Annotated in this window: 198 protein-coding genes, 1 tRNA gene, 1 other RNA gene, 7 pseudogenes and 4 other annotated features (2 of these 211 running past the window's edge); of the genes and pseudogenes, 42 read left to right on the top strand and 165 right to left on the bottom strand. The window is 33.9% G+C overall.

Annotation, left to right across the window (positions count from 1 at the left end; all coding sequences use genetic code 11):
* The 10 genes from SO785_RS03035 to SO785_RS02990 form a co-directional block, all read right to left on the bottom strand.
* Positions 1-2,437 carry the 5' portion of a carbamoyl phosphate synthase large subunit gene (locus SO785_RS03035; RefSeq protein WP_011254355.1) on the bottom strand. 749 nt of this gene lie to the left of the window's left edge, so the window shows 2,437 of its 3,186 coding nt (coding positions 1-2,437); it begins with the start codon at positions 2,435-2,437; its stop codon lies off the left edge, out of view.
* Positions 2,438-2,440: 3 nt separating this feature from the next.
* On the bottom strand, positions 2,441-3,496 hold the full coding sequence (locus tag SO785_RS03030) for a carbamoyl phosphate synthase small subunit (protein WP_003547524.1): 1,056 nt from the start codon (positions 3,494-3,496) through the stop codon (positions 2,441-2,443).
* A 4-nt stretch (positions 3,497-3,500) separates the two neighbouring features.
* Complete coding sequence (locus SO785_RS03025; RefSeq protein ID WP_011254356.1) at positions 3,501-4,409, bottom strand: RluA family pseudouridine synthase; 909 nt, start codon at positions 4,407-4,409, stop codon at positions 3,501-3,503.
* Positions 4,402-4,866 (bottom strand): signal peptidase II, encoded by a 465-nt coding sequence (gene lspA, locus SO785_RS03020; protein ID WP_015613370.1) that lies wholly within the window; start codon positions 4,864-4,866, stop codon positions 4,402-4,404. The genes SO785_RS03025 and lspA overlap by 8 nt, the downstream gene beginning before the upstream one ends.
* A gap of 10 nt (positions 4,867-4,876) precedes the next feature.
* Positions 4,877-6,553 carry a formate--tetrahydrofolate ligase gene (locus SO785_RS03015; protein ID WP_011254358.1) on the bottom strand — a complete coding sequence of 559 codons (1,677 nt, stop codon included), beginning with the start codon at positions 6,551-6,553 and terminating at the stop codon, positions 4,877-4,879.
* A gap of 497 nt (positions 6,554-7,050) precedes the next feature.
* Positions 7,051-8,283, bottom strand: a complete 1,233-nt coding sequence (locus SO785_RS03010; protein WP_011254359.1) for a metallophosphoesterase — start codon at positions 8,281-8,283, stop codon at positions 7,051-7,053.
* 2 nt (positions 8,284-8,285) lie between these two features.
* Positions 8,286-9,410 carry a THUMP domain-containing class I SAM-dependent RNA methyltransferase gene (locus SO785_RS03005; RefSeq protein WP_003547533.1) on the bottom strand — a complete coding sequence of 375 codons (1,125 nt, stop codon included), beginning with the start codon at positions 9,408-9,410 and terminating at the stop codon, positions 8,286-8,288.
* A gap of 71 nt (positions 9,411-9,481) precedes the next feature.
* Positions 9,482-9,848, bottom strand: an RNA gene (gene rnpB, locus SO785_RS03000) — RNase P RNA component class B.
* 26 nt (positions 9,849-9,874) lie between these two features.
* Positions 9,875-10,288 (bottom strand): cell division regulator GpsB, encoded by a 414-nt coding sequence (locus SO785_RS02995; protein WP_003547534.1) that lies wholly within the window; start codon positions 10,286-10,288, stop codon positions 9,875-9,877.
* 95 nt (positions 10,289-10,383) lie between these two features.
* Positions 10,384-10,947, bottom strand: a complete 564-nt coding sequence (locus SO785_RS02990; RefSeq protein ID WP_003547535.1) for a DUF1273 domain-containing protein — start codon at positions 10,945-10,947, stop codon at positions 10,384-10,386.
* Between the two features lie 68 nt (positions 10,948-11,015).
* On the opposite strand from SO785_RS02990, the gene recU reads away from it, so the two are divergent.
* Both recU and SO785_RS02980 read left to right on the top strand, forming a co-directional pair.
* Positions 11,016-11,651, top strand: a complete 636-nt coding sequence (recU, locus tag SO785_RS02985) for a Holliday junction resolvase RecU (RefSeq protein ID WP_011254360.1) — start codon at positions 11,016-11,018, stop codon at positions 11,649-11,651.
* Positions 11,651-13,981: a PBP1A family penicillin-binding protein gene (locus SO785_RS02980; RefSeq protein WP_003547540.1), complete on the top strand. Its 2,331-nt coding sequence runs from the start codon at positions 11,651-11,653 to the stop codon at positions 13,979-13,981. Before recU ends, SO785_RS02980 begins: the two co-directional genes overlap by 1 nt.
* Before the next feature lie 178 nt (positions 13,982-14,159).
* Here SO785_RS02980 and nth read toward each other — a convergent pair whose 3' ends face one another.
* From nth to SO785_RS02945, 7 genes are all read right to left on the bottom strand, one after another.
* Entirely contained in the window at positions 14,160-14,789 is a 630-nt protein-coding gene (nth, locus tag SO785_RS02975; RefSeq protein WP_011254362.1) for an endonuclease III, read from the bottom strand.
* Position 14,790: 1 nt separating this feature from the next.
* The gene (locus SO785_RS02970) at positions 14,791-15,435 is read right to left on the bottom strand and encodes a DnaD domain protein (protein WP_003547543.1); all 645 of its coding nucleotides are present in this window, start codon (positions 15,433-15,435) and stop codon (positions 14,791-14,793) included.
* Positions 15,436-15,516: 81 nt separating this feature from the next.
* Positions 15,517-16,815 (bottom strand): asparagine--tRNA ligase, encoded by a 1,299-nt coding sequence (gene asnS, locus SO785_RS02965; RefSeq protein ID WP_003547544.1) that lies wholly within the window; start codon positions 16,813-16,815, stop codon positions 15,517-15,519.
* Positions 16,816-16,869: 54 nt separating this feature from the next.
* Positions 16,870-17,367: a hypothetical protein gene (locus tag SO785_RS02960; RefSeq protein WP_011254364.1), complete on the bottom strand. Its 498-nt coding sequence runs from the start codon at positions 17,365-17,367 to the stop codon at positions 16,870-16,872.
* A gap of 2 nt (positions 17,368-17,369) precedes the next feature.
* Positions 17,370-20,153, bottom strand: a complete 2,784-nt coding sequence (locus tag SO785_RS02955; RefSeq protein WP_011254365.1) for a helicase C-terminal domain-containing protein — start codon at positions 20,151-20,153, stop codon at positions 17,370-17,372.
* 23 nt (positions 20,154-20,176) lie between these two features.
* The gene (gene addA, locus SO785_RS02950; RefSeq protein ID WP_011254366.1) at positions 20,177-23,800 is read right to left on the bottom strand and encodes a helicase-exonuclease AddAB subunit AddA; all 3,624 of its coding nucleotides are present in this window, start codon (positions 23,798-23,800) and stop codon (positions 20,177-20,179) included.
* Positions 23,801-23,802: 2 nt separating this feature from the next.
* Positions 23,803-27,285 (bottom strand): PD-(D/E)XK nuclease family protein, encoded by a 3,483-nt coding sequence (locus SO785_RS02945; RefSeq protein ID WP_011254367.1) that lies wholly within the window; start codon positions 27,283-27,285, stop codon positions 23,803-23,805.
* 81 nt (positions 27,286-27,366) lie between these two features.
* Between SO785_RS02945 and mvk the strand changes: the two genes are divergently transcribed.
* Genes mvk through fni form a run of 4 tightly spaced genes read left to right on the top strand, consistent with a single transcriptional unit; the run spans position 27,367 to position 31,401 of the window.
* Positions 27,367-28,275, top strand: coding sequence for a mevalonate kinase (gene mvk, locus SO785_RS02940; RefSeq protein ID WP_003547572.1), 909 nt, complete (start codon positions 27,367-27,369; stop codon positions 28,273-28,275).
* 5 nt (positions 28,276-28,280) lie between these two features.
* Positions 28,281-29,243 carry a diphosphomevalonate decarboxylase gene (gene mvaD / locus SO785_RS02935; RefSeq protein ID WP_003547574.1) on the top strand — a complete coding sequence of 321 codons (963 nt, stop codon included), beginning with the start codon at positions 28,281-28,283 and terminating at the stop codon, positions 29,241-29,243.
* Between the two features lie 43 nt (positions 29,244-29,286).
* Positions 29,287-30,369 carry a phosphomevalonate kinase gene (locus SO785_RS02930; RefSeq protein WP_011254368.1) on the top strand — a complete coding sequence of 361 codons (1,083 nt, stop codon included), beginning with the start codon at positions 29,287-29,289 and terminating at the stop codon, positions 30,367-30,369.
* Positions 30,370-30,381: 12 nt separating this feature from the next.
* Complete coding sequence (fni, locus tag SO785_RS02925) at positions 30,382-31,401, top strand: type 2 isopentenyl-diphosphate Delta-isomerase (RefSeq protein ID WP_011254369.1); 1,020 nt, start codon at positions 30,382-30,384, stop codon at positions 31,399-31,401.
* 51 nt (positions 31,402-31,452) lie between these two features.
* On the opposite strand, the pseudogene SO785_RS02920 reads toward fni, so the two are convergent.
* Positions 31,453-32,291 (bottom strand): annotated as a pseudogene (locus SO785_RS02920) (MurR/RpiR family transcriptional regulator).
* A 288-nt stretch (positions 32,292-32,579) separates the two neighbouring features.
* On the opposite strand from SO785_RS02920, the gene SO785_RS02915 reads away from it, so the two are divergent.
* Both SO785_RS02915 and SO785_RS02910 read left to right on the top strand, forming a co-directional pair.
* Positions 32,580-33,050 (top strand): ribose-5-phosphate isomerase A, encoded by a 471-nt coding sequence (locus SO785_RS02915; protein ID WP_003547580.1) that lies wholly within the window; start codon positions 32,580-32,582, stop codon positions 33,048-33,050.
* A 61-nt stretch (positions 33,051-33,111) separates the two neighbouring features.
* Positions 33,112-34,091: pseudogene (locus SO785_RS02910) on the top strand (Gfo/Idh/MocA family protein).
* Between the two features lie 56 nt (positions 34,092-34,147).
* On the opposite strand, the gene SO785_RS02905 reads toward SO785_RS02910, so the two are convergent.
* From SO785_RS02905 to SO785_RS02890, 4 genes are all read right to left on the bottom strand, one after another.
* Complete coding sequence (locus tag SO785_RS02905; protein WP_003547591.1) at positions 34,148-35,299, bottom strand: cysteine desulfurase family protein; 1,152 nt, start codon at positions 35,297-35,299, stop codon at positions 34,148-34,150.
* 117 nt (positions 35,300-35,416) lie between these two features.
* Positions 35,417-36,802, bottom strand: a complete 1,386-nt coding sequence (locus SO785_RS02900) for an RsmB/NOP family class I SAM-dependent RNA methyltransferase (RefSeq protein ID WP_015613372.1) — start codon at positions 36,800-36,802, stop codon at positions 35,417-35,419.
* Positions 36,783-37,760, bottom strand: a complete 978-nt coding sequence (locus SO785_RS02895) for a hypothetical protein (RefSeq protein WP_003547594.1) — start codon at positions 37,758-37,760, stop codon at positions 36,783-36,785. Before SO785_RS02895 ends, SO785_RS02900 begins: the two co-directional genes overlap by 20 nt.
* The gene (locus SO785_RS02890; protein ID WP_011254372.1) at positions 37,750-38,502 is read right to left on the bottom strand and encodes a hypothetical protein; all 753 of its coding nucleotides are present in this window, start codon (positions 38,500-38,502) and stop codon (positions 37,750-37,752) included. Before SO785_RS02890 ends, SO785_RS02895 begins: the two co-directional genes overlap by 11 nt.
* Positions 38,503-38,588: 86 nt before the next feature.
* Here SO785_RS02890 and lepB point away from each other — a divergent pair, with 86 nt between their 5' ends.
* Positions 38,589-39,158: a signal peptidase I gene (gene lepB, locus SO785_RS02885; protein WP_003547598.1), complete on the top strand. Its 570-nt coding sequence runs from the start codon at positions 38,589-38,591 to the stop codon at positions 39,156-39,158.
* Positions 39,159-39,230: 72 nt separating this feature from the next.
* Entirely contained in the window at positions 39,231-39,419 is a 189-nt protein-coding gene (locus SO785_RS02880) for an LBP_cg2779 family protein (RefSeq protein WP_003547599.1), read from the top strand.
* A gap of 58 nt (positions 39,420-39,477) precedes the next feature.
* On the opposite strand, the gene SO785_RS02875 is transcribed toward SO785_RS02880, so the two are convergent.
* The 8 genes from SO785_RS02875 to SO785_RS02840 form a co-directional block, all read right to left on the bottom strand.
* Entirely contained in the window at positions 39,478-40,263 is a 786-nt protein-coding gene (locus SO785_RS02875; protein WP_003547600.1) for a hypothetical protein, read from the bottom strand.
* Positions 40,264-40,272: 9 nt separating this feature from the next.
* Complete coding sequence (locus tag SO785_RS02870) at positions 40,273-41,106, bottom strand: hypothetical protein (RefSeq protein WP_003547601.1); 834 nt, start codon at positions 41,104-41,106, stop codon at positions 40,273-40,275.
* 18 nt (positions 41,107-41,124) lie between these two features.
* Complete coding sequence (locus tag SO785_RS02865; RefSeq protein WP_025079763.1) at positions 41,125-41,955, bottom strand: hypothetical protein; 831 nt, start codon at positions 41,953-41,955, stop codon at positions 41,125-41,127.
* Positions 41,955-42,662 carry an ABC transporter ATP-binding protein gene (locus SO785_RS02860; RefSeq protein ID WP_003547603.1) on the bottom strand — a complete coding sequence of 236 codons (708 nt, stop codon included), beginning with the start codon at positions 42,660-42,662 and terminating at the stop codon, positions 41,955-41,957. The genes SO785_RS02865 and SO785_RS02860 overlap by 1 nt, the downstream gene beginning before the upstream one ends.
* Positions 42,655-43,029, bottom strand: coding sequence for a GntR family transcriptional regulator (locus tag SO785_RS02855; RefSeq protein ID WP_003547604.1), 375 nt, complete (start codon positions 43,027-43,029; stop codon positions 42,655-42,657). The genes SO785_RS02860 and SO785_RS02855 overlap by 8 nt, the downstream gene beginning before the upstream one ends.
* 297 nt (positions 43,030-43,326) lie before the next feature.
* Positions 43,327-44,574: a peptidase T gene (gene pepT / locus SO785_RS02850; RefSeq protein ID WP_003547606.1), complete on the bottom strand. Its 1,248-nt coding sequence runs from the start codon at positions 44,572-44,574 to the stop codon at positions 43,327-43,329.
* A 26-nt stretch (positions 44,575-44,600) separates the two neighbouring features.
* Positions 44,601-45,398, bottom strand: coding sequence for a Nif3-like dinuclear metal center hexameric protein (locus SO785_RS02845; protein WP_003547612.1), 798 nt, complete (start codon positions 45,396-45,398; stop codon positions 44,601-44,603).
* Positions 45,391-46,077, bottom strand: a complete 687-nt coding sequence (locus SO785_RS02840) for a tRNA (adenine(22)-N(1))-methyltransferase (protein WP_003547613.1) — start codon at positions 46,075-46,077, stop codon at positions 45,391-45,393. The genes SO785_RS02845 and SO785_RS02840 overlap by 8 nt, the downstream gene beginning before the upstream one ends.
* A 98-nt stretch (positions 46,078-46,175) precedes the next feature.
* Here SO785_RS02840 and SO785_RS02835 point away from each other — a divergent pair, with 98 nt between their 5' ends.
* Complete coding sequence (locus SO785_RS02835; RefSeq protein WP_003547614.1) at positions 46,176-46,616, top strand: 8-oxo-dGTP diphosphatase; 441 nt, start codon at positions 46,176-46,178, stop codon at positions 46,614-46,616.
* Positions 46,616-47,281 (top strand): M23 family metallopeptidase, encoded by a 666-nt coding sequence (locus SO785_RS02830; protein WP_003547616.1) that lies wholly within the window; start codon positions 46,616-46,618, stop codon positions 47,279-47,281. Before SO785_RS02835 ends, SO785_RS02830 begins: the two co-directional genes overlap by 1 nt.
* A gap of 53 nt (positions 47,282-47,334) precedes the next feature.
* Here the strand turns inward: SO785_RS02830 and rpoD are convergent, their stop codons facing one another.
* From rpoD to rpsU, 10 genes are all read right to left on the bottom strand, one after another.
* Entirely contained in the window at positions 47,335-48,447 is a 1,113-nt protein-coding gene (gene rpoD / locus SO785_RS02825; protein ID WP_021874094.1) for an RNA polymerase sigma factor RpoD, read from the bottom strand.
* Positions 48,447-50,297, bottom strand: a complete 1,851-nt coding sequence (dnaG, locus tag SO785_RS02820) for a DNA primase (RefSeq protein ID WP_003547619.1) — start codon at positions 50,295-50,297, stop codon at positions 48,447-48,449. Before dnaG ends, rpoD begins: the two co-directional genes overlap by 1 nt.
* Positions 50,298-50,319: 22 nt before the next feature.
* Positions 50,320-52,383 carry a glycine--tRNA ligase subunit beta gene (gene glyS / locus SO785_RS02815; protein WP_003547620.1) on the bottom strand — a complete coding sequence of 688 codons (2,064 nt, stop codon included), beginning with the start codon at positions 52,381-52,383 and terminating at the stop codon, positions 50,320-50,322.
* Complete coding sequence (gene glyQ / locus SO785_RS02810; RefSeq protein WP_003547621.1) at positions 52,376-53,293, bottom strand: glycine--tRNA ligase subunit alpha; 918 nt, start codon at positions 53,291-53,293, stop codon at positions 52,376-52,378. The genes glyS and glyQ overlap by 8 nt, the downstream gene beginning before the upstream one ends.
* A gap of 258 nt (positions 53,294-53,551) precedes the next feature.
* On the bottom strand, positions 53,552-54,304 hold the full coding sequence (recO, locus tag SO785_RS02805; RefSeq protein ID WP_003547622.1) for a DNA repair protein RecO: 753 nt from the start codon (positions 54,302-54,304) through the stop codon (positions 53,552-53,554).
* Between the two features lie 96 nt (positions 54,305-54,400).
* On the bottom strand, positions 54,401-55,306 hold the full coding sequence (gene era, locus SO785_RS02800) for a GTPase Era (RefSeq protein ID WP_011254378.1): 906 nt from the start codon (positions 55,304-55,306) through the stop codon (positions 54,401-54,403).
* 1 nt (position 55,307) lies between these two features.
* Positions 55,308-55,832: an rRNA maturation RNase YbeY gene (ybeY, locus tag SO785_RS02795; protein ID WP_003547628.1), complete on the bottom strand. Its 525-nt coding sequence runs from the start codon at positions 55,830-55,832 to the stop codon at positions 55,308-55,310.
* A 2-nt stretch (positions 55,833-55,834) separates the two neighbouring features.
* The gene (locus tag SO785_RS02790) at positions 55,835-56,794 is read right to left on the bottom strand and encodes a PhoH family protein (RefSeq protein ID WP_011254379.1); all 960 of its coding nucleotides are present in this window, start codon (positions 56,792-56,794) and stop codon (positions 55,835-55,837) included.
* 24 nt (positions 56,795-56,818) lie between these two features.
* On the bottom strand, positions 56,819-57,262 hold the full coding sequence (locus SO785_RS02785) for a GatB/YqeY domain-containing protein (protein ID WP_003547630.1): 444 nt from the start codon (positions 57,260-57,262) through the stop codon (positions 56,819-56,821).
* 265 nt (positions 57,263-57,527) lie between these two features.
* The gene (gene rpsU, locus SO785_RS02780; RefSeq protein WP_002880182.1) at positions 57,528-57,704 is read right to left on the bottom strand and encodes a 30S ribosomal protein S21; all 177 of its coding nucleotides are present in this window, start codon (positions 57,702-57,704) and stop codon (positions 57,528-57,530) included.
* 265 nt (positions 57,705-57,969) lie between these two features.
* Between rpsU and SO785_RS02775 the strand changes: the two genes are divergently transcribed.
* The 5 genes from SO785_RS02775 to SO785_RS02755 all read left to right on the top strand — a co-directional run bounded on the left by SO785_RS02775 (position 57,970) and on the right by SO785_RS02755 (position 62,146).
* Complete coding sequence (locus tag SO785_RS02775; protein WP_003547712.1) at positions 57,970-58,806, top strand: pyruvate, water dikinase regulatory protein; 837 nt, start codon at positions 57,970-57,972, stop codon at positions 58,804-58,806.
* Between the two features lie 169 nt (positions 58,807-58,975).
* Positions 58,976-59,617, top strand: coding sequence for a M23 family metallopeptidase (locus tag SO785_RS02770; protein WP_003547715.1), 642 nt, complete (start codon positions 58,976-58,978; stop codon positions 59,615-59,617).
* Positions 59,618-59,741: 124 nt separating this feature from the next.
* Entirely contained in the window at positions 59,742-60,311 is a 570-nt protein-coding gene (msrA, locus tag SO785_RS02765; RefSeq protein WP_003547717.1) for a peptide-methionine (S)-S-oxide reductase MsrA, read from the top strand.
* An 84-nt stretch (positions 60,312-60,395) separates the two neighbouring features.
* Positions 60,396-61,274, top strand: a complete 879-nt coding sequence (locus tag SO785_RS02760; RefSeq protein WP_003547719.1) for a YitT family protein — start codon at positions 60,396-60,398, stop codon at positions 61,272-61,274.
* Positions 61,275-61,501: 227 nt separating this feature from the next.
* Positions 61,502-62,146: a temperature-sensitive replication protein gene (locus SO785_RS02755; RefSeq protein WP_003547721.1), complete on the top strand. Its 645-nt coding sequence runs from the start codon at positions 61,502-61,504 to the stop codon at positions 62,144-62,146.
* 30 nt (positions 62,147-62,176) lie between these two features.
* Here SO785_RS02755 and thrB read toward each other — a convergent pair whose 3' ends face one another.
* Both thrB and SO785_RS02745 read right to left on the bottom strand, forming a co-directional pair.
* Positions 62,177-63,040: a homoserine kinase gene (gene thrB, locus SO785_RS02750; RefSeq protein WP_003547723.1), complete on the bottom strand. Its 864-nt coding sequence runs from the start codon at positions 63,038-63,040 to the stop codon at positions 62,177-62,179.
* 24 nt (positions 63,041-63,064) lie between these two features.
* Positions 63,065-64,297, bottom strand: coding sequence for a homoserine dehydrogenase (locus SO785_RS02745; RefSeq protein ID WP_003547725.1), 1,233 nt, complete (start codon positions 64,295-64,297; stop codon positions 63,065-63,067).
* Positions 64,298-64,412: 115 nt separating this feature from the next.
* Between SO785_RS02745 and thrC the strand changes: the two genes are divergently transcribed.
* Positions 64,413-65,903 carry a threonine synthase gene (thrC, locus tag SO785_RS02740; protein ID WP_003547727.1) on the top strand — a complete coding sequence of 497 codons (1,491 nt, stop codon included), beginning with the start codon at positions 64,413-64,415 and terminating at the stop codon, positions 65,901-65,903.
* 16 nt (positions 65,904-65,919) lie between these two features.
* A complete protein-coding gene (locus tag SO785_RS02735; RefSeq protein WP_003547730.1) occupies positions 65,920-67,281 on the top strand; it encodes an aspartate kinase in 1,362 nt (453 codons plus the stop codon).
* Positions 67,282-67,652: 371 nt separating this feature from the next.
* Here the strand turns inward: SO785_RS02735 and SO785_RS02730 are convergent, their stop codons facing one another.
* Positions 67,653-69,278, bottom strand: coding sequence for a peptide ABC transporter substrate-binding protein (locus SO785_RS02730; protein WP_003547735.1), 1,626 nt, complete (start codon positions 69,276-69,278; stop codon positions 67,653-67,655).
* 262 nt (positions 69,279-69,540) lie between these two features.
* Positions 69,541-69,776, bottom strand: a binding site (T-box leader).
* A 174-nt stretch (positions 69,777-69,950) separates the two neighbouring features.
* Positions 69,951-70,271, bottom strand: a complete 321-nt coding sequence (locus SO785_RS02725; protein WP_003547737.1) for a DUF898 family protein — start codon at positions 70,269-70,271, stop codon at positions 69,951-69,953.
* 125 nt (positions 70,272-70,396) lie between these two features.
* Here SO785_RS02725 and SO785_RS02720 point away from each other — a divergent pair, with 125 nt between their 5' ends.
* The gene (locus SO785_RS02720; protein WP_011254380.1) at positions 70,397-71,011 is read left to right on the top strand and encodes a sugar O-acetyltransferase; all 615 of its coding nucleotides are present in this window, start codon (positions 70,397-70,399) and stop codon (positions 71,009-71,011) included.
* A 73-nt stretch (positions 71,012-71,084) separates the two neighbouring features.
* Here SO785_RS02720 and SO785_RS09595 read toward each other — a convergent pair whose 3' ends face one another.
* From SO785_RS09595 to SO785_RS02710, 3 genes are all read right to left on the bottom strand, one after another.
* Entirely contained in the window at positions 71,085-71,153 is a 69-nt protein-coding gene (locus SO785_RS09595; protein WP_369523438.1) for an LPXTG cell wall anchor domain-containing protein, read from the bottom strand.
* Positions 71,154-71,362: 209 nt separating this feature from the next.
* Positions 71,363-73,456, bottom strand: coding sequence for a mucin-binding protein (locus SO785_RS02715; RefSeq protein ID WP_003547741.1), 2,094 nt, complete (start codon positions 73,454-73,456; stop codon positions 71,363-71,365).
* An 8-nt stretch (positions 73,457-73,464) separates the two neighbouring features.
* Entirely contained in the window at positions 73,465-74,742 is a 1,278-nt protein-coding gene (locus SO785_RS02710; RefSeq protein WP_011254381.1) for a YSIRK-type signal peptide-containing protein, read from the bottom strand.
* Positions 74,743-74,885: 143 nt separating this feature from the next.
* Between SO785_RS02710 and SO785_RS02705 the strand changes: the two genes are divergently transcribed.
* Together SO785_RS02705 and brnQ are read left to right on the top strand one after the other, a co-directional pair.
* Positions 74,886-76,211: an FAD-dependent oxidoreductase gene (locus SO785_RS02705; protein WP_011254382.1), complete on the top strand. Its 1,326-nt coding sequence runs from the start codon at positions 74,886-74,888 to the stop codon at positions 76,209-76,211.
* 57 nt (positions 76,212-76,268) lie between these two features.
* Positions 76,269-76,511 (top strand) — a binding site (T-box leader).
* A gap of 58 nt (positions 76,512-76,569) precedes the next feature.
* On the top strand, positions 76,570-77,931 hold the full coding sequence (gene brnQ, locus SO785_RS02700) for a branched-chain amino acid transport system II carrier protein (protein ID WP_021721346.1): 1,362 nt from the start codon (positions 76,570-76,572) through the stop codon (positions 77,929-77,931).
* Between the two features lie 88 nt (positions 77,932-78,019).
* Here the strand turns inward: brnQ and SO785_RS02695 are convergent, their stop codons facing one another.
* From SO785_RS02695 to SO785_RS02660, 8 genes and pseudogenes are all read right to left on the bottom strand, one after another.
* Complete coding sequence (locus SO785_RS02695; RefSeq protein WP_011254386.1) at positions 78,020-79,525, bottom strand: SH3-like domain-containing protein; 1,506 nt, start codon at positions 79,523-79,525, stop codon at positions 78,020-78,022.
* A gap of 69 nt (positions 79,526-79,594) precedes the next feature.
* On the bottom strand, positions 79,595-80,263 hold the full coding sequence (locus tag SO785_RS02690) for a putative quinol monooxygenase (protein WP_003547751.1): 669 nt from the start codon (positions 80,261-80,263) through the stop codon (positions 79,595-79,597).
* A gap of 103 nt (positions 80,264-80,366) precedes the next feature.
* Positions 80,367-80,915 carry a hypothetical protein gene (locus SO785_RS02685; RefSeq protein WP_011254387.1) on the bottom strand — a complete coding sequence of 183 codons (549 nt, stop codon included), beginning with the start codon at positions 80,913-80,915 and terminating at the stop codon, positions 80,367-80,369.
* Positions 80,916-81,004: 89 nt separating this feature from the next.
* Positions 81,005-81,613: a LysR family transcriptional regulator substrate-binding protein gene (locus SO785_RS02680; RefSeq protein ID WP_003547757.1), complete on the bottom strand. Its 609-nt coding sequence runs from the start codon at positions 81,611-81,613 to the stop codon at positions 81,005-81,007.
* Position 81,614: 1 nt separating this feature from the next.
* The gene (locus SO785_RS02675) at positions 81,615-81,776 is read right to left on the bottom strand and encodes a hypothetical protein (protein WP_003547759.1); all 162 of its coding nucleotides are present in this window, start codon (positions 81,774-81,776) and stop codon (positions 81,615-81,617) included.
* A gap of 20 nt (positions 81,777-81,796) precedes the next feature.
* Entirely contained in the window at positions 81,797-82,963 is a 1,167-nt protein-coding gene (locus tag SO785_RS02670) for a GNAT family N-acetyltransferase (protein ID WP_011254389.1), read from the bottom strand.
* A gap of 69 nt (positions 82,964-83,032) precedes the next feature.
* Positions 83,033-83,575, bottom strand: a complete 543-nt coding sequence (citX, locus tag SO785_RS02665; RefSeq protein ID WP_011254390.1) for a citrate lyase holo-[acyl-carrier protein] synthase — start codon at positions 83,573-83,575, stop codon at positions 83,033-83,035.
* A gap of 32 nt (positions 83,576-83,607) precedes the next feature.
* Positions 83,608-84,458, bottom strand: a pseudogene (locus SO785_RS02660) (LysR family transcriptional regulator).
* A gap of 127 nt (positions 84,459-84,585) precedes the next feature.
* On the opposite strand from SO785_RS02660, the pseudogene SO785_RS02655 reads away from it, so the two are divergent.
* Positions 84,586-86,858: pseudogene (locus tag SO785_RS02655) on the top strand (plasma-membrane proton-efflux P-type ATPase).
* A gap of 44 nt (positions 86,859-86,902) precedes the next feature.
* On the opposite strand, the gene SO785_RS02650 reads toward SO785_RS02655, so the two are convergent.
* Positions 86,903-87,406, bottom strand: coding sequence for an SLAP domain-containing protein (locus SO785_RS02650; protein WP_003547769.1), 504 nt, complete (start codon positions 87,404-87,406; stop codon positions 86,903-86,905).
* Positions 87,407-87,539: 133 nt separating this feature from the next.
* Here SO785_RS02650 and cls point away from each other — a divergent pair, with 133 nt between their 5' ends.
* From cls to SO785_RS02630, 4 genes are all read left to right on the top strand, one after another.
* Positions 87,540-89,030 (top strand): cardiolipin synthase, encoded by a 1,491-nt coding sequence (gene cls, locus SO785_RS02645; RefSeq protein WP_003547770.1) that lies wholly within the window; start codon positions 87,540-87,542, stop codon positions 89,028-89,030.
* 154 nt (positions 89,031-89,184) lie between these two features.
* Entirely contained in the window at positions 89,185-89,937 is a 753-nt protein-coding gene (locus SO785_RS02640; protein WP_372744811.1) for a homoserine O-succinyltransferase, read from the top strand.
* Between the two features lie 12 nt (positions 89,938-89,949).
* Positions 89,950-90,879, top strand: coding sequence for a cysteine synthase A (gene cysK, locus SO785_RS02635; protein ID WP_003547772.1), 930 nt, complete (start codon positions 89,950-89,952; stop codon positions 90,877-90,879).
* 114 nt (positions 90,880-90,993) lie between these two features.
* The gene (locus SO785_RS02630; RefSeq protein WP_003547773.1) at positions 90,994-92,085 is read left to right on the top strand and encodes a DUF871 domain-containing protein; all 1,092 of its coding nucleotides are present in this window, start codon (positions 90,994-90,996) and stop codon (positions 92,083-92,085) included.
* A 45-nt stretch (positions 92,086-92,130) separates the two neighbouring features.
* On the opposite strand, the gene citG is transcribed toward SO785_RS02630, so the two are convergent.
* From citG to SO785_RS02485, 29 genes are all read right to left on the bottom strand, one after another.
* Entirely contained in the window at positions 92,131-92,946 is an 816-nt protein-coding gene (gene citG, locus SO785_RS02625; RefSeq protein ID WP_003547775.1) for a triphosphoribosyl-dephospho-CoA synthase CitG, read from the bottom strand.
* 696 nt (positions 92,947-93,642) lie between these two features.
* Positions 93,643-94,089 carry a GNAT family N-acetyltransferase gene (locus SO785_RS02620; RefSeq protein WP_011254394.1) on the bottom strand — a complete coding sequence of 149 codons (447 nt, stop codon included), beginning with the start codon at positions 94,087-94,089 and terminating at the stop codon, positions 93,643-93,645.
* A 72-nt stretch (positions 94,090-94,161) separates the two neighbouring features.
* Positions 94,162-94,689: an adenine phosphoribosyltransferase gene (locus SO785_RS02615; RefSeq protein WP_003547784.1), complete on the bottom strand. Its 528-nt coding sequence runs from the start codon at positions 94,687-94,689 to the stop codon at positions 94,162-94,164.
* Between the two features lie 104 nt (positions 94,690-94,793).
* Entirely contained in the window at positions 94,794-97,067 is a 2,274-nt protein-coding gene (gene recJ / locus SO785_RS02610) for a single-stranded-DNA-specific exonuclease RecJ (RefSeq protein ID WP_003547786.1), read from the bottom strand.
* A gap of 121 nt (positions 97,068-97,188) precedes the next feature.
* The gene (locus SO785_RS02605) at positions 97,189-97,878 is read right to left on the bottom strand and encodes a class A sortase (RefSeq protein ID WP_003547788.1); all 690 of its coding nucleotides are present in this window, start codon (positions 97,876-97,878) and stop codon (positions 97,189-97,191) included.
* Between the two features lie 172 nt (positions 97,879-98,050).
* Complete coding sequence (gene lepA, locus SO785_RS02600) at positions 98,051-99,889, bottom strand: translation elongation factor 4 (RefSeq protein WP_011254395.1); 1,839 nt, start codon at positions 99,887-99,889, stop codon at positions 98,051-98,053.
* A gap of 135 nt (positions 99,890-100,024) precedes the next feature.
* Positions 100,025-101,179 (bottom strand): molecular chaperone DnaJ, encoded by a 1,155-nt coding sequence (dnaJ, locus tag SO785_RS02595; protein WP_003547790.1) that lies wholly within the window; start codon positions 101,177-101,179, stop codon positions 100,025-100,027.
* A gap of 83 nt (positions 101,180-101,262) precedes the next feature.
* Positions 101,263-103,107 carry a molecular chaperone DnaK gene (dnaK, locus tag SO785_RS02590; protein ID WP_003547791.1) on the bottom strand — a complete coding sequence of 615 codons (1,845 nt, stop codon included), beginning with the start codon at positions 103,105-103,107 and terminating at the stop codon, positions 101,263-101,265.
* A gap of 15 nt (positions 103,108-103,122) precedes the next feature.
* On the bottom strand, positions 103,123-103,707 hold the full coding sequence (grpE, locus tag SO785_RS02585) for a nucleotide exchange factor GrpE (protein WP_003547792.1): 585 nt from the start codon (positions 103,705-103,707) through the stop codon (positions 103,123-103,125).
* A gap of 12 nt (positions 103,708-103,719) precedes the next feature.
* Positions 103,720-104,769 carry a heat-inducible transcriptional repressor HrcA gene (hrcA, locus tag SO785_RS02580; protein WP_003547794.1) on the bottom strand — a complete coding sequence of 350 codons (1,050 nt, stop codon included), beginning with the start codon at positions 104,767-104,769 and terminating at the stop codon, positions 103,720-103,722.
* A 99-nt stretch (positions 104,770-104,868) separates the two neighbouring features.
* Positions 104,869-106,380 (bottom strand): ribosomal protection-like ABC-F family protein, encoded by a 1,512-nt coding sequence (gene abc-f, locus SO785_RS02575; protein ID WP_003547799.1) that lies wholly within the window; start codon positions 106,378-106,380, stop codon positions 104,869-104,871.
* Between the two features lie 250 nt (positions 106,381-106,630).
* Positions 106,631-107,560 (bottom strand): riboflavin biosynthesis protein RibF, encoded by a 930-nt coding sequence (gene ribF, locus SO785_RS02570; RefSeq protein ID WP_003547803.1) that lies wholly within the window; start codon positions 107,558-107,560, stop codon positions 106,631-106,633.
* 20 nt (positions 107,561-107,580) lie between these two features.
* The gene (gene truB, locus SO785_RS02565; RefSeq protein WP_003547805.1) at positions 107,581-108,474 is read right to left on the bottom strand and encodes a tRNA pseudouridine(55) synthase TruB; all 894 of its coding nucleotides are present in this window, start codon (positions 108,472-108,474) and stop codon (positions 107,581-107,583) included.
* Between the two features lie 50 nt (positions 108,475-108,524).
* Positions 108,525-108,890 carry a ribosome-binding factor A gene (locus SO785_RS02560; protein WP_003547807.1) on the bottom strand — a complete coding sequence of 122 codons (366 nt, stop codon included), beginning with the start codon at positions 108,888-108,890 and terminating at the stop codon, positions 108,525-108,527.
* 19 nt (positions 108,891-108,909) lie between these two features.
* A complete protein-coding gene (infB, locus tag SO785_RS02555; protein ID WP_011254396.1) occupies positions 108,910-111,543 on the bottom strand; it encodes a translation initiation factor IF-2 in 2,634 nt (877 codons plus the stop codon).
* 4 nt (positions 111,544-111,547) lie between these two features.
* Positions 111,548-111,859, bottom strand: coding sequence for a L7Ae/L30e/S12e/Gadd45 family ribosomal protein (locus tag SO785_RS02550; protein WP_003547810.1), 312 nt, complete (start codon positions 111,857-111,859; stop codon positions 111,548-111,550).
* A gap of 2 nt (positions 111,860-111,861) precedes the next feature.
* Positions 111,862-112,158 carry an RNase P modulator RnpM gene (gene rnpM, locus SO785_RS02545; RefSeq protein WP_003547812.1) on the bottom strand — a complete coding sequence of 99 codons (297 nt, stop codon included), beginning with the start codon at positions 112,156-112,158 and terminating at the stop codon, positions 111,862-111,864.
* A gap of 8 nt (positions 112,159-112,166) precedes the next feature.
* The gene (gene nusA, locus SO785_RS02540; RefSeq protein ID WP_011254397.1) at positions 112,167-113,336 is read right to left on the bottom strand and encodes a transcription termination factor NusA; all 1,170 of its coding nucleotides are present in this window, start codon (positions 113,334-113,336) and stop codon (positions 112,167-112,169) included.
* Positions 113,337-113,355: 19 nt separating this feature from the next.
* Positions 113,356-113,832 (bottom strand): ribosome maturation factor RimP, encoded by a 477-nt coding sequence (gene rimP / locus SO785_RS02535; RefSeq protein ID WP_011254398.1) that lies wholly within the window; start codon positions 113,830-113,832, stop codon positions 113,356-113,358.
* A gap of 102 nt (positions 113,833-113,934) precedes the next feature.
* Positions 113,935-118,248: a PolC-type DNA polymerase III gene (locus SO785_RS02530; protein WP_003547817.1), complete on the bottom strand. Its 4,314-nt coding sequence runs from the start codon at positions 118,246-118,248 to the stop codon at positions 113,935-113,937.
* A gap of 5 nt (positions 118,249-118,253) precedes the next feature.
* Entirely contained in the window at positions 118,254-119,951 is a 1,698-nt protein-coding gene (locus SO785_RS02525; protein WP_003547819.1) for a proline--tRNA ligase, read from the bottom strand.
* Between the two features lie 41 nt (positions 119,952-119,992).
* Positions 119,993-121,249, bottom strand: a complete 1,257-nt coding sequence (gene rseP, locus SO785_RS02520; RefSeq protein ID WP_003547820.1) for an RIP metalloprotease RseP — start codon at positions 121,247-121,249, stop codon at positions 119,993-119,995.
* Between the two features lie 11 nt (positions 121,250-121,260).
* A complete protein-coding gene (locus SO785_RS02515) occupies positions 121,261-122,076 on the bottom strand; it encodes a phosphatidate cytidylyltransferase (RefSeq protein ID WP_003547823.1) in 816 nt (271 codons plus the stop codon).
* A gap of 1 nt (position 122,077) precedes the next feature.
* Complete coding sequence (locus tag SO785_RS02510) at positions 122,078-122,812, bottom strand: isoprenyl transferase (protein ID WP_003547825.1); 735 nt, start codon at positions 122,810-122,812, stop codon at positions 122,078-122,080.
* Between the two features lie 2 nt (positions 122,813-122,814).
* Positions 122,815-123,372, bottom strand: coding sequence for a ribosome recycling factor (frr, locus tag SO785_RS02505; RefSeq protein ID WP_003547832.1), 558 nt, complete (start codon positions 123,370-123,372; stop codon positions 122,815-122,817).
* Positions 123,372-124,097: a UMP kinase gene (pyrH, locus tag SO785_RS02500; RefSeq protein ID WP_011254400.1), complete on the bottom strand. Its 726-nt coding sequence runs from the start codon at positions 124,095-124,097 to the stop codon at positions 123,372-123,374. The genes frr and pyrH overlap by 1 nt, the downstream gene beginning before the upstream one ends.
* A gap of 168 nt (positions 124,098-124,265) precedes the next feature.
* Positions 124,266-125,291, bottom strand: a complete 1,026-nt coding sequence (gene tsf / locus SO785_RS02495; protein ID WP_003547835.1) for a translation elongation factor Ts — start codon at positions 125,289-125,291, stop codon at positions 124,266-124,268.
* Positions 125,292-125,330: 39 nt separating this feature from the next.
* Complete coding sequence (rpsB, locus tag SO785_RS02490) at positions 125,331-126,107, bottom strand: 30S ribosomal protein S2 (protein WP_003547837.1); 777 nt, start codon at positions 126,105-126,107, stop codon at positions 125,331-125,333.
* A 163-nt stretch (positions 126,108-126,270) separates the two neighbouring features.
* Complete coding sequence (locus SO785_RS02485; RefSeq protein ID WP_003547839.1) at positions 126,271-127,302, bottom strand: GIY-YIG nuclease family protein; 1,032 nt, start codon at positions 127,300-127,302, stop codon at positions 126,271-126,273.
* A gap of 63 nt (positions 127,303-127,365) precedes the next feature.
* On the opposite strand from SO785_RS02485, the gene SO785_RS02480 reads away from it, so the two are divergent.
* Complete coding sequence (locus tag SO785_RS02480; RefSeq protein WP_003547840.1) at positions 127,366-127,980, top strand: lysophospholipid acyltransferase family protein; 615 nt, start codon at positions 127,366-127,368, stop codon at positions 127,978-127,980.
* A gap of 101 nt (positions 127,981-128,081) precedes the next feature.
* Positions 128,082-129,263, top strand: coding sequence for an SAM-dependent methyltransferase (locus SO785_RS02475; protein WP_011254401.1), 1,182 nt, complete (start codon positions 128,082-128,084; stop codon positions 129,261-129,263).
* A gap of 47 nt (positions 129,264-129,310) precedes the next feature.
* Here the strand turns inward: SO785_RS02475 and SO785_RS02470 are convergent, their stop codons facing one another.
* The 5 genes from SO785_RS02470 to SO785_RS02450 form a co-directional block, all read right to left on the bottom strand.
* Entirely contained in the window at positions 129,311-131,254 is a 1,944-nt protein-coding gene (locus tag SO785_RS02470; RefSeq protein ID WP_003547843.1) for a M13 family metallopeptidase, read from the bottom strand.
* An 86-nt stretch (positions 131,255-131,340) separates the two neighbouring features.
* Positions 131,341-133,143, bottom strand: a complete 1,803-nt coding sequence (locus SO785_RS02465) for an ABC transporter ATP-binding protein (RefSeq protein ID WP_015613381.1) — start codon at positions 133,141-133,143, stop codon at positions 131,341-131,343.
* Positions 133,136-134,902 (bottom strand): ABC transporter ATP-binding protein, encoded by a 1,767-nt coding sequence (locus SO785_RS02460; protein WP_011254403.1) that lies wholly within the window; start codon positions 134,900-134,902, stop codon positions 133,136-133,138. The genes SO785_RS02465 and SO785_RS02460 overlap by 8 nt, the downstream gene beginning before the upstream one ends.
* A gap of 83 nt (positions 134,903-134,985) precedes the next feature.
* Positions 134,986-135,204 (bottom strand): YneF family protein, encoded by a 219-nt coding sequence (locus SO785_RS02455; RefSeq protein WP_003547849.1) that lies wholly within the window; start codon positions 135,202-135,204, stop codon positions 134,986-134,988.
* Positions 135,205-135,269: 65 nt separating this feature from the next.
* A complete protein-coding gene (locus SO785_RS02450; protein WP_003547851.1) occupies positions 135,270-135,530 on the bottom strand; it encodes a DUF896 domain-containing protein in 261 nt (86 codons plus the stop codon).
* A 147-nt stretch (positions 135,531-135,677) separates the two neighbouring features.
* Between SO785_RS02450 and lexA the strand changes: the two genes are divergently transcribed.
* Positions 135,678-136,304, top strand: a complete 627-nt coding sequence (gene lexA, locus SO785_RS02445) for a transcriptional repressor LexA (RefSeq protein WP_011254404.1) — start codon at positions 135,678-135,680, stop codon at positions 136,302-136,304.
* A 46-nt stretch (positions 136,305-136,350) separates the two neighbouring features.
* Here lexA and SO785_RS02440 read toward each other — a convergent pair whose 3' ends face one another.
* The 11 genes from SO785_RS02440 to ylxM form a co-directional block, all read right to left on the bottom strand.
* Positions 136,351-137,109 (bottom strand): SGNH/GDSL hydrolase family protein, encoded by a 759-nt coding sequence (locus SO785_RS02440; protein WP_003547854.1) that lies wholly within the window; start codon positions 137,107-137,109, stop codon positions 136,351-136,353.
* Positions 137,102-137,761 (bottom strand): uracil-DNA glycosylase, encoded by a 660-nt coding sequence (locus SO785_RS02435; protein ID WP_003547855.1) that lies wholly within the window; start codon positions 137,759-137,761, stop codon positions 137,102-137,104. The genes SO785_RS02440 and SO785_RS02435 overlap by 8 nt, the downstream gene beginning before the upstream one ends.
* A gap of 295 nt (positions 137,762-138,056) precedes the next feature.
* Complete coding sequence (locus SO785_RS02430; protein WP_003547856.1) at positions 138,057-138,989, bottom strand: glycosyltransferase family 2 protein; 933 nt, start codon at positions 138,987-138,989, stop codon at positions 138,057-138,059.
* Between the two features lie 177 nt (positions 138,990-139,166).
* Positions 139,167-140,738, bottom strand: coding sequence for a hypothetical protein (locus SO785_RS02425; RefSeq protein ID WP_021874101.1), 1,572 nt, complete (start codon positions 140,736-140,738; stop codon positions 139,167-139,169).
* Positions 140,739-140,771: 33 nt separating this feature from the next.
* Positions 140,772-141,200, bottom strand: a complete 429-nt coding sequence (locus SO785_RS02420; protein WP_021874102.1) for a GtrA family protein — start codon at positions 141,198-141,200, stop codon at positions 140,772-140,774.
* A 206-nt stretch (positions 141,201-141,406) separates the two neighbouring features.
* Positions 141,407-141,754, bottom strand: coding sequence for a 50S ribosomal protein L19 (gene rplS / locus SO785_RS02415; RefSeq protein WP_003629071.1), 348 nt, complete (start codon positions 141,752-141,754; stop codon positions 141,407-141,409).
* A 133-nt stretch (positions 141,755-141,887) separates the two neighbouring features.
* On the bottom strand, positions 141,888-142,613 hold the full coding sequence (trmD, locus tag SO785_RS02410; RefSeq protein ID WP_003547864.1) for a tRNA (guanosine(37)-N1)-methyltransferase TrmD: 726 nt from the start codon (positions 142,611-142,613) through the stop codon (positions 141,888-141,890).
* Positions 142,603-143,118, bottom strand: a complete 516-nt coding sequence (rimM, locus tag SO785_RS02405) for a ribosome maturation factor RimM (protein WP_011254408.1) — start codon at positions 143,116-143,118, stop codon at positions 142,603-142,605. The genes trmD and rimM overlap by 11 nt, the downstream gene beginning before the upstream one ends.
* A gap of 71 nt (positions 143,119-143,189) precedes the next feature.
* The gene (rpsP, locus tag SO785_RS02400; RefSeq protein ID WP_003547870.1) at positions 143,190-143,462 is read right to left on the bottom strand and encodes a 30S ribosomal protein S16; all 273 of its coding nucleotides are present in this window, start codon (positions 143,460-143,462) and stop codon (positions 143,190-143,192) included.
* A gap of 89 nt (positions 143,463-143,551) precedes the next feature.
* A complete protein-coding gene (gene ffh, locus SO785_RS02395; protein WP_003547873.1) occupies positions 143,552-144,982 on the bottom strand; it encodes a signal recognition particle protein in 1,431 nt (476 codons plus the stop codon).
* Between the two features lie 3 nt (positions 144,983-144,985).
* Positions 144,986-145,327: a YlxM family DNA-binding protein gene (gene ylxM, locus SO785_RS02390; RefSeq protein WP_003547875.1), complete on the bottom strand. Its 342-nt coding sequence runs from the start codon at positions 145,325-145,327 to the stop codon at positions 144,986-144,988.
* A 192-nt stretch (positions 145,328-145,519) separates the two neighbouring features.
* Here ylxM and SO785_RS02385 point away from each other — a divergent pair, with 192 nt between their 5' ends.
* Positions 145,520-146,947 carry an APC family permease gene (locus SO785_RS02385; RefSeq protein WP_011254409.1) on the top strand — a complete coding sequence of 476 codons (1,428 nt, stop codon included), beginning with the start codon at positions 145,520-145,522 and terminating at the stop codon, positions 146,945-146,947.
* 62 nt (positions 146,948-147,009) lie between these two features.
* Here SO785_RS02385 and SO785_RS02380 read toward each other — a convergent pair whose 3' ends face one another.
* The 5 genes from SO785_RS02380 to rnc form a co-directional block, all read right to left on the bottom strand.
* Positions 147,010-147,417 carry a MarR family winged helix-turn-helix transcriptional regulator gene (locus tag SO785_RS02380; protein ID WP_003547879.1) on the bottom strand — a complete coding sequence of 136 codons (408 nt, stop codon included), beginning with the start codon at positions 147,415-147,417 and terminating at the stop codon, positions 147,010-147,012.
* 66 nt (positions 147,418-147,483) lie between these two features.
* Positions 147,484-148,905 (bottom strand): C69 family dipeptidase, encoded by a 1,422-nt coding sequence (locus SO785_RS02375; RefSeq protein ID WP_011254410.1) that lies wholly within the window; start codon positions 148,903-148,905, stop codon positions 147,484-147,486.
* Between the two features lie 41 nt (positions 148,906-148,946).
* Positions 148,947-150,242, bottom strand: a complete 1,296-nt coding sequence (ftsY, locus tag SO785_RS02370; protein WP_003547883.1) for a signal recognition particle-docking protein FtsY — start codon at positions 150,240-150,242, stop codon at positions 148,947-148,949.
* Positions 150,243-153,812 carry a chromosome segregation protein SMC gene (gene smc, locus SO785_RS02365; protein WP_011254411.1) on the bottom strand — a complete coding sequence of 1,190 codons (3,570 nt, stop codon included), beginning with the start codon at positions 153,810-153,812 and terminating at the stop codon, positions 150,243-150,245. It lies immediately after the preceding gene.
* A gap of 12 nt (positions 153,813-153,824) precedes the next feature.
* Complete coding sequence (gene rnc, locus SO785_RS02360) at positions 153,825-154,511, bottom strand: ribonuclease III (protein WP_003547887.1); 687 nt, start codon at positions 154,509-154,511, stop codon at positions 153,825-153,827.
* Positions 154,512-154,666: 155 nt separating this feature from the next.
* Between rnc and SO785_RS02355 the strand changes: the two genes are divergently transcribed.
* On the top strand, positions 154,667-156,016 hold the full coding sequence (locus SO785_RS02355) for an IS3 family transposase (protein WP_035654360.1): 1,350 nt from the start codon (positions 154,667-154,669) through the stop codon (positions 156,014-156,016).
* Positions 156,017-156,092: 76 nt separating this feature from the next.
* Here the strand turns inward: SO785_RS02355 and SO785_RS02350 are convergent, their stop codons facing one another.
* From SO785_RS02350 to SO785_RS02300, 11 genes are all read right to left on the bottom strand, one after another.
* Positions 156,093-157,850: an oligopeptide ABC transporter substrate-binding protein gene (locus SO785_RS02350; RefSeq protein WP_021874103.1), complete on the bottom strand. Its 1,758-nt coding sequence runs from the start codon at positions 157,848-157,850 to the stop codon at positions 156,093-156,095.
* A 201-nt stretch (positions 157,851-158,051) separates the two neighbouring features.
* Positions 158,052-159,821, bottom strand: coding sequence for an oligopeptide ABC transporter substrate-binding protein (locus SO785_RS02345; RefSeq protein WP_003547891.1), 1,770 nt, complete (start codon positions 159,819-159,821; stop codon positions 158,052-158,054).
* Between the two features lie 211 nt (positions 159,822-160,032).
* Complete coding sequence (locus tag SO785_RS02340) at positions 160,033-160,962, bottom strand: ABC transporter permease (RefSeq protein ID WP_003547893.1); 930 nt, start codon at positions 160,960-160,962, stop codon at positions 160,033-160,035.
* Between the two features lie 14 nt (positions 160,963-160,976).
* Positions 160,977-161,936 carry an oligopeptide ABC transporter permease gene (gene opp4B / locus SO785_RS02335; RefSeq protein ID WP_021874104.1) on the bottom strand — a complete coding sequence of 320 codons (960 nt, stop codon included), beginning with the start codon at positions 161,934-161,936 and terminating at the stop codon, positions 160,977-160,979.
* Positions 161,937-161,938: 2 nt separating this feature from the next.
* Entirely contained in the window at positions 161,939-162,925 is a 987-nt protein-coding gene (locus SO785_RS02330; protein WP_003547895.1) for an ATP-binding cassette domain-containing protein, read from the bottom strand.
* Between the two features lie 3 nt (positions 162,926-162,928).
* On the bottom strand, positions 162,929-163,960 hold the full coding sequence (locus SO785_RS02325) for an ABC transporter ATP-binding protein (protein WP_003547898.1): 1,032 nt from the start codon (positions 163,958-163,960) through the stop codon (positions 162,929-162,931).
* Positions 163,961-164,076: 116 nt separating this feature from the next.
* Positions 164,077-164,319 (bottom strand): acyl carrier protein, encoded by a 243-nt coding sequence (gene acpP / locus SO785_RS02320; RefSeq protein WP_003547899.1) that lies wholly within the window; start codon positions 164,317-164,319, stop codon positions 164,077-164,079.
* Between the two features lie 32 nt (positions 164,320-164,351).
* The gene (gene plsX / locus SO785_RS02315) at positions 164,352-165,353 is read right to left on the bottom strand and encodes a phosphate acyltransferase PlsX (RefSeq protein ID WP_003547901.1); all 1,002 of its coding nucleotides are present in this window, start codon (positions 165,351-165,353) and stop codon (positions 164,352-164,354) included.
* A gap of 19 nt (positions 165,354-165,372) precedes the next feature.
* A complete protein-coding gene (gene recG / locus SO785_RS02310) occupies positions 165,373-167,409 on the bottom strand; it encodes an ATP-dependent DNA helicase RecG (protein WP_011254414.1) in 2,037 nt (678 codons plus the stop codon).
* Between the two features lie 4 nt (positions 167,410-167,413).
* A complete protein-coding gene (locus tag SO785_RS02305; RefSeq protein WP_003547907.1) occupies positions 167,414-169,075 on the bottom strand; it encodes a DAK2 domain-containing protein in 1,662 nt (553 codons plus the stop codon).
* A gap of 21 nt (positions 169,076-169,096) precedes the next feature.
* The gene (locus tag SO785_RS02300) at positions 169,097-169,459 is read right to left on the bottom strand and encodes an Asp23/Gls24 family envelope stress response protein (RefSeq protein WP_003547910.1); all 363 of its coding nucleotides are present in this window, start codon (positions 169,457-169,459) and stop codon (positions 169,097-169,099) included.
* A gap of 167 nt (positions 169,460-169,626) precedes the next feature.
* On the opposite strand from SO785_RS02300, the gene rpmB reads away from it, so the two are divergent.
* Positions 169,627-169,812, top strand: a complete 186-nt coding sequence (gene rpmB / locus SO785_RS02295) for a 50S ribosomal protein L28 (RefSeq protein ID WP_003547911.1) — start codon at positions 169,627-169,629, stop codon at positions 169,810-169,812.
* A gap of 110 nt (positions 169,813-169,922) precedes the next feature.
* Here rpmB and SO785_RS02290 read toward each other — a convergent pair whose 3' ends face one another.
* The 26 genes from SO785_RS02290 to SO785_RS02165 form a co-directional block, all read right to left on the bottom strand.
* Positions 169,923-170,228, bottom strand: coding sequence for a hypothetical protein (locus SO785_RS02290; RefSeq protein ID WP_003547912.1), 306 nt, complete (start codon positions 170,226-170,228; stop codon positions 169,923-169,925).
* A gap of 46 nt (positions 170,229-170,274) precedes the next feature.
* Positions 170,275-170,961, bottom strand: a complete 687-nt coding sequence (locus SO785_RS02285) for a thiamine diphosphokinase (RefSeq protein WP_003547913.1) — start codon at positions 170,959-170,961, stop codon at positions 170,275-170,277.
* The gene (gene rpe / locus SO785_RS02280) at positions 170,961-171,611 is read right to left on the bottom strand and encodes a ribulose-phosphate 3-epimerase (protein ID WP_003547914.1); all 651 of its coding nucleotides are present in this window, start codon (positions 171,609-171,611) and stop codon (positions 170,961-170,963) included. Before rpe ends, SO785_RS02285 begins: the two co-directional genes overlap by 1 nt.
* A gap of 10 nt (positions 171,612-171,621) precedes the next feature.
* Positions 171,622-172,512: a ribosome small subunit-dependent GTPase A gene (gene rsgA / locus SO785_RS02275; protein ID WP_003547915.1), complete on the bottom strand. Its 891-nt coding sequence runs from the start codon at positions 172,510-172,512 to the stop codon at positions 171,622-171,624.
* Position 172,513: 1 nt separating this feature from the next.
* Entirely contained in the window at positions 172,514-174,538 is a 2,025-nt protein-coding gene (gene pknB / locus SO785_RS02270; protein ID WP_011254416.1) for a Stk1 family PASTA domain-containing Ser/Thr kinase, read from the bottom strand.
* The gene (locus SO785_RS02265; protein WP_011254417.1) at positions 174,528-175,283 is read right to left on the bottom strand and encodes a Stp1/IreP family PP2C-type Ser/Thr phosphatase; all 756 of its coding nucleotides are present in this window, start codon (positions 175,281-175,283) and stop codon (positions 174,528-174,530) included. The genes pknB and SO785_RS02265 overlap by 11 nt, the downstream gene beginning before the upstream one ends.
* A 4-nt stretch (positions 175,284-175,287) precedes the next feature.
* Positions 175,288-176,655 (bottom strand): 16S rRNA (cytosine(967)-C(5))-methyltransferase RsmB, encoded by a 1,368-nt coding sequence (gene rsmB, locus SO785_RS02260; RefSeq protein WP_011254418.1) that lies wholly within the window; start codon positions 176,653-176,655, stop codon positions 175,288-175,290.
* Complete coding sequence (fmt, locus tag SO785_RS02255; RefSeq protein ID WP_003547919.1) at positions 176,606-177,550, bottom strand: methionyl-tRNA formyltransferase; 945 nt, start codon at positions 177,548-177,550, stop codon at positions 176,606-176,608. The genes rsmB and fmt overlap by 50 nt, the downstream gene beginning before the upstream one ends.
* Before the next feature lie 12 nt (positions 177,551-177,562).
* Positions 177,563-179,962 (bottom strand): primosomal protein N', encoded by a 2,400-nt coding sequence (gene priA / locus SO785_RS02250; protein WP_021874105.1) that lies wholly within the window; start codon positions 179,960-179,962, stop codon positions 177,563-177,565.
* 50 nt (positions 179,963-180,012) lie between these two features.
* Positions 180,013-180,237, bottom strand: a complete 225-nt coding sequence (gene rpoZ / locus SO785_RS02245) for a DNA-directed RNA polymerase subunit omega (RefSeq protein WP_003547927.1) — start codon at positions 180,235-180,237, stop codon at positions 180,013-180,015.
* 2 nt (positions 180,238-180,239) lie between these two features.
* The gene (gmk, locus tag SO785_RS02240) at positions 180,240-180,854 is read right to left on the bottom strand and encodes a guanylate kinase (protein WP_021874106.1); all 615 of its coding nucleotides are present in this window, start codon (positions 180,852-180,854) and stop codon (positions 180,240-180,242) included.
* Positions 180,855-180,964: 110 nt separating this feature from the next.
* A complete protein-coding gene (locus SO785_RS02235; RefSeq protein ID WP_003547930.1) occupies positions 180,965-181,402 on the bottom strand; it encodes an ASCH domain-containing protein in 438 nt (145 codons plus the stop codon).
* Entirely contained in the window at positions 181,395-183,077 is a 1,683-nt protein-coding gene (gene recN / locus SO785_RS02230) for a DNA repair protein RecN (RefSeq protein WP_003547931.1), read from the bottom strand. The genes SO785_RS02235 and recN overlap by 8 nt, the downstream gene beginning before the upstream one ends.
* A 10-nt stretch (positions 183,078-183,087) precedes the next feature.
* A complete protein-coding gene (locus SO785_RS02225) occupies positions 183,088-183,900 on the bottom strand; it encodes a TlyA family rRNA (cytidine-2'-O)-methyltransferase (protein ID WP_003547933.1) in 813 nt (270 codons plus the stop codon).
* A complete protein-coding gene (locus SO785_RS02220) occupies positions 183,901-184,770 on the bottom strand; it encodes a polyprenyl synthetase family protein (RefSeq protein WP_003547935.1) in 870 nt (289 codons plus the stop codon).
* Positions 184,771-184,772: 2 nt separating this feature from the next.
* Entirely contained in the window at positions 184,773-185,015 is a 243-nt protein-coding gene (locus SO785_RS02215; RefSeq protein ID WP_003547938.1) for an exodeoxyribonuclease VII small subunit, read from the bottom strand.
* On the bottom strand, positions 184,996-186,363 hold the full coding sequence (gene xseA, locus SO785_RS02210; RefSeq protein ID WP_003547941.1) for an exodeoxyribonuclease VII large subunit: 1,368 nt from the start codon (positions 186,361-186,363) through the stop codon (positions 184,996-184,998). Before xseA ends, SO785_RS02215 begins: the two co-directional genes overlap by 20 nt.
* A complete protein-coding gene (locus SO785_RS02205) occupies positions 186,350-187,201 on the bottom strand; it encodes a bifunctional methylenetetrahydrofolate dehydrogenase/methenyltetrahydrofolate cyclohydrolase (protein ID WP_003547942.1) in 852 nt (283 codons plus the stop codon). The genes xseA and SO785_RS02205 overlap by 14 nt, the downstream gene beginning before the upstream one ends.
* A gap of 293 nt (positions 187,202-187,494) precedes the next feature.
* The gene (nusB, locus tag SO785_RS02200) at positions 187,495-187,887 is read right to left on the bottom strand and encodes a transcription antitermination factor NusB (protein ID WP_003547945.1); all 393 of its coding nucleotides are present in this window, start codon (positions 187,885-187,887) and stop codon (positions 187,495-187,497) included.
* The gene (locus tag SO785_RS02195; RefSeq protein ID WP_003547946.1) at positions 187,887-188,321 is read right to left on the bottom strand and encodes an Asp23/Gls24 family envelope stress response protein; all 435 of its coding nucleotides are present in this window, start codon (positions 188,319-188,321) and stop codon (positions 187,887-187,889) included. The genes nusB and SO785_RS02195 overlap by 1 nt, the downstream gene beginning before the upstream one ends.
* Before the next feature lie 18 nt (positions 188,322-188,339).
* The gene (gene efp, locus SO785_RS02190) at positions 188,340-188,909 is read right to left on the bottom strand and encodes an elongation factor P (protein ID WP_003547948.1); all 570 of its coding nucleotides are present in this window, start codon (positions 188,907-188,909) and stop codon (positions 188,340-188,342) included.
* Between the two features lie 80 nt (positions 188,910-188,989).
* Positions 188,990-190,099: a M24 family metallopeptidase gene (locus tag SO785_RS02185; protein ID WP_003547949.1), complete on the bottom strand. Its 1,110-nt coding sequence runs from the start codon at positions 190,097-190,099 to the stop codon at positions 188,990-188,992.
* A 124-nt stretch (positions 190,100-190,223) separates the two neighbouring features.
* Positions 190,224-190,514 carry a 50S ribosomal protein L27 gene (gene rpmA, locus SO785_RS02180; protein ID WP_011254420.1) on the bottom strand — a complete coding sequence of 97 codons (291 nt, stop codon included), beginning with the start codon at positions 190,512-190,514 and terminating at the stop codon, positions 190,224-190,226.
* A gap of 18 nt (positions 190,515-190,532) precedes the next feature.
* Complete coding sequence (rplU, locus tag SO785_RS02175) at positions 190,533-190,844, bottom strand: 50S ribosomal protein L21 (RefSeq protein ID WP_003547952.1); 312 nt, start codon at positions 190,842-190,844, stop codon at positions 190,533-190,535.
* A 14-nt stretch (positions 190,845-190,858) separates the two neighbouring features.
* Positions 190,859-190,938: a sequence feature (ribosomal protein L21 leader region), on the bottom strand.
* 72 nt (positions 190,939-191,010) lie between these two features.
* Positions 191,011-191,847 carry a YitT family protein gene (locus SO785_RS02170; RefSeq protein WP_003547954.1) on the bottom strand — a complete coding sequence of 279 codons (837 nt, stop codon included), beginning with the start codon at positions 191,845-191,847 and terminating at the stop codon, positions 191,011-191,013.
* A gap of 86 nt (positions 191,848-191,933) precedes the next feature.
* On the bottom strand, positions 191,934-193,307 hold the full coding sequence (locus SO785_RS02165; protein ID WP_011254421.1) for a DUF2325 domain-containing protein: 1,374 nt from the start codon (positions 193,305-193,307) through the stop codon (positions 191,934-191,936).
* A 130-nt stretch (positions 193,308-193,437) separates the two neighbouring features.
* On the opposite strand from SO785_RS02165, the gene SO785_RS02160 reads away from it, so the two are divergent.
* Positions 193,438-194,463: a branched-chain amino acid aminotransferase gene (locus SO785_RS02160; protein WP_003547958.1), complete on the top strand. Its 1,026-nt coding sequence runs from the start codon at positions 193,438-193,440 to the stop codon at positions 194,461-194,463.
* Positions 194,464-194,513: 50 nt separating this feature from the next.
* On the opposite strand, the gene SO785_RS02155 is transcribed toward SO785_RS02160, so the two are convergent.
* The 7 genes and pseudogenes from SO785_RS02155 to SO785_RS02125 all read right to left on the bottom strand — a co-directional run bounded on the left by SO785_RS02155 (position 194,514) and on the right by SO785_RS02125 (position 202,796).
* The gene (locus SO785_RS02155) at positions 194,514-194,693 is read right to left on the bottom strand and encodes a 2-hydroxymuconate tautomerase (RefSeq protein ID WP_003547962.1); all 180 of its coding nucleotides are present in this window, start codon (positions 194,691-194,693) and stop codon (positions 194,514-194,516) included.
* Positions 194,694-194,766: 73 nt separating this feature from the next.
* Positions 194,767-195,966 (bottom strand): annotated as a pseudogene (locus SO785_RS02150) (amidohydrolase family protein).
* 12 nt (positions 195,967-195,978) lie between these two features.
* Positions 195,979-197,541, bottom strand: a pseudogene (locus SO785_RS02145) (peptide ABC transporter substrate-binding protein).
* A gap of 69 nt (positions 197,542-197,610) precedes the next feature.
* Positions 197,611-197,858: a binding site (T-box leader), on the bottom strand.
* 82 nt (positions 197,859-197,940) lie between these two features.
* Positions 197,941-198,723 (bottom strand): aminoglycoside 3'-phosphotransferase, encoded by a 783-nt coding sequence (locus tag SO785_RS02140; protein ID WP_003547977.1) that lies wholly within the window; start codon positions 198,721-198,723, stop codon positions 197,941-197,943.
* A gap of 8 nt (positions 198,724-198,731) precedes the next feature.
* Positions 198,732-200,528 carry a DUF2207 domain-containing protein gene (locus SO785_RS02135; RefSeq protein ID WP_003547979.1) on the bottom strand — a complete coding sequence of 599 codons (1,797 nt, stop codon included), beginning with the start codon at positions 200,526-200,528 and terminating at the stop codon, positions 198,732-198,734.
* A gap of 10 nt (positions 200,529-200,538) precedes the next feature.
* Positions 200,539-201,438, bottom strand: coding sequence for an alpha/beta hydrolase family protein (locus tag SO785_RS02130; protein ID WP_011254425.1), 900 nt, complete (start codon positions 201,436-201,438; stop codon positions 200,539-200,541).
* A 125-nt stretch (positions 201,439-201,563) separates the two neighbouring features.
* Complete coding sequence (locus SO785_RS02125; RefSeq protein WP_003547983.1) at positions 201,564-202,796, bottom strand: GH25 family lysozyme; 1,233 nt, start codon at positions 202,794-202,796, stop codon at positions 201,564-201,566.
* Positions 202,797-203,127: 331 nt separating this feature from the next.
* Between SO785_RS02125 and SO785_RS02120 the strand changes: the two genes are divergently transcribed.
* Positions 203,128-203,201, top strand: a tRNA-Arg gene (locus tag SO785_RS02120).
* A gap of 135 nt (positions 203,202-203,336) precedes the next feature.
* Entirely contained in the window at positions 203,337-204,254 is a 918-nt protein-coding gene (locus tag SO785_RS02115) for a YczE/YyaS/YitT family protein (protein WP_015613384.1), read from the top strand.
* Between the two features lie 59 nt (positions 204,255-204,313).
* On the opposite strand, the pseudogene SO785_RS09620 reads toward SO785_RS02115, so the two are convergent.
* Positions 204,314-204,451: pseudogene (locus tag SO785_RS09620) on the bottom strand (alpha/beta hydrolase); the annotation flags it as partial.
* A 206-nt stretch (positions 204,452-204,657) separates the two neighbouring features.
* On the opposite strand from SO785_RS09620, the gene SO785_RS02110 reads away from it, so the two are divergent.
* Both SO785_RS02110 and SO785_RS02105 read left to right on the top strand, forming a co-directional pair.
* The gene (locus tag SO785_RS02110; RefSeq protein WP_003547989.1) at positions 204,658-205,554 is read left to right on the top strand and encodes an alpha/beta hydrolase; all 897 of its coding nucleotides are present in this window, start codon (positions 204,658-204,660) and stop codon (positions 205,552-205,554) included.
* Positions 205,555-205,564: 10 nt separating this feature from the next.
* Positions 205,565-205,924 (top strand): arsenate reductase family protein, encoded by a 360-nt coding sequence (locus SO785_RS02105; protein ID WP_011254429.1) that lies wholly within the window; start codon positions 205,565-205,567, stop codon positions 205,922-205,924.
* 34 nt (positions 205,925-205,958) lie between these two features.
* Here the strand turns inward: SO785_RS02105 and SO785_RS02100 are convergent, their stop codons facing one another.
* The 3 genes from SO785_RS02100 to SO785_RS02090 all read right to left on the bottom strand — a co-directional run bounded on the left by SO785_RS02100 (position 205,959) and on the right by SO785_RS02090 (position 210,266).
* Positions 205,959-207,542 (bottom strand): ATP-binding cassette domain-containing protein, encoded by a 1,584-nt coding sequence (locus tag SO785_RS02100; protein ID WP_003547992.1) that lies wholly within the window; start codon positions 207,540-207,542, stop codon positions 205,959-205,961.
* The gene (locus tag SO785_RS02095; protein WP_011254430.1) at positions 207,542-209,119 is read right to left on the bottom strand and encodes an ABC transporter ATP-binding protein; all 1,578 of its coding nucleotides are present in this window, start codon (positions 209,117-209,119) and stop codon (positions 207,542-207,544) included. Before SO785_RS02095 ends, SO785_RS02100 begins: the two co-directional genes overlap by 1 nt.
* Positions 209,120-209,450: 331 nt before the next feature.
* Positions 209,451-210,266, bottom strand: a complete 816-nt coding sequence (locus SO785_RS02090; protein ID WP_011254431.1) for a Cof-type HAD-IIB family hydrolase — start codon at positions 210,264-210,266, stop codon at positions 209,451-209,453.
* Between the two features lie 144 nt (positions 210,267-210,410).
* Between SO785_RS02090 and SO785_RS02085 the strand changes: the two genes are divergently transcribed.
* Entirely contained in the window at positions 210,411-212,408 is a 1,998-nt protein-coding gene (locus SO785_RS02085) for an ABC superfamily ATP-binding cassette transporter ABC protein (RefSeq protein ID WP_021874107.1), read from the top strand.
* 48 nt (positions 212,409-212,456) lie between these two features.
* Here SO785_RS02085 and SO785_RS02080 read toward each other — a convergent pair whose 3' ends face one another.
* The 4 genes from SO785_RS02080 to SO785_RS02065 are packed head-to-tail and all read right to left on the bottom strand — an operon-like array spanning position 212,457 to position 219,161.
* Complete coding sequence (locus SO785_RS02080) at positions 212,457-214,499, bottom strand: beta-galactosidase (protein ID WP_011254434.1); 2,043 nt, start codon at positions 214,497-214,499, stop codon at positions 212,457-212,459.
* Positions 214,500-214,512: 13 nt separating this feature from the next.
* Complete coding sequence (gene yicI / locus SO785_RS02075; protein ID WP_003548000.1) at positions 214,513-216,792, bottom strand: alpha-xylosidase; 2,280 nt, start codon at positions 216,790-216,792, stop codon at positions 214,513-214,515.
* A gap of 4 nt (positions 216,793-216,796) precedes the next feature.
* Positions 216,797-218,287, bottom strand: coding sequence for a glycoside hydrolase family 1 protein (locus tag SO785_RS02070; protein ID WP_003548002.1), 1,491 nt, complete (start codon positions 218,285-218,287; stop codon positions 216,797-216,799).
* Positions 218,277-219,161, bottom strand: coding sequence for an ROK family protein (locus tag SO785_RS02065; protein ID WP_003548003.1), 885 nt, complete (start codon positions 219,159-219,161; stop codon positions 218,277-218,279). The genes SO785_RS02070 and SO785_RS02065 overlap by 11 nt, the downstream gene beginning before the upstream one ends.
* Before the next feature lie 137 nt (positions 219,162-219,298).
* Here SO785_RS02065 and SO785_RS02060 point away from each other — a divergent pair, with 137 nt between their 5' ends.
* Both SO785_RS02060 and SO785_RS02055 read left to right on the top strand, forming a co-directional pair.
* Entirely contained in the window at positions 219,299-220,444 is a 1,146-nt protein-coding gene (locus SO785_RS02060) for an ROK family protein (RefSeq protein WP_011254436.1), read from the top strand.
* A gap of 130 nt (positions 220,445-220,574) precedes the next feature.
* The gene (locus tag SO785_RS02055) at positions 220,575-221,828 is read left to right on the top strand and encodes a PTS sugar transporter subunit IIC (protein ID WP_021874108.1); all 1,254 of its coding nucleotides are present in this window, start codon (positions 220,575-220,577) and stop codon (positions 221,826-221,828) included.
* Between the two features lie 119 nt (positions 221,829-221,947).
* Here the strand turns inward: SO785_RS02055 and SO785_RS02050 are convergent, their stop codons facing one another.
* The 3 genes from SO785_RS02050 to SO785_RS02040 form a co-directional block, all read right to left on the bottom strand.
* Positions 221,948-222,559: an SHOCT domain-containing protein gene (locus SO785_RS02050; protein ID WP_003548007.1), complete on the bottom strand. Its 612-nt coding sequence runs from the start codon at positions 222,557-222,559 to the stop codon at positions 221,948-221,950.
* Between the two features lie 379 nt (positions 222,560-222,938).
* Positions 222,939-223,322, bottom strand: coding sequence for a helix-turn-helix domain-containing protein (locus tag SO785_RS02045; RefSeq protein ID WP_011254438.1), 384 nt, complete (start codon positions 223,320-223,322; stop codon positions 222,939-222,941).
* Between the two features lie 10 nt (positions 223,323-223,332).
* A complete protein-coding gene (locus tag SO785_RS02040; RefSeq protein ID WP_011254439.1) occupies positions 223,333-223,626 on the bottom strand; it encodes a type II toxin-antitoxin system MqsR family toxin in 294 nt (97 codons plus the stop codon).
* Positions 223,627-223,855: 229 nt separating this feature from the next.
* Between SO785_RS02040 and SO785_RS02035 the strand changes: the two genes are divergently transcribed.
* Positions 223,856-226,237: a Xaa-Pro dipeptidyl-peptidase gene (locus SO785_RS02035; RefSeq protein WP_003548011.1), complete on the top strand. Its 2,382-nt coding sequence runs from the start codon at positions 223,856-223,858 to the stop codon at positions 226,235-226,237.
* Positions 226,238-226,300: 63 nt separating this feature from the next.
* On the opposite strand, the gene msrB is transcribed toward SO785_RS02035, so the two are convergent.
* The 4 genes from msrB to SO785_RS02015 all read right to left on the bottom strand — a co-directional run.
* Positions 226,301-226,738, bottom strand: a complete 438-nt coding sequence (msrB, locus tag SO785_RS02030) for a peptide-methionine (R)-S-oxide reductase MsrB (RefSeq protein WP_003548013.1) — start codon at positions 226,736-226,738, stop codon at positions 226,301-226,303.
* Between the two features lie 52 nt (positions 226,739-226,790).
* Positions 226,791-227,072, bottom strand: a complete 282-nt coding sequence (locus tag SO785_RS02025) for a hypothetical protein (protein ID WP_015613385.1) — start codon at positions 227,070-227,072, stop codon at positions 226,791-226,793.
* 119 nt (positions 227,073-227,191) lie between these two features.
* On the bottom strand, positions 227,192-228,055 hold the full coding sequence (locus SO785_RS02020; protein ID WP_003548017.1) for a GRP family sugar transporter: 864 nt from the start codon (positions 228,053-228,055) through the stop codon (positions 227,192-227,194).
* 249 nt (positions 228,056-228,304) lie between these two features.
* A protein-coding gene (locus SO785_RS02015) for a mucin-binding protein (RefSeq protein WP_021874110.1) crosses the window boundary here: on the bottom strand, positions 228,305-230,686 show its 3' portion. The gene runs 672 nt beyond the window's last position; the window shows 2,382 of its 3,054 coding nt (coding positions 673-3,054); its start codon lies off the right edge, out of view — the gene reads right to left on this strand; its stop codon occupies positions 228,305-228,307.

Below are 230,686 nucleotides of genomic sequence, written 5' to 3'. Positions count from 1 at the left end.
TAATTATTTTTATTGATTCTTTTTCAATTCTATTTTGTTGCTTAATCATTAGATTCTGTGGTTGAATTACCGCAATAGAATCTGATGCATGAGAACCAGTTTGTTCTAAGTGTTCTATAATTCCCGGTAAAGTAACATTTTCACCGTCTGAAATAGCAGTTACTTCATACTTATTTCCTTCTATAAATTGAGAGACTGCTATTTGATCTAGTTGATTTTCCGTTAAATATTTTTCAATTGCTGGAATATCATAAACTACCGCTGATTTTTGCTTATTATCCTTATTCATTCCACCAATTAAAATTGGAAAGCCATGTTGATCGGCAAATTCAAACACATCATCTTCTTGCGTAGTTTTCAAAGCAGGTACACGATCTAAGTTTGCAAGGTTTTCTTTCAACAAATTATCGATCTTATCATGAACATCATTAGTTGGTACTTGGCCAATTACATGCAATCCACACTCTTCAAGTCGTTTGCTTAATGCGCTAACTTTTTTTCCTGAGAATTGCAAAAGAATATCTTTAATATTCTCTCTATTAGCAACTGTTAAAATATTTTCTAAGGTAATTGATTCAAAGTATACACGATCAATATCTTTATATCTAGACGAAACAGATTCATCATTATTTGACAGCAGCACTGTTACATAGCCATTATTATGTAAAGTTTTAGCTGCATGTGCAATCATATAATCAAATTCACTAGTAACAGAAACTTGTAATGGTAGCATCCCTAAAATAAGTATTTTTTTATCTGCTGCTAAAGTATTAGCCTCATTTTGTACATTATAGGCACTATAATATGCACAAACATTAGGTTTATATACTCCTGCTGACCCATCAATCTTTAAAAACGATGGAGTTAAATTATATTGTTCTATGATCTCTTGAACATCTTCCACTGATTTATTTAATATTTTGGCCAATAAAGTATTAAAAAAGCCATATACTTTTGCTTCTTCTAATAAATCAAATGACAAATTATCTTTATCAGATATTAATCTATTCGCAATATTTATTATGTGTAAAAGCTTTTGATAGTAAATAGGATGTAGACCAGTAACCTTTTGTAACTCAGCAAAAGTAATTCCTTGTTTTATAGCTGCCAATAACTTAACTAAATGTAATTCGTCCGGATTAGCAAGATCTTCTAAGATTTTATCTTTATTTTTTTGTGTTTCTTGAATAAATGCATTCCAGCCCAACTCTAAATCAATGGTTGCATGAAGTCCCTTTAAAAAAGCTGTTTCAAAGTTTCGGCCCACTCCCATTGCTTCACCACTGGCTTGCATTCTGTTACTTAATCGGTAATGATTATATCCCGATTCTGCAAATGACCAATATGGCATCTTTATTGCAATAGCATCAAGTGTAGGTTCAATTGACGCATTTAATCCGGATAAAGGATCTATTATTTCGTTTAATCTATAGCCAATTGCTACTTTACTTACTATATATCCCACATCATATAAACCAATTCGTTGTGTCCACACAGCACTTCTTGTCAAACGAGGACGAATAGTTAATAATTTTGATTTGATCTGTGTTCCATAATGTTTTATTGCAAAATGAAAGCTAGAAAATCCTATTAAATTAAGATTATTAATAATCTTTTTAACAGATTCACGTAATTCCTGAATATGATCATTATTCAAAGTTAAAGCTGGCATTGTGACAGCTGAATCTCCTGAATTAATTTTTACCGGTTCAATTGATCCAGCAAAATTAATAAAAACAGTATTCCCATCTTTATCACGAATCACATCTACGATAACTTCTTCCCAACTAGAAAGATCTTCAGTTAATCGATAATTTTTCCAATTAAAGTTATCATTCTGCTTTTCTTTTTTAAAAAAATCAATCAAATCTTGAGCGTTATCAAAATGTAGGTGCTCATTATGAACATAACGATTATATTTAGTAACAAGAACTGGAAATGTGATTTTTTCAGTTAGTTCATTTGAATTTATACTATCTGGTATCCCTTGATTTAACTCCCAAGACTTACCAGTATCAATTCCCAATTTTTTTAATAGCTCATTTCTTTTTTGCTGATTCCCCATTTGTAACATACGTGAATTTAATGTTAACAATTGGATACCCATCTGCTCTAAAATACCATCTTGTAATAATTTATGAGCTACTTTTAATCCATTGGTTGAACCATATTCTGTAATTATGGCATCTGGTTCCTCCATACGCAGAATTCTTTTTAGAAAATCTAGTGTCATTGGTTCCAAATAAACAGTTACATCTGGTCTTTTATCAGTAGAGATCGTTGCTGGATTAGGATTTACTAGAACTACCTGTATTCCTTCTTCAGTTAATGCATCAATTGCCTCAGTTGCCATGAGATCCATTTCAGCTACACTACCAATTAAAGTAGGCCCTGAGCCGATAATTAATACTTTATCTAAATCGTTTTCTAATGGCATAATCTACTCCATCATTTGTACAAAATAATCAAAAATTTCGTCTGCATCACGAGTTCCAGGTGCACCTTCAGGGTTAAAGGCAGTAGCAATTAACTTATCTTGAGTATTCCAAAAACCAGCCATCAATTCGCTATGAAGGTCAAAATACTCTCGATTCATATTCATCTGTATACTATCTGGTAAAACAAGTTGATCAATGTTCATTGATGTCTGCCAAATAGTATTAGTATTTTGTTCAATCACAGGATAATTAATACCATTAAATTCCTGTGGTAAATCTACCAACTCAAAATCTAAGTAACTACTTAATATTAGAAAACCTAAACCTATTCCAAGTATCGGATATTTTCCATAAAAATGATCTAATACAGGGGCTAATTTATCTATTAATTCTTCCGGTCTTCCTGGTCCGTTTGAAATAATAATTCCTTCTGGTCGTAAATTTTCTATATCTACTGGACTAGCATTATATGGTAAAACTGTTGCATTAACTTTTCTTAATGATAAAGCTCTAAGCATTGAGTGTTTTAACCCTAAGTCTAAAACAGCAACAGTTTTACCGACATTTGGGGATGCATATGCATTTTTAGTTGAAACCATTGCAGATTTATTTTTAGGTAAGACTAATGCTTTAATCTGATCAAAGGCATGCTCATCGTTAGTATCCATAATTGATGCTTTTATGGTTCCTTCTTCCATTAATCGATGAACCAATGCCCGAGTATCAACATTAAAAATTGCTGGAATATTCTTTTCCTTTAAAAAAGAACTAAGATCTTCAAAATTTTCACTATCTGAAATATTTAATGCAATATCATTAGCGATTATTCCTTTAACCGTAGGATCAATACTCTCATAATCAATAGCATTAATTCCATTATTACCAATCATTGGAGAAGTAAAAACTAAAATCTTGCCAGCATTAGTTGGATCAGTTAAAGCTTCCTGATAGCCAAAATTGGTTGTTTGAATTGCAAGTTCACCGGTTGAAATAATACTGGCACCTATTCCTTCACCTGAAAAAGAGCTACCATCTTCTAAAATCAAATAACGCTTCATTATATCACTTGCTTTTTTCTAATTGTATTAACATATTTTGGAAAATCTTAGGTGGTTCTACACTAAATTCCAACCATTTACCTGTTTTAGGATGTTTAAATCCTAAAATTTTTGCATGTAAAAATTGACCATTGCCCTTTAAAGTTTTACGTGGACCGTACAAAGGATCTCCTGCTACAGCATGACCAATATAATCGAGATGCACTCTAATTTGATGAGTTCGACCGGTTTCTAACTGACACTCAATTAAACTATAGCCTTTAAATTGCTTTAAAACTTTAAAGTGAGTAATAGCTTTTTTACCGTTTTCTACAACTGCCATTTTTTTGCGATCATATGGGTTACGACCAATTGGTGCATCAATGCTTCCTTGCTCTTCACTAAAATTGCCATGGACAATTGCCCAATATATCCTTTTATTGGTCTTATTAGCCAATTGCTGTTCAAGTGATTCACGAGCTGTAGCATTTTTAGCAATCATTAATAAACCGGATGTGTCTTTATCAATTCGGTGAACGATACCCGGTCTAAAGCCTTCAGGAGACTGAGCTAAATCTTGGGTATGATAAAGAAGTGCATTTACTAATGTATGATCTGGATGTCCTGGAGCTGGGTGCACTACCATCCCTTGAGGCTTATTTACTACAATCACATCATCGTCTTCATAAACAATGTCTAAGGGAATATTTTCAGCAACAATATCTAAAGGTTTAACTGCAGGAACAGTAATTTCAATTTTATCTCCATCTTGAATTTTGTAAGATACTTTTTCTACCTTTTCATTTACCAAAATGTTTTGATCTTGAATTAACTCTTTAACCCTAGTTCTGGATAAATCTGACAATTGCTCTGAAATAAATTTATCTAAGCGACCACGTTGGTTCGTTACTTCAAGTGAATATTTTTTAGGCATGTTTTTCATCCTTGTCTGCAAAAATTATTAAGTAAATAAAAATAAGAATTACGCCAATAGTAATTGCTGAATCTGCGATATTAAAAATGTTGAAATGAACAAAATCTAACTGCAACATATCGACTACATATTTTAGTCTGAGTCTATCGATAAAGTTACCAATAATACCACCAAGTACAAAAGATAATCCTATATCAAATAAAACATTCTTATACTTTTTATTAAAAAGAAAGTATAAACAAACACCAATTGCAATAATACTAATAAAATAAAATAGCCACATTTGATTAGTTAAAATATTCCAAGCTGCACCATTATTTTGCAAATAATTAAATGACAAGATTCCTGGAATAATCTGGTGAACCTCACCAACTGAATAATTACTTACTATATAATTCTTTAACCCCTGATCTGCTAAAACAACAAATAATGTAATAATTAAATATAAAAATTGCATATAATTTTTTCTAAAATAATCCACTAATCTTACCATCATTATCTACGTCAATATCTAAAGCAGCTGGATGCTTAGGTAAGCCCGGCATATCTAAGACATTTCCTGTAGTTACTACAATAAAGCGAGCACCATTTTTTAAGCTTACGCCTTTCACATGGAGATTAAAACCACCTGGGGCTCCTAGCTTCTTTTTATCATCACTAAATGAATATTGAGTTTTAGCAATAATTACAGGTAATTTATCCTTACCAATTTTTGCTAATTCTTTGATCTGTTCTTCAGCCTTATCTGTATACTCAACACCATCAGCATGGTAAATTTTTGTTGCTATTTTTTTAATTTTGCTCTTAATATCATCATCTTCGTTATACGTTGAGATTAATTCGGCTTTACCCGAATCAGCTAGATTAATAACTTCTTGCGCTGCTCGACTTCCACCCTTGGAGCCTTCATTATGGTAAGTAACCACTTCAGCCTTAATTCCTTGTTTTTCAACCAATTCTTTAAGAAGTTCTAACTCTTTATCTGTATCCGTGTCAAAACGATTAATTAACACAATTACTGGCACATTATATGAACGCATGTTATTCATATGACGTTCTAGATTCTTAAACCCAGTTTTTAATGCATCTAAGTTTTCTTCATCTAATTTATCAGTAGATCCTAATGCTTGATATTTAAGAGCACGTACAGTTGCAACCACCACAGCAGCATCTGGTGTTTTATCTAGATGCTTAGAAACAAAGTCCATAAACTTTTGTCCACCAAGATCACTACCAAAACCTGCTTCGGTCAATACATAATCACTAAGATGTAAGGCTAAATTAGTTGCCATTACAGAGTTAGCGCCATGAGCAATATTAGCAAAAGGTCCTCCGTGTACTAATGCTGGAGTATGTTCAAGTGTTTGAACTAAATTAGGCTTCAATGCATTAGATAATAATGCTGCGATGGCACCTTGGAAGCCAAGTTGTTTTACATAAACTGGTTGATCATCTTGAGTATAACCAACAAGCATATCACCAATTCTAGCTTTTAAATCGTTAATATCATTAGCTAAGCATAAAATAGCCATTAGCTCGTTGGCTACAGTAATTGCAAAACTAGCCTTGTGTTCAATTCCATTAAACTTAGAGCCTTGACCAACTGTAATTTTTCTAAGAGCACGATCATTTACATCAAGTCCACGTTTTAACAAAATCCTTTCAGGATCTATGTTTAAACTATTATCTTGATAAATATAATTGTCTACTAATGCTGCCAAAGTATCTATAGCTGCTGTTAATGCGTGCATATCGCCTGTAAAATGTAGGTTAATATCTTCCATAGGAATGATTTGAGCTCTACCACCACCAGTAGCACCACCTTTAAGACCAAATACTGGACCCATTGAAGGCTCACGAAGAGCAATGAGTGTATTTTTATGTAGTTGATTGTGGATAGCATCGCCTAATCCAATAGTAATTGTCGATTTTCCTTCACCAGCAGGTGTAGGTGAAATTGAAGTTACTAAAATTAATTTGCCTAATTTATCATTTTTACGAATGCGATTTATTGCTTTCCAATTAATTTTTGCTTTATCTTGTCCATATGGCTCTAGATCTTCTTTTTTTAAATTAACCTTTGCGGCAATTTCCTCAATTGGTAATTCTTTAGTTTCTTGTGCAATTTCAATATCTGATTTCATTAAATTAATTCCTCTTTCTCAAAATTATTAAAATAGAATAACTTTGAAACTCACCTTTTAATCGATAGAATTGAAAATTTCGCCATTTTTTATATAAAACTGGCTGACTTACTTTTTGTCTTGTGCGATATGGCAGTTTGAAGATAATTTGATTTTCTCGTTTTTCAAAATAAGAAAAACGCCAAGTATATATTGCTAACAATATAAAGATGAGGCCAACTATTATTCCAGGAACACTAATTGCTTTATTCCCTTCGTAGCCTAAAATAATGGCTATAAAAAGAACTATTAGAAGCCAAGAATAATAAATTAATCCTGCAGCTCCTAAAAATATAAAATGCCGTTTAGATTTTAGAATTTAGATCACACCCTGTTTATTATTTACCCTTATTGTAACAAATATATATAAATTAAGAGAGGCTGTTTTTTCTACTACCATCTTTTTAATCAAGAATAATATTGTTGCAAATAAAAAGGCCATTGCCTGCGGCAATAGCCTAGTATTTAATTTTAACTTGTAAATTACTATGTGCACTAGTATCGTATAAAGTCTTTAAATATAGTCTATATTCTGGATGATGTTCGATTAATGTCTTATATGCTTTAGAAACATAAATTTTTTTAAGCTCATTTTGTTTAATATAATTATGACCAGTAAAGAAATGGTAGTTCATCCATCCAAAAAGTTTTCCCATTTCTCTGACCAAGTTAACATCACCATGATATTTATTAAGTTCACTTTGCATCATATCAGCAGAAATACTACCTAACTGTAAATTTTTTAAATACTTGTGAAAATGCTCTAAAGTATAATTTTGTTTGTCTTTCTCAGTTAGATATCTCGTCATATCAAAATTTCGTCTAACATACGTTATATGACGTGAATGTACTCTAACTACTCCGTATCCTTGATCGTTTGAGCAGAAACTTGAAGTAACTATTTCAGTAGTTGGTGTGAAATCTTGTGGTCCCAAGATATTTTGTGCATGGATATGACCAGAAAAAGCTAATTTGACATTATATCTCGTACATAATCTACGTAATTTAGCCGCATCATCAACAACATACCCTTTGTTTACTGCCGGATTATGTACATATAAGTTATGATGCATAAATAATATTGGACGAAGTTGGTTATCTTGAGCGTAACGGAACTGCTTTTCAATCCATTTTAATTGCTCATCTCCAATAATTCCTCTGGTATGTGGTGCAGCAGTAGTCTCTTCTTTACCATATAAATTTGAATCAGCTAATACTAAAAAATATTGTGGATTCAATTGTACACTGTAAGCTAATGAACTAGGATCTGTATCTTCTGCTTCACGATATGATTTATCAAAAATTGAGCGCCAAAACATGGGACTAATCTCGCCAGCATAAAACTGCTTTTTACCGCGAAATTCTCTTGCCCATCCATCAAAGATATCGTGATTACCCGGCAAGACTAATAATTTAGTTTCTTTCAACGGTTTGAAAATTTGAGCAAATTTTTCTGCAGATACACGTTCACCATTAAATGTTACATCACCGGTTACAATAATTGCAGCTGGTTTCTTACGTTGTGCCATTCGCATAAAAGCAGTTAAAGCTACTTCTTGATAATATAAGTCCTTGCCTTGACTTGTTTTTTGCATACGTGAAAAAGCTGGACCTTCATCATGTAAGCTGTCTGCAATTAGATGAGTATCAGAAATTACCCAAAACTCCGTATTACGCTCTTTTGTAATCATTTTTACCTTCTGTTAGCCCAATATTGATAGAAATCAACTCTTAAATTACCATTAAATAATTTACGTTTCTTTGTGGCTTTAGCACCAAAGTATTTTTCAAAATTAGGATCTGCAGTTAAATAATATTGACTAAATGAATCTAACGGTCTTAAAGCCTCTCCCATTTGTTTATACAATTCTTCCGCAGATTCACGATCTTTCAGTCTTTTACCATATGGTGGATTGGCTATAATAATCCCATTTTCTAAATCAGTGGTGAAATCTTTTACTGCAACTTGTTTAAAGCGGATATCTTGTAAAACTCCAGCATTATGTGCATTAAGTTTAGCAATTTCAAGAACTGATTGATCAATATCACTAGCCCAAATGGGTGCCTCTAAAGATTTGACCTCTGCTTTTGCTTTAGCTAATGCTTCTTTATGAAGATTGGTATTAAACCAATCGAAGCCATCAAAAGCAAATTTGCGCCAGGTACCAGGTGCAATATTTTTGGCAATCAATGCAGCCTCAATTGCTAAAGTACCTGATCCAGTCATTGGATCTATCAAGGGATGCGTGCCGTTATAAGGAGTGAGCTTTAATAAACTTGCAGCAAAATTTTCTTTCATCGGAGCTCCACCATGTTCAATTCTATAACCACGCTTAAATAAACTAGCTCCAGTAGTATCCAATGATAATCTAGCTAAATTTTTGTAAATATGGATATCTAATGGATATTCGTTACCAGTTTCTGGTAAAAAACCACGGCGATGATATTGATCAATCATCTTATTAACAATTGCTTTTTTTACGATAGATTGTACATCAGGCTCTGAATGCAACTTGGATTTTACTGCTCTACCTTGAACTGGAAATTTTGCATCAACTGGCAATAATTCTGCCCAATCATAAGCATAAACTTCATCAAACAAAGTGCTAAAATCTGTTGCCTTAAATTCCTTTAATAAAATCTTGATTCGATCAGCTGTTCTTGACCATAGATTTACTTTTACAATGTCTTCTTGTGTACCTTCAAAAAATACACGACCATTTTCAACCTTGGTTTTATAACCCATACTTTGTAATTCTTTATTTACGACGCTTTCGAACCCTGCGCCCATTGTTGCGTAAAGTTGATATTTTTTCATTATTTCTCTTTCATATTATTTGATTAAAATAAAAAAGTTGGACTAAAAAGCCCAACTCTGCCTGTGTGAATTTCTATAAGCCACGTTTTGTTCCAGTGATTCTTGGCAAAATCACTATTAGTAGTCATCTATCTTTATTGCTAATGCAATAACCCGATCTTTAGTTCATTTCCTTAGATCGAAACTCCCCCACCAAATTTGGGTTTCACGCTCGCAGGGTTTACCTCGTTCCACCAAAATCATTTCTGATTTTGCTACGTCACTGTGGCACTTTCAGGATAGTAATGCATGTCCAAAGATTTAGCACTTTTTCCGCCGTAAAAGTTAAATAACTTTCCTCCAGCTTATTGAGCTGAATACGATCACTACAAGCATCGCAGCTTGTGCGTGCGTGGACTTTCCTCAGCTAGCAAAAGCTAGCCGCGCCTACTCGAAATTCACACTGTTAACTATTATAACAAAAATTAATGCTTTAAGCCATAAACATGTTGTTCAAGATTATAAACTTTTCTCTCTAAAGTAGAGATTCTTTGAATAATAGCCATATTAGTTGATATTTCTCCCTGGTTATTATCATCTTCTGCAAAACTGGCTACTGAAGATGTTCGTCTATGAGTTGGTGTATAAGTTTTAACATGTTCATCTTCTGATGAATTACTTACCTTATTTTCTTTTTGCTTTTCATCCATTAACTGTCTTTGAAGAGTACCAATTTGGCCATATAAATCTTCTACAATTTGTTGAAAAGTTTCATAATCTGAAATCACCTGATCCAAGTATGCGTCTACTTCATCTGGATCATATCCTTTTACCTTACTTCTAAATTGCTTTTTTAGTATATCCTGTGCAGATAATTTTATATCATTTAAATTTGCCATCTTATCTGACAACTCCTTTACATTCCTTTTTATTTTAGCAAAAAGAGCTATTACTTAAAACAAAGAATTAGATTTTAATAAAACCTTTACATTATTTAATACATATCATTTTTTCTATTTTCTTGATATTCTTCTGCCATGTCTTGTAATTCATAAAAATCAATTAAATCTAGGGGATATTCTTTTGTTTCTTGATACTTTTGGATTAAATTATAATCATATTTCGGTTTACCTGGATGCTCTAAGTCATAGATCATTATTGCTCTATCGGTATGCTGAATCATAAAATTTTGATAGTTGCGTAGTTGCACTGAATTATAATATGGTCTATCAGATGTTGACGCAAAAAAATCAACGCTTTCCTTTAAATTTAAAAATTTTGATTGATTATTTTCATTCCAACGGTCAGCAAAGTTTTCATATGGTACCATAATCGAAGTCCTAATAGGATACCTTTGACTCAATTCTAGTCCTACTTCTGCTGCCCATTGTTCAACACCTAAGTTTGCCCCAGTAATAATCCAATCTAATTGGCCTTCTTCTATCAAATCGACGAATCGTCTTTTTAATACATATTTAACTACGGCAATTTTAGGATCATTATCGCTAAAAGTATTTAATTCATAACTGCGATAACCCGTTACCCATAATCGCTGCATTAAGTTGAAGCCCCCTAATATTCAAAAATGTAGTCTTTATTGCTATAATGCTAACAGGAGTGAGGTTAATGGTCAAATATCCAAGCGGTAGTTTAGCCGCATTTAGAAAACCAGTGACAACACAAAAAAAGATGCGCACTGGTAAACGTTCATATACACATAAAAAAGGCGTTAACTTTTCTGATCGTGGTATGACACTTGAACAACAGATTAATGAATCTAATAAATATTATTTAACTGAAGAAATTGCAGTAGTTCATAAAAAACCAACGCCAATTCAAATCGTAAAGGTTGATTACCCTAAGCGATCTAAAGCAGTTATTCGTGAAGCTTATTTCAGACAAGCTTCTACAACTGATTATAATGGCGTTTATAAGGGATATTATCTTGACTTTGAAGCAAAAGAAACAAAGAATAAGACAAACTTCCCGTTAAAAAATTTTCATGAACATCAAATTTTTCATTTAGCTGAATGCTTAAAGCAACAGGGGATTTGTTTTACGATTATTAGATTTGCTAGCTTGGAGCGATATTTTGTTACACCAGCTAGTTTTGTAATTAATGCTTGGAGAAAAGCAGAAAAAAGTTCTATGACTTTAAAAGAGATTGAAAGCCATTCTTATGAGATCAAAAGCGGTTTTCGACCTACCCTACCTTATCTTAAGGCAGTGGATAATTTTATTGCAGATAGGAAAAGAGAATAATGGCAGATAATACAAATAATATGAAACGTGAATCACGACGAAACTATCACGGACGAAGGTCGAGTGGTGGCCATTTATGGATAAAAATAATAAAATGGCTATTTCTTGCTGCACTATTAGTGGTAGTTTCTGGTATTGGGCTTTTTGCTTTCTATGCAAAGGATGCTCCTAATATTAGTCAAAGCCAACTTCAAAGTGGTGGTACTTCTAGCCTTTATACCAATGATGGTAAATTTTTATTATCACTTGGATCTGAAAAAAGAATCTACGTTAAGAATAAAGATATTCCTCGACAGTTAAAAGACGCAATTGTTTCTGTTGAAGATAAAAGATTCTACAAAGATAGACTTGGAGTAGATCCAATTAGAATTGTGGGATCAATGCTTACTAATGCTAAGAGTAATAGTATTGCTGCAGGTGGATCAACTATTACTCAACAATTGGTTAAGTTAACCGTATTTTCAACTGCGGCTTCACAACGTACTTTAAAAAGAAAAGCCCAAGAAGCTTGGTTAGCAATGAAAGTGCAACATGAATTTAGTAAAGACCAAATTTTAGAATTCTATGTTAATAAAGTCTTTATGAATTATGGTAATTACGGTATGGGAACAGCCGCTAATTATTATTACAATAAATCTCTAAAGGATCTCGATTTAGCACAAACTGCTTTAATTGCAGGGATGCCTAATGCTCCTGTAATGTATGATCCATATTTATACCCTCAAAAAGCTCGCTATCGTAGAAATATCGTTTTAAAGACAATGCTTGAAAATGATAAGATTACGAAGGCTCAATATAATCAAGCAATTAATGAACCTATTACCAAAGGATTACGCCCTAGACACACTAATAATGAATCTAAGATTAGACAAATCGATGATCCATATATTAAGGAGGTAATTTCTGAAGTTAAAAGTAAAGGTTTTGATCCATATAATGATAATTTGAAGATTACAATAAATATTGATCAAAAAGCTCAAAACAAGTTATATCAATTAGCGAACAATGGTGAAGTACCATTTACTAATGACAAAATGCAGATTGGTGCAACTGTAGTTGATCCTAATAATGGTCATGTAGTAGCAATTTTAGGTGGTCGACATTTACCTTCTGTTCAATTAGGTCTTGATCGTGCAGTTCAAACTGGTCGTTCTACCGGATCGTCAATTAAACCTGTTCTTGATTATGCACCAGCGATTCAATATTTGAATTGGTCAACAGCTAAAATGTTAGATGATAGTAAATATGTTTATCCAGGAACCAATATTCAATTATATGATTGGGATAACAAATATGATGGCATGATGACAATGCGTAAAGCATTGGAACAATCACGTAACGTTCCAGCAGTTAAAACCCTTGCTGATGTAGGAGTAAAACGTGCTTCCGCATTTGCTAGACGTATGGGTGTAGATGTTCCTGCAAATTCAGGCTTATCAGTGGCAATTGGTGCTAATGCATCAAGTTTACAAATGGCTGGTGCATACAGTGCATTTGCTACCATGGGTGTTTATCATAAACCACAATTTGTATCTAAAATTGAAACTCCAGATGGTTTAACTAGAAATTATGATTCAAATGGTGTGCGTGTAATGAAGAAATCTACCGCATATATGATTACTGATATGTTAAAAGGAGTTATTAAAAGAGGTTCTGGTACAAACGCTAAAATAGCTGACCTTTATCAAGCTGGTAAAACAGGTACTGTTAAATACTCCGATGAAGATTTAGCCAAGTATCCAGGCTATAATTCAACTCCTAAGGATTCATGGTTTGTAGGTTATACTAGATCGTATGTTATGGGTGTGTGGACAGGATATGATAATCTAAAAGATGGTACTATCTCTGGAATTGGTCAGCAATCTGCTCAATTAATTTATAAGAGTATGATGACCTACTTAATGAGAAATAAGCCTAATTTGGATTGGAAACAACCTAATTCAGTAGTTAGAGCAAGAATTGTTAATAATTCTAATCCTCCAGAAGTTGCTACTAGTGGCGGAACTTGGCAATTGTTTGTTCGTGGGCATGCTCCTGCAGGTATCGGAAATAGTGCTGCAAGTTATGATGAAGAAGATGAAGAAACAGATACTACTAGTAACAATACTGATAACACTACCTCATCCAGTTCTTCAGTAACCGTAGAGAGTCGTGTTTCTTCTAGAAGAGAAAATGGTACTACTACTCAATCAAGTAGCAGTCAAAGAGTCTCTTCTTCAAGTGAAAGTCGAGAGCAATCTTCATCGCGTGAACAAAGTAGCAGTGAACAGCAATCTAGACCCGATAATACAGAACGAGATCAGGAAAATACTGATAGAAATAATGATTAATAAATTATTATAATATAAAACGTCAATTATCATAAAAGATGTAATTGACGTTTTTTGTTTGCTATTTGTATTTAGGCTCGAACGAAGTGAGAGCTTTTTTATGGAATAAAGTATTTAGTAACAACTAACTTTATAAAAATACACAAATAAAAAAAGCAATTAAAATTGCTTTTCAAAATTAATTATTCAAATCTAAATATGAATATGGATCGCCTTTTGCACGTGAAGGCATTGTATAACGACCAAATAATATCATTGCATGATGTGTCTTGATCCATTCATCTTTTGGCAAAATTGCTTCTAATCGTTGCTCTACTTCATGTGGAGTAGCATTTTGACCAACAATATGGAACTTTTTAGAAATTCTAGAAACATGTGTATCAACAGCAATTGCTGGTACACCATATCCTTCAGCTAAAACAACGTTGGCCGTCTTTTCTCCTACTCCAGGTAAAGTCATCAGACTTTTTTTATCTTTTGGAATTTGACTATTATATTTTTCAACCAAAATTTTAGCTGTTTCTTTTAAATGTTTAGCTTTTGATCGATATAATCCTATTGTTCTAATATCTTCTTCAATTTTTTCAATAGGAGCATCTGCTAAATTTTCGGGTGTAGGAAAATCTTTACTGAATTTTGGCATTACACGATTAACCATTTTATCAGTTGTTTGTGCACTCATAACAACTGCACAAAGCAAATGAAATTTATTATCCCATTGCAATTCACCCTTTGCGTCTGGGTATAACTCTAATATTCTTTTTAATACATTACGTGCTTCTTCATCACTTAATAATTTTTCTGTCATGCTATCTGTTCCTCTTTAAAAATCTCTCTACTTCATCGGTTGTTTTTAAATTGTGTCTCTGCCAATTAAGTAAGATTCGATCAATATATTTTAATGAATATGCTTGAGACAAAACAGCTTCACGCAATGCTAATTCTATTATTTCCGGTGTATAGTGGTCAATACTAAGCCATTGAGCAATCTCTTCTCTCTCAATTGGACTTAAGTATCTCCCAAATTCCACTTCTACTTTTCGGGATAAATAATCTATAGGATTATTTTCTAAATTGTTAGTAACCGCAATAGTTTCGTTATGGCGGCTATCTTTAATTAAGATATTTTTATCAATATATTTATCTAATTCATCATATAAATTATCTAAACTATATTTATTGCCAATTTTATCCTGACTATCTGTTGTCTGCTCAATAGTTAAATAATTTTTATCAATTAAACGTTGAATTAAATTTCCTACATCAGTAATCGATAAATTAGTATTAGCTGCTATCTTTTCATTAGATGGAAACGACTCTCCTCGTTGACTGAACGCTTCCAATTGGATAATTAATAATAATTCTGCATCACTAATATTTAAACGAGGATAATATGCTATTAACCCATTTTGCAAGGTAGTAAAACCTAATATACGATAATCTTTGAACTGCAAAATTATAAATCCTTTCCAAAATAAAAGTTGAACTAGTCTCTAGTTCAACTTTTCAAATATTCAATTCTCAATCCTTAATTATTAAGGTTGCATTCTGTTGATCAATCTTGGGAATGGAATAGCTTCACGAATATGGTCAAGGTGACAAACCCAAGCAATAGTACGTTCAAATCCCATACCAAATCCAGAGTGAGGAACACCACCAAATTTACGTAAATCAAGATACCATTGGTAATCTTCAAGGTTAAGACCGGCATCTTCAATTTGTTGTTTCAAAACTTCATAGTTACCCTCACGTTCTGAACCACCAAAAATTTCACCATAGCCTTCTGGTGCAATAACATCAGCACATAAGTATTCCTTAGGATTATCTGGATTCTTCTTCATGTAAAATGGCTTGATAGAAGTTGGATAGTTAACAATAAAGACAGGACGATCATATTGCTCAGAAATATATCCTTCATCAGGTGCTCCGAAATCATCACCCCACTTGATATCACGTCCAGCATCTTGAAGCATTTTAATAGCATCATCGTATGAAAGACGCGTAAAGTTACCTTCAGTAGTTGGGCGAAGCTTTTCTGGATCTCTACCTAAAATCTTAAGTTCATATTCATTCTTATCTAAAACTTGCTTAACCATATAAGCTAAGTATCTTTCTTGAATATCAAGTGATTCATCTTGGTGCATCCAAGCCATTTCAGGTTCCATCATCCAGAATTCAGTCATATGACGACGACCTTTTGATTCTTCAGCTCTAAATGTTGGTCCAAATGTAAAGATCTTACCATAAGCCATAGCTCCAGCTTCACCATACAATTGACCTGATTGTGACAAGTATGCATCATTGTTAAAGTATTCTACATGGAATAATTGAGTAGTACCTTCAGGAGCTGAATGCATAAAGATTGGAGCATCAAACTTAATGAAACCTTCTTTTTCAAAGAAGTCTACAGTTGCCTTAAACATAGTATTTCTAATTTGCATAATTGCAAACGGCTTCTTTGATCTTAACCATAAATGACGGTGATCAAGCAAGAAATCTACACCATGTTCCTTATTACCAATTGGGTAACCTTCATTATTTGAAACTACTTTTAAATTAGTAATTTGAATTTCGTAACCAAAATGAGAACGTGCATCTTCATGAACAGTACCAGTAATGTAAAAACTGGCTTCTTGTCTAAGTGACTTAGCAGCTTGAAATACCTCATCTGTTACATCATTTTTACGAACTACCCCTTGGAAAAATGCAGTACCGTCACGTAATTGCAAAAAGATAATCTTTCCGCTTGATCTTTTATCTGTCAACCAAACATGCATCTTAACTTCTTCATCAACATGTTTAGAAGAATCCTTAATTGAAATCAATTCTGTCATAAAATTCCTATCCACCTTTTTATCAATTATACAATGTCCATAATACCAAAGTTTCTATAAATTATCGACTTCAGATATATCATTTCCATTTTTAAATTCATATAAAGTATAACCTAGATTGCCATTTTGTTTTTTATAGGCGACTTCCCAAACAGCTTCACCCTTATACCAACCAAGATTAATATGATTTATTGTAGCATCTGAATGAGAGGATTTAAACTTATTTTTAATGTTTGACTCACTTACTCCTCTTCTTGCAGGATACAAATATGCTTTTTTAGTATTAGGTAAATATACAAAATAGTAACTTTGTCCCTTTTTATTGGTACCATTAACAGCATAACTACTTGTACCACGATCTAAATGGTAATACTTTTTAATATTGGTAATTGGTGTCTTGGTAGTCGCTAACTGTGCGACTTTTTGATCATTTCCTCTGCTTTTTGATCCAGCATAATAAAAAATTGCAATACTGGCAAAAAAAGCAATAATGACAATTCCAATTACCCAGACTACAAACTTAATCGTTTGTCTTGTATCATCTTGTATCATAATTAATTATTTCTTAACTTCTTTTTTAGTTCTTTCTTAGTAACCTTTTCTACTTTAACTGGGATAGACTGTAAAAATTCTTTACCATAATTTTTTGTCCACAGTCTTGGATCTAGAATAACAAATTGCCCATGATCTTGTTCTCCGCGAATTAAACGCCCCATTCCTTGTCTAAAACGAATAACGGCTCTAGGCAAACTATCTTTTTCGAACACATCCACGCCTTGATCTTCTAGTTTCTTCTGTCTTAAACGAACTTCAGGCTGATCAGGAGATTCAAATGGTATTTTGGCAGCAAATACAGTATCAATGCCGCAATCATGAAAGTCAATACCTTCCCAGAAGCTATCTGCTCCTACAATAATTGATTTTTTAGCAATTACAAACCTTTTTGCAATTCTATTATTAGATCCAGATAAACCTTGAGCTAAAATTTCAAAATCCTTCAATTCTGGTGTGTTCGTAATCGCCGCAAACACACTACGGATTTTTTCCAGATTAGTCATTAAAACCAAAACATGATTTTTATCTTTCAAATCATGAATTAATATTTGCTCAATACTTTCTTCATATAAATCACTATCTGGATTAGGCATATCCTTTACAGCCAATACTTCTAAATGATTCTTCATATTAAAAGTACTTTTACCGATATATTCTACAGGATCTAAATTATTTAGCGCTAATTGGTTAATTGCATAGTCAAAACTATGATTGCTAGTCAAAGTTGCACTAACAAATGCAATATGATCAAATCTACTATAAATTTGCTTTAACACCTCGGATGGATCTAACATTAACCAATCCAAATTTGTACTGAGTGGATCTTCCGGATTAGTTATCATTAGGATAAATCCATCTTGTTCTAAATTAGTTTGATCAGACAATAAATCTGCCAATTGGTAACCTTTTTCCGAATAATAATCTAAACGATCTATTTGATCTGTAATTTCACTAAGTAATGACTCAATATTAGCTAACATTCGTTCTTGTTCATGATATAACTCAAATAAAACTTGATTAGTTAATTCGCGTACTCCCTCTAATTTTTGCTGAAAACGTGGCAGAATACGCTTAAAATTGCTATTGGGGTCAAATAAGCCTTTACCTTGAAAACTCAATTCTAACGTTCCATTAGGCAAAGTTATACGGTTAACTGCATTTTCGTGTTGAGCATATAGTTCTCTTTGCAATTCATTGATTAATTGAATCAGCTCCAAAATTTCAGGATCAATTTTTTTCAGCAAAAAGTTAAGTTGGACATTGTCATTAAACTGACTTTCTATACTTTCATTTGAATAATAAAGCAAATTACGTAAATGACTTAATACACCCCACAATGCTTCAAATCGTAAAGAATCATTACGTGAAGTCATTACATTATCAGCAAATCTATGTGCTTCATCAATTACCAAATAAGGATTTTGTCCCCATATTGTGTCCATATAGTGATTTGCAAGATATGCATGGTTAGTTACTAAGATATCGGCTTCTTCTTGTCGCCGACGAGCCAAATTCCAAAAATCTACTTCTGCAAAATTACTACCGACTCTTGCATCCCCTGGATGCTGAATTTGTGTAAAAAGAGGTGCATTATAATTAGTCAAATTTAACTCATCTAAATCACCAGTTTTAGTTTTAGTTAACCAAACTAAAATTTGCATCTGTAGAACCAGTGTTTGCTTATTAGGAGTTCCTTGAAAAATGGTTTGTACAAAGCCATCCAAATCTAGATAATGACTGCTGGCCTTAACCACTTCAGCCATCAAATCTAATTTAGTAACCCGTAACATTTTAGGTATTTCTTGCTTAATTATTTGCTCTTGTAAAACCTTCGTAGGCGCAGCAACCACCAATTTTCTACCAGAATATAATTGATAGACATACGAGAATAAATAAGAAAAAGTCTTTCCAGTTCCATTGGGTGCTTCAACTAATATTGCTTTTTCTTCAGGATTATTAATAAACTGATGCAAGTGATTAATTAAATCAATTTGAGCTCTACGAAAATACACCTTCCCTTTAAATAATTTCTTTTTATCATTATCATTTTCTGGAAAATGTGCATTCCTACCATGACCAACTACATTAATATTATTTTGCTTTTGCAAAATAATATTACGCACTTGCATATATTCCGTACCTAATGGTCTTTTTTCTTTACGCAAATCATCTGCAATCGTCGTTATAATCCATGAAGTATCACGAATTAAGCCATGTGACAATGAGCTAAGTGTATTCAATGTAGCCTGTGGTAAATTAGTTAATTTTTTTATAATTTCAATTAATAAAACTGCTGTACCATATGCGTCTGAATCTGCTTTATGAGGATTTAGATGTTTTATTTTTAATTGTGAAGTCAGATCACCTAGTTTATATGATGGTAATGTTGGGAAAGCAATTTTAGCTAGTTCTACGGTATCTATCGCCTTATTTGTTAATGCATCATAGCCATGCTGAGTCAATTCATAATTCAAAAATGGTAAATCGAAATCCACATTATGGGCTACAAAAACCGTATCTTGTAAGATACTTACAATTTTAGGTGCATAATAGTCAAAATCTTTTTGTTTTTGGACATCTTCATTGCTAATACCCGTCAAGTTAACTACCGATTGGGGAATTTCTCTATGTGGATTTATTAAAAAAGAATATGTTTTTACTACTTTCATATTTTTAATAATTGCACATCCAAATTGAATAATATGATGCCCATTCTCTCGCTGAGTCCCCGTAGTCTCTAAATCTACTACAGCAAAGGTATCTTTATTAAAAATTTTCGCCATTTTATTCCTCCTTCCTTAATTCTTTACTTAACTTCAACAACCTGTTTAGCATCAAGTAAAATCAAATACTTTCCGATAACTTTCTCTTCGCCAAATTCATTTATTGCTTGCTCATACAAACGAAGCTGACCTGTATATTTCTCCTTGATTAAATTAATAGATTTATCTAAGTAGGATTTATTCACATGATCAGTTTTGTAATCAAACAAAATGATACCATCATTTGAGACAAAATAGCCATCAATTGTCCCATGAACCAAAATTTTAGCATTAGCATCACTAAAATCTTTAAATAGATTTTTCGCAGAAATTAAACTAGAAAAATCAACTTCTCGCTGTAAATTCTCTGGATTTTTCCAAAAAGACTTTGCAAAACTACTATGAACAAACCACTGAATTTGATCTTTATGTAAACTAGGCACAATATCAGGATTTAGTTTTTTCTGCTTAATTAATTCTTCAATTTCATAATCAAGTTGCTTCTCACTACCATCACCAGTATAGTCGTAATACTGTAAAATCAAATGTGTAGCAGTACCGATTTCTGCACCAGTAAATTTAGTTTGATAAAGAAAATTAGGTTTAGTATCAATTGGTTGTAAATATCTGTTAGTTGATGATAATAAACGTGAATTTTCTAATTCTGTCTCTATTGGATCATTAAATGCCTTCTTTATCTCAGAAACTGCTTGGTAAGCCGTAGTTTCACTTGCATCTTTAAATGGGTAATCAAATTGATACAGTTTTTTAGTAGTACTTATCAATTTATCCATCGTATAATTATTATTTTTAGAGTCTCCTACAACTTTATCTTCATCTTTTTTGAATTCAAAGTTATCTGAGTCTTTATACTCAACATATAATACAGATTGACTCTGGTCTAATGCATTTGAAATATCATTCATGTTAATAACAATATGTTTATCGAATGCTAACGCTGGGCCCATAAATCCTAAAGGATTAGTTACTGATAATTTATCTGCCAGCGATAATTGCCCAGATTGATCTAGTTCGATAGACCAATCCTGAACTTTCTTGTCTAAATTAGCAATATCACCGACTAAAATCAATTTTTGTTTTGCTCTTGTTAAAGCAACATATAAAACACGTGCTTCTTCCTCAAGTAATTGTCTTTTTTTAGTAACATTTCCGATTGCCTTGACTAAAGAATCAACACGATAATGTTCTTGTCTTAAAGTAATTCCCAAACTATCTGGATTAATCACGTAGTTTCCCTTTAGATCACGCAATTGATATTGATGCTGCATTCCCAAATAAAATACTACTGGAAATTCCAATCCCTTTGACCCATGAATTGTCATCAAACGTACTGCATTCCCTGCCTCTTTAGATAAAAGCGGCTGAGCTAAATCTTTTTGGCTACGTCTCATCCGATTAATAAAATTGATAAATTGATATAGCCCTTTAAAACCTGCACTTTCATAAGATGATGCTCTTTCATATAGAGCCTCTAAGTTGATACGACGCTGTTCACCATTTGGCAACCCTGTCATAATTTCCAATAAATTAGTTTGAGCATAAATACTCCAAATTAATTCTGAAATTCGATGAGTTGTAGCAAACTTACGCAATTCATCCAACTTGTTTAAGAAATTTTTACATCTATCGCTAAGCTCATCACCTATTCCTACATATGAAGCAACAGCACTATAAAAACCACTATTTTTACTATTAATTCTAATTTTAGCTAAATCTTTCTCACTAAAATTGAATAATGGTGAACGCAAAACAGTAACTAATGGAATATCTTGATCTGGATTATCAATAATTTTCAAGTAATTCATGATAACCGTTAATTCAAAAGTTTGAAAATAATTTTCCGCATCAGTAATAAATAAAGGGATATCACGCTTAGCGAATTCCTGCATAATTTCCAAATTATCCCCATGACTTCTAGTTAAAATTGCAATATCACTATATTTAAGAGCACGCACTTCCCCAGTTGTACTATCCAATACTTGAAAATGTTCCTTTTTCAATTGCTTAATTCTAGCTAAGACCATTTCAACTTCAGAGAAATCTATTCCATTATTATCGTTGTCTATATCTTTTTGCTTTTTATGAACAATAATTTCACTAGCTTTAGGTAAAGCATCAGGATAATACTTAGCTCCAAAAATCAATTGTCCTTCTTTAGAATAATCAATTCCACCAAAATCTGAACTTAAAATACTTTTGAATAATTGATTTACCGTTTTAGTTACAGGTTCCGTAGATCGAAAATTGTCAGATAATAAAATTCTCTTTTCATGTTTATTTTCTTCACTGGCAAAACCATGATACTTTTTCAAAAATAAGCTAGGTTCAGCTTGTCTAAATCCATAAATAGATTGCTTAACATCCCCCACCATAAACAAAGTGTTTTTATCAGTATTTTTCACTTGTTGAATGATTCGCTCTTGTAAAGCATTAATATCCTGATATTCATCAATTAAAATTTCTTTGAATTTATTTTGATAAAATTCACGAGCCATTTGTGAATTTGAAGTATCGGCACTCAAAATTTGATATGCTAGTTGTTCCATATCACTATAATCAAGGAAATTTTCATTACGCTTTAACTCATTAAAACGATCAATTAAAGCAAGTTCTGCCTTAGAAATAGCACTCACTATTTTTTGGCTTTCTTGCATTATTCTAGTTTGTTCTTTTTCATCTGTAGCATAAAAAGCTGTAAAAATATCAAAAATTTGACTTTTGGCTTCAGACTTTAGCTTTTGTGTTTCAGCATAAAATTCTTGAATATCTTCATCCCACTTGGCAGATTTGCGATACTTTACTTCAAATTTACATAGTCTTAATAAATTTCTTTGTTGATCATAATCTTCATCATTTTTAATGGCATCAATAAACTTATCTAAGTTTTGAGTAAATAAACTAAAATCTTCTTTAACTTTAGCCAGCTCTTTAGTCTCAATGGTAGGATTATTTAGATATTCCTCGATCTTTTTCTGTAAACTAACAAAAGTATTTAATAAATACGACTTAATTTGATTTTGCCAAAGTTTTGACTTAACAATATTGTTATTAACTTCATAAATTTTAGCTAAATTTTTAAGCCATGACCGATATTCAGGTTTAGCCATTGCAAAATTATATAAATCAAGCAATAAATCTCTAGGACTATTAGCATCCCTATCGCCAGCAAAATTATCATAAAAATATCTAATACCTGAATTTTCATCAGTTAACGATTCAGCTTCAATTTCACGTAATGCTCTTTCTTTAATTAAGGCCGCCTGAGTTTCATCAGTTAAAATTTTAAAACTGGGATTCAAGTTAACTGAATAATAAAAACGACGAATCACTTCTAAACAAAATGCATCAATTGTCGAAATATTAGCTGTATCAACTTGATTTAATTGTTCACGTAAATATTTTCGATTTACGCCAGGCTTAGCCAATTCTTTAGTTAGCGCTGTCTTAATCCTAGTCTTCATTTCTTCAGCTGCTGCTTTAGTAAAAGTTACAACAAGTAATTCACTAACTTGTGTTCCTGAAATAATTTCTTTTAAAACGCGTTCAACTAAAACTGTTGTTTTACCACTACCCGCTGAAGCAGAAACTAAAATATCATGACCACGATCATCAATTGCTTGCTGTTGCTCTTTTGTAAATTGTGGCAAAATTAATCCTCTTTTCCTAATCTTTCTTTGATCTTACTTAATAAATCTTTTTTACTTAATCTAGTAATTTCGTGATATTGATTTTGTCTAAGCATTGCATCAAAGAAGAAAATATCTTTATAGTCTGAATAAGTTAAGGCTGACTTAGATTTTCCTTGACGATATGGATTCAATTCAATTTTTCCAGATAATATTTGATTTGATGCTTCTTTGATTAAGAATTCATCATACTCTAGCAGTAACTCTAACTCCTCTTCACTGAAACTACGATCAGTAGGTAAACTAAAAGTACCATTTTTCTTAGTTTTTACCATTGAATATAATTCTGATTGCCTACTGCTATTGTCTAAAAACGGCTCGGCTTCTGTTAAAACTTGAGGATTATTGTTTATTAATCCTGTATACATTAATTTAGGCTTACCATCAATCACGTTATCACGAATGTTTAACTGACTATCAATCAATTTATTACTATTTAATCGCTCTAGTTGTCTAGTTACTGTCTGATAAAATGCTCCTAAAAGCGACAGCTCATTATTTCCAGCAAAAAATTGATTATTTTTCACTAAAATATCTAAGTATGACACCATTTGCATGGCAATTCCGTTATAAAACATACTCAAGTCAAACTTTTTAGCCGAAGACTTATAATCAATAACTTGTGCTAAAACTTGATTTTTATCTGCCAAATGAGCAATATCCACTCTATCCATTTTTCCACGTAGATCCACTCTATGATTTCCTGATAAATTTGGCACATCTAAACTTAATCCTTTGAGTTTTTCACCAACACCAAAGCTTAATTCAGAATATTTTGCTCTTAAAGGAGTTTTATTTAAATTTTTACACCAATTATGAGCAACCTTAGAAGTAGTATGGTCCAAACATTTAAACAAATACTCATTAAATGGATCATTCATTAATTGAGCATACTTTCCTTCATTTTTCATTACATTTCTAACCGAATTAAGCATTCGTTCTAATTCAAAACTATTTAAGCTTGCTAGATCAATATGCTCTTTATTTAATTGCTTAACTAATCTATCAAAAGTTTCATGGAAATAATTACCTGCTTGGATAACATCAAATTCATTTTCAAGTCGACGATGTAATCTCAAACCATAAGTTAAAAAATACTCATATGAATTCTCATAAAAAGTTTCTAATTGAGAAACAGATGAATTTAGATTCTGACCATATAATTTTTCTGCCAGTTCTTGGCCAATATCCTCCGGTTGATTATTAAATTCACTAGCCTGTAAAACAATCTCAGTCTTTTGAGGAGATTGTTCATGCGTAATTCTTAATAATTCATCAAATTCCTTAGATGAATCAATAGAATTTATATAAGATAAATATCCTAAACTAGCATCTGCACTAGTTATGAAAGAAAGTAGATCATTAAATTTTTCCGGTAGATCATGCTGTTCAAATTCAGAATCAACGTAATCAAAAAGTCGTTTGTAATAAATCGATGAATCTAATCGCTCATTTGACGCATTTAAAATCGGATAAGACACATATACTTTATCTTGTGCTAATGCTAGTGCCAATCCAAATTGATAATTTTGGTCCAAATTATTCAATTGCTGATTGTCTTCTAAATAAGCATCACTAGCAAAACTATTCTGTAATTGATTTATATTTTCAGGAGTTAAAAATCCAGGAGTTTTTTGAATTGCAGGTAAATTACCACTAGTTGCTCCAATAATAAATACCTGTTTATATCCTCCAGTTTGAACCATACCTAATTCAGACAAATTAACTGCATCAAGTGTTGACGGAATCTGAGAAAAATTTGCTTCTCTAAATGCGTTAATCAACATATTAAAAAATTCATCTACATCAAATTTTTCTGGATTGATCATTAAATAATCTTTTAACAATTGAATTAGTAAATCCCACAACTGTTCAGGTTGTTGCGCTTGTTGCAAATCCCCTGCATCATTAGCATCATTACGCCATTGCTCAAGACGTGACGCAATCCCATTATTAGTCAGAAAATCAAAAAACATAGTCAATGCTTTTTGACTGCTTTCTTCTTTTTTTAGTTTTTCCAATAATTCGGTAATCTTATTAATTAAAAATTCACGTAAGCGATTAAGTTTAGCAATTTCTTCATCCATCTTATCTAAACGAATAACTTCTGCATTAACAAAATGACTAAACGGTCTTTGCCATAAATTATGTTCAATTCCATGAGCTAAGACAAAATTTTCTAATTCATCGACGTCGTGAATAAATTCTGCTTCTTCTTTGTACCAAGAAGGGATCATAAGATGTGTCTTCAAAATAGCGATAATACTCTGAGTATTTAAACTGATCGTTTTTTCGTCATACATATTAAATAAACTTTCAATTAAAACGACCAATGGGTGATATTTCATCTCTTGTTGCAAATCATTAAAAAATGGAATTTTATTTTGTCTTAAAATTGGCGTTAAATATGTTTCATACTCTTTTAAATCTGGTGCTAAAATCAAAAAATCATGATAACGATAATTGCCTAAGGCTACTTGTTGATAAATAGAACGTGCGACAAAATATGCTTCTGCATAACGTGAATCTGCTTTCACAAGTTGTACATGCTTTTTAATATTATCAACTTTATTAATACTTTCCGTCCATAAACTATTTAAATTCTCACGATTTGTTGGCTTTGATGAAAGTGGGAAATTATTTACTGTATAATTTATATTTCTCTCTTGCAAAAATGAAGTAAATCGCTTAATCGTTTGCTGAATTACATAATCATAATCTCCTGCTTCAGCTTGAGGATTAATATCACCCAATTTAGTTTTAAAACCCAATATAACATTTTGGGCTTTACGAATTAATAATTTGATTGTTAAAGTCTCTTGTAAAGAAAAATGCGAGAAATCACAGAAATAAAAACTGGCATTACTCAAACTTTTATTGTTAGCTAAAACTTTATTTAGTTCTACTTGCACTTCATTTTTAGTAGAAAACTTACCGGCTATTTCTTTTATATAAGCATCATAGATAATACGTAAATCATGGATTTTGCTTTTAGTTTCTTGATCTAGATTGGTTTCATCAATATTATCTAAATCGATATTTCCATCATACATCTGCAAAATTGTATTATATAGTTGTTGGACTAAACCAGAATTGATAGTTTCAAAAATTGTAAGGTTATCTTTTTCTTTTTCGATAATATGCGTTAAAAGCATTGCACTTGCGGCATCATCTAATTGCGTTGGTAATCCTTGTTCTGCATCTTTTAAAAAGAACCATGCGAGACGAGAAAAGGACAATACATGCAAATTCTTCACTGCCGTTTCGCTTTTATTTTTGCTGGTAGCAAGTTTATTAATTGCCCTAACTTCTGTGGTAAACTTAATATGATTAGGAACAATGATAAAAGTTTCATTTTCTGGATGTTGCTGATAATTTTTTACTGCTTCTTCCAGAATTTTTTCTTGTACTGGGTCGGTTTGTCGTCCTGTTAAAATTTTGATCATTTGTTCGCACTCCTTGTTTATATAATTTTAGCATATCAACATTGATCTTTTAATAAATGGATTGTTAAGGATGATTTAAAAATGAAAAGTAGTTTTTTAGCTCATGGAAAAGTAATTATTATCGGTGAGCATTCTGTAGTTTATGGTTATGATGCATTAGCCATGCCAATTAAAGCTTTACATATTAAAACCACGGTAGAAGATTACAATCAAATGTGGATGGATACAGCAAGTTATTCTGGTCCTTTTTTTGACGCGCCAAACGAATATGATGGTCTTAAATACGTTGTTAAAACTATACTTGAAAAGACCACTCATAAATCACCATTAAAAATCACATATACAGGAGAAATTCCAATTGAACGCGGGTTTGGCTCAAGCGCTACCGTTGCATTAGGAACAACTCAGGCAATGAACCAATTCCTTGATTTAAACATGTCCAAACAAGAAATTATGAATATTACTAATCAAGCTGAAATGATTAATCATGGTAAAGCTTCTGGACTCGATGCAGCGACTGTTAACTCTGATTATTTAGTATTCTTTAATAAAAAAATGGGTCCTAAGACTTTAAAGGAACAATTAGATGCCACCTTATTAATCATGGATACAGGCGAATTAGGTAACACTAAAGAAGCAGTTACCCAAGTAAGAAAAATTTTAAACGAATCTGATACTGCTAAAAAGAATATGGAACGCTTAGGCGAACTGGCAGATATTACTAAAACTGCCTGGATTAACCATGATCCCCAAACTGTTGGTAATGTTTTTAATGAAGCACAAGAGATATTACATTCATTTAATATTTCTACAGATAAGATTGATCAACTACAAAACATTGCATTGTCCAACCATGCTTTGGGATTCAAATTATCTGGTGGCGGTCTTGGTGGTATTACAATTACCCTGTGCCAAGATAAAGCTATAGCACAAAACATCGCAGAAAAATGTCAAAATTTAATTAGCAACTACTGGATTGAGGAGATATAAATTTAATGAAAAATACCGCGCGTGCACATACCAATATTGCATTAATTAAATACTGGGGAAAGTCAGACCCAATATTACGTTTACCTTTAATGTCTAGTTTATCAATGACACTTGATGCATTTTACACAGATACCCTAATTGAAAAAACTGATGCTAAAAACGAATTTTATTTGAATGGTAAAAGACAAAATAGACAAGCTAAAAAACGTGTTTTTTCATACCTTGACACACTAAAAGAAAAATTTGGTTATACAGACAATTTGATTGTTAAATCAACTAATCACGTGCCAACCTCAGCAGGGCTAGCTTCATCCAGCTCTGCTTTTGCTGCATTAGCTGCATCATTTTGTAAACTCTATAATCTTGATGTAGATAAAACTGAATTATCTCGTTTAGCAAGACTAGGCTCCGGATCCGCTAGTCGTTCCATTTTTGGTGGTTTTGCCATTTGGCAAAAAGGTAATTCTAATCAAAGTTCATATGCTTATGCTCTAGACGAAAAACCAAAAATGGACTTACAACTCCTAGCTGTGGAATTAAACACTGAACAAAAGAAGATTTCTTCTACAAAAGGCATGAAAGATGCTCAATCGTCTCCATTCTTTTCAACTTGGACTAATCGCAATCAGCTTGAACTAGATGAAATGATTAAAGCTATTAAACAAAATGACTTTACCGCATTAGGTAGTCTGGCAGAATTAAATGCTAACGAAATGCATGCCATTAATTTAACAGCTCAGCCAGAATTCACCTACTTCATGCCAGAAACTATTCGTGCTATAAAATTGGTAGAAGATCTACGTACCAAGGGTATTGAATGCTACTATACTATAGACGCTGGGCCTAATATTAAAGTGCTTTGTCAATTAAAAAATAGGAAAGAAATCATTGAACACTTTGAGTCCGTATTTAATAATGTTAATATAGTGAGTGCGAGTTTTGGTCCTGGAGTTATTTATTTGGACTAAACTATAATATATAGAAATAATTAGATTCGAGGATTTGGTTCTTTTGATAACAGAAAAAGCGCCCGGAAAGTTATATATTGCCGGGGAATATGCAGTTTTAGAGCAAGATTGTCCTGCTGTTTTGGTTGCTGTAAATCAATTTGTACGTGTTTCGATTACCAAGAGTAATACATCAACTGGTTTAATCCACTCAAAACAATATTCACAAGATTCCATTCATTGGGTTCGTCAAGGTTCCAAAATGGTTATTGACAATCGCGATAACCCATTTGAATATATTTTGTCAGCAATCTCATTCACTGAGCAATATTGTATTGAGCAAAATATTAAAATGAAAGTATATGACTTACATGTCAATTCTGATCTTGACTCAGCTGATGGTAAAAAGTATGGTTTGGGTTCAAGTGCTGCTGTTACTGTAGCAACTGTAAAAGCGATTTTACATTTTTATGGTGTACCATTAAACAATGAATTAATTTATAAATTATCGGCCATTTCTCACTATTCAGTCCAAGGTAATGGCTCTGCCGGTGATATCGCAGCCAGCGTTTATGGAGGATGGCTAGCATACCAAACCTTCGATAAAACTTGGCTTAAACAAGAACTTAAGTCTAAAACTTTATCTGATGTAGTTAATGAAGCTTGGCCGGGGCTTAAAATCGAATTACTTACTCCACCTAAAGATATGAAATTGATGATCGGTTGGAGTCAAAAACCTGCATCTACTTCACGTTTAGTTGATGAAACTAATGCTAACAAGGCAGCACTAAATATAGAATACAAGAATTTTTTAGCCGCTTCTAGAGCCTGCGTTCTAAAGATGATTGCTGGTTTTGAATCAAACAATATTTCAATTATTAAAAAGCAAATTCGGATTAATCGTAAAATCTTACAACACTTTGCTCAAATTAATCAAATTGCAATTGAAATTCCACGATTAACTCAATTAATAAAAATTGCAGAAAACTTTGGTGGAGCTGCTAAAACTTCAGGTGCCGGTAACGGTGATTGTGGTATTGTAATTACTGATTCACATACTGATGTAATGGCTCTTGAAAGTGAATGGCGCCACAATGGTATTATGCCTCTTAATTTTAAGGTTCACCAAATCAACCTTACTCACTAAGTGGAGAAATTTATGTCAATAAGATCTCAAAGAAAAGAGGAACATCTGAAATTAGCTCAGATGTTTTTTAATAAAGAAAAATATAATAGTTTTGATCAATTACATTTACTTCGCCCTGCTCTGCCTGAAACTAAAGTAGACATAAATGTCTTAGCTACAAAAATGTTTAACAAAAATGTTTCTGCCCCCTTTTTCATTAATGCAATGACTGGTGGATCTGATAAATCTAAAATAATCAATCAAGCATTGGGCCGCATTGCTAATGAAGAAAATATTGCACTTGCCCTTGGTTCCACAAGCATTTTAGCAAAAGAAAAAGAGCAACTAGACAGCTTTTATATTGCTAGAATTGAAGACCCAAATGGTATTCTAATAGCTAACGTCAATCCAGAAACACCTGTTCAAACAGTTAAAGACATTGTTCACGAATTACATGCAGATGCATTGCAAATTCATATTAATACTATTCAAGAAATTGCAATGCCTGAGGGAGATAGAAATTTCTTTTGGCTAAATAATATTAAAGAGATTCGTGCAGAAATAGATATTCCAATTATTATCAAAGAAGTAGGTTTTGGTCTTGATCAAAATACTATTCACATCTTAAAAAACGAAGGCATTTCATACTTTGATATTGCTGGATCTGGTGGCACTAATTTTGCTCAAATTGAAAATGCCCGCAATAAATATGATGTTTCCTACTTAGAAGATATCGGTTTACCAACGGTTATTTCTGCATTAATGGCACAAAAAGAACAAGTAGATTTCATTGTCTCAGGCGGTGTTCGTAATCCTTTAGATGTATTAAAGGGATTAACCTTAGGCGGACAATATGTTGGCATTTCTAATGTGTTTTTACAAAAATTTAATGATCAGGGTTATGATGGCCTGCAGCAATTAATTGCAGAATGGAAAGAACAATTAGCTGCTTTAATTGCTGTCTATGGTAAAAATGATCTTGTATCTTTAACCGAAATTATAAAATACTACGATTTGCCACTAAAAAATCAAATTGATCAGTTAATTAAATAAAGTAAAAAAATACCCCAGGATTAGACAAAAAATTCTAATCCTGGGGTATTTTTATATTTTTTGACTTGAGATATATTCTTCATGTTTTTTATATGTTCTACTCTATCATCATCTTTTGAGATCAAGATTAAAAATATCGCTTCAATCATTGTAAATGCAGCAACTCTTGAAAAATAGTATTGTGATTGTAACACTGTTTGTCTAACAGCTGTCTGTAAATGATAATCAGCCTCTAAAGCAATTGGTGAATCTGCTCGATTAGTAATTGCCACAATCTTTATTCCTTGATTTTTAGCTACTTTTATTTGATTTAGTAATGCTGCTGATTCACCTGAATTAGATATAACTAATAAACAATCATCCTGTCCTAAATTCATACTTTGTGCAATTGCAGTTTCTACATTGCCACCAGAAGCCATAGCTAAAATTCCTATCTGGTTCATTTTATATACTGCATCTGCCGCAACAGGATAAGTATCACCTTCTGCAGAAACTTGTACTACCCTACTTTTAACTAAAAGATTAAGTACATCTTCTAAAGTTTTACTATCTATATTTTCCAACGTAGCACGAATTTCTGCAATTTTATTTTTATCTATTTGCTTTAAAGCAATTTGTAAATCGTCATTAGCAATATCTTTTAAGGATTGACTTTTTTCATTACTTGAGGCTTGGGCAATTTGAATTTTTAAATTATGAAATCCAGTTAAGCCAAGATTATGACAAAAACGCGTTACTGATGCTCCACTAACTTGAGCTAAATTTGCTAATTCAGAAATAGTACAATCAACTATTTGCTCTGGATTACGTAAAATCTGTCTAGCAATTTTTTGATCACTTTGAGACATCGTTGATAATTTACTATAGATATTATTAATAATGTTTGACATATTTTTTCCTTTCTTAGCTTTATGAAGTATATCATGTGTAAATATTTTTTACATTAATAAGTTTTATGTAAAAAATTTATTTTTGCATTGATTGAAATTAATTTTCATTTTAATACATTTTATGTAAATTGTTTACCAAAGTAAAAAATAATTTCGAGGTGATATCCATTAATATTAGTAATTTAGCCCTAATCAAGATTAAGCCTAATATGACTATCAGCTTAGGTGGAGGACAGAATGTATTTAAGCTAGCACAAACTATTAAACAAGCTTCTTTAGCAATTAATCTTGTCTCTCCTTCTGAAATCTAGATATAATTGTCAAAAGATAGGTTTATTTGTTCATTCTTTAAATGAAACTGACCAAATCGATATCGCATTTGATGGATGCGATATCGATTATTCCCTTAACACCTTAAAAAGTGGTGGCAATATCTATCTTTATGAAAAAATTGCTGCCCAAATGAGTAAAGAATATATATTACTTTTACCTCAAGAACGCATCCAAAAAGAACTATCAACTAAAGTACCATTGAGTATAGAAGTGGCATCCCCTACTGTTAAACAAATAATGAATTTTTGCCATTCCTTAAATCTTAAAGCAGAGCTACGTCTTGATACCTCTTCTTTTGCGAGAAGTCCTTTAGGCAACTTAATAATCGATATTTATAAACCAAATTGGAACGATATTGCTCAAATTAACGAACAACTTCTTAAACAAAATGGTGTTATAGCAAGTTCTTATTTTCCAACTTGGTAACATCTTTAATTACAACAAATAACAATAATGAAGCACTTGAAATAAAGAAAGGTGATTTAAAATGAAAAAATACAATTGGGGAATAATTGGTAACGGCTGGATCGCACATGATATGGCTGATGCGTTGAACGCAGTAAATAGTGAAATTTATGCAGCAGCTGGTGTTAATGAAACTACACTTAAAGATTTTGCTCAAGAAAAACACGTTCAACATGTTTATACAGATCCAGATAAAATGATTGCTGATCCTAATGTAGACATCGTTTATATTGCTACTCCTCATACCTTCCACTATGACTACATTAAAAAAGCTCTAAATGCCAATAAGCACGTCTTCTGTGAAAAAGCAATTACTGTTAATGCTAGACAATTTGATGAAGTAGAAAAAATGGCTAAAGAAAAGGGTTTAATTCTAACTGAAGGCTTTACTCTTTATCATATGCCCATCTATAAAAAAGTCACTGATCTTATTAAGTCGGGCAAATTAGGTAAAATCAAAATGATCCAAGTTAATTTTGGTTCACTTAAAGATTATGATCCTAAGAATCGATTTTTCAATAAAGACCTGGCTGGTGGTGCTTTATTTGATATTGGTGGCTATGCTACAGCTTTTGCCAGAACTTTTTTAGATGAATAATTTTAACTACTGTTAAGTTCTTCGAAACCGGGGTTGACGAACAATCCGGTATTATCATGAAAAACACTAAGGACCAAATGGTAGTTATGTCACTGTCTATGAGAGCAAAACAACCTAAACGCGGAGTTGTATCAGGAACCAAAGGATATGTTGAAATTAACCAATATCCAAGAGCAACAGAAGCTGATATCACTTATACAGCTAGTGCACATGAAGAAAAACATGAAAAAATCACGGCTGGTGATGGTAACAAAGCTCTAGAATATGAAGTTGCAGATATGCAAAGATACATTGAACAAGGGTATGATGATGGTCAATTACAAATGTCACATGATATAGCACGTATTTTAACCAGCGTCAGAACTTCATGGGGAATGAAATATCCTTTCGATGACGAAAAATAAGCCAATAAAAAATCTCATAACTATTAGACGTGCAATCTAATAAGTATGAGATTTTTTTATTTCTTTAGACGATTAATAATTCTAGTCAAAATTTCAACTACTGAATTTACTTCTTCAATAGTGTTCTCAATGCTAAAACTAAATCTTAAAGATTCCCAAACACGTGGACTATCTTTGCCATACATAGCTATAAGAACATGTGAAGGATCCAGTGAACCAGCAGTACATGCAGACCCCGCAGCACCTACCACTCCAGCTAAATCCAAATTGGTCAATAATACATCACTACGAATTCCCTTAAACCAAATACTGATGACTTGAGGAGCCATTTGATCTTCAATATTGCCGTTCACTTCAATATCAACGCCATTCTTCTTAAGCCCATCAACCAAAGCATGTTTAAAGTTAAAGTAGCGTTCTTCATTTGCAATAATTGCCTTATTAGAGTGAATTTCAATGGCTTTAGCAAAACCAGCAATTGCTGGTACATTTTCAGTTCCCGGACGACGCTTTAATTCCTGATCTCCTCCAAGCATAAATGAAGGTAATTTAATTCCATCACGTTCATATAAAAAGCCAAGCAATTTGGGACCATTTAATTTATGAGCTGAAGTTGACAATAGATCGATCTTCATATCCTTTACGTCAATTGGCACTTCACCATAAGCTTGAACTGCATCAGTATGAAACCAAGCATTAGTAGGAGCTACAATTTCGCCAATTTCTTTAATCGGAGCTAAACTACCAACCTCATTATTGACCATCATGATGGTTACCAAAATAGTATCTGGGCGAATTGCATTTTTCAAATCATCTAAATTAATTTGACCATTTTTATCAACGTTCAAATAAGTTACTTCAAAGCCCATTTTTTCAAGGCGTGCAAGTGGACGTAATACTGCTTCGTGTTCAAATTTAGTAGAAATAATGTGTTTCCCTTCATTTTGACGAGCCAAAGCTGTTTGCATAATAGCAGTGTTATCACTCTCGGTACCACCACTAGTAAAAATAATTTCTTTGTCATCGGCATTTATTGACTCAGCCAAGATATGACGACTATCTTCTAAGACACGTTTTGCCTCACGACCATAGTAATTAGTTGCTGAAGCATTACCAAAAACATTAGTCATCATATCAGTCATAGTCTTTACGACTTGTGGAGCCATAGGACTAGTTCCCGCATTATCCATATAAATTTTGTTATTCATCTTTTCATTTCTCACCCAATCTTGTTTTCATAAACATTACTAGTATATTACTAAAAGTAAGTAAGTACAACTTTTAAACAAACTGAATGTTTATCTTATAATGAGTCCCATTGTAAATTACTTTCTTAATCCTTTAGGATAAAAATTTTTCAAAACTTGATTACCAGCGATTTTTCCAAAGCTAAATATCATGTTCCTATAACTGACTAATACAAACCCGCGTAAATCACTCTGTACTTTAAGAGTTTCACCGTGTAAATAATCTTGATAATCTTTAAGGGTTGCTAATTCAATTACCCTACTTTGCTTTACTTGACCTAATACTTCTGCTAGTTGATGCCCCGGTTCAAATCGATTCTTTTTCAAAATTCCAAGTTCTACACCATTATTAACAATGCGTAATCTAATATTTTCAGGTAAAACTATCGCTGGTACAAAAACGTGATCTTGTCTTACCAGTGCTTTTTCATGCCAATCTTCTAAACCAACAGGTAAGTTAAATTGTTCGATTACTTTTGCAACCAATTCTTGATCATTCTTAGTCAATCTCAAAGGATTACGTTTAATTCTTTTATTTTTACGCTTTTTATCAATTTCCTGTTTAATATCTCCACTCTTTTGCAAAATAGCAGCATATTGGCCTTCACCTATTCCATCTTGTGGCCAAAAACGTAAAGTTTTGGTTAAGTCTGCATTACCATCAGCCCATTCAGGATGTCCAAGACTAATTCTAGGATCATTAATATGTGGATCCAAAATAGAAAAATCATGGTCATTTACTAACCAGCTAACAATCTCTTCATCTTCTTCGGGTGAGAAAGTACAAGTTGAATAAATCAAACTACCACCAGGTTTAAGCATTTTTATTGCTTCATTCAAAATATCCTTTTGCCTTGTCTGACAAGTTAATACATAATCTTGAGACCAATAGTCTATCGCTTCAGGATTTTTTCTAAACATTCCTTCACCACTACATGGCGCATCAACTAAAATTACATCAAAAAAAGCTGGAAAGACTGGTGAAAGTTTTTCCGGACTTTCATTAGTTATTAAAGCATTGGTAACCCCCCAGCGTTCAAGATTTTCTCTTAATGCTTTTGCTCTTACATTAGAAATTTCATTTGCAACTAATACTCCCTCATTTTGCAATTTTTCAGCTAATGCTGTGGTTTTACCACCAGGCGCGGCACATAAGTCTAACACTTTTGCTCCAGGCTTTACCTTACTAATAGCAGCAGGAAACATTGCTGCGGGATCTTGAGAATATACTATTCCACTAACCCATTCTGGATCTTCCCCATTGATTTCACCATAATAAGCATGATCTATTTCTGGAACTGGATTATTTAATTTATATGAAACCTTTTCGTTACTATCTTTTAACGTGTTAACCCTAAATGCTTTTTTACTAGCCTCATTCATTGCACTAAAAAGTGCGTTGGCTTTTTCAATTCCTAATAAATTTTGATATTTAGTTTTAAATTCATTTGGTAGATTTAACAAGTTTCTTACCCTTTCTCATTAAATAATAAATTTCTACACAGAAAGCTAGTACGTAAAGTATCCATGCACATAATAAACTTATGATTAGTGATGTATTTGATGAATAAAATGCATGCCATCTAAGAAAGATGTATGATAATGCGGCAAAAACACCCTCTATCATGAATAAACGTACGCTACGATTAATTACCCAATTACGTAGTAAATCGCCATGTAGGCTAGTTATTTTAGCTTGTCGCTTAATTAAAATGGCCAATAAAACATTACTAATAAGACCTACTAACGCACAAACAATTAAAAATAATATATTAGGAATCACAGAAAATCGATCGCGATGATGTTCTTGGACAAATGACGGAATGTGAATTTTACCATGATAATGTTTGGCTACTTTTTCAATCACACTAGGAGAACTATCAATAACTATTCGATAATTTTTAAGTTGATTCTTAGCGGTAGGTTGGTCGATACCTGTACTTAAATAATATTTATCCATTTCTACTTGAGGATAATCTTTAAACTCGCCTATAACAGAATAATAATTTTGTCCTAAAATCACATACTTATTATTTTGGACATTTAGCAAATTAACATTAACCGATGGTCCTAGAATTGCAAATGAAACTTTTCCTTTAAAATCATCTAATGAAAAGTAGCGTCCTGTTTCAATAGGTAAACTTTTAACTGATCGATTTGCCCAAACTAAGACCTGCTTTTTTTCATAATTACTATCAAGATGTAATTGAATCTGACGATGCGCATAATTTTTATCTAAATATTGTAAAAACGAACTGATACTTTCATCACTATCAGTTCTAAAATATCTCGTATTATTAGTTAATCCATGAGCTTCTAACAATTCATCAGCGTATCCTGATTCAATATTAGAAAGCATAGTTCCTATCCCTAAAAATGTTAATAATGGGACTAATAGCAAAAAGATTTTTTTAAAATTCATTGTTTATCTCAAATATCTGTTCATTAATAAAATCAAAACTCTGAAATGACCGATTAATTTCTCTTAATTCTTTTGTTTGTTTAAACCAATCTTGTGACCAAAATTCAACTGAATTTGTTGCCCCATCTTTTTCACCAATAAAAAGCAAATGACTATTTGGATTAAACTTACGCCAGGCAGCGATAGTTTCGATATCGCTATTGCCAAAATTCGGCGACCAAGAACATAAAATTAAGTCTACATCTTGATATTTTTCAATCGCTTGATCAGCCTTTAAATCTATCACTTTATGAAATGGCTTAGCCCCGGTAGAAGAAGTCTTAGCCCATTCTAATGAATCAGTACTAATTACCGTAATTCCTGTTTCTTCAAGTGCGTGAGACCAATATGCATTACCAGCCATTATTTCCAAAGCATTTTTAACATGCATTTTTTTCTTAATTAATCTAGCTGTATTAATATTAGCTACTGACCAAATGCCATATTTTAGTGATAAATATTGCCGAAAATTATTAAATAAATTATTAATATCCCTTAATTTTCTTTTTTTATTTATACCAATCTCTTGTAAAATATCTTCAAATTGATCTGGTAACAGACCTAATGGAGCTGGAGCTTTAGGCATCGGCATCCCCTTTTTCACATATTGATCAATCTGTACCATTTCTTCAACTTGTTGATGTACATCAGGAGATTGGATTATTTTATCTAATTCAACTGATTTCTCTAAAAAATTTGTCATATGTTTATACCTTACTAATGATTTTACCATTCAAGACGATATAAATCAGTTATAATAAAAACAGTAAGTAAAAGGAGAATTATTTAATGGTAGAAAACCTAAAGAAGAAAAAAGACGATAACGAAAGTATTGGTCGCTTTGTTTTAGACATAGTTATTATGTTTGCAATCTTAATGGGAATTTACTACTTTGTATTTAGTTTCTTCCTTTCAAACGAAACTGTTTCGGGTCCGTCAATGCAGCCTACCTTTGAAAACAATGATCGTTTAATAGCAGTACGACACTTTAATCCTAAACGAAACGATATCGTAATTTTAAAAGCTCCTGATCAAAAAGGTGCTCTGTATATTAAGCGAATCATAGGAATGCCAGGAGATATGGTTACTTCAAAAAATGATAAACTTTATATCAACGGCAAACAAATTGCGGAACCATATTTAAACAATAAATACGAAAAACAGGCTCATCGTTTAGGTCAGCTTTATACAAATAATTTCACATTAAAAGAACGCGTACCTAAAAATGAATATTTCGTTATGGGAGATCATAGAGATGTCTCAAAAGATTCACGCTACTTTGGTTTTGTAAAACGAAATGCTCTTGTGGGACGAGTTATCTTTCGTTATTGGCCATTTAATCAATGGAAAACATTTTAAATAAATTAAACGGCAAAAAATTTTATTTTTATAAATTGTTTGATTAAAATTAAAGGGTAAGGAGATTTTATTATGAATGAGCAAAACGAATTATCTGACGCAATTATCGATTTTCAAGTAAAACATCACGTTAATGATACAGACTTAGCTTTTGCAAGTCATCTTTCCGTAGAGAAAGTACACGCAATGAAAACTGGTGACGGCAATTATACAGCCGAAGAAGTTAACCAACTTTATGATTACATGTCTGCAAATGCTTAAGTTTGTATAACTAAAAAGACTTCATTCCTAGTTAATTTAGGAATGAAGTCTTTTTAGTTTACCTTACAATTCTAGGTTCTACAAATTTTTTAACAAGAATAGAATTACAGATTCCTAATAGTATATCTACCATTAAGAAAATTAAATTATCTATCCAAAGCGGATCAACATACTCTATTACTTGCTCTCTCATAATAAATGAATCTAAATGTGAAGTAACTATAAGCCCAAGATAAACAGCTACAATTACCAAAATTGCAATAATCAATAATTTAATCCATAAAGTTCCTTTGAAGGGCAAAAAATCTGCGATAACTTTAGAAGCAAAGTTAACAAAACTAACAAAGAAATATATAAAAATAATAATTAGTGCAATAAAAATTAACTTATATAAGAAAATTTCTGTTGTAGTATACTTTCCCGGAAACATAAAGAATCCTTGAGAAGCACGAATCCAAGCATTTATACCAGACGTTGGCATTAGCAAAATACCATTCATTAGTTGCTGTAATACGAAAAAATAAGCACAAGCTATCAAACTACTAAATACGTTAATCAAATATACAAGTGGCTCACTTGCAGAAATTAAATGCCATGTTTGGCTCATATTTATTTTTTCATTTTGCCAGCACATTATGCTGCAAAATGCCAAGTCAACATAAATGGTTATACTTACAAAGTTATGCTGCCAATATTTCCTCACTCCATATTTTTCTCCAAATAGCGCCAATATAGAAAGAACAGCTACCACTATTATATTGATCAGAAAAACTAAATAAATATATTTTCTCTTTTGGAGCCACATCTGCTTAAAGAGTGTCCATAAGTTAGTCAAATTATTCATCCTTTTCTATTAACTTACGATTTTAGGTTCTACAAATTTTGATATTAAGAAACTATCAATTAATCCTAAAACAATTGCAACGATCCAATATTCCAAAATAGAAATTCTAAACCAATCCCAAACATTAGCAATTGCATCATTAACAGCATAATGAATATAAAACATTGTTAATTGATCGTTCAATTTAAGTGCAATCGTAACTGCTATGATTACTAAAATAGCCATAACACTTAATTTAATGGTAGTTGTATTTTTTATAGGCAATTGATCTGTTATCGTTCTAGTTAATAAATTGGCAAAACTAACAAAAGTGAAAATGACTAAAACAAGACCAACCAAGTATAAAATTTGTTCACCAAATTGTTCTACTGTGACCCAAAAAGAAGCTTTAAAAAATATTTTGGTAATTTCTTTGAAAAGAGATCCACCAAGATCAAGCATAAATACAATTGCACCCACTAATACTTGAATAATAAAGATGTACGCACATTCTGCAATACTTGAAAAAATATTAATTAGCCATAATTTCACATCAGAAATTGGTACTAAATGCCATGTCTGACTTAAATTTATTTTTTCATTTTGCCAACATAGTAAACCAGTAAAGATTATGTCAGCGAATATTGTAGTCATTATACCTAAACCTAGTATAATTTCGAGAGGATTATCAGATTTTCCGCGAAAAAAAGTATTAGAAAATTCAGTAATTGAATTTTGATGATTAAGAATCAAATCCATAAAAAACATAAAGATCACAGCAAATGTTTGTACTAATAATACAAGATGAGCATATCGTCTCTTTTGTAAGAACATTTGCTTAAATAAGGCTTTAGCTGATGTCATATATATTCCCCTCTAATTTTATTTAGCTTCAACGAATTTATTTAAAAGCAAAATATCGATTAAAGTTATTACTATATCAAAGGCAAGAAACTCTAGAACAGTTGTACCAACTCCTAAATTGCTATCACTAAACTCAAACGGAGTAAATTGACCAATTATTGAAAACATAGTTGATGCAGCATAACTTAGTAACCAAATAACCATAATAATTATGATCAATCTAACCAAAAACATCAGAGCCTTACTTGAACCATTTGGCAAAAAATCCATAATACTCCTACTACTTAAATTAATTAGACTAACCACTGCATACCAAGCATAGCCCAATAAAATCATCATCATTAAGCTACCTAATAATTGTCCCCAATCTTGAGTATTAAGATTAAAGTTACTTCTTTGAATTTCTTCTTTAATTTCATTACTCGATAAAAGCAAAGGTAAAAAAGTAATTATAATAGTAGCCGTTTCTAATACTCCAAGCCAAATATATGAGAAAAATGCTGTACCAAAGTTACTCAATAAAAATTTAGTATCACTAATTGGAATTAAACGCCAAGTTTGACTACGATTTATTTTTTCATTTTTAACAGAAGAGATAATCCAATAGACAAAATTTGCCACAAATGATGTAATTAGCATCATTATCGCAAACATAAGCAAAAACATTACCACAATATTAGTTGACTCATGTGTGCTTCCAAATACTAATTCAGGTCTTTGATTTCTTGCAGAAAAAGTTAGCATTATTGTAAAACATAAACTAGCGAAGGCTTGAATCAAATAAATTAAATAAACTGACTTTGATTTTTCTTGAAACATCCTATTGAACAATGTATTAAAATTAGTCATCATTCATCATCCTCATCTGCATAAAAGCTTTCATAATATTCTTCAATCGATTTATGATTTTGACGAATATCATCAGCTGACTTATGTTCTAAAATTGTATTATTTTTCACTATCACAACTTCATCAAGTAATGAAGAAATTTGATTTACGAAGTGATCTGAAATTAAAATTGTAGATTTCTCATCTTTCCATAAAATAATTGAATTAATAATTTTTTTGCGTGCCATCGCATCTATTCCACCGAATGGTTCATCCAGTAAGTACAAATCCGTTTTTCTAGCAAAAGTCAGAGCAATAATTAGTTTTTCACGCATTCCTCTAGACAATTGACTAAGTTTCATATCAAGACTTAACTTCATAAATTTTCTTAACTCATCAAATTCATTTTCATCAAAATCCTGAAAAACAGTAGCATAAAATCTTACTATTTCTTGTATTTTAGTTGAATCGCTAAAACCAGTTAATCCATCAGTAAAAGACAATTTAGCTTTTCTTTGATCTTCTTTTGTTGCGCCCGCAAGGTCGATTTTACCTTTGTAATTTTTAGCTACACCCGCAATAATTCTCATCAATGTAGTCTTACCAGCACCGTTTTCACCCAAAAGAGCCACAATTTTACCTGAAGTTAAATTTAAGTTAACGTCCTTTAAAATAGTTTTTTGATTTTTCTTATAAGTTAAGTCCTTAATAGTTAATAAATTATTCATCTTGACCCTCACTTTGTTTCAAATAATTCTCCAATACAGAAACTAAACTATCCTCTTTAACACCTAATTTTTTCATATTTTGAACAAATTCATCTAATTCATTATTGATTAGAGCTTGCTTTGTTTTGGTCAATAATTCTGTATCTTCAGTAACAAAATTACCTTCTCCACGTTTAGTATAAAGTATTCCTTGTGCATTCATTTCCTGTAGTGCTCGTTGAACAGTATTCACATTAACTGTTAATTCCAAAGCTAATTTTCTAACCGAAGGAATTTTTTCGCCTGCTTTTATTTTCCCCATTACAATTTGACGGTATAGATATTGTTCAATTTGAAAATAAATCGGAATATTATCTTTAAATTCCATTTACTCACCTTCTATTACCACTGTATTATTTATCTATTACAGTAATGATACATATTTTTTAAAAAACTTGCAAGTATTATTTACCATGATGTTCCACGCCTTATAAAAAAATATTTTCAAAATAAAAGCAAGCTGTAATTCCCTATATTATAAGGAATACAGCTTGTTTTTATATAATAATACTACAAGTGCATAACTTTAGCTTTATTTAACTGATCTCACAATTTGCTGATATATCAACGAATTACAGTTAAATAAAAATATATACTTTTAATATAACTAGTTAAAATTGTTTCACTAAGCTTTTCTTGCTCTTTCAGCATTTAATTCTGCCATTTTAATCATGACATCGACAGCTTTATACATAGATTCAAGGACAGTATATTCATAACGGCCATGCATATTTTCTTCACCAGCAAAAATATTAGGACAAGGAAGACCCATATAAGTTAATTGTGAGCCATCAGTACCGCCACGGACTGGATCTTCATTGATTTCAAGGCCCTCTGCTTTATATGCATCTCTTGCCAAATCAACGATATCCATGTGTTTCTTTAATTCATCAGCCATGTTGTAGTATTGATCCCACATCTTTAATTTGATACGTTCTGTACCAAATTCTGCATTCATTTTATCTACAGTAGACTTAACTAAATTCTTACGTGCTTCTAGACCATCACGTTCAAAATCACGAATAATGTAATCCAAATGTGCATTATCAACAGTTCCATCAAAACTCATCAAATGGAAGAAACCTTCACGACCATCAGTATGTTCTGGACGATCATGTTCTGGCAATTGATTATGAAAATCAATCCCCACTTGAACAGCATTAATCATTTGACCTTTAGCTACAGCTGGATGAACATTTACCCCTTGAATATCCAGACTAAATTGAGCGGCTGAGAAAGTTCCCCAATCAAGCTTACCAGGAGCCTCACCATCAACAGTAAAAGCAAAATCAGCACCAAAATCTTTAACATCGAAATGTTCAGCGCCGGTTCCAATTTCTTCATCTGGAGTAAATGCTAAACGGATCTTTCCATGTTTTACTTCTGGATGATTCATCAAATATTCTGCAAAGGTCATTAATTCAGAAACACCACACTTATCGTCACCACCAAGTAAAGTATCACCCGAAGCAGTGATAATAGTTTGACCTTTATAGTTTTTCAAATGTGGGAAAACTTCAGGATCAAGATAAAATTCTGAATCCCCTAATCGAATTCTACTTTCACCATCATAGTTTTTATGAATTTGTGGTTTAACATTTTCTGAATTGAAATCAGCTGTATCACTATGTGCCAAGAATCCCATTACAGGTACATCATAATCAACATTTGAAGGAATTTCAGCGATTACACTACCAGCCTTTTGATTGTAGTGAATATCTTTCAAGCCTAATTCCTCAAGATCTTTCATAATTACATTCTTTTGAAAGTTCTCTTCTCTTTCAGTTGATGGGAAACGATCTGAATGTTCATCAGAACGTGAATTAACTTTAACGTATTTTAAAAATCTTGGTAATAAATTTGGATATTCCATATTTTCGTACTTTCTATCATTAAAACTTAAAACAAATCTTGAAATGGATTAGTTGAAACTTCTGAAATTTCAACGCCAACATTCCAATTATTTTCCTTATTCCACTTTTTAAGACGATCAAATACCTTATATTTAAATAAATTCTCGGTATAATGACCAGGATCAACTACAGTTAATCCTGAAGAAATCATATCATGACCTACATGGTAATATACATCCCCAGTAATAAAAGCATCAAGATTATCATCTAATGCTCTAGTCCAATATTTCCCTCCATCTCCACAAATAAAACCAACAGTTGTAATTGGTTTTTCATTACTTGCAGTAATCAGTCTAGCCATTTTAATGTCCATCTTATCTTTAACGTAAAAGGCAAAATCATAAGCTGACATTGTTTTAGGTAATTTTCCTTTACGGCCCATTGCTATACCATCATCATCTAGACAAAATGGTTCAATATCTTTTAATCCTAATTCCTCAGCTTGCCAATCAGCCGATCCATTTTGTGCTTTATCAGAATTAGTATGGATTGAATAAACAGTAATATTATTTTTAATAATATTGCCATACATCGCGTTTTGTGGATTTGCATAGTCTAAATTCTTTGCTGGTCTAAACATTACCGGATGGTGACTAATGATCAAATTAACGCCCTTTTCCACCGCCTCTTCAACCACTTGAGGTCGCACATCTAGCGTGGTCATTACATTAGTAACATCACTTTCCATCGAACCTATTTGCATTCCTACAGGATCACCTTGAGAAGCAATATCCTCTGGAAAGTCTTTTCTTAAACGTTCTACAATGTCTTTTACTTTAGTCATTGTTTATCTCCTGTTCAATTAACTCAATGTAATTTTTAACTTCACTAATTCTATTTTTATCCTTCTTTTTAGCTTTATTCAAGTTTTGAAGAAGTTTTCTATTATAAGTTAATTGCCCTTGCCATTTTTGATAAAAAACCGAATTTTTTTCACGTACAATAAGAGGGCCAAAGAAAATTTCTTCTTCTGTTAATTCATTTCTTTGATCAGTTAATATCGCCTTAATTAACTCATACGTATGACCTGCCTCAGCCATCAGTTTTTCATCAACAATCTTATAGTTATGATTTACTAACCATGTTCTAACACCTGCTTCACCAATATTAGGCTCAAGTACTAATGTATTAAAATGATAATCATTGCGCCAAGCACGATCAAGAATATCTACCATTAATTTGCCACCCATACCGGCAATAACTACTGTGTCAATATTATCAGCATGATTAACAGTATCAAGACCGCTACCTAAGCGTGTTTCAATCTGCTTATCTAGGCCTGCTTCCATAATATCAGTTTTAGCATTATCAAGTGGTCCCTTAGCAACATCACTGGCAACTGCATAATCAATTTTACCGCTTTTGACTAATTCAATCGGCAAATATGCATGATCTGTACCAATATCTGCTACTCTGCTGCCTGAATCTACCATTTTTGCTAAAGTATTTAATCTTAAGTTCATTTTTCCTCCATGAGAGTATGTTTTAAACAAATTTTAGCATAATTAATAACTTTATTTGGCTACTATTTGCTATAATCTTCACAGAAAGTGGGTTTTATATGAAAAGATCAGAAAAAGTAACTTTGACTAATATGTGTATGATCAAGAATAAAGATAAAATTTTAGTCCTTAATCGTAATGATCCGGTTTGGCCAGGATTAACCTTTCCCGGTGGTCATGTTGAAGCACATGAATCATTTAATGATTCCGTTATCCGAGAAATTAAAGAAGAAACTGGATTAACTATTTTCCATCCTCGTTTAACTGGTGTTAAACAGTTTTATGATCATAATCATGAACGTTATTTAGTTTTCTTTTACATTGCTGATAGTTTTACTGGCACTCTCAAAGAATCTGATGAAGGTACTTTGAGTTGGATGAGTAAAGAGGAACTACAAAATCATCAATTAGCCTACAATTTTGACCATGATTTACCTGTATTCTTTAATTCTAATATTAGTGAGCATATACTTGATGGAAAGCGAGATGAGCTTTTTTAATGAAAAAAACTGAAAGTAAAATATCATTATATGTCGCCCTAATCGCTATTATTTTCTTTGCTTCAATTCCTCTTTGGCACATAGATCTAAATGCTTCAAGACCCCAAACACATGTAGTTAAGAAGAAAAAAGCTAAAAAGAAAAAAGTAATTCATAAAGTCACTTGGGGCTATCCTTTTAAGCGATTGTATGAAAAGAAAATAAAATTTAAATCTGGACAAAAATTTGGTGAAACTGATGTAATTCGCCGTTATTATCCAACTAAAAGTTACTTTCATGATGGTTATGACTTTGGCTTTAGCGAAGTGGGGCATTCAACAGTATACGCCGTTCACGCAGGAAAAGTTCACCAAGTAAAATATGCTCCAGGATTAGGACTCTATGTTTGGGTAATCTCTAAAGATGACTATGTTGAAATTTATCAAGAAGGTTTTTTAAGCATTACAGATATTTATGTTAAAAAAGGTCAAGAATTAAAACTAGGCCAAAAAATCGGACGCCTAACTGGATCACACATTCACTTAGGCATAACTAAAACTGATAAAAACTATATTGATAAACACGGTGTACCTTGCCGTAATTACTGGAGAAATAATGGGACTTGGCTCAACCCAATGAAAATTATTGAAGATGATATTGCCAAAGGCAAGGCCAGTGAATCATAACAAAAAAAAGAGTAAAATTACTATCAAAAGTAATTTCACTCTTTTTTATATGTTTAATCCATAAAGTCACGTAATTGATTAGAACGACTTGGATGACGAAGTTTACGCAATGCCTTAGCTTCAATCTGACGAATACGCTCACGAGTTACGCCAAATACCTTACCCACTTCTTCAAGCGTACGAGTACGACCATCATCCAGACCGAAACGTAAACGTAAAACATTTTCTTCACGGTCAGTTAATGTTTCAAGTACTTGTTCGAGTTGCTCCTTGAGCATTTCGTATGAAGCATGTTGTTCTGGACTTGTAGCGTCTTTATCTTCGATAAAGTCACCCAAATGTGAATCATCTTCTTCACCGATAGGTGTTTCAAGAGAAACTGGTTCTTGGGCAATTTTAAGAATATCACGAACTTTATTGGTTGGCATATTCATTTCAGCACCAATTTCTTCTGGGGTTGGTTCACGACCTAAATCCTGCAATAATTGACGTTGAATTCTAATCAACTTATTGATAGTTTCAACCATATGCACAGGAATTCTAATTGTACGAGCTTGATCAGCAATAGCACGAGTAATTGCCTGTCTAATCCACCAAGTTGCATAAGTTGAGAACTTGAATCCAAGACGATAATCGAATTTATCAACGGCTTTCATTAGCCCCATATTACCTTCTTGAATTAAATCAAGAAATGACATTCCACGACCTACGTAACGCTTAGCAATAGAAACTACCAAACGAAGGTTGGCCTCAGCTAATTCTTGTTTTGCTTCTTCGTCTCCAGATTCAATTCTCTTAGCAAGTGCAATTTCTTGATCAGTAGTAAGAAGCGGAACACGACCAATTTCCTTCAAGTACATTCTTACAGGATCATTCATTCGTACACTTGAAGGAGCCGACATATCTTTCAATTCAGCTTTTTCAACATCTTTTTGCTTCTTTAAAGCTAATTTTGAAGGATCACCGTTTTCATCAACAATACTAATACCATTATCTTCAAACTCTTGTACTAGTTGATCAACAGCCTTACCTTGTAAATTATAAGGCTTAATCAAACGAGCAGTAAAGTCATCTTCAGTAATTGACTTATCCTTCTTAACATCTTTAACGACTTGCTTCACCATCTTATCTAAAGATGGTTTTTGTGTAGTTTCTTTTTCTGCCACTAAAAAGCCTCCTTATTAGCCTCTAAGATCCTCTTTAATCCAAGAATTTCTTGAGTAATCTTAATTATTTCTTGTGCATCTTCTTTGCGCTTTGCATCCTGTAATTCAATTTGAAGCTCATTCAGCCGAGAATAAATGTTGCGCTTTTTAAGGGCATGCACATGCTCATTAATTTCTTGAATATTAAAATCCGTTGGTGTTTTTGCTAGCTCAGCATCTATTATTATACCTTGAAGTTGCTCAGGAATAAAATCTAAGAAGCCATTAATCTGAGGATCATTATGAGTTTCCGAATATTTTACCCATAATTCCGCCAATTTTTCAAATTCTTTATCTGGAAAATGAAAATTTCCATTCAAAAGGTATTTTTGTGCTTCAGTAGAGTGAATAAACAAATACAATAACCTAGTTTGACTGGGATGTTTTTCTACTTCTGTTTGTTTAATAGATAATTCAATTGGCTGCTCTGGTGGAATTAATGTATCAACAGTATTATTAGACCTATTAGGATAATTTTTATACTGTCGTGTACGGCTTTGAACCCGATTGTTTTTACGTCTTTCTCTAGCTAAATTAGCCTTTAATGCATCAATAGATACTTGAGCTGATTTAGCCAATCTCTCAATATACATATCCTGCTCAACAGGATTTCTAACTAGACTAATTTGTTTAACCGCTTCACTTATATATGTAAGCTTCTCACGATCATTATCTAAGTTATACTTTTGAGCCAATCTTTTTAAGAAAAATTCAGTGGGCGTTAAAGCACCTTTAACTTCATCATAATATTTTTCAGCACCGTATTTTTTGACATATTCATCAGGGTCTAACTTTTCTGGTAAAACAACAACTCCTAAGTTAAAATCGCCATCTTTATTAAACAGATTTACAGCTCTTTCTTCGGCATGTATACCCGGATCATCACCATCATAGTTAATAATAATATTAGATGTTACTCGCCTTAACATATAAACCTGATCATCAGTCAAGCTAGTTCCCATCGAAGCAATTCCAGATTTTATTCCTGCTTTATATGCTGCAATTACATCCATATAGCCCTCATACAAAACCAAATGGTTTTCATCTCGAGCAGCTTTTTTTGCTTCAGCAAAATGAAATAAAACTTTGGACTTATTAAAAATTCCTGTTTCAGGACTATTCATATATTTAGCTTCAGTCTTATCATCTGAAATTCGACGACCTGAAAAGCCGATTGTCATCCCATTTTCATTATCCAGGGGGAACATTAAACGGTCACGAAACCGATCAAATAATTGTCCATCTTGACTTTGAACGAATAATCCACTCTGAGTCAAATCATCGTCTTTATATCCCTTACCACGTAAATAAGTAATCAGCACATTATCTTCTTTAGGCGCATAACCTATTTTAAAGTGATTCAGAATATCTCGTCCTAATTCTCTTTTCTGAGCATATTGCATCCCTCTTTCACCAGCTTTAGTAGTAAATAATACTTGCTGATAGAATTCAACAGCATCTCTATGCATTTGCATAATGGGATTTAGCTTAACGGGAGAACTATTTCCATATCCTTCTGGCATAGACATATGCGCATATTCTGCAACTTGTTCTACACTTTCAGGAAAAGTCAGATTATCCTTATACATCAAGAATTTAAATACATTTCCGCCTTTACCACAGCCAAAACACTTAAAGAATTGTTTTTCTTCGTTAACTGTAAATGATGGTGTTTTTTCTTGATGAAAAGGGCAAAGACCGATATAGTCTTTGCCTTTCTTTTCAAGTGACACATATTGGCTGATAACATCTACAATATTTACATTATTGCGGACTTCGGCGATAAATTCTTCAGGAATTCGTCCAGCCATAAGAATCACCTTTTCTATCTAATTATTTAATAACTAATTTACTTAAGTTACCTAAGCGATCAGCCAGTTCACTAACAGCGTAAAGCTGTGCTAAACGGTTATTTTTAACCTTTTCATTCTTATCCATGATCATGTTGACGTCAAAGTATTGATCAATGACTGGCTGTAATTGAACAAATCCTTGGTAAAGATCTGCCAAACTTTCAATTTCTTGCAAGTTTTGCACACCAACATAAAGTTCTTTTTCGCTATTATCTTCAAATAAACTTTCGTCAACTTCTACATTACCCTTGAACTTAGCCTTCTTCAGGATGTTGTCAATTCTAGTTAAACTTTCAACAACTGGCTTAAATTCTTCATCGTCGTGGTGAAGCTGCAATACATTAGCTGCTGCTAAAATTTGACTTGGATCTTGTTGACTTGAAGCAAGTACAGCATCAATAATGTCGTACTTAAATTTATTCTTTTGTAAGTATTGCTTTACACGATCACGAATAAAGTCAGCAATTTCTTGATCAACATCACTCTTAGGAAGTCTAGCTGGAGTTACACCATTAAGTAAACTAATAATTTCTGGTAATACTTCGTTAAATGGTAATGACCATTTCTCATTCAATAAGATTCTAACAATACCATAAGCATAACGACGAAGAGCATATGGGTCATTAGATGAAGTTGGGATCATACCTGCACCAAAGAAAGTGATAATAGTATCAATCTTATCAGCAATTGACAAAAGTGAACCTACAGTAGTTTCTGGAAGCGGACCTTCTGCAGTAGCTGGCATGTAGTGTTCCTTAATTGCTACTGAAACTTCTTCATCTTCGCCAGCAAGACGAGCATAATGCATCCCCATTACACCTTGAAGTTCGGCAAATTCACCAACCATTTGAGTAACTAAATCAAACTTGTATAGTTCACTAGCACGATCAAAGTCCTTAACGACATTTTCTGGCAGGTTCCAACGCTTAGCAAGATAGTCACCGATCATACGAACACGTTGAACCTTTTCAGCCATTGAACCAATCTTATCATGGAATGAAACATCTTTAAGACGATCGACAAAGTGACTAAGTGGGTATTTACGGTCTTCATCGTAGAAGAATTGAGCATCATCTAAGCGAGCAACTAAAACCTTTTCATTACCTGAGATAACATTGTCAAGATAATCTTTATTACCGTTTCTTACAGCAATAAAGTGATTAATTAGTTTACCATTTTCATCATAAACTTCAAAGTATCTTTGGTTATCCTTCATTGAAGTAATTAATACTTCATCTGGAATATTTAAGTACTTTTCATCAAATGAGCCAGCAAAGACAGTTGGATATTCTACTAAATAAGTAACTTCTTCCAGAAGATCACGATCAGGTTTAACTTGCCAATGATTTTCCTTAACCAGTTCATCCATTTGGTTAACAATCATATCTTTGCGTTCTTCAGCGTTAGCAATTACATATTGATCTTTCAATGCGTCTTCATAGTCATCCGCATTAGCTAATACAACTGAATCACCCAAGAAACGATGACCTTCAGTCTTGCGACCAGCAGTAATATCCAAAATCTTAACTGGGATCACTTCATTGCCGAATAATGATACAAGCCAATGGATTGGACGAACAAATTCAAAGTCATTTGAATCCCAACGCATCTTAGTAGGAAAAGTCATAGCTTTAATGATTTCACTCATACCAAGTAAGATATCACTAGCTTTTTTACCTTCCTTTTGAACGTGAACATAAGCATATTCAGTGCCCTTAAGCTCTTCAAAGTAGATGTCATCAGTAGTCATACCTTGACCGCGAGCAAAACCTTGCGCAGCCTTGGTCCAATTACCATCAGCATCTTGCGCAATCTTCTTAGCTGGCCCTTTCTTAACTTCATCAATATCGTCCTGCTTTTCAGCTAAATCTTCGACAAGAATAGTCAAACGACGTGGAGTTGAAAAAGTTTTGATATCTTTGAACTTTAAGCCATTTTCTTTTAAAAATTTTCTGGTTCTGTCTGCTAATTGGCTAACGCTGCGTGGTACAACGTGAGCAGGCATTTCTTCAGTACCAATTTCAAATAAATAATCTTTAGCCATTTTCTATCCCTGCCTTCTTATCTTCTGCGCTCTTAAGTAATGGGAAGCCACGTTTTTCACGTTCTTCTACAAACTTAACAGCAACTTCATGAGCCAAGTTTCTAATTCTTGATAAGTATCCAGCACGTTCAGTTACTGAAACAGCACCACGTGCATCAAGTAAGTTGAAAGTGTGTGAACATTTCAAAATGTAATCATATGCTGGATGTACAAGATTTTGGCTAAGAAGACGCTTAGCTGTTGATTCGTAAATTTCAAAGAATTTAAGAAGTTGTTCTTGATCAGATTCTTCAAATGCATATTTAGAATGTTCATATTCTGGTTGCTTGAAGATATCACGATAAAGAATACCGTTACCCCATTCAAGATCAAATACTGAGTTAACATCTTGAATATATGAAGCAAGTCTTTCAACACCATAAGTAATTTCACTCATAGTTGGTTTAACTTCTAATTCACCAACTACTTGGAAGTATGTAAATTGACTAACTTCCATACCATCAAGCCATACTTCCCAACCAACACCGGCACAACCCATTGATGGGTTAGCCCAGTTATCTTCAACGAAACGAATATCGTGTTCTAAAGGATCAATACCTAATACCTTCAAACTGTCTAAGTAATATTGTTGAATATCCTTAGGAGCAGGCTTAATAACCACTTGGAATTGGTGGTGTTGGAATAATCTGTTAGGGTTTTCACCATAACGACCATCCGCAGGTCTTCTTGAAGGTTCTACATAACAAGCTGCCCAAGGTTCTGGACCAACTGCACGAAGAAAAGTGTAAGGACTCATTGTACCTGCACCCTTTTCAACATCGTATGAAGGCATAATCATACAACCTTTGGAAGCCCAGAATTGTTCCAGCTTAAAGATCATATTTTGAATATTTAATTTCTTATCTGCCATTTTCCTTATTCTCCTCCTGCACTAGGCCATAAAAAAAGCCTATGCAAAATTTTGCATAGGGACGAAATATCTCGCGGTTCCACCCTAATTCAGGAAGTCTTCTTCCTGCACTTAATTGAGTATGACTAGAGGGGCCTTTTCCTAGATGTCCTCTCACCAAACGACATTCGCTGAACTAGTACTTTTCTAATCCTCATTATTGTCAAATACGTGTTTATTTTAACACATGAATTAAGTTTAAACCAGATTTTTGCCAACTTAAAAAAGTTTTAATTCATCCAAGAACTTTTTAGTTTTCAAATTTAAATCAATTGTCTCACGATAAATACGATCTATTGCTTTTCTAGTAGCTCTTTTACTTTCTTCACTTACTTTAATTGTTCCTAAGCGTTCTATAGGCAAAAGACCAATTGTTCTCAAAATTGCAGTTTCTTTTGGCTTTAGATGTAAACGACTCTCAACTACATTAAAATGATCACTACAAATCACTCCACCTAACTTAATAGAATAATCAAAAATCCCTTTTTCCTTACCACAAATTACGCAGTGACTTAATTCCGGTTTCACTCCATAGGCGCTAAGCATTTTCATTTGTACAATTTGAGTGATCATTTCACTATCTACACCAGCACTTATCTTTTCTAAAGCAAACACTGCCAGATTATAATACTGGCCCAAAGGCTGATATTCTACAAAAGCATGATCGATTAAATCAAAAATAAAAGAAACATAAGCATTCTTAGTTAGGTCACGATATAATGCATCAAACTGCTGCACTTTTTTATATGTACGCAAATTACTCAAACCATGACCGCTTGTATAAATAACATAAGTACCTGCGGAGAAATTAAGTGTGGCTGCACTCAATTTTGATTTAGGACGCATAGCCCCTTTTACAATTAAGGTAATAATACCACTTTGCTTAGTTATGATTTTAGCCAATAAATCTGCTTCTTTATATTTTTGTCTCTTAAATATTATGCCCTGAACTTCTTTAAGCTCACGTGCCATAAAAATCCCTTCTTAACACCATAATTAACGTAATTTTATCATACAAACAAAATTAAAAGCCACGGCCCTTTTATAGAGCTGTGGCTTTTAATTTAACTATCCAAGTTCTTTTTTATCATAACCAATTTGTTTCAAGAAACTTGGATCTGAACGCCAATTATGTTGAACCTTTACCCATAAACGCAAATTTACTTTTTCACCAAGTAATCTTTCAATTTCCTTACGTGAATCAATTCCGATTTGCTTGAGCATCTTACCACCCTTGCCGATGATAATGCCCTTTTGGCCATCTCTTTCAACATAAATAGTTGCTTCAATAACTAATTTACCATTTTGATGCTTATTCATTTGATCGACTACAACTGCAGTAGCATGTGGAACTTCTTGAGAAGTAAGTCGTAAAATTTGTTCTCGAATAAGTTCTGCAACCACAAAATATTCAGGACGATCTGTGATCTGATCTGCATCATAATATTGTGGTCCTGCTGGTAAATACTTATAGATTGTATTGAGCAAATCATCAATACCAATGCCTTGAGTAGCAGAAATCGGTAGTATTTCTTTAAAGCCATCAAGTTTATGGTATGAATCCATAATCGGTAATAACTTATTAGGATGAATTTGATCAACCTTATTAATTACCAAAAATACTGGAACTTTAACTTCTTTGAGCAAGTCAGCAATATATTGGTCACCTTTACCCATATCCTCAGGTTCAACCATGAATAAAACTAGATCAACATCATTTAAACTAGATAAACTAGCTTTATCCATATAGTCGTCAAGTTTTGAATGAGGTTTAAAGATTCCCGGTGTATCAACAAAAATAACTTGCATTCTATCTGAAGTATATATACCCGAGATACGATTTCTCGTTGTCTGAGGTTTATTTGACGTAATCGCCACTTTTTGACCGACTAAATAATTCATCAATGTTGATTTACCAACATTAGGACGGCCAACTAAGGCAACGAAGCCAGATTTAAATTCTTTTTCTTCCATATTATTTACCTCTGCCTTCATCTAATTGATCAGGATACAATGGTAGTCCATAATCTTCTAACACTTTTCCTTGAATACCAAACATTTCTTTGGCTTCATCAGGTTCAATGTGATCATATCCATTTAAATGCAAAAAGCCATGAACTATTGTATAACCAAATTCTCGGTCAAACCCCGTACCATATTCCTTGCTATGACGTGAGATCACACTAGGACACATAAATAAATCACCAATATCTTCTTGAAAATCTGGATCATCTTTAAAAGCAGCTAAATCAATTGAATCCTCACCATCTTCAATTGCAAAAGAGATAACATCAGTCGGGCGATCTTTATCGCGATATTTTAAATTTATCTCATGACTGCGATCTTCATTAACAAAGTTAATGCTCATTTCCAAATTGTTATCCTTGCCGATTTCTTTCTTTGCTAAAAGCAAAAGTTTCATAATCCAGGTTTTCCAGTCACGCTTTTCATCATCTAAAAAGCCAACCTCGTCATTGTAAGTAATATCAATTGGATCCATTGTTAGTGTTTAATGTCCTCTTTTTCATAAGCAGTAATAATTTTGGCAACTACAGGGTGACGAACAACGTCATTTGCAGAAAAGTTGATGAATTTGATTTGGTCAATATTTTTCAAAATGTGCCGCGCATCGATTAAACCGCTATGCTGTCGTCCCGGCAAATCAACTTGCGTCATATCTCCATTTACGACCATCTTGGAATTAAAGCCAAGACGTGTCAAAAACATCTTCATTTGTGCATCGGTAGTGTTTTGGGCTTCATCTAGAATAACGAAGGCATCATCAAGAGTTCTCCCACGCATATAAGCAAGTGGAGCTACTTCAATAACTCCTCTTTCCATTAAACGATCAGTAGTATTAGTACCAAGAATTGCATATAACGAATCATAAATTGGTCTCAAATATGGATCAACTTTTTCTTTCAAATCACCAGGTAAAAATCCAAGTGATTCACCAGCTTCAACGGCCGGTCTTGTTAAAATTATTCTAGAAACTTCGCCCTTTTTAAATGCTGCAATTGCACATACAACTGCTAAAAAAGTCTTACCAGTCCCAGCTGGTCCAATTCCGAAAACAACGTCAGATTTATTAATGGCTTCAACATAACGCTTTTGACCCATATTTTTGACTCTGATCGGTCTACCTTTAGCATCCCGAATCAAAACCTTCTTGTATAAGTCAGCAAAGTACTCAGTAGTACCTTTATCCGCCATTTTCATCGCGCTAACTGTGTCGGGCGCACCAACGTTAACGCCGGTATTCACGACACTGTCTAATGCTTTCAAAACTTCGATAGCTTTTTTAATGTTTGCCTCATCATTACCTGTAATAACAATTTCATTACCAGTATCTGAAACAGACAAATCATAGCCTTTAGAAAGAAGCTTTAAATTTCCATCATTAACTCCAACTAATTTTTGAATATTCTCTGGTTTTTGAGGTGTAAAAACTGTTTGAGCCAAAAAGACCCGCTCCTTCTTGTATAACTAGCTTAGCTGATCGCGAACTGCTTGCGAAGCAACTTTACCATCAGCACGTCCTTTAATCTTTGGCATTAAGGCCTTCATGACCTTACCAAAATCGGACTTACCTTTAGCACCTACTTCATCAATCGTTTCTTTTACTGCTGCTTCAAGCTCATCCTTGCTCATTTGCTTAGGCATGTACTTTTCAACAACAGCCAATTCTTTCTTAGTTTCTTCAACTAAATCATCGCGCTTAGCTTTAGCAAATTCTTCGATTGATTCTTCTCTTTGCTTCTTTTCACGATTAAGAACTGTCAATTCTTCATCTGGTGTTAAATCATGTCCCAACTTGATTTTTTCATTCATCAAAGCAGATTTAATCATCCGGATAGTATTAAGGGCAGTTTTATCATGATTCTTCATAGCTGTTTTCATATCAGCCATAATTTTATCTGATAAACTCAATCTGGTATCCTTCTTTCTATTAAAAACCCAATAGTATTATAACAAACTATCTACATAACTAAAATAAAACTATTGATTATTTACTATTATATGGAATATTTTTATTGAAAACTAAATTATTGTATCCTTTATTCAAGGCTTAAATACTTAATACCAGATTATCTTATTTTATGACTACTAAATATTTTTAAATTTTGTTATTCACATAAGAATCAAAATATAAACAAAAAGCCCACCCATTCCCGGGTGGACTTTTCAGAAATTATTAATAATGTCTACGCTTACGTGCAGCTTCTGACTTTAATTTTCTACGAACACTTGGTTTTTCGTAGAATTCGCGCTTGCGGTATTCTTGTAAGGTACCACTTCTAGAAACGGAACGCTTGAAACGACGAAGAGCATCATCAATAGACTCGTTTTCGTGAACGATTGTCTTAGCCATGTGTGATCCCTCCTTCCATTTCTTGGCGTTACGCCATACATTTACTTAAATTATACCAAACTAATCTTTGGGGTCAATACAATATTTAAATATTTCTCAAAAAAATTAATTTATTCTTTAAGCCCTTACATCCCTATATATCTAACATTTATATTTTTATCTATTTTATTTCCTTAATCAAATTAATCTCACAGCAATTATTATAATTGCTTATTGTTAATCCGCTTTCATTAATAGTATAATTATTTTAGAAAGAGGTGCTAATATGGCAGAAACAAAAGACCAAAATGTATTAAACATTATCATTATTTCCGATGCTGCTGGTGACACCGCATTTAGTAACGCTACCGCAGCAGCTGCTGAATTTCCAAACGCAGAAATCAATTATCGTCGTTACCCATTTATTACCAATCTTGAAAAGCTGGATGAAGTTTTAAAAGAAATCGAAAAATATCCTAATCTTGTGATCATTTTCAGTTTGGTTAAAGATGAAATGCAAATTCCAGTTATTAAATTTGCACGTGATCACAATATTCAATGTGTTGATATCTTTTCCCCTGTAGTTGAAGCTATTCAACAAACTACTCATATGATTCCAGATCAAAAAATTGGTGCACAGCACAGCTTGAACCAAAAATACTTTGACAGAATCTCCGCAATGGAATTTGCCGTAATGTACGATGATGGGAAAGACCCTAAAGGTTTCCTTGAAGCTGACGTTGTTTTACTTGGTGTTTCTAGAACTTCTAAAACTCCCCTTTCATTATTCTTGGCAAACAAGAATCTAAAGGTAGCCAATTTACCATTAGTTCCTGAAACTCATATTCCAAAAGAAATCTACGAAATCGATCCTAAGAAAATTATCGGTTTAACCAATGATCCATCTGTTTTAAATGAAATCAGACGTCAGAGAATGATTGCTTATGGTCTTAATCCTGACACTACATACTCAAGTATGGATTCAATTAATAAAGAACTTGAATCAGCTCAAGCTTTATACAAAAAGTTAGGTTGCTACGTTATCAATGTAGCTCACCGTTCAATTGAAGAAACTGCTGCACTTATTCTTGAACATTTAGGTATTGACGACTACGCAAAATAGAAAATAACAACATAAGTTACTCAAGGACTGAACTATAAAATTCAGTCCTTTTTGTATAGTCGAAAAAGTTTTGTAATAGTCTCGTAAAACTCTTGCGCTACAATAACTATGGTAAATAAATGAGAGGAGAAAAAATCAGGCACATCCTGAAAATCAAAGAATAGTATATATGAAATTTCGTAAAAAAATTATCACATTATTAAGCGCAGCTTTAGTAAGTACAAGCATTACTACTTCAGCAAGTTCAATAGTCTCTGCTGATACCATTACCGATAACTCAACAACTGCTACAGAAACTACTACAGTTAAAAAAACTTATAAATGGACTTATCCATTCAAGGCAAACGATAAATATGGTGTACGTCCAATGTCAAATGCCCAAGTATTCGGAATGACTAATTATATGCGTTCAGTTAATCCACCTTCATACTTTCACGATGGCTGGGACTTTGGGCATTCAGAGGTTGGCTACTCCCCTGTCTATGCTATTCATGCGGGTACTGTTAAAAAGGTAGCCTATGGTAGCGGATTAGGCTGGTTCATCTGGGTAATCAGTCCAGATAAATATGTAGAAGTTTACCAAGAAGGTTTTACTAAAAAAAGTGATATATATGTGAAAGCTGGGCAAAAAATTAAAGCTGGGCAAAAAATTGGTCGCTTAACCGGCTCTCACCTTCACTTGGGTTTAACTAAGACTGATAAGAAATATATCAACAAACATGGTTTTCCATGTAATAACTGGAATGTTGATAATGGAACATGGTTAAATCCAATTAGTGTAATTCAAAAATATATGGATAAGCAAAAATAATAATCTATTATTGAAGAATCATCATTTGATGGTTCTTTATTTTTGTACAAATTTTTTCAGGTGTTATAATCTAAACCAACTTTAAGAATAAGAAAAATCAAACAAATACGGAGGAATATTAAAAATGTCAGAGAACAACAAGCACATCAAAGCAACTGATATTAAAGAGAACCCTAAGTATGACACGGCAATCTTTGCTGGCGGTTGTTTTTGGTGCATGGTTGAACCATTCGATAACATCACTGGCGTTGAAGAAATCATTTCCGGCTATACTGGCGGTCATACCATTAATCCAACATATGCAGATGTTTGCACTGGTAAAACTGGTCATACCGAAGCTGTAAAAATCACTTACGATCCAGGCAAGATTTCATACAATCAACTACTGAATTATTATTGGCAAGTGACCGATCCTACTGATGCAATGGGCCAATTTCAAGATCGCGGTGATAATTATCGGCCAGTAATTTTCTACAATTCCCAGTTTCAAAAAGAAGCTGCTGAAAAATCAAAGCAAGAATTAGCTAACAGCGGTAAATTTGATAAGCCTATTGTCACTTCGATTGAAAAAGCAATGCCTTTTTATCCAGCGGAAGATTATCATCAAGATTTTTATAAAAAAGATCCTGAAAGATACGCTTTGGAAGAATCTGGTGGACGTAGTGATTTCATAAAAAAACATTGGAGTAAATAGATTTTCTATTGGGACATACTTGAATATTTGTTAAACTTAAGATGCTGATGAATTAGTTTTATTTTAAGGATTTGACATAAACAAATGGATCAATTAGATAAATTTAATAGACGCTATAACTTTTTGTCTAAGTTATCTGCGGCCTTTTTCTATTCAATTGCTGTAGCTATCGCTCTGAATTTCTTTTGGACGCCTGGACATATGTACTCATCTGGAATTACAGGGTTTGCTCAGTTAATTAATACGATCAGTGAACGTTATTTACCGTTTACTTTAACCACGTCATTTATGTACTTCATTTTGAACTTTCCATTATTTATTTTGGCTTGGTTCAAAATCGGACATAAATTCACTTTCTTTACAATTGTTGCGGTAGTATTAGGATCTATTATGATGCACTGGATTCAACCATGGAAAATGCATCTGGATCCTCTTGTATGTGCTATCTTTGGTGCTTCAATTAATGGGATTGGTACTGGACTAGCACTTAAAAATGGAATTTCAACTGGTGGATTAGATATTATAGGCATCGTAATTCGACAAAAAACTGGTATTAGCTACGGTAAATTCAATATATTTGTTAATTTGATTATCATTGCCGCAGCTGGTTGTATGTTTGGGTGGACACGTGCTCTTTATTCTGCATTAACTATCTTTATTAACGGTCGAGTAATTGATGCAGTTTATACTCAACATCAAAAGATGCAAGTAATGATTGTTACCCAGCATCCCCAACATATTATTGATGGTATTCAAACTCGTATGCACCGTGGAATTACTATTTTGCATGATGCAGAAGGGGCTTATAGTCATATTGAAAAAACAGTTTTAATTACAATTATTGATCGTTACGACATGTATGATATTCGTCAAATAGTAGAAAAAGCTGACCCTTATGCTTTTATGAGTGTTAGTGAAGTAGAAAAAGTGTATGGACGCTTTAAAGAGCAAGAGGTTGTTTAATTAAATGGGACTGAAGCCTTGAGACACAAGTCCTTTTAATGCTTCTAACTTAGCTTAAGGGGCAAAAAATTAAGAGTTCAACAATTGGAGTTAAATTTTTCAATTGTTGAACTTTTTTTATACTAGTTACGATGCAATTTAATTAAATAATTACCTCATTCAACATTAGTTTATAATTGATATAGTTAATTTTTATATTTTAAAAATTTATTTAGAAAGGCAATATCATGAGTTCATTTTACGAATTAATCTGGCGTGAAAATGAGTTAGATTCTTATTCAACAGATAAACTAAATTTTATTTTTAATACAATTAACCACCCATTCCCCATACGTTATCGACAAATGTATGCCAATCGACTTGAATGGCAAAAAGCAGTTAATCATCATGACAATATCGTTAAGAAAGTAAAAGATACTATCAATAGTCGTAATGACATTCATAATGTTAGAAAAGCATGGCTTAAGCAACATAATAATGTTAAAGCTGTCGCAGAAAATGGATATACAATTGAACAAGTAGCTAATGAGCTTCCTCATCTGGCTAATCAATTAGGGGCATTCATCGAAATTGAAAACATTGAAATCAAATACTTTGATGATGAACTTAAACCACGTTATGACCTTAATGATTTTGAAGATATTTCTAAACAAAACTATCCATCAAGTGGTTTTAATCAAACAGGAATCACCAAAGAAAAATTTCTCAAATTATATCCTCAAGTATCTGACCCAAATTTAGATAAAGTACTTTTAGCAGCCGAATATGAGCCTAAAAACGATACAGATACAACTATTCCATATTGGTTTGCAGTCAATGCCAAAAGAATGCTAGTTGATGGTGATAGTTTCGCTAATACTTTTGATGACTAAAAAGAAGCCCGCATAAGCGAGCTTCTTTTACTATTCAATAATCTGTACCCCATTTTTGTCGGGATGCAAAATAAAGGTATTAGCCTTTAGGCCATGTTTATTAAGCCCTGACAAAAATCCTCTTACATGTTCATCTTCTATCCAGGTCATCACTGTTGAACCAGCACCACTAAGATAAGTAGCCACAGCATGTTTTTGATGCGCTACTTCACGTATCTGATTTAATTCCGGTACTAATTTTTCACGATATGGCTCATGAAAAACATCACTTTCCATGAGCTCACCAGCCATTTTATAATTTTGAGTAAATAAACTGGCAACCAAAGTATTAGCAATCGCTGAACCATGGGTAGCAGTCTTGAAGTCTAATTCCTTAGGTAAAACTTTACGTGCGTCCTTAGTAGCTAAATTATAGTCTGGTACATAAGCTACTAAAGTATACGGAGGCAATGGCGCCTTGATTGCATCAAAATGTTGATCCACTTCAGTACCAACGACCAATCCACCTAAGATAGTAGGGGCAATATTGTCAGGATGTCCTTCAATTCTGGCCCCAATTTGCACCTTTTCTTCATCTGATAATCCCAATTTACCAAAATGATCAGCCAATTCAATTCCGGCCGCGATTGCACTAGAACTACTCCCCAATCCATGTGCTAACGGAATATCGTTTTTTACACGTAAATGTAGCGGTTGTAACCCTGGATAAACTGTTAATGCTGTTTTTACAATCAAATTAGTTTCATCATGAGGAATTTTGGGTATTACATGATCCACCTGAAAGCGATCCGAAACACTTAAAACCTCTACTTCTAAATAAAGCGAAACAGCCATCCCAATTGAGTCAAAACCAGGACCTAAATTAGCTGTTGAAGCTGGTACTTTAATAATCATCTAACTCCCCCCTTTAGTAATTTACTATAAAATCTTGTAACTTGCTCTTAAATTTTGATCTTGAATCACTAAATCTTGTAATTGTTGGCGACTAATCTCCTCAGTCACCACTACGGTTCTTTCATCCACCCGTTTAATTTCTTTAATTGGTATTTCTAAATCAGAAAGAAGTTTACTCAAAGTAAGTAATGTTTCCTCGGCCTCAAAAGACAAATAATAAGGATACTTCACATCTTCTGAGCTAGTTAATTTCATTATTCTAGAAAAATTACTAAAAGGCTGACCATTTGTTTTCTTAACATAATTATTAGTCTCTGCAATTACGTCACTCATTACAGAACTAGCTGTAGCAGAGCTGCCCGCTCCTGGTCCGGTAAATACAGCTGTTCCTAAGCTTTGACTCTTGATTTGCAAAGCATTAATTTCATTTTTTATATGTGCCATAATTGAATTTTCTGGCAATAAACACGGGGCTACTTCTACGAATAATTTATCATTAATATTTTTAGCAATACCAATTAATTTGATTGTGTAACCCATCTTTTTAGCTTGCTCAATATCAAATGCTTGTAAATTATTTATACCTTCAATAGTAAAGTCATCAATACCAATCTTTGTACCGAAAGCAAATTTACTCAAAATGACAATCTTATACGCCGCATCTTTTCCCGTAACATCATTTGTAGGATCGGCTTCTGCAAATCCAAGTTCCTGCGCCTTTTTTAAGGCTTCATCATAACTTAAACCATTTTCGCCCATCTGAGACAAAATATAATTGGTCGTACCATTGATAATTCCTTGAATTTCTGAAATTATGTCACCCGCATATGACTTTCTAATGGTACGTAGAATTGGTATTCCACCTGCAACACTAGCATCATACATTAAATCGCATTTATTTTTTGCAGCAATAGAAATTAATTCCGAACCATACGTTGCCATTAAGTCTTTATTAGCAGTGACCACATTTTTACCAGACTTTAATGCCTCTGTAATATATTCTTTAGTGGGGTGCAGCCCTCCGATTAGTTCAACAACAATCTTAATCTCAGAATCATTTAAGATATCGGTAAAATCAGTGGTCAATTCAACTGTATCAGCCATATTTTTGTGTTTTTCAATATTACGTACAAGTGCTTTTTTAATAATAATTTCTTCTCCACTTGTTTGTTTAATCTTTTTTTGATTATCTTTAATAATCTTCAATACTCCTGAGCCGACAGTGCCTAACCCAAGTAATGCGATTTTGATTGCCATTTTAGTCTACCCTCTTTTTAATGATTTTCTTATTTTTATGATTGTAACACAAGGCAAAAACAAGTTACAATAATAAATATATTTAGCATTTCCGACTCAGATAGGGAGATTTTTTATGAAATATCGTAGTACTAGAGGTTCAAAAGACAATACACTTAATTCACCATCTGCTATTATTCAGGGCTTAGCCCCAGACGGTGGTCTTTATGTACCTCTTAATTTTCCAGAGCCTAATTTTAAACTTGAAGATCTACCAAAATTATCTTATAAGCAAATTGCCGCAATGGTTATTGCTTTATTTTTCAATGACTTTTCAAAAGAACAAATTATATCATCAGTAACTAATGCATATAACAAACAATGGGATGATCGCAGTGTTGTTCCAATCGAAAAGCACAATGGTAACTTCTATATGGAGCTTTTTCATGGACCTACTTTAGCCTTTAAAGATATCGCTTTACAAATGTTGCCACAACTTATGACCCGAGCAGTTCAAATCGAAAAAATTAATCGTGATATTATCATCTTGACTGCCACATCAGGTGACACTGGAACAGCTTCAATGCGTGGTTTTGCTAACCAAAAAGGCACCGATGTAATTGTCTTTTATCCTGAAGGCGGTGTAAGCCCTGTTCAGCTTAAACAAATGCTTAGTCAACGTGGTAAAAATCTACAAGCTTTTGCTATTAAAGGTAATTTTGACGATGCCCAAACTGAAGTTAAAAAGATTTTTAATGATGAAGCATTTAGAGAGCGTTTAAAACAAAATGGATATCAATTTTCATCTGCAAATTCTATGAATATTGGTCGTCTTATTCCACAAATTTCTTATTATCTTTATACATATGGTCAATTAGTTCGGCGTAAAGAAATCAATTTAGGTGATAAAGTTAACTTTTCTGTTCCTACTGGTAATTTCGGGGACATTTTGGCTGGTTACTATGCTAAAAAGCTTGGCTTACCAATTAATAAATTGATCTGCGCTTCAAATGAAAACAATGTTTTAACCGACTTTTTTGAAACTGGTGAATATGATAAACGTCGTAAATTCCATTTAACTAACGCACCAGCAATGGATATTTTAGTATCTAGCAATTTAGAGCGTCTTTTATTTGATCTATACGATGAAAATGATAAACAAATTGCTAGCTTAATGAATCAGCTTACTCAACGTGGTCATTATCAAGTTAATGAAGACGTTTTAAATGAATTACACCAAATTTTTGCAGCAGATTTTGCTAATGAGAATCAAGTTAAAGAAGAAATTAAGCGTGTATACAATTATGATCGCTATGTAATTGATCCTCACACTGCTATTGGTTCATATGTCGCTCAACAATATAAGCAAAAAACCAATGATGATACTCCAATGGTCATTGTTTCCACTGCTAGTCCATATAAATTCCCTGAAACTGTTTATGAAGCAATTACAGGGCGAGATTGTCCGCAAAGTGGTGTTGCAGCTATTAAAAAACTTCACGAAGAACTAGGTGGTCAACTTTCAATTGGCGTTAGAGCTTTATTTGATCACGAAGCACATATGGAAAAAATTATTAATCCTGAAAATATGGAAGCAGCTATTAGTTCCATTTTGAATTTAAAATAAATTTGAAAGGAAACCTATGAAAGTAGTTAAATTCGGTGGCTCATCTTTAGCCACAGGTAATAACGTTAACAAAGCATTAAATATCATCAAAAATGATAGTAGTAGACAAGTAATCGTGGTTTCTGCCCCTGGTAAAAGAACAGATGATGATATTAAAGTAACTGATTTATTGATTACTTATGCTTACACTAGTTTAAGAAGTAATAACTATGACGATACTGTAGAAAAGATTTTTAGACGATATGAATTGATTGCTCAATATTTCGATTTACCCGAAAGCGACTTAACCAAAATTAAGCGTCTACTTTTGACCTTACCTACTTACGATTATCCAAACGCAGATTATCGCATGGCTACATTCAAGGCACATGGTGAACGCTTAAATGCTATTTTAATTGCTAAAATTTTAAATCATCAAGGAATTAAGACACGCTACTTAGAGCCAAAAGATGTAGGTCTGATTGTCACAGGGACACCTAATAATGCAGAAGTTAACCCCGAAACATATGTTAATTTAAAGCGGATTAATTTGAAGAATAATGAAAAAATCATCTTTCCAGGTTTTTATGGTATTACACCATCTGGTCATATTGCCACATTTTCACGTGGAGGTTCTGACATTACTGGCGCAATTTTAGCTAGAGGCTTTGATGCTGAATTATATGAAAACTTCACTGACGTTGATGCTATCTTTTCCGCCAATCCTAATATAGTAACTAACCCTGCTCCTATTAAAAAGATGACTTATCAAGAAATGCGTGAGCTTTCCTATGCTGGATTTTCTGTTTTTCATGATGAAGCACTTATCCCTGCTATTCAAGGAGAAATCCCAGTTAACGTTAAAAATACTAACGATCCTGAAAAACCCGGTACATTAATCGTTCCAGAAGATGGATTTATTCCTAAACATACGATTACGGGTATTGCAGGTGGAAAAAATTTCGCAGCTCTTTATCTTAGAAAATACATGTTAAATAAAGGGGCTGGATTCACCTTAAAATTAATGGAAATATTTGATCGACACCATGTATCTTATGAACATATGCCATCTGGGATTGATGATCTAACTATTATCTTTAAAAAAGATGCATTAAGTGATCAACTAATTGATGTAATTTGTAATGAAATTCAAACTAGTTTGAATCCTGATCAAATGCAATGGATTGATGATTATGCAATTACTATGGTGGTTGGTGAAGGGATGAAAGATAAACTCACACTTTGTGCAAGTATTCTCTACCCTCTTGGTGAAAAGAATATTTCTATCCAAATGATTAACCAAGGTGCCTCACAGATTTCCATCATGATCGGTACAAGACGCCAGGATGAAGAAGAAGTTATTAAGACAATTTATCAAAACTTCATTGAAAATAGATAGCTTTACATAATCTAAATAATGTAAAAAAGGATGAAGAATTTTTATTTCTTCATTCCTTTTTTAGATTAAATATACTCTTTCTTAACCAATAACTTAGCTTTAACATATAAATTCTTAATATTTAATCGATATACTTACGGCATCCTCAATGAAGGGAATGAGATTAATGATTAAACTTCTCCTATCTATTATATTAATTTTATTACTCGGACTTATGGCTATTAGTTCTGTTTTAATTAAAGTTCCTGCTCCAGTTAAAATAAGGAAAACAAGCAGTAACTATACTAATAATTATTAGCCAATTTTCACTTTACATAATTTTAATTATGCAAAAAGACGTTACTTTTTAATCAGTAACGTCTTTTTTTGGATTAATCAAAATAAGCACGTGTATAATCAACTTCTCCCACTGAATGCCATAAAACTCCTCTTAGGTTTTTTCTTACTAGATGACTTTCAGTCATATTATAAAGCGGTACAACGGCAGCATCTTTAGTTAATTGGTTCTGTGCATTACGCATATTTTGCCAATAATTATCAATTTCTTCTGCACTTTTACTTTTAGCTGCTTTTACATACTTATCATAATTAACACTACTATATTTACCATAATTTTGAGAATTATTAGTTTGCAAGATATCTAAATCACTCATTGGATCTGAATAATCCGCAAGCCATAAGCTTAAATGCATATCAAAATTACCACGTGCAATATTATCCTGCGAATTTTTAGCAGGAACTGCATGAACTTCTACATTAGCATTTTTAAGTTTTGTTTCTACCTGTGATTGAACAAACTGTGCGATATTCTTATTAATTGTCTGATCATCAGTATAATAAGTTAAATTAATATTCTTTTTTCCTTCTTCTTTTAAGCCTTCGTTCCATAACTTCTGTGCTTTAGTCACATTATGAGTTTCTTCTGGTTTCATTTCTTTAGCAAAATCAACACCTGTACTTTGATCTTCAGCAAGAGTTGGTGCTACAAAAGTATCAGCTGCAGTTGAACCATCTGCTAGGACCTTTCGTGCAAGCTGTTTTTTATCCAATACTAAATTAAGCGCTTGACGCATTTTTACGTTAGAAAATGGTCGATTTTTGCGCATATTAAGCTGTAAATAATAAACCCCCGCTCTATGTAAATGCATTAAATTTTTATTATTTTGCATCCCTTGAGCAGTAGTGCCCGTAATTTGTGCATCATCCAAATTTCCCTGCTGAAATAATTGATGGGCAGTATTAGCATCTTTAACTACTTGCATTTTAATGTGTTTCAAGTGAATTGCTTTTTGATCGTAATAATTTTTATTTCTATCTAAACTCCAAGACAAATTACTACCTGTCCACCCGTCTACTTTAAATGGACCATCATAATACATTTTGCTAGAATCTGTACCATACTTGTCTCCAAATTTCTTTAAAGCTGCTTGACTTTGAGGGAAAAATGCTGGCAAAACCATCATTCTATCAAAATATGGCATTGGATATTCTAAATCAACTTGTAATGTATGTTTATTTAATGCATGTACCCCCAGCTTATTAACTGATATTTTTCCTGCAGTAATGTCAGTAGCATTTTTAACTCCAGTAAAGATATAAGCATACCCTGAACGTGAATTTGGACTAACAGATCTACGCCAAGAAACCACAAAATCTTGGGCTGTTACTGGATCACCATTCGACCATTTAGCATCCTTTCTTAGATTATACGTATAACGCTTACCATGATTAGTCGGTTTTACCACACTAGTCGCTAAAGCTGGCACTGGATCGCCCTTATGATTTGCCCTATAAAGACCTTCCATTGAATTTTCCAAAACATTCCATTGATTAATGTTCGCTTCATTTGAATGATCCAATGACATAATCTCTCCATCTTGCATAAGACGAAGTGTTTGTTCTTGATCACCTTGATCTGCAGAATCGCGTCCACATGCTGTCAAAACTAAAATTGATAAAGTGGCGGTGGCTAACAATAATCCCTTTTTTAAATTCATTATTCTCTTCCTTCTAAAATTTTATTTAGATGAACTATTAACTTACAAATCTTATCTCCCACTAAATATTTGTATTAGTCATCCTTTTAAGTAGTTACAATATTCTTCAGCTATTAATTCAAAGGAGGATCCAAACCCGAATAACAAATAGCTATATTTTCGATCAATAATTGCATTTAATATATCCTTTCTCTTTATTAAGAAAATAATTGAACAAACTATTGATAGAAAATAAAAACGCCCCACTAGATCGAATTCGATCTAGTGGGGCGTTTAACGCGGTACCACCTATTTTTTGCTAATTAAAAAAACTAGCCTTTTACGTGCGGCTCTAAAAAGAGCGATACGTTGCCGCTATATAGGGCGGACCCTGAAATTACTGTTATCGCAACTCCCGCTCAAAGGTGATTTTCGGCAAAATCAGAATTATTCCTTTTCACCAACCCGGAACTCTCTGAAAATTCTGATTAGACTTACTTTCCTCATCAAAGCTGTTCTTTTTTCTTGTTGAAGGATATACTACGCTGTTAAAAATAAAAGTCAATGAACGTTCAAGGATTTAGCTATTCACTTCTAAGAAAGATTTAAACCAAACATTTGAGATATCTATATTCAAAAAAATTTAATTAAATTTTTTTACTAGATTATTTAGTAAATGTGTTAATTGCTACCTTAGTCTCTAAATCTAGTATATTTTGCTTTCCAATCATAGAGCTTAATTCTTACCCAAAACGAATAGATTCCTAATGTGATAATTGATAATAATAACCATTTAATCCAATTTCCAAATAAACTCCAAGCACTACCAAAAAACTCTAATCTTCTTCCCTCAATCACAGTATGGTTAATTCTCCAGCCATACATCATACAGATTGCCCAAGGATAACAAATTCCTAATGTGAATACAGTGACTAAAGTACCTAAAATAGTACAACCAATTAATGATAATAATCCCCCATCAAAGAAGGAGTTTCTTCCATGTTTTATTTCCATTACTTTTTCCTTTCAAAAATTATCCTTAATACAAGTATAGTCTTAGAGAATATCTATTGACTATCAATTTTAGTAAGCATAAAGTTAATGTGAAATATATTTTTTTATCAATGAGGATTTTACTTATGGAAGAAAATACTAAAAATATGCTTGCTGGAAAGCCTTATCGTCCAGGAACACCAGAATTACATCAAATTTCTAGATTGGCTCACCGACTTTGTCGTGACTATAATTTACTAGCAGACACTGATAAAGAAGAACGAAAAGCAATTATTAACCGCCTATTTCCCGATCATCAAGAAGGTATTTATTTACAAGGTCCTATTAATGTAGATTATGGTCGTTTTACTACTCTAGGTAAGAACTTTTATGCTAACTTTAATCTAACTATTTTAGACACTTGCCCTGTAAAAATCGGTGATAATGTTATGTGTGGACCTAACGTTAATATTCTTACTCCACTTCATCCGCTACTTCCCAGTCAACGCAATTCTCGCGTATTAGAAAATGGCACTGTAGGCGATTATGAATATGGTGCTCCTATTACAATTGGTGATAATTGTTGGCTAGCTGGAAACGTAACAATTTGTGCTGGTGTGACTATTGGCAATGGATGCGTAATTGGAGCTGGCGCTGTAGTTACTAGAGATGTTCCTGATAACTCACTTGTTGTGGGGGTTCCAGGACGTGTCATTAGAAAAATAACAAAAGAAGATCGTTTAAAGAACTGGCCATATTAAAAATACTAATAATATGAAAATAAGACTATCAAAACCAATTGATAGTCTTATTTTGTATATATCTTGATTTCTTCTATTCCTTACGTTTTCTGTAAACTAACCCAACTAGTGTACCAACTAAAGCAAGACCTAAACCAATAATACCTAATTCTGATTTACTTTCACCAGTTTGCGGTAAAATATTTTGTTTTTTCGTTGATTTTACGATTTGATTCGTAGAATGAACTAATGCATAACTATTTGAACTAATCTTCTCTGCTCTAGAGAGGTTATTACTGCTAGTGCTAATAGCCCCCTTAGGCTCTTTTGAATTAGCATCATTATCCGAAATAGAATTAGTTTTTACAACTTTTAACTTAGATCAGTTGTCTTATTATTTGTTTTCTTAGAATTAGAAACAGATGGAATATTAGGAGTTATTGGATTATCAGAAGGAGTTGACGTTGAAGGAATTACTGGATTACTTGGTGCTGGCGGAGTATCAGGTACATTCGTAGGAGTTGATGGTGTATCTCCTGGATTTTTTGGAGGTTCAGGCTTTTGAGCATTATGCTTATATGGAATTACTATTTCAATAAGTGACTTACCTTTAGGCAAAGCATCAATTTCTTTTTGGGCATCTTTATTTGCAAATGCATTTATTGCACTAACTTGATCTGAAGTAATGTCAGCCAAATGTGTAGCTTTACCATTTAGTTTTTGACTAAAAATCTTTGACTCAAGGTCAATTGTATAATTGGAAATACTTGCATTCTTATGTGAATCAAAAGTTCCAATTGACCAATTATTCCAACTGACTGTTTTACCAGTCACTTGATCTACATTTGCATCCCTACTAAATGTTAAAGTATCAGAAATATACGGCGTAGCTAAATCTTTTAAATTCCCTTGTTTATCATAAGCATCATCTTCATCAACATAATGAATCACTTCTTCAATTTGTTTCTGTTGAACACGTATCTTATCTTCCTTTATCTTGTGATACAAGTAAACATAATAATCATTAGGATTTTCGTCATCATCAAATGTCAACTTATCACTGGTATACTTGTTAACTTGATCATTAAAGTTCAACTTACTTGAATCATAATTAGGTATAGATGTATAAGCTTTTCCACCATTTGTAGCATCAATATCTAAAATATAATTTAGCGTTTCAAGATAGTTAATAGTATCATGAGTCAAATTGGCAGTTGTAGTTTCAGGATCACCACTATAAAAAGTATGCAATTTAGAATCGTCTACTTTAATATTTAAAGCATGGTTAATTTCACTACCACCTTTTATATCTTCATCAATATAATGAACACGAATATTTTCAATTAATTTATATGGAATAACTAAATCAAAACGTGTTTTTTCTGGAATTGTGTCTTTATCAATTGTAATAGTGATTATATTTTTCTTTCGGTCAACACTTACACTTTTGTCTAATGCCGACAACTTTTCATTATTCAAAGTGATATTATCATAATCAATACTATATTTCGTATTACCATTAACATTAGTTGGAATATTGATTACATCGAATTTACCATTATTATTTTCAGCAAGCCATGTTGAAGGATATACGACATTGCCGTTATCGTCCACTATCTGAGTTTGATTAAACGTCAAAGATTGAGAACTAGGTTTAGCATATTCAGATTCAACTTCTTGTCCCTTCTTAGGTCCATTTTCATAAATATATTTAACTGAATCGCTAACACTCTTATTTTGAGAACTTAATTTTACAAAATTTAGTGTAAATTCCTTACCTTCCCAATCATAATTACCATATTTATTATCTTCATAATTTTTAGAAGAATATAAAGTTGAATTAGTATACTTACCAGAAACGTGCTTTCCAGTAGAAGCACCAACAAAAGCGTATCCACTCTTATTTAAATTCTTAATAAAGCTCTCAATATTATTAAATCTTATTAGTGTGCTTAGCGTTGCACTCTCTTCATTTACACCCTTAACTGTTAAAGGAATATTATTTTGTCCACCTAAATCTTTTATACTCTCATGTTTAGTGACATCAGCAAAATATAAATCAGCAGTAAATTTTGTATTGTTTATAAATCCGCTACCACCATTATTGAAGCCAATATAAGTTGATGTATTACCAGTTGTGGAATCAGAAGTAACTACTGCATGAGGATTATTTGGGATAGTAATAGTAGAAGATGGACCGTTGCCTGGTTTAGTCCAATTTGTAGGAATATTGGTTGGAAGAAGTGTATCCATTTGAATCAAAAATGTACTATGTGGATTATGTATAACGGTATTATTGTTGTTTTCTCCGTTAGTCCCGCCATTTTTACTCCAGTCATTTGAGCCATCGCCAAATTTACCATTTTCATTGAATTTAATTGTATTTACTACAGGAATTGGCTGATTTTGTTTGCTGGCATTTACAAAATCATTATAGGAAACTTGTTGATTAGCAGCATTATACATATGATCCTTTAAATAAGTTTCAAATGCTGTATCTTCATTAGCGTAAAGTCCAGTTGTACTATCATACTTTCCATAATACCATTTTCACTTAAATCAAGTTTTCTATTACCATCTTTATCCGTCAATTGACCTTTATAAACTCTAAATACTTTAATGGTATCTGGAAGAAATATTTGTCCATTACTAAAGACTTGTTGGTAACTCACATTTTCAAGTGGATTTATTTCTCCCCAATTCCACTCAACAATATATTGTAATTTTTTACTATTTTTATTGTTATATTCAAAGCCATCACTATCAGTTTGATTTTGAGGGACAAAATTAGATAAATCATCAGTTATCCCATGATTAAAAATATGAGCTATTTCATTATGCTTTACTGTTTTATCAACTGGTACAATATCAGCAGTAAAATTATCTTCTGATAAAACTTTGCCATTGTACTTAACAGTTACAGGAAGAATAGTTTTGCCACTAGCTTTTGTACCAACAAGGTTAAAATTCTGGTTAAATCCTGCACCGCTAGCTTCTTGTAAAGCATCAATAACCTTAACTGTAAAATCTTCTTCGCCGTTGTAAGTTAATTGATAATGATTGTCCTTATCGATAAACCTACTTTCACCTTTATTGAAGCCTTGCATAGTCCAACTTTTATTATCTACTGCAGAATCACCAGTATCGCCAAAATTAATATCAAAAGTTGAATTATTAAATGCTGACATATTCTCACCATTAACATTTACATTAACTTGAATTGGATTATTTTGTTCTTCAAGTTGAGTAGTTCCATCTGATTTTACAGCCTCACCATTTGATGTTGTAGCCGTAATTTTAGAACTAATTTGATCAGTCTGATTAGAATCTGGAGATTTTTGAATGTTAGCAGAAACTACACTTGCTTCAAGTAATCTTTTATTCTGCTCAGGAGCAGTTCCTGATTTATTTGTCAAATTATTTTCACTTTTAATAACAGTACTAGAATTTTCTTCTGACTTATTTTGGTCTCCACCATGATTATCATCCGTGTTATTTTTTGACACAACATTAGAAGCAACATCACTTTGTCCTTGAATTTGCCCAGATGGCGCTGATTGTTCACTTATAGACTTCTCCGTATTTACTTGTATATCATCGGCAGCGATTACATCAGCGTGGACAGCTTGTCCACCAGCCAGAAAGAAAATTGATCCTAAAAAAACTGTTGTCAAACCTACAGATAATTTTCTAAAACCAAATCTATTTTTCTCATGTATTTGACCGTTTATCCCATTCTTCAACTTTTCCATATCAATCCCTCTTTTTGTCATTATGTTATTTTATTTGTGAATAGTATACCACTATGATTAGGCAAAAATAATGACAATTTAATTTTTTGGATTAAAATAGACATTAATAACACGTTAATTACTTTTTGTAAGAGGATGACAAAATGGATACAAAAGAAATAAAAAATATCATTATTGGCTTTGGCAAGGGTGGTAAAACTTTAGCTAAATTTTTAGCCAGTAAAAATGAGGAAGTATTGGTAATCGAAAAATCTAATCAAATGTATGGTGGTACTTGTATTAACATTGCGTGCTTACCATCAAAACGTTTAATCATTGAAGCTGCTAATGGTATAGAATTTACGGACGCAATTAACAGTAAAAATGAAATGACCTCTTTTTTACGTAATGCTAATTATCATATGCTTGCTGATGAAAAGACTGTTACTGTTTTAGATGGTACGGCTAAGTTTTTAAGTGATCATGAAATCGAAGTTACTAAAAATGATGGTACAAAAGAGAAATACAGTGGTAAACGCATTTTTATCAATACTGGAGCTATTCCAAATTACGCCCCTATCCCTGGTTTAATAGAAAGTAACAAAGTTATTAATTCTACTGAGGCAATGGACCAAACCGAAATGCCTAAAAAACTTACTATTATTGGCAGTGGTTATATTGGCTTAGAATTTGCCAGCATGTTTGCTAACTATGGTACAAAAGTAACTGTTTTAGATAATCATAGAGATTTTTTGCCACGTGAAGATAACGATATTAGTGAAATGATCAAACAAGATCTAGAAAATACTGGTATTAAATTTGAACTTGGTGTAAAAATTAATCGTGTTGAAGATGACACTGTTTTTTACGAAAAAGATGGTCAAAACTTATCAATTAAATCTGATCGAATTTTAGCTGCCACTGGTAGAAAACCAAATACCCAAAATCTTGGTTTAGAAAATACTAATATTGAGCTTACTGATAATGGTGCAATTAAAGTAAATGATCACTTAATGACTACTGCACAAAATGTATGGGCTATCGGCGATGTAAAAGGTGGTCCTCAATTCACCTATATTTCTCTTGATGACTACCGCATTATTAAAGACCAACTATTTGGTGATGGAAAACGTGTAATCAGTGACCGGATCAATATTCCTTATAGTGTCTTCATTACTCCTGCACTTTCTCAAGTTGGCCTAAACGAAAAACAGGCTAAAAAACAAGAAATAAATTATGAACTTAAGAAACTTCCTGTAGCTGCTATTCCCAAAGCGCGCGTAGCTAAAGATACTCGTGGTCTATTTAAAGCACTAGTTGATCCAACCACTAATCAAATTTTGGGTGCCACATTATATGGAATTGAATCTTATGAGTTAATTAATCAAATTTCTATGGCAATGAAAGCTAAAATTCCCGCTAATATACTGCGTGATCAAATTTATACTCACCCAACTATGAGTGAAGCATTTAACGATTTATTCAAATAAATTATTTATTATTGACGAATGTCAAACATTCATGTATATTACTAAACAACAAGATTTTTACACACTATGAATAGAAGAGTAGATTGTCTTCGATTTATTCAGCGAGCCTGAGATAGTGAAAGCAGGTATAAATTAAGACAATTGAAAGTAATCTATGAGTGACTAAGGCGACCACAAGAAGTTTTAGTCGGGAGTGCCCGTTACTGCACCAACGTATCTGATTTTTTCATGTACGCGTAAGGCATTATTAGCAATAATAATGTAAAAAAAGGTGGTAACACGCAAAAAGGCGTCCTTTAAGCAATATGCTTATGGGACGTCTTTTTTCATGGTGACAAATATAGAAAGGGTAAGAAAAATGAATAAATCTAATTCTTTTCGCAAAACTATAATTATTGCATCTTTAATATTCGGTATGCTTTTTGGAGCCGGTAACTTAATTTTCCCTGTTCACTTAGGGCAATTAGCCGGTAAAAATTGGCTTTCAGCGAGTAGTGGCTTCTTAATTTCTAGTAGTTTATTACCATTGATGGCACTTATTGCTATTAGTATCACCCGTTCTCACGGAATTTTTGAATTGGCTAAACCTATTAGTAAGAAATACGCCTTAGTTTTCCTAATCCTAATTCATGCTACCCTAGGACCATTGTTTGCAACGCCAAGAACAGCAACAGTTCCTTATACTATTGGTATAGCACCACTTTTACCAAATAATATGAATAAAATTGGTTTACTCATTTTTTCTGCCATTTTCTTTGGAATCGTATTTTTCCTTTCAGCAACCGAAGCAAAAGTAACTGATTTAATTGGAAAAATACTGAATCCCATATTCTTACTTTTATTGTTCTTAATTTTCTTTTTAGCATTTTTAAACCCTATGGGTGCTGCAAAAGATGCGCCACTTACAGCAGCTTATACCAACAACGCCTTCACAAATGGCTTTTTAGAAGGTTATAACACAATGGATTGTTTAGCAGCACTTGCATTTGGTATTACAGTTATTACCGCTATTCGTAATCTCGGTTTTAAAAACGAAAAAGAAGTAGCAATTACTACTATTAAAAGTGGCCTGTTTGGTATCTTAGGTATTGCTATTATTTATATTGGCTTAATCTGGCTTGGTGCTACAAGTTTACATGATTTCAAATTAAGTTCAAACGGTGGTACTGCTTTAGCACAAATTTCTCATTATTATTTAGGTACTGTTGGGGATGCATTAATTGCTGCTTTAACTACAATTACTTGTATTACCACAGCAATGGGATTAGTTGTCGCATTTGCACAAGACTTTCATAAGCGTTTTCCTAAGATCTCTTACAAAACTTTCTTAGCAATCAACTGTCTTCTTTCATTTATTATTGCTAATATGGGCTTGGATATGATCATCAGTTGGTCTACTCCTGTTTTAATGCTCCTTTATCCTTTAGCAATTTCATTAGTTATTTTAGGTATTCTTTCACCAATATTTAAAAATGATCCAGTTGTTTATAAAATAACGACTGCTTTAACTTTGATTCCCGCTTTATTCGATATGATTAATGCATTGCCAGATGTATTGCGTTCTACTTCTATAATTCAAAATATTCTTTCATACGCTCAACGTTATTTACCTATGTTTGATCTTGGCTTTAGTTGGGTAACCTTCAGCTTAGGCGGATTATTTATTGGAATAATTATTCACTTTGCTAAAAGAGCAAGTTTCACTGCAGTTGAAGACTAAAAAGAGTCACTACAAAGTGACTCTTTTTTGGTATGCATTAGACTTGACTCTAACTATATTTTACTGAATATAGACAGCTATGTCAGTATTATTTCAATTTTTGTTTTAACAATTCAGGTCGCTGAGCCAATTCAGCATAGAAGGTCTTATTATCTACACATATACCTTCAAATTCACGGCCAGTATTAAAATGACCATTTTCTATTACGCGACCTTTTCGATTCAACTTAAATAAATAATCATTAAATGCTAAATAAATTTGTTTTTTATGTTTATCATAAGCTATTCCTTGAACTGGAGAATTGTTGCGCATAAACTCACCTTTAGTAGCACCTATTTCTTTAGGATACCAACTATTACCATGACGGGTCACTTCCCAGTACTCAAAACGATTCATTGTTGAACTATGATAAACAGCAATAAATTTATGATCATTTAAGAAAACTGCATTATGTACATAACGACCATACTCCGATTTTTGATCCCATATTTTAAAAGTCCAGATTTTTTTAATTTGTAAGTCATTCTTGCTAATCTGCATAATTTCTTCAGATTCCGGATTATTTCTTAGTAGGTGATTATTTGCAATAACATAGATATATTTCTTACTTGTACTTATTGCTTGACCATGCCCTAATTTTATTAGTGGACTAACTTTAATTGTAGCTGAAAGTCGAGCAAATTCTGGCCAAGGAAGCCACGGCAATTTTTGCATCACATAACGATTAGGAATTTGATTTAATTGATAACTAACAATGTGCGCATGTGTGCGAGTCGGTCGATCATACATTGTTGCATACATTCGTCCATCAGAAACAGCTAGCCCTTCCGGTAATGGTCCTACTACACCTAATTTGGAATCACCTTGACTTAACGTAGCAGGCTGATAGAATACCGTTTTCAGCTTAAAGTTTCCATTTTTTAAAACATGTGGTTTAGTTTCAGGAGCATAACTTGAACCTTTTCCCCAATTACCTGAAGTCTTAAAATGCTTAAACCAAGTTACCCCACTCTTGCCCATTTGTGGTTTCTTATTAGCATTAACAATTCCTTCATATTGATCATTTCTAACTCTAATTAAACTATGAGCTTTTCCTTTACCATAAGTATAAGTTATATTATGTATCCCAGCTTTAGCAGATGAAACTGTATTTTGCGATACATGAACTTTATCTAGATCTACCACACTACCAGAAGAATCGGTTACGTAATTAATCGCATCTTTCACATTAAAATCGTAATACGGATTTTTAACTAAACTTACTCTTTTAGCAACTGATATTTTATTTCGAGCAAAAGCTGATTGATTAACCCACCCTGCTTTATGACCATTAATTAAAACATACCAGTACGTATTATGCTTAATTTTTTTAACTGAGCTAGCTTGAAAATGACTATATTTAAAGGTACCTGTTACTCCCATTTGTCTAACAGGTCCTTTCCTAGTTAATGATTGATATATCCCGTAATTATTATTTGCAACAATCTTAGTTTGATATTGTTGTAAACTGCACGCTAAAACAGGATGCTGATTCACAAAAAAGACTGATGACAAACTTAAGGAAATTAACGATACCGTTAACTTTTTTAACACTTTTACATTCCCCTCCAATGACAAACACGATTATTGTAACACATCATTGAAGAAGTATCCGTATAACAATTATAGCTTATACGACATTTTTCCTTGGCTAACAAGTATATCTGGTTTAATTTTATGCAAGCCTTTACTTTCAACACAGTATTTTGTAGCTTTAAGATACTTCTTGAAATAGCTAGTTTCCACGTGCTTTTGATAAGCTTCTTCGCTACGATATACCTCTAAAGAAAGCCACTCATTAGGCTGATCCTCAACTGTTCCAGCGATCATTGCTAAAATGTCCTCTTCTTGTGCAACAGCTGTTTTCATTTCTTTTAACACGCCATTAGCAAATTCATCACCCTTTCCAAGACCAACGCCAATTTCTGTTAAATATGCTACATAAGCAACTGGTTCAGTTACCGCCATTTTTTCTTTATTAGTAAAAATAAATTCAGGTTGTAACTCAACCATGACTCGATTAGTCAATATATTAGCAGCAGTCTTTGCAAATGCTTTATATTGAGGTGAATTAACATGAATATTATATTTCGCCATATCTGGATAACACTCAAAAACGTAATTTATACTTCCGGCTTCATCTTCATGACCAGTTTCCATAAATACAGTTCCAGGCTCATTTTCAATAGAAGTAAGCATATTATCTTTGCCTACTTGAAGATATTTCTCTCGATTTTTAGAATCAATTTCTAATTTGTATAAACGTAAAATAGGTGCAGTTTCTAAATTCATTTTATTTCCTCACTATTCTTTTTACTAAACATAATGAACCACCAGCAAAATAAAGTACAGAAAAATTTGAATTAAAAATAAGCATCCCCAGTGGGGATGCTTATTACATCGTATAATTAATTTTTTCAAATTTATAATTCTTCATCTGCTTGGCTAATTTTTTACTTCTATAGTAATTTCCGCCATCATACCTACTTGTATAAACTAAAATATTATGTTTTTGACCATTAATTGTTTGAGGAGCTACTCTATAAAGATTCCATTTTTCAAAAGTAATCCATGGATTAATCTCATAGAAAGTATCATCCTTCATCTTAGTTGTTTTACCGGACATCCAATTTTTGGTAACTTGATCAAATTTTCTTTGATTTTGAATTTTTCCGTTAAAGTAATCACTAATTATATTTTTATCTTGTGAGTAAATGACTTTACCATTTACAGTATGCGCACCAAAGGTGATTTTTTTACCACTATGTGCATCACGATCATAGGAATACCATGTTCCTTGCATCTTTTTAGGCACAGTAACCACCGCGCCATTACCATATGTTGAGGCATTTACAGGTTCAACATGCATAGCCACTCCACTCAACCCTGAAACAAGTACCATTGATGTCAAAGGCAATATATTTTTTCTAAGCATAAAAATCATCTCCAGAATAAAACTGTATCCGTTTTCATTATTAATTTTACAGTATTTTGCTATATAAAAACAAGTGATTTCTATATCACTTGTTAAAATTAATATTCTGATTTTAACATCTCGACAAATTTATTATTACATGACGTATCTTTAACATAATATGCCATAATAGTTTGTCGCATAATTTTCCCATCTTCGTCTAATAAAAATAAACATTGTAACGAATCATTTTTGATCAAGTTAGCTGCAATTTCATTAATTAAAAAATAACCAGAACCGGAAGCTACTAATAAAGCAGCCTCTTCAACTGAATTAGATGCAATAAACGGGCTTTTAATTGTATAAATATCTTTCAACAAATGAAGCTCAGCCACCTCTTCTTCCGGCTTAGCCACAATAAAACAAGTCAGATTAGATAGATCAGACTTATCGATCATTTGAATGCCGCTTGGATAACTACCTCTTGGGACAATTGCCATGACTCCAACTTCAGTAAGATCTTTTTTTATAAAGCCATTTTCTTCACCACGAAAATCGTTAATTACTAGATCGACATCACCACTTGCTAATTTTTCAAAAGCCTGATCATGACCTGTACTAATTAACTTTACCTTAATATTAGGATATATCTGCTCAAACTTAATTTTGGCTTGATCTAGCTCTTTTCTCCCTAATTGATTAAAATACGCAATCTTTAATTGCTCCATATTAGTCCTCACTTAAAGGTGCATGACCTTCGTTGACTAACTTCTTCTTATCTTTTCTAATCTGATATTTGTTAATCATAATTAACATTGAAATTATTACGTTAATGCCACTAACAATAATACCCAAGAACTTTAATAAGTTAATTTTACTTTGTTTACTCATTTTTACTACCTTCTTTAAATCTAGAAATAATCATAAAATGATACTTTGCCTTTTTTAAAGTCTAATTTTTTAACTCGATAATCTGTAATTAATCCCAGTTTAACAGCATCGGCCATAGTTAGTCTACCTAAAAGAACTTGTGTCCAAGCAGTAATTGAACCAGAATAATCAACTAAACCATCTTCCATATGTTTACAAGTGACATGTCCATCTTTATTAACTATTTGCCATACACCAATATTCCAGGGACATTGATCATCATTAATAACTTCAATATTAAAAGTACCATCTTTAAGTGGTTTCATATATGTAAGTATTCGTTCAAAATCGATGATTCTACTCATCATATATGGGCGCAATCGAATATCTAATAAATTTTGCTCTGGGAATAACTCTGCAAGAATAGAATCTTCTGGCAAAATCATCCGAAATTCTTTGCTTGTCCCAACGTGTGAACCCATGAAACCAAGTAATGCCAAATAACCTTGTGGTGTAATTGAATATAGCTCGTCAGCTAAGAATACATCCCCTTGAAGACGATAAATTAAATAGCTAATTGGTCTTTCATCACTATCAAAATAAACGGCAATATTTCTATTTTGATAATAAGTATTTAGTCTATTCCACCACCAGTCTTCACGAATAACAGTATTTCGTTCATCATCTGTATGAAGTTGACGTTCATATAACTGAATTACACCATTCTGCACAAGTAAATTGTTCCAATTACTTCGTACAATCTGTCCACTTCTGGGTAATTTAAAACTTTTTAAAGCTTTACCTGAAAAGCGATATTCGGTTTGATAAATGCTATTGCTAAAACCATAATGACGATAAAAACTCTCAGAAAAAGGAGCCAAATTAGCAAATGGAACATCTTGTTCATGTAAAGCTTGCAGTATTTCTTTCATTAATTTAGAAATATGACCTTGCCCACGATATTCCGGATACGATGCCACATAACCTATTCCTGCCATTGGAACATGATTTCCAAAGACCTCGCTTTTAAACTGATTAACCATGATATAACTAGTTAACTTAGTCTGATTAAAACATCCATAACCTATACTATGATTATATCGACTCTTAAAATTAATATCATGTGTTAGATCTTCATTTTTTAAAAAAGCATATTCAATTAGTGAAGCAATTTTATTCAAATTGTCTTGATTTTTTTCTAATTTCATATTTTTTCCAGTCACTATAAATGTCTATAAATTATTCATTATTATTTTAGATCATTTAAAGAAATTTAGTTAAGCATTTTCAATGTATTTAATATATAAATTAGAAATAAAATCTTGCATTTCCTTTACTGAATGACGTCTAGAACGTGCACACTCTTTAGCCCGACGAGAACATAAAAAGCATTTACGTACATTTTGGCCTAAGTCTTTACGTGAGATTGCGGTATTATGATCTTTCACCAATACATCAGCATCAAATAAACGACCTAATGGAGTATAGTCTTCAAAATCAATGGTTGATCTTTTAACTTGGATTGCAGGTAAACTTAAAACATAAAATTTTTCGCATCCACTATCTTCATTTAATGCTTTAACTAATTTATATTTATAACCTGATTTTTGCCAACTATTCTCTAGTTCACTTATTCCCTTATCAAATATATTTTTTAAATATTGATTATTTTTTATTGGTCCAGGAATATTTAAATTAATATCAACTAGTGTTTGATCCGGGTACTTGTTAAAAATTGCTTTTTGCAAAGCGACTCGATAATCCTTTGCATTTAAAACCTGAGCAATATCCTGTTTATTTCCTTTATTAAAAATATTCATTATTCTCACCAATTAGATTATTTTATACTACATTATTTTACTAGGCTAATAATCTTTTTCATTAATGGTGTAACAATTTGATCTTTGCGCCAAACTAACTGCAAATGTGTTATCCAATTAACATGTTTAACAGCAATCATTTTATTTTTAGCATAGGTTGTCGCAATAGATTCTGGTACGAGTGCCAAACCCATATTTTGCTTAGCCCAAGTAATTGCTGTACGAGAATCGTCACATTTCATAGCATAAAATGGCTTAATACCATGATGAGCAAATGTTTGATTAAACATCTCTTCGAAGCGCCGGTATATAATCAATGGTTGGTCTTTTAAATCCTCTATTCGTAGCTCTTTTTTATGTAATAAAGTAATATCATTAGTCACTGCCATCATTTTTTCGGTAGTTAAAGTTTTAGCATTTAAGCCTGTTCTATTATATGGTGTCCTAACTATTCCCATATCAATTGTCTTTTTTCTAATTTATCTAAGACACCGAAAGTATTATCTTCATAAATATCAAAGTTAATTTCTGGATAAAATTGCGTTAATTCCTTAAAAGCAGCAATTGGCATATAACCCGTTGAAGAAGATACAATCCCCATTGCAACAGTCCCCAATTCACCAGAAATAGTTTTATGGACTTGATTTTTAGCATTTTGAGCTAAAGATAAAATTTCGCTCGCATAACTTTGCAAAGTTTGACCTGCATCGGTCAATTCTATTCCATGAGCTGTTCTTTTAAATAATTGAGCACCTAATTCTTTTTCTAATTGTTTTAATTGATAACTAAGTGGCGGCTGAGCAATATATAATCTTTTAGCAGCAGCAGTAATTTGCTTTTCTTCAGCTACCACTAAGAAATAATGTAATTGTTTAATATTCATCAAATATATCCTTTTTATTTTCATGAGCAGTGATATTAAAAAAATTAATATCATATATTTTATTTTAGTATTTTAATCTAAGCAATTTATATGCTAATTTAGTTAAAGAAGATTTGGAGGGAGAAAAATGACTGGAAAATTTGAAGGCTTAACTCAAGCCGAAGCCGATAAGCGACTTAAAGAAGATGGGTTAAATGAAGTACCTGAACCTGAATATAATTTCTTTAAGGAATTCTTATCTAAGCTATGGAACTTGTCTGCTTGGATTCTTGAAGGAGCGTTAATTCTTGAATGTATCTTAGGTAAATGGGTTCAATCTCTATTTGTTTTGTTAATGCTCTTATTTGCAGCATTTAACGGGGCATCTAAGAAAAAGCAATCACGTCGCGTTTTAGATACTATTTCACACCAATTGACACCAACGGTTGCGGTAAAAAGAGATGGAAACTGGATCAAAATTGATTCTAAACAATTAGTTAAAGGTGACTTAATTTCATTACAACGTGGAGATGTTTTAGCCGCTGACGTTGAACTAGTTGACGGCAGTATTGCCTGCGATGAAAGTTCAATCACCGGTGAATCAAAACCAGTTAAAAAAATGTAGGTGATGCTGCCTATGCTGGTACTACAATTGTTGAAGGTGATGGCCTAGCAATTGTTACTGCAACAGGCAAAAATTCAAGAAGTGGTAAAACTATCAACTTGATTAATAATTCTGCTGCTCCAGGCCACTTACAACAATTATTAACCAAGATTATTTACTATCTTTGCCTACTTGATGGTGTACTTACATTAGTTATCATCATTGCCTCATTCTTTAAGGGAGGCAACTTTGATACTTTCATTAACATGTTACCATTCCTTGCGATGATGTTTATTGCCTCTATTCCGGTTGCAATGCCATCAACTTTTGCTTTATCCAACTCATTTGAAGCAACTCGCTTGAGTAAAGAAGGGGTTTTAACTTCTGATTTAACTGGTATCCAAGATGCAGCTAATTTGAATTTATTGCTACTTGATAAAACAGGAACAATTACAGAAAATAAAACCGCTGTTACGAGTTGGACTGACCTAAGTAGTTTACCAGATAAAGAAGTTTTAGCTTTAGCTGGTAGCGCTACAGATAAGCGAAATGCAGGAATTATTGATACCGCAATAGATGAATATCTAACAGAAAACAACATTCCTATAATGACGGCAGAGAAATTTACTCCATTTACCTCTGATACGGGATATTCAATGTCTATTATTGATGGTCATAATGTTAAACTTGGTTCTTTTAAGCAATTATCTTTAATTGATAAAAATGCCAATGAAAAAATTGAAGGTATCAATTTCAAAGCTGGTCGATCCGTTGCTGTTTTAATTGATGACAAGTTAGCTGGCGTCTTTATCTTGCAAGATAAGGTAAGAAAAGATTCTAAGGCAGCTTTAGCAGACCTCAAAAAGCGTGGCGTTCGTCCAATTATGTTAACTGGTGATAACCAAAGAACTGCTGCAGCTGTTGCTGAAGAAGTTGGCTTAAATGGTCAAGTTATTTCAATTCACGATTTTAACGAAAATACTGATATTGATGACCTAGCAGGTATTGCTGATGTTTTACCAGAAGACAAACTTAATATGGTAAAATTTTTCCAGCAAAAAGGCTATATTGTGGGAATGACCGGTGATGGTGTTAACGATTCTCCTGCTTTAAAGCAAGCTGAAGTTGGTATTGCAGTTTCAAATGCAGCAGACGTTGCTAAACGTTCTGGTAAGATGGTACTTTTAGATGATGGCTTAGGTTCAATTGTTAAAATTTTAGATGCTGGTCACCGCGTTTACCAAAGAATGACTACTTGGTCATTAACCAAACTTGCCAGAACTGCTGAATTAACTATGTTGCTAACCTTTGGTTACTTATTCTTCAACTATATTCCAATGGCATTAAACGCAATGGTTATTTACACAATCATGAATAATATGGTAACCATGATGATCGGTACTGATAGAACTCATATTACTTACAAGCCTGAAAACTGGAACATGGCAAAATTAGCTAAGATCGCCTTTTCATTAGCTGCAGGTTGGACAATTATCGGATTCATCTTTATTTGGTACCTAAATACTCACGGTTGGAGTCATGGTACAATTTCAACAATGGTTTATGTTTACCTAGTGCTTAGCGCAATGTTAATCGTCTTAATCACTAGAACTCGTAAATATTTCTGGCAAGATTATCCATCAAAGATGGTCGGTATTGTCCAAATTGCCGATGTAGCATTAACCTTTATCCTTGCTCTTTGCGGTTTAGCTATGGTCCAAATCAGCTGGCAAAACTTATTAATCACAATAATTGTTGCAGTAATTGCAGCTATATTAATCGATTTAGTCTATCAGCCAGTAATGAAAAATAGATAAAAATAAAGTGGTGAAAATTCACCACTTTATTTTTTTATTCTGCGTTAGTTATTAATCATAATAGTTAAAACATTAAAAGCTTTAACATATTCGCCATCACCAATTTTGATAAATGGCTTTTCATTAATTTCTTTATGACCTAAATAGTTTACTTTTTCCCCACGCTTGACAAATTTGCCTGGTATTTTTTCACCATTTTCATCATAAACAAATGAAGATTTTTTAATTTGATTCTCTACCTTAGCCGTAGATTTTACATATGGTAAAAATGCCTCTTGTTTTACAAATCTATTCTTGCCAACCTTAACATAACTATTCCCATTAATCACTTTAATGATATAAACTTTGCAAAGATTCCCTTTCTTTAAGCGTCCAACTCTAACACCATCTTTATTATAGACGTATGTACTTCTAGTCAAACTTAATTTTTTTCCTTGCTTAATAGGATTAGCAACAGCAGCTTCTGTTATATGAGTATTGGCTGCTACCCCTAATCCAGCTGTGAACAATGCTACTCCTGCAAGATAGATTATTTTCTTTTTTAACATAGTTCCTACCCCCGTATAATAATATCTGCTATTTTCATACTTCTATTTTACCAAATAACAATCAAATTTGAGCCATTTCATATCAAAGATCTGCTAAAATTACAAGTAATGAAATGTATAGGAGTAATGTTTTATGATCTTAACTTGGGATATTATTAGGCGAATTTTAGAAGTGCTATGGGTGATCAATATTGCTTTGGCAGTATGGACCGTATTTAGAAGTCGACGTAGCGTTGTTGCGACTTGGGCATGGATGCTTGTCTTGACGATCTTACCCGGTATTGGTTTTATTCTTTATCTTTTCTTTGGACGTCAACTATCACACGATGAAATTTTTGCCATTCAAGAAGAGCAAAGAAAAACGCGAAATCATTACTTAAGGCAACAAAAGAAAATGCTTGAAGAACATGATCTTCTTCCTCAAAAAGAACGTGTTCCTCGAGCTAGAATGTTAACTGAACTAAACTTAAATAACGATGATGCTATTTTGACTTTTGACAATAAAGTTAAAGTTTATACTGATGGTCCAGAGCTTTTCGATCAGATGATTGAAGACATAAGAAATGCTAAAGAATCTGTTAGTCTAGAATTCTATACTTTTTATGCAGATCATCTGGGAAACCGTGTATTAGCAGCTCTTGAAGAAGCTGCTAGCAACGGAGCTAAAGTTAGAATAATTTATGATGTTTCTGGTTCACGTGGTACAAAACCAGCCTTTTTTGATCATTTAAGAGAACTTGGTGGTGAAGCACAGCCCTTTATTTCAACTTCAAAAAAACACTGGTTTACTACACCACGACTTAACTACCACCTTCACCGTAAATTAGTTATTATCGATCACAAAATAGGCTACATAGGTGGGTTTAATATTGGTGATCAATACGTTAACCAATCTAAGAAGTTTGGTCATTGGCGAGATACCCATTTGCGAGTAATAGGACAATCTCCAATTTTAATGGAAGTTCGCTTTGCAATGGATTGGAATACTTCTACTAGAAGAACCAACCTTGAACAATTTAAACTCAGTGAACTTAAATCATTTACAATTAAACGAAAAGACCTCAGTTCTATCGATAATGTAGCCATGCAAATTGTATCTTCTGGACCCGATAATCAACATTATGGTATTAGGCGAGGATATGAAGGAATAATTGCCGGTGCTAAAGAATACGTTTATATCCAAACCCCATATCTAATCCCAGAAGATGCTATTCTAGAATCACTAATCATTGCTGCTAACAGTGGTGTTGACGTTAGAATTATGATTCCTTGCATGCCAGATCATCCATTTGTTTATCGGGCAACAGAATATTATGCTAAATACTTAGTTGCACATGGTGTTAAAGTCTATAAATATAATGATGGTTTTATTCATGCTAAAACTATGGTTAGCGGTTCAAGTATTTCTTCTGTGGGCTCTGCCAATCAAGATTTTCGTAGCTATACTCTGAATTTTGAGGTAAATTCATTTAACTACAATTCAGCATTAGCTAAGCAACTTAAAGACATTTTTGAAAAAGATCTTGATCAATGTACTCTTTTAACTAATGAATATTTCGCCCAACAATCATCTTGGTTGAAGTTCAAGCAATACTTCTCTAGACTACTTTCACCTATTTTTTAATAATATATTTCAAACTGACAAAATATTTTGTCAGTTTTTTCTTTAAGTGTTTTTCCTTTACTTATTTTTAATAAGCTGTATAATTAACCCAACTATTAATAAGTAAGGAGGTAAAATCTTGGCTAACAAAGTTAAAATAGGTATCCTTAATTTAATGCATGATAAACTCGATACACAAAGTCATTTTATCAAAGTCTTGCCTAATGCAGATCTAACGTTCTTTTATCCACGTATGCATTATCAAAATCGTCCTATTCCACCCGAAGTAAATATGACTTCAGAACCTCTGGATATTAACCGAGTGAGTGAATTTGACGGATTTATCATTACAGGTGCACCAATTGACCAAATTGATTTTTCAAAAATTACTTATATTGAGGAAATCCGATATTTGCTTCAAGCCTTAGATAATCACAAGATTCAGCAATTATATTTTTGCTGGGGTGCCATGGCTGCTTTGAATTACTTTTATGGTATTAAAAAGAAAATTTTAGCAGAGAAAATCTTTGGTGTTTTTCCTCACTTAATCACGGAACCGCATCCCCTATTAAGTGGACTTAGTCAAGGTTTTATGGCTCCTCATGCTCGTTATGCAGAAATGGATAAAAAGCAGATCATGCAAGATGAACGACTAGCAATTAATGCAGTTGATGATAATAGTCATCTTTTTATGGTATCTGCGAAAGATAATCCCGAACGTAATTTTATCTTTTCACATATCGAATATGGTAAAGATAGTTTGAGAGATGAATATAATCGCGAAATAAACGCTCATCCTGAGCGACATTATAAAAAGCCAATAAATTATTCGATGTCTAATCCATCATTTCAATGGCAAGATACACAAAAAATATTTTTCAATAACTGGCTTAAAAAGGTTAAAGATAATAAATTAGTTTTAAATTAATCGAGGTAAAAAATGAGTACAATTTTCAATTCAGTAACAGAATTAGTTGGTAACACACCATTATTAAAGTTAAATCGTGTTGTACCAGAAGATGCAGCAGATGTTTATGTCAAATTAGAATTCGAAAACCCTGCTGGTTCAGTTAAAGATCGTATTGCTCTGGCAATGATTGAAAAAGCTGAACGTGATGGCAAATTAAAGAAAGGTGGCACTATTGTAGAACCTACCTCGGGTAATACTGGCATTGGTCTAGCAATGGTAGCTGCTGCTAAAGGGTATCATATTATTATTATAATGCCCGAAACAATGAGTGTTGAACGTCGCAAGCTTATGAAAGGTTATGGAGCTGAACTAATTTTAACTCCTGGTTCTGACGGAATGAAGGGCTCTATTGCTAAAGCCGAGGAGTTAGTTAAAGAAAAAGGCTATTTCATGCCAATGCAATTTGATAATCCTGAAAATCCTAACATCCATGAATTAACCACGGGGCCTGAAATTATCGCTGCAATGAACGGTATTGGTAAAGCTATTGACGCCTTTGTAGCTGGTGTTGGTACTGGAGGTACATTGTCAGGTATCGGTCGTGCTTTAAAAAAAGAAAATCCTAATACCAAAGTTTACGCATTAGAGCCAAGTGAATCTCCATTACTAAAAGATAGAAAAGCTGGTAAACATGGCATCCAAGGTATTTCTGCTGGTTTTATTCCAAGCAATCTAGATAAAAATATTTATGATGGTGTCATTGAAGTTTCAACTGACGAAGCTATGAATACTGCTCGTAAAACCGCAAAAAAAGAAGGCTTCTTACCTGGTATTTCTGCTGGTGCTAACGTTCATGGGGCAATTGAATTAGCTAAAAAATTAGGAAAAGGTCACACTGTTGTAACTGTTATTCCAGATGGTGGCGATCGTTACCTTTCAACCGCACTTTTTAATGATTAAGATAAAACTAATTAAGGGAATGAATAAATTCATTCCCTTTTAATTTTGGACTAGACCTTTATACAAAAATTAGATATAATTGGTATAGACAGATATATAAAGCGAGGTATTTTTATGACAATGAGATCTTTAGGCCTTTCAATTTATCCAGACCACAGTAAGTTTGAAGATAATGCTAAATATTTAGAATTAGGACATAAATATGGTTTCTCTCGTATTTTTATGAGTATGCTTGAAGTTCAAGGTAGTCCTGAAGAAACAAAAGCTAAATATAAAAAGATTATTGAATATGGCAATCAACTTGGTTATCAAACATTTTTAGATGTTGCGCCACAAATCTTTGATAAATTAGATATTGATTATTCGGATCTTTCATTTTTCGCTGAAATAGGTGCTGCTGGTATTCGATTGGATCAATCATTTGATGGTGCAACTGAAGCCTTACTTTCATACAATCCCTATGGCTTAATCATTGAATTAAATATGAGTAATAATGTTGACTATCTAAACAATATTATTTCTTACCAAGCTAATACACCTTTTATTTATGGCTGTCATAATTTTTATCCTCAACGTGGAACTGCTTTACCATATAATTTTTTTGTAGAATGCAGTAAAAGATTTAAAAAATTCAATATTCATACTGCTGCATTTATTTCTAGTCAAGTTGGTAAAATTGGTCCATGGGACGTTGAAGACGGACTACCTACTCTTGAACAAGATCGTAATTTACCAATTGATATTCAAGCAAAACATCTTTTCGCATCAGCATTAATTGATGACGTTATTATCGGTAATGCTTACGCTAGTGAACATGAATTAAAAGCTGTAGCAAATGTAAATCGATATCAATTACAGTTACATGTTGATTATGTTGCAGATGTTAATTCTATTGAAAAAAAGATCGTTGAAAAAACTCAACATTTTCGTCGTGGCGATATGAATGAAATGGTTATTCGTTCAACTATACCACGCGTAACTTATAAAGATGTGCCAAATAAACCACACAATAATACCGAAAATTTCCAGCGTGGTGACATTTTAATTGGTAACGATAATTTCGGCATTTATAAAAATGAACTTCAAATTGTTTTGAAACCACATCAAGATCCTCGTAAAAATAAAGTTGGTAGTATAGCCTCAGAGGAACTGTTCTTACTCGATTTTATTAAGCCTTGGTCTAAATTCAAATTAACATCTAAATAGTAAAAGGCACTTAGTTCATCTTAAAGAAAGCTAAGTGCCTTTTTATTATAAGTATCCCTTTTCTAATGCCATAAATATCGTAACAATCAGTAAATCAGCACAACCACCCAAACTGTAATTATTTTCTTTAAATACTTTATTTAACTCATCTAAATAAGCTAGCCCCGTTTTAGTTTCCGCACCACCTAATCTTAAGTACTTTTCAGCTGATTGATGAAGCCAGTTAATCACTTCAATGTTTCCTGCTCTCTTAATAAGATTGGAATCTTCAATAACTGTAGCAATCTTCATTAGTGTATCAAGCAATCTTTGATTAGTAGTACCTTGTCTATTTTTTAAAAAAGGTAAAGCAATTTTCTCTATAATAGGATACCCTTCTTGTGCAACTTGACGGGCACCACCTTGTCCATATTGAATAAATTGCTGTTCACCAGCTGTCAGATTTTGATTATTTTTTTGTAAATCATTTTTCACTAATCCCTGACACATTTTTCTAATAACAGAAAAGGTATCAACGTTATTAAAGCGGGCATAACTTTCGGCACAAACAAATATGCCTAATGAAAATATTGCACCTTTATGAGTATTAACTCCACTAGTGGTATGAAACATTATTTTTTCAGCTATACGACCTTGAATTCTAAGTTGCTCAAATACTTTTTTTAAATCTGTCTCATAAGTTATACCAATTTCTTCAGCTTTATTAAAATATTCTCTTAAACTTAAACTACTGTTAATAAACATATAAACGTCCATATCAGGGTGTGGTCCAATATCACTTGGATCAACTAAACCGGGCTTAGGGAGGGTTACAACTTCATACAGAAGTGCTTTGATTGCATTAGTTACAATTTGAGTCATAATTACCTCGTAAAAAAGAAATACCCCTAAAGGAATTTTCCTTTAAGGGGATTTTTATAATTTCTGTTGATTTCGCGCTACCAGCGCTACTACTTTTAGTATAGCGATCTTTATATGTTCACGCAATATATATTAAGATATATCATTAAAAATAATAATCAAAAACGAAGACCAAAACATAGTCTTCGTCCTTGATCTAAACACAGATCAAGTGCCTAACGCATATTAATCTGCTCCTCTTGATCAGTGTTTCGATATGTGGCTTTTTTTATAATTTCATAGATAGAATCTGAACCAATAACAGTATTATTTTGTGCCACCGAAACACCCCATTTCTTGCACTAAAATATCTTTTATTTTTAAAGTAAGCGCTTACTTTATACACATAATATATCATGAATCGTTTATTTTGTCATGTTTTTTATTTATGATAGCCCCTAATTATTTTTTGTTTTGTAAACCAGCCTACACCAATATATGCAATCACAAAACAAAACATACTAATAATCCAATTAGGAAAAATGGATTTCATCACTATAGAATAACCTGCACTATGACTAGTTATTATCTTGACTCCAAAAAAATTTGAAATACCCGTATTGCTTAAATCCAACCACAAATTCAAAGCAAAATAAACCATTATTAATAGTATCCAAATTATAATTGCTTTACTAATTTGCTTTATCCAAAACATATCTACCTCAACTCCATCGTATCTTGCGAAAACTTAACCGGATATTCATCTGACCAATTTTCAATTATAGTTTCAATGGTTTGGAAGCCAAATTTTTCATACAAAGCCTTGGCCTGCTCATTGTTTGTAAATACTTCTAACCGTATCGGACGCTGCAACTCGGTTATTACTTTTTCCATTAATTTAGTAGCAATTCCTTTATTTTGTTCATTAGGATCAATGTAAATAAACTCTATTTTACCAGGCTTAAAACCTATAAATCCTACTAATCGTCCTTTTTTTATAGCTACATAAATTTTACAAGATAAAAAATATTCTAAATAGGGTGCTTCCTTCAACGCCACAAAAACTGGTTCTAAGTTTTCACTTTTTAACTCTTGCATTCGCGCCATATCCATTACTACACACAATTGATCAAAATATTGTTTTTCATATAACTTTATTTCCATATTAACCCGCTTTTTACATTTTAAAAATAAAAAAGCCTTGATGCTTATGCACCAAGGCTTTTCGTTTACTATTTAAGCACCGTGATACTTAACAAGTGAGTAAATATCAACGTCTGGTAATTTTTCTCTACCTTTTAAATCTGGCAATTCAATATAGAATGCAGCACCAACAAGTTTGCCTCCAAGATTTTCAATTAATTCTTTAGAAGCTCTTAAAGTACCCGCAGTAGCCATTAAATCATCACAAAGAACTACTCGTTGTCCTGGCTTGATTGCATCTTTATGCATTTCCAAACTGTTGGACCCATATTCCAAATCGTATGAAGCACGTTCAACTTCTCGTGGCAACTTATGTGGTTTTCTAGCTGGAACAAAGCCCAAACCCAATTCAGTTGCTACTGGACAGCCTACAATAAAGCCACGTGCTTCAGGACCGACAATTACATCTGCATTTCTACTCTTTGCGTATTCAGCTAATTCATGTGTGGCTGCACGATATAATTCGCCATTTTGCAAAATAGGTGTAATATCACGGAAAACTATCCCCTTATTAGGAAAGTCCTGAACACTTGCAATATACTTACTAAAATCAATTGCCATAAGAAGAAAAACCTCCAAAAATTTGTGCGTTTGTTTTCAAACACTATTGACTTATATATTTTAACAAATTTCAAGTATAAAAGCACTGAAATCTTGATACTTATCTAATTATTTGAATGATTATTAACATATGTAATTAATTTTTGTGTTGGCATATTTCTTAATTGATCTACAAATTTAATTTGTGATTCAGTCGCCATTAAATATTTTGAAGATGTCAGTGGTTGCTTCTTAGGGTTTTCCTCCCCAATCAATTTTCCATCATGCAGTTTAACAAAGCCTAATTCAAAGAAAACACGCAATATAAATAATACACTATCATAATCTAACCCTAAATATGGGGCTACGGTACGATAATCATCTGGCTTTAATGTAGGATGAGCATAAATATACTTCAATACTCTGCCGAAATAACCTTTAGCCGGAATATGTTCGACTGGCAATTGATCTAACAAAAAACGCAAATAAATCTGCTGATAATTTTTTTCAAGTGCTTCATTTAGCTCTATTTGATTACGAGGTACATCAAGTAAAGCTACTGTTTCTCCAGACTGATCATAATCCTTTACAAGACTAATTTTATCATCACTAATTTGCAGTCTATTTTTAACAATTGGAATATTTTTCTTGTCAAAAAGTAAATAACGATCTGCAAAACCCATTACAAATTTTTCATTTCGTAAATCAATAACCGGTGTAGGTACTGCTAATTTGGGTGAAGCAAACTCTATTCCTTCGATAATTCCCTGTAATGATATTTGTTTTCGATAAGTATTTAGCGTCAATTGGATGAAGATCTTAGAGATAAATGGCAGCAAATTATTATTCAAAAAGTCTTTATTAAAACCAACTATTGCTAAACTTCCACCCTTTTTAGAAGCAGTTAACTTAACATGATTTTTATCTTTACCAATTTTATAAAATTGTGTAATTGTTGGATCAGAAATACTAAAAATTGGTTGAGGATCACCGGTGCCAAAGGGGCCCACCTGATTAATTTGTGCTAAAGTTTGTGGAGTTAAGTCGTTTAAAGGAAGCTCCAAATCGTATCCTTTACTTTCTGACTCCCCATTTACTTGATAACTAGATTCCAGTTTTTGACGCAAAGTGTCAATTTTATTTTCTTGCATAGATAATCCACAAGCAAAATCATGCCCGCCAAATTTAGTAAATAATTCATCTTTCAATGGATTAAGTGCATTAAATAAATTAAAACCATTGAATGCACGTCCGGATCCTTTAACTTCCCCCACATCATTCTTAGTCAAAACAATCGTAGGTTTATGTGTTTTTTCAACTATTTTATTAGCAACTAATCCTAATACACCTTCATGAAACTCAGGATCATACAATACAAGCGTATTTTGTTTTTGCCAACTATTTTCACGGATAATTGACATACATTTTTCATATACGTCTGTAGTTAATTCTTTTCGCTGATTGTTTAATTCTTCAATTTGATCAGCTATCTTTTGGGCTGCAATATCATCGTCACTTAATAAAAGTTCAACCGCCAAATTTGCATTAGCTAAGCGGCCTACGGCATTCAATCGTGGACAAATATTAAAACCGACATCAGTTTCATTAATCGAACCCAAAGTTAAACCTGCATTTTTTATTAATGCTTGTAACCCTGGTCTAGTGGTTTGATTAAGAATCTCAAGACCACGTTTAACGATGATATGACCTTCGCCTGTAACTTTAACCATATCGCCGAGAGTACCAATCATCGCTAAATCAAGTAATTCTGGCATAGTATCTTGCATTAATTCACGGCAAATAGTATAGGCAACTCCAGCACCACAATAATCATCAAAAGGATATTTCTGACCAGGATAATTACAATGAACAACAGCATATGAATCTGGAACTTTTTCCTGAAAAGTATGGTGGTCCGTAATAATTGTATCTACACCATTTTCTTTGGCATATTTAACTTCATCGATTCCTGTTACACCGTTATCTACAGTAATAATTAACTTAGTACCATCAGCTACTATTTCCTTATATCGTTCAATATTAGGTCCATAGCCGTCTTTAAAACGATCTGGAATAAAATAATGTACATCTGCTCCTAAAATGCTTAGTGTTTCAGTCATAATGGCAGTAGCTGTAATTCCATCAGCATCATAATCACCATATATCGTAATTTTTTCACCATTATCAATTGCTTGATTAATACGTTCTACCGCCTTTTCCATGTCATGCATCAATAATGGATTAGCCAAATTTTCTTCTGTTGCGTTAAACCAAAAATCCAGCTTCTCATCTGTATTAATATCACGTAAAGCAAATAATTGTGCCGAAAGCGAGCTAAGCTGATACTTATCTACTAAATCAGAATCTAATTCTTTAGTGATTCTTTTTTGCCATTTCATTCTTTTAAAACACCCTGCGTTCTTTGATAAAAACTAAAAGGCACTCATAATGAGTGTCTTTATTGAAAAATTCTATCTATAATTTTAACGCAAATATTAACTTCATAAAAGATCTACGTTTTTACTTTAATTTGAAAACCTTCAAATTTTCATCTGTTGCTTTTTCAGTTTTAATCAAATTACCCCGAATAGCCCAGCGATTAGTACCACCGTCCGCACAAGTAATTAAAGTTACAATATTTTTCTTAGTATTATTAACTAACCAAACTGCAGATGGATCTACAATCTTTTTCATGTAAATACGATAAATATAGATTTTCTTTAAATTAGTTAAATAGATTCTTTGTCCCTTTTTTACATCTTCAAGTGGTGAAAAAAGAATACCCTTAGCAGTCATATAATGGCCTGCAAGTGGATAATTCCCCTTCCCCATTACTTGATCTGCCCGCATGGTTCCGCCGCCCGTAGACATTGCATCATCTGATAAACCAAGCATGATTGGCAAATACATATTTACATCAGGCACTGCAAGTGCACCAATTGCTCCAGAAGTTTTCTTAACCTGTGATCGTGCAGCTTGCCCCATATTCATCGACTTCACCTTACTAAAGTCATACATACCTTTTTTCTTTTGATTTGCTTCAACTTGTTTTTTAGTTAGTGTTGTCAAAGCTGACTGTTGATTATGCTTGATCATTTGATTACTAATTTGTTTATTAAATATAAGGACCAAACCTATAACTAACAAAAGAACCGCAACAATTCTAACTAAAATCGTAGTAACACTACTCTTTTGTTTATTCTTTGCCATTTTTCTTTCCTTTTATTTTTTATATCCCTTTACAAACTAAAACAATGTAACTTATCGCTTTTTTATTATAGCATGTTAAACCGTAAAACTTTATTTATCAGTTTTACTGTAGATTTTCTGTAAAAATAAAAAAGCAATGCAATTTTTGCATTACTTTAGTATTACCTAAGTATTATTTACCTTTTATATCATCATCATTCATCTTAAGAACAGCCATAAATGCATCTTGAGGTACTTCTACACGTCCAACAGCCTTCATTCTCTTCTTACCGCGCTTCTGCTTTTCAAGCAATTTGGCACGACGATCAGGATCACCAGTATGGATTTTCCAAGTAACATCCTTACGATATGGCTTAATCGTAGCACGTGAAATAATCTTAGCACCGATTGCACCTTGAATATCTACCTCAAAGTTTTGTCTAGGAATCAACTTCTTAAGCATTGAGGTCATTTGACGAGCACGATCTTGCGCTTCACTTCTGTGTGCAATAAAGCTAAGAGCATCAATCGGTTCCTTATTAAGCAAAATATCAATCTTGACTAAGTCAGTTGCACGATAACCAGTAATCTCATAGTCAAGTGAGGCATAGCCCTTAGTTGATGATTTTAAATCATCGAAAAAGTCAAAAATAATCTCAGCTAAAGGCATGTTGTAAATAACATTAACACGATATTTATCTAAATAATCCATTGTAACAAATTCGCCGCGTTTACGTTGGCAAAGTTCCATTACAGGACCAACATAATCATTAGGAACCATAATTTCTGCCTTAACGTAAGGTTCTTGCACTTCTTTATATTCACCAGCATCTGGTAAATCAGATGGATTATCAATCACCTTAGTCGTACCATCATTCATTATTGCATGATAGTCAACACTTGGTGCGGTCATGATTAAATCAAGGTCAAACTCTTGCTCCAATCTTTCTTGAACTACGTCCATATGAAGTAAGCCAAGGAAACCACAACGGAAACCAAATCCTAAAGCAGTAGAAGTTTCTGGTTCAAATTCCAAAGCAGCATCATTTAATTGCAACTTTTGTAAAGCTTCTTTTAAATCATCGTAATCACGATTATCTACTGGATACATACCAGAGTATACCATTGGTGGAATTTGACGGTAACCTGGAAGTGGTTCAGCAGTTGGGTGCCCAGCATCAGTGATTGTATCACCTACACGAGTTTCACGAACTGATTTAATGTTGGCAGTAATATATCCTACATCACCAGCGATTAAAATATCTTTCTTTACTGGATGAGGACTTGAAACACCAACTTCAGTAACTTCATATTCCTTGCCAGTATTCATAATTTGAATCTTATCACCGGGCTTAACTGTACCATCTTCAATTCTAACTGATAAAACAACCCCACGATAATCATCATATTTTGAATCGAAAATAAGTGCTTTAAGTGGCGCTTCAATATCACCTGATGGTGCAGGAATGTCAGTTACTATCTTTTCCAATAATTCAGGTATTCCTTGACCTGTTTTCCCAGATACTTCAACAGCGTCTGAAGCGTCAAGACCTAACATTTCCTCGATTTCTTCTTTAGCATTTTCTGGATCAGCAGAAGGTAAATCAATTTTATTGATTACTGGTACAATTTCCAAATCGTCATCAATGGCTAAGTAAGTATTAGCTAAAGTTTGTGCTTGAACACCTTGTGAAGCATCAACCACCAATAATGCACCTTCACATGCAGCTAAGGAGCGTGATACTTCATATGAAAAGTCTACGTGTCCTGGTGTATCAATTAAGTGGAAAATATAATCTTCGCCATTTTTGGCATGATACTTAACTTCAACCGAGTTCATCTTGATGGTAATACCACGTTGTCTTTCAAGTGGCATATCATCAAGCATTTGATTTTTTAATTGTCTTTCAGATACTGTATCTGTTAACTCTAAGATTCGGTCAGCAATTGTTGACTTACCATGGTCAATATGGGCAACAATTGAAAAGTTACGAATGTGATTTTGATAATCTTTTAATTTTTTTATATCCATAAATTTTTCTCACCCTTTACTATCTTTATTATTATAGCAAAGTCTATACTACACCGGTACTAAAGTACTGGCTTTACTAAAAAAGGCACCAATGTTGCGAAAATTACGTAACATTAGTGCCTTTCATTATAAATACTATTCACCACTAAGTTTGTCTTTAAGTCTTTCGAAAAATCCTTTTTCTTGTGGGGTAATATTTCCGCCACCATCATGAACAAAGTTAGTTAAGTCTTCTTTCTGCTTATCATTAATATGTTTTGGAATAACAATATTAACTGTAGTAATTTGATCACCATTACCATTGCCGCGAAGATAAGGTACACCTTGACCACGAAGAGTAAATTTCTTGTTAGGTTGCGTACCTGCTGGAATAGTTAATTTTGCATCCCCGTGAACTGTTTTAACAGTAATCTCATCACCTAAAGTAGCTTGAGCAAATGAAATTGGTACTTCTGTATAAATATTTTGGCCACGACGTTCAAAGTCCTTAGAAGGCTTAATGCGATAGCTAATATACAAATCACCGTATGGGCCACCATTACGTCCAGCTTCACCTTGACCTTGATAACGAAGTTGTTGACCATTGTCAATACCCGCTGGAATATCAACTTCAATGGTATTCTTGCGTTCAACGGTACCTTTACCACCGCAAGTCTTACATGGATGTTCAATAATTACACCACGTCCATTACACTTGTCACAAGTGGTTTGGCGACGAATCATACCTAGCATTGATTGTTGGGTAACAGTCATTACACCAGTACCATGACATTTATCACATGTAATAGGATGAGTACCTTTTTCACAACCATTACCGCCACAGGTTTCACAAGTTTCATCACGAGTATAGCTAACTTGCGTCTTTTTACCATTAATTGCATCCATAAAGTCAATAGTCAATGTATAATCCAAATCTTGACCACGTTGTGGTTGCGTTGGATCTACCCTTTGCTGACGAGCACCTTGACCAAAGATATCACCAAAAATGTCACCAAAGTCGCCAAAACCAGAGGTATCAAACCCAGCTCCCCCGAATCCTTGACCTGCACCACCAAAGCCACCTTGACCATTGACACCAGCAGAGCCAAATTGATCATACTGTGCACGCTTTTGCTTATCGTGTAAAACTTCATAAGCTTCGTTTACTTGCTTGTATTTTTCTTCTGCACCAGGTTCATGATTCAAGTCTGGGTGATATTTTTTCGCTAACTTACGATATGCTTTACTAATTTCTTGATCACTGGCGTCACGATCTACGCCAAGTACTTTGTAGTAATCTTCTTGTGCCATGCAATTGAACTCCTTATCGTTTTCAAAAGAAAAGAACTACTCAATGGGTAGTTCTTTTCTCTTTTTGTTTAATTATAAACCCATTACTTGTTAGGATCTACCTTATGGAATTCACCATCTTGGGCACCACCATTGTTACCATCATTTGGGTTGCCGCCTTGAGGACCTGCTTGACCAGCTGCACCTTGAGCACCACCATTTTGTTGGTAAAGCTTAACAGCTAAATCTTGAGCAGCTTTTGATAAAGCATCTTTCTTTTCTTTCATTTCGTCCAAGTTATTATCTTTTTGAGCTTTCTTCAAGTCATCAAGAGCTTCTTGAACCTTCTTAGTATCTTCGTCAGATACCTTACCCTTAGTTTCCTTCAAAGTCTTTTCAGTTGTAAAGATCAATTGATCAACTTCATTTCTGAGATCTGCTTCATCTTTACGTTTCTTGTCTTCTTCAGCGTGTTCTTCAGCGTCTTTTTGCATACGCTTGATTTCTTCATCTGATAAACCAGATGAACTCTTAATGGTAATCTTTTGTTCCTTACCAGTACCCATATCCTTAGCAGATACATTTACGATACCATTCTTATCGATATCAAAGGTAACTTGAATTTGAGGAACGCCACGTGGTGCAGGTGGAATATCAGTTAATTCAAATCGACCAAGTGTCTTATCATCTGCAGCCATTGGACGTTCACCTTGTAATACATGAACATCTACAGCTGGTTGATTATCTGCAGCAGTTGAGAAGATTTGACTCTTTGAAGTTGGAATAGTAGTGTTTCTGTCAATTAATTTGGTGAACACACCACCCATAGTTTCAATACCAAGTGATAATGGAGTAACATCAAGTAAAACAATGTCTTTAACGTCACCTGAGATAACACCACCTTGAATAGCTGCACCTAATGCTACAGCTTCATCAGGATTAATTGAGTGGTCAGGTTCCTTGCCAGCCCATTCCTTAACTGCCTTTTGTACAGCGGGAATACGAGTTGAACCACCGTTTAAGATAACCTTATCAATATCGTTAACAGTAAGGCCTGCGTCCTTTAATGCATTGTCAAATGGAATCTTAGTCTTTTCTACCAAGTCATTAGTTAATTCATCAAACTTAGCACGAGTCAAATCAGCTTCAAGGTGAAGTGGACCACTTTCACCTGCAGAAATAAATGGAAGTGAAATGTGAGTTGATGATACACCTGACAAGTCTTTCTTAGCTTTTTCTGATGCATCCTTTAAGCGTTGCATAGCCATCTTATCCTTAGATAAGTCAACGCCATTTTCATCCTTAAAGTTCTTAATAAGCCAATCCATAATACGGTTATCAAAGTCGTCACCACCAAGGTGAGTATCACCGTTAGTTGACAATACTTGGAAGACACCGTCACCTAATTGAAGAACGGAAACGTCGAAAGTACCACCACCAAGGTCATATACTAAAACCTTTTCGTCGTCATCATCTTTGTCCAAGCCGTAAGCCAATGCTGAAGCAGTTGGTTCGTTGATAATTCTTTGAACATTTAAACCAGCGATCTTACCAGCATCTTTAGTAGCTTGACGTTGAGCATCGTTGAAGTAAGCAGGAACAGTAATAACTGCGTCTTTAACTTCTTCACCTAAGTAATCTTCTGAAAACTTCTTAATGTATTGCAAAATAAATGCAGAAATTTCTTGTGGTGTATAGCTCTTGTCGCCAACCTTAACCTTGTAATCAGCTTCACCCATGTGACGCTTAATTGAAACAATAGTGTTAGGGTTAGTAATAGCTTGACGCTTTGCTACTTCACCAACTTGAATTTCACCATCTTTAAATGCAACTACAGATGGAGTAGTACGATTACCTTCTGGATTAGTAATAATCTTAGGTTCTTTACCTTCAAGAACTGCAACTGCTGAGTTAGTAGTTCCGAGGTCAATACCAATAACTTTTGACATTTATAAATTTCCTCCCTATTGTGCAACTACAACCATTGCTGGTCTTAGTGTACGATCCTTATATTGATATCCTTTTTGTAAAACTTGAACGACGTGATCTTTTTGATCATCATTTTCAGCTGCTACGGTTTGCACAGCTTGATGTAATGTCGGATCAAATTTAACGCCATCAGCCTCAATCTCAACAACACCGTGATCTTTCATTGCTTTAACAAGTGCATCAAGGGTCATTTGAACACCCTTTTTCAATTGTTTAGATACATCATCATCGGCTTCTACACTTAACGCTCTTTCCAAATTGTCCATTGCAGGCAAAACATCTTTAGCTAAGCTTTGAGATTCATATTTGATAAGTTGCGCACGTTCTTTGGTATAACGGTTTTGCATATTTTGAATTTCCGCTTCACTACGCAAATACTTATCTTCTAAGTCTTTATTTTTTTCTTTTAAATCAGCTATTTCTTTAGCTAACTTCTGATTTTCATTATTCTTTTTTGTTTCTTCGCCTTTAGCCGCTTCTTTTTTCACTGCTTTTTTAGGCTTAGAAGTGTTTTCTTCTTTATCCAAATTTTTTTCACTTGGAAACTCTTCTTTACTCACGGCTAACCTCCTCTATTGAAATTTGCCGTAATAATCAAGTAACTTCTTAGCTAATTCATTTCTGAAATATTCTAGAAGTCCGATCATCTGCGAATATGGCATGTTAGTTGGACCTAATAAAGCAATTGTCCCTTTACCATGAGAACCAACATTATATTCAGCAGTCAGCAAACTGTAATTTTTTAATAAATCATTTGGTAATTCTGATCCTAATTTAACTTTAATTGGATAATTTTTATCTTTGGAATCTGCTTTACTATCCATCAAATTAGAAAACAAATTATCATGATCGATCAATTCATAAAGTGAACGAATATCCTTCACATTATGCTCAGATGTATTATTTAATAGATTTATTTGTCCATCAACATACATCTGCTCACTCGCAGCATCTTTTAAAACGTCTTCAACTAAACTAAGCAGCTCAGTCACATGTTCTCCGCCTAGCTCACTTTTAGCAAGTTCACTAAGTAAAGAAACATTTATTTCGTTTAAACTCTTACCAACTAACTGATCATTAATCATATGAACAGCTTTTTCAATTTCTTCCCCATAAATATTATGAGGTAAAGCATAAACCTGGTTCTGAACATTGCCATCACTTGTGACCAGAATTGCCATTACCTGTCTTGAGGATAATGGAACAATTCTAAAGCCTGTAACTTTAACGTCACGTTTCTCAGGTCCTTCAGCAAATGCAGTATAATTGGTTAAATCTGATAAAATTCTTGCCGCTTCTTGGACAATTTCGTTTACCTGATGAAAAGGTCGATCTAGTTGACTTCCAATTGTATTATAAACGGACTCCGGTAATTTAAGCGGCTCAACCAAGTTATCAAGATAATAGCGATATCCTTCACTTGAAGGAATACGGCCACTAGAAGAGTGAGTTTTTTCAATTAGCCCCTGATCTTCTAGAACTGCCATTTCATTGCGAATAGTCGCACTTGATACTTTGATTGGCAACTGATTCATCACTGTCTTAGAACCAACTGGTTCATGTGTCTGTGTGAAGTCCATAATTATCGTTTTTAAAATAAGTTCTTGACGTTCGGTCAACATTATATATCGCCCTCACTTTTAGCACTCACATCTATCAGGTGCTAACAGATTATATTATACTAGAAATTAGCAATAATGCAACCTGAGTGCTAATTTATTTTAAACTTTTTTCTTCAAGTTTAAAGTAATTCTTTGATTAGCTACTCGTTCAATAAAGTATTCATCATGTTCAACTAAAATCATCGCTGGTTGAACTTGCTTTAACAAATTAATCAATTGGTCTTGATTAAACACATCTAGGTAATTTGCAGGCTCATCCCACAAATATAAATCAGCAGGTTCTACTAATGACTTAGCTAAAGCGACACGTTTTTGTTGACCCATACTCATTTCTTCAATTTTAGTATTAAAGCTTTCTCTTGGAAAACCCATTTTATTTAAATTATTGAGCAGTTCTTCATAGGAGATCTTTTGCTTTGCAGCGAATTCTTTTAATGTACCAGTATATTCAGTAAAATCTTGTGGCAAATATGATATTTGCAAACCATTCGTTAAAATTAATTTACCTTGATATGAAACGTCAATTGTTTGATCCAATACTAATTTGAGAAAAGTGGATTTACCAGTACCATTTTTACCCTCCAAAGATACAATGCCTTGATTTTTAACAACCATGTTTAAATCTTTAAAGAGAGGTTTATCTTCTATTTTCAAAGATAATTGTTGCGTTTCAAGTAAGGTATGATGATAATTTGGCTGAAAATTCATCGTTAGATCAGGTGTATCTTCGATGTTAGTCATCAAACCTTTTTTAGCCTCAATGTTTTTATCCATTCTTTTAGATAAACTTTTAGATCTTTTCATAATTTTAGCTGACTTATGGCTTAAAAAGCCTTTATCAATATCCGCATGAATTTCATTATGATGTGCTTTGGCATTCTTCTTATTTTCAGACTTACTAGAAAAGTTCTTTAAACGTAATTGGCTTTCATTCAAACGTCTAACTTCCTTTTTTAGCTTTTCATTTTTATCGCGGTTAAATTGATCCCTTTTATTTTTCGTATCCTCATAACTGGCATAATTACCTTGATACAAATGAATCTCAGTATTTTCAATCGCCAAAATATGGTTTGTCACTTGATTCAAAAAATCACGGTCATGACTTACCACGATATAGCCTTTATCATGCTTCTTCAAATATTGTGCGACTTGCAAACGACTGGCTTCATCCAAATGGTTAGTTGGCTCATCAATTAATGGAAATGCATCCCTATCAGTAAAAGATAAAGCTAGTAGTATCTTAGTTTGTTCCCCACCGCTCAAGGTATTAAATGGTTGCCAAAGTAAATCTGGATTTGCAGCTAACAAATTCATTTCTCGCTCAAGTTCCCATTGTTCAAAGCTAACCTGCTCTTGTAATTCATACAAAGTAATATTTTTTAGATCTTTTATAGTAATTGGAAAATATGAAAAATCCAAGTTACTTTCAATTTTACCTATCCCTTTTAGTTTCTTTCTTAGTAAATTTAAAAATGTAGTCTTACCTCTACCGTTTCTACCTACTAAGCCCAACTTCCAGCTACTATCCAAATTCAAATTCAAGTCATTAAAAATATTTTCGCTAGCATCTTCATATCTAAATGAAAGATTAGATATCTTAATATTGCTCATGAAATCACCTCACGTAAAAAAGGGAGTTCACACTTTTAACAAGCATAGACTCCCTACTTTTATGCGCAAAAAAGAGGCATCCCGTCTATGTCAATCTTGCCAAAAGTGCATAATCTCACCATCTACCAAAAAGTACATTGTTCAACTATGCTTCATTTGCAAGATTACAGACGCAACGGCGATCCCTCTTTCTTCAGTAAATTTCAATTGATTAAGAAAAGATTATCACGAATAAAATCATTTTTCAACTTTATTTAGCAAAATATGCTTTAATTTCATCTTGATCCTTTTCAAGTTGCTCTCTTAGTTCATCTAAACCAGCAAACTTTATTTCTCCACGAGTATACTTATACCATTTAATTTCAATGGGTTTACCATAAATATCTTCATCAAAGTCAAAAATATTAGATTCGATATAAATACGTTTATTTTGACCAATTGTAACATTATAACCAACACTGGTCATTGATTCATGCCATTTGCCATTAACTTTAGTTTTTGTTGCATAAACACCTATTTTAGGAATAACCTTATGGTTAGCCCACTCTAAATTAGCTGTTGGAAAACCAAGTTTATGACCATTTCTTTTACCATGCCCTACTATGCCACTCATTACATAATGATGACCCATTAATTCATACGCTAATTCCATTTTCCCATCTTTGATAGCTTGACGTATCTCAGTAGAACCAATTTTTTTCCCATCAAAAACTTGCTTAGGCATAACTACAATGTTAAATCTTCCTTTAGCAAAATTAGGCAGATTGTCCATATTAGCTATATTTTTAGGACCATATGTATAATCAAATCCTGCAACCACAGTGTCAGCATTCAATTTAACAATTACGTTGTCAACAAACTTCTGCGCGCTTATTTGACTAAAATCCTTTGTAAATGGCATAACAGCTAAATAATCAACACCTAATTTAGCCATTTTATCTGCCTTTTCATCTAAGGTTTCTAAGTATTTAAAATTCTTTTTATCCGCATATATTTCCTTAGGATGACGATCAAAAGTCATTACAATTACAGGTAAATTTTTTTGATTAGCAATTTCCCTAGCTCGAGTAATTAAGCGTTGATGTCCTAAATGAACTCCATCAAAAAAACCTAAAGCCAAAACTACTTTTGAATTTAAAATATTTTCCTTTACTGGATAAGTTAGATGAATGATTTTCACAACTAATTCCTTCGTTTCGATTATTCATTTTGAAGCAGCATTAAGCTGGGACGATAAATCTTTCCTTTTTTCTCATAAATCGCTTTAACTTTTTCATTGTACCGTAATGCCACTTTTTTTGCATTTGTTTCCAAAGAAATGCCAGCACCATTTTTTACTTTAAGCCATTTACCTTCAGGTAAATCAATAGTTTCATAATCTTTAAAAAAGGCATCAATCGGTTGAATCAATTCACTAGCCTTTTCAGGATTTGCTTCAATTTCACTTAATTTTACAGCTTGTGAAATATCAAATCCAGAACTTGCCACTCGTCGCAAGTATGTCATAACTGCTGGCTCATCTAGCTTTTCGCCTAAATCATTAACTAATGATCTAACATACGTCCCTTTGCTACAAGTTATTTCAAAATCGAAGCTTTCTTGACCTTTTTCTTTATCAAAACTAGGATCATTTAACAAATCATATTGAAAAATCTCTACTTGACGTTTTGGACGTTCCACTTTAATTCCTTCACGTGCATACTCATAAAGGTGTTTTCCGTTTACTTTTACAGCAGAATAAATTGGTGGGACTTGCTCGATTTTACCTTTAAAAGTATTCATTCCTCTCTGAATTTCTTCTACAGTAAATGGCATTACCAATCTTTTTTCTTTTAAAACTTTACCATCAATATCATAAGAATCTGTCGCATATCCAAATAAACCTGTTCCTTGATACTTTTTAGGACGAGTATGCATCAACTCAATTAACTTGGTTGCCTGACCAATTGCAATTGGCAAAACACCTGTAACTTCAGGATCCAAAGTTCCTGCGTGTCCAATTTTTCTAATATGTAATGCACGACGCAAATGATAGACAACGTCTGCACTAGTCATCCCTTTATCTTTATCAATTACTATAATTCCATTTAACATATAAAATCCTATCTTAAACTAAAGAAAAAAGCGCCTTGACGGCGCTTTTCTTATTTACTTGCCCGTTCAGCATCTTGTTTTTTGACTTCTGCAATTAAACGGTCAATTTTACTACCATATTTTACTGAATTATCACGCTTAAAGATAAGTTCAGGAACTTTGTAAACAGTTAAAGTTTGTCCAAGCAAATGTCTCATCATTCCTTTTGCCTTATCTAAACCTTCCTGAACTTCTTTTTCTTTTTCAGCATCTTCAGTTAACAAACTATAGTAAATAGTTGCATATGAAAGATCATTCGTACATTCAACCGCAGTAATAGTTACTTCGCTCAAACGTGGATCACGAATATCTTTACGTAAAATTTTTGTTAATTCGCGAAGGATTTCACCTTCAACGCGACCAACTCTATGCTTCATGTTTTCCTCCTAAAAAATATTACTTAGGTTCAACTTGTTGCATTTCGTATACTTCGAATTCGTCGCCGACTTTAATATCGTTGTAATCCTTAATAGTTAAACCGCAGTCATTACCTTGTTTAACTTCTTTAACGTCATCCTTGAATCTCTTAAGTGAGGCAATTTCACCGTCATACTTAACAATACCGTCACGAATAACTCTAATTTTAGAATCATTCTTGACTATACCTTTATCAACAAATGATCCGGCAATTGTACCAACCTTTGAAACCTTCCAAGTTTCACGAACAGTAAGATTACCAATAACCTTTTCTTCATAAGTAGGTTCAAGCATACCCTTCATGGCAGCGGTAACATCATCAATAGCCTTGTAAATGATACTGTATAAACGAATATCTACACCGTCAGTTTCTGCTTGACTTTTTGCAGTAGCAGTTGGACGAACATTAAATCCAATAATAAAGGCATTAGATGCACCAGCTAAAGTTACATCTGATTCATTAATTGCACCTACACCTGAGTGGATAATGTTTACACGAACACCTTCAACTTCAATCTTTTCAAGTGATTGTTGCAATGCTTCTACTGAACCTTGAACATCTGCCTTAAGAACAATGTCAACTTCCTTCATGTTTTCCTTCTTCATAGTATCGAAGAGGTTATCAAGAGTTACATGTTGAACATTTTCACGAGACTTTTGCAATGATTGTTGAGCTCTAGCTTCACCAACACTTCTTGCAGTCTTTTCGTCCTTAAATTCAACTAACTTGTCAGCAGATTCAGGCACATCATTCAAACCAGTAATTTCAACAGGCTCTGATGGTGTAGCCTTCTTAACTTGGCGACCACGATCGTTAGTCATAGTACGTACACGACCAAAAGTATCACCTACAACAATCGGATCACCAATATTAAGTGTACCTTGTTGGATCAAAACGTCGGCAACTGGACCACGACCACGTGACAAACGTGCTTCAATTACAGTACCGATTGCCATTTCATCTGGGTTAGCCTTAAGTTCCATCACGTCAGCTTGAAGTAAGATCATTTGCAATAAATCATCTACATTTTGACCTGTCTTAGCTGAAATGTTAACGAAAATTGTGTCACCACCGTAATCTTCAGGAATTAAATTATACTTCATTAATTCTTCAGTTACGTGTTGTGGGTTAGCACCTGGCTTGTCCATCTTGTTAATAGCAACAATGATTGGAACATTAGCACTCTTAGCGTGGTCAATAGCTTCAACAGTCTGAGGCATTACACCATCATCCGCAGCTACAACCAATACAACAATATCAGTAATTTCAGCACCACGTGCACGCATATTAGAAAAGGCAGCATGTCCTGGAGTATCTAAGAATGTAATCAAACGATCGTCAAGTCTAACTTGGTAAGCACCGATTCTTTGAGTAATGCCACCAGCTTCATGAGCTGAAACGTGAGTATGACGAAGACGGTCCAACAAAGTCGTTTTACCATGGTCAACGTGACCCATAATAGTAACTACAGGTGGGCGCTTAATTTGGTTTTTAGACTTCTTTGAAGCTTCCATTCTCTTGTCGTAAAGAGTATCAATATCAGAAATATCTTCATGAACTTTTTGCTTAGCATCAATACCATATTCAGCAGCTAAAAGTTCAATAGTATCTTTATCCAATGATTGGTTTTGATTAGTCATAACACCAAGCATGAATAATTTCTTAACAATTTCAGCTGGTTCTCGGTGAATCAATTTACCGATATCTTGAGCGTTCATACCTTCTTCATATACTAATATATCTGGTAATGGACGTTCCTTACGTTTGGTAATTTGTTTTCTAGGCTTTTGCTGTTCCTGTTGATGTTTCTTATTTTTACGACGTTTTCTCTCTGAACGGTCTGAACGTTCACTATGTCCATTAACAAATTGATTCTTTCCTTTGCGTCCTGGCTTACCCATATTTCTGCCACGACCGTTACCACGTTTTTCTTCCTTTGGTGCTTCAGGAATAGTTACTCTAGGAGTAGTAACTTTTTCCTTATTATCTGCAGGTTGATTTTTCTTTAAACGGGCTGGTGATGGTTTTAAGATTTTTGGTCCGATTACTTTCTTTTCCACTTGTTGCTCTACTTTTTTGTTATTACTTTCTTTTACTGTTTTCTTATTATCTTTTTCTGACTGCTCTTTTTTAGGATGCTTCAAATGCTCATGATATTCTTTCTTTGCTTTTTGAGCTTCTCTATTAAGCTGACCTTCTTCTGCACGTTGCTTTTGCTTAAATTGTTGAAGCAAAGCTGCTGCTTTTGGTCTACCTGTATTAGATTTTGCATCACGTTCTTTATTATCCCGAGCTCGATCACTAGAACGACGTTTATTATTACGTCTTCTATTTGATTTCTTAGGAGTATTATTTTCCTCTGGTTTCTTTTCATTTTTTCGAATTGAAGAAACTGAAATCTTAATTTTATTATTCTTAGTGGCTGACTTTTCTGCTTTTTTTTCAGCAGGAGCGGAGTTCTGGAAACTACTCTTTAGCTTCGCAACTTGTGAATCATCTATTGACGACATATGATTCTTCACATCAAAGCCCAAATCCTTTGCTTTTTGGACTACAACTTTATTATCAACGCCGACTTCTTTTGCGACTTCATAAATTCTTTTTTTTGCCATCCAATCACACTCCTTCATTTATTTTCTTAACTAATGCCTTAGTAAAACCAGCATCAGTTAATCCTAAAACTTTTCGTTTTTTGCCGATTGCCTTTGAAAGTTCATCGGCAGTAAACAAATTTATTATAGGAATATTATTTCTTCTGGCAACACGATCAACTTTTTCGGCAGTATTATCATGTATATCACTTGCCATAATGACCGCTTTTATTTTTCCTTTATTAAGCTCACCAATTACAGTTTCTGTACCAGTTGTTAACTTACCAGCTCGCTTAGCTAAACCTAATAAATTAATTGCTTTTTGTCTATTCTGCAATATTATTTATCACCAAATAATTCTTTTCTTGCTTTTTGATGATCAACATATGAATAAAGCTCATCATAAAAGCCGTCTGGAACCTTTGCACCTAAGCTACGATCCAAAATATGCTTTTCTTTTGCCACTTTAATCTTTGTTGGATCAAGAGAGACATATGCACCGCGACCAGCTTTTTTACCAGTAGGATCAACGGATACATTTTTTTCCTTATCAATTACAATACGTACCAATTCTTTTTTTGGTTGCATTGTATCGGTTAATAAATCCTTCCGCATTGGGATTTTTCTTTTTTTCAAAAAATCACCTATTCTTCAGTGTTATCTTCGCTTTTTTCTTCAGTAGTTACATCAGCAGTTGATTCTTCAGTAGATACAACATCTTCAGAAGAATCTGTATCTTCTTTACTTACAGAATCAGTTGACTTTTCATCAACAAATTCTACTTCAGACTCTGGTCGAATATCAATTTTATAGCCTGTTAAACGAGCTGCAAGACGTACGTTTTGTCCTTTTTTACCAATAGCAAGTGATAATTGGTAATCTGGGACAATAACTAACGCACTCTTTTCCTCCTCGTCTTCGCCAAATTGAACAGCAATTACTTCAGCAGGATTCAATGCATTAGCAATATAGTCAGATGGATCTTCTTCATATTTTACAATATCAATATTTTCTCCACCAAGTTCATTAACTACATTTTGTACACGTGCACCCTTTTGACCAACGCAAGTACCAACAGGGTCAATATTAGGGTCATTTGACTTAACTGCCATCTTTGTACGGTCACCAGCTTCGCGCGCGATTGAAACAATTTCAACAGTTCCATCGTAAATTTCAGGAACTTCTTGTTCAAACAAGCGCTTTACCATATCTGGTGCAGTTCTTGAAACAGTGATTTGTGCTCCCTTAGAATCTGAGCCAACATGAGTTACAAGCACACGAATTTGATCTTGTGGGTTATAAACTTCATTTGGCATTTGATCACGATGAGGCATTACTGCTTCAACGTTACCAATCTTCACATAGACAAAACGATTGTCGCGTCTTTCAACTGTACCAGTGACAAGTTCATCTTCGTATTGAGAATATTCATCAATAATATGATTTCTTTCAGCTTCACGAAGACGTTGCATAATTACTTGCTTTGCAGTTTGAGCAGCAATACGACCAAAATTCTTTGGAGTAACTTCAAAACGAATTTCATCGCCTACTTCATAAGCACGGTTGATTGCCAAAGCATCTTTTAAGCTAACTTCAAGGCGATCATCTTGAACTTCATCAACAACAGTCTTAACTGCCATAACTTTAAAATTGCCTTTTCTCTCATCAAAATCAACTTCAACGTTTTGTGCTTGATTATAATTTTTCTTGTATGCAGCTACCAAAGCGGCCTTAATTGCATCAACAATAACATCTTGTTCAATGCCCTTGTTCTTTTCCAATGTAGCGAACGCTTCTAGCATTTCTTTAGACATAAGTTTTTGATCAGCCTTTCTAAAACTCAATTGCAAAACGAATATTTGCAATTAACTTACGGGGAACAGTTAATGTTTTTCGTCTTGTCTTATCTTTTACTTCTAATATAATCTCATCATCATTATAAGATTTAAGTGTACCTTCGTACATCTTTTTATCTTCTATCTTTTGATAAAGACCAACATGAATATAATCGTTCAGTGCTTTTTCCCAGTCTGCTTTAGTTTTAATTGGACGTTCTGCACCTGGAGACGATAATTCTAAAACATATGGGTCAGGAAGTGGATCTGGATCAAGTGTATCTAACTTTTCAGAAATCAGTTCACTTAAAACTGCAATTTCATCAATATCAATACCATTTGGTTCACGATCAACATAAATACGTAAATAATTCTGACTTTTTTCTTTAATATATTCCATATTGACTAACATGTCGCCATGTTCATCAATAATTGATTCGACAACTGGACGAACAAGATTTACAACTTTAGACAAAAAATTTCCTCCGTAATAAAAAGAGTGAGCATTTCTGCTCACTCGAATTTACCTATTCGAACTTCTTTGTTAGTATATCATACTTTACGTATAATTGTAAAACTAAAATAGTGACAATTGGTTTTCATCTGGCATACCGTCTAATACGCCATTGTCTTCAAAGTAATTCATAATTGTTTGAGAAACTTTACCACGTTTAGCTAAATCTTCTTTGGATAAGAATTTCTTTTCTGCACGTGCAGCAACAATTTGCTTAGCGGCGTTATCACCTAAACCAGGAACTGCATTGAATGGGGCTAAAATAGTATGCTTATCCAAAATTTTAAAGTCGGTTGCTTCAGATTGATCAATATCAACCATTTTAATTTTTATACCACGTTCAAGACATTCATTAGCAATTTCTAACACAGTCAATAAACTTTTATCTTTAGCTGAAACGTCATTTCCTTTATCTTGGATTGCTTTCATTGCAGCTTTAACAGTATTTTTACCATGACTCATTGCAACTAAATCAAACAAATCAGCACGAACTGAGAAATAAGCTGTGTAATAAATTTCAGGATAATATACTTTAAACCAAGCAATTCTTAAAGCCATCAAAATATATGCTGTAGCGTGTGCCTTAGGAAACATGTACTTGATCTTCAAACAAGAATCAATATACCAATCAGGAATATTCTTATTTTTCTGAAGAATAGCCATATTTTCATCGCTAATCCCGCGTCCATGACGAACAGATTCCATTGTTGAAAATGCAACCTCAGGTTTAACACCCCAGTGAATCAAGTCCATCATGATGTTGTCACGACAACCAATTACATCTTTTAAATCACATGTTCCGTTGTTAATCAAATCTTCTGCGTTCCCTAACCAGACATCAGTACCATGAGATAACCCAGAAATCTGTAATAATTCAGAAAATGTAGTTGGTTTAGTTTCTTCAAGCATCCCTCTAACGAATCTGGTACCAAACTCTGGAACACCTAAAGTACCAGTTTTAGAACCAATTTGTTCCGGCGTAACTCCCAATGCTTTTGTTCCAGAAAAAAGTGACATAACTCCCGGATCATCAGGTGGAATAGTCAATGGATCAATTCCGGATAAATCTTGTAAGTGACGAATCATCGTAGGATCATCGTGTCCCAGAATATCAAATTTCAAAATATTATCGTGAATTGAGTGGAAATCATAGTGAGTAATCAACCAAGCAGCGTTCACATCATCGGCTGGATATGACACAGGAGTGAAATCATAAATATCCATATCATCTGGAACAACAACAATTCCCGCTGGGTGTTGACCCGTGGTTCTTTTAACACCACGAACACCACTAGCTAAACGATCCAATTCAGCATTTCTTAATTTTAGATCACGTTCTTCATCAAAATGCTTAGCATAACCATAAGCAGTCTTATCTGCAACAGTAGCAATAGTACCAGCACGATATGAGTTATCTGGCCCAAACATAACTCTAATGAAGTTATGAGCTACTGGCTGGTAATCTCCCGAGAAGTTCAAATCAATATCTGGAACCTTATCACCATGGAACCCTAAGAATGTAGCAAATGGAATATCTTGTCCATCTTTTACTAAGGGCGTACCACATTCTGGACAATCTTTATCTGGCAAGTCAAAACCAGAACCATATTCCCCATTTTCAAAGAATTGAGAATATTTACAATTAGGACACCGATAATGCGGAGCAAGTGGATTAACCTCAGTAATCCCCGACATTGTAGCAACCAAACTAGAACCAACAGATCCACGAGAACCTACTAAATAACCATCTTTATTTGACTTGGCTACTAAACGTTGTGAAATTAAATAAATAACTGCATAACCATTAGAAATAATTGAATTTAACTCTAGATCAATTCGATCCTTAACAATTTTAGGTAATGGATTGCCATAAAGTTCATATGCCTTATCATAAGTCAATTTTTTCATTTCTTCATCAGCATGTTCAATATGAGGTGGGTACAATCCTTCCTTAATTGGCTGAATTTCAGAAATTTCATCTGCTATCTTATTAGTATTTTCAATAACAATTTCTTTAGCTATATCTTCACCTAGAAAACTAAAAGCATCCAGCATTTCTTGCGTAGAATAAAAATGCAGATCAGGCTGAGGCTTATTTCTATTAGGATTAGAGCGCTGAGCAGAAATTAAAATAGTTCTGTAAATTGCATCATGTGGTTCAACATAGTGGGCATCCCCCGTAGCAACGACAGGCTTATTAAGTTCTTTCCCTAATTTATAAATATTACTAATAATCTCTTCTAATTGTTCTTCATCCTTAATTAAACCATCCTCAATTAATTGAGAATAATTCTTAGGTGGCTGTACTTCTAAAAAGTCATAGAATCTAGCTTTTTCACGAGCTTCATCATATCCTTTTTGCATCATGGCAATAAATACGTCGCCTTGCCAGCAACCAGAGCCATAAAATAGCCCTTCATGTAAACGCGCTAAATCTGATTTTGGTGTTCTTGGAATTCTATAAAAGTCCTTAGTACTTGCAATAGACACTAGTTTATATAGATTTTTTAAACCTGCTTGATTTTTAGCTAAAACTGTCATGTGAGAAGGGCGCGCTCTCTTATATACCTCACCATGTGCAGCATAATTATTCAAGTTATTTAAATTATCTTCATGATATTTTTCATTAAAGGCATCGAGTAACTTGTACATTAAGTATCCTGTTGCCTCAGCATCTTGATTAGCACGGTGGTGATGCTCCAAAGAAACATTATATTTTTTAGCCAATGAATCCAAAGTATGACGGTTTTGCTCTGGGTGAAGTAAACGTGATACTTCAAGTGTATCAACTACTGGCTGAGTAATTTCACTAAATCCGTTTCTTCTTAAAGCAGCATTAACAAACCCCACATCGAATTGAACGTTATGTCCACAAAGAGGCCGATCACCATAAAAATCCTGGAATTGCTTAATAACAATAGCTTCATCATCAGCAGCACTAACCATTTCATCGGTAATTGAAGTTAAGTTTATTGTTTGTTCACTTAATGGATGGTGCGGATTAATAAACTTATCGAATCTCTCGATCACTTCTCCGTTTTTCATCTTTACAGCACCAATTTCAATAATTGTGTCATATACAGATGAAAGACCTGTAGTTTCAACATCGAAGATAACAAATTCGCGATCTTCATAAGTCATTGGAGCTGGATTCAGTACTAATAGTGCATGATCATCAATCATATTAGCTTCAACACCATACAGGATCTTCATATCAGTTGATTTTCCTGTGCTATAAGCTTCTGGGAAAGATTGAACATCCCCATGATCGGTGACCGCAATTGCTTTTTGACCAAATTTTTTAGCAGTTTTAATGAAATCAGTAGGCGTATTAGTTGCATCCAGTTGACTCATATTAGTATGAAGGTGTAATTCTACACGCTTTTTTTCACCATCATATTTTTCAGTTCGACCAATATGTTCTACTGTTTCAAAACTACTAATAGTGAAAACTACATCATGTTCCCATTGATCATCTGCAGCAGAACCTTGCATTTTAGCCCAAGTACCTGGTTTAATTGCTGACATTTGTTCAATTTGTTCTTTATCAGAAACAAATTTCTTAAAAGCAATTGAGTCACTATAATCAGTGATTTCACCAGTAAAGATTACTGCACCAGATTTTAGCTCACGACTTTCAATATTAAAAATATTACCTTCAATAACTACATTACGAGTGCCATCTTCTACTTCTTTAATTTGAGTAATTGGGGCATTCTCATCTAACTTGCGTTTACCATAACTGGTACGCTTAGTTGGATATTGCTTAGCTTGCGGTTGGGGTTTGGGTTTATCAGGAGTATTTTCATACTGCTCTTGCATGTTTTTCTCATGTTCTTGATGTAATTCTTGCAAGCTTTGCATACTATTTTGTAAGCTGGTTTGATCTAATTGAGTAATAAACTTCAAATTAAAGAAACCATAGTTTCTCATTTCTTCAGCTAACCCATCTAGTGTGCTTTGTTCGATCATTCCATCAATAATATTATTATCAATTTGAATGATCCATCGACCATCGACCTTTTTAGGCTTTTGATCAGCTAGAAATTCACGCGCCATTGGCTGTAATCGATCAGAATTTTGAACAGCATATTTCCAATAATCTGGCAAATACTGATCTAAACCATCAGCTGTACTTACAAAAAAATTAACATTTACAAATGAAGCAAAGGTTTCTTCTATAGCTTTTCTTAATGCAACATAGGTATCGTATCTTAATGGAGTATCAAAAAAAACGTGGATATCCCACCTATGTTCTTTAGCGTAAACATCCACGTTTTCAATCTTTCCTTTTTGAAGAAGGTCATTATCTTCAAAAGTATCAGGAAAGCGAACCTGTTTGAGCAATTTTAAGAAAAGATCGTTTTTATTTGTCACAAAAATTATCCTAACTCTTGATTTACAAACTTATCTAATTCATCAATTGACATTTCAACTGCTTTTTCATCTGTTGGTCTCTTAACTTCAACAATGCCATCAGCAGCCTTTTTACCAATCGTAATTCTCACCGGTGCACCTACTAAGTCGGCATCTGCGAACTTAACACCAGCACGTTCTTTACGATCATCATATAAAACATCATACTTTTCACTGAATTTCTTTTCAAGTTTTTCAGCTAACTCAGTTTGATCTTCTTTATTCATCTTCATTTGAACGATATGAATTTCAAATGGTGCAATTTCCTTTGGCCATGCAACACCACGATCAGTTAAGTGTTGTTCCACAACAGCTGAAAGCATTCTAGTTACACCAATACCATACGAACCCATAATTACAGGTTGTGCCTTACCGTTTTGATCTAAGAAATCAGCACCCATAGTCTTAGTGTAGTAAGTACCTAACTTAAAGATATGCCCAACTTCAATTGAAGTAGTGAACTTAAGTGGTAAATGATCAACTGGGTCAGGTTCGCCCTCATTAGCAGTTCTAATGTCAGCAAACTCATCTACCTTAAAATCACGATCTAAGTTTGCATTCTTGAATTGATAATCAGTTTCACCAGCACCTACAACAACATTGTAAAGACCCTTAACAGTTTCGTCAGCAATGATCTTATCTGCCCAGTCAGCATTTACAGGACCAACGCCACCCTTTTCACTACCCGTGATTTCCTTTAAATCTTCAGTATTTGCTTCATGAATATCATCAGCATCCAAAACGTGACCTAATTTAACTTCGTTAATTTGCTTGTCACCACGAATTAATACCAAAACTTTTTGATCATCAGCAATATAAAGAATACTCTTAACAATTCTAGTTGCTGGAACATCAAGAAATTCTGCTAATTTCTTAATAGTGTCACAAGCTGGTGTTGCAACCTTAGTAAGTTCTTTTGCTTCTTCTGGCTCTTGCTTAAAGGTATCAATACTTTTAGCCATTTCAAGATTTGCAGCATAAGTACCTTTTTCATTAGTAGCAATAGTGTCTTCACCAATTGCTGCTGGAGCTTGGAACTCAGTTGAATTCTTACCACCCATTGTACCAGAGTCAGCAATTACCGGGTGAACGGTTACACCAGCGCGTTTAAAGATACGCTTATAAGCACTCTTTTGATCATCAAATTGTTGATCAAGTTGTTCACGTGTTGCTGCAAAACTATAACCATCAAGCATTACAAATTCACGTCCACGAAGAAGACCAAAACGAGGACGGTTTTCATCACGGAATTTAGTTTGAATTTGGTATAAAGCAAGTGGCATTTGCTTATAACTCTTAAGATTTTTAGCAATAATTTCAGTAAAGGTTTCTTCATGAGTAGGTCCAAGTAGACTTTCACGACCATGGCGATCCTTTAACTTAAACATTTCCGCACCATACTTTTGGTAACGACCTGATTCTTGCCATAAAGTTGCTGGCAATAAATGAGGCATCATCATTTCAGGAACATTAATATTATCCATTTCTTGTTCAATAATTGACTCAGCCTTACGCAAAACGCGGTAGCCTAATGGAAGATATGCATATACACCGGCAGTAACCTGACGAATGTATCCACCTCTTATCATCAACTTGTGACTTTCAGCTACAGCATCTGATGGTGCTTCCTTTAAAGTTGGCATGAAAAATTTTGATTGACGCATTTACTTTCTTTCTCCTAAAGTAAAAATAAAACTAAAATATATTATTTAATAAAATAGCGATAAATATCGTTACCTGTAACTGCAATAATTAATACTAATAATAAACCAAAGCCAATTAATTCAACAATCGCTTCGTGTTCTTCAGAGATTGCCTTACCGCGAATTAATTCGATCAAGTTCAATAAAAGCTTACCACCGTCTAATCCTGGAATAGGAATTAAATTTACAATTCCCAGATTAATTGAAATCATCCCCAAGAATGCTAATACATAAGTAAAGCCCATCTGAGAAACTTGAGAAGTTTGAGAATAAATTCCCACTGGACCTGATAACTTATTTAAACTGAAATGACTAAATAAATTACCTACGGCATTAAAAATTAAACCAGTAGTAGAAACTGCTGTGTCCCAGCCTCTCTTCAATTTTACGCCTGCATTTTCGTTACTTTTAGCAACAATACCGACTTGATAGACAGTCTGATTTTGCACTTTATGTGCTTTTGGCTTAACAGAAATAGTTCTAGTAGAACCATTCTTTTCCAATTTAAAACGTAAGCTCTTACCCTTACTTTGATTTATTTTTTCTGATACTTGATCAAAATTAGTGATGTTTTGATCATTTATTGCAACTATTCTATCACCAGATTCGATCTTAGCACTACGCGCTGGCGAATCTGTTTGGACAGAGCCTACAGTTGTAGTTGCAGGACCTGGAACTGTAAAAGTCCAAATTAAGAACACTACAAATCCTAAGACAATATTCATAAAAGGTCCTGCAAAATTAGTTGCAAGTTTTTGCCAGACATTAGCCTGATTAAATTGCGTATCACGTGGAGCGATAATTAATTCAGTACCATTTTTTTCAATAATGGTAGCATCATGATTTACATGATAAGTTACTGGATCATTTTCATCGCCATTCTCATAACCTTCGATTATTAAATCATCCACTAAATCAGCTTTAGTGACTTGAACGGGAATCCCCTCGATCGGAATATCTGATTCAGAAGCATCAATTCTAATCACTTCATTTTTATCATTTAACTGTAAGACTACAGTCATACCCGGATCTAATTTACTTTCATCATCAGAGCCCGCTAAACGAACATACCCACCAAGTGGTAACCAACGAATGGTATAAGTGGTGGGATTTCGTCTAATTTGGAATAGTTTTGGGCCCATACCAATTGAGAATTCTCGCACAAGAATTCCTGACTTTTTAGCTACAATGAAGTGTCCAAATTCATGAACAAAAACAAGTAAGCCAAAGACAACTAAAAAGATTAGTATACCCTTCAATAAAAAATCTCCTAATGAACAATACCTAGAATAGCGGCTACTACGGGTAATACAAACAACATACTATCAAAGCGGTCTAGGATACCACCATGTCCTGGCAAAATCTTACCAGAATCTTTAACGCCATAAAAACGTTTGTATGCTGATTCAACAAGATCACCCATTTGTCCTACGATTGAAAGGAAGAATGCCAATACAACCATTGATAATTCTGAAACACCAAAAGTAATATTGAAGCTACTCAAAATTGCTAAGTAAATAGCACTACAAATTAATGCACAAATAACTGCACCAATTGAGCCTTCCCAAGTTTTATTAGGACTGATTACTGGCCATAACTTATGCTTACCGATCTTACGACCAATCATATAGGCACCAATATCAGTTGACCATACAACCACAAATACATAACCAAGAAGAGCTAAACCATTTTGAGGATATGCTCTAATTGCAGCCATGTAGTGAAAACCAATTCCAATATAAAGTGCTGCTAAAATATAAACACCTACATCATCAAAAGTGGTTTTATTTTTGGATAGCACCGTCCAAGTTAAAAATAACATGATAATTCCATAAAACACACCTAATTTAGTAATGTTTGAAGGAAATACTTTAAAAAATGAATCTGGTACTGTCCAAGTTAAAGTTGCAAGCAAAGCTAGTAAGAAATCAAATGATACTAAAATTTGCTTTTTCATCAAAAAGATTTCACTAATGCCGACTGCAGCAAATAATACAGTCAACCAATCCATCCAAAGGCCGCCTGCAAGCACAATTGGAATAAATAAGATTAAGGCAATAACTGCCGTAATTACACGTTGTTTCATATTAACTATCCGATTCGTCTACTTTACCGAAGCGCCGATTACGGTGCTTATATTCATCTACAAATTCTTTCAAATCATCTTTATCAAAATCTGGCCAATTTTTTTCGCTAAAAGCAAGTTCTGAATATGCTAATTGCCAAAGCAAGAAATTAGAAATTCTTTGTTCACCAGAAGTTCTAATTAATAAGTCAGGATCTCGATATTTTCCAAAATTCCCAGTCATCAAATGATCTGAAATCATACTTTCTGTGATCTCTTCACTCTTTAAAGATCCAGATTCAATCATTCCACCCAATTCTTTTACAGCAGAAGTTATTTCTCGTCTAGAACCATAATTAAAAGCAAAATTAAGAATTAAACCAGTATTATTTACCGTTTCAGACATAGCACGTTGAACAATTTTATACGTTTTTTCCGGTAATTCATCTAAATACCCCATAATGTTAACTTTAACATTATTTTCCATTAAAGTTGGCATATATTTATCAAAAAAACGTACGGGAAGATTCATTAAATATGCAACCTCCTCTTTAGGACGAGCCCAATTTTCAGTTGAAAATGCATATAGAGTCAAGACTTTAATTCCTAGTTGGTTAGCAGCTAAAGTAATTCGTTCAACGTTATCCATACCTTCACGGTGACCAACAAATCTTGGTTTATGTCTCTTTTTAGCCCAACGACCATTACCATCCATGATAATGGCTAAATGATTTAATTCATTGTCTTTTTTACTCATATTTAACCTTGAGTGATTTCCTTGCGCTTTTCATCAGCAAGCTGATCGATCTTCTTAGTAGCATCATCAGTTACTTTTTGAACTTGCTTTTCTAAATTGCGCTGTTCATCTTCGGTAATATCACCATTCTTTTCTTCTTTCTTCAAAGAATCCATGGCTTCACGACGAACATTTCTAACTGCAATTTTAGCTTCTTCAGCGTACTTACCAACTTCCTTGGCAATCTCTTCTCTTCTTTCACTGGTAAGCTGTGGAATTACCAATCTAATTACTTTACCATCGTTAGCTGGAGTTAAACCAAGGTTAGATGCCAAAAGTGCATGTTCAATATCATCCAAACTGTTTTGATCATATGGAGTAATAAGTAATACACGTGGTTCAGGAATAGTAACACTTGACATTTGAGTCAATGGTGTTGGTGCACCATAGTATTCTACTTGTACATTATCAAGAAGTGCAGCGTTAGCAACACCTGCACGAACTGAAGCTAATTTCTTTTGATAAACCTTAATAGATTTACCCATATTATCTTGTGCTTTTTTTATTGTTTCGTTATTCATTATTTGTCACCTCTAATAACAGTACCAATATTTTCACCCATAACAACTTTCTTAATGTTACCCGGGGTATTAACATTAAATACAATCAACGGAATTTCAGTATCCATAGAAAGTGAACTTGCAGTTCTATCCATTACTTTTAAGTCTTTAGAAATTAAATCAAGTTGAGTTAATTCGGCAAACTTAGTTGCAGAAGGATCTGTCTTAGGATCTGCTGAGTAAATTCCATCAACACCATTTTTAGCCATCAAAATTACATCGGCACCAATTTCAGCAGCACGAAGTGCAGCAGTAGTATCTGTTGAGAAATATGGGTTACCAGTACCACCACCGAAGATTACTACGCGACCTTTTTCAAGATGACGTAAAGCTCTTCTTCTAATATATGGTTCAGCAATTTGACGCATTTCAATTGAAGTTTGCATTCTAGTCGGAACGCCCACTTTTTCTAAACCATCTTGTAATGCTAACCCATTCATGATAGTTGCAAGCATTCCCATATAGTCAGCTTGTGCACGTTCCATACCTAGCTTAGCACCAGTTTCACCACGCCACATGTTACCGCCACCGCAGACAATACCAATTTCTACGCCTAAATCATGAACTGACTTAATTTCATTAGCAAGGTGTCCAATAACAGTTGGATTAATTCCATTGCCTTTGTCGCCTGCTAAAGCTTCACCGGATATTTTTAAAATGATACGATTATATTTAACTTGACTCATAATGACCTCCTCTAATAGCTTTAATTATTCTACCATGTTAAAAAATATTAGGTCAATGTAGTCCGCTGTATTCTACACTTAATACATATTTTCTAACCATAAAAAATAAATTTTACAAAAAAAGAGGAGCACAAAACGTACTCCTCCTTTCTTAAATAATAGTAAAAACTACTTCATTTGTTCGCGAACTTCAGCAGCAAAGTCTTCTTGCTTCTTTTCGATACCTTCGCCTACTTCAAAACGTTGGAAAGCAACTAATTTAGCGCCCTTTTCCTTCAAAAATTCGCCAACAGTCTTACTGTCATCCATAATGTAGTCTTGTGATAAAACTGCAAATTGCTTATCAACTTGAGTGTTATCATCAATGAAACGTTGCATCTTACCAGGAATAATTCTGTCCCAGATCTTTTCTGGCTTACCTTCTTCTTTAAGTTCAGCCTTGATGTCTTCCTTAGCCTTAGCTAGAACATCATCAGTTAATTGCTTTTCTGAACCATAAACAAGATGTGGTAATGGCTTCTTGTGTACCAATTCACGGCTTTCGTTATCTTGGTCGATCTTGTGGTTCATCAAAGCCAATTGTTCAGTAATGAATTCATCATCTAATTCATCTGGTGAGATAACCTTAGGATTCATAGCAGCAATATGCATTGCTAAGTGCTTAGCAGTTGCAGCATCAGCACCTTCTAAGACAGTGATAACGCCAATTTGACCACCATTGTGTTGGTAAGCACCAAATTCTTGATCATCAGTCTTTTCTTCTAAAGCGAAACGACGTAAAACAATCTTTTCACCAATTGTAGCAGTTGCGTTTACAAATGCTTGGTCTAAAGTCGAACCATCGTCCATCTTTAATTCGTCAGCCTCTTCAATGTTAGCAGGCTTTCCTTCAGCGATAGTCTTAGTAACATCTTTTACTAACTTAACAAATTTATCGTTTTGAGAAACGAAGTCAGTTTCTGAGTTAATTTCAGTTACAGCGGCTACGTTGTCAGCAACGTAAACGCCAGTTAAACCTTCAGCAGCAACACGGTCAGCCTTTTTAGCAGCCTTTGCCATACCTTTTTCACGAAGGAATTCAACTGCCTTGTCCATGTCACCGTCAACTTCTACCAATGCCTTCTTAGCATCCATAACGCCAGCACCGGTACGTTCACGCAATTCCTTAACCATCTTAGCAGTAATTTGTGCCATTAATAAAGTCCTCCTACAGAACTAACAGTAAAAAACAAACTAGTCTTCTGGGTTTTCTTCAGCGCTAACGATTTCTTCTGAACCATCAGCATTTTCCTTAAAGTCAACTTCAAGAGTTTCTTCGTCGTCTTGACCTTGCTTACCTTCAATAATAGCATCTGCCATAGCACCAGCAATTAAGCGAATAGCACGGATAGCATCGTCATTTGATGGAATAACAACGTCAATAGGATCTGGATCAGTGTTAGTATCAACCATAGCTACAACTGGGATACCCAAAATGTTAGCTTCGTGAACAGCGATCTTTTCCTTCTTAGGATCTACTACGAACAATACATCTGGAATTCTTGGCATGTCTTCGATACCGCCTAAGAATCTTTCAAGCTTGTCCATTTCCTTAGTTAAAAGAGCAACTTCCTTCTTTGGTAATACATCAAAAGTACCGTCTTCTGACATTTCCTTTAATTGCTTTAATCTTCTAACACGACTTTGAATAGTAGTCCAGTTAGTCAAAGTACCACCTAACCAACGTTGGTTTACGTAGTATTGACCTGCACGAGTTGCTTCTTCAGCAATTGAATCTTGAGCTTGCTTCTTAGTACCTACAAACAAGAAAACGCCACCGTCTTCAGCAACAGCCTTCATAAAGTTGTAAGCATCATCTAACATCTTGATAGTCTTTTGTAAGTCAATGATGTAGATACCATTTCTTTGAGTAAAAATGTAAGGAGCCATCTTTGGGTTCCATCTTCTAGTTTGGTGACCAAAGTGTACACCAGCTTCAAGCAATTGCTTCATTGTAACAACGTCTGCCATATTTATATTCCTCCTATGGTTTTAAATCCTCTCAAGCGTTCATTTCATCATCTAACCACTACCTAGGGCACCACGATGATGATCGCTCTTGATGTGTTTTGATTTTTATACGCATTTATAGCATACTTGACTATTCTACAAAAAATATTTTTAACTTGCAAGACTAAAAACTTATATTATGCTCACGCAAAAATTTCTCTTTCCAAGCGCGAGAATGATGTTTAAACCAATATTCTCGTTTAAGAGCCAATCGTTTATCATCAAATTTTTCATGATAAATCATTTTTACTGGTCGCCGCGATTTAGTATATTTAGCACCTTTACCATCATTATGCATCTTTAAGCGATGTTCCAAGTCATTGGTAAAGCCGCCATAAAAGCTACCATCATTGCAAAGTAAGACATAGAAATAATATAGCCCGCGCGCAGCATGCTTTTTACGATCTTCATCAGTTTCACGGACAATTCTTTGAATTAATGGCCTAAATTCACCACTCTGATCATGAACTTCAATCGCATCTTTTAATTCAGTTCCATCAGTTCCGGTATGCTTTACAGCTTCAACAATAATTAAATTTGCATCTTCATCCCTATGTGATACAAAAGGTTGAACTAATTTTATACTTAAGTCGTGCCTCATGCAGTAATAGCAAATTTCAGCTAAACGCTCAGGTCTATGAACCATAAACATTTTCCCCTTCATCTTTAAAAGCCCACTAGCCACTTCAATAATTTGTTCTAAATTAATTAACAATTCATGGCGAGCAATTGCTTTTTTTGGATCAGGATTAACTTCATGGCCTTCTGGCGCTTTAAAATATGGTGGATTAACCGTGACAACATCATAGCTATCCTTACGCAAATGCTTAGATGCATTAAGCACATTATCCTTATAAACTGAAATTCTATTCTCCATATCATTCAATTCTACCGAACGCTTAGCTTGAGAATATATTTCATCTTGAATTTCAATTGCATCATAATGTGCCCGATTAAAATAAGCCATGTATATTGTAGCAGCACAATTTCCTGCGCATAAATCTGCCACTTTATCTCGATCACGAATTACATCCTTAGCCCAATATGCTAAAAGTAAGGTATCCATAGAGAAACTAAAGGCGGTTTTATCTTGGATAATCCGCAAATCGTCACTGTACATATAATCAATTCGTTCATTATCTTTAAGCTCAACCATAAAAATTATTTGCCTTTCTCGTCTTTATATTTTTATAATAGCTTACAACAATTGGAGGTAAAAATGTTTTATAAAATTATTCGCCCCATCGCCCGCTTTATCGTTTGGATATTAAATGGACACTTACACATTCATCATAAAAATCGATTACCTAAAGGTAATTATATTCTAGTGGCACCACACAGAACTTGGTGGGAACCTATTCTATTTGCATTAGGTGCGAGTCCCATGGAATTTATGTTTATGGCTAAAATTGAATTATTTAAAAATCCAGTTTTACGTTTTATTTTAAACCATGCACATGCTTTTCCAGTTGATCGTCAAAATCCCGGACCATCTGCCTTAAAAATTCCAGTTAAAGGATTAAGAGCGGGAAAACTTTCTTTAATTATTTTTCCATCTGGAACAAGACATTCATCTGAATTAAAGGGCGGTGCACTATTAATCTCTAAAATGGCTCAAAAGCCAATGGTTCCTGTTGTCTATCAAGGTCCGCTATCCTTCAAAGGGCTTCTTAAAAGAAAGCCATTAGAGGTTAACTTCGGTAATCCAATTACTATTGATCGAAAAACTAAATTAACTCATGAAAATGAAGAAATTATTTATCAACAATTAGAAGATGCTTGGGATAAATTAGACAAGGAATTAGATCCTAATTTCCATTACATTGCTAAATAACTAAAATACTTAACCTAAAAGTGGTTAAGTATTTTTATTTAGAAATAATTTTTAGTGTTAAAATAAATTATTAGGTTTGATAATTATTGGAGGAAAGATAATTGTTAGAAAAAACATTTTACAAAATGATGTTAAGCAAGTCCTTCCCTTTTCCCGTTGAAGTAACTTACTGGGACGGTAAAAGCGAAGTTTATGGCAACGGTACTCCTGAAATCCATATTACTTTTAATGAAAAGATTCCAATGAGTGATATCACTAAGAACGCTTCTCTTGCTCTGGGTGAAGCATATATGGATAAAAAAATTGAAATTCAAGGAAGTATTCAAGAATTAATCAATGGTGCTTACCAAAGTGCAGACAGTTTTATGCGCTCTTCTAAATTCCGTAAGTTTCTACCAAAATCTAAACACACAGAAAAGCAAAGTGAAGAAGATGTACAAAGTCACTACGATATTGGTAACGACTTTTACAAATTATGGCTTGATCCAACTATGACTTATTCATGTGCTTACTTTACTGATGACAATAAAGATGATCTTGAACAAGCTCAAATCGCTAAAGTTCATCATATTTTAAACAAGTTACATCCTGAAAAAGGTAAAACGTTACTAGATATCGGTTGTGGTTGGGGTACACTAATGCTCACTGCAGCTAAGGAATATGGACTTAAAGTTACTGGTGTAACTTTAAGTGAAGAACAATACAAATTAGTTCAAAAGAAGATTTATGATGAAGGCTTAGAAGATGTAGCTGAAGTTAAACTTGAAGATTACCGTGAATTGGGTGATCAACAATGGGATTATGTAACTTCGGTTGGTATGTTTGAACACGTTGGTTCAGAAAATCTTGGCGAATACTTCAAGGACGTTGCTAAATATTTGAAGAACGATGGTGTTGCTTTAATCCATGGTATTACTCGTCAACAAGGTGGTGCTACTAACGCATGGATTAACAAATACATCTTCCCAGGTGGTTATATACCAGGTCTGGTAGAAATTATCTCAAGAATTGAAGAAGCCAACTTACAAGTTAGTGATGTTGAAATGCTTCGTCGTCATTACCAAAGAACTTTGGAAATTTGGGACAAGAACTTCAACAATGCACGTCCAGAAATCGAAAAGAATATGGGTGAAAGATTCTGCAGAATGTGGGATCTTTACTTACAAGCATGTGCGGCTTCATTTGAATCAGGAAATATTGATGTTGTTCAATATCTTCTTACAAAGGGTCCATCAGGCAAAAGTTTACCAATGACTCGTAAATATATGCTTAACGATAAATAGAATTAACTAAAATAATGCTAGAGAAAATTTTCTCTAGCATTATTTTTTTACCAAATTGTAATTCTATCTTTCGGGTCAAGCCACATACCATCTGTATCTTTAACACCAAAGGCCTCATAGAATTCATCCTGACATTGAACAGGGATATTAACCCTAGTTGGCTGTGGCGCATGAACATCTGTTTGAACCTCAGTTTTAATTGCTTCTGGACGTTGCTTTTCCATCCAGCTTCTCGCATAATTTTCAAACAAATCTTTTAAGTCAACACCATCATTTTTACCGGTTTGGACAGCACAAGCAAGACCTGCTAAGTCGGCAATATTTTCAGAAACAACTTGTTTACCATTAATCTTAGCTGGGCCATATTGAAGACCGTCAAAGATATCAACCATCTTACCAACGCGCTTATTAAATTCTTCGAAATCTTCCTTCGTCCACCAGTTATTCATATTACCGTGTTCGTCGAACTTAGCGCCCTCATTATCAAAAGCATGAGAAACTTCGTGACCGATAGTGGCACCAATACCACCGTAGTTAGCACCACGAGATTGATTAATATCATAAAATGGCGCTTGCAAAATACCCGCTGGGAAAGTTAAATCATTTCTTTGTGGATCATAACAAGCATTATTCAAATTACCTGGCATCAGCCATACCGAACGATCAACCGGTTTGGTTAATTTATCAAGCATATATTTGGTACGAACTTTATCCATAGCAGCTTCATTTTCATAAAGGCTCTTTTCTGAATCAACTTGAAGTAAATCGAAAATCTTTTCAATCTTTTCTGGATAACCGATCTTAAGAACTAAAGCTTTCAACTTAATGATAGCTTGCTTCTTGGTGTCTTCTGAAAGCCAATCATTGCTGCCGATACGTTCTTCATATACTTTAAGCATATTATGAATCATATCTTCAACATCGTGTTTTGCCTTTTCGCCAAAGTATTTCTTACCATAAAAAATACCGACTACTTCATCGAATGCACCATTGGCAACACGGTATGCTTGTTTAATTTGTGAAGGAAGTTCAGGAATACCACTAATTGCATGAGCAAATGGGAATGATGCTTCACGAAACTTCTGTGATAAGTATTTAGCTACGCTATTAATATATTTAACTAACAACCAGCCCTTAATTTCAGCAAAGTTATCTGCATTAATCAATTCTTCTGCATAATCAAGAAAACGCGGCTCCATCACAATTACACTCTCTGGCTTTTCAGGTAAAATTTTACCTAAGAATTCATCCATCTTAAATGACTTAAATTTAGAAATAAATTCGTCATATGAAACCGGATTATAAATAGCAGCGTAGTCAGCCCATTCTTCAGTTGATTTAACAACCTTAGCAATTTTTGCATCAAATGCCAAAGCATTATCAACATACATCCTTGCTTCAGTCTTACCAATTCCTGCCATCATCAACAAGTTAATGCTCTGGTCTTGCAATACATCTAGCAACTTCTTAGCATCATCTGTTTTGTAAGTAGTTGTATCCGGTAAAAATGTACTAGGACCACCAAAGTATAGAGCATTCACATCAGTATTCTTCATATCGGCATCGACGTCAAATACAAATGGAAAGACATAGGGTCCCATAAATAAATCTTTAGCCTGTTTTACCAACTCTACAAAGCTACCCAATGATAAAAGTTTTTGTAAATCCTTTTGAATTGGATTAGCTTCTTCTGCATCCCTCTTCTCAAAGTTTTTAGCAATCTTGTACAAAGCAATTGCCTTATCAAAATCTTTAATATCGGGCATTTTTTCTTTACCAGAAGCAATATCAGCAAAGTCTTTCATCATTCGCTTTTCAATCTTGATATCTAACTCAGAGTTTACTCCGGTAGATATTCTATCTGCTGGAATCTCAGCTTTGGATAACCATTCTGAATTAACTGCTAAATATAAATTATCTTGAGGTTTAGCATTGACATCCGGTTCAGCGACATCTCCTGCACCGCCACGAACAGCAAAATATCTTCTCATATTTTTCTCCTTATGATAATAATTATTTAATACTTTTAATCTATTATAACAAAAAAGGAATGTTGAGTTATTCTCAACACCCTTTATTAATTCTTATTTTCATTATTCTGCAAAGTATATAAATTGTAATAGTAACCTTTCTTAGCTAACAATTCTTCATGGTTACCGCGTTCAATAATACGTCCTTTATCTAAAACAATAATCTGATCTGCATCAGCAATTGTTGATAATCGATGGGCAATAGCCAAGGTAGTCCTACCCTTACGCAAACGTTTAAGACCTTGTTGTATTAATGTCTCAGTTTCCGTATCAACATTGGCAGTTGCTTCATCTAATACTAAAACTTTAGGATCTGTTACCAAGGTTCTTGCAAATGAAATCAATTGTCGTTGACCTTGACTTAATTCTTCACCGCCTTCAATTACTTTAGCATGATATTTGTCCGGCATCTTTTCAATAAACTTATTTGCTTGAACAGCTTTAGCCGCTTCTTCAATCTGCTTATCAGTAATTTCATCATTATATAAACGAATATTCGAAGCAATATCACCATAAAACATAAAAGGTTCTTGCAAAACCAAGCCCAGCTTTTTACGCAATTCATTTTTAGGATATTTTCTAATATCTACATCATCAATTAGTATTTCACCTTTACCAAATTCGTAAAAACGCATTATTACATTAATTATTGAGCTTTTACCTGAACCAGTATGTCCAACAATTCCTAATGTTTCACCAGGATTTACTACAAATGAAATATCGTGCAGAATCTCGTTTTTACCGTCATATGAGAAGCTTACATGTTTAAATTCAATCTTGCCTTGACTAATAGTAAGGCCCTCTTGAGCATTTTGTTTAGGCTCATATTGCTGACTATCCAAAATTCTAAAAATTCTAAAAATTCGCTTACCTGCCACAATACCATCTTGAAAGAAAGTCATCTGGTCCATCATGGTAGAAATCGGATTAAACAATTGTGAAATATATTGAGAAAATGCGTAAATTGCACCAGCAGGCACAAAAGTTTCTCTCAATGGAAAACCAAAATACATTAATGCAAAAGCCAGAGCAAGGGAATAAAGTAGACTAGTTAGAGGTGACAAAAGTAATGAATTTACCCGAATCATATTGAAACGTGTATTCATCAACCCACCATTTTCCCCTTCAAAGCGATTAGTCATTCTATTCTCTTGGTTAAACTGTTGAATAATTGAAACACCTTCAATTGATTCATTTAAATTAGCATTAATTCTACTTAAGCGTTCACGATAATTACGGTAAAGTCGCGAACTTTTTTGTGAGTATAACCATACTACAAAAATCATGACTGGAATAAATGCTAAAACAATCCAACCAGCAATCACATTCGTTGTAAACATAGCAATTAATGCAGTAACTACCGAAAAAGCACCTATCACTACCGTAGATAAAACAGTTAAGAAGCTACTTAAAGTCATCGTGTCATTAGTTACTCTTGAAACTATTGAGCCTGCAGGAGATTGATCGAAATAACGCATCCCTAACTTATGTAATTTTCTATAAAGTGCCTGTCGTACACTTTCTAGCGTTTTTTCAGATCCTAAAGCAAAAAAGTACTGATAAGTAAATTGAATTATTGCCTTAAGAATTGAACCAATTGCATAAAGAAATCCAACAAATAAAATAATTTGTACAGTCGTATTTTGATGCAACAGAAAATGATCCAAGAAATACTGTAAACCTCTTGGCAAGAGAATATTGATTACACTAACAATAAATGCACCAATTAATGCAATAATCATGTCAACTTTAAATTGCTTTACAAAGCCTATTAACCTTTTAAAGATATTAATCTGTTCTTTAAAAGGAATAGCCTTTGACCATACCGATTCGTGTTGTTCATTATTCATCTGTATCTTCACCTACCTTGGCTTGTAGTTCTTGTCGACGCCACATTTCTGCATACCAGCCATCTTCATCAAGTAATTGTTGATGATTGCCACGTTCAACTATTTGACCGTCTTTTAATACTAAAATCAAATCGGCATCCATCACTGAAGTTAATCGATGTGCCGCTATCATAGTAGTCTTATTTTTTCGTTCTTTTCTTAATGCTGTCAAAATTTCTGTTTCAGTTTTAGCATCAACAGCTGATAAAGCATCATCTAAAATTAATATTTGACTATCTTTCAAAAGTGCTCGTGCAATAGACATTCTTTGTCTTTGTCCACCAGACAGCGAAATACCATTTTCTCCTACCAGAGTTTGATAGCCATTAGGCATTTGTAACACATCATCATGCAAATCACTTTTCTTAGCTGCAGACGCAATATCATTTTTTCCTGCATTTTCGGATGAAAAAGCAATATTATTTTCAATACTAGTTGAAAACAAGAAATTATTCTGTGGTACATATGAGATTTGACTAAGCAAAACTTTCAAAGGAATTGTTCTAATATCTTTACCATTTAAAGTGATTTTGCCCTCATACTGATCAAATTCTCTTAAAAGTAATTGAATAATTGTTGTCTTACCGGCGCCAACTCGACCAACTAAGCCCAAAGTTTGACCTGGTTTTAAAGTAAAATCAATATTCTTAAGAACTGAAATGTCTTTTTCATCAGGATAAGCAAATGACTTGATATCATAGTGCAAATCCCCTTGTAAATCTGCTACTTTAATACTTTGATCAGCATGTTTATCAGTAATTAACGGCTTTTCATTCAATAATTTTTCCACACGATCATAACTTGCACTACCACGTTCTAGAATATTAAACAAGTATCCAATGGCAAACATTGGCCAAACCATGTTGGAAATATAAGCAATAAATGAAACTAGCTGTCCAATAGACAATACCTTATTAGTTACCATCATTCCGCCATAAATAATGGTAATTACATACGTAGCACCAATGACAATTGTTCCTAATGGGTCAAATAATGAATCTAAAACAAAAACTTCTTTATTGATCTTAATAGTATCATCAACCATTTGATCAAATGCCTTAATATCTTCTTTGTCTTGACCAAAGGTTTTTAAAACTTTAATTCCAGAAACTGACTCCTGAGTTTTATTATTTATTCTAGAAAAAGCTGCCTGAGATTTATCAAAGGCATTATGTAAATGATCACCTAATCTCCATGCTCCTATTGCTAAAAATGGAAGTGGCAACAGTGCGATAATGGTTAGGCGCCAATCAACAAAGATAATCATTGCAATCATCGTTGACAACCCCATAATTAATGAATCAACTAATGTTAATACTCCATCACCTGCAACATTTTGGATAGCAGTCACATCATTAGTTGCATGAGCCATTAAATCCCCGGTTCTATGTCTTTGATAAAAAGTACGATCCATGATCATAAAGTGATCAAATAACTTCGAACGCATTTGCCTTTCCAGTTCTGCGGCACCGCCCCAAATTTGTTTACGCCAAAAATAGCGCAATATATATAACGAAAATGCCGCTGCTAAAACTGCTAGTATTAACATTCCATATTGTCCCCAAGAAATATGTCCTTGATCTAGTTGATCAGCCATTAGGCCTAAAACTCTGGGTGGAACCAAATTAGCTAAAGAGGTCAATGCTAAAAATGTAATTCCAATAATATATCTCTTTTTTTCTTGTTTAAAAAACCAGCCTAATTTACTAAATATACTCATTCACTCACCTCATCACCATGAAAAAACAAAAAAGACAAAGGAATCTCCTTCGTCTTTTAACACACCTAAACTATAAAATTGAATTATTTTTGTTGGTGCTTCATCATGTTCATTACTTGATGAACCTTCTTATTTGAAGGTTTTTGTCCCATTTGAGACATCATAGCAACGATCATCTCTTCACTAATAGGAGGATTTTCCTTGAAATATTTTTTCATATATGCTCTTGCACCATAAAAGCCTGCAGTAGCTCCTACTAAAAGCGCAATAATAATCAAAAAAATTGCTAAACCTAAATTCATCTTATATCCTCCATAAATTAATAATTATTTATCTTACATAGTTTATCATCTTTTTAAAGACTCAACTAATCTTTTCTAAGACCCTTTTTTCTTTGAGCTTGCTTAGCCTTTTCAGAAGTTACTTCTTTACCATTCTTATCAAGAATTACCATATTTTCAACATCTTGCTTAAATGCTGCTCTAAAGTTAGCAAGGAACTTCTTATGTAATTCCTTACGTTCCTCTTCTTCTTCAGGAGTTAAGCCTTCATTTTCTTTCTTATGATAAAGTTCGTTAATACGATCTGTAACTTTCTTTTCTTCTTTACTCATTGCATCTTTATTCATAATATCCACCTCACATTATCATCCTTTAGTCTACCTTATTTTAAGTATAAAAAAAGGTCGCATTTTGAAGAACGCCTGTTTGAAATTATACGCTTTTTTTGTTAGAATTACTTATAATAAAGATTTTTAATAATATGGGGAATTATCATGTCTAGAAAAAATAGTGACACCAAACAACTGGAAATTCTACGCTATATCTACGATACAGTAGAAAATCGTGGATTTCCTCCAACAGTTCGTGAAATTTGTGCTGCGGTTGGCTTATCTTCCACTTCAACAGTTCATGGCCATTTATCTCGGCTTGAACGCAAGGGTTTTTTAATCAAAGACGCTACTAAGCCTCGCGCCCTTGAAATTACAGCTGAAGGTAAGACTGAACTGGGTATTAAGCCAAAAGAAATTCCTGTTGTCGGAGTAGTCACTGCAGGTCAACCTATTTTAGCAGTTGAAGACATTAGCGAATATTTCCCACTTCCTCCTGATTTAGAGAGTGATGCAGGCGAATTATTCATGCTTAAAGTCCACGGTAACAGTATGATTAAAGCTGGCATTTTAAATGGTGACAATGTAATCGTAAGAAAACAAAGTACTGCCAATAACGGAGAAATAGTAGTTGCAATGACAGATGAAAATGAGGCCACGGTTAAACGTTTCTTCAAAGAAGATGATCATTATCGTCTTCAACCAGAAAATGATACAATGGCACCTATTATTTTGCAACAAGTAAGCATTTTAGGTAAAGTGGTTGGTCTTTACCGTAACAATATTCAATAGCACAAAAGGAAGTAAATCAGACCGATTTACTTCCTTTTGTACTTTATTACAACATATGAATTAATTTATTTTCAAATTTAGGTAACCATTTTTCTAAATAACCTGCACGAGTAGGATGGATTTCATCAGCCATATAAAGACCTTTTTGATCTTTATATTCCGGATTATTATAAAAATCCAGAAGATCTACTTCCCATTTTTCAGCCAATTCCTGAGTCCGTTCAACCATCTTTTTGTATGAAATGTTTTCAAAATATGGATTAGTATAAATTAAAATAGGACAATTCCACTTATCCTTAGCAGACTTAATTATGTACTCCAATGCGCCAGTAACAGTTTGGGTGTCAAATGTATCAAAATTACCCAAATTCTTTTTATTAGTTGCATCATTAGTCGATAATTGTAAAACTAACATATCTGGCGCTTCTTCATTTAATTCTTCATTAAAGCGTGCAACATATGAATTATCATCTTGGTTTACTAATGTTGTTCCGTTTTCTGCATCTTTGATTGCAGCAACGCCATCCCTTTTCCATAAATAATCAACAAATGATTCACCTAAAGATCCAAAGCCAAAAGTAACTGAAGAACCTAAGAACAAAATTTTCTTACCTCTTAATGGACTAGCAATATTATCTACACTGTTTAAACTATATTTACGATTGTTACCTGGCAAATAAGCAAAATCAGTATACTTACGTTGATTTAGGGGATGTTCGTCTAAATCCATTCTCAACTCATTCAAAGCAATATCTGATAAGTCATTGTTTTGTCTAATAGGAATTAAAAAAGTTTCATTACTCATTTGTTTCTCTTTCTTTAGCTAAATAAGGTTTTATTACTTCCCAATCTTTAACAATTATATCAGTTAATTTTCGATTATAGAAAATGGCAGCTGGATGATATTCGGGAAAAATAGTATATCTTTCTTTCGACCAAATATAACCATCTTTGGCACTATTTAATTTTAAAATTGGAGTGTTCTCAATCACTGTACCATGTTCTTCTGAAATTTTATGGCCTGACCCTAGTAATCTTTCTAGCCCTGTACTGCCTAATGCCACGATTAATTTGGGTTGAGCATAGTCAATTTCATAATCTAAAAAAGGACCATGAGCCAAAATTTCTTTTTTTGTTGGTTTGCGATTAGGATATTTAGTAACTTCTTTGTTTTCCCGTTTACTAAATGTCTTTTTAATTGCATATGGTCTACTACGAACTGCACTAGTTATATAAACTTCATCTCGTGTTAAGCCTATTTGCTCAAGAGATTTATTCAATTCTTTACCTGCATCTCCGCTAAAGGGAATGTTATTTACGATTTCATTTCTCCCAGGTGCTTCACCAACTAACATTAATAGAGGATGCTTAGGACCACTTCCAGAGTTTATTCCTTCAAGCTTCATTCCTTCTGAACGTTTTCGAACTTCTTCAACCAATTCTTTAGGATATTTCATTTTATCAACTTCTTTTTAACCAAAAACTTGAAAAGTATTTTATCTTTTCTCAAGCATAATGTATAATTAAGACAATTTAATATTCATTTAAACTGCTGGTGTGGATAACTGGCAGTTTTTTCTTTAATTCCACATCTAATGTCATATTTTTAAAAATTAATTTCACAAATATAAATCATTGATAAATAAACGTTTTTTTAGCAATATATCGTTACTTTGTGATAAAAAAATGTGCTACACAGCAGTTTCACAGCAAATATTTTCACAAAGTGGTGTAATTATAAAAATTTATAATTTATTTTTTCTCCTTAATTATATATATCGGCCGATTTTTAACTTGTAAATATATTCTTCCTAAATATTTCCCTAATATGCCTATACATAATAATTGAAGCCCGCCAAGAAGCAAAATAATACTTACCATTGACGCCCAACCAAATACACTTGAGTTGGTATCTATAAAATGCCGCACAATTACAAAGACTAACCCAATAATAGAAAGAATAAATGAAGTTGTTCCTATCCAAACTGCAATATTTAACGGAGCTTGTGAAAAGTCAGCTATTCCATCCATTGCATATTTAAATAGCTTCCAAGTGTTCCAATCACTCTCACCAGCTACTCTTTCAACGTTATGATAGTCTAAATATTTTGTTTTGAACCCTACCCAAGAAAAAATTCCTTTTGAAAAGCGATTATACTCAGGCATACTTAAAACCGCATCAACCATTTGCCGCGTCATCATACGATAATCACGAGCACCCGATACAATTTCAGTATTAGAAATTTTATTAACTAATTTATAAAACATGTCTGAAAGAAAAGATTTAAATTTAGCCTCACCTTTTCTATCTACACGACGCGTTCCGATACAATCATACTTACCGGTTTTAATGTAATTATACATTTCAGGCAAAAATTCAGGTGGATCTTGCAAATCTACATCCATCACTACTATATAATCTCCTATAGATGCCTGCAAGCCTGCATAAAGTGCTGCTTCTTTACCAAAATTACGTGAAAACGAGACATAATGGACATGTTCTGGATCATTTTTTTGAAGTTGCCTCATTTCTTCAAGCGATTTATCAGATGAACCATCATTGACAAACCAATATTCATAGTCTAAATCCAGAATAGTCTGCATTACTTTTTCTACTGCATTATAAAAGAGAGGAATTGATTCTTCTTCATTATAACAAGGAACCACAATCGATAATTTTTTCATCTTAAATATCCTTCTTTACATATCTTTTGATCCACATTCTTATCCCATAAAAAAGCATTAGTATCCAAGAAACAAGACTAACAATAATGCATAATTTAAAACTTTCAGGGCACTTAAATGATAGCCGTGCAATGTTCCAGCCCTTCTTCTCTTGAATTAAAGGCGTACCTACATTACTTACCTTAATCTTTTTAACTCTTGACCATTCAAAATTAATGAAGATTCACTGTATAAAATAAGGGGTAAATACCTTTTATTAATTTTTTTAGCATACCATTTTAGATAAAGATTTCCGTTTTTCACATAATGAATATATAAATTTTTCTTTTTTAAAACATGTTCTTCATATGCTTTTCTCGTCTCAAAACTAGCACTAGGTTTTCCATAATCTGGCAAATAATCAGCTTCAGCTTTATTAATTAAAATAAACAATTTACCCAAATTAGTAGAATTCGTTGCTTGCCAAAACTTAGTAGGATCAGATGTCATTTTATAATAGCTAGTCATTGCCACTACTTGATTAGGATCATTATAAATTCTAGTGAATTTTTGATTAGTCTTAAAAGTAGATTGACCGGCTTTAAAAAGAGTAAGTCCTAAGCCTAAATAAATTAAAACTTGAACAATCAAATTAGATTTTTGCTTAATATTTAAATTACTCAATTCCTGAACTGTAATTCCCATCCCTGCAAAAAGTAATGGATATCCTGCTACCATTAACCGATATGGAAACTGAAATGATCTGCCCAAAACTGGTAATATTATTTGAATACTATCCCATGGCATAAGTTTGGATGAAATAATTAAGAAGAAAGCCCCCCAAACAGTTAAAAGAAAATTCATTTTATTCTTTTTTACATGCCAAATTGCATAAATTAATTGCAAAACGAGCAAAATAGCTAGAACTTTTAAAACATGCGAGTGTTCACTATTATGAGAACTTAATCGCATTGCCGTCGATGAAAGATTAAATGCTTTAGGAAGAGCCATTTGATTATGAATTGAGACTTCTAAAAGTGCACCCCAAATATTAGCAGTTAATAGTAAAGTGCCTCCTACAGCCAAAGCTAAATCCCTAATCATCAACTTTTTGTTAGGAGTATTTTTAAAACCGATAATTGCAAATGGAATGAGCGCAAAAGCTAAAATAACTGTACTTAATAAATGAATTTGTGCTAAAAGCGACATAATTAGCATTAATTTGATAGTAGAAACCGGCTTTTCTTTATTTTGGACCATTTCAATTCCTATCATAACTACATATGGTGCTAATGCGCTTCCACAAGCCATAAAATTATTTGCACGTAACCAGCCTGGTAAAATCCCCACACTTAAATACAGTAAACTGAGCAATAATCCTATCCAATATGGCGTATTTACCTTTTGGGTTAGTCGAAACATTCCCATTCCAGCGACTAAAAATAAGATATAGTCAACAACAATTTCGTATTTAAACCAGCTTCCACAAGCCCATAGAAGTAACCCATTCAAATAAGCAAAATATGGTCCATAGACTGCATTAATTATTCTTCCACACTGCCCAAAACTATAATTTGTTTGAAAATAATTATAATTTCCTGTTTTAATTTGCTGAAGCGAATCATAAAAACGTCCAAAATGGAAAAAGCGATCTGCAGTTATAAAAGTAGCATGACCAATCAATTGAGGACTAATAAGTATAGTTACGAAAGTTAAAATTATTAAATATGGAATAAAACGATATATTATTTTTTTGCCATTAATGCTCAATATGTCACACTTTCTACAAAATAATAAGCTATTTTAGTCTTCTTTTTTAATTCTCGTATCTTTTCGAAACGTAAGAACCTTATTAATCACAAATTGGATCAAAGTAGCAATGAATGTAGAAACCACTTTAACTATAATTGTGTTATATCCTAACTTATCTACAAAAATAAAAAGACAAAGTGTAGTAAAAATAGTAGTTACCTGGCCTACTAAATAATAAGATATGAATCTTAATAGAAGCTTATCGTGTACTTTAAAGTTGGCAAATGAGTTCCAAAGGAAATTATTGATTAATCCGCAACTAGAACTAATAAAATTAGCCAATTCGACATTTACATTTAAATGTACTAATGGCGTAAAAACACCAAAATCTACTACTAAGCCTAAGCCACCAATTAAACAGTAACCAATTAATTGGCGAAAATCTTCTGAAAGAAATAAAGCTTTAATTTTTTCTACCATTTTATTTATCCTAAAACAATAAAAAAAAGGACAAAGTCCTCCTACCCCGCAATATTTATTAAATTATAACTAGTACTTACACCCCCTTATGTTATAATATTAAACTTTCAGTATCAAAGAATCAATGCTATTCCATTACTATTAGTCTTTAATGATTATAACTAACAAAAAAGAGCCAATTCAATGAATTGGCTCTTTTTAAGTAATTAACGACGTGCTTCAGCAATTCTTGCTGACTTACCGTGACGTTCACGTAAGTAGTAAAGCTTAGCGCGACGTACACGACCATGACGCTTAACTTCAACCTTAGCAACACGTGGGTCGTTAACTGGGAAAGTTCTTTCAACACCAACACCTGAAGCAATCTTACGAACAGTGTAAGTAGCACCGATGCCAGTACCCTTCTTCTTAATTACAACACCTTCGAACAATTGGATACGTTCGTGAGTACCTTCAACAACACGTACGTGAACAGTAACAGTGTCACCTGCACGGAATGCAGGAATATCGTCACGAATTTGTTCTTTAGTTAATTCTTGAATTAATGGATCCATAATATATTTTTCTCCTTCTTCGGCATTCATCAACGTACCAGCGTCAGCGGAATACCCATAACTTATACATTTTGTGTTTTGACACAATTATTAGTGTAACAAGTAATCAGAGGGAATTCAAGGTTTTAAAAAATTAATCCTCATTCATTTCATTCTTTATTTCTTGCAGCATTTTCTTTTCTTCATCAGAAAGATTGCGATTTTCAAGCATATCAGGTCTATGTAAATATGTTGCCTTTAAAGCCTGATAGTGTCGCCATTCAGCAATCTTTTGATGATTACCACTGGTTAAAACTTCTGGCACTTTTTTTCCTTCGAAATCAGCTGGACGAGTATATTGCGGATACTCAAGTAAGCCATGTGAGAAACTTTCTTCAACTGATGAAGCAGAATTACCTAAAATACCTGGTAATAATCTAACTGTTGCATCAACCATACTCATTGTAGGTAATTCTCCACCGGTTAAAACATAATCTCCAATTGAAACAGTTTCATCAGCCAAATCATAAACACGTTGATCAAACCCTTCGTAGTGACCACAAATAAAAGTTAATTCATCTTCCTTAGCCCATTCTTGTGCCATTTTTTCATTAAATGTCTTACCTTGTGGTGCAGTAATAATAATCTTGCCAGTAGAAGGAAGTGAATCAAGTGCTTTCTTAATCGGCATTATTTGAAGCACCATTCCCGCTCCGCCACCATATGGCGTATCATCAACATGGTGATGCAGGTCTGTAGTGAAATCACGGAAATTAACCAAATTGAGATCCCACTTACCATCTTCAAGACCACGTCCCAGCATAGAAACTTGCAATGGCGTAAACATATCAGGAAAAAGGGTCAGGATATTAATCTTCATCTCGCAATCCCTCCATCAATTCAACATATACCTTTTTATCAGCAATATCTATTTTCTTTACAACATCAGCAATATTAGGAATCCAATATTCTTTACCATTGTCTTCATGCACAAGCCAAATATCGTTAGCACCAGGTGATTGAATATCAGTTATTTTACCTAATCTTTTACCAGTCTCATTGTCTATTACACCACAATCAAAAATATCCTTGTAATAGTAAACTCCATCTGGTAATTCACCACGATCTTTTTCACTAATTACTAAAATTTTTCCACGTAATTTTTCAGCTTCATCAATATCAGTTATTTCATCAAATTGAAGTAGCCAAAATTGCTTAAATGGTCTACTCTTTTTTATTGTTAAAACTCGATCAATATCATCTTTTAATTCTAGTTGCATCCCCTCAGCAAATCTATCTTCTGGAAAATCCGTAATCACATTTACTTTAACTTCTCCATGTAATCCATGTGTAGTCAAAATTCGTGCAACATCAAAGTACTGCATACCTTTTTCTCCTTTTAAGTAATAAAAAAAGCTTGAAGCACTTGGCATCAAGCTTTTAATTAATAGCAAAATTATTTGTTGTATTTTGCATCGTGCAACTTAGCCATCAAGCCAGCACCTGAAAGAAGTGATCTAACAGTGTCTGAAGGTTGTGCACCCTTTTGTAACCATTCAAAGATCTTGTCTTCGTCAAGCTTCAATTCCTTTGGTTGTGAAACTGGGTTGTAGTAACCAACTTGTTCGATGAAACGACCGTCACGTGGCATACGTGAGTCTGCAACAACGATTCTGTAGAACGGCTTTCTCTTGGCACCAGCACGGTGCATACGAATTTTAACTGACATAAATTAATTTCCTCCTAAAACTTAACGATTAATAATATACCACCAAAGCGAAAAGGTGTAAAGTGTTTTTCCTTAACACCATTATTTTTTTATGAATGATATCTCTTAACCTTACGCAATCGCTTCTTCTTATTCTTCTTAAAGTTCTTATTTAACCGGCGCATAGCCATTTTAGCCATTGGTGAATCCATTCCTGGCAAGTTACTTAAGCCTTTCATATTCCCCTTAGTAACTTTGCTCATCATTTCGCGCATTTGTTTAAATTGCTTGATCATTCTGTTTACTTCAACAACTGGACGACCTGAACCTGCAGCAATTCTTCTTCGACGACTTGGATTTAAAATATCTGGATTCTCACGTTCTTCTTCTGTCATTGAATAAACAATTGCTTCAGTATGATCAATTTGCTTTTGATCAACACTTAAGTTTTTAAGTTGAGGATTATTAGCAAGCCCTGGAATCATTTTCATAATTTGGTCTAATGGTCCCATCTTTTGAACTTGTTGTAATTGATCAACGAAGTCATTAAAGTCAAAGGTGTTTTCACGCATCTTTTCCGCAACTTTTTGAGCTTCTTTAGCATCATAATCTTGTTGTGCTCTTTCGATTAAGGAAAGCATATCACCCATACCCAAGATTCTTGAAGCCATTCGATCTGGGTGGAAAACATCCAAGTCACTTAACTTTTCACCTTGTCCTGTAAATAGGATTGGCTTACCAGTTACAGCACGAATTGAAAGTGCAGCACCACCACGAGTATCACCATCAAGCTTAGTCAAGATAACACCGGTAACATCTAATCTCTCATCAAAACCTTTAGCTACATCGGTTGCTGCTTGACCTGTCATAGCATCAACAACAAGTAAAATATTGTCAGGATCCGCTACTTTCTTTACACGTTCCAGCTCTTCCATTAATGGCTCGTCAATTTCAAGACGACCGGCTGTATCGATTAATACATAATCATTTTTGTTCTTATCGGCCTCTGCTAAACCATCTTGAACAATTTTAGCAACATCTTTTTCTCCATTTTCACTAAAGACTGGCACTTTTAATTGCTCACCGATTTGTTTTAGTTGGTCAACGGCAGCCGGACGGTAAATATCCCCAGCAATTAAAAGAGGACGAGCTTTCTGCGTCTTTTGTAGATGATATGCAAGTTTACCTACTGTAGTAGTCTTACCGGTACCTTGCAAACCTACCATCATGATAATAGTAGGAATATGCTTGGATTTATTAAGAGGGACTGCTTCTTCCCCCATCATCTTAGTCAACTCTTCATTAACAATTTTAATTACTTGTTGACCTGGATTAAGACTTTCTTGAACTTCCTTACCAAGTGCCTCTTTCTTAATTGTTTTAATGAAGTCCTTAACAACTTTAAAGTTAACATCGGCTTCAAGAAGAGCTAATCTGATTTCACGACTAGCCTTATTAATATCTTCTTCTGAAACCTTACCTTTACCAGTTAAATTTTTTAATGCTTTTTGAATTCTTTCACTTAAATTTTCAAAAGCCATGGGTTACTCTCCCCTCAATTTATTTAATAAATTCGTTATTTCATTTTTAGCAGCTTTATCGTCGTTATTATTCAATGACGATAGCACACTAGTTAAAATATTTTCAATATAATTATTATCTTTACGCATATGAAGTTTTTCTTCATAGTTTTGTAAACTTTTACTTGATCGCTTTAGATTATCATAAACGGCCTGACGTGATACATGATGATTAATAGCAATTTCTCCTAAAGATAAATCATTATAATAATAATCTTCAAAATAAGATTGTTGTCCCTTAGTAAGCAAAGAGCCGTAATATGCATATAAATCTCCAAGCTCTTCATTTTTTGTCAATTCATCCATAAGTTTCACCAGCTTTTAGTATATCAAAAAAGCACCTCGATCAAAATGATCAAGAACTTTCTTTTACTATTTTATTGAAGAAAATAGATTATTATTTTTTAAGAGAAAATTTTAATATTTTAAAGTTGCCTTTTTAACGTATTTTTAATTATAATGAATTACATACTATTCATATCAAGGAGGAGTTGCGTTGTGAATCTTTGGCAAAAAATGAACAAGAAAGAAGATCCACGCGTCTATGAAAATAAAGATGGACACCTGGTTCGCTCATTGAAAGTTAAGGACTTTTTAGCCTTAGGTGTTGGAACAATAGTTTCTGCTTCTATCTTTACTTTACCTGGTGAAGTAGCAGCATTGCACACCGGTCCAGCTGTGGCAATTTCATTTATTTTAGCAGCTGTCGCAGCCGGACTTGTTGCATTTGCATACGCAGAAATGGCTGCTGCAATGCCCTTTGCGGGATCTGCTTATTCATGGATTAATGTGGTTTTCGGTGAATTCTGGGGCTGGGTTGCCGGATGGGCGCTTCTAGCAGAATACTTTATTGCTCTAGCCTTTGTAGGATCCGGGCTTTCGGCTAACTTTAGAGCTTTAATTGCTCCATTAGGAATAAAATTACCTGCAGCCTTATCCAATGCATTTGGAACTAACGGTGGGGTTATTGATATCATTTCACTTATATCAATTCTGTTAGTTGCTCTTTTAATCAGTCACGGTGTTTCAAGAGCAGCGCGCGTTGAAAATGCATTAGTTGTATTAAAAGTTTTAGCAATTTTATTTTTTATCGTTGTTGGTTTAACCGCAATTAAGGGTTCTAATTTTGTCCCATTTATTCCTAAGTATCGTCCAACTGCTCACGGACCTTTTGGTGGTTGGCAAGGGATATATGCTGGTGTATCAATGATTTTCTTATCCTACATCGGTTTTGATTCAATTGCTGCTAACTCAGCCGAAGCAATTAATCCCCAAAAGACTATGCCACGCGGTATCTTAGGCTCACTTGCCATTGCAGTTACATTATTTGTTGGCGTTAGTCTTGTATTAATTGGTATCATGCCATATCAAAAATATGCTAACTCAGCTGAGCCTGTTGGTTTAGCTCTTCGTTATGCAGGACATCCTATTGTAGCTATTGTTGTTCAAACTATTGCTGTTCTTGGAATGTTCACTGCCTTAATCGGAATGAGTATGGCAGGTTCAAGATTGATTTATTCATTTGGTCGAGATGGTATGCTTCCTAAATGGCTAGGTAAATTAAATGCTGATCGTCGTCCTAACAATGCTTTATGGACTTTAACAGTTATTGGTATCTTACTTGGGGCATTCTTCCCATTCTCTATGCTGTCTCAATTAGTTTCAGCAGGTACCCTTATCGCATTTATGTTCGTATCACTGGGAATTTATAAATTACGTCCTCGTGAAGGTAAAGACATTGATGATCCTTCATTTAAGATGCCATTTTATCCAGTATTACCAGCATTAGGTTTCTTAGCCGCATTAGTCGTATTCTTGGGATTAGATTATCAAGCCAAACTTTATGCCGGTATCTGGTTTATTCTAGGATTGCTTATTTACTTAGGATATGGTGTACACCACTCTGTTTTAAACAATAAAAAATGATTTTCAGCATATAAAAACTAGGAAACTCCAGTAAGGAATTTCCTAGTTTTTTGATTATTTAATTAATCTTTAGTTTCGTCTTTTTTTAGCATTTTCTTTAAAACATTAACCAAACCTAATATTTCTTCTTTGCTCAGCATCCCTGTAATTGTATGATCAGTTTCTAAACGATGCTTTTCCACCTTTTTACATAGTTCTGAGCCTTTTTCAGTTTCAGTAACTACATCATCTGCTACGGTAATTAAGTCCTTAGTAACTAACTTTTTAGCTATTTCTTTGACTTTGTCATCTGTTACATGAAGTTCCTTAGCAAGTTTATCAAAATTTTTCCCATGCTTATGATGATTTAACTCAATTAAAAATTCCAATTCATTAGCATCAATGCCAAAACTCTTTAAATCATCATCCATTTGCTTTTCAACTTCATTACTAATCTTGGTAAAAAATGAACCAATTGTATTTCCTGTCATTATTATATCCTTTCACAATTTTGGCAAAAAGACAGCCCAACTAAGCGTTGAGCTGCCTTTTAATTATTAGAGATTTTCATCCATATTAAAAGTCAACTTAGACATATTAATTGAATCAATCATCATTTCTCCCCATAACTTTTCAGTTTCCTTGCGAGTATGAGCAACAGTCTTTTGATTTTCTTTAGTTAAGTATTCAGTTAATTCATCGCCTGATTTACCTTCTGAATTCTTAATAATTTCTTCAACACGACCTCTGAAGTAACGATTAAGTTCAGTAAGATAAGTAGTATCAAGTTGAACAAATTGTGGATAGTGGCTTTCAACAAGTGCAGCAAATGACTTGTAGTACCACCATGCATCACTCATATTGTAATCCATTGAAGTATTGTTAAATGAAGGATCAGTTTCATTCATATTAGCAAAGAATGGGATAAATGGAGTAAACGTTGGACCACCAATACATAACCACATAATTGCTGCACGGTCTGCTGGTACATCACTTCTTATTTGTAAAATATGAGCATTTTGCGTACGGTTCAAACCAATAGGACGGTAGCGGTGCTTTTCTTCTTCGGTACCCTTACCAAATGGATCATATGGAGTATCTTGATAATGTGAACCTAAGGCAAATTCAATATCTTCCTTGGTAATCTTCTTAGCTGCCTTACGAATAAATGGAATATCGCCATCTTGTGGATCTTGTTCAATTTCTGGGTTGAACAACTTTTGAATATACCATTGACGGTTAGTATTGTAGTGGCGATCTTGTTCAGTGTAAGTACCAAAGATATGACGGAAATTCCAACCTTCATGATCTGGATTCAAGTGATGTTCTTCAACAAATTCTTGAATTCCTTCACTCCACATGAAGTATTCAGGATTATCGAAATCGACTTGTTCAATAGCTACACGGTTACCAGTTGCAGCATAGCAATCATCAGGAATACGTTCTGCTACCCAGTGGTGACCAGTTACAATTTCCATGTACCAAATTTCATCTTTATCACTGAACAAAACAGAGTTACCAGCTGGTGAGCCATACTTAGCAATTAACTTACCTAAATACTTAACACCATCACGTGCTGAATGAATGTATGGCAAAACTACGGTTTGCATACAGTCTTCATCTAATCCATCTTTAACCAATGGATCAAATGCTAAAGTTCTTTCATTACCATAAGTTGATTCAGTACATGACATAGCAACATTTTCTTGGTTAATACCACTTTCATCGTAGTAACCACGATGTTTATAATCAACATTTGGTACGGCAGGAACTCGTTGTGCATCTTCTGGAAGATCCATCTCAAACTTATTAAGCCATGATTTAATATGTTTCTTTTCGCCATGACGAGCTGGCTCAATAATAAACTTTTGTGGAGTAATTGGGCGGAAGGTATCATCATTACGAGCAATCATAGTTGTGCCATCAATTGAGGCATTTTTACCAACTAAGATGGTAGTACAAGCACTATATTCTTTCATAAAATTCTCCTTATAAATTCTATTACCTCTTAACTTTAACACTAGACTAAGCCATGGAAAAGACCAATTGCATAATTTGCCGCATCAAAGTCTGCCAAATCTTCTGGTTTTTCACCCAAGCCAACTAACTTAACTGGTAAATTCATTTCATTACGAATAGCTAATACTACCCCACCTTTTGATGATCCATCTAATTTAGTTAAAACTAAACCAGTCAATTTAGTAGTTTTATCAAAATCTTTAGCTTGCAAAAGGGCATTTTGTCCAGTTGAGCCATCAAGTACCAATAAAGTCTCAGTTGGTTGATCTGGTAATAACTTTTGGATAGTTCTTTGAATTTTTTCTAGCTCAGCCATTAAATTTTTCTTATTTTGAAGACGACCAGCAGTATCTACCAAAAGATAGTCTACTTTTTCTTTAATAGCCCGTTCTGTAGCATCATACACAACTGAAGCTGGGTCAGCCTTTTCTTTACCTGTTACAACTGGTACATCTACTCGCTTACCCCATTCAACTAATTGTTCAACGGCACCAGCTCTAAAAGTATCAGCAGCAGCTAAAATAACTGATTTGCCTTCATCTTTAAATCTTTTAGCTAATTTACCAATTGTTGTAGTCTTGCCAGCACCATTAACTCCAACAAATAAGTAAACATTTGGCTTATCATCCGAATTATATTCTAGTTTTTCATCTTTATTATTGCCACCCTTATCATAAAGATCGACCAATTTTTCAACAATAACTTGTTTTAATTCATCACGTGACTTAGCATTTTGCAATTTTGCTTCTTCACGAAGTTCTTCAGTCAATTGCTCTGCTGTTTCATAACCAACATCTGATTCAATTAACAAATCTTCCAAATCATCAAAGAAGTCTTCATCGACTGTTCTAAATTTAGCAAAAAATGCATTCAGTCTTGCACCAAAACCTTTATTGGTCTTTTCAAGCCCCTTTTCATAAAGTTCTTCTTGAGAATCATTTTCCTTTTCGGGCTCTAATTCTTGTTCTGGTTCTTCCTCAGATTGTACTTCATCCACAACCTCTTCAGTAACTGTTTCTTGAGAATTATCAGCATCTTCAGTTATTTTATCATTTTCACTAATTTCTTCTTCAACCGATGATTCATCAGAAGTGTTTTCTTCAGTTTCTTCTATTTTTTCCGAATCTTGAGTATCATTATCTACTTTTTCTGAATCTTCAACATTAGAAGAGTCATTTTCCATATCAGTTGTTTCTTCTATATCTTCCTGTTCTTGACTTTGTTTTTCTTCATCTTTTTTCTCTTCTTCATCATTTTTACCGAAAAGAGATTTTTTAATTCGATCAAATAAACCCAATTAGTTCACCTCATGTTTATCTTTCATTTCTTTTAAGGATACTGACACTACTTGAGAAACACCAGATTCTTGCATGACCACACCATATAGTTGATCAGCTTGTCGCATAGTTCCTCTTCTATGTGTTATGACAATAAACTTTGTCTTCATATCATATTTAAGCAAAAATTCCGCAAAACGTGCAACATTGGCATCATCAAGTGCAGCTTCTACCTCATCTAGCACACAGAATGGTACAGGATTTACTTGAAGCATCGCAAATAACAAAGTAATTGCAGTTAATGCACGTTCACCACCAGAAAGCAAACTTAATCGTTGTAACTTCTTACCAGGTGGCTGAGCAATAATTTCAATTCCTGTTTCAAGTAAATTATCTGGTTCAGTTAATTCCAGTTTAGCCTTACCACCACCGAATACCACTGGAAAAATCTTTTGAAAACTTTCAGCAATGGTATCAAAAGTATGCTTAAAACGTGTTTTAACTTCATCGTCAAGTTCAGTCATTGACTTTTCAAGATCATCACGTGCCTTAAGCAAATCATTTTGTTGACCATTCAAAAAGTCATATCGCTGTTTTACATCTTCATATTCTTGAATCGAATCTAAATTCACGGGACCTATATCTTCGATTGACATCCGATGTAATTTTACGCTTTTAGCTAACTCATTACGAGTCTCTTCATTATTTTCACCTTCAGCTTGAGCAATAGCTGCTTCAAAAGTTAAAGAATAATCATCACGTAAAGTTTCAAGTCTTTGATTAATTGAACTATTAAATTTAGCTATTTTAACTGAATAGTCTTCTTGCTCAATAGCAGCATCTTTACGTAAATCATAATTTCGACTGGCTACTTGGTCTAATTGATTAATTTGTGCGTCAAATTGGCCTAATTGCGAACTTAGATCGTTAAGTCTAGCTTGCAATTCATTATTTTTTTGTTCAATCGTGGATTTCTGTTTTTCTAAGTTAGCAGTTTGATTCATTGAATTTTCATCGTTTTGCGCCAAAATAGTCAACTTGGCTGTTAAATCTTCAATCTGCTTTTCACTATTATCAATTTGATGATTTTTTTCATTTTCTTGACTAGATAAATTTTCAAGTTTATTAGTATAAACCGCAATCTTAGGATCTAATTTAGACAGTTCATCTTGAATACGCTGGCTTAAATTATTAAAGTTCTTAATCTTATCCTGCAAATCATTCATTTTTGCTTTTTGCTCTTCACCTTGCTTAGTCAAAAGCATTTGTTTATCATTAGCTTCCTTGATTTGCTTCTTTAATAATTCAATTCGATCATTTCGATCTTTAATTCGTGATTTATACAAAGTGTTAGCATCCAGCAGTCGCTTAACTTCTTTTTCTTGTCCTTGGAAAGAAATTGCTGCCTCATTAATTGCTTGACTGGTCTCACGTAAAGCATCTTGAAGGTCTTGTAATTCAGCATTTACTTTATTACTTTGATCAACTAGATTTTCAAGTTTATCTTGATCTTCATTAAGATTTTGCTTTAAAGTTTTAATTTGTTTTTCAAGCTGATTGATTTCAGTCGCAGTCTGCAATGGTGAATTACTACGCTGATTTCTTTGTCCACCGGTCATTGAACCACCGGGTGAAATAACATCCCCATCAAGCGTAACTATTCTATAACGATTTACTCGTTGAGCAACTGACATTGCAGTATCTATTGTATCTACAATAACAACGCTTCCCAATAAATAATTTATTGCCGCAGTAATATCTTGGTCAGTTTTACTCTCCACCAAATCACTGGCTATTCCTCTAAAACCATCATAAGACTTTAAAGTAGTAACAGTTGATTGAGGAATTCCGTATTGCCGCAAACCATCTAATGGTAAAAATGTAGCACGACCACCATGATTTTGCTTCAGTTTATTAATTGCATTTCTAGCACTAATTCTACTTTCAGTGATCAAGTCTTGAACCCCACCACCTAATGCAGTAGTCATTGCAGCTTCAAGTTCAGCCGGAAATGTAATTAATTCACCCACTGCACCAATTACACCTGCAAAGTCATTCAGATGATTTAACACATTACGAACGCCGTAGTAATAGCCTTCATGTCTTTTTTGGATATTTACTAAAGCTTCATGACGAGCTTCAACCTTTTCAAGTTCATTACGTTCTGCATTAACTACTTGACGAAGATTAGTCAATTCTGTATTTAGCTGATTATTTTGTTTATTTATTCTAACTATAGCGTTCTGTTCTTTTTGACGCTTGTCAGTTAATTTTTTACCTTCTATCCGAAGTTGTTCTAACTGCTTTTGTGCGTCAGTCAATTGCTTAGAAACATCACCAGTTTGATAAGTTGTATCTGCCTGACTTCTTCTTAGATCCGAATTTAAATTAACAATTTGGTTATTTGTTGTAGCTTGATCTTGAAGTAGTTGCATGTAGTTGTTTCGAATATCATCCAACTTTTTATTTAATTCTTCAGGATCCTCATTCAGTTCACCAGTAAGTTGTCCACGTTCAATTTTTAGAACATCTTGTTCATCTTGAAGCTTTTTCTTTTCTTTTTTCAATTCATCTAAATCGGCTTTTAGTTGAACTAAATTTTGCTTTAACTGCTTAACTTGATTTTTATATTCTTCCTTAGTAGCATCATCAAACTGACGTGATTGCTCCGCCATTTGCAAACTAGCGTTCAATTCTGAGAGGTCCTTACTCAATTTCAACAATTTATTTTGTGTATGATCTCTCTCATCACGTAATTTTTTATATTCGGCTCTTTTTTGAGTGACTGCAGCTTGAGAATCTTTAACCTCATCATCTAGTTTAGCCAAGAGAATCTTATTTTTATCAGCAGACTTTTGAATATCTTCTCTTTGTTGATTAATATTCTCAATTTCAAATGCCAATAAACTTTTAAGTTTCTTATCTAAACCAGACTTTTGAAATTTATATTCTTTTGCTAACGAACTTTGTTCATTAAGTGGTTCTAATCGCGATTCAAGTTCTTTAACCAAGTCATTAATTCTAATTAAATTATCTTGGGTCTTTTTAAGCTGATTCTGCGCTTCTTCTTTTTGTTGTTTAAAATGTAAAACACCCGCAGCTTCTTCAAAGATGATCCTTCTTTGTTCCGGACGTGAATTTAATATTTGATCGACCCGTCCTTGTGAAATAATTGCCAAGCTATTTGGCGAAATTCCTGAATCTAGGAAAAGAGTACGAACATCTCGCATACGTACTTGCTGATTATTTATTAAAAATTCACTATCTCCCGAACGTAAAATTCTTCTAGTTACAGAAACTTGATCGGTTTCAAAAGCAAGCTCACGATTTTTATTATCAAAGATAAGGGTTACTTCTGCCTTGTTCATTGGTTTTCTATATTGACTTCCGGCAAAAATAACGTCTTTCATGTTAGTTCCACGAAGTGATTTAGCACTTGATTCACCCATTACCCAGCGAATAGCTTCTGTAATGTTACTTTTACCACTTCCGTTTGGTCCTACAATACCAGTTATTCCTTTATTAAAATGAATAACTGTTTTATCAGCGAATGATTTAAATCCATCTAGCACTAATTCTGTTAATGGCACTGTTTCATCCCCTTATTCAAACTTCTGTAAAGCAGCCTTTGCTGCTTGTTGTTCAGCGGCCTTTTTGTTATGTCCTTCACCTTGTGTTTGAACTTGATCATTAATTTTTAATTCAACTACAAAATGTGACGGTAATTGCGATTCACTAATGACAGAATATTCAATGTTTACAGGACCGTTTTGTTGTAACAATTCTTGTAAATCAGTCTTATAATCACGTGAATCATCAAATTCACCTTTAGCAATTAAAGGATAGACAGTTAAATGCAAAAAGCGTTCAACTGCTGGCATTCCTTGATCCAAGAATAATGCACCATTAAAAGCTTCAAAGACATCTTCTAGCAAAGTTTTACGATTCCTGGCACCTGCTTTTTCTTCACCATTTCCTAAATGAATTTCCTTTTGAAAGCCGCATTCTATAGCAAATTCAGAAAATCCTTCAGTTCTAACGATATTAGATCTTAATCTGGTTAATTCACCTTCATTTAGCTTAGGATAATGACGATACAAGTAATTGGAAACTGCTAATTCTAAAACAGCATCACCTAAGAACTCTAATTTTTCATAATCACGAATCCCATCATCAGGATGTTCATTAGAATAGGAAGAGTGTGTAAATGCTTCTTCTAATAATTTTTCATTATTGAATTCAATATTATATTCATTTTTTAATTTATTTAAAAATTTTGTACTTACCATAAAAATTGCCCCTTTTATACTTTTAAATTATACCAGTTTTATTCTGATTTTTTGAATGCAAAAAAGGCTCGAATCAAAATGAAGTGGGCCGTAAAAGTTAGACACTTTTACGGCTTTTACTATGTCCAAATTAAACAAAAAAACAAAGACTTAAAATTTATAATGATTGGAGAAATGGAAATAAATCCTTATCTGTAATCGCTTCTGAAATAAAATTAAATCGTTCTACCCTACAATATATGGTTAATTTAATAGATCGTCATGGGATCGAAATCTATGATAAATCTAAGGAATTGTTTACCAAAGAATTTAAGGAAAAAGCCATTGTTAGATCATTAACTGGTAATAATTCAATTAATCAGTTGTCTTTAGATCTGGGACTAAGAAGCAACGGTATCTTGTATAATTGGATTCGCGAATATAAGAAAAATGGGTATAATGTCGTTATCAAGAAGAAAGGACGGCATTCCGTTCATGAGTCAGAAGAAGCAATCCCAAACATCGCGCAAAGATTTAGAGAAGCAGATCCAGCAACTCAAAGAAGAAAACTTGAAATTGCGTATCGTCAATGCCTACGTAAAAAAACTAAACGCCTTGGATCAGAAACATCACAAGAAATAGCTCAGGCAGTCACTGAACTAAGGCAAGAATTCAAGGTTAGCTTGGACTATATATTTACAGTCTTGGCTCAAAATAAAGATCTGCCTTTAATAGCTCGCAGTACTTACTACAACATTATCAAGCCTAAAGATAAGCCTAAGAGAAAGAAACCAGGTTTCTTATCCAGAATGAAAGAAATCTTCGATTATCATCAAAGACGTTATGGCTATCGTCGTGTAGCTATGCAATTGCGAAAAGAAGGCTATGCCGTTACAGATCGAGCAGTTCGATACTGGATGCACAAACTTAAGCTCAAAGGTCGAAGACGCAACAAGCGTAAGTATTCCAGTTATAAAGGTACGATTGGTAAGATAGCTCCAAATCTGATTCATCGAGGCTTCTTTGCCATACGACCAAATATGAAGTGGTATACAGACATCACTGAATTTCACTTAAATGGTCAGAAACTTTACTTATCGCCAATTCTTGACGGCTGTGGTGGTGATATAGTTTCTTATTCAATCTCACGTCATCCGGATATGAATTTAGTTATGTCCATGCTCAATAAGGCTTTTGCCAAGCATAAGGCACTTAATGCCTGTATTTTTCACACAGATCAGGGCTGTCAATATCAGAGCAGAGTTTATCAGCGAGCCTTAAAGCTTCATGGCATCACGCAAAGCATGTCTCGTAAAGGTAATTCCATGGATGATGGTCTAATGGAAAACTTCTTTGGCCTGCTCAAAACAGAAATGTTCTATGATCAGGAGTACAAGTATCACAATCTTGAAGAATTAACACAAGCAATCGAAGAATATATCAAATACTATAACAACGAAAGGATAAAGAGCAGACTAAAAGGCTTAACCCCGATTGAATATCGAGATCAAGCCTTAGTCAGCTAGAACAAATATTTGTCTAATTTTTACGTCTCAGTACAAAATGATTCGAGCCTTTTTAACTTAGGTTAATCTTGCTTTTTTACTTAGCGTAAGCAACATTGTACCAGTTAGGGCAACCATCTGATGGCTTAAGTGAGTAACCAGTAAGCTTCTTGTTGACAGCACTAATTGAATAGCTGTTAGCTACAGGAACTACGTATGCCTGATCATCCATATACTTTTGCCATTCGTGGAATTTATCTACTCTGTATGTATGGTTAAATGCTTTTTGTGAATCCATTTCCTCAAGAAGTTGGTTGTTCTTCTTAGTTACAAATCTTGAGTAGTTCATTGGTGCTTTTTCACCATACAGGTCGTTTGGTGATGGTTCACTTGAAAGTGACCATGCACCTAAGAACATATCAACTGATGGATCATCATTTTGAATCTTGTCATAGAATGAATTAAATTCAATTAAACGACCGCCAGTTAATTTAACGTTCAAACCTTCCTTCTTCCATTGTTGGATGTAGTTTTGAACGATTGGTTCTTGAGTTGAGTTACCAGTCATAGCAGCAAGACGGATAGTTAAAGGTTTACCATTTGGTTGTACACGGTAAGTTCCTTTCTTCTTAAATCCAGCCTTGTCTAAGATTTCGTTACCCTTTTTAATGTTGTAGCTATAGCCCTTTACATTCTTATCGAAGTAGTCACCAAATTGCTTAGGAATTAAAGTAGGGACTCTAAAGCTTAAGCCATATGTGTAACGCTTGTAAACTTGATCAACATTCATACCATATGCAATAGCTTGACGAAGAGCCTTGTTATTCATCTTTGACTTAGGATTCATAACATTTTCGCCCCTTTGAGCATCCCATTTACCAACCTTAAAGCCAAGGTATGAGTATGAGAGTGGAACTTGAGCAATAAAGTTTACGCCCTTAGTTCCCTTTACATTTTGCCATTGTGAGTTAATAACTGAGATTACATCAAACTTATTTGACTTAATACTTTGAGCAACTGAATTAGGGTTAATTACACTAGCAGTAATCTTGCTAAGCTTTGGTTTACCCTTGTAGTAGTATTCGTTAGGAACCCAGGTTACTGATTGACCACGAACAACTTTTTGAAGCTTGTATGCGCCAAAGAATAAAGGTTTCTTACGAATCTTGTCACTTGACATTAAATCTTTAAATTTAACATCCTTTAAGTAGTGATATGGAGCTGCTGTTCCCCAGATATAACCATTACCACTAGTATTCATACCAGGTTTCATAGTCTTAAAGTGAAGAATAACTTTACGACCATTGTCACCATCTGGCATTTCAATACCTGAAATAGTATTTGACTTACCTTCATGATATTCTTCAAGACCTACTAAGTCAGCTAAACTTGAAGTATAACGTTGTGACTTAGTTGCCTTGTTAGCAATAATTTCGTAAGCATATTCATAGTCTTTAGCAGTTACAGGCTTACCATCTGACCACTTAACATTTTTCTTAATATTAATAGTTGCAGTCTTAGCCTTTTGGTTAATCTTAATAGTAGCTGCACCTTTATCAGTAAAGACATATTGATCATCTGTAGCAAAAAGTGATTCAGCACCATATTGCATAACTCTAGTATCAGTTGCTGAAGTTGAAAGTTCATCATTAAAGATACCAGTAAATGGGGTATCAGTTTCAACAGCTACCTTTACAGTACCACCATTTTTAGTAGCCTTCTTTGGTACTGCTGAACTAAACTTAGCTGCAGTAGAAGATTCATTAGAATTAGATTCTGAATTACCACAAGCAGCTAAAGTAAGAGCTACACCTGATAATAGTGTAATACCAGCAAAAATTTTTGCCTTTTTCATTATTAAAAATCCTCCAATACTTGGAACAAGTTGACCTTTTTATAATATCACTATTACAAAATGATTACAATAGCATGAAAACGACAGGTATCTTCTTTAAGATATCTGTCGTTTTTTATTAGTATAGATTTAATTATTGAAAGTCTGTATAAAGGATTTTTTATGTTTAGAATTTAGAAGATTTTTACTAATATAGCAGCATTACTTCACGTAACCAACTTGGTACCATAATTGGTGACCGTTGTTATTTTGTGATGGTTTAGTTGAGTAGCCAGTAATCTTGTTGTTAACGGCATTAATACTGTATGAGTTGCTAGTTGGAATTACAAAGGCTTGATCGAACATGTACTTTTGCCATTGGTGGAATACCTTCACACGGTAATCCGTATTAAATGACTTTTGTGAGTCCATTTCTTTAAGAAGACGATTATTTTCAGCTGTAGCAAAACGTTCATAGTTCATTGGTGAAGTTTCGCCATACATTGAAGCTTGTGATGGTTCAGAAGCTAAGCTCCAACCTGCTTGGAAGAAGTCAATATCTTTAGAATCATTTTGTACCTTGTCGTAGAATGAGTTAAATTCCATCAAACGACCACCGGTCAACTTAACGTTAAGACCAATCTTATGCCATTGTTGTAAGTAGTTTTGTGCAATAGCCTCTGCGTTCGGAGAACCTGACATAGTAGCAAAGTGAAGTACTAAAGGCTTACCATTTGGTTGTACACGCCACTTACCTTTCTTCTTGTAACCAGCTTTATCAAGAAGTTGGTTAGCCTTCTTCAAATTGTAGTTATAGCCCTTAATGCTACTATCATGGTATGCACCAAAGCCCTTAGGAATCAAAGTATTAACTTTAAAACTCAAGCCATGAGTGTAACGCTTATTAACAGCATCGACGTTCATTGCATAACCAATTGCTTGACGCAATGATTTATTAGCGACCTTGGAATCCTTATCCATGACATTTTTACCAGTCTTCGCATCCCATTTACCCATCTTGAAACCAAGGTATGAATATGAAAGCGGTACTTGTGCTACCCAGTTAACCCCTTTGGTATTCTTAACTTGATCCCACTGTGAGTTAATTACACCAGCAATATCAAATTTATGACTCTTAATTGATTGAGAAGCTGAGTTAGGACTAACTACTTGAAGAGTAATCTTATCCAACTTTGGCTTACCTCTCCAGTAGTACTTATTTGGAACCCAAGTTACGGATTGACCACGAACAAGTTTTTGAAGTTTGAATGGACCAAAGTACATTGGCTTCTTTCTGATTTGATCAGATGATTGAAGCTTATCGAATGGAACATCCTTCAAGTAATGATATGGAGCTGCTGATTCCCAGAAGTAACCATTACCTGAGAAGTACATACCTGGTTTTAATTCCTTATAGTGAATTACAATTGTACGACCTTTTTCACCATCTGGCATTTCAATACCTGAAATAGCTTTTGCCTTCCCCTCATGGTATTCTTTCATCCCTTCAATTTCTTCAAGAGTTGAATCGTAACGTTGAGCTTGAGTTTTCTTATTAGCTAAAATTTCATATGGATATTCAAGATCTTTGGCATTTACTTGTTGACCATCTGACCACTTAACGCCTTTCTTAACAGTAATAGTTACTGTCTTAGCCTTACGGTCAAGCTTCATAGTTGCGGCACCCTTATCATTAATTCTGTAATGATCATCTGTATCGAATAATGATTCTTCACCGGGAGATGCAACACTTGAGTCAATTGCGGAAGTTGATAATTCATCTGAGAAAATACCAGTAAATGGAGTATCAGTTTCTAATGCGATTGATACTGTACCACCTTGCTTAGTAGCTTTCTTTGGTGTTGATGCTGGGAATTTTTGTGCATCTTTAGCACCTGAGTTATTGTTTTGTCCACTTTGACCACATGCTGCTAAAGTTAATACAGCACCCGATAATAAACCGATTGAACCGAAAAGTTGTGCTTTCTTCATATCTTTTTGCCTCCATTATTGGTTCAAAATTTCTCTTATTTGTCTTTGAATCAAGTTGATGATTAAATATACCACGTTAAATTAATTTTTCAATAGTTTTATGAAAATATTTTTAATTTTTATCTTATTTATATCAAATATTGTTTTTATGTTATATACATAAAAACAGCTCTATCATAAGATAGAGCTGTTTTAATATATTTATATTATATTAATTTTCACGTTGTCTTGCATCACCAGCACGTTGAAGTGCACGACCAACATAGTTAATGCTTAATGAAATTACTAACAGTAATAATGTAGCAGGAAGCCATAACCATGGACGATTAATAACGTTAACTGGGTCATTGGCAAATCCAATCAGCGTACCTAGTGATGGAGTGGTTGTAGGCAAACCATAACCTAAGTATGAAAGACTAGTTTCAATACCAATGTTACCAGCAATAGTTAAAACAACGTCGATGATAATCATAGAAGTAATGTTTGGTAAAACTTCACGGAACATAATTTGTAAGTTAGATGAACCTGAAGTCTTTGAAGCCAAAACATAATCACGATCACGTTGTGACAAAATAAATGAACGGTAATAACGAGCTGTAGTTGTCCAACCAAACATCGCAATTAATAATACTAAAGTTACGGCATTATAGTTAGGAATAACAGTAGTTAATACAATAATAATTGGCATTTGTGGCAAAATTTGAACAAAGTCAACTATTCTCATAATAACAGAGTCAATTGCTCCACCATAATATCCGGATACTAAACCAACTATCAAACCAACGATTTCGGTAATTAAAGTAACTGATAAACCAATCATGATTGAGTTTCTACCACCCATCATGAGTAATTTAAGAATATCACGACCACCATCATCAGTACCTAAGAGGTGGCCTGCTTCACCCCATCCATAGTAGGCATCGGCAATGTTCATTTCAGTTACTTGAGCTTTATTTAAGAATAAGGAACCACCGAACGTGAATAACAAAATTAAAATAATAATAATCAATGCTGCACAAGCAGACTTTGAACGCAAAATTTCGCGAATAGCAACTCGGAATCCAGAAGGTGGGAGAGTAGCCTTTTCGTTAGCTTCTTTTTGTTTTGCTGTTTTTGCAGAAGTTTCTTTTTTATCAGCCATTTCTTCTCTCCTTCCTATTGAATTCTAATACGTGGGTCAATAATACTCATAATGATATCTGACAGTAAGTTACCAATTAATGTTAAGATACCAAAAATAAGAATCAAAGCAGTCAAAGTAGTGTAATCACGTTGTCCAATTGAGTCAAGGAACAACTTACCCATACCAGGATAACTAAATACACTTTCAATAATCATTGAACCACTAAGAAGACCAGTAATAGTGTTACCTAAGAAGGCAGCAATTGGCAATAAAGAGTTTCTTAAAATATGCTTATGGGAAACAACATTTTCAGGTACACCCTTACTCCGAGCAGTTCTTACGTAATCTTCAACTTTATTATCAACAATACCAGTTCTTAAGTATTGAACAGTACTAGTAGTAGTGATCAAAGCATACAAAATTGCTGGTAAAATCATGTGATAAATTCGACTACCAAATACGCCCCAGAATCCTGATGCATTAGCAGAAACGGAACCTGAGATTGGGAACCAGCCTAAAGTAAAGCCAAATAGCCACAAACCTAAAATGTAGAATACGAATCCTGGTGTAGCCAATGTGATGTAGTTGAAAATTTGTACACTTGTATCTTGCCATTCATCTTGGTGACGACCAGCAGTAATACCAAGTGGGATAGCAATACTATAAGTTAAAATAGTAGTTAAAAGTGACAGCCAGAAAGTGTTACTTGCACGATCAGCAATCAATGAAGTTACTGGAACATGTTGAATATAACTAGTTCCTAAATCTCCATGGAACAAGTTACCTACCCATCTAAGATATTGCACATACCAAGGATCATAAAGTCCTGCTGCCCTTCTCAAAGCTTCAATTTGTTTAGGGTCAGTGTTAGGGTTAATTGATCCACTAAATGGGTCACCTGGCATCATTTTAGCCAAAAGGAAGACTAATAAACTCAAGATGATCAATTGAGGGATCATGATTAACAAACGACGTAAGATTGTTTTCCACATGCTTAATCACTCTCCTTTTCTTCTCGCTCTTCAAGTTTAGCTTCCTGAACCATATCTTGTGGCAATGCTACCCAGTGATTTGGAGCTACCTTTTGAAGTGGATATACGCGACCATCTTTGTCGTACCACTTACTTTGATCTTCTTCAAATTCTTTTTCTACTTGTTCACGATGCTTCTTATGTTCTTCACGATGTTCTACATCAACCTTAGGAATAGCCGAAAGAAGTCGCTTAGTATAAATATGAATTGGATGCTTATAAATTTCTTCACGACTACCTAATTCTACTAATCGACCACGGTGCATAATAGCTAAGTTCTCTGACATATGCTTAACAACACCTAAATCGTGAGAAATAAATAAGTAAGCAATATTATATTGTTGTTGAATATGCTTCATGAAGTTCAAAACTTGTGCTTGAACTGATAAATCCAAAGCACTAGTTGGTTCATCAGCAACAATCAATTTAGGATTAGTAGCAACAGCACGCGCAACACCGATTCTTTGACGCTGACCACCTGAGAATTCGTGAGGATACTTGTAGATCGCATCACTAGGCATACCTACAATATCAAGCAATTCTTGTACACGATCACGTTCTTGATCGGTAGTCAAATTTTCAAAATTTCGAATTGGCTCAGCAATAATGTCTTCGATTCTCTTTCTTGGATTCAAACTTGACATAGAATCCTGGAAAATCATTTGGACATCTTTGTTATAATCAAGCTTTTTACGATTGCTTGCTTTAGTTACGTCTAAGCCTTTATACATAATTTGGCCGCCTGTAACTTTTTCTACTCCCACAATTGCCTTACCAGTTGTAGATTTACCAGATCCAGATTCACCAATTAAACCATAAGTTTCACCTTCGCTAATTGAGAAATTAACTCCATCAACCGCACGAACGTAATCGGTAATTCTGTTCCAAAAACCGGAACGAATTGGGTAATAGACCTTTAGATCTTTTATCTGAATAATTTCTTTTGCCATAAACTACTCCCCACTTGCTGTTACCTTTTGCGTATTATCTTCATTCTCAAAGTGGAATGATTTCCAGCAAGTACATCTTACCCAGTGTCCTGGTGCAACTTCATGTACTTGTGGATCCTTTTCATGAGCACTTGCAGGAATCCAAGGAATTCTCGCAGCAAAACGATCACCACTACGTGGCATATTTTTAAGCGATGGTACAGTTCCATGGATAACATGAAGATCTTCATCAGTATCATCTGATTGAGGCATTGAATTAAGAAGTGATCTTGTATATGGATGAAGTGGATTTTCAAAAATAGTTTTTACATCCGCTTTTTCCACAATTTGACCAGCATACATAACTGCAACTTCATCGGCTGTTTCAGCTACAACACCTAAGTCGTGTGTAATCAAAATAATACCTGAATGTGATTGCTTTTGAATATCTTCAAGCAAGTCCAAAATCTGTGCTTGAATAGTTACATCCAAAGCAGTAGTTGGTTCATCAGCAATAATAACTTCTGGCTTACATGCAATAGCCATGGCAATAACTACACGCTGACGAAGTCCACCTGACAGTTCATGTGGATACATTTCATACATTTCTTCAGGTCTTGGCATTCCTACTTGATTAAACAATTCAATTACACGTGCATGACGTGCCTTTTCATCCATATCAGTATGGTAATAAAGTGTTTCAGCAACTTGATCACCTACACGCATCAATGGATTCAAACTGGCTAGAGGATCTTGAAAGATCATTCCGATCTTATCCCCACGAATTTTATTAAATAAAGATTCATTTAAGCCAACAAGGTTTAATTCATTGTAAAGAATGTCCCCTGTAACTTTAGTGTTTTTATGGTCATACAATCCAATGATACTTGCAGCAATAGTACTTTTACCACAACCAGATTCACCTACAACAGCTAAAATCTCGTTACGCTTCAAAGTTAAATTAATATCATCTGCAGCATCATAGAATTTCCCTTGCAAACGGTACGCCGTATGCAGGTGCTGGATATCTAGTAATAGATCACTCTGCTTTTCCAAAGGTCATTCCTCCATTTAAGACTTCATTAAAAGTCGTTTAATCTTTTCTATTTATTTTCTAATTATAAACACAAAGCCGGTCGTATGCAAATAACGACACGGCTTTTTTTAGGAAATTAACCTTGATGAGACTTAATATATGAGACTGCATCACCAACAGTTTTAATTTTTTCAGCTTCATCATCTGGAATTTCTGCACCGAATTCATCTTCAAGTTGCAAAATAAATTCAACTAAATCAATTGAATCAGCATCTAAATCATTCATAAAGTTTGTGTTTTCAGTGATACTATCCTTATCCACTTCAAAATTATCGGCAATAAGATCTTTAATCTTATTAAAAATTTCTTCTTCTGACATTTTTTAGTTCTCCTTTTTAATAAAGTATTGTACTATTTTTCACTAAATTCGTCTCTAAAATCTTCAACAAGTTTTTCTTTAATCATTTTATCAACTTGTTTGAGTGTGTAATAAATAGGACGTTCATTTGAGCGGCCATGTGTCTTCACCACTGGAGCGTTAACACCGAGTAACACAGCACCGCCATATTTAGCAGTATCAAATTTTGACTTCAAACTGGCTAATGATCCTTTAACCATTAATGCACCCATTTTAGTCATAAGATTGCCATTCAAAAGACTATCTTTTAATAAATGCAAAATTACGCTTGAAGTTCCTTCAATATTTTTAAGAACTGCATTACCTGTAAATCCATCTGTAACTACTACATCTGCATTACCAAGTAATAACTCGTTTCCTTCAATATTGCCTACAAAGTTCAAATCACTATCTTTTAATAGTTCATAGGCTTTTTGGTGGACATCGTCACCCTTATCGCTTTCGGCACCATTATTTAATAAAGCAATTCTGGGATTGTCAATGCCGCGAATTTTTTGAGCATAGTATGATGCCATTTCAGCCCATTGAAGCAAGTATTCTGGCTTACTCTTAGCATTAGCACCAACGTCTACCATGTTAAAGCCATCATCGCTATTTTGAACCGGTAAAGTTGGCATTAAGCCTGGCCGAACAATGCCTTTAATTCTTCCAATAATAAAAATACCACATGCAAGAAGGGCACCAGTATTACCAAGTGACAACAACGCATCTGCCTTGCCTTCTTTAACAAAGTTAGCAGCTACAACCATTGAAGAATCCTTTTTTCTTCTAATCGCCTTAACTGGTTCATCTTCATCTGCAATTGTTTCAGTAGTAGCCACAACTCCCAATTGATCATTAATCTGATCAGCTGGAATTAATTCACGTAATTGCTCTTTATCACCAAATAATAAAAATTTAGTTTCTGGCATCTCATTTTTTGCTTTTAAAACTGCTTTTACTATGGCTTCTGGAGCATTCTCGCCCCCCATGGCATCAATAGCAATTGTTCTCATAATTTCACCACAATCTTTTCTATATTCTATTTTGTTCTAATTGCTTATATTCTAGCATTTGTTTTAGTATTTTATGTTCGGGATCAAGTAAATCTGGATCATCATTAACTAATTTTCTTGCGATTTTTTGAGCTACAACCAAGGTATTATAATTGTTAACTACATCTCCCACGCGAAATTCAGGTAATCCAGATTGTGCTTTACCAAACAAGTCACCTTCACCACGCATTTTTAAATCTTCTTCAGCTAATTTAAAGCCATCATTAGTAGCAGAAATAATCTTCATTCTTGCCTTACCTGTATCAGTTCTAGGATCCGCAATAAATACACAATAACTCTGTGTTTCTCCACGTCCGATTCTTCCTCGTAACTGATGCAGCTGACTCAACCCAAATCGATCAGCGTTATAAATAATCATCATATTAGCATTAGCCACGTCCACACCAACCTCAATTACACTAGTAGTTACCAAAATATTAATTTCACCGCTAGCAAAAGCTGACATGATTTCATCTTTTTTTACACCAGGCATTTGCCCATGTAGAAGTACAACCTTTTTATCAGGAAAATCATGACTTAGTTTTTCATGCAGTTCTTCTGCATTCTTCAAATCTAAAGTTTCTGAATCCGTAATTAAAGGTGTAACTGCATATATTTGAAAACCTTGATCTAATTGCTCATGCATTCGTTTATAAACATCTTTCATCTGAGAACTTGTTTTCCAAGATGAAATAATCGGTTTTCTACCAGATGGTAAGTGGTGAATTTCAGAAAGTGTCATATCTCCATAAACGGTAAGGGCAAGAGTTCTAGGAATTGGGGTAGCCGTCATAGCCAAAACATCCGGATTATCGCCCTTATTAATTAAAGCCTGTCTTTGTCCCACACCAAATCTATGTTGTTCATCAATGATAACTAAACCCAATTTTTTAAAAATCACATTTTTCTGAATCAATGCATGTGTGCCAATCACCACATTAATAGTTCCATCAGTTAGCTCACGATATATTTCACGCCGTTCTAAAGTTTTAGTATTACTGGTTAAAAGCGCCACTCTTATACCAAATGGGCGTAATAATTCATCGATTTTCTTAAAATGCTGCGTTGCTAAAATTTCTGTAGGTACCATCAAAGCAGCTTGATAACCAGCAGTAATTGCAGCAAAAATCGCATAAACTGCAACAACTGTTTTACCTGATCCCACATCACCTTGAAGCAGCCTTCTCATTTGATTAGATGAATGTAAATCAGCGAAAATTTCATTAACAACATGTTTTTGATCATCAGAAAGTTCAAAGGGTAACGATTTAGTTAGATTAGCAACCTCTTTTAGATCATATTTTTTGGCATAACCTAGTTGATTACCATCTTTTTTAGTCAAAAGTGCTAATTGTAATTCAAAAATAAAAAATTCACGAAAAATCGCACTTCTTTTACCTATTTCTGCGTCATTACTATTTTTGGGATGATGCATTTTGGTAATAATTTCTCGATCATTTAATAAATGATATTCCTGTCTGATTTTCTCTGGGACTATATCATTAACTTGATCTAAAAATTCTTCAATTGCTAAATCAATCAGGCTAACTAGCTTTTTTTGCTTTATGTGACGGTTAACCGGATAAATTGGTGCCATACCACTATCATTTTCTTTTGCTGCTACAAATTTAAAAGCAGAGAGACTTTGACGAGCTACATTATACTTGCCGTAAATTGCAATTTCTTGACCAATTTCAATCTTGTTTTTTAACCATGGTTGATTAAAAAAATTGACCATGATTACCTCATGGTCAATTCTCATTTTGAAGCTTAGTCGACTTTTCTTATAACCAAAACGACTAACGAAAGGTTCAGTTGCTACTATTCCTTTTAATACTACCTTTTGACCATCCATGATTTGATCTAACGGTAATGTCTGAAGTTCATCATATCGAAAAGGAAAGTAAAAAAGCAAATCATAAATGCTATATATACCTAAGCTTCCAAGATCAGCTGCAGTCTTTGTCCCTACACCTTTTAAATCCGTTACAGGAGCAAACAATGCATTATTTATCATATTTTTATTCAACAGATACTAAGAAATGATATACAGGTTGACCACCATCATGAATTTCAAATTCAAAATCATCATGCTTTTCCTCAAGACGAGCAACCACTTCTTGTGCTTCTTCTTCACTAGAATCACGGCCATACATAATAGTAATGATTTCAGAATCTTCGTCAATCATCTTTTCGATCATTTCAGTAGTAGTATCGATTAAATCAGCATTATCGACCTCAATCTTACCATCGACAATACCAAGGTAATCATTTTTATGAATCTCAACATCATCAATTTCAGTATCACGAGTAGCTTGGGTTACTTCGCCTGAAACAACAGTATCAAGATCTTCTGACATTGCCTCAACATTTTCTTCAACAGATGCATCTGGATCAAATGAGAGCATAGCAGTTAGGCCTTGTGAGATAGTCTTACTTGGTACAATACCAACTGGAATGTCACTAACTTCTGCAGCTTGTTTTGCAGCCATTACAATATTACCGTTATTTGGCAATACAATTGCCTTTTTAGCTCCGGACTTTTTAATTGCATCAATAAAGTCTTGAGTAGATGGGTTCATTGTTTGACCACCTGAAATAATTCGGTTTACGCCTTCGCTTTCAAACAACTTGCGGATACCATTACCTGAAGCAACAGCGATTATTGCAAAGTCAACATTTTCTTGTTGTTCTTCATCTTGATCAACAATACTTTCATGTTGAATTCTCATATTATCAATCTTAATCTTACCTAATTGACCAAATTGACTACCATATTGGAAAACATCACCTGGATGTTCTGTGTGAACGTGAACCTTAGCAATTTCACCATCTGAAACTGCAAGAAGTGAGTCACCTAAGCCGGATAAATGCTTTCTAAATTCTTCAAGATCGAATTCTTTTTTATTAGGAACATCAGCATTTAAGTCAACCATAATTTCGGTACAATAGCCGTTCTTAATGTCTTGAGTAGCTAATTGACTTTGGACAGATGATTGGTGGTGCATTGCATTAATCATCTCATCCATCTCGTTTTCGTCTGGTTGATATTGATCTGCGAAGTTTTCACCTAATAAGCCTTCCAAAAAGCCTTCATAAATAAATACAAGACCTTGTCCACCTGAATCAACTACACCTACCTGCTTCAATACTGGAAGTAAATCAGGAGTAGATTTAAGTGCCTTTTTAGCGCCTTCTACTACAGCTTTCATTACTTCAGTAACATCATCAGTATCGTTAGCCTTAGATGTACCTTCTTGTGCAGCAACACGAGCTACTGTCAAAATTGTACCTTCTACAGGTTTCATAACAGCTTTATATGCAGTTGCAACACCATTTGAAAAAGCATTGGCCAATTCTGGAGCTGTTAATGTTTTCATACCTTGAGTTGCTTTATAAAAGCCACGGAACAATTGTGAAGTAATAACACCACTATTACCGCGTGCTCCCATTAACATCCCTTTAGCCAAGCTTTCAGTTAAATCGCCAACACTAGTGCTAGGATTTTCAGAAACAGCTTTGGCACCACTTTCAATAGTTAAATTCATATTGGTACCAGTATCACCATCTGGAACAGGAAAAACATTTAAAGAATTAACAAATTCTGCATTTTTACCCATTCTATGAGTGGCAACACGTACCATATCTCTAAATTGTTTACTATCTATTTCATTTATAACCACTATTTAAAACCTCCGCTTGCGTTATTCGTCAAGTACCTTAACACTTTGAACGATTACATTAACGGCTTTAGTATTAATTCCCAATTGATTAGAAAGGTTAAATTTTACGCTGTCCTGTACGTTCTTACTTACTTCAGAAATCTTAAGTCCATAGCCTACAATAATGTACACGTCAACAGTAATTTCATTGTCTTCTGACTTGACAACAACACCGCGCTTATAATTGGCACGATTAAGAATCCCGTCAAAACCATCACGAATAGCATTTTTAGAAGCCATTCCTACAACGCCATAGTTAGACGTAGCTGCACCACCAACAACAGTTGCGATTACACCGTTTGAAATATCAATCAAACCATCTTTTGTCTTGATCTTAACAGCCATCTTTATCCTCCGTTTTATTATCTATATATACGTTTATTATTTTATCATAGTAGAGACATAATCAATAAGCAAAATACGTACTAAAAAAATCCTTTTAATATTGAATTGATCCAAAACATATGATAACCTAATTAAGTATGACACCATATATAAAGGAGGTTTAGCAAATGGCAAAAGATTACGTAACAGGTAAGAAAACTACTTTCGGTAACAAACGTTCACACTCATTGAACCCAACTCGTCGTGCTTGGAAGCCAAACCTTCAAAAAGTTCGCATTCTTGTTGACGGTAAGCCAAAGCGCGTTTGGGTTTCAACCAAGGCTTTGAAGTCTGGTAAAGTTACTCGTGTGTAATAACCAAAAAGTCTATCAGATCTAGTATCTGACAGGCTTATTTTTTTACCTTAAAACTCCATTAGATAATAAAAAATGTTCTCGGATTATTAATCCAAGAACATTTTTATTTATTTCATAATATTATGATGTTTGTCATCATCAGGAATTTCTTCTGCCATTCTTTCATCAATTGGTGTATAAGCATATTCAGTGATCATTTCACCAAGCTTAGTTGGTAAGCCTAAATCTTGATAAGTAACATTTCTAGCCAAACCATTGATTGTAGCAACTTCCTTGTTCTTCTTCTTATCGAAGATATGAACATGATTTTTATGCAGATAGTCTTCAACATTTTGCTTAGCACGATCAAGTCGTGCTTCATAACGACCATTTTCAAAATCAGCAACGTCTTTCTCAAAATCAGTGTATTTCATAAATATTTCCTCATTTCTTTTTCTCTACACCTATTTTTACACTTTTTTATAAATTATGAAAGCGATTAATATCTTTAGAATAAATTGCTGCAATCATTCCTTTTTTTAATGATATTTCAAAATAATCGCTATTAGGTAAAAATTCATTTGAAGAAAAAACTCGAGGATATGTACTTGAATAATCATTTAAATCATATCTCGCACCACTTATATTAAAGTCTTCAGTTTCTGACAATGTAGCAAAACCAATGTACGGATAATCTGGCTTTTTTTTAATTATATGGACGCCAGGGTTAAAAAACACAATACTATTTTGTTTATCAATTATTTCAACTCTTTGAGCAAATTGATTAATCGAAGGATTTAACCACATTAATAAATTAATTAAAAAGTGATCTATTCTTCCACCACTGGCACCTAAAATTATTAATTTATCTGCTAGATAGTCTTTAAAGACCGTTTGCACCATTATTTCAGAATCAGTCCAGTCTTTTATCGGATTAGAATATCTAATGTCCTTAACTGTCTTTTCAATTCGAGATAAATCTTTAGCTTGAAGCGAATCAAAATCACCTATAGCTACATCGGGGATAATACCTAATTCTTCTAAAAACAACGCACCACGATCAACGCCAAAAATCAAATCATTATTCTGCTTAGCTTCAGTTAACTGCTTTTTTATATCATGTAGCCACAAATCAGTTGGCCCACCTACTAATGCATATGCTTTCATCACTTAAGAATATCTTCTAATTTATGAACTTGATTGGCTATATTACCAGCCTTATACAAATATGACCCTACTACAAATACATTTGCTCCAGCGTCTTTAGCAATTTTGATTGTTTGATTGTTAATACCACCGTCTACTTCAATATCAATATCTGGACCTACTAATTCTCTTACTTCCTTAATTTTTTGAGCAGAATTAGCTATAAACTCTTGGCCGCCAAACCCAGGATAAACTGTCATTACTAATACTTGATTAAGTTTTGACACATATTTAGTAACTACATCACTAGGCGTATCTGGATTAAGTGCTAAGCCTGTATTTACACCATTAGAAATTAAATAATCTAACCAATAGTCTAGCTTATCTTCATCCATTGCCTCATAGTGTAGCTCAATTAAATCAGCGCCTGCGTTAACAAAGGCTGGTACCAGGTCATCTGGACTATCACTCATCAAATGAATTTCTGCATCTGTCATTGGAAATTCACGTTTAAAGTCTTCAACTAATTGTGGACCAAAAGATAAGTTAGGTACAAAGTGACCATCCATAATATCAATATGAAAGCGATTTATACCAGCTGCAATAGCCTCTTTTATATCAGTTTCTAAATTCAAGTTATCTGCATTTAAAATTGATGGTGCAATAATCATATTTTTTCCTCTATTTTAAATATTCTGGCATTCGTCCTTCATTAATTTCTGTTCGCATTGCTAAATAGTCATCATAACGACTATGGAGGATCTTACCCTCTTCGAGTAATTTCTTAACCTCACAACCTGGTTCTTTGATGTGCTGACATCCCCGAAATTTACATTTTTTGCTAGCCCGTTTAAATTCAATGAAATAATTGCACAATTCATTCAATTTAATCGGGGTCAAATCAATTGATGAAAATCCCGGTGTATCTGCAAGAAATCCATGTCCCAATTTAAAGAGCTCAACTTTTCGAGTAGTGTGCTTACCCCGATTTAAACTCGTTGAAATTGCACCAGTTGTCTGATTTGCATCCTTTTTCAAATGGTTAAGTAATGTAGATTTACCAGCACCCGATTGTCCAGCTAAAGTCCAAATTTGATTGTCTTTTATCATATCACCAATTTTTTCTTCCAAATGATGATAATCAATAAATACGGGATAACCAATTTTTTGATAATAATCTAATGATTCTTTTATCTCATTTAATCTCTGTTCACTAATCAAATCCGCTTTAGATAAATAAATAGTAACATTTACTTTTTGCCAAGAAAAAAAGGTCAAAAAACGATCGAGTAATTCTAACGAAAAATCAGGTTCAACTGCAGAAATTACTAGCAATACATGACTCACATTCGCTACAGCTGGCCGACCAATCCTATTTATACGTGGTAAGATCTCAACCAAATAGCTCATGCCTTTATCGTCTATTTGAATTTCTACACGATCTCCTACTGCAGGCTTTTGCTTTTTCTGACGAAAAACGCCACGAGCACGCGTTCTCACGATACCCGTAGCAGTTTCAACATCATAATAACCAGCAATTAAACCAACAACAGTTCCTTGTGCTAGTTTCATTTTATTTTGTCACCTTTTCATTCAAAATCGTATCACCATTACGAACTACTCTTAATTCGCCATTTCCATTCTTAAGAGAAAATGGAATTGAAAAGCTCATATCACGTTTAATATATAGGTCTCGATAAATATTACTCAAAGAATGATCATCATCCTTAATATAAATTTGAACGTGATCTCCTTTGCTTTCGCTTACTTCACTTGAAGTCTCGCTACTATTTTCTTTCTCATTATCAGTTTTTTCACCTTTATTAAGGTTATCACCTACATAATTAACTGTAAATGTCTTAGTAATTGTAGTATCTTTTTCTTCTTTAGGGCCTTTAGAGACCTTAATTGTAACTGTTGAGCCTTTATCAACCTTAGTATCAGGACCTGGATCCATTGAGATTACCAGTCCTTTTTCAACATCATCTGAATACTCTTGATTAATTTGCAAAGTTAGATTATTTTCTTTTGCATAATCTTGCGCACTCTTTAATGAGTAGTTACGCAAATCTTTTAAGGTTACAGTATTATTCTTAGGACGTGCACTCTTACCTTTAGATACTACTAAAGTAATACTAGTTTGAGTTGGTTTCACTTCAACATCGGCTGCAATACTTTGAGAAATAATATCATTAGGTGGAACCTTATTGGAATATTGATCTTCCCTTATAACATCAAAACCCATATTTTCTAATTTTTCTGCAGCTTCATCATATCTATCACCAACAACATCTGGCACTTTTACCATACTTGAGCCGCTTGAAACAATTAGATTAACTGAATTTCCTTTGTTTACGCTATTGCCAGCAGTAGGTCTTGTGGCTATTACATAGCCTTTTTTAACATCGTCTGATTGTCGTCTAATAATTCGTCCAACTTGTAATCCAGCAGCCTTCAATCTGTTTTCGGCTTCTTTTTCAGCTACGTTAGTGACATCTGGAATGTTAACCTGTGTTGGTTTATTGCTGTTACCACTCAAAGCAAAAATCATAATAAATATGATTAATCCAGCCGCAATGATAGAGAAAATCCACCACCATTTATGCTTTTTAACATTTTGCCAAAAGCTCGTTTTATCTTCTTTCTCACTTGAAACTACTTCTTCTTTTTCTGTTTCCGGAGCAGGATCTTTTTGCGGTTTAAAACCTGGTAATACAATAGTTTTATCATCATTATTACCATGAGTTGGAACAAATACGGGCTCATCTGCTCTTGCAGGATCTAAGCTGCTATCAAGATCAGCCTTCATTGCTTGCGCAGATGGATATCGATCTCGTGGATCTTTAGCTGTAGCCTTTAAAACCACATTTTCTAATGCCTGTGGTACACTTCTATCTTTTTTTCTAATAGAGGGTATTGGCTCTTGCGCATGCTTTAATGCAATTGAAACAGGTGTATCACCATTAAATGGTACTGTTCCCGTAATCAATTCATATAAAATAATCCCCAAAGAATATATATCTGATTGCCTAGTTACTAATCCGCCACGTGTTTGTTCTGGTGACATATAATGAACAGAGCCCATCACAGAATTAGTTTGAGTAATAGAACTCTGATTAAGTGCTACAGCAATACCAAAATCCGCAATTTTAATATTGCCTCTTTTATCCATTAAAATATTTTGCGGCTTTAAATCACGATGAATTACATTGTGCTTGTGAGCAAGAGCTACGGCACTCAAAATCTGGTCCATAATTTGAATTACTTCACGTAAATCTAATGGAGAATTCTCACGAATATAATCTTTTAAATCCGGACCATCAACATATTCCATCACCATATAAGGCAAACCATGATCTGTTCCTACATCAAGAACAGAAACAATATTAGGATGACTTAATTCACTAGTAGCTAAAGCTTCTCTTTGAAAACGAGCTTGCGTTTGAGATTCATTTTGTAAATCCAGTCGTAGTATTTTCACAGCAACTTTACGTTGCAAAATAATATCTTCAGCTAGATAAACATTCGCCATCCCGCCTTCACCCAGTGTATCAATGATGCGATAGCGCTCACCAAGCAGATAACCTTTATCGATCACTGCTCTTGTCCTCCTTGTTCCAAATTAGGCAGACGGTAATATTATCACCACCGCCCAATCGATTAGCTTCGCTAATTAACTTATTACAACGTTCTTTTAAACTAAGCTCTTTAGTGGCCAAAATTTGTTGAATTTGCGGATCATTAAGTGAGTTAGTTAATCCATCTGTACAAAGTAAGATAATATCATTTTCACCTAATTTTATTTCATCAAATTCAGGGTCAATTGTACTCGAAACACCCAGAGCTTGTGTAATTATGTTTTTTTGAGGATGATGCTTAGCTTGTTCTCTAGTAATTTGTCGCATTTTGACTAATTCATTGACTAATGAATGATCTTCAGTTAATTGGACGAATTTCCCCTCAGAATAATTATACGCACGAGAATCACCTAAATGTGCAATCAAAGCTGTATCCGCAAAAGCAAAAGCCAATACAATTGTAGTACCCATTCCATTTAAATCAGGGAACTTATCAGCTGTTTTTAAAATAGTTTCATTTTCAGACTTTAATTGTACTTCTAGCCATTTTTGTGCAAGATCAGCATTAGTGAAATCCGTCATCTTAAAATTATGCCCTAAATGCGTCACTGCCATTGTTGAAGCAACGTCACCACCTTGATGACCACCCATACCGTCACAAACGATTGCTAGGGTAATATCTGCATGATTTTTAAAAACTTGTACAAAATCTTGATTGCTCTTTCGTACCTTACCGATACTTGAAGCATATGCTGTTTCAATCAAAAATCTAACCTCGTAACTTAAATTTTGCAATGAAAAATCCATCATTTCCATCTTGATCAGGCATTATCTTTAACATTCCTGTTTTCGATTCTAACTTACTTAATTTAAAAGGCTTTAATTCAAAATTAGAATGTGTTTGTAAAAACTTTTTAACCACATCTTCATTTTCTTCCATTGAAATTGAACAAGTGGAATAAACTAATTCACCATTTACATGTAAAAGTAAACTAACAGAATCTAAAATTGCCAATTGGATTTTTTGCAAATTTTTTAAATCTTTTAAACTTTTAGTATAACGAATTTCTGGTTTGCGTCTAAGCAATCCAAGACCAGAACAAGGAGCATCAACTAAAATCTTGGTAAACTCACCAGCATCAAACCTAGCTTGAGCCTCACGCGCATCACAGGCTTGTGTTTTAACTTTATCGGATACGTGCATCCGCTTAGCATTTTCTTTTACTAAACGTAACTTCTTTTCATGAATATCCAGCGCAGTAACCGTTCCATTCTTAAAGCTCTCAGCCAATTGGACTGTTTTACCACCTGGTGCACTGCATGCATCCAAAACATGTTCTGGTTTATCTTTATCAAAATCAAAAGCTTCTACAACTAAGCTAGCCGCTTCATCTTGAATTGTCAAATTCCCACTCTTAAATAAGTTGCTTTGACTAACACCACCATGATCTAAAACTATATCATTAGCAGATAAGTTAGACCAATTAGGATTAAAGCCCTCATTATCTAATTCTTCAAATACTTTCTTTTTGTCACTAAACATAGAGATACGTACACTATTTTTAGCAGGTTCATTAATACTACTTAAGACAGACTTAGTTTTTTCAATGCCCCAGTTAGAAATCAAGTATTTGACTAACCATTCTGGCACGCTTTCTTTTATGCTTAAATATTCAATTTCATTATTTTTATCCGGTAAAATCACGCCTCGTCTAATAAAAGAACGCAAAATACCGTTTACTATTCGATAGCCTGAAGAATGATGCTTACCAAATTTTTTAGCTAATTTATTTGCTTCATCTAAGATAGCACGATTAGGAACCTTATCTAAGAAAATAATTTGATAAAGCGACATCAACAATAGTGGTTTAATGTACTTCTCTGTGAGCTTAGTTTTAATTAAACCATTTAATTGATATTCTAAAAAAATTCGATATTGGATTGTCCCATAAACTATTCTTGTAGCCAAATTTTGATCAGCAATTGCGAGATCAGAATTTTTAAGACTATTATTTAAACTAATATTAGAATACGATCCATTTCCTAAAACTTTAATTAAAGTTTCTAAACTAATTGCACGGGCACTTTTACTTGTCGACAATTTCTTCACCTGTGACAAACTTACTACCTTGACCATTTAAGAAGTTCTTAATATTCATTCTCTTTTTACCACTTGGTTGTACTTCTAATAAGTTCAAAACTGTATTATCAGCGAAACTAATTGCAAAACGCCCTTTATTAGCAACCACAGTACCAGCTTCTAAACTTGAAGAATCGCTAGCAACTTCAGCCTCCCATACTTTGAATCTTTGACCATTAATCATTAAATAAGCACCTGGATCTGGATTCAAAGCACGAATCATATTATTTGCTTGTTCAGCGGTCATATCAATACTTAAACGTTCTTGTTCTTTAGTAATATTTGGTGAAAAGACTACTTTATCAGGATCTTGTGGAGTCTTTTTAACACTTCCATCAATGATTGAAGGTAAAGTTTTAAGTAATAAATCTCTACCAAGAATTGATAATTTGCTAAATAAGGTTCCAGCATTATCTTCTGGTTCAATTTTGATTGCCTCTTGAGCGTAGATATCACCCGCATCCATTTTCTTAACCATTTCCATAATAGTGATACCAGTTTCTTTGTCGCCATTAATTAACGAATATTGGATTGGTGCCCCACCACGATATTTAGGTAAAAGTGAACCATGGACATTAACGGCCGCAATATTAACAGACTTCAAAAATTTAGTGGGCAAAAATTGACCATATGCTGCAGTTACAATTAAATCTGCATGCATATCAATCAATTGATTCATCTCTTCTGATCCTGATAATTTAACGGGTTGAAGAACTGGTAAATCATGCTTTTCAGCAGCAATCTTAGCTGGAGTCTTGGCAATTTTTTGCTTACGACCAACTTTTTTATCTGGTTGTGTAACAACAGCCCTTATTTCATAACCTGCTTCGATCAAACCTTCAAGTACTGGAACAGAAAATTCAGGTGTTCCCATAAATATTACTGATGTCATTTGAGCATCCCCTTACATTATTTTTTCTGGTTCATTATCAATAAATACATTTAAACCATATTTCTTAGCTTCTTGAGCTGAATCTTGAATATGGTGTAATAATTCTTTTATATTTGGTTCTTTTTTATATTTTACCAGCATTTGATAATAATATTGATTTTTTACTCGAGAAATTGCACTTGGTGTTGGACCTAAAATAATCATCTCCTCATGCAAATGTTGTGATAAGTATCGTTTAATCCTAAATGCTTCTCTAGCTGCATTTTGTTCTTTTTTTGCAGCAATTGAAATTAACACTGTAAAAAAGTATGGTGGATAATTTCCTGCATGACGGACATTCATTTCATATCCGTAAAATCGTTCATAATTTTGCGTTTGAGCTAACTGAATTGCATAGTGTTCTGGATTATAAGTTTGAATTAAAACTTCTCCTTCTTTATTAGCCCGGCCAGCCCGACCTGCTACTTGAGTCAATAATTCAAATGTTTTTTCCGATGCATTATAATCTGATAACCACAAGCCAGTATCTGCATTAATTACTCCAACTAAGGTTACATTAGGAAAATCCAAACCTTTAGCAATCATCTGCGTTCCTAATAAAATATCCGCTTCATGGTTACCAAAAGAATCTAATATACGTTTGTAACTACTTTTTTTTCTAGTGGTATCTACATCCATACGCAAAATTCTTGCGCCGGGTAAAAGTTCTTCCAATTCTTCTTGTACTTTTTGCGTACCTGTACCTAAAAATCTAATTTTAGAACTCTGACAATTAGGGCAACGACTAGGAACACGTTCAGTATGCCCACAATAATGACATTGCATGCTATTAGTATCCTTATGTAAATTTAATGAGACATCACAATTAGGACATTTTAATACAAAGCCACATTCTCTACATAGCATAAAATTAGCAAAGCCACGTCTATTGAGCATCAAAATGACTTGCTCTTTATTATCCAAACGCTTCTTAATCGCATCAACTAAATTAACTGATAGATCAAATTGACCACCTGCAAATTGAACATGCTTCAAATCAATTAAGTTTACTTTAGGCAATTTTTTATTATTTGCTCTTTTAGTTAAACGCAATAATTTATATACATTTTTCTGAGCCCGAGCACGACTTCCTAAAGATGGTGTTGCACTCCCTAAAACCAATGGACAATGATGATACTTACTACGCCAAATCGCTACATCACGAGCATTATAACGCGGATCGGTTTCCTGCTTATATGAAGATTCATGTTCTTCATCAATTACAATTAAGCCGATATTATCTAATGGTGCAAATACTGCACTTCTAGCACCTACTACTACCCTAGTTTCACCACGACGAATTCTACGCCATTCATCATACTTTTCGCCTTCAGAAAGTGCACTGTGCAATACTGCAACGGCTTGACCAAATCTTGATTTTACTTGGCGAACCATTTGCGGTGTTAAAGATATTTCTGGAACAAGCATTAAGGCATTACGCCCTTGTTCTAATGCTTTACTGATGGCATGTAAATATACTTCAGTTTTTCCACTACCTGTAATTCCTTCTAATAAGAACGTTTCAGCTTTTCTTTTATCAATCGCTGCTGTTATTTGATTCAAAGCAAATTGTTGTTCATCATTTAATTTAACAGGAGCACTTTTTTTATTGTCTTTAAATCCTGATAAAGGATCTCGATAAACTTCAACTTCTTTTCGTTTTAGCCACCCACGTTTAACAGCTGTATTTAAGACAGAAGCAGTTAAACCTAATTTTTTTTCAAAATCTTTTTGATTCTTAGGATATGAAGCTTCATTTTCAATAATATCCATTAAGAGCTGTTTTTGCTTAACTGCATTCTGTCTTAAAGTATTATAAATTTTGGTATACTCTTCAGATTCTAACACTAATTCATATTGATTCTCTTTTTTCTTCTTAGCTTTATTTTCAACGACATATTCAATCTTAGCATCACCATCTCTAAGCAATTTACGAATCTTTTTAATATCCTTAAGATCCGTTATTTTGTTTAAATCGATTGGATCTCCTTGAAAAAATTGCATCTTCTCAGCTTGAGCATTTGCAGGAACCAACAACTTGCGATAATTGGCTCTCATTACCCACGGAAGCATTGCTTGTAAAATTTTAATTCTATATGAATAAATATTTTCAGCTAAATCAGCAGACAAAGTCACCAATTCAGGAGTCAATGGTGGCATTTCATCTACTACTACCAATAAATCTTTTAGTTGCCCTTTAAATTCACTATCTTCACTTAATCCAACAACGAATCCTTGAATTTTTCTAGGACCAAACGGTACCACTACACGTGAGCCGACTTTAATATCTTTTTCTAATTCTACTGGAATATGATATTCAAATATGCGATCTGTTTGTTTCGCTGCAACGTCAACAACAACCTTAGCAATCATTTAATCACCTGTAAAAAAGACCTCCACCCATTAGGATGAAGGTCAATAAATTAATCTTCGAGATTAACCTCGGCATGAGCTGGGTCAACTGTAACTTTACCAGCGGCAATTTCCTCAAGAGCTTTGCCAACTGCTTTATCACATTTGAAGTGTTCTAATGTTGGTGGGTCACCTGCTTCAAGTTCATGTGCTCTTTTAGCAGCAAGAACAGATAATGAATAACGTGAATCAACACGTGACAATAATTTATCAATAGATGGGTAAGTAATTCTCATAATTAATCCTCCTCGACCATTTTACGATAGTCATCAATTACACGCTTAACACTGACATGTTCTGCATCAACAATTGCCTTAATATGGTCTACTGCATTAGCAACCGTATCATTTACTACTGCATAGTCATAGTCTTCCATTTCCAGAATTTCATTTCTGGCTTGCTTAATACGTCCCCGAATTACATCTTCTGATTCAGTACCACGATGTTCAAGACGTAAATGCAATGTGTGAAGATCAGGTGGGGTTAAAAAGATAAATACCCCATCCGGCATCTTCTCACGAACTTTTTGTGCACCATTAACATCAATTTCAAGTAAAACGTCCTTGCCCTCATGCAACATTTCTTTTACGGGACCAAGGGGCGTACCGTAATAATGGCCAACATAATTATTATATTCTAATAATTCACCATTATTAATAGCTTCTTTAAAACGCCCTTCACTAACAAAGTAATAGTCTTTACCATTAACTTCACCTGGACGAGGTTTACGAGTTGTCATTGAAACTGAATGTTCAAACGGAAAGACTTTGTTTTCGACTATAGCGCTTTTGACAGTCCCTTTACCGACTCCTGAGGGACCGGAAAGCACGAGTAATAAACCTTTATCTGCCATGCTGAACTCCTCTTAGTAACTTAATATATCTAGTTTGCACTAAAATTAGCTATTTTTCAAGTTTTCACGTTCTATATTAGTCATGACAAACGCTTACTTTATAAAAATAATTAATCAACTTTTATAAAGGTTTCGCAAACAACTTCAGTATCTTCAGTAAAATCTTTTCCTGCTTCTTTGCATTCCCAAGTAAAGAATTTTTTATGTACTTTATACCAATATTCGTAACTGCGATCTCCTTCACCTTCTAAATAGGCGTGTTCAGCACTTACATTTTTAAAGGGCATTATTTCAACGGTTTTATTTTGAATTACACAAACCGGTTCATTTTTGCCATTTAAAACTATTGAATACATCCCTACTGTAGGCACATCTTCATTATGATCATATACACTAGTAGTAGCTGTTTTAATTTTTCGATTAATTAAATCACTTAATATATCAGCATCTTGACTATTAGCGCCATATGCATAAGCGCCTTCTAAAGCATTAGGACTAATGTGATGTTTTTGACAAAAATCGATCCAAAATTTATTAATACTATTCATCTTTTATACTTTTAATTAAATCCGCAGCATTCTTTTTGGCTGCATCAGTTACATTTTGTCCAGCCATCATCTGAGCAATAGCTGTTATGGTTTCTTCTTTACTCAAAGGTCCAATCTGAGTAAATGTAGCACCATCTTTAACTTTTTTAGCTACTAAATAGCGTTGGTCACCAGCTGCTGCAACTTGAGGTGAATGAGTAATTGCAATTACCTGTTTATTATGTCCTATAGCATGCATTTTCTTTCCTATGGCAGCTGAAACACGTCCTGATACACCAGTGTCAATTTCATCAAAAATCATAGTACCAACTGGTTCAACTCGACTAAAAATAGATTTAAGAGCAAGAATCAATCTTGATTGCTCACCACCAGAAACTATCTTTACCAATGGCATCAAATCTTCACCAGGGTTAGGAGCTATTAAAAAGACAATTGAATCTGTTCCTTTTTCAGTAAAAGTTTTAGTTTCTTCAAAATTAATTGAAAATCTTGCCTTTTCCATATACAAATCAGCTAATTCTTGCTTTATTTGTTCCTCTAAAGAATGTGCTACCCGCTCACGGGTTAGATGTAGTTCACGCGCTTTCCTAGACATCTTTTCTTCTAACTCTGCAACTTCGCCTTGAAGTTTTTCTTCATCAAGACCACCAGTTTCAAACTGACTTAATTCCCTCTTTACTTTATCGTAAAATGTAAAAACATCTTTTAGAGTTGGACCGTACTTTTTCTTTAATGAATTCAAAGTATCTAATCGATTGGTAACATATTGAAATCTTTCTTCATCAAAGTCCATTTGATCCATTAAATTAGATAATTCACTTCGTGCATCATTTAACGCATATACACCGTCATCAACAGTTTTAGCAAAATCCTTAAACTTTGAGCCAAATTCCGTTAAATCTGTTGCAGCATTTTGGGCATCACCCAGCAAAGTCGCAATTCCATGTTCATCATCATCATAAAGCTGCATAAAATAACTAGCTGTATCTGCAATTTTCTGGAAATTATTCAGCTCATTATATTCTTCTTCTAGCTTTTCATCTTCTTGCGGGTCCTCTAAATCAGCTGCTTCCAATTCGTTATTTTGAAACTGTAAAATATCTTGTTTTTGGGCAAGTTCTTGTGCATCTTGACGCAAATGCCGTAATTGATTAGTCAACTTTTGCCATTTATCAAAATCAGCCTGATATTCTTCTAAGTCTTCTTTAAACTTAGCTGGAGCATAATTATCTACCAAATCGATTTGCCGATCTTGATTCATCAAAACTTGCTGATCATGCTGACCATGAATATCTACTAAATAATTTCCAAGTTCACGCAACACATTAATTGTAGTAAGTTGTCCATTAATTCGTACTATATTTCTACCTTTAACTGCCAACTCTCGGCTAATAACCAATTGATCATCATCATGAGGTAAACCATATTGATCACAAAGTCGTGCTATTTCTTCTTTTTGATTATCTAATTCAAATAAGCCTGTAATTACTGCCTTTTTTTCTCCTGAACGAACCATTTCTTTTTGACCACGTCCACCCATTAAAAGAGAAACAGCATCAATAATAATCGATTTACCTGCACCCGTTTCTCCGATAATTACAGTCATTCTTTCTTGAAAGCGAACCTTCAAACTTTTGATAATAGCAAAATTTTGGATATCTAGTTCGACTAACATATCTTCACTCCTAAAGACCGTTTACGGCACGTTCAACAATCTCCTCTGGTTTACCTTGCCACAAATTGCGGCTACCATTTGCTTCATCTTTTTGTAAATGAATCAAAAACTCAATATTACCTTTGCCGCCCTTAATTGGAGAATAATCGACACCTAAAACATTAAAGCCGATTTTCAAAGCTTCTTGCATAGTATGCTCAATTACTTGCTTATGCACTTCATGATCATGAACAATTCCATGCTTACCTACATTTTCTGGACCTGCTTCAAATTGGGGCTTAATCAAACAAACTGCATCACATTGATCTTTTAAGATTGCATACATTGGTGGCATGATTAAATCAAGTGAAATAAATGATACATCTGTCATTGCAAAATCTGGCAATCCTTGATCGAAATCTTCAGGCTTGGAATAACGAAAATTCTGTTTTTCCATTACTACTACACGCGGATCATCCCGAAGCTGCCAAGCCAATTGATTATAACCAACATCTAAGGCATAAACCATCTTAGCACCATTTTGCAAAGCTACATCAGTAAATCCACCGGTTGATGCACCAATATCTAAACAAATTTTATCTTTTAGATTAATGTTAAATACCTTCAAAGCTTTTTCTAATTTAAAGCCGCCTCGAGAAACATATTTTTTGCCATCATCTTTCACATAGAACTTTTCATCTTCAGGAAACTTGGTCCCGCTTTTGTCTATTCTTTGATGATTATGATCAGAAACAAGTCCTGCCATAATTGCTCTTTGTGCAGCAGATCTAGAATGAAAAATTCCTTGCTCTGCTAATAAAACGTCTGCTCTTTGTTTTGCCATTTATAACACCTTATGATATAGATCTAAAAAACCAAGCAATACTTCATTATTGATTCCATGTAAATCAGCTTTAGCCTGACTAATCAAATCTTTAAGTTCTTTGCGACTTTTTTCTATTCCAAGTAAAGTCAGCGTATTATTTTTGCCCTCTTCTTCATCTTTATGTGTTGCTTTACCAGCTTCTTCGCTTGTTTCAACAACATCAACCAGATCATCATATATTTGATATGAACGACCAAAAGTTTTAGCAAAATCAACTAATTTAACTTGTTCAATATCACTAGCTTTGGCATAAACTGCGGCCATTTCTACACTTGCTTGAATTAAACAGCCGGTTTTTAACCATTCCATCTTATTGATGAACTTTTCATCATCAGCAACACTAGCATTATTAGTTGAATCAATATCCAAATATTGACCGCCAACCATACCGTTAGCTCCAATAGCTTTAGTGATCATAATAACTAACTCTGAAGAATTGCTGCCTTCTGCAATCCATTGAACTCCAAGTGGTAATAAAGCATCCCCAGCCAAAATCGCCTCTGCTTCACCCCATTTTTTATGGCTAGTTAACTTGCCACGGCGATAATCATCATTATCCATTGCAGGCAAATCATCATGAATCAATGAATATGTGTGAATTAATTCAATACCACAAGCAAGTCTAATTTCAGATTCTTCAATCTTTTTACCTAATGCATTTAAAGTAGCTAAAAAAAGTAAAGGTCTTAAACGTTTCCCTCCTGCCATAACTGAATATGACATTATTTGACTAATTTTTTGATCATCAATTTCTGAAGCTAAATGCTTAGCTAGATAATTGTCAATTACAGGTGTCCATTCATCTTTAAAATAAGTAAAAGCTGTCATAATTATTCCTCTGGAGCCGATGCATTATTTGGATCTAAGTTATGTTCAGTACCGTCACTATCAATTAATTTAGCTACTGTTTGTTCAGCATTGGTTAATTTTTTATCTAGATCACGACTAATTTTTACGCCTTCTTGAAATTCTTTTAAAGCATCTTCTAATGGAACGTTACCATTTTCAAGATTAGTCACGATTTTTTCTAACTCATTCAATTGTTCTTCAAAATTATTTTTCTTCGTTGGCATTTTTTTCTTCCTTTACTTCTACAACTTTTGCCGCAACTTGACCATCTTTAAAGTGAAGATTTAAAGAATCATTTTTATTAACTTGTTTAACGGAACTAATTGTCTTTCCATCACGATCAGTAGTATAAACAAATCCTCGCTCTAATGTTTTTAGTGGACTATAATCATCCAGTTGTTGAACAATCTGCGCGAAAATATTCCTTTTGTCTTTTAAATAATGTTGCATATTATCAGATAAGCGCTTGGCCAAAAAGAGTCTTTGTTGCTTCATTTGATTAATTTGCTTATCTGGATTTACCGCAAATAATCTTTGGTTTAACAAGCGATAATCTTGCTTTGAATGATCTAACTTATTTTGCATACTATTTTGCAAACGCTGCTTTAAACGATCAACTGTTTCTATTTGCTGATCATAAAGTCGTGTAGGTTCTCGCATAATAATAGAATTTTGAATTCGATTAAGTCGATCACGCTTTTGACGAATAATAGTTTGCATACTAGAAAATAGACGACTCTGTAATTGGTGAATCCCAGCTAATTCATCCATTAAATTAGGAGTAGCATATTCTGCTGCAGCAGTTGGTGTAGCAGCGCGCGCATCGGCCACCAAATCACATAATGTAGTATCTGTTTCATGCCCTACTGAAGAAATAACTGGCATTTGCATATTATAAACTTGCCGCACTACTTCTTCTTCGTTAAATGGCCATAGATCCTCAAGAGATCCACCCCCACGTCCGATAATCATTACATCGTATTTATCTCCTTCAGCAGCAATTTGCCGCATTGCTCTTACTAAAGATTCTGCTGCAGTATCACCTTGAACTTGAGCTGGAAACAAATCAATTTCAGCATGTGGGAAACGCCGATTAGCAGTTACCATTATATCGTGAATTACGGCTCCAGATGCACTTGTAACGACAGCAATTCTATCTGGAAAACGAGGTATTTTCTTTTTATGTTCTGGGTTAAATAATCCTTCTTTAGCCAATTTGACCTGAAGTTGCTTTAATTGTTCATACAAAGCACCTAAGCCTGCAGGCTCCATATTTTCTGCATAAAACTGATAAGATCCTTGCGGACCATATACACTTACATAACCAGTAACATAAACCTTCATTCCCTCTTCAGGTTTGAATTTAACTTTATCAAAATAGGAACGGAACATTACTACATTAATTTTTGATTTTTCATCTTTTAATGAAAAATACTGGTGCGAATTACGCCGATAACGAAAATTAGATAATTCCCCTTGCAAAAATACCTTGTGCAAGTACGGATCATTTTTAAATTTTTGCGTAATATAATAATTTAAATCTGTAACCGTTAAATATTTATTCTCGGCCATTTTGTCTCCTAGTTAATTTAACTACTGCTTCCATTAAAAATTGTACTGTAAGAGGACCAACACCGCCAGGGACCGGAGTAATATAACTAGCTTTTTTCTTTACATTTTCAAAATCAACGTCACCAACTAACTTGCCGTTAACATGATTCATACCCACATCAACAACTACTACACCATCTTTTACCATATCTTCTGTCACCAAAAATGCTTGCCCAGTTGCTGAAACAATAATATCTGCATTTCTAGTCAACTCAGCCAAATTTTCAGTCTCAGAATGAGCAATTGTTACAGTGGCATTTTGTTCAAGCATCAGTGCAGCAACGGGTTTACCAACAATATTACTGCGACCAATAACCACTACATTTTTACCTTTTAATAGAATTTTATAATACTTAAGTAATGCAATGATGCCTTCAGCAGTAGCCGGCTCAATAAAATGATTTTCCATCCAAATGCGACCAATATTTGAAGGGGTTAAACCATCAACGTCTTTATTAGGATCAATTCTTTCAAGCAATTCATCTGCATCGATTTGTTCAGGAGCTGGAAGCTGTACCATTACACCATTAATATCAGGATCTTCATTTAACTTATCGATTAAATTCAAGGCAACTTCTTGCTTAGTATCAGCAGGAAGTTGATAAATATCCTGAATAATCCCCATTTTTTCTGCACGTCTTTTTTTAGTACGTACATAAATTTTGCTTGCAGGATCATCACCAATATTTATTACGCAAAAATGTGGCGTTATCCCCTCTTCTTTTAAATCCTTAACTTTTTCTTTAAGTTTTTCTCCTAACAAGTTTGCAACAAATTTACCATCCAAAATTTTTCCCATTAAATTCTCCTTTTTTATTAAAAAAATAGCCGGCAATATGCCGGCTATTAATCGTTAGTCAACCACTCTAGAATAAATTCTAGAATTTGGTAGCTTGAGAGCTTTTGCTGGCAAGAACACCAACTTACTTAGATGATCATCCAAGTATTTTTAATCTGCGGGTTGTCTGCAGATTTTTTGAACTGTCATTTTCACGACAAAAATATTTTCACTACTACTAAATTTGCAGAAGAGAAAATATATTAAAGCTCTATCAGTCTTTAATTAAAAACAAAGATTGATGAGTATTTCTGTTAAACAAAGTTTGCTAACATACCATTAATAAATGGCTTTTCCTTTGGCTCAGCAAATTCGTCACATAAATTCAAAGCTTCATTAACTGCTGCTTTAGGTTCAATTTCATCACTATTTTTAATTTCAAAAAGTGCAATTTCCATAATAGCAACAATAGTTTGACTTACACGTTCAAGACGCCAGCCTTTCTTTAAATGACTAGTTAGTTCAGACTGTAAATCTTCACGATTTTCAAGTACGCCTTCAATCAGTTTCTTAGAATAAGCAGAAAGCTGGTTTAAATTAAGTGTTGCAACGACTTTTGCTTCAACCTCTTCAGCATTTAGATCTGGCTCTTGATTAGCCAAATATACTGCTTGCATAGCAACTTTGCGACTTTCGTGTTGGTTCATTATTTCTCTACTTCATCCTCCGGAAACAGCTCTGAGGTGTTTTCCTCAGTATCTTCTTCATCTTCTGGGAAAATTAAACCTACAACATGAATATTAATTGACTTAAGTTCAAGATCAGTCATTTGTAGTAATTGGGTCTTCAATTTCTTTTGAAGTTCAATCCCAACCTTAGGAACATTTACGCCACTTTCAAGAAAAACGTAAACATCAGCAATTAACTTATTGTCTTCATCGACTTTAACATTGACACCTTTACCATGATCTTCACGGCCAAGTACCCAATTTAGGCCAGACTTTAAGTTACCACGCATTCCTGCGACACCATCAACTTTTTCAGCAGCAATACCCAAAATAACTTCTAGAACACTTGGATCAATTTTAATTTGTTCGCTGTTTTCTTCACCACTTAAGAGAATCTTTGAACTATCTGCCATTTTGTTTACCTCAAAAAACTACTTATTTGCACGTGATACATATGTACCATCAGAAGTATTAATAGTTAATACGTCACCTTCATTAATAAAGAATGGTACGTTAACTACTAAACCAGTTTCCATAGTAGCTGGCTTACCACCACCTGATGAAGTATCACCCTTAATGTTAGGTTCGGTCTTAGCAACCTTCAAATCAACTGTATTAGGTAATTGGATACCCAAAGTTTCACCTTCGTGAGTAATTACACTAACAACCATGTTTTCAAGTAAGTAGTTAGCTTCATCACCAATTTGTTCATTTGGAATAGCCAATTGGTCATAAGTGCTAGTATCCATAAATACATAACTTGAACCATCATTGTACAAGTATTGCATTGACTTAGTTTGAATATCTGCAGTTTCAACCTTAGCAGTTGAACGGAAAGTATATTCTTGTACAGCACCTGTTCTCAAACTCTTAAGCTTTGAACGAACAAAAGCACTACCTTTACCTGGTTTTACGTGTTGGAATTCTACAATACGCCATAAATCGTTATTGTATTGAATAGTCAAACCATTCTTGAATTCGTTTACTGAAATCATTGTCATATTAAGTCCCTCATTTCTACTACTATATCTTACCAATCTTAAACAGATTTGGCTATAACTTCAGCCTATTAAAATGTTATCTATAAAGAAATTAATTCATCTTTGGGCAAAGTTGACAGAGTTTCTGGTGTTTCACCATTCACTAAAATATCGTCTTCAATTCTAACTCCGCCTTTATCTGGTAAATAAATCCCAGGTTCAACTGTATGAACCATATTGTTCACCAGTTTAGTAGTTCTGAATGGCAAAGCCGGTTGACATAATTCGTGAATTTCTAGACCGATTCCGTGACCAATTCCATGGCCAAAATATTCTCCATATCCTTGTTCAGTAATGTAATCACGTGCTGCTTTATCAACATCACGACCAGTATTGCCTACTACTGCAGCTTCGATGCCGCGACGTTGTGCTTCATGAACAATATTATAAATTTTATGCATTTCAGAATCGACTTCACCTAATGCAACAGTTCTGGTTATATCTGCAGCATAACCATGATAAAAACTACCAAAATCGATAACGATCATGTCGCCTTCTTCAATTTCTTTATCACTAGCAACACCATGAGCCCAAGCTGAACGTACTCCTGAAGCAATAATGGTTTCAAAATCTGGGCCATCGCCACCATTGACCTTAAACAAATAATCCAATTTCGCACCAACTGCTCGTTCTTTTACTCCTGGCTTAATCATTGGTAAGATTGCTTTAAAGCTTTCCATGGAAATATCGATTGCTCTGCGTAATGCAGCTATTTCAAGTTCATCTTTAACATTACGAACACGTTCAACTAATTCTTCAACCATTTCAAATTTAATATCAGGATTTAATTCCTTCAATTTTTCATATTCGCTAGCTGAAACAAATTCACCCTCTACTAAAACTTTCTTAACGTTCATTTTTTTAAGTGCTTTAGTTAGTTCTTCATAATCACTTGAACGTTTCATTACTACATTCAATTCACCGGGAGCCTGGGCCTTAATTTGTCCTGCAAATCGTGAATCTGATAAAAGAGTACGATCACCATTAGCATTTAAAATAAGCTGTGCTTCTTCACCAGTAAAGTTAGTTAAGTAACGATAATTTGCTTGATTAAAAATAATCATTGCATCAGCATCATGTTCTTTAACTAAAGAGGTAACTTGATCAATTCGATTATTAATTAAAGTAAGTAATTCTTGTCGTTCTTCCATGCCCTAGACCTTCTTCATATTAATTTTTAATTAATTATACTAAAATTATATAATTTAATACACAGAAAAGGCATGAAAAAAGGCGGGTGGCTCAATGCTACTCGCCTTATTCTTCTTATCTGAATTACTTAGCTTCTTCAGCTGGGTATACAGAAACTTGCTTCTTGTACTTGCCAAGACGTTCAAACTTAACAACGCCGTTAACAAGTGCAAATAAAGTGTCGTCTCCACCTTGACCTACGTTCTTGCCTGGGTGAATCTTAGTACCACGTTGACGGTAAATAATTGAACCTGCGTGGATTTCTTGACCGTCACCAGCCTTAGCGCCTAAACGACGACCAGCTGAGTTACGACCGTTGGCAGTAGAACCGCCCCCCTTGTGGTGGGCAAATAATTTCATACCTAAAATATTCATATTCATTTCACCTCTGAATTAAGCTTCAATCTTTTCAACTGTAACCTTAGTATAAGGTTGACGGTGACCATACTTGCTGTGTGAGTGCTTCTTAGGCTTGTACTTGAAAGTTACAACTTTCTTTTCCTTGCCTTGCTTTTCAACTTTAGCAGTTACCTTAGCACCATCTACTAATGGAGTACCAACCTTAACATCGTCACCATTAGCAACAAGGATAACTTCGTCAAAAGTTACTTCGCTACCTTCTGCAGCATCAAGCTTTTCTACAAATACGCTGTCGCCTTCTGCAACTTTGTATTGCTTACCACCGGTCTTAATAATTGCGTACATTTGTACACCTCCGAAAAAATACTTAGACTCGCCGAACTGGGGTGCTTCTTACTCAAGAAGTCTTCTAACCCTAGCCGTGCGGTTGCAGATGTGGAGGTCTCCACAAATACAACTCCTATATGATACAACGCTTTTCAATTGATATCAATAATTTTAAAAATTTAGTTTATATCCCCCATTGACCACCATGAACTTTAGCTACATTTTCAGTAATAATAAATGCATCTTGATCAATTGCATGAATTTTAGAAATCAATGGACCATAATCACGCGTATCAACCACGATTAACAACTGACGTTTATCTTCATCGCTATAGCCACCAACAACATTATAAATTGTTAATCCTTGATACTCGTCTTTTAACATATCCTGAATTTGTTCAAGATATTTATTTGACATAATACGTACTTGATACTTTTTATCAAAACCAGTCTCCGTGTAGCGCATCGTAATTGCCGTAACTACTTGTGACAAAGCTGCTAAAAGAAAAGCATTCCAACCATCTACGAAAATATTCAAGAAAATTATAATCATGTCAATAATTGTAAGCGTGGTTGCTGGATTCAAATAAAAATACTTTTTTAAAATCATCGGTGGGATCGTTGTTCCACCACTTGATGCATTAACACGATAAAGAAGTGAAATACCAAATCCCATTAAAGCTCCACCATATATTACAGCTAGCAATTTATTGCTAGTTATTTCAAAACTAGGGGTAATCTCCATTAAGATTGGTAATAACAAACTACCTGCTGCCACATTTTTGGTTACTTTTTTACCTAAAAAAATTGCGGCTAATATCAGCATTAAACCATTAACAATAAAAACAGTTATTGAGCGGTTAACTCCCCAAACAGCATCAATCAAAATTGAAATACCGGTAGATCCTCCAGCAGCAATATTGATTGGTCCATAAAAGAAATTAATTGCTATTGCTATAATTTCAAGTCCCGCTAAAAATACTAGCCCTTTTATCCAGGAACGTTGTTTAATGTTTTTCATCAGTAAGCGTCCTTTCTTTTAGTTAGTAATTCTATTTTAACGAAAAAATATATCTCGCCACAACAAATTAAAATAATATTAATAAATTATTTAATTTCTTCCTGTTTATATTCAATTGATTGAGTACCCTCATATGCCGGTAAGCCATTTTCAGCTCTGTAAAGTGCCCGTTCAAATGAACGATATCCTTTAGATGAAGAAACCGCAAATTTTACTCCATATTTAGAAGCAAATTCTTGAATATTCCAAGTTGCGTCATGAGCAGCATATGCCGTCATCAAAATCACAATATCAAGTTCTTTGATTTGTCTTTCCATGACCTTCTTTTTACCTTCAAAGGCATCGATCGGAATAGGAATACCATTATATCTAGTGACTATCCCCTCTAAAATCCCTTCATTTTGGTTGTCACCAATAGCAATCCCAACTCTTTGATAGTGAAGATTCATATCAAGTTTAGTAAATTCTTCTTGCTTACTATCCTTACTTTTATCTTTCTTTTTATAGGATAAATCTGATTGTTTGGGAGGATCAACTTGATAAATCCAGCGAATTTGAACCGCATCACTAGGATTTTTCTTAATTCGTACATCACCTGTATACCAGGCCAAATCCACAATAGAACCATCCTCAAGATGAATATTTTCACCTTGATAATAACTAGAATCGACCGGAATAGTAATATCTTTGCCGCGAATACGTAGTTTTTCACCTTTAATATTACGAGTAATTGCTAGTTGTCCTGCTTTACCTTGAACAACAGCATAACGAAATTCTTCAATTGGATCATAATCACGTGTTCTTAACTTACGATAACCTACTACTCTTAGTACTTCAGCTTCATAATTAGGATTATTTTGGGTTTCAATTGCTTCAACAATATCACCACTCTTTAAATTAAGTGAGTGAATTTGCGATTCTTTTATTCGGTAAACAATTTGTCCATTATCATTAATCAAATTACAACCAGAAAGAGCACGAATAACTGTATAACGTCTACCTTTTCGATAATCTCTTTTAGGCTGTTCTTTCGGCTTCATTGCTTCTTCAAAAATTTTTTTATTCACCGCATCTTTAGTTGTCTTAGATTTTTGAATCGCTTGATCTAATCTGCCCAAAACACTTCCATAACGTTTACCAACACCAGGTACAAAAGTTAGTTTATGTAATGCTTCAAGAGATTTCTTTTTAGCAGTATCATCACCAGGAGTTTCAATTAATTCAGTTAAGCCTAATAAAAGTTGCTTAAATTGCTTTAAGTCAGCATTTCTTTGTGCAATCGATTGTGTATTGACTATTTTCTTAGGCTTAGAAGGAATATTTTTAGGCTTTTGCTCTACCTCTCCACCTTCTGCCATTGAAATGATTGCTTTAATTGCATTCAAACTGTTGGCTAAACTCTTATCATCTGCGTCAGTTTTATTCAAAATCACTTTAATATTACTTCGATAGTCGTACATATTTTCACCACTTTTATTTTTTACTGAAATATTATATTACTTACTTTTTATAATTTAAATAAGTAATTGCGTTAATGATATCAAGTGATTATAATTTTATTAAAATTATAATTTTTAAGGAGGAACACTCATGGCTAAAACTCGTCCTGAAGACTTAGATTGGAATAACTTAGGTTTTAAATATCATGATTTACCTTTCCGCTGGGTTGATAAATTTCAAGATGGTAAATGGCAAGGCGGACAATTAACTTCAGATTCTACCATCACATTCAATGAAGCTGCTGAAGAATTACATTACGGACAAGAGATTTTCGAAGGTTTAAAAGCTTATCGCAGAAAAGATGGCGGTATTAACTTATTCAGACCTGATCAAAATGCCAAAAGAATGACGAAATCAGCTGAGCGTCTTTTAATGGAGCCTTATCCAGAAGACAAATTTATTGAAGCAGTCAAACAAGTTGTTTTGGCCAATCAAGAATTTGTACCTCCATATGGATCTGGCGGTACACTTTATCTCAGACCATTTATGATGGGAACTCAATCTATTGTTGGTGTTGCTCCATCAGAAACTTACGAATTTAGAATTTATGCTACTCCTGTTGGTGCTTATGTTAAAGGGCTTAACCCAATGCCTTATGTAATTAGTGACTATGATCGTGCCGCACCTTATGGTACAGGTCAAGCTAAAACAGCAGGCAATTATGCCAGCAGTTTAATGCCTTCACTCCTAGCTAAAAAAGCTGGCTTTGCAGATGCATTATATTTAGATCCTAAAGAACATAAATATATTGATGAATTCGGTGGTGCAAATTTCTTTGGCATTACTAAAGATGGTCAATTCCAAACACCAAAATCAGATTCAATCTTACCTTCAATTACTAAACACTCTATTTTAAAAATTGCTGCTGATCTTGGCCTTGATCCTATTGAGACTAAAATTCCAATTGATAACATTGATCAATTTGCAGAAGCCGGTGCAATGGGAACAGCTGCCGTTATCTCACCTGTTGGTTCACTTACTTACCAAGATAAAAAATATAGTTTCGGTAATGAAAAAGAAGCTGGTCCAATCACCCAAAAATTATATGATACTTTAACAGGTATTCAATTTGGTGATTTAGAAGATAAATATAACTGGACAATTAAATTAAGTTAATAAACAAAAAAAGTGACCTTTTGCATAGCAGAGGATCACTTCTTTTTTGTCTAGGCTCTCCATTCTCCGCCTTGACCGTATGAATGCTTGCCCAATTCATTAATAATTACGTGGATGTGTTCCTTTGGAGCCCCAGTATTCTTGTGAACCGCTTCAGTAACATCCTTCATCAAGTTAGTAATTTGTTCGTCTGAACGACCTTTGATTAATTCAATATGTACAAATGGCATAATTACCAACTCACAATCTTTATAATTTTTTCTTCAATTATAACAAAATTGCAGCTGTAGATTGAACTCATCTTTAATATTTTCGCTTACCATGCTGATAAACTTGCTTATCAACTTGCTCAACAGCCGTTACATCAGTTAGTGGATTATTCTTTAATACTAAAAAATCTGCATATTTTCCAACTTCAAGCGATCCATAATTTCGATCAATTTTTAATAATTCAGCAGATCCTAATCCTGCAGCACGTAAGGCTTGGTAATTGCTTGTACCAGCTCTAGTTAATTCTTTTAATTCTTTAGCAGTATCTTCTAATGGATTCATAAATGTGCCTGCATCGGTTCCTAACGCTAATTTAACACCTGCTTTAATTGCTTTACCAACATGTTCATAAAATGCCTCTACATGCTGACACATCTTCTGATATGAAAAATCGGTCATTTTTCCTTTACCATATTCCACAATTTGATGTCCAGCAATTAACGTTGGTGATAAAAATGTACCTTGTTTTTTCATTAATTCAATATCTTCATCACTTACATAAAAACCATGCTCAACAGAATCTACTCCGGCAACAACAGCATAATGAATTTCCATTTTTCCTTCTGCATGTGCACATACAGTCATGTGCTTAGAATGTGCCTCTTTAACTGCCATTTGCATTTCTTCCAAGGAAAGTTCCGTATCATCTATTTAATCACCTTGTGACATAACACCACCTATCGCCATTAATTTAATATTTTCAGGGCCTTTTTTAAACTGCTCACGCACTGCTTTTCTCACATCATCTGGTGAATTAACCAAGTGAGCAACATTTAACTTATTATCTTCCAATGGCTGATCAGCATGGCCACCTAATATAGAGATTGGCATCCCAGCCGGTTCAATTTCAGGTCCTTCAAAAGGATATGCATCCCTCATTTTATTTAGCTTAACATCAACATCAAAAGCTACACCACAGCTTCTAATATATGTAACGCCCCCACGTAATCCACTTTTTAAATCTTTTAAGGCCTTATAAGTAACCAAAGTTTCAGTCTCAGGATAATGTTCTTTGGCTGCATTAACCAACCCTACATGTGTATGAGCATTAATCAATCCAGACATTACATATTGACCATGCAAGTCAACATTTTTATCTTCCTTCGGGTTTGTCCCTGTTCCCACTTGGAGTAACTTACCCGTTTCTTCGTCAACTACGAACCATGCCTTATGTAGCAATTCATCTTTTGTCCCTACAAACAAATTACAATTCTTAAAAACTGTTTTACTCATTCTTCTATTCTCCTATTTGGTTACATATGTATTTCTAAAATTAAAGTTCCCACTAGTGAATCCTAAATTATGAACATTTTTCTAACCATCCATGCTTGTCCATCATGATATAAAGGTGTCAGCGGCTGTTGCGCATCTAATACTTCTTCTGCTTTTACCAAACTCTCTAATCGTTTATTGGGATTCATTTCTTCATTCGATTCTCTTAAGTATTGATCAAATTTGGATCATTATAACTAGTCGTCAATCCTGTAAAGCCAATATCATAATTTCCATTCAACATATTACTTACACGAGTAGTTTTAGGCATTGATTTAACATTAATTACCATTTTTTAGTAAATGTACTCTCTAATTGACTTTGAACATATTCCATTACTTTTTTAGAAACAACATCGTCATCACCAGCTAAAGTAAACTCCACTTTTGATTTACCCAATTCTTTTAATGCCAGATTTAATAATTTTCTTGCTTGCGCTTTATCATAATTTGTATATTTACTAGTCGCATTAGTTTGTGCAAAGTATTTATTAAAATTTTTACCATCTACAGTTTCTTGCGGACCTGTAAAAGTTGTTGCTGGAGTATTAGCTCCGCCAACTGTTGACGCTAAAACCTTTCTATTTAAGGCCATTGAAATTGCACGTCGCAAGTTAACATTAGCCAAATCCTTATTTTTAGTGAGACTATAAGTCAAATATTCTGTTCTATCTAATTTGAATACACGATATCCTTCTTGATGTTTTAACTCTTTTGAAGCTTGTGTATCTAAAAATGCACCGTCTAAGTTTCCTGATTGGTAAAGATTATAGTCAGTAGACGGAGTTTTTTGAACACTATAATTAATAGTGTTTAATTTGACATTCTGTTTATCCCAATAATAATTATTTTTCTTTAACTTCCAATTTAAATTAGATCCAGTCCAACCGCTATTAACAAATGGGCCATTATATACTACATATTTTGAAGCTGTACCATATTTTTTCCCATATCTTTTTGCTACTTTTTCATTTACCGGGGTTCAATTTGATGCTGTCATCGTTTTAAAATATGGTACCGGATGCGTAAGATGAACTACTAAAGTATGTCTATCTTTAGCCTTAACTCCTAAATTATGAGGTGAAGTTTTACCAGCCACTACTTCATTAGCATTTTTAACTGCTTGGTAGATATTTTGTTGTTGCGATTGTGTTCGTGGATCTAACGTTCTTTGTAATGCATAAACGAAATCATTAGCAGTAACTTGATCTCCATTACTCCATCTTGCATTCTTTCTGAAAGTAAATGTCCAGGTTTTGCCGTCTTTACTTGCTACTGATTTAGTTGCCACACCTGGTTTTACTTTTCCATCACTATCTAAGCGATTTAAACCTTCAAAAACATTATCGGCTTGCTCACCACTTGTCGTATCAACCATTTTAGTTTGATCAAGTGTTTGAATTTCTGACGTTGTCATCCAAGATAAGGACCTATCATATTTTTGATTCCCTGATGAATTATTTGAACAGGTAGACAAAACCGCTGTTACACTTGTAGTAACCAAACTACTTTCCAACAATTTTAACCACTTTTTCATATAACATCCTCATTTCTATTCTCCCTTAGCTTGAATAAACAAAAAACGCCCTACTAGGTTAAATTAACCTAATAGGGCGTTTTGACGCGGTACCACCTATTTATTCATCAGCAATTGATACTGATCTCATGCACGTGCGGCTCATCATATAGACAAGCGATACGTCGCCGCTGTATAGGGCGGGCCCTGAAAAGACTAAATATCGTCTCTTCAGCTCAAAGGTGATTTTTGCATAAGATCTCATTATCTTTTTTCCACCACACCAAAGACTCTCTGAAAACTTAATCTTAAGTTACTTTCCTTATCAAAGCTAAATTATTCTTTATCAAAAATAATATTGTCACAATTTAATAATGTGTCAATACTTTTTCAATAATAAAAGAACTACTTCCATTAAAATTACTCAAAAACTTCAGCTGCAGCAATAACTTCAAGTACTGATTCATCTACTTTATCCCTGCCATACGCATCAAAAAAACGATTTCGATACTTATTGGTTTTTAAATTAAACCACAAAGTCCAGGCCCCCCAGAACAGATCTATGTGCCTATCACCGACACCACTGCCACCAACATCAATAAAACCCGAGAAATTCCAATTTTTGAGAATAATATTAGGTAAACAATAATCACCATGAAGCAGGACTTTATCTCGTAAAGCATTTTTTCCTGACATTAAAATGTCATAGGCTTCTTTAGCTGAACTGTATCCAAAACTAGGAAACTGCGATTGATCATAATTCCCCGTATGATAATTCTTTTCAGCTGTAGCAAGATAGTTTATTGTTTTATCCATAACTGGACAGTCAGTATAATCTGTTTCATGCAATTTTCTTAATTCACATGCAATCGTATCACATAAACGTTCAGGGTTTTTAAGATACTTTGGATACACGCAATCTTCTCCGCCAACGGCAGCCGTCAAGAGCCAATCATAATCATTAGAAAGATAATTCAACACTTCTGCGCTAAGGCCTTTTGAATAAAAATATTCTGTCATTTGGGCTTCTTTTTCAAGTTTTCCAATTGCCGAACGCTTTAAATAATAGCCATTGTCCTTATCAATAAAATAAACCCTTGCTTCAGGAGAAGAAGAACTATCATAAATTTTCGCTCCAGAAATAAAGCGATAAATGTCTAACGGAATATTTTCTGGAACTTTAGTTAATATTGTTTTCTGCATTTTTTACCCTAAAAAGCTCCACCGCCGCTTCCGCCGCCAAAGCCGCCAGATGAACCTCCAGAAAAGCCGCCTGAACCACCTGAAATAGGCGAAGAACCAGCTAAAACGCCACTAGTGAAACTACGTTCAAAACTTTTTTCGAAACTATCGCTATTAGTATATAAGGGTGCATAGATAAATACTGAACTGCCTAATTCTGCAGCATCAAATTCCATCTTAAGATGTTCAATAACCTTCTTAGATAAGCCAAAAGCAACGGCATATGGTAAGATATCTTCCCATAAAATTATGTCGCCGACATCCTTCATCTTAAAATTACCAATATCATTAAGCATTTTCTTAAACCCATGTACTTTATTTGTTTCTAAAGCACCCTCCTGGTTATAAATACCTACTCTTGTATTACTGATAACTGTAGCGATAATGGCTAAAACAAGCACAACAAACGATATCCATATCAATGAGCTTAACAAACGTGGCATTGTATCAGACAAAAATAAGTTAATAACACCAGTAATTCCACTGATTGCGATAATTAAAATTAAAGTGCCTACACTTTTATCTTTATACTTCTTAGCCGCCTTATCAAAGAAGCGATTTTCTACCAAAGCATAGTGATTATTACTCCATTTATCAAACTTTTTACCTAAGCGCTTAGAAGTATAATTTCTTAATTCCTTAGTAATAAATGATCTACCATCACCCACATTTTTAAATAGAAATTCAAGTAACTCATCATTTAGAATACTATCATCAACTAAATTAATTCGATACTCGCTCTTTTTTAAATGCTTACTCTTATACTCTTCAATCTCGATTTGATGTTTACCAGCTAATTGCAGTAAATACGCAGTAAAAGCCTTGGCATCAGGTTTAGCATTACGATCAAGAACTTGAGCCACTATTGGACTAACATCAGGAATTTCATAATTGTGAGCTAAATCCCGAATCTTCTTTGGTTTGACACCTTTGGGTTTGACTAAAATGGCTTTGATTAGCGCAAATAATCCACTAATCAATGAGATTACAAATAACCCCCAATTAATATACGTTTTTCTTTGTCTTCTTTTATTAGCCTCAATAGCTAATTTAGCCTCTTGCTTTTCAATAGCTTTCTTTTTATTTTTATTAACAAAATTCATATTAGCAGAAGTTACAGATGGACTGAAAATAGAGTGGACTTCAATCCCCATATCTCCTGGTACATTGTTAGCAGTCATGATAATTTTACCTTGATTAGGTAAAACTTTAGTTTGACCATTTAATGGACCATGGGCCCATGCTTTTAAATCTGGAACTTTTCCTGGGAAAAGTACAGTTACTTTAGCATAATCAATATCTGTATCCCAGCCATTACCAATAATCTTAAAATTTAATTCGGCTGTATCTTTATAATTAGTGATAGCACTCAAAATTCTGTATGAATACTCTATTTTAACTTTATCATCTTCATTAATTCGATGAAAAACTTTAAAACGATATGATTTTCCTTCTTGAGTAAGTTGATAAGTATTATTTTGACCACTATTTGACAAAGAAATATTTTTATTATTGACCTTAACTTGAATATCGCTTAAGTTCTGGTTTTTATTTAGATTTTGTTTATAAAAAACTCCGTGCGCATCACTGGCAAAATCATATTCAATCGTGCGTTGCATTGATAATGAACCATCACGATTTACCTTAGCAATAACATCCATATTGTTAATGCTATAATCTACATCTGCACTAACTTTTTGAGTAAAAACTGTTAGAAAACTCAATACACTTAATATTACAATTAAGTTTAAATATTTTCTTTTCATTTTTCTGTCCTCAATTATTTAAAAAATCATCGATTAATCCTAACGCTTCTTTCTTATGCTCTCCTTTAAATTCATGTCCTGCTCGTTTAATAATATGCAACCGAGAATGCTTAAATTTTTTATTTGCTTTTTCGGAATACGTTTCCGGCACAATAATATCATCTGAACCGTGAAGTATTAAGACTGGGCCATTATATTTAGTAGCAGTTTTTAACAAATTATATTTAAATAACTTTTCAAAGTAAGTTTTTCCAACAGTAAAGCCAAATAAATTCAGAGTATCTGGCACCTTTTTAATTGATTTAAATGCAGCTTGCGTATAATCAGTGATTGAAAATGCCGGATAAAGTAAAATTAGTGATTTAACTTCTTTAGGATATTTTGATGCAAGCATTGCAGACACTGCTCCACCTTGACTCTCACCTAATAAGGATACTTGCTTTGGATTTACATCTGTTCTATCTTTGATCGCTTCTAAAACAGTTTTTAAGTTTTGTTCTTCTGTAAAAATTGACATGTTCAACTGTTCTACACCTGTACTGCGTCCATTTTTAGCGCCACCAGGATAGTCGAAGACATATGCTACATAGCCTTGTCCTGCTAGATTTTTAGCATAATCAACCAAATCATGGTAATTACCTGCTAATCCGTGTGACAAAATAACAGCTTTTTTCTTACCAGCTAGATCTTTTGGTACATATATTCGACCATAAATATTCACCCCATCTTTATAAACATTCCAATCGTGTTCTACAACTTGATATTTTGCTTTAATTTGCTTTATTTTCTTATTTTTTTGTTCAACTTTAATTGGTTTATCTTTAGACTCAGACGCAGAATTATTCATCATGCATCCCGTTAAAGTCATAGCTAGACTAACCAAAAAAATATATAAAAATCTTTTTTTCAAAATTTAATTCACCTTTTTAAGTAATCACCTAAGCGTTTCTTAGGTTAGTTATAATTATACAAAAAGTGCGAGCAAATTCTCAAAAAAGAATTTACTCGCACTTTTAACTTTATAATCTTTATTTTTTAAAAGTTAGCTGCTTTTACATACAAGCCCTTACCAATACGGTAATATGATTTACCATTAATATTAAACTTTGAACCATAAGTCTTGATTGGTGTACCTTTTCTTAAAACTCTCCAGTTAGCACGTCTACCTGAATGGTTATAAATGTAAGCATTATGTTTCATTACTCGAGAATTTCCCAGGACATTGCTTGCCATTACGTAACGATCATCACCAACTTTAAGAGCTGTCTTACCATTATCCAAAGTTACAGTTGAACCATAGTATTTAATACCATAGTAAGCTGCGTAATAGCCACTTTGACGTTCACCCTTCTTATTGTAAATGTATGCCTTCTTCATAACATAACCTGAAGTTTCTGGTTCAGATGGTGTAGCAGCTGATGAAGAATTATTATTTGTTGTAGTGTTATTAGTTGAAGCTGAATTAGAATTGCTTGATGAAGGTGCTTGGGAAATAGCACCATTATTTGTAGTAACATCTCCATCAATTGATAATGGAAGAACTGCTACATTACCATCAACACTTAATCCACGCCAGTTATCAGTAAATTGCCAAATTGAAACACCTTCCATAGATGGGAAATAATTAAAATTAGGATTATCAATTCTACCTGAAATAGCGTATGAGGCTACCCACAAAGAATTAGGGTACTTAGCAATTACGCTATTAGTATCAATTTGATTTTGTAAAACTGATGAACTTGCGTAAAGAAGTGGCTTATAACCTGCCGCCTTAATTTGGTCCATAAAAGCAATGATAGCTTGAGCAGTAGGAGTCTTACCACCATAAATATTATTACCTTGACCGGTTTCGTAGTCACAAGCAATATATGATCCCTTAGGAAGACCAAATGCTTGAGCAGCCTTAATTGCATAATTTGCTTCTGCAACAGCAGCACTTGTATTAGAACTGAATGTTGCAAAGTGATATGCCATTGGCATCATATTATTAGAAAGAGCAGTTGAAATTTGACTTGATGCTTTAGGGTTTCGGTATGATGTTCCTTCACTTACCTTAACAATAGCAAATTGTGAACCAGCTTGTGCATGACTTGATAAATCAGCACTTTGGTAACTTGCTACATCGACACCAAGAGCACGTGCTACAACTGATGTAGTTGCTGCCTTAACGGTAACTTGCGGCATATTTACTTGGGTTAATGCTACACCAGCAGTACCAAGTGCAGTTGCGCATGCTAATTTAATAACCAATTTCTTTGTTGTAGTCAATCTTCTTTTCCTCCGCTATGTGAAATTCACTTGTTATTCACATTTGTTTATCTTCATATACGAAATCAAATTTAGAATAATATCGTTTTAAGTATTAGTCAACCAATTACACTCTAATGTAAGAAGAGATTAATATTTGTCACAATTTTGTATTGTACAATTTGTAAGATAATATAGAAAATTGAGAAAAATTATCATTAAATTAATATTTACGGCAAAACAAATAATTAATTCAAAAAAATTCAAATTTTTTCAAAAATATACTTGCTTTTTAAAAATCTATCCCCTATAATAGTTTATGTTCTGTTGAGGACATACAAACATACACGATGGTCTGGTAGCTCAGCTGGATAGAGCAACAGTCTTCTAAACTGTGGGTCGTGGGTTCGAATCTCACCCGGATCACTAGAATAGCAACGCTTGAGGGCGTTGCTTTTTTTGTGCTTACATGTAATTACAAAAATGATTCTTATCACAAACTGTAAATTAGGCATCCTTTTTGTTATAATACCTCAAAATAAAACAGAGGGAGAGAGTGGAATGCAAAAGTCACGTTCGTGGTCGAACATTTTATTAAAAACACTAGTATCGTTCATCGGGGTCGCTATTTTATCACTAGGAACTACTTTTTTAAGAGGTGGAAACGTCGGCCTTGATCCATTTACTGCCGTTAACACTGGTATTTCTAATCATTTAGGAATTGGATTAGGCGTATATCAGTTATCAGTTAACTTAGTAATTTTTATATTTATTATTTGGCTTGATCGTAAGCAAATAGGTATCGGTACCATTTTAAATATGGTATTAGTCGGTTTTGAAATTCAATGGTTCACTACACTCTATCATCAATTATTTGGTTATCGGACCAGCTTTTTGATTGTAGCAGCCGATACACTTATTGGTTTACTTTTATTTACTCTAGGTGCTTCCCTTTATATGGCACCAGATCTTGGAGCGGCTCCTTATGATGCGATTGCCCCTATCATTAGTAGCAGAACCAAACTATCTTATAAAGTTGCAAGAATTATTCAAGATATTTTGTTCATGGTAGCCGGTTTTATAGCCGGTGGTCCAGTTGGTTTCGGTACGATCATCGTTGCCTTCTTCACTGGGCCACTTATCTCTTGGTGGAATGATCACCTTTCCGATCCAATGGTTAAAACCATTAATGAAGCAACTCTTCCACGTGAAGAAAAGCAGCATAATGCAGTTACTGCTCTGCTATCACATATCGGTAAAAGAACTTATCATACTGTAGTACATGCCTTTAACACAACAGAAGCACTTCAAGGTAATCTTAAAAATGCAAAAACTTCAGATTTAAAAACACAACTCAAAATTGTTCGTCGTAATATGACTAATTCTAAAGAAATGTATGATTCATTCGTTGAACAATATAATCTGATTGAAAACGAATTAAAGAAACGAACTTCCGGTAATCACAAGAAAAATCGATAAATAAAAAGCCCCGTAATTAGGTCATCCTAATCTCGGGGCTTTATCATTGTTTATGTTTTTTATTTTGTCAAAAAGTCACCAACAAGCTTTAATACTTTTGGCCTATTTTTACCAGTAAACAAGTGACCTTCTCCTTCAATCAAATGTAATTCACTCTTTGGCAAAAGTGTATGGAACTTTCTTGAAGCATCTGGAGATGATTACTAGTATTAAAAATTACACTTTATAATACACCAAATTAACTTCGGGATCAGTTTAGCAATAATCAAGTAATATATCTATTTCATTATAATTGAATTGTTTTATTGCCTTCGCCTATATATAACTTTCATCTTGAGGTATTTTAGTACGCTTCCTATTTCTGAAGTATAATTAACCTATACTATTAGAAAAGAGAAAAAATATGAAACTTACAGATAAAATTAAACGAGTAGTAGCAGAATATCGCTCTGGTTGTAAAAAAAGTGATGACTCACGTGACAGCGATCTACCACACGATATCCCTGAAGTAGAACGCATTGATAACCTACCTTACGGCCCAGATGAAAAATGGCATACATTAGATGTTTACCTTCCTAAAAAAACAGATAAACCCTTCCCTGTAATTATTAATATCCACGGTGGTGGCTGGATCTATGGCACTAAAGAAACATATCAATATTATGGCATGAGTTTAGCTAAACGTGGCTTTGCCTTTATCAATCCTAATTACCGCCTAGCACCTGAAAATGCGGAATTTCCTGAAGAATTAGATGACGTTGATCTTTACATGCACTGGGTTGACGACCACGCTGAAGAATACCGTTTGGACAGAAATAATGTCTTTATCATTGGCGACAGTGCTGGTGGACAAATGGCTGAACAATATGTAACTATCTTGACTAATCCAGACTATGCCAAATTATTCCCATATAAGCCTCTTAATCTGAAATTTAGAGCTGCAGGACTTAACTGTGCTGCCTCATTCATTTTGACTCCCAATACTTTGCAAGGAATTAGCGGCTTATACTTCACCAAAGATGCAGTTAATAAGTATCATGAACAATTAGATGTTGAAAAATACATCAACCACAATTTCTTACCAACATTTTTAATTACCTCAAACAAGGACTTCTTGCACGACATACAATTTACCCTCTTCGGTTTTTTACTTGGTCGCGGTGTTCATGCTATCTGTAAGTCATATGGTGATTCAGACAACCCACGTGGTCATGTTTTCTTTGTCAATCAAAAAGACCGTATCGCTGACATTGCTAATGATGAAGAAATCGAATTCTTCAGAGAACATATGAGTAAATAAGGAAAGAATTATGATTAAATTTTATGGCTATAGTCGCTGCTCTACTTCAAGAAAAGCACGCAAATGGATGGATGAGCATAACATTAAATATGAATTTCAAGATTTAGTTGAAACTCCTCCTAAAAAAGAAGATTTAGTTAAATGGCTGAACAAATATCAAGATCGCGGATTGCGTTATTTCTTTAATACAAGCGGTCAACATTATCGCCAGCAAAAATTAAAAGATCAAATCCCCACTATGACAATTGATGAAGCAGCTGAATTAATGTCACAAGATGGCAAACTGATCAAAAGACCACTTGTCGTCGACGATAATCACTTAACCTGCGGATTTAAAGAAGATATCTTTGAACAAACTTGGTTAGCATAAGAAAACGGACTCGAATACGAGTCCGTTTTTATTATCATCTATTATTCAAATAAATCTCACGATCAAAAATCTGTTGCATTTCTTCATTAAAATTGTGTGCAATAAAAACAATTGTCGCATCTGTTTTAACTAGTTTTTTCAAAATTTTCATTGTTGCAGCTTGATCAATCGCACTTGTTCCCTCGTCAATTAAGATTAATTTGCTTTGATGAACCTTACTTCTAGCAAGAACAATCTTCTGACGCTGGCCTCCTGAAATATTAAGTTGATTTAAATCAATTTTCGTCTCAATCCCATTAGGAAATTTCGTTATATCACTCACCAGCTGTACTTCTTCCACTGTTTGGTTAACCAACCGCTTTAACTTCTCATTAAACATCGTTATATTTTCCGCAATCGTAGCAGGGAAAAGCACAGGAGTCTGTGGTAAATACCCTATTTCGGCTAAATCGGGTTGGATAAGTTTGCCATTTGAATCAAAATATTGAATCTTACCACTTGTTGCCGTTTCTTCTCCTAAAATCAGCTTAAACAAAGTACTCTTTCCTGTTCCACTATCACCTGTAAGCAGAATTTTTTCACCAGCATTGACCTGAATATCAGGAAAGGCAACTTCTTCACCATTCTCAAATTTAATTGCTAAATTTTTAGTTGAAAAAGCAACCGGTTGCTTAAAATTATGATCTCTTTCATTATTAATCTTTTTTCTGGCTTGCAGGATCTTTTCTCGTAATTCCTTAGTTGCTTTCATTCGTCCACCATAATTAGCGATTCCTTGAAGTGAAACAAACATAGCTGAACTAAAGTTACCAATACTGGCAATTAAACCAAAAGCAGCCCAATTATTAACTACTAAAAAACCCGTCAATAAGAAAATCAATGCATCCCCAACTGAATAGGCCAATTGATTTAAATAATCTAGCTTTTGATCCACCTTTTGTTTTTGGATATTGGCATTTTCTAATCGTCCTGAATCTTTAGCAATTACTTTAAATAATTTTTCCCCAGCCAAATATCTACGTAATTCTGACAAACCAATAAGCCAATCACCCAGTGTTTTCAAATACTTCTTATTAGCATCAGATACCAAATTAGTAGTTTTTCTTAACTGCTTGTCTATTAATTTGGGTAAACATATTTGGACTGCTGCCAAGACTACACAAGCTACCAATAAACTCCATTGAAATGTAAAGAGCATCAACGCCACACTAAATACACTAACTAACATCCCTGCAATATAACGAAACGAATTTAAATAATCATTATGAAGTAAGGTTAAATCGTTAGTCATTCTACTTTGTACATTACCTGTATGGTGACTCTTACCATCTTCAAAGTAATGATCTGTTATCTCTTGTCTAATTAAGTGTAAATAATTTTGAATATGCTTTTGCCACATGATCCCAGCAATATTATAGGAAAGATATAAAATCACATAACAAATTACTTGCAGGCTAGTCCAAAATATAAACATCTGTAAATTATGACCACGTACTGCATTAAATTGCAAAGTTAAAAAGTAAGCTACCCCTATTTCAAATCCTGCACCTATCATTTGCAATAAAAGAGCCACACTAAAATGCCAAGGATTTAATTTAAATAATTCTTTCCAACTCATTATTTGCCCTCCAAGTAAATTTTACGATCGAATAATGCTTTTTGCTCTTTAGTCAAATTATGAGCAATCATCAAAATAGTTCTATCCGTCTGCACTAAATTTTGCAAAATCCTTGTTGTCGCTGCTTGATCAATTGCACTAGTAGCTTCATCTAAATACAAAATCGGTTTTTTATGGATCAGCGCCCGCATTAAAACAACCTTCTGTCGTTGCCCCCCTGAAAGAAGATCATGTTTCACTTCAATCTCAGTAGCCAATCCATCTTTAAAGCGTTTTTCATCTTTGGCAAAAATATTATTTCTAACTACGTCTTTAACCTGATCTTTTAATTGGGCATTAAACATCGTAATATTTTCCAAAATAGTCGCATCAAACATAGTTAAATCCTGCGCTAAATAGCCAATTTGATTCAAATCTGGATGAATAATTTTTCCCGTTTTATCTTTATATAGCACTTCACCAGTTATTGGTTGAATTTGGCCCAGCATTGTTTTTAATAAAGTAGACTTACCAGTGCCACTATCGCCTGTAAGTAATACTTTTTCGCCGCGCTTAATTACAAAATTAGGATAAGTAATTTTTTCTCCATGCTCATATTGAATTGCTAAATTTTTCACTTCGACCCTATCAATTTCAGCAATTGAATCAAATTTTTCATCAGCATTAAGTTTTTGTAATTCGGCCAGATGATTTCTTAAAGTACTCGTTGATTTAAGCTGAGCATACTTGGTTACACAACTATTCACGCTATAAAAAATTCCATTAGCAAAATAGCCAGCAGTTAAAATTGCCCCCAAGCTTACTTGATGATTGAAAAACAAAACTCCTGCAAGCACCGGTACGCCAACTCGACCCATAACATCAAAAATGGCTGCAACCATTTCAACATAAATTAATGTCTTATCACGCTGAAATTCACTTTGTTCAAGCTGACGACTTGATTCGCTAATTTTCTTTTTCAAGATATTTTTATTCTTATATCTTCTAAGTTCTTCAAGACCATTGAACCAATTTTCAATTAAGTTTAAAAATTGAGCATTCTTTTCAGAAACTTTCTCAGTAGCTCTATTTGTATATTTTTCTAACAATTTTGGAACAACAATAGCCAAAAAAGTAATTAAAAGACTATATGCCACAAGTAACCAATGAAAGGTAAATAAAGTACCAATTGTAAAAAAGACATAAATTAAATCACACGCAAAATAAAAATAAATATCATAGTAACTTGATTGAATAGTTTGTAAATCATTACCCAAATGATTTTCCATTTCAGCTACTTGGGCAGGCTTTTGATAATAATGTCTAACCATATTTTGGCGAACTTGATGGAATAAATTTTGCGTTTGTTTGGTATTTTGCACGCTGGCAATATTAAAACTTGAATTACAAATCTGTCCAATTATGAATTGACCCGCGATTATTTCAATAAATAAAATAAATTTTCCTTGTGAAATTGCATCAAGTTCTGGACTAGTTAAGTAAGTATAAAGCGTAGTTGCAGCCTGTGTAAGCGTGATTAAAAACAGTACTAAAAATGCACGCTGATAGTTTGTTTTGAGATAATCTTTTAAACCCATTATTTTCCTCATTATTCTCTGTATGACAAATTGACGAATAGTTTTACATCCCTAAACTTGATTTGTCGCAAAGAAAAAGCACTGTCCATTCGCATTCGAATTAACAGTGCAACAAATAAAGGTCGATTTTAATAAAAAATCGCCTTAGATTCGTTTACTGCTAATACTGATTGCGAAAAAATGGGTACACCAAATAAGGTGCAAAAGTTTACTTTTTTCTGCTTAACAAATCAAGTATTAGAGATTCAATAAACGAATCATATGGCAATTTCCTCTTATTTCTATAATTTAATTAAAACTATATCATGTTTTTTTATTTTACAAGACTTTTTTATTTATCTTCGTCTAAATATTTTTGTAAAACTCTAAATACGCCATTCTCAGTATTTGCCGGTGCAACAAACTTAGCATGTTTCTTTACCTTATCCATTCCATTAGCCATTGCATATGAATATTTAGCAAAATCAAGCATTGGAATATCATTACCGCCGTCGCCAAAGGCAATCAAATCATCACCACTCATCCCCATCTTCTTCAGTAGACGTTCAAGACCACTTCCCTTACTTACACCCTTTACATTAACATCAATAGCAAAAGTGGCGGAAGCAAAGGCAGAAATCTGATTAATGTGCTTTTTATTAAATGCTTTTTCAATCTCCGGTGCTTTTGAACTATCCATATTAAAAGTAATTTGGTAAATATCACTTTTTGGCATGTCATTCCAATCATCAACGACTGCACTATTACCAGCAAAGTAAGCTAAGAAGTCACGTTCATCTTTATCAATTTCGCTGTGCAAATATGCAATATCTTTTTCAAAAACCATCGTTGCCATCTTGCCATATTTAGCTTGAACTTCTGTAATAAAATCTAAAACATCTTGTCTAGCTAACGGATAACTGGCTGCTTCTTTACCTTTAATAATCAAACGGGAACCATTTAAAGTTACAAAATCCATTCTATCTGCAAAACCTGCAAAGTCTTGTTTTAGTCGTACATATGGTCTACCCGAAGCAACAATAAAATGAACTCCTCTTTTTTCAAATTCAGTTAAAAGCTGATCAAATTGTTCATGATTAAATTGCTTTCTATCATCTAAAAATGTACCGTCCATATCTACAGCAACTGCCTTAAATGGTAATGTCATTCTCTTCACCTCATAAAAATATTTACTAAATAATCTTATCATTTATTATCAGCTAATAAAGTTGAAAATTTTGTTAGATTAGTATTAAGATTGATTTAATGAAATATATACCCAAAAATCTACAGAAAGGATACTAATATTATTATGAAACCAGAAAATTTAAAGAAATTATTACATAATCGAAATAAAATTAAACATGAAAATTCGTATATTAAAGAAGATAAATTAAATCTAACCTATGTAAAAATAAATGATTTAAAAAATACCAAAAAAGCCACAGCCTTTAATATGGTTCGAAATAAAGCAATTGATAATCAATTAAATAAATATTTACATCCTAATTCCATTCACATTCGTTTGAAGCCATATTTTGAAGATAAAACTTTAATACACTGGATTGGTATTTTAGGAGACGTGACATTACCAAATAGCACTAACTTAAATGGCTCATTATTAATTGACAAAATATCTTGTTATCCAAATATAGAAATATTAGATTATCATGCATGGTTAAATATTGATCATATTAAATATATTGGTCATCAAAAACAACAATTGGCTATCGGTGATTACATTGAAAGATTTAGTTTAGTTAAACAATACGGTCAAGGTAAGTATGGTCTAGACGCAACTTTTATTAAAAAGGCCGGTATTTTCATTGGTACTAACAAACCAGAAACCCTAGTCAGCAGTTATGATCGCCAAGATTCTTGGGTAGTTGAGTTAAATAATAACAACTTAACTAAAAAGAATTATGAAAATAACTATCTAACTAAAAATATTAAAGATTTTGCGACTACTGGTGCGCATGTTGATGCTAGATTTCAACCAAGTCGTTACAAGAAATTTCAACAACGACTTGAAGAATTACAACAAGGTAAATCAGAAGATGTATTACCTTTAATTGATAAAACTAAAAAAGCATATGTAGCAACTGTCGTACGTAGTCATGCTGTGGAAATTCCTTCTATTTCACACAAAATGCCACAATTAGAAGTTAAAAATGTAATGGTTAAAGATAGCAATAGATTAATCTTCGCTAAATATTATTTGCCTTATGTAATTGATATTAAAGTACTAGGTGAGTTAAAAGCGGGAGATATTATTCAATTTACTAGTGAAGCTACTCCATCTAATACTGGAACTTTCAGTAAAGTTACTGACTTCAAACTATTAACTAAACATGATTTTACACCGCTTCCATCCAACCCCAATGCCTTTCTTGGCTATATAATGTGGCGCCACCCTGAAGAAGGTGAATCCAGTTATATTGCTAATTACCAAAACTGGGCTCTTGTAAATCAGGTTCATACCGAAGAAATTTTAAACGAAATAAATTCTGCTCGTCCTACCACTAATCTTTCAGAACTAGAATTAGCTAATAGTTTAAATATCGATAAAAAATGGGTAGAAAACGCTAGAAAACAAGGATTAATCAAGCCAATCACCGATACTGGTTTAACCAGAAGATACAATACTACTAATTGGAATATATTACGCCAAGTAATCGGTGCACAAGATAGATCAGCGGTAGAGCACTTAAAACAAATTATCTCTGTATATACGACTGAAGATCTAATTAAAAAAACCGGTGTTGATCGTAGTGAAGTTGAAACCAGATTAAAACAAGAAGAACTCTTCCCGCTTAATGGGTTACACTATTCTATTAATCTTTATGGACCAAAAGTTCTAGATTTATTTAAAGCGCGTAAAAGAGTACGCAACCTTCTTCCTAATAAGACTAATGTTGTCACTAAACGCGAAATTCCAGTTAATAAAAAAATGGTCATTCCTGAAAAAAGCACTAAAGAAATTGAAAAAACAACAGATTATGAAACTAAACCAGTGGCTCAATTATCAGAAAAACCACAAAATATTTCAGATAAAAAAGAAAAAACGGTTCAACCAAAGGAAAATATCGCAACAACTGATTCAATTAAATCGATTACCCAGATTCTAATTACTACTTTTGATGAAACCAATTATGAATATGTGACAGATAATCCTAGAGGCGAAATTACCAAAATTATGAATTTTGCAGAAAAGGCTACTATTAATAAAATGTTGTCAGTTAAGAACATATCTACTGGTGAAGAAGAATTTATTTCTGTTAAATCGATTATGAAAATCAAGCAAAAATAACCGTACATACTAAAACAGATACTCCTAAATCTTAGAAGCATCTGTTTTTTAGTTCATTTGATAAATTTTAGTTCCATAAGGCTTTACGATCACCTTATTTTCCTCAAATTCGTCACTAAGCATTTCTTTCATCTTTTGTTTAAGTAATATAGATTGTTGCTCATGACTAAAGTTCTGCACAAAAAGATACTTTTCATCATCATTTTCACGAACTTGTAGCGAAATTTTAGTTGTTTCTTTCTTAATTGGTAAATTAGGCAATAAATCAAGTTCTTTTACAATCTGACCGTATATGGCGCTTAAAAAATCAGTATCTGTTCGACAAGCAATGTAATATCCTTTTCCTTCACCACATTTGTGAGCAGTTAATGCCGGCGTACCTGAATAAAAATCTGTTGTGTACTTCGCTAATACTTTGGCATCATGTTTAAAAATCGTCTCACAAAAATCATATGCTTGATACCTATGTCCAGCAAATTCAATACTATTACTTTGCTTAGGATATAAGCTATCAGTTTCTAATGGCTCAATTCCATAAATACTCTGCAACTGCTTAGGCCACTCATTCATATAGGCCAAACCATTTTCATCAACAACCCCGGAAATATAGGTACCTACAACATAGCCACATTTTTTAACAAATGATTCTAACTTATCCATATATTCTTTAGTCATCAAAAAATGCATTGGATCAATCAACAATTTATATTGAGTAAAATTATCATTGGGACTAACAAAGTCTACTGGAATATCATTTTGGTAAAAATATTGATATTGACTTTGAATTGTCTGCCAAATTTTCTTATCTTTGCTATACCCTTCTGCATCTTCTAATGCCCAAATATTATTATAGTCATAAACTATACCAACTTTAGCTTTAGTATAGCTAGTTGAATAAATCGATTCTAGCTTTTCTAAATCATGTCCTACATCTTTCACATCATGAAAAACGCGAGTTTTTTCTGGATGACGATGTTCGATTACGGCACCATGAAACATTTCAGCTGAGCCGCGAGAAGCACGTAATTGGAAATACAAAACTGAATCTGAGCTGTGTGCAATATCTTGCAAACTCGCAAGTTGATGCATCCCTGGACGTTTAGCCCGATCAATATCGGCCCAGTTAACGCGTGATGGCGTATTTTCCATAATCATAAAATTTTGATGTTTTAAACTTCTAAAGAAATCGTGAATCAAACCCACATTTTGACCCAACTTTTCAGTTGATTGAAAATCATTACCCCATAATGGATACGAATCCCACGAAATTACATCCAAATGTTTAGCCATTTCTTGATAGTTATATCCGGTAAATGGATCCATCAAAGGATTGCCTGCCATCATATTAGTAGTAACAGGAATTTCCGACGTAATTTTTCGTAATGGTTCTACTTCATTATCAATAAATGAAATGGCCTGATCACTGACAAATCTCTTCCAATCTAGATTCATTCCTTTGTTACCCATCTCTGAGAGAGGTGATGGTGCATGAATTTGATTCCAGTCACTAAATGTATGACTCCAAAAAGTATTCCACCAAGAATGATTAAGCCGTTCAAGAGTCCGATACTTCTTCTTAAGCCAGTCTCTAAAAGCCTGCTGACATAAGTCACAATAGCATTCACCAGAATATTCATTAGAAATATGCCACAAAATCAGACTAGGCCTTTTACCAAAATGTTCCGCTAACTTAGTATTTATCTCACGTACTTTTTTGCGATAAATTGGCGAAGTCAGACAATGATTATGTCGCCCGCCAAAACCACGTTTTTGATTATTGAAATCAGTTCGTAAAACTTCTGGATACTTTCTTGCTAGCCAAGCTGGTCTAGCTCCACTGGGTGTAGCCAGAATTACGTAACCATTCATCTTTTCAACTCGATCAAAAATATCATCTAGCCAAGCAAAATCATATTTTCCTTCTTCTGGTTCAAGTTTTGCCCAAGAAAAAATGCCAACTGTTACAGTATTAATTGCTGCATTTTTGAATAAAGCAAAATCTTCATTAATAATTTCTGGTTCACCTAACCATTGTTCCGGATTATAATCGCCACCATGTAAAAATACTTTACTTTTTAGTTCTCGTTTCATAATTTTTGTTACTTTATAGATCAACTTCTACTTTTTGTTGATTATCTTTCATAATTACGGCGTATTGATCACTACGATGAATTATTAAATCAAATTTTTCAATATTTTCTGTAGTTACTACAATCTTATCAGCCGACTTTTCAGAAGTTACCGTCGCTACTTTTTTACCATAATTATCAGTAATTATTGTCGATACTTTGCCATCTTGCATTTCAAATAAATGAATACTTGGGTGCTTAGTGTAATCATACATCGTCTGATCATCATGTTCGCCAGTCACAATAATTGAATTAGGTTTTACAAGTAATGGCAAAGTCTTTTCATTAAACTTTTGCTTGTACCAGCGTCCACCTTCATAACTTTCATTAGTTAGTAAACTAATCCATTTACCTTGACCTTGTGGGGCATAAAAACAAGCTTCTCCTTGGTCATTGAAAATTGGAGCAACCAACAGACTACCACCAAGCATATATTGCATATCAAGGTCTTCGCATCCCGGATCATCAGGGAATTCTAAAATCATTGGACGAAGAATTGGCGTACCATGTTTATGAGCTTCGTTAGACATTGCAAGAAGATACGGCAATAACCGTAATTTTAAATTGGTAAATTTCTTTGATACTTCTACAGCTTCATCACCATATAACCATGGAACTTTATAAGTAGTTGAACCATGATATCTTGAATGAGAACTTAGTAAACCAAATTGACTCCAGCGTTTATATAAGTCTGGTGTAGCACTTGCTTCAAACCCTGAAATATCATGCGACCAATAGCCAAAGCCACTCATACTAAAGGACAAGCCGCTTCTAAGAGTTTCCGCCATTGATGAGTAGTTCGAAGATGAGTCACCACCCCAATGGACTGGGTAACATTGACTACCTACAGTTGCACTTCTAGCAAAGACAAGAGCCTCTTTTTTTCCTTTAACTTCACTAATTGCATCAGTAACGATCTTGTTATACAAAAGTGTGTAGTAATTATGCATTTTCTTAGGATCTGAACCATCAAAGAATTTAACGCCTTCACTTGGAATTCGTTCACCAAAGTCCGTCTTAAAGACATCGACTCCTTGATGAAGCAGTTCTTTCAAATAGCCTTGATACCACTTAACTGCGTCAGGGTTAGTAAAGTCAACAATGGCCATACCAGCTTGCCACTTATCCCATTGCCATACATCCCCATTACTCTTCTTAATGAAGTAACCATTCTTCATCCCTTCTTCAAATAAACGAGATTTTTGGGCAATATACGGATTAATCCAGACACAAACTTTAATACCTTTATCATGGATCTTCTTCAAAAGACCTTCTGGATCTGGAAAGATATCTGGATCCCATACAAAGTCACACCATTGTGTTGGCTTCATCCAGCAACAGTCAAAGTGAAAGACAGATAATGGAATATGACGATCAAGCATACCATTAATAAAGCTCATAACTGTCTCTTCATCATATTTAGTAGTAAATGATGTAGTCAACCATAAACCAAAGCTCCATGCTGGAAGAAGTGGTGGACGACCTGTTAAGGCAGTGTAGTGATCTAATACTTCCTTGTTATCCATTCCACCAATAAATATATAATCAAGTTCTTGACCTGGAACAGAGAATTCTACGCGGTCAACTTGTTGAGAAGCAACTTCATAGGAGACCTTGGCAATTGAATTAACAAATATACCATATTTTCTGTTAGATAAGTACAATGGAATATTCTTGTAGGATTGGATTGTTTCTGTACCGCCATCTGCATTCCACATTTCAACTTCTTGACCATTTTTAACAAAATTGGAAAATCTTTCTCCTAACCCATAAATCTTTTCGTCTGGTTCAAGTACAAATGAATTTGAAATATGGGTGTGACCTTTAGGATCAAAAATTCTAGCAACCGAACGTGCCGGTATTTCAGCACGCATTTCATTTTTATAGAAATACGTAAATAAGATTTGATCACCTTTTTGAATTTCAAGACGTGTATTACCTGATTCAATAGTAAATTTTTCACTATCTTCAAAAATATTCGGCTTAAATTTGGAATCTACGTTTAAATCAAATTTAGGACCGTTATCAATGGCGCCTTTAAAATTAATAATCTTAGTGCGAATAATATTTTCTCTTGGTGAGGTAATCTCTAAGGTAAGCATCCCATCATCCAGCGTCATCCCCGGATTGGTAATCACTTTAAAAGGCACCCATAAAGTTAATTTATCATCTTTAATTTCACTATCGTAAATACTTTGACCATAATCGATTGCAAAGCCATCTCTCACTAGCCAATTTCCATTCAAATATTTCATTTTTTTATTCCTTATGCTCTAACAAATTTTCGTCATTACCATCTGAAGCAATCACTTGTTTGTACCAAGAAAAACTTGCTTTAGGGATACGCTTTAAACTACCATTTTCATTATCATTTTGATCAACATAAACAAAACCATAGCGTTTTGAATATCCATTTAACCAACTAAGTAAATCAGTAAATGACCAAGCACAATAACCTATTAAATCAACGCCATCAGTAATTGCTTCTTTCATTGCTTTTACGTGATCTTTCAGATAATTTATCCGGTATGTATCATTAATCTTGCCATCTTTAACAATATCAAGTGCACCTAAGCCATTTTCAGTAATCATAATTGGCAATTGATATTTTTCATAAATTTCACGTAAGGCAATTCGCATCCCTGTTGGGTCAATCTCCCAACCCCATTTAGTCTTATCAACATATTGATTTTCTACATTATTAAACATTGGCACTTCAGGATTTTGCGCTTTGTCTCCCTTAGGTTGCATCAAATATGGATCAACCTTATTAAACTTGCGCTCATCTTTTTGATCATCTACTTGTTTTTCAAGTCGATTCTGTTGAACTGTACCACCATGATAATAATTGATTCCTAAATAATCGGGATATGCTTCCGGATCTTCCAAGATTTTCTGATCTTCAGCAGTCACCTCTGGCATGATTCCTAAATCTGTCAATTGTTTCTTAGTAAAGAAGGGATATTTACCTCTACAATAAACATCAAGCCACCAATTATCGTTAAAATCTTGAGCATTTAAGGCTGCTAAAACATCATTAGGATCACAAGTCTTAGGATAGACCGGACCATAACCAAAACTAGGACCAATTAATCCATCCGGCACCATTTGATGAAAATCTTTTACTACTAAAGCATTGGCAATATTTACATGATGATTTGCCAAAAACATAGCCTTAATATCATGTTTCTTAGGTGGATGTGTCCCCCAACGATAACCCATTGATGTAAACACATTTTGTTCATTGATAGTTACCCAATATTTAACTTCATCGCCAAATTCACGATATAAAACTTGCGCATATTTTCTAAATGCTTTAATAGTCTCACGAGATTCCCAGCCCTGATACTTTTCTTGTAAATTTAAAGGCAGATCCCAGTGATACATAGTTAAAACCGGTTCAATATTATGATCACGTAAGTCCTTAATTAAATTATGATAAAATTCAATTCCTTTAGGATTTACTTTACCTTTGCCATCCGGAATGATTCGACTCCAAGCTACAGAAAAGCGATAAGCTTTAAGTCCCATCTTAGCCATCAATTCAACGTCTTCTTTATAGTGATGATAGTGATCAATTGCTACATCACCGTTAGTATCTTTATATGTATTACCTTTTTCATGAGTATATTTATCCCAAATAGAAGGGCCTTTGCCATCCTCATTAGCTGCACCCTCTATTTGATAAGCTGCAGAGCTTGCGCCCCAAAGAAAATCTTTAGGGAAATTATCTAACTTTTTATAAAACATGATTACTTCCTATATATGCCCAATAGGCACCATAAAGACTTGCATCATTGAAAAAGCGACAAGATTGAATTTCAGCTTGAAAATCTGTCCAATTAGGAATTTGATTCAATTTTTCTTTAATAATTGGAATCAATTCACTGTTTTGACTAATATTACCGCCAATTAAAATTTTTTGCGGATTTAGTGTACATGCGAGATTAAATATACAGATTGCTACATAAGTTGCCCATTTTTCTACAACAGCTTTTACTTTTGGATCATCTAATTCTGACATTATTTGATAGTTTTCAACCAAACCATCAGGAATGCCTCGCATTCTAGAATATTCACTAATTAAAGCAGAAGTAGAAGCTAATTCATGTGCACTCTTAAATCCATGACCAGTGTAGTCTGTAATCATCATGCCGAATTCACCAGCTGAAAAGCTAGTTCCACGGAACAACTTATTGTTAATGAAGATTCCTCCACCAACACCATTTCCTAGAGTAATTACTGCAAAATCGCTCACATCTTGAGCATTTCCATTCAATTTTTCTGCAATCGCAGCACAATTGGAGTTGTTTTCAATAAAAATTTCAATCCGATCATCAATATATTGATGTAAATCTTGATTAATATTATGACCATCTAAAAATCTTAAGGAGCCTGCTCGAATAGCTATTTTTTTATCTACATTAATAAAGCCAGGAAAACTGATACTAATTGCTTTAATTTTTGTATTATTTTCAGTAACTAAATTTGCTATTGATTTATAAAATGATTGAGCTGATTCTCTTGGAACTTGATATTTTCCTTTTTCAGTTAAGTTTCCTTCGTCATCAAAAAAACCATATCGAACAAATTTCTGACCTACATCAATGGTTAAAATTGCCATTTTGCATATCTCCTTGAAGTTAGTTAATTTACTTTACATACTTAGCACATTTACAGAATACATTATTTTGTGAGTTGTGTAAACACTTTCATCCCAAAAATTCTGTATAATGCTTTTTAGAAAGGCTGGTTATTCATATGTTTATTAACAAACATACCATGCGTCTTAATAACGAACGCTCTGTCATTCGACATGTAATTAACTATGGGCCGATTTCTCGTAGTAAAATTGCCCGTGACTTATCAATCAATAAAGTTACCATTTCTAGCATATTAGAAGAATTACTTGAAAAACAATATGTGGTAGAAATTGGTGAGGGACATAGCACTAAAAATGGTGGGCGGAAACCTCAACTTATCGAATTCAACAAAAATTTTGGCTTTTTTATCAATATCGAAATTGGTAAGGAATATCTCAATATAATGGCCACTTATGCTAATGGACAAGTTAATCGTTTTGAGGAAATCTCTATAGCAAATTTGACTAACGAAAAGATTCAATTACTTTTAAAGAAAAAAATTAATAATTTTTCTATTAAAGACACAGTTCATGAACTTTTAGGGATTTCGATAGCTGTACATAAAAAAGTGTTCGATAATAAATACGTCTCTGCTATTTCTGACAATACGGACCTAGTTACTTATTTAAAAGACGAATATAAGGTTCCCGTAATTATCCTAAATAATGCCAACGCTGCAGCAATTTTTCAGCGTGATTTTTCATCCAATAATGAAATCAAAAATTTAATTTCTATAACGATTAATGAAACAATTAGTGCCGGTGTTATTATTGATGAGAACTTGTATTTAGGAAATAAAGATGCTGCAGGTAGTATTGAAAACATGCAGTTTTTAATACAAACTGATGAAGGTGTTAAAGCCTTTAATCCTATTGATTATTGCTCTCAGGAAGCAATTTTACGTGAAGTGGCTAAGTACGATGGATTGAATAATTTGACATTACAACAAGTAGCTAAACTTTATGTTAAGGGAAATAAAGAAGTAGTTGCAGCAATCACTCGCTTTGTTGATAGTATAGTTTTAGTTTTAAACAATATTATTGCAAGCTACTCTCCTCAGATTATTTATTTAGATTCAACGTTAATAGAGAATTTACCCATGCTTTTAATTCAAATTAAAAGTAAATTACCTATTCTGGAAGCTACACAAACTCAATTACAAATTGCTAGACAAACTAAATTTGCTCCGCTTTTAGGAGGATATTCATTGCTGGTTAGAAAAATTTTTGACCTAGGCGCTAAGCGCTTGCGGCTTATACCTTAAGCCACAGCGCTTTTTATTTTTCTCAAAAAACAGTTGACAATATTAAGTAAAGGGCTTACATTCTAGTTAGTTAATTAAGTTTACATACTTTGAATAAGCAATATTATTAGTTTTTATGGAGGATTACCTCATGCAAAATAGTAAGCTCATGAATTGGACGAGGCAAAAGTTAATGCCTGCCTTAGGAAAAATGGGCGAAAACAAATATATGGTTGTTTTAAGAGATGGGATGATTATTTCAGTTCCATTTACTATCTTCGGTTCTATCTTTATGATCATTGCCAACTTGCCTGTGCCAGGTTGGTCAAATATCATTAAGCCTTATCTTCCAGTATTAAATGCGCCAATTAATATGTCTACTGGTTTGATTGGTTTAATTATTGCACTTGGTATTTCATATACTTTAGCCCGTGAAAATAAGATTGATCGTCTATCTGCATCAGTAATTGGTGCTATTGCTTTTATTATTTGCGAATTGAACAATAAAATGGTCCTTGATCCTACAAACTTAGGAGCTTCAAGTATGTTCACTGCTATCGTTGTTTCACTTATCGGTGGCGAAATTTATAACTGGTTTATTAAGCATAAAATTGTTATTAAGTTACCGGATTCAGTTCCACCTGCAGTAGCTAGTTCATTTGTCTCATTAATTCCTGCATTAGCAATTTTAGGTGGCGCTTGGGTTATTAGATGTCTGCTTCATTTAGATATCAATGCCTTTATTACCTGGATCTTCTCACCTCTTACTGCTACTCTGGGTAGTTTCTGGGGAATGGAACTGTTTACTTTCTTCACACTTTTTGCTTGGACTATTGGTATCCATGGTAATAATACTGTTGGTATTGTAGCTGGTCCTGTTTATGGTAATTTTTTAATGGACAATATGCATAAAGCTATGAACGGTGGCGTACCCACTCACATTTGTGCTGATGGTTTCTTAACTTTTGGTATGGCAATGGGTGGTACCGGTGCTGTTCTCGGATTAGTAATTTGTATGTTATTTGCCAAAAGTAAGCGTTATAAACAATTAGCTCACTTAGGTTTCGTTCCATGTATTTTCCAAATTTCTGAGCCTATTATGTTTGGTGTCCCTGTTGTATTAAATCCTACCCTTGCAATTCCATTTATTACTATTCCTTTGGTATTACAAGCAATCTCTTATTTCTTATTTAAATTCCATATCTTACATATGATCATTGCCAGTGTTCCTTGGACTACTCCAACTTTACTTAATGGTTTCTTGATTACTGGTGGTGATTGGAAAGCCGTTGTATGGCAAGCTATCTGTGTATTAATCGCAGTTGCAGGTTACTGGCCATTCTTCAAAATTTTGGATAAAAAAGCTTTAGCAGTTGAACAAGGCGAAACTGCTCCCGAAGAATAATTACCTTCCAGACGCTCAAAATAATTAATTCTCTCCCCCAAGGCGTCTGGAGCATCATAATAAAAAAGACGAGCGCTATCGCTTCGTCTTTTTTCTATACTTTGATTCATAAAATAATTTTAAATATCTAAAATCTTTTTCTTCTTAGCTTGAAATTCTTCTTCTGTCAAAATGCCTTGATCAACCAACTCTTTTAATTTCTTAATCTGCTCTACTTGCTTATCAAGTTCACCCTTACCTTGCGCTAACTTGGATAAAGTCCTAAGATCATCAGCCAAAATAGCGGCAGATATTTTATTAATTGAATTAAAATCGATCTGTTCATTATCTACGACAAGTATAATTTCGTCATAAACTATTTGATGTCTCAAAAGCACACTCTTAATTCGATCTAGCAAGATCGTTTTTACAATTAAATCTGATCGTTTCTTACTAATAACGATCAGTCGCTGATTAGTACAAACAAGCAGGCTGGCCTCACTCTGATCATTAATCCCGGTTGCCGTATATTTGATCATTTCTGATGAATCTGCTAACAATTTAACTAGTGGTGCTAAATCTTTATCACTAAACCAAATATCAAAAACATCCGCATCGATTAATTGTTGTTTCAAATTAGCCGGCAAAGTCAACTTCTCTATCTTGGCAATCGATTGTTGACTACGTTGTTGCGACAAGAAAGACTGATTAGCCTCTCTTTGTTTTTTACTAAATAAATCAAAAAGTCCCATAATTTTTCCTTCAAAAATAATATTAACTATTTACATTATGGACTATTTGAAATGTAATGTCTCATGAAATGTAAGCATTATCAAATGTGATTTTGCTATAATAATAAAAAATAATTACTTTAGGGAGAAGAAATGAGAATACTAAACATAATTGGAATCAGCATCTATCTTGTAATCGCCCTTGTTCTAGCAGTCAAACGTTTTCGCCTTAATCAAGATTTTCGTAATCACAAAATAAAAAAAGACGACTATGATCGTTTAGCTAGACGTACTTCTATTGAATTAATCATTGTCGTAGTGCTTGTAATGTTATTTGTATATACTCCGTTTAAAATTTTTTTCTTTTAAACGAAAAGTCACCAATAATGGTGACTTTTTACTATAATTCACTTTTTTGACTATCTTCGATAAACTCCTTCATCACCTTATCATCCTTAATCAAAATCTTAAGCAGCCGATTATTACCATTAGTTGGGACTGCCCCTGCCTCGTATAATGCAACAGTTGATGAACTCCAGCCTAAAACTTTAGCAAATTTACGTTGACTCAAATGCCATTTTTTACGTAAGGCTTTCATTTGTTCTGGCGAGACAACATCGTAAATTTTACGAAATTTCTCCAACGCTAATTTAACAGCTTGATCATCTAACTCTAAATCAGGTATTACTTCATGTGTCCGATCGTCAAAACGTGCGGGAGCAGTGATTTCAATCTCGTGCCCGCGAATATCATAAGTATTTGTATAATCAGCAATGTATGACATATTTTCCTCCTCAATATAAGGCTTCATGAAAAGAAATAAACAAAATTTCCTGTCCTTTATTAATAAATTTAAACTTAATATAATATTTAATTCTAAAAGTAGTTTCATAGATCCAAACATATTCATTTGGAAAATCTCTATCTTTTTCACTTTTAACAAAATCTTTCATTGATAGATCATTAACAATGAGTTTTACCATCTCTTTAGTCACTGGACTTGCATGACTAGCTTTTCTTTTCACAAGCAAAAATTTATTTTCACTTACTAGCAATTTTAGCCATTTTAATGCAAAAATTGGCTCCATTCCTACGCCTCCATTTTACGCTTAAACGATATGATTTCATAGCACTTTACTGCCATCATGATTTATTACGCAAAAAATAAATTTTATTTTTAAATAGTATTACAGCTTTGTAAATTCTTAATTATTTCATTTTCTAAAAAAATTCCCACAAACCTTCTCATTTTGATTGGTTCTCACTTACTAAACAGGTAAACTAGATAGTAACAAATACTGCATAAGGAGAAAAAATATGAAATATAATCAATACGCCTACGTTGAAACTGACTTTGACAACCAAGTTAGAGAACTTATCGACATTAACTTTTTACCTAGAAACTACGAAGATTGGTCATTTAGCGACCTTTTAGCTAAATTGGTCAAAAACGCGATCGCTGAAGCAAAGACTGATGCTGCTAAAAGTGCTAAACTCAGCGAATTTGCCGTTTCTGATCACGAAACCTTAACTGATTTTCTTAAGCAAAAGCCAGAATCTATCGGTACCGCACAATTCTATAATGTTGCATTACAACTACTTGGCTACCATGTTCATTATGACTATGACTTTGCCGATCCAACTGGTTTTATGCAAAAAACAGCGCTGCCTTTTGTTCAAGATATTAACGATACCCATAAGTTGATCTCCGCTTTCTATCGTTTGCTCAATACCCGTACTAAAAACGGTCAAATTTTACTTGATGTGATGGCTGGTAAAGGTTACTTCACTCAATTCTGGGGTCAAAATCAATTCAAATTTTTCAATGGTAAATCTATCCCTGTCTTTGATACTTCAAAAGTAATCCGCGAAGTTGTTTATGTAGAAACCGACTTAGATACTGATCATGATGGAAAGAGCGACTTAATTCAAGTTACTGTTTTCCGTCCAGTTGAAACTAACAACGGTCTTAAGGTACCAGCACTTTATACTGCATCCCCATATTTCGGCGGAATCATCGCTAACGAAAAGCGTAATCACAGCGTCGATGAAAATCTATCTGATGCTACTGAATGGAATGATCCACAATACGTTCATTCTCCAATCGTTAAAGCAGAAAAGCCTGATGGCTCAAATCATCCAACTACTGAAGAAGCAGTTCACAAGTCTTCTTACCCATTGAACGAATATATGCTTGCTCGCGGTTTTGCTAGTGTCTTTGCCGGCGCAATCGGTACTCGCGGTAGTGACGGTGTCAGAATCACTGGTGCCCCTGAAGAAACCGAATCAGCAGCTGCTGTAATCGAATGGCTTCACGGCGACCGTATTGCCTACACTGACCGTACCAGAACTATGCAAACAAAAGCTGATTGGTGTAACGGCAACATCGGTATGACCGGCCGCTCATACTTGGGCACTTTGCAAATTGCTATCGCTACCACCGGTGTCAAGGGACTTAAGACTGTTGTCTCAGAAGCTGCAATTTCTTCATGGTACGACTACTATCGCGAACACGGTTTGGTCATCGCTCCAGAAGCATGTCAAGGTGAAGACTTGGATCTTCTTGCAGAAACTTGTGAATCTAACTTATGGGATGCTGGATCATACCTCAAGATCAAGCCAGAATACGACAAAATGCAAAAGCAGTTGCTAGAAAAAGAGGATCGGACAACTGGCCAATATTCTGATTTCTGGGAAGCTAGAAACTATCGTCATCACGCTGACGGTATCAAGTGTTCATGGATTTCCGTTCATGGTTTAAACGACTGGAACGTTAAACCAAAGAACGTTTACAAGATTTGGCAACTTGTTTCTAAGATGCCAATGAAGCATCACCTCTTCTTGCACCAAGGTCCACACTATAATATGAACAATTTTGTTTCTATCGACTTCACTGACTTGATGAACCTTTGGTTTGTCCACGAATTATTGGATGTTGAAAACAATGCTTACAACCAATGGCCAACTGTTATGATTCAAGACAACTTGCAAGCCGACAAGTGGCATGAAGAAAAAGATTGGAACGATAAATTAGGTCGTGAAAAGATCTACTTCCCTACCGATGATGATGAACTTTTGCAAGATGGTGATAGCCATGCCGAAAAGTCCTTCACTGATGTAGGTGGTATTGAATTTAAGAAGGCCGGTATTTCTGAAAGTGAATGGGAATACAAATTTATCAGCGGGGATGAAAAATGGGCTAAGCCAAGTTTGCGCTTTACTACTGATGAATTCATCCACCCTACTACTATTGTAGGCCGACCTGAAGTTAAAGTTAGAGTTAAAGGATCACTACCTAAGGGGCAAATCTCCGTTGCTTTAGTTGAACTTGGTGAAAGACAACGTTTGACTGCTACTCCTAAGTTCTTGATGCGTGGTGGTCAAGAATTAGGCTACAAGTTCGGTACTGATACACTTCAAGAATTTGTTCCTGATAAAAAGACTAAGGCTAAGTTGATTACTAAGGCACACATGAACTTGCAAAACTACAAGGATATGAAAAAGCCTGAGCATATTGATGCAGACAAGTTCTATGATCTTGATTTCTTACTTCAACCTACCTACTACACTATTCCATCCGGAAGCAAGTTAGCTTTGATCATTTACTCAACTGATGAAGGGATGACTAAGCGACCACTTGAAGAAGAAACTTACACTATTGATTTAGCTAATACTGAAATCAAGTTTTATGAAAAGTAAATTCTAAGTATACAAATAAGCCATTGAGATTAATTTTCTCAACGGCTTTTTTTATACTTTTTTCTACTTAAACAACTTCTTATACTCACCATAACCAGCTTCATTCAGCTGATCATATGGAATAAACTTCAATGCAGCAGAATTAATGCAGTAACGCAAGCCGCCACGATCAACAGGTCCATCGGTAAAAACGTGCCCTAAATGCGACTGCGCTTCTGGACTTACCACTTCGGTACGCTCCATGCCATGCGATTGGTCGCGGTGATACTGCAGCTTTTCAATTGGCTTGGTAAAACTAGGCCAGCCGCATCCCGCATCATACTTATCTTGGCTAGAAAACAACGGCTCACCAGACACCACATCAACGTAGATGCCTTTTTCATAAAAATTATCGTACTTGCCAGTAAATGGATATTCCGTGGCAGCGTTCTGGGTTACATCGTATTCTTCTTGGGTTAACTTCTTCAGTGCCTGTTTTTTCTTACTTTCATCTAAAACCATTTCATTTACCTCGTTTTACAAAAAACGGCAGAACTTAATCTGCCGCCTCCCTTTAAATATGTTCAGTTGTCTTTGGGAAGAAATTATCAATTTGCTTCTCATATATATCAAATATATACTTAGTCAAAAATTCATTAGCTGGATCATAAATCCTTACTTGTAGCATTTCATTCTTGCCATTCATGTGTACTTCTTTATTGGACACTTCTAAGAAAGGCTTAAATGCTGCAATCACATTTTGATAAGAACTATAGACATGGACATTATGCTCGATAATCTCGCCATTACGGGAATATCTTCGTGCATTAATTACGTATACTGTATTATCATTCATAGAAATTTCTCCTTTGATAATTTCTCCCTCACTATCTATTTTAATGCAAAATTCTCTATAATTTATTTCTTTTACATTAAAAAAGGTGTTAGACGTAAAAACATCTAACACTCTATTTTCTAAAATACTGAAGTTAAAATTGCACCAGCAACGATCAGTACTAAACCGATCACTGTATAAATGTAGCCCTTCTTAGTCTTCTTTTCATGTAAGAAAATAATACCACCAAGAGTTGAAATAACTACACAAAGTTGTGACATAACGAATGCCAAGTTAACACCATTCATTTGTACAGAAATGATGTATGAAAGTGCAGCAATCGCAAAGATTACACCGGCTGGAATAACTTGATAACTTTCTTTTTCCTTAAAGACTTTAAGTTGCTTAGAAGCAACGATGTAAACGAGAGTTGCGATCAACATACCGATTGTTTGACCTAGGAAAATCATTACTCCATCGCCTTTTAAAGCCTTTGGAATAGAACTTGAAGCAATGTAACCTAAGGTGGTCAAAAATAAAACAATCATAGTAGTAGTCTGATTCTTCTTACCACCTTCTGCGGTACCCTTATCGGTTAAAGAAGTAAATGCTACACCGATAATTAATGCCAGAATACCAAGGAAGCCAAACAATTTAGCTTGTGTACTTGCCCATTCGCCAAAAATTAAGACCCCAACAAGTGGTACACCGATCAGTTGTAAACCAGTTGAGATCGGCATGGTTTCTGAAACCCCAACCTTTGCGTAACTGTAATACTGACCACACTGACCAACTACCCATGAAGCACCGGCCACCATTGCAAGTAAGAATGATGTAGCGTTAAATTCCGGACGCTTAATCAAGAATACTACGATACCAAATAAAAATGCGCCTAATACTGACCCTACGATTTGGTGGTAAATATTACTCTTCTTGACCCCTGCAACGAATAGTGGCATAAGTCCCCATCCGATTGCGGGAATAAATAGAAATAAATAACTCATCAATTTTTCTCCCCTATTGTTTTGTAAAAGGTTACAAAAAGCATTCTAACAGTGAAAGCATTTTCAGCACAAACGAAAAATAAGGGAACGTACTAATGATTTGAGATGAAAAGAAAAAGGATCGAGTAATTATTACTTGACCCTTCATCTTCTGATTTAATTTTTCTTCTTACGGTCTAAAACAAGAACTGAAAGCAATCCTGCGACTGAAAGTGCAACTAAGCCAAACATTGAAGCTTTAGTTTCCTTTTAACCAGTCTGCGGTAAAGTATTTTCCTTTACTGTTTCAGGACTATTGGTAGATTTAACTGCGGAATTAGAACCTGTTACATTATTTACGTTTTCTGATTTAGGAGATTTGTTTGAGTTCCAGCGTTCGCTACGTGGAGTATTATTTGAAGTCTTGTTAACTTCCTTCTTTGGAGTATGGTTATGTTCGTCAGGTGACTTCAATTTCAAATCGTCATGTTCATCTGGTTTTTCTGGTGTAGTCTTATCATCCTTAGGAGTTGGAGTTTCCTTAGGTGTTTCATTGTCACCGCCCGGGTTACCTGGAACTTCATTGTTGTTACCAGGATTATTTGGTTGTTCTGAGCCTCCATCAGGAGTATTTCCACCATCGCTGGTGTTACCGCCATTACCTGGATTTGGTTCAGGTGTTGGAGTTGGGTTGACAGTATAAGTTACAACTGTTGTACCTAAATCTTCTGGATCCTTATCTGGATCAACAGTACGTGCAGAAACTGATTTAATATCAACATTGTCATAACCCACTTCAGTAGGTGTCTTAGAAATAACTTCTACTAAAGTTGTTTTAGTTGATGTCCAAGGAGTATATTTAATCACTTTTTTCGTTACTGCATCTACAATCGCCTTACGAGTAAAGGTGGTAGTCTGAACATACTTATGAGTGCCATCTGGTGAACCATTTACATCTTCATAAGTATGACCGTCTTTGGTACCACGGTAGATAATCGTTCTTTTAAAGGTCTTTTCAAGATCCTTTTGGTCAATATTAAACTTCGGATTCACATAAGTGATATCTTCTTGTTCGTGGAAGTAGTAAACATCCACGTGGCCACCGGATTGAGTTGGGTCACCGTCTTTAGCATCTACCTGTGCGCCATCCTTGTTATTAGTCTTTTGTTCTAATGAGCTTTCCTTTACATACCCATACTTAGTTAAATCAGGTGAGCCTTGTTCTGGATAGTCAGTATGTTCACCAGTTGGAACCCATGATGCCTTATCATCTCGAGTAGCAATAATTGGTTGGCCATTAGTATCTTTCTTGATCTCTGGTTTACCGTTACTATCAAGCTTAGCAAAACCTTTTGCATCAGTTTGAATTGCTGCAAAGCCTAAAAACATACCCTTAAATGCATCATAAAGAGGCACACGAACATAATCGATAGTTTGCGTAATGTCAGGAACATTAGCAGTAATACCGTACTTCTTTAATTCATCTGTAATCTTTTCACCAGTTTCAGCATCCCGATATGAAATAGTACGTACTTGACTGACAGTTTCGGCCTTCACGTCTTCTTTAGGTGTCTTATCAGTTGAAGGGGTGATTGCATGCCTCAAGTAAACGTATTGATCTTGAACGTCCTTAGTTAAGGTTTGCTTACCGAGTAAATCGCCTTTGGCATTATCAGATAAACCAACTAAAACATATCCAGCCTTTTCGTAGTCTGCTGGGCTCCATAACTTCTGCGTAGCATCTGGAGTGTCGCCAATAAAGATACCTTTACCTTCACCAACGTTAGGAACTAAATGATCGGTAAGTTCATAACCGTCAGTTGGAGTATAAGTGTTTTTATCTTCTACACCATTAACATCAATGTAGTGAATATTATATTGAGCTTTTTGTTTGTAAACAAGATAAATATCATTATAAGTCTTAGCAGCATCAACATTTGCAACTTTAGGAGCAAAGTTATCCGTTAATTGAGTTCCCTCTGGATCATCATAGTTAGCACGTTCAATTTCCCAAACGCCAGGAACCTTACCTTCATCCTTGTTAAATCTATCCTTTTGGATTTTATCAAAGTTATCAGTTCCAACAGCTTTCCAAGTTGGCTTGAAGTCAGCTGGTAATTCACTGTAAGTACCATCTGCATTCTTAATAACTTCTTGCTTAGTAACTTGATCAATATAAGCAGTACGTTCAAAGTTAACAGTTTGAGTATCAGGATTCTTCAATACTTCATACTTGCTATTGCCTTCGTCAGCCACATAGTGAATGTTACGGCTTACAGAAGTATTTTTAGTTGTAGGTTTTACGTCATGAACAAACTTGATAGTGTAGCGCTTATGAATCAAGTTATCAGCATTATCCCCACCAGTTGCACTCTTCCAAACACCATCTTTGTTATAGATTAAATCAATTGAACTGTTGCCCTTCAAGTCGGTTTGAGAATCATCGTCATCGTTAGTAATTGAAACAAGCTTGTAACCTTTCGCTTCAATATCACTAATTACTTGACTTAAACTTTTAGTACCATTTGATGCATCGTAAACATTGTATTGATTACTATCATCGTTCTTTGTCGTTAATTCGTTAGTAGCAGAATAGTTGCTCCCACTTAAATCTTGAGGATCAATCTTTGAAATATCTTCAAATGAAAGATC

Source organism: Lactobacillus acidophilus (assembly GCF_034298135.1).
In the GTDB taxonomy this organism is placed as follows: domain Bacteria; phylum Bacillota; class Bacilli; order Lactobacillales; family Lactobacillaceae; genus Lactobacillus; species Lactobacillus acidophilus.
The sequence above is the reverse complement of the archived record's forward strand: the minus strand, read 5'-3'. Positions and strand labels throughout refer to the sequence as shown.

What these genes read in the sequence shown, in the direction of transcription:
- SO785_RS02065 (WP_003548003.1), bottom strand. Translation starts at nt 219,161, where the DNA reads ATGGCAATTTTAACCATTGATGTAGGTCAGAAATTTGTTCGATATGGT.
- asnS (WP_003547544.1), bottom strand. Translation starts at nt 16,815, where the DNA reads ATGACAGAATTGATTTCAATTAAGGATTCTTCTAAACATGTTGATGAA.
- SO785_RS02420 (WP_021874102.1), bottom strand. Translation starts at nt 141,200, where the DNA reads ATGGTAGAAAAAATTAAAGCTTTATTTCTTTCAGAAGATTTTCGCCAA.
- recN (WP_003547931.1), bottom strand. Translation starts at nt 183,077, where the DNA reads ATGTTAGTCGAACTAGATATCCAAAATTTTGCTATTATCAAAAGTTTG.
- SO785_RS03010 (WP_011254359.1), bottom strand. Translation starts at nt 8,283, where the DNA reads ATGATTACAAAAGAGCGTAATACGGAGTTTTGGGTAATTTCTGATACT.
- SO785_RS02735 (WP_003547730.1), top strand. Translation starts at nt 65,920, where the DNA reads ATGAAAGTAGTTAAATTCGGTGGCTCATCTTTAGCCACAGGTAATAAC.
- SO785_RS02045 (WP_011254438.1), bottom strand. Translation starts at nt 223,322, where the DNA reads ATGTCATACATTGCTGATTATACAAATACTTATGATATTCGCGGGCAC.
- SO785_RS02455 (WP_003547849.1), bottom strand. Translation starts at nt 135,204, where the DNA reads ATGAATTTAGGTTTAGCAATTTTTTTGATTATTATTGCGCTTTTAGTA.
- SO785_RS02020 (WP_003548017.1), bottom strand. Translation starts at nt 228,055, where the DNA reads ATGAGTTATTTATTTCTATTTATTCCCGCAATCGGATGGGGACTTATG.
- SO785_RS02140 (WP_003547977.1), bottom strand. Translation starts at nt 198,723, where the DNA reads ATGCAGAAAACAATATTAACTAAAGTTCCAGAAAATATTCCGTTAGAC.
- cls (WP_003547770.1), top strand. Translation starts at nt 87,540, where the DNA reads ATGATCTTAACTTGGGATATTATTAGGCGAATTTTAGAAGTGCTATGG.
- SO785_RS02480 (WP_003547840.1), top strand. Translation starts at nt 127,366, where the DNA reads ATGTTTTATAAAATTATTCGCCCCATCGCCCGCTTTATCGTTTGGATA.
- SO785_RS02685 (WP_011254387.1), bottom strand. Translation starts at nt 80,915, where the DNA reads ATGATTTTTATGCTTAGAAAAAATATATTGCCTTTGACATCAATGGTA.
- SO785_RS02980 (WP_003547540.1), top strand. Translation starts at nt 11,651, where the DNA reads ATGGCAGATAATACAAATAATATGAAACGTGAATCACGACGAAACTAT.
- SO785_RS02830 (WP_003547616.1), top strand. Translation starts at nt 46,616, where the DNA reads ATGAAAAAAACTGAAAGTAAAATATCATTATATGTCGCCCTAATCGCT.
- SO785_RS02330 (WP_003547895.1), bottom strand. Translation starts at nt 162,925, where the DNA reads ATGGCAAAAGAAATTATTCAGATAAAAGATCTAAAGGTCTATTACCCA.
- SO785_RS02465 (WP_015613381.1), bottom strand. Translation starts at nt 133,143, where the DNA reads ATGAATAATGAACAACACGAATCGGTATGGTCAAAGGCTATTCCTTTT.
- gmk (WP_021874106.1), bottom strand. Translation starts at nt 180,854, where the DNA reads ATGGCAGATAAAGGTTTATTACTCGTGCTTTCCGGTCCCTCAGGAGTC.
- SO785_RS02340 (WP_003547893.1), bottom strand. Translation starts at nt 160,962, where the DNA reads ATGGCTGATAAAAAAGAAACTTCTGCAAAAACAGCAAAACAAAAAGAA.
- SO785_RS02630 (WP_003547773.1), top strand. Translation starts at nt 90,994, where the DNA reads ATGACAATGAGATCTTTAGGCCTTTCAATTTATCCAGACCACAGTAAG.
- ffh (WP_003547873.1), bottom strand. Translation starts at nt 144,982, where the DNA reads ATGGCTTTTGAAAATTTAAGTGAAAGAATTCAAAAAGCATTAAAAAAT.
- glyQ (WP_003547621.1), bottom strand. Translation starts at nt 53,293, where the DNA reads ATGGCAGATAAGAAATTAAATATTCAAAATATGATCTTTAAGCTGGAA.
- SO785_RS03005 (WP_003547533.1), bottom strand. Translation starts at nt 9,410, where the DNA reads ATGAAAAAATATCAACTTTACGCAACAATGGGCGCAGGGTTCGAAAGC.
- rpmB (WP_003547911.1), top strand. Translation starts at nt 169,627, where the DNA reads ATGGCAAAAGATTACGTAACAGGTAAGAAAACTACTTTCGGTAACAAA.
- truB (WP_003547805.1), bottom strand. Translation starts at nt 108,474, where the DNA reads ATGTTAAATGGAATTATAGTAATTGATAAAGATAAAGGGATGACTAGT.
- rpsP (WP_003547870.1), bottom strand. Translation starts at nt 143,462, where the DNA reads ATGTCAGTTAAAATTCGTATGCACCGTGCTGGTGCCAAGAGAAAGCCG.
- dnaG (WP_003547619.1), bottom strand. Translation starts at nt 50,297, where the DNA reads ATGGCTGGACGAATTCCTGAAGAATTTATCGCCGAAGTCCGCAATAAT.
- SO785_RS02040 (WP_011254439.1), bottom strand. Translation starts at nt 223,626, where the DNA reads ATGGAGCCAATTTTTGCATTAAAATGGCTAAAATTGCTAGTAAGTGAA.
- SO785_RS02035 (WP_003548011.1), top strand. Translation starts at nt 223,856, where the DNA reads ATGAAATATAATCAATACGCCTACGTTGAAACTGACTTTGACAACCAA.
- pyrH (WP_011254400.1), bottom strand. Translation starts at nt 124,097, where the DNA reads ATGAGTCAAGTTAAATATAATCGTATCATTTTAAAAATATCCGGTGAA.
- SO785_RS02450 (WP_003547851.1), bottom strand. Translation starts at nt 135,530, where the DNA reads ATGAATAAAGATGCAATGAGTAAAGAAGAAAAGAAAGTTACAGATCGT.
- brnQ (WP_021721346.1), top strand. Translation starts at nt 76,570, where the DNA reads ATGAATAAATCTAATTCTTTTCGCAAAACTATAATTATTGCATCTTTA.
- SO785_RS02640 (WP_372744811.1), top strand. Translation starts at nt 89,185, where the DNA reads ATGCATGATAAACTCGATACACAAAGTCATTTTATCAAAGTCTTGCCT.
- SO785_RS02960 (WP_011254364.1), bottom strand. Translation starts at nt 17,367, where the DNA reads ATGATACAAGATGATACAAGACAAACGATTAAGTTTGTAGTCTGGGTA.
- rplS (WP_003629071.1), bottom strand. Translation starts at nt 141,754, where the DNA reads ATGGATCCATTAATTCAAGAATTAACTAAAGAACAAATTCGTGACGAT.
- SO785_RS02855 (WP_003547604.1), bottom strand. Translation starts at nt 43,029, where the DNA reads ATGGAATTTAAAGATAATATTCCGATTTATTTTCAAATTGAACAATAT.
- SO785_RS02860 (WP_003547603.1), bottom strand. Translation starts at nt 42,662, where the DNA reads ATGAATAATTTATTAACTATTAAGGACTTAACTTATAAGAAAAATCAA.
- SO785_RS02060 (WP_011254436.1), top strand. Translation starts at nt 219,299, where the DNA reads ATGTTTATTAACAAACATACCATGCGTCTTAATAACGAACGCTCTGTC.
- SO785_RS02115 (WP_015613384.1), top strand. Translation starts at nt 203,337, where the DNA reads ATGCAAAAGTCACGTTCGTGGTCGAACATTTTATTAAAAACACTAGTA.
- SO785_RS02895 (WP_003547594.1), bottom strand. Translation starts at nt 37,760, where the DNA reads ATGAATTTTAAAAAAATCTTTTTGCTATTAGTCCCATTATTAACATTT.
- acpP (WP_003547899.1), bottom strand. Translation starts at nt 164,319, where the DNA reads ATGTCAGAAGAAGAAATTTTTAATAAGATTAAAGATCTTATTGCCGAT.
- dnaJ (WP_003547790.1), bottom strand. Translation starts at nt 101,179, where the DNA reads ATGGCACAAGAAGATTACTACAAAGTACTTGGCGTAGATCGTGACGCC.
- SO785_RS02070 (WP_003548002.1), bottom strand. Translation starts at nt 218,287, where the DNA reads ATGTTTTATAAAAAGTTAGATAATTTCCCTAAAGATTTTCTTTGGGGC.
- SO785_RS02430 (WP_003547856.1), bottom strand. Translation starts at nt 138,989, where the DNA reads ATGAAAAAATTATCGATTGTGGTTCCTTGTTATAATGAAGAAGAATCA.
- SO785_RS02080 (WP_011254434.1), bottom strand. Translation starts at nt 214,499, where the DNA reads ATGAAACGAGAACTAAAAAGTAAAGTATTTTTACATGGTGGCGATTAT.
- rplU (WP_003547952.1), bottom strand. Translation starts at nt 190,844, where the DNA reads ATGTACGCAATTATTAAGACCGGTGGTAAGCAATACAAAGTTGCAGAA.
- lexA (WP_011254404.1), top strand. Translation starts at nt 135,678, where the DNA reads ATGTCTAGAAAAAATAGTGACACCAAACAACTGGAAATTCTACGCTAT.
- SO785_RS02350 (WP_021874103.1), bottom strand. Translation starts at nt 157,850, where the DNA reads ATGAAAAAGGCAAAAATTTTTGCTGGTATTACACTATTATCAGGTGTA.
- SO785_RS02560 (WP_003547807.1), bottom strand. Translation starts at nt 108,890, where the DNA reads ATGAAGCATAGAGTTGGTCGCGTTGAAGGTGAAATCCTTCGCGAATTA.
- SO785_RS02775 (WP_003547712.1), top strand. Translation starts at nt 57,970, where the DNA reads ATGGCAGAAACAAAAGACCAAAATGTATTAAACATTATCATTATTTCC.
- mvk (WP_003547572.1), top strand. Translation starts at nt 27,367, where the DNA reads ATGAAAAGTAGTTTTTTAGCTCATGGAAAAGTAATTATTATCGGTGAG.
- lspA (WP_015613370.1), bottom strand. Translation starts at nt 4,866, where the DNA reads ATGCAATTTTTATATTTAATTATTACATTATTTGTTGTTTTAGCAGAT.
- SO785_RS02890 (WP_011254372.1), bottom strand. Translation starts at nt 38,502, where the DNA reads ATGACAAATTTTTTAGAGAAATCAGTTGAATTAGATAAAATAATCCAA.
- nth (WP_011254362.1), bottom strand. Translation starts at nt 14,789, where the DNA reads ATGACAGAAAAATTATTAAGTGATGAAGAAGCACGTAATGTATTAAAA.
- efp (WP_003547948.1), bottom strand. Translation starts at nt 188,909, where the DNA reads ATGACAATGATTTCAGTAAACGAATTCAAGAATGGTTTGACTATTCAA.
- citG (WP_003547775.1), bottom strand. Translation starts at nt 92,946, where the DNA reads ATGACTCAAATTGTAACTAATGCAATCAAAGCACTTCTGTATGAAGTT.
- SO785_RS02345 (WP_003547891.1), bottom strand. Translation starts at nt 159,821, where the DNA reads ATGAAGAAAGCACAACTTTTCGGTTCAATCGGTTTATTATCGGGTGCT.
- SO785_RS02680 (WP_003547757.1), bottom strand. Translation starts at nt 81,613, where the DNA reads ATGGAGCAATTAAAGATTGCGTATTTTAATCAATTAGGGAGAAAAGAG.
- rnc (WP_003547887.1), bottom strand. Translation starts at nt 154,511, where the DNA reads ATGGTAAGTACAAAATTTTTAAATAAATTAAAAAATGAATATAATATT.
- SO785_RS02770 (WP_003547715.1), top strand. Translation starts at nt 58,976, where the DNA reads ATGAAATTTCGTAAAAAAATTATCACATTATTAAGCGCAGCTTTAGTA.
- SO785_RS02615 (WP_003547784.1), bottom strand. Translation starts at nt 94,689, where the DNA reads ATGGCAATTGATTTTAGTAAGTATATTGCAAGTGTTCAGGACTTTCCT.
- SO785_RS02995 (WP_003547534.1), bottom strand. Translation starts at nt 10,288, where the DNA reads ATGGCAAATTTAAATGATATAAAATTATCTGCACAGGATATACTAAAA.
- SO785_RS02835 (WP_003547614.1), top strand. Translation starts at nt 46,176, where the DNA reads ATGAAAAGATCAGAAAAAGTAACTTTGACTAATATGTGTATGATCAAG.
- yicI (WP_003548000.1), bottom strand. Translation starts at nt 216,792, where the DNA reads ATGAAATATTTGAATGGAAATTGGCTAGTGAGAGATGGCTTTGCAATC.
- SO785_RS02185 (WP_003547949.1), bottom strand. Translation starts at nt 190,099, where the DNA reads ATGGAAGAACGACAAGAATTACTTACTTTAATTAATAATCGAATTGAT.
- SO785_RS02510 (WP_003547825.1), bottom strand. Translation starts at nt 122,812, where the DNA reads ATGAGTAAAAAAGACAATGAATTAAATCATTTAGCCATTATCATGGAT.
- SO785_RS02290 (WP_003547912.1), bottom strand. Translation starts at nt 170,228, where the DNA reads ATGAAATACACTGATTTTGAGAAAGACGTTGCTGATTTTGAAAATGGT.
- recJ (WP_003547786.1), bottom strand. Translation starts at nt 97,067, where the DNA reads ATGAAATGGCAAAAAAGAATCACTAAAGAATTAGATTCTGATTTAGTA.
- SO785_RS02485 (WP_003547839.1), bottom strand. Translation starts at nt 127,302, where the DNA reads ATGGTTGAGCTTAAAGATAATGAACGAATTGATTATATGTACAGTGAC.
- glyS (WP_003547620.1), bottom strand. Translation starts at nt 52,383, where the DNA reads ATGGCTAAAGATTATTTATTTGAAATTGGTACTGAAGAAATGCCTGCT.
- trmD (WP_003547864.1), bottom strand. Translation starts at nt 142,613, where the DNA reads ATGAAGATTAATATCCTGACCCTTTTTCCTGATATGTTTACGCCATTG.
- SO785_RS02375 (WP_011254410.1), bottom strand. Translation starts at nt 148,905, where the DNA reads ATGAAAGAATATAGTGCTTGTACTACCATCTTAGTTGGTAAAAATGCC.
- SO785_RS02905 (WP_003547591.1), bottom strand. Translation starts at nt 35,299, where the DNA reads ATGAATAACAAAATTTATATGGATAATGCGGGAACTAGTCCTATGGCT.
- pepT (WP_003547606.1), bottom strand. Translation starts at nt 44,574, where the DNA reads ATGGAATATCCAAATTTATTACCAAGATTTTTAAAATACGTTAAAGTT.
- rimM (WP_011254408.1), bottom strand. Translation starts at nt 143,118, where the DNA reads ATGCAGTACTTTGATGTTGCACGAATTTTGACTACACATGGATTACAT.
- SO785_RS02675 (WP_003547759.1), bottom strand. Translation starts at nt 81,776, where the DNA reads ATGAGTAAACAAAGTAAAATTAACTTATTAAAGTTCTTGGGTATTATT.
- SO785_RS02945 (WP_011254367.1), bottom strand. Translation starts at nt 27,285, where the DNA reads ATGATCAAAATTTTAACAGGACGACAAACCGACCCAGTACAAGAAAAA.
- SO785_RS02090 (WP_011254431.1), bottom strand. Translation starts at nt 210,266, where the DNA reads ATGACATTACCATTTAAGGCAGTTGCTGTAGATATGGACGGTACATTT.
- SO785_RS02050 (WP_003548007.1), bottom strand. Translation starts at nt 222,559, where the DNA reads ATGGGACTTTTTGATTTATTTAGTAAAAAACAAAGAGAGGCTAATCAG.
- rpmA (WP_011254420.1), bottom strand. Translation starts at nt 190,514, where the DNA reads ATGAATATTTTAGGTATGAAATTATTTGCCCACCACAAGGGGGGCGGT.
- tsf (WP_003547835.1), bottom strand. Translation starts at nt 125,291, where the DNA reads ATGGCACAAATTACTGCTAAGATGGTTAAGGAATTGCGTGAACGTACC.
- dnaK (WP_003547791.1), bottom strand. Translation starts at nt 103,107, where the DNA reads ATGTCAAAAGTTATTGGTATTGACCTCGGAACTACTAACTCAGCAGTT.
- SO785_RS02285 (WP_003547913.1), bottom strand. Translation starts at nt 170,961, where the DNA reads ATGAAAGCATATGCATTAGTAGGTGGGCCAACTGATTTGTGGCTACAT.
- SO785_RS02085 (WP_021874107.1), top strand. Translation starts at nt 210,411, where the DNA reads ATGAAACCAGAAAATTTAAAGAAATTATTACATAATCGAAATAAAATT.
- fmt (WP_003547919.1), bottom strand. Translation starts at nt 177,550, where the DNA reads ATGACATCAGTAATATTTATGGGAACACCTGAATTTTCTGTTCCAGTA.
- hrcA (WP_003547794.1), bottom strand. Translation starts at nt 104,769, where the DNA reads ATGTTGACCGAACGTCAAGAACTTATTTTAAAAACGATAATTATGGAC.
- nusB (WP_003547945.1), bottom strand. Translation starts at nt 187,887, where the DNA reads ATGAACCAACACGAAAGTCGCAAAGTTGCTATGCAAGCAGTATATTTG.
- abc-f (WP_003547799.1), bottom strand. Translation starts at nt 106,380, where the DNA reads ATGAGCAATATTAAGATATCTAATCTTTCATTTAGATATGAAGATGCT.
- SO785_RS02955 (WP_011254365.1), bottom strand. Translation starts at nt 20,153, where the DNA reads ATGGCGAAAATTTTTAATAAAGATACCTTTGCTGTAGTAGATTTAGAG.
- SO785_RS02435 (WP_003547855.1), bottom strand. Translation starts at nt 137,761, where the DNA reads ATGAAATATCCTAAAGAATTGGTTGAAGAAGTTCGAAAACGTTCAGAA.
- citX (WP_011254390.1), bottom strand. Translation starts at nt 83,575, where the DNA reads ATGAATATTTTTAATAAAGGAAATAAACAGGATATTGCTCAGGTTTTA.
- SO785_RS02105 (WP_011254429.1), top strand. Translation starts at nt 205,565, where the DNA reads ATGATTAAATTTTATGGCTATAGTCGCTGCTCTACTTCAAGAAAAGCA.
- SO785_RS02135 (WP_003547979.1), bottom strand. Translation starts at nt 200,528, where the DNA reads ATGAAAAGAAAATATTTAAACTTAATTGTAATATTAAGTGTATTGAGT.
- rpoZ (WP_003547927.1), bottom strand. Translation starts at nt 180,237, where the DNA reads ATGAGAATTACTTACCCATCTATTGATAAATTATTGTCACGTGTTGAT.
- frr (WP_003547832.1), bottom strand. Translation starts at nt 123,372, where the DNA reads ATGAATAACGAAACAATAAAAAAAGCACAAGATAATATGGGTAAATCT.
- SO785_RS02055 (WP_021874108.1), top strand. Translation starts at nt 220,575, where the DNA reads ATGCAAAATAGTAAGCTCATGAATTGGACGAGGCAAAAGTTAATGCCT.
- SO785_RS02300 (WP_003547910.1), bottom strand. Translation starts at nt 169,459, where the DNA reads ATGGCTGTTAAGATCAAGACAAAAGATGGTTTGATTGATATTTCAAAC.
- plsX (WP_003547901.1), bottom strand. Translation starts at nt 165,353, where the DNA reads ATGAGAACAATTGCTATTGATGCCATGGGGGGCGAGAATGCTCCAGAA.
- rpe (WP_003547914.1), bottom strand. Translation starts at nt 171,611, where the DNA reads ATGATTATTGCACCATCAATTTTAAATGCAGATAACTTGAATTTAGAA.
- SO785_RS02195 (WP_003547946.1), bottom strand. Translation starts at nt 188,321, where the DNA reads ATGGCAGATAGTTCAAAGATTCTCTTAAGTGGTGAAGAAAACAGCGAA.
- opp4B (WP_021874104.1), bottom strand. Translation starts at nt 161,936, where the DNA reads ATGTGGAAAACAATCTTACGTCGTTTGTTAATCATGATCCCTCAATTG.
- ybeY (WP_003547628.1), bottom strand. Translation starts at nt 55,832, where the DNA reads ATGGATCCAATTGATATTACTTACAATGACGAGGTTGGCTTTTTAGAT.
- thrB (WP_003547723.1), bottom strand. Translation starts at nt 63,040, where the DNA reads ATGATTATTAAAGTACCAGCTTCAACAGCTAATTTAGGTCCTGGTTTT.
- xseA (WP_003547941.1), bottom strand. Translation starts at nt 186,363, where the DNA reads ATGGCCGAGAATAAATATTTAACGGTTACAGATTTAAATTATTATATT.
- ylxM (WP_003547875.1), bottom strand. Translation starts at nt 145,327, where the DNA reads ATGGATGAATTGACAAAAAATGAAGAGCTTGGAGATTTATATGCATAT.
- SO785_RS02870 (WP_003547601.1), bottom strand. Translation starts at nt 41,106, where the DNA reads ATGACATCAGCTAAAGCCTTATTTAAGCAAATGTTCTTACAAAAGAGA.
- mvaD (WP_003547574.1), top strand. Translation starts at nt 28,281, where the DNA reads ATGAAAAATACCGCGCGTGCACATACCAATATTGCATTAATTAAATAC.
- SO785_RS02715 (WP_003547741.1), bottom strand. Translation starts at nt 73,456, where the DNA reads ATGTATAATGCTGCTAATCAACAAGTTTCCTATAATGATTTTGTAAAT.
- lepB (WP_003547598.1), top strand. Translation starts at nt 38,589, where the DNA reads ATGGTAGAAAACCTAAAGAAGAAAAAAGACGATAACGAAAGTATTGGT.
- SO785_RS02705 (WP_011254382.1), top strand. Translation starts at nt 74,886, where the DNA reads ATGGATACAAAAGAAATAAAAAATATCATTATTGGCTTTGGCAAGGGT.
- recO (WP_003547622.1), bottom strand. Translation starts at nt 54,304, where the DNA reads ATGGCACGTGAGCTTAAAGAAGTTCAGGGCATAATATTTAAGAGACAA.
- SO785_RS02100 (WP_003547992.1), bottom strand. Translation starts at nt 207,542, where the DNA reads ATGAGTTGGAAAGAATTATTTAAATTAAATCCTTGGCATTTTAGTGTG.
- SO785_RS02110 (WP_003547989.1), top strand. Translation starts at nt 204,658, where the DNA reads ATGAAACTTACAGATAAAATTAAACGAGTAGTAGCAGAATATCGCTCT.
- SO785_RS03015 (WP_011254358.1), bottom strand. Translation starts at nt 6,553, where the DNA reads ATGAAATCAGATATTGAAATTGCACAAGAAACTAAAGAATTACCAATT.
- SO785_RS02525 (WP_003547819.1), bottom strand. Translation starts at nt 119,951, where the DNA reads ATGCGTCAATCAAAATTTTTCATGCCAACTTTAAAGGAAGCACCATCA.
- SO785_RS02760 (WP_003547719.1), top strand. Translation starts at nt 60,396, where the DNA reads ATGGATCAATTAGATAAATTTAATAGACGCTATAACTTTTTGTCTAAG.
- SO785_RS02725 (WP_003547737.1), bottom strand. Translation starts at nt 70,271, where the DNA reads ATGGAAATAAAACATGGAAGAAACTCCTTCTTTGATGGGGGATTATTA.
- lepA (WP_011254395.1), bottom strand. Translation starts at nt 99,889, where the DNA reads ATGGATATAAAAAAATTAAAAGATTATCAAAATCACATTCGTAACTTT.
- SO785_RS02205 (WP_003547942.1), bottom strand. Translation starts at nt 187,201, where the DNA reads ATGGGAAAAATTTTGGATGGTAAATTTGTTGCAAACTTGTTAGGAGAA.
- SO785_RS02025 (WP_015613385.1), bottom strand. Translation starts at nt 227,072, where the DNA reads ATGAATGATAATACAGTATACGTAATTAATGCACGAAGATATTCCCGT.
- SO785_RS02880 (WP_003547599.1), top strand. Translation starts at nt 39,231, where the DNA reads ATGAATGAGCAAAACGAATTATCTGACGCAATTATCGATTTTCAAGTA.
- SO785_RS02710 (WP_011254381.1), bottom strand. Translation starts at nt 74,742, where the DNA reads ATGGAAAAGTTGAAGAATGGGATAAACGGTCAAATACATGAGAAAAAT.
- SO785_RS02225 (WP_003547933.1), bottom strand. Translation starts at nt 183,900, where the DNA reads ATGGCAAAACAAAGAGCAGACGTTTTATTAGCAGAGCAAGGAATTTTT.
- SO785_RS02845 (WP_003547612.1), bottom strand. Translation starts at nt 45,398, where the DNA reads ATGACTAAAGTAAAAGACATTGTAGAACGTTTAAGAAAAGACTTTCCA.
- SO785_RS02650 (WP_003547769.1), bottom strand. Translation starts at nt 87,406, where the DNA reads ATGTTAAAAAAGAAAATAATCTATCTTGCAGGAGTAGCATTGTTCACA.
- cysK (WP_003547772.1), top strand. Translation starts at nt 89,950, where the DNA reads ATGAGTACAATTTTCAATTCAGTAACAGAATTAGTTGGTAACACACCA.
- SO785_RS02215 (WP_003547938.1), bottom strand. Translation starts at nt 185,015, where the DNA reads ATGCCAACGAAGAAAAATAATTTTGAAGAACAATTGAATGAGTTAGAA.
- recG (WP_011254414.1), bottom strand. Translation starts at nt 167,409, where the DNA reads ATGATAAATAATGCATTGTTTGCTCCTGTAACGGATTTAAAAGGTGTA.
- era (WP_011254378.1), bottom strand. Translation starts at nt 55,306, where the DNA reads ATGGAAGAAAAAGAATTTAAATCTGGCTTCGTTGCCTTAGTTGGCCGT.
- rsgA (WP_003547915.1), bottom strand. Translation starts at nt 172,512, where the DNA reads ATGAAACTAGCACAAGGAACTGTTGTTGGTTTAATTGCTGGTTATTAT.
- SO785_RS02990 (WP_003547535.1), bottom strand. Translation starts at nt 10,947, where the DNA reads ATGCAGCGATTATGGGTAACGGGTTATCGCAGTTATGAATTAAATACT.
- SO785_RS02745 (WP_003547725.1), bottom strand. Translation starts at nt 64,297, where the DNA reads ATGGCAATCAAAATCGCATTACTTGGGTTAGGCACTGTCGGCTCAGGA.
- SO785_RS02165 (WP_011254421.1), bottom strand. Translation starts at nt 193,307, where the DNA reads ATGTACGACTATCGAAGTAATATTAAAGTGATTTTGAATAAAACTGAC.
- SO785_RS02720 (WP_011254380.1), top strand. Translation starts at nt 70,397, where the DNA reads ATGGAAGAAAATACTAAAAATATGCTTGCTGGAAAGCCTTATCGTCCA.
- msrA (WP_003547717.1), top strand. Translation starts at nt 59,742, where the DNA reads ATGTCAGAGAACAACAAGCACATCAAAGCAACTGATATTAAAGAGAAC.
- SO785_RS02155 (WP_003547962.1), bottom strand. Translation starts at nt 194,693, where the DNA reads ATGCCATTTGTACATATTGAATTAATCAAAGGTCGTTCAGACGAACAA.
- SO785_RS02670 (WP_011254389.1), bottom strand. Translation starts at nt 82,963, where the DNA reads ATGAAATTAGAAAAAAATCAAGACAATTTGAATAAAATTGCTTCACTA.
- SO785_RS02170 (WP_003547954.1), bottom strand. Translation starts at nt 191,847, where the DNA reads ATGAAAAACATTAAACAACGTTCCTGGATAAAAGGGCTAGTATTTTTA.
- SO785_RS02690 (WP_003547751.1), bottom strand. Translation starts at nt 80,263, where the DNA reads ATGAATTTAGAAACTGCACCTATTTTACGTTTATACAAATTAGAAATT.
- rpsB (WP_003547837.1), bottom strand. Translation starts at nt 126,107, where the DNA reads ATGGCAGACGTTGTTACAATGAAGCAATTGCTTGAAGCTGGTGTACAC.
- rpsU (WP_002880182.1), bottom strand. Translation starts at nt 57,704, where the DNA reads ATGGCTAAGACAATCGTTCACGAAAACGAGTCTATTGATGATGCTCTT.
- SO785_RS02470 (WP_003547843.1), bottom strand. Translation starts at nt 131,254, where the DNA reads ATGAGAAGATATTTTGCTGTTCGTGGCGGTGCAGGAGATGTCGCTGAA.
- msrB (WP_003548013.1), bottom strand. Translation starts at nt 226,738, where the DNA reads ATGGTTTTAGATGAAAGTAAGAAAAAACAGGCACTGAAGAAGTTAACC.
- SO785_RS02440 (WP_003547854.1), bottom strand. Translation starts at nt 137,109, where the DNA reads ATGAGTAATGAAACTTTTTTAATTCCTATTAGACAAAACAATGACTTA.
- nusA (WP_011254397.1), bottom strand. Translation starts at nt 113,336, where the DNA reads ATGTCTAAAGAAATGCTAGAAGCGTTCGCTACATTGGAAAAGAACAAG.
- SO785_RS02515 (WP_003547823.1), bottom strand. Translation starts at nt 122,076, where the DNA reads ATGAAACAACGTGTAATTACGGCAGTTATTGCCTTAATCTTATTTATT.
- SO785_RS02235 (WP_003547930.1), bottom strand. Translation starts at nt 181,402, where the DNA reads ATGAATAGTATTAATAAATTTTGGATCGATTTTTGTCAAAAACATCAC.
- SO785_RS03030 (WP_003547524.1), bottom strand. Translation starts at nt 3,496, where the DNA reads ATGAAGCGTTATTTGATTTTAGAAGATGGTAGCTCTTTTTCAGGTGAA.
- SO785_RS02220 (WP_003547935.1), bottom strand. Translation starts at nt 184,770, where the DNA reads ATGACAGCTTTTACTTATTTTAAAGATGAATGGACACCTGTAATTGAC.
- SO785_RS03025 (WP_011254356.1), bottom strand. Translation starts at nt 4,409, where the DNA reads ATGCCTAAAAAATATTCACTTGAAGTAACGAACCAACGTGGTCGCTTA.
- rsmB (WP_011254418.1), bottom strand. Translation starts at nt 176,655, where the DNA reads ATGGTCAAGGTAGTAAGTTTGTCACAGGTGAAGAAATTGTCGACAAGT.
- fni (WP_011254369.1), top strand. Translation starts at nt 30,382, where the DNA reads ATGTCAATAAGATCTCAAAGAAAAGAGGAACATCTGAAATTAGCTCAG.
- SO785_RS02840 (WP_003547613.1), bottom strand. Translation starts at nt 46,077, where the DNA reads ATGAACTTAAGATTAAATACTTTAGCAAAAATGGTAGATTCAGGCAGC.
- SO785_RS02730 (WP_003547735.1), bottom strand. Translation starts at nt 69,278, where the DNA reads ATGAATTTAAAAAAGGGATTATTGTTAGCCACCGCCACTTTATCAATT.
- SO785_RS02095 (WP_011254430.1), bottom strand. Translation starts at nt 209,119, where the DNA reads ATGGGTTTAAAAGATTATCTCAAAACAAACTATCAGCGTGCATTTTTA.
- recU (WP_011254360.1), top strand. Translation starts at nt 11,016, where the DNA reads ATGGTCAAATATCCAAGCGGTAGTTTAGCCGCATTTAGAAAACCAGTG.
- SO785_RS02160 (WP_003547958.1), top strand. Translation starts at nt 193,438, where the DNA reads ATGGCTAAAACTCGTCCTGAAGACTTAGATTGGAATAACTTAGGTTTT.
- SO785_RS02605 (WP_003547788.1), bottom strand. Translation starts at nt 97,878, where the DNA reads ATGGCAAAGAATAAACAAAAGAGTAGTGTTACTACGATTTTAGTTAGA.
- SO785_RS02380 (WP_003547879.1), bottom strand. Translation starts at nt 147,417, where the DNA reads ATGACAGGAAATACAATTGGTTCATTTTTTACCAAGATTAGTAATGAA.
- SO785_RS02755 (WP_003547721.1), top strand. Translation starts at nt 61,502, where the DNA reads ATGAGTTCATTTTACGAATTAATCTGGCGTGAAAATGAGTTAGATTCT.
- SO785_RS02865 (WP_025079763.1), bottom strand. Translation starts at nt 41,955, where the DNA reads ATGACTAATTTTAATACATTGTTCAATAGGATGTTTCAAGAAAAATCA.
- SO785_RS02620 (WP_011254394.1), bottom strand. Translation starts at nt 94,089, where the DNA reads ATGGAAATAAAGTTATATGAAAAACAATATTTTGATCAATTGTGTGTA.
- SO785_RS02460 (WP_011254403.1), bottom strand. Translation starts at nt 134,902, where the DNA reads ATGAGTATATTTAGTAAATTAGGCTGGTTTTTTAAACAAGAAAAAAAG.
- infB (WP_011254396.1), bottom strand. Translation starts at nt 111,543, where the DNA reads ATGGCAAAAAAAAGAATTTATGAAGTCGCAAAAGAAGTCGGCGTTGAT.
- SO785_RS02875 (WP_003547600.1), bottom strand. Translation starts at nt 40,263, where the DNA reads ATGAATAATTTGACTAACTTATGGACACTCTTTAAGCAGATGTGGCTC.
- thrC (WP_003547727.1), top strand. Translation starts at nt 64,413, where the DNA reads ATGAAATATCGTAGTACTAGAGGTTCAAAAGACAATACACTTAATTCA.
- priA (WP_021874105.1), bottom strand. Translation starts at nt 179,962, where the DNA reads ATGATTGCTAAGGTTGTTGTTGACGTTGCAGCGAAACAAACAGATCGC.